The sequence below is a fragment of the Roseibium algicola genome, from assembly GCF_001999245.1.
GTDB classification, from domain to species: domain Bacteria; phylum Pseudomonadota; class Alphaproteobacteria; order Rhizobiales; family Stappiaceae; genus Roseibium; species Roseibium algicola.
In genome coordinates, this window is sequence record NZ_CP019630.1 from 4,800,224 (window position 1) to 5,026,201 (window position 225,978).

Genomic DNA, 225,978 nt, shown 5'->3' on the forward strand with positions numbered 1-225,978 from the left:
CACCGCCACCTGCACGGTAATTGTTGGTCGCAACCACGAAGGTTGCTTCAGGATCAAGCGGTGCGTCGTTGAACTCCAGGTTCACGATGCGGCTGGCGTCCGGATTGAGGACTTCGCCTTTCGCGTCGTATTTCGACGGCTGGCTCAGGTCTATCTGGTAGGTAACACCGTCGATCACATCGAAATTATAGCTTGGAAACTCCGGGTTGATCAGTGTCTGGTCGGCCTTGCCCGGCTCGACTTCCTGGAAAATTCCGGCTGAACGTTCCAGCCATTCCTTCACCGTGCTGCCCTTGATGGCGACCGCGCGAATGGTGTTCGGATACAGGTAGAGATCGGCCACGTTCTTGATGGCGACATCGCCGACCGGAACGTCGGTGTAGTAGTCCGGGCCGCCACGACCGCCGGCCTTGAAAGGCGCTGCTGCGGAAAGAACCGGCAGGCCTTCCCATTCCGTACCCTTCAGCATCTGTTCGATGTACCAGATCTGCGCCTTTGAAACGATCTGGACGCTCGGGTCGTCGGCCACGAGGGCGAAATAGGAATGCAAGGGAGCCGACGTCTTGCCGACGGGGCGGCGGACATAGGCAAGGGTTGCCTCGTGATCTTCCTTCACCGCATCGAGTACATCCTGCTGGCTCTCCACCAGCGGTGTCACGGTTCGACCTTCTTTTTCGTAGATCGGACGTGCTTCGGTCATGAAATTGGCGACACGCCAACCGTTGCCGTCGCGCTCGATCATCAGGTCGATGACGCCCAGATGCGATCCCCAGAAACCGCCCATCGCGGCAGGCTTGCCGAACAACGTGCCTTTCTCGCTGTCGATACCCGGCAGCCCCTCATACTGGGGACCGGGGAAGACCAGATGCTGGTGACCGGTAAAGACGGCGTCGATCCCGTCCACGCCGGCAAGGTGCAGGGAGGCGTTTTCCATGCCTTCGGAATAATCGTTGGCATCAATCCCCGAGTGGGAGAGGGCGATTACAAGGTCGCAGCCCTGTTCGCGCATTTCCGGGACGAAGGCCTTGGCGGTTTCGATAATGTCACGCGCATTGGCGTTGCCTTCCAGGTGGCGGCGGTCCCAGTTCATGATCTGCGGTGGCACGAAGCCGATGAAGCCGATCTTGATCGGATAGGACTTGCCGGCACCGTCGGTGACCTGTTTTTCAACGATCACATAGGGCTTCAGGAAAAGGGCGTCGTCTCGCGGGTTGCCGGCCAGCGTGCTGCCCTTGACAAGATTGGCGCAGACGACGGGGAAATTGGCCCCGGCCAGCACCTTCATCATGAAGTCCAGACCGTAGTTGAATTCGTGGTTGCCGAGTGTTGCCGCGTCGAATTCAAGGACGTTCATGCCCTTGATGACCGGGTGCAGGTCACCTTCGCTCATGCCGCGTTCATAGGCGACATAGTCCCCCATCGGGTTGCCTTGCAGAAAGTCGCCATTGTCGACCAGAACCGAGTTTGTCGCCTCGTTCCGGATATCGCGGATCAGTGTGGCTGTTCGGGCGAGGCCGGCGGTGTCGACAGGTTTGTCGCTGTAGTAGTCGTAAGGGAAGACATGGACATGGAGGTCCGTGGTCTCCATCAGGCGAAGGTGAGCCGTACCTTCCTTGGCCAGAACGGAATAGGGGTGCAGAGCTGCCGTGAAGCCAGTTGCCGCCGCGCCCATCAAAAGGGTGCGCCGTGAAATCGAAAAGTCTTTGATACTGGACATGGAATGGCTCCTGTTCGGTCGCTCGGCGATTGGTGTCGTTCAGCCTTGCGGAACAGCACGAGCCGGACCGACAGCTGCCGGTGCCAGCCGGGCGGCATGTTTCCGCGGCACACGGTTTTGGTCCGCAAGGATTACAACCGTATGACGCAAATTGCTGCCCGGATCGTCAGTTTTGTCAAGCAGGTTTATGGGCCGTCGAGCGGGGTCTACTCGCTGATCTGGCCAGCCATGACCGAGATCGTTTCCACGTAGACACTGGCCTTGTTCCATTGCTTGAGAACGTTGTAATTGGCAGTGCCCGGGCCCCAGCCCTGGCCGCGGCGCCAGCCTTTCTGCGCAAGATAATTTGCGGTGGAAGCCAACACATCGGGGATCGAGCGGATCAGGTCCTTGCGGCCGTCGCGGTCATAATCGACCGCATAACGGACATAGCTGGTGGCGAGAAACTGGGTCTGGCCGAGTTCGCCGGCCCAGGCACCCTTCATTTCGGCCGGCTGCATGTCACGGCCCTGCACGATCTTGAGCGCGGCGACCAGTTCGGCGGTGAAGAAATCGGACCGGCGGCAATCATAGGCCAGCGTGGCAAGGGATTGCAGGACCGGCATGTTGCCGGAGAAGCTGCCGTAGTTGGTTTCAAGCCCCCAGATCGCCAGCAGTACAGGTGCTGGAACACCGTATTTCTTTTCGATGCCACGGAAGATGCGGGCGTAGGTCTTGCCGAGCTGCTTGCCCCGCCGGATCATCGCGTTGTTGACCCGCTTGGCATAGAACTGGTTGAAGCTGAGCTTGAAGGATTTCTGGTTCCGGTCGAGCGAGACCACCTTCTTGTTGTATTTCACGTTCTTGAGGGACGATTCAACGACCCTTTTCTTAAGGCCGTAGCTTTGGGAATTTGCAATGAACGACTGTTTCCAGGCTTCGAAACCACCCGGGCCATTGCCGCAGCTTGCACTCCAGGCAGAAGGTGCGGACAGAAGAACAAAACCAAAGACGAATGCAGAAAGGAGGCGCATCGAATCCCCGCTGGGCCAATATAAGATTACCGGCATTCTATCCGAAAAAGCGGTAGCGTCATCCGGCAGATACAGGAAAAAGAGGTGTGTGGGCGGACAAATCCGGTTACGTCTTTTCCGGTTGTCGCAAAATCAGGGGTCGTGCCGGATGAAGTGGCTGTGAGATGGCGCGCCCGGGCTAAGGGTGCCGGCGCGGTCGAATTCGCTGTCGGCATTGAAGCTGATCTTCGGCAGCGTTTCGAACCTTGCGATCGTCTTCCGATGGCCTTCGATCTCGTTTTGAAGTCGCGTTTCCAGGTCTTCCCGTGCCGCCCCCTTGTGATAACCGTGAACACCGTGGACGATCCTGGGAACCAGAACATCGAAACCCAGATAGCGCAGTGTGTAGGCGAGCGGCCAAAGCAGCATCTGAATGTCGCCTTCCTTGCCGTTGTGGGCACTTTCGCTCGCCTTGGAGCCGGTCGTGACACAGAAGAGAACGGGCTTGTTCCTGAAATGGCCGGTATCGAAACGGTTGGAAGTGTCGTGCAGGCCGCCGTTGGCCAGCACGCGCTCGCACCAGCCCTTCAGGATGGCAGGTGGGGCGAACCACCAGACCGGAAAATGCAACACGATCCGGTCCGCCAGGCGCAGCTTCTCGACTTCTTCCGTAATGACCGCGGGAAGGTTCCCGGTTTTTGAGGCAGCTTCCTGCGTTTTCAGGACGTCATAAGGTTCGGTGACGATCTCCTCTGCATAGTGCACTGCGCGCTCCGCCGGATCAAAGCCAAGCTGGTAGAGGTCTGACCAAAGCACCTCATCGCCTTCAGCTCGGCACGCGGCTTCGGTTGCGCGCGCCCAGGCAGCATTGAAGGAAGTCTGAGCAGGGTGGGCGAGAACGATGAGGGTGGTGGTCACGCGGTGGGGTCTTCCGGAATGAGCGACAAATCAGGTAACGGGCCACACCCTAAACGGTCTTTTCCGGCCTGGAAATGAGAACGGGCACGATGCTCGGGGAGCGAGACATCGTGCCCGTCATCAGCCGGGCCGGCGACGCTTCTAGAACGCGTCGCCGGATTCGGCCGGGGGACTGTGAAAGGTTTGGGATCAGAAGGGGAGCAGGATATCCAGCACCTGGTTGCCGACCCGTGGCTGTTGGACATCGGTAATCTGGCCGCGGCCACCATATCCGATCCGTGCTTCGGCGATCTGCTCGCTGGCGATGCGGTTATCCGACGTAATGTCTTCAGGTCTGACGATACCGGCGACGATCAGCTCGCGGACTTCGAAGTTCACACGAACTTCCTGACGGCCTTCGATCACCATGTTGCCGTTCGGCAGAACCTGGGTCACCACGGCGGCGACGGTGGTCTGCAGGACTTCGTTGCGGTCAACGCTGCCGTCGCCCGAGAAGCTGGAGTTGCTGTTGACGTTGGCAAGGTCGCTGGCGGCAGAACTTGCCGGCAGGAAGATGGTGTCGATTGCCGTTCCGAGTGCACCACCAACATCGGCACCGCTGGACTCAGACCGGCTCCGCTCGGTCTTGTTGTCGATCTCGGCCTGGTCGTCGATGGTGACGACGACCGTCAGGATGTCGCCAACCTGGCTGGCGCGCTGGTCCTTGAAGAAGGCGCGGCTGCCGGACTGCCACAGCGAATTCGGATTGTAATGGGCCTGCTGCGGTTCCGGCATGGGCATCTGCACGGGCCGGTAACCCGGAGTGGTGGTCGGATCCTGAATGGCGTTCAGGGCTGGCTGCTGGCCAACATTTGCGAGTTTGTCGGCAGTGCCGCACCCCGCGGCGAGGGCTGAAAGGGCGATGCTTGCCAGCAGTTGTCTGGGAAAGGTGCTCAGCATTTAATTTTTCTCGCTGTTCAAGCTTGCAACAATCGGATTGGCGGCGTGAACGCGTACTTGGCCGCGGGAGGTAATCGTCGCCGGCACGATACGCCGCGACTGCAGGTTCATGACGTCGATCACGTCGCCCTTGGCGCCGGTATCCATGGCCTGGGCCCGTGAAGTCAGCTTCATGCCCGGCATGACATAGGTGACAGTGATCTTCTCACCGCGTTCGATCAGGATCGGGCGCTGGACGTCATTGCGGGACAGGGGCGAATTCGCACGCAAGGTGGTGCGGGCCTGCTTGCCGACAATGTCTTCCATTTCGGTGAGGGCACCTGCCGGTACCTTGGTGCGGGCTTCGCGAATGATGTTCAGGTCTTCTTCACGAACAATGTCGCCCCGGCGCACGGGCTGCACCAGAACCAGCACATCGACCATCTCCGTCGCAACGCCGGTCAGGGTCAGAGGCTCGGTTCCGAACTCGACTGCGACAGCTGCGTGGATGGTGAAGCGGCCGTTCGACTGGGACCATTCTACCCGGTCGATGCGGATCGGATCGTGTACCTTGGGGTCGGCGAGAACCTGATCCGGCGCCTGCAGCAAGCGGATATCCAGGCGCTCGGCATCGATGCCGGCATTGCGGTCTGCCAGAGCCTTGCGGGCAAGGCCGGCAAGCTGGTCCCGGTTCAGCCTTGTTGCCCCGCGAAAGACGACGACGGTTCGCAGGCCATCGGTGCTGGCCGTCTCGAGGCCGGCCGCGCGAGCGCGTTCGGCGACGACATCCGCAGGCACATTGCCGGAGGTACCCATGTCCGGTGAACGGAACAGCGGCTTGGACGCCAGCAGTCCGGCATTGGAATAGAAGTCGCCTACCGTCACGATGTCCGACAGGGTCATGACCTGCGACCGGAGCACGGGTTTTTCGTCCGCCAGGGCAGGCAGGGACAGCAAGCCCGCCAGCAGCAACCCGACTTTCAGCAGATGTCTCATCATCGTCTCAAGCCTCGGTCTTAGCGGAGGTTCGTGGTGGTGGAATACATCTCGTCGGCTGCCTGGATGATCTGTGAGTTCATCTCATAGGCGCGCTGTGCGGAAATCAGGTCGGCGATTTCCGTGACTGCATCCACGTTGGCCATTTCAAGAAAATACTGCTGCACCGTGCCGTAGCTCTCGTCGCCCGGATTGCTGGTATCGGGTGCGCCGCTGGCGTCTGTCTCCAGGTAGAGGTTGTCGCCAATGGCTTCGAGACCAGCCTTGTTGACGAAACGGGCAAGCTGGATCTGGCCGAGCTGAACAGTATTGCCACCCTGGTCGACGCCCTGAACGACACCGGTGTTGGAAATGGTAACGTCCTTGACCGTTTGCGGAATGGTGATGCCCGGATTGACGGAATAGCCGTCGATGGTCACCAGCTGCCCGTTGGCATCGCGCTCGAAGGAACCGTCACGGGTATAGGCCGTGGTTCCGTCCGGCATGTCGATCTGGAAGAAGCCTTCGCCGCGGATGGCCAGATCCAGTTCCTTGCCGGTTTGCTCAAGAGAGCCCTGGGACATGATGCGGCCGGTGGCTGCGATCTTCACGCCGGAACCGATCTGGATACCGGTCGGGACGATGGTGCCGGAATCCGATGTTTCCGTGCCCATGCGACGCAGGTTCTGGTAGAGCAGGTCCTGAAAGTCGGCCCGCTGCTTCTTGAAGCCTGTCGTGCGCATGTTGGCGACGTTGTTCGAAATGACTTCGACGTTCAGTTCCTGGGCCTTCATGCCAGTTGCGGCGATATGAAGTGCTTTCATGGTAGTGATCCCTTAAAGGCGCTTAGGCCTGAATCTTGCCGAGAGTGGAGATCGCCTGCCGGCGCAACTCATCCAGGTCTTTCACGATCTTGGAAGTGGAGTCGTAGGCGCGCGTCACTTCGATGAGGCGCGTGACTTCCGTGATGCCGTAGACGTTGGAGCCTTCGACGGCGCCCTGCACCATGCGGACTTCCTGGGCCGGTATCGGGTTATCAGCCTTGAACATCGTGTTGCCGATCTTCTCCATCGTCCGAACGTCTTCGAAGTCGACGACCTTGATGCGGCCGCGAATGCCCAGACGGGTTGAGATCGTGCCGTCCTGGGCAATCTCGACGCGGCCATCCTGATCGTTGAAGGAGATCGGACCCTGGTCGGTCATGACAGGGCTGCCGTCTGCCGAGATCAGCTGGCCGGTCGAGTCGAGCCTGAACGCGCCGCTGCGCGTATAGGCTTCGGTACCGTCCGGCATCTGGACCGCGAAAAAACCATCACTGTTGAGGGACAGGTCGAATTCGTTACCCGTCATCTTGATCGGGCCATGCGTGAAGTCGGTCCGTGTCGTGAACATGTCGACATAGGAAATGGCGCGGTCCTGCGGCTCAAAAGCCGAGCCGTCTGCCACCGGCATGACGTATTCCGAAAAATGCAGATTCTGCGACTTGAACCCGGACGTATTGATGTTCGCCATGTTGTTGGCGATCACATCCAGATGGTTCCGCAGGATCGATTGCCTTGATAAGGCAACTAGTTGAGCGTTCTCCATAGTGAACGGTTCCCTTCGTGCTCCCCGAGTAAGCCGGCCGATCTCCCCAGATCCGCTGGCTCGTTAAGGTTAATGCACGAGGCGTGCCAGTTTTTAAATCCTTGGGAAATCTGGGTAAAAATCAAAAGGGGCGGGTGCACGCGGCAAGAGATTCCGGCAGAAGTTAACCACTTGGCAATTTTTGCCCGGTGACTCGCGTTAATGGCTCGGTAACCATTCGTTAACCATTAACTCTTTAGTAATAAATAAGCGCGCGCGAGCGCCTGCAGATCGGAGTGCGGAATGACAGACGAAAACGCCGCAGCCGGAGAAGACGGCGAGGATGGAGCTGAAGCTGGTGGCGGTGGCCGCAAGAAGAAGCTTATCCTGTTCGGCGGCATCGGTCTGGTGGTTTTGCTCGCCGCGGGTGGGGCGGCCTATTATTTCCTGATGGGATTGAGTGCTCCGGCACCGGTTCCCGGAGAGACGGAAGCGCCGCAGGAAGTGCAAAAGCCGGTGGTCTTCTATGACCTTCCGGAAATGACGGTGAATTTGGCGACGGAAGGGCGCACGACCTATCTGAAGGTCAGGATTGCCCTGGAAGTCGAGAACCGTGCGATGATCGATCAGATCCAGCCGTATCTGCCGCGCATCCTGGATGCGTTTCAGATCTATCTGCGCGAGCTTCGCCCTGCGGACCTGGAAGGGTCTGCCGGTTTGTTCCGCCTGAAGGAAGAATTGCTCAGACGGATCAATCTGTCGGTTTATCCGGCGAAAGTTGAAGGGGTGCTGTTCAAGGAAATCCTTGTCCAGTGACTTTGTGAATGGCTGATATCGACGACGATGACGACCTGTCCGAAGAGGACATGGCCGATGCCTGGGGCGCCGCTCTTGCAGAGCAGGGTGCTGGCAGCGACGACGACGAAGATCTCGCCGCGGCGTGGGGTGCTGCTCTAGAGGAGCAGGGCGCCGGCAGTTCCGACGATATGGCGGCCCAGTGGGCAGCCATGATCGACGACAGCGAACCGGACCTTGAAAATGCCACGCGCGGTGCTGACCGTGTCCTGAACCAGGAAGAAATCGACAACCTCCTCGGCTTCAACATCGAGGACACGATTGCTGGTGACCAGAGCGGCATCCGCGCGCTGATCAACTCGGCAATGGTATCCTACGAGCGTCTGCCGATGCTCGAAATCGTGTTCGACCGTCTCGTGCGTCTGACGACCACGTCCTTGCGCAACTTCACGTCCGACAACGTGGAAGTGTCGCTCGATTCCATCAGCTCGGTTCGTTTCGGCGACTACCTGAATTCCATCCCGCTGCCGGCCATTCTCGGTGTCTTCAAGGCCGAGGAATGGGACGGGTTTGGTCTGATCACCGTTGAATCCAGCCTGATCTATTCGATTATCGACGTGCTTCTTGGTGGAGGTCGGGGGACATCGGCCGTGCGCGTCGAGGGCCGGCCCTACACCACGATCGAGACCGGTCTGGTCCAGCAGATGGTGGCGCTGATCCTTCAGGATGCCGAGCACGCCTTCGCGCCGCTTTCTCCGGTCCATTTCAACCTGGAACGTCTTGAGACGAACCCGCGCTTTGCCGCGATTTCCCGGCCCGCAAACGCCGCCATTCTCGTCGAGCTCAGAATCGACATGGAAGACCGGGGCGGGTCCGTCGAAATCATGATGCCCTATGCAACGCTGGAGCCGATCCGCGATCTGCTTCTGCAGATGTTCATGGGGGAAAAATTCGGCCGGGATCCGATCTGGGAAGGCCATTTGGCGACCGAAATTCATGCCGCGGAAGTCGAGGTCGATGCGGTTCTTTACGAGACCTATCTGCCGCTCGGACGGGTGCTCAGTCTCGATGTCGGCCAGACGCTCGTCTTCGACAAGGAACCGACCGATCCGGTGATGATCAAATGCGGCAACATTCCACTGACCGAGGGAACGCTCGGCAAGGTGGAGGATTCCATTGCCATCCGTGTCGCAAAGAATTTGCGCAAGCCAAAAATGACGCTGGCCGCCTTCGAGCGCGCCATGCAAAGCGAAATGGGGGACCAATGAGCACTTTGCCACTCGGAATGATCATTGAAGGACTGGTCGCGGTTCTTCTGGTGATTACCATCGGCTACTGCTTCACGCTGAACCGCCGTCTGCAGCGCTTGCGGGCCGACGAAGAAGTGCTGCGTGCAACCATTTCGGAGCTCATGACGGCCACGGAAATTGCCGAGCGTGCCATCCTCGGTCTGAAGACGACCGCGGCAGAGGCTGACAAGACACTTGGCAGCCGTCTTAAGCAAGCGGAAACCATGTCTCACACTCTTGCCGAACAAGTCGGCGAAGGTGAGATAGTATTCACGAGGATTTCGCAGATTGCGGAGGCGGCCCGTTCGGCTGCGCCGCAGCGCGAGGCGGTGACGAGGAGCGATCCTTATGCGGCTCAGCCGCAACCGGAACCGCAACAATACGCGCAACAGGCTGCAGGCTATGGCCAGGCAGCTCCGGCCGTGGAGCCGGAGCGCCGCAGGAGCAGCCGGGCTTCCGACATTCGCAGTGCTGCGGCGGAAGCAACTGCGCGGCTGGAACAATTCCGTAAACGGAACGGTGCCGCTGCATGAACTTGAGACTGCTGCCTTTGTTGGGTGTTTCGGCAAGCGCTCTGCTGGCCCTGAAGCTGCTTGGCTTCGCGCTGGGCCCGCAAAGCGGCAACCTGCCCATCAATGGCGCAGTCGCACAGGAAACGCCGGGGGCTGACGGCGGTGACATGGCTGATCCAACGGCTGAAATGGCCGCGGATGGTCCGCCGCCGCCACCACCGCCCGGGGGCGGGCTGCCCGATCAGCCGGTGCTTCCGGACAGTCTTGAAATCGGTGGTTCGGCCGCGGAGCGCGCTGTTCTGGAAAGTCTTGGCAGACGGCGCGAGTCGCTGCAGGAGCATGAAGGCCAGCTGGACCTGCGAGAAAAGCTTTTGCAGGCCACCGAAGAGCGCATTCAAAAGCGCGTTGATGAACTGAAGAAGCTCGAAGAGCGCATTGAGGCAGCTGTCGGACAGAAGCAGGAGCAGGAAGAAAGCGAAATTGCCGGCCTCGTGACCATGTACGAAAGCATGAAGCCGAAAGATGCCGCCCGGATCTTCGACCGCTTGAGCCTGCCGGTCCTTTTGAAGGTGGTGCGCCAGATGAAACCTCGAAAGATGGCAGATATCCTCGGGAAAATGGATCCCGAAGCGGCCGAGCGCATGACAGTGGCAATCGCGAACGCCTCTCCGTTGCCCTCAGCGGACACAAAACCGGTGCAGGCACAGGCGCAAGCGCCGGAGGCCTTGCCGAAAATTCCGTCAAACTGACCGAGAAGACCGGATTTCGGCGTATCGCGTAAGGGCACGTTAACAAGACCTGACTAACAATAGTGTGTTGGCGTCATCCGAGGACAGAACATCTTGCCAGGACCGTTCCTGACATCCCAGACCGGCGGAACTCCCGCGTTTTCGGACAGGGTGCGAACTTTCGCGCGCCTGCTGGTTTCGTTCTGGCTTGTTCTGGCCTGCGTCACGGGTGCCGCTCTGGCCCAATCCGACAATCTGGAACCGGTTGATCTGACCGTTTCTCCGGGGGAGGGTTATGGCCGTATCGTCCTGACGTTCAAGGACCGCACGCTGCTTCCGATCTATGATGCGGTCATCACAGGCGGGGTCCTGCGGATTTCATTTGAAGATCCGATCGACATCAACGTTGACGATGTTCCGCTGGACCTGGGCGACTACGTGACCATTGCCCGGCGAGATCCGGACGGAAGTGCCATCCGCTTTGCACTGAAGAACCAGTTCCAGATCAATACTCTGGAAGCCGGCGAAAAGCTGTTTGTCGATATCCTGCCGATGGACTGGCAGGGCTTGCCGCCAGGACTTCCCGACGATGTCGTGCGTGATCTTGCAAAGCGTGCCGAAGAGGCGATGCGCAAGGTTCGTGCCCTCGAACAGGCGCGACTCAAGGCTCAGGAAGGGCCGGAGGTGACGCTGCATGTGGGTGAGCATCCGACATTCACCCGTCTGGTGTTCGACTGGTCCATCAAGTTCGACACCGCTTTCGTGCGCGAAAACGACATCATCAAGGTGACGTTCAACCACCCGGCACAGCTGGACATTGCCCACCTGCGCGCGCATCTGCCCCAAGGAGTGATCGACGCGACCTCCTTCCTGGATCAGGGCAAGCTGAAATTCCTTATGCGCGTCGAGCCATCAGTCGACATTCGGGCGTTCCGGGAGGAACAGACCTACGTTATCGACGTGACGCCGGAAAACATGGAAGTGAATGATCCGGCAAATGCGCTGATCAACAAGGAACTGTCCGTCGAGGACAACGAAAACCGCAAGGACATGATTACCGCACCGGGCCTGCGCGACACGCGTGAGGTCAAGAACCCGCGCGGGAATCCGACGTCCGGCGGGAGCACGGCGAGCGGAGGCGGGGTCCTGAAGGAATCCAAGGCCGATGAATCGCCGGCCTATACGATTGTTCCGCTGGGAGGTGGCAAGCCGGATGAGGGGGCCGAGGCACCGCAAGCACCGCAGCCGTCAGCCGTTGAGAATTCTGATCAGTCCGCCGCACTGTCGGCCGAGCCCGATCCGGAAGCCGGACGTGCGAACGCTCCGGCCGAAACTCAGCTTGCCATGGTCCCGCGCATCAAACCGTTGGTCGGGGAAGAAGCGCTGCCAGGGCCAGGTAGCGGAACCGAGATCGCTGCCGCTGGTGTTGACGTCACTCCGACCGCCTTGGCGGTCGAAACGCTTCCTGCACCAGAGCTTGCTGCCGCTGTCCTGCCGATTTCGGTTGATGGCGCAGCTGAATTTCTGACGACAGCGGCCATTCCCGCGGCCGAAGCAACCAACGGAAACGACGCCGTTGCCCCGTCCAACGCTGGTCTGGTAACCGTTGCCCAGGCTGAACCCGGTGCTTTGCCGTTGAACGAAGTGCTGCCGGAGGATGAGGAAATCGTCCGGGAAGCGCCGATGCTGGACTTGTCCACGCAGCAGATCGGCGACCAGCAACAGGAAGCCGCGCCCGAGAACAACGGCATTCCGACACTACAGCAGGTCGAGACAATCAACCGGGGTAGCCAGCCGAATGCGCCGTATGGCGCAACGCCAGTGCAGATCCTGAACGCGCCGACGCTTGGTAGCGGCGACGTTCCAGCCGGGATCCAGCTTCCCGGCACGCAGCAATCAGCACCGGAGACCTGGCGCGCCAACGGCGGCCAGGATTTGAACCAGGGGCGTCCCTCACCGGAGCAGCCGCCGGAAAACTTCGCTGAGGAAGTGCGCAATTTCGTTTCTGCTGAGGCCCGGCGCATCGGGAACACGGTCCGCGTTGTGTTCCCGTTCTCCGAGCCGGTTTCCAGCGCGGTGTTCCGGCGCAACGACAGCATCTGGCTGATCTTCGATACCGATGCCACGATCGACACCCGGGGGATGGTCTCGGCGCTGGCCGAAACGGCGGAAACTATCGAGGTTCAGCAGTTCGACGATTACCAGATCCTGCGGATGGACATGACCGATCCTGTACTGGCGACAGTGGGTGTTGACGGCAATGCCTGGTCGCTCGTTATCGGCGACCTGATCCTGGAACCCTCCATTCCGCTGCAGCTGGAACGGACTGTGCGAGGCGATGGCGGCTCCGTGCTGCGTGTGCTCTATCAGGATCCGCAGAACATCCGTCAGATTACTGACCCGTTCGTTGGCGACACGATATCTATCGTCACCGGCTTCGGTCCGCCACGCGGTCTGTTGAAGCCTCAGACGTTTGTCGATCTGGACGCCCTGAGTTCCGCGCAGGGCATTGCCGTCGTGCCGAAGTCTGACGGCTTGAAGATGAAGATCCTTGGAGATGACGTGATCATCGAAAAGGAAGGCGGTCTTGCGCTTTCCAGCCAGCATCTGCGAGGCGGATCCGGATCGAGCCAGACAATCGTCGATCCGGAAGACAGCAACTTCATCGAGTTCGTTTCCCTGAGCACCGAAGGTCCGGGGGCTTACCGCACCCGCCTGCTGGAGCTGCAGGACAAGCTGGCGAAGTCGCCGACAGGCAAGCGCCGCAAGCCCTTGATGGCTTTGTCGCGGTTCTATCTGGCGCATCAGTTTGCGCAGGAAGCGCTGGGGCTGATGAAGCTTGCGCTGGAAGAAGAACCGGCACTTGCCGAAGACAGTTCCTTTAATCTGATGATGGGAGCGGCCCAGACCCTGGCCAACAGGCCCGACGCGGCCTATGCGCATCTGAACCGACCAGACCTGAAGAACAGCCCCGATGCTGCTGTCTGGCAGACGATTGTTGATGTGAAGCTGGGTAACTGGACGTCCGCCCGTATTGCCATGCCGCGCGGGCGTGCCGTGGTCGGCAACTACCCGGAAGCCATCCAGACAGAATTCAAGCTCGCCGCCGCACAGGCCATGGTCGAGGTCAATGATTTCGGTATTGCCAACAGCGTTCTGGCCGAGATCGAGCCCGCCGAAGTGACCCGGACGCAGGCTGCCCGTTACGATATCCTGCGTGGCCGCGTTGCCGATGCATCCGGCCGGTCGCAGGAAGCCTTGACCGTGTTCGATCTCGTGACCAGGTCCGACGACCGGCCGCGGGCGGCCGAAGCGGAATACCGCGCGCTCCGGATCCGTTACCGGGATGGCGAACTCAACATGGAGCAGGCCATCGATCAGCTTGCCGGGCTGGCAACGTCCTGGCGTGGTGATGAAATCGAATTGAAGACATTGAGGTTCCTGGCACAGCTCTATGCCGAGCAGGGCCAGTACCGCGAAGCGTTCGAAGCCATGAAATCGGCTGTTCAGGCTGAACCCGATGCGGATACCACGCGGCTGCTGCAGGAAGAGATGAACGGCCTCTTCAACGCGTTGTTCTTGGACGGCAAGGCGGACGAGATGCAGCCGGTGAAGGCGCTGGCACTCTTTTATGATTTCCGCGAACTTGTGCCGATCGGTCGTCAGGGAGACGAGATGGTCCGCCTTCTGGCCAAGAGACTGGTGGAAGTCGACTTGCTGGACCAGGCAACCGAGTTGCTGCGCCATCAGGTTGACAACCGCTTGAAAGGTGCGGCGCGGGCACAGATTGCAGCGGATCTTGCGGCGATCTACCTGATGGATCGCAAGGCTGAAGAAGCACTGCGGGTGCTCAACCGGACACGGCAGGCGAGCCTTCCGTCGACCCTGGAGCGTCAGCGCAACATCGTTGAAGCCCGTGCCCTGACCGAAAGCGGGCGCCCGGATCTTGCGCTGGAACTGGTTCGCAACATGCGCGGTTCGGATGTCGATCGGTTGAGGGCAGATACATTCTGGGCAGCCGAAAGCTGGCGGGATGCGGGTGAGCAGCTGGAAGCGATGCATGGCTCGCGCTGGTCCGACAACATTCCGCTCGACGATCTTGAACGCCGCGACATCCTGCGGGCGGCCATCGCCTATTCGCTGGCGGGCGACCAGCTCAGCCTGGAACGCCTGCAGACAAAGTACATGTCCAAGATGTCCGACAGCCCCGAGGCAATGTCCTTTGAGGTCGTGACCCGGCCAATCGAGGCGCAGGGTGTCGAGTTCCTTGAAGTCGCCAACAGGCTTGCCGATGTCGATTCACTGGAAACCTTCCTGAAAGAATACCGGCGTCAGTACATGTCTCCCGATCGCAGCCCGGATCAGTCTGCCGCAGCACCCGTCACCGAAGAAAATGCCGGCTGAAGCTGACGCTGTGTGAATGTTGTCCGGTTGCAGTGGGACTTGCGCACCGGTGCCAACTCCTGTTCAGTTGCGGTCGTTCACCCTTCCACACGTGTCGCGATCCGCCGCACGTTCTCACAAAGAACCTGATTATCCGACCTCGTGGCCCCACCTTTCCGCTTTGCAGCGGTGGATGTGTCGGTTCGTTGGCTTTGGAACACCGGAAAAAGGAACTCCTTCATGTCCTTGAAAATCGTCCGGCGTCTTATCCCGGAATGGGGCACGACCTATGGTCCTGCAGGCGAGGGACCTTTTCCTGCCGTCATGGTGTTTCATGGCTCAGAGGGGGCATGGTCAGGCTGGAGCCATCGAAATGCGGTTCTCCTGGCAGCACATGGTTATCTTGCCTTTCCTTTCGGCTATTCGAAGGGGGGCAATGCCTGGAATGCCGGCAGCATTGAAAACGTGTCACTGGACAGAAGTCTGGATGCCTTCCGGGCGCTGCGTGCATTTGAGGCTGTTGGTGAAAAGGCGGCATTCTACGGCGTGTCGCGGGGGGCTGAACATGCCCTTTTGCTGACAGCCCTGATGGCGGAGGAAGGTCTTGACGGCCTGCCTGACGCGGTGGCTGTGCACAGTCCGCCAGACGTTGTGTGCGGGGCGTTCGACAGCAAGGCTTACCGCGACGCTGGAGATCCAGGCTGGCAGCCGTGGGACCCCGGTGAGCGGGCATGGTCCTGGCGCGGGTCTTCCGAGAACCTTCTTCCTACGAAACAGATCGAAATAGAACGCTATGACGGACCGGTTTTCCTGAGCCACGGGTCGGCCGACCGGGTTTGGTCAGTGGATATGACAAAGCGTCTGGAAGGGCGGCTTCTTGCCCATGGCCGGAAGCCGGAGGTTCATATCTACGAAGGCCAGGACCATATCCCGACCAGTGCTGCAGAAAACCTGCATCACGAGAACCTGCTGACATTTCTGGACAGAAATCTTCTGGCATCGTGACTTTGCCGAGGGCGGCGGGCTGACCACGCACTCGTGTCAGGTGACTGCCTTCAGTAGCGACTGAGACGGCGGCTGACCAGCGTTCTGATGCGGTTTCTTGAGTTCGGACTTGTAGCGCATGACGAGTTCGGGAATGGACCGAGTGCTTCGGTCCAGCCACTCGCAGCGTGCTTTCAGGAAGTCGCGATAGGTTTTTTCATGGATGCCGGTCTGCAGCATCAGGCGCATGATCGCACCATCCGCATCGGATTTCAGCGTGTCGGAAACAACCTCGTCGGCGAGGTTGATCTTGCGGCTGATCAGCCAGATGGCCGCATCAAGGCGGCCTTCTTCGAACAGAGTTCGCAGAATTGCATCGAAGGACAACTCGCCGTTGGCAATCTGGATGCTGGCTTCGTGGCGCGAATAGGTGATGCCGTCGAGGTCGATGCTGCCGTCGTGTCGCTCTTCGATGGTCTTCGCAAGGCGCTGCAGTTCGCCGGTTTCCAGTGCCTTCTTGAGGGGAGGCGGGATCAGCGGACAGTTGGTCTCCAGAATGTCCATCTGGGTTTGGAGAAATTCTTCGTCTTCCATTGCACGCCTTGCAATGCCGGCGAGCACGTCTGCTTCCGTGTTTGCAAATATCAGCAGGGCGAGTGTGCCTCGGACGGAAAAGGGCGCTGCCATGTTATGGAGGAGCTCGTGGACCACATCCCGGCTGGCCCGCGCAATCATCGTGTCGGTCATCTCTTCGGAAAGATCAGGTCTCTTTGCCGTTGACTTGCGCTTGTCGTTGCCGCCGTTTTTGGCGATCTGCATGAGACTGTTCTGGCTGATCATCGGCGAACATTCGATCACCGGTTCCGACAGCTCGTAATCTTCCTGGGCGAGCCGGTCCGCAAGGTCGGGGATGATGCGGTCTGTTTTTGCAAGGCGTACGACAAGTTCGTAGCGTGCAGCGCGGTCCAGCTGGTCGAAAACCGAGAGAACAATTCGCGAAAACAGTTCCCGCTCCATCTCCGTCGGCTCGTGGTCTTCCGACCGCGCATATTCGCCGACGAGCGTGCGGATGAGTTTTGATCTCGCCTCTGGTTCTTTGATCCGGGCGAGCTGTTCTAATTGTTCTCTTAACACTGTCCTGCCGCTATTAACGAAGGGGCACAGTTCGGGCCCGCACGGCTGTAACTATTACAGTCCTATCTTAATTTTCTTCTACTTTTAACGATTTGGCCGGGTGCTTCAGCCGCCGCCGAAGCTCTTGACCAGCGAGCCGGCCACCAGATTCCAGCCATCGACAAGTACGAAGAAGATCAGCTTGAACGGAAGAGAGATTACCACCGGCGGCAACATCATCATACCCATGGACATCAAGACGGATGCAATCACGAGATCGATGATGAGAAACGGCAGGTAGAGCAGGAAGCCGATTTCGAAAGCACGCCGCAGTTCGGAGATCATGAAAGCGGGAATGAGCGTGGCCATGGAAAGGTCTTCCGGGCCTTCCGGTGCTTCTTCTCTGCCGGAGAGTTCCTCGAACAGGGCGAGGTCCTTTTCGCGGACCTGGGACAGCATGAACGTCCGGAACGGATCGGAGGCACGCTCGAAGGCCTGCTCGAATTCTATGTCCCCGTCAATGAGCGGTTGAACGCCGGCATCATAGGAGGCCTGCAAGGTAGGCATCATGATGAAGGCCGACAGGAACAGTGCAAGGCTGACCATCACCATGTTGGGCGGGGCCGTCTGCAGGCCGATGGCAGACCGCAAGAGCGACAGCACCACCACGATACGGGTGAAGCTGGTCACCATGACGAGAATGGAAGGCGCCAGCGACAGGATGGTCAGAAGGACAACCATCTGGACGGCGCGTTCCGTCAAGGTGGTGTCATCGCCAAAACCGACCGAGATTTCCTGCGCAGCAGCCGGTCCGGCCAGAACCGCGAGCAATGCGGTCAGCAAAAGCATCAGGCGGATCAGACCGCCAGGCCGCAGGAGCGATTGCAAGCGCATCATCCGTTTGACTGTCCACCCAGTTCGTCGAGGATCTTCGCCATTTCTTCCTCGATGGGATTTCTGTCGCCCAAACCGGCGGAAGGCCTGACAGGCGCCTTGACCGGTGGCGCAGAGCTCGTCACGGGGCCGCTGGTTACCGGGGCAGGGGCTGCTACCGATGCCACAGCAGACGGCGCGACCGTTGCAGTAGCGCTTGCGGTTTCTTCCTGCGCCTCTTCAGCCTCGTCGGCAGATGCCTCGTCAGCTGGCATTTCCGCTGCGGAAGACGCTTCGGGCTTGTCCTGAGCCGGGGTGGACGCTTCCGGCACGTCTTCCAGGAGATCGCCGATATCCAGCGAAAGTTCCCTGGAAGGGGCGGCTTCTGCAACCAACTGTGTTTCGGTTGTGGCAGCTTCCTCTTCCAAGGAAGCCGCTGTCCGGGCTTCATCATCCGCCGTGACGTCGGCAGGTTCGATTGCTTCAGTCACTTCGGGCTCTGAAACATCGCTTGAAGAGTGTTGTGCATCGGCCATCTGGACGTTTTCGTCCGCCGTGTCCGCCATCGCCTGGCCAAGGTCGGCGGGCTGGTCCGGTTTCGGCATGCTTTCTTCCGCCGGAGCTTCCTGCGCAGGGGCTTGTTGAGGTGTGGATGCTGCGGTCAAGGTTGCGGCAACGAGCACCGGCTCCACCTTGTGCTCCGGCAGAACCTGCTCAACCGGCTTCAAGAGAGCGGTTTTGGCACGTGCCGCCGGTCCGGAAGCGGGCGGGGAGATCGTACCGCCATAGGAAGGCCGATCACGGGCCGTGAAGGGGCGTGCCAGGGACTTCAATGTGGAAGTTGTCTTGCTTTCCTGCGGCGCAGAGGGAGCCGGAACGGCAGGACGCACTTCCGGCGCTTTTACGGGTGCTGTTGCAGGTTCACTCGCCTGTATCTCAGCTTCCAGGGCAGCAGCAATGTCGACCTTGCCTTCGTCGGTGCTTCGCGGAGGCGAAACTTCCGGCGAAGCAGGCGCGGGAGCGGCTGGTTTAGTGGCGGCCCGGTTGAAGCCGTTCTGAGTGGCGGCACGTAGCAGATCGCTCGCGCGGCCCAGTCCTCCACCGCTTTCCGGCTTGTCGGGGGTGGTCTTGTGTGGCGTTGCCAGTTGGGCTGGAGGCGTCGGGGCTTGTACAGTTGCCGGAGCACTCTCGGCCGCACGCGTGGCGGTAAGCCGGGAGGGAGCGGGGTCGGAATAATTGCGTTGTGGTGCAGCCGAACTCACACTGGGGGCTGCCGGCGTGGCAACCGGGGTGGCTGCTGCCTGATACGAAGGTGAGGCCGGTGCGGATGGCTGTGCCACCGGAGCGGCAGGTTGCGGTGCCGGGGTGGCCTGCTGTGGCGCCGGTGGAGACGGCTGCGCTAGCGGCGCGGCAGACGGAACTGGCGTACGTGCCTGGACTGCGGGCGCTGCGACTTCCTGTTCTTCGAGGAAGTCGTCGGGCCGGGCCGGGATCTCCGGTCCTGGGGCGACTGCGGCCTTGACCGGCATCGGCATGTTCGAAGGAGACGGTTGTCCGGGCCGGGCCTGGGCCAGCGGGGTGTTGCGAACGATATTCTGTTCCACCACAACGTCGCTCGGGCCGCCGACCAGGATGAGATGCTCGATATTGTCCCGGCGAATGAGCAGCAGCCGGCGGCGAGCGTCGACAGAAGCACTGTCCATGATGGCAATCCGGGGCTGCCGGTTGCGGCTTTGTGGAGCACTTGCTCCCATCAGGCGCTTCAGAATGAAAATAAACAGTCCGAACAGCAGCAGCACGACGGCCAAAGCCAGGATGACTGCAATAGCCTGCGTGATGCCCCCGCTCACGTTGAATGTGGTCTCAATCCAGTTATACATCTTACCCTCGTGCCGCCCCGCTTGCGGTTTGATCGCGTGTGCCGGTTACTCCGGTTTTTTGCCTCAATTGGGGAGGTTTGCCTTTATCCCCAGTAATTCCGGCGGTTGAGCCTGTGCAGGCTCCTGTCTCGCAAACCTCTCGGCTTTTTTGTTTTTCCCCGTTGCGGCGGGAATGTTTTGCCCCGTCGGTACCGGTTCAGCCGCTTGCTGATCTGCTTCGAATCTCTCTAGGACTTAAAGTTAACAGAGGCAGGCAAATTTTGCCTGTTGGCGGCGCCTCTCTTTTTGCGAAATGCAAAGGAAAGTTGCCTCCTCCACTGGTTTTTGAAGGGTTTGGGCCGGAAGAGGTAAATGGCTGTTAACTTTTCATTAACCATTTGAGCGGCAATCATTGCCGGGTTGGTTAACGAATGGTGAATCGGAATGGCCATAACGGATCTGCCGCTGTTCCAGGCATTGAAATCCAAGATGCAGTGGCACCAGACGAGACAGAGCGTGCTGGCGCAGAACATCGCCAACGCGGATACGCCCGGATACATGGCGCGGGACGTGAAGGAATATACCTTCAAGGATCACATCGGGCGGCAGTCACTGAACCTGGCGACGACGACGACGGTGGCCGGGCACATTCCCGGGAAGCTGGGAAATACCGGTTCGGCCAAGATCGAGGAAGACGACACCTTCGAAGTCACGCCGAGCGGCAACAGCGTCAATCTGGAAGAGCAGATGATGCACATCACCGAGAACCAGATGGATTACCAGGCTGCGACAACGCTTTACACCAAGGGGCTCGGTCTGATCCGGACCGCGCTTTCCAAGAGTGTATGAGGCAAGGCAGCACAAGCTAGAGGACCGATAACATGGACCTGATCAAATCCCTGTTCATCTCGGCAAGCGGGTTGAGAGCTCAGAACGGGCGCATGCGCATCATCGCGGAGAACATCGCGAATGCGAACTCCACTGCCAAGACGCCTGAAGAACTGCCGTACCGGCGCAAGATCCCGACCTTCAAGAGCCATTTCGACAGGGAAATGGGCGCTGATATGGTCGAGCTGGGCAAGATCGCGGAAGACAATACGGACTTCCGTTCGGTGCACATGCCCGGGCACCCGGCGGCCGATGCCAACGGTTACGTGCTGCAGCCCAACGTCAACACGCTGATTGAAACGACGGACATGCGCGAAGCGCAGCGATCCTATGAAGCCAATCTGAACGTCATCGATTCCACGCGGCGGATGCTGCAGCGGACCATCGATATCCTGCGCGCCTGAGCGGCAGTCCTAATCCGGGAAGGGAGCCTTAGTCATGTCTACTCCGTCGATCGCAAATAATGCCTACCAGATGGCCGCCAAGCTGCAGCAGCAGGCGCGTGCGATCGAGGACAAGGCGGGCGCTCCCGAAGCTGCCGGTCTCGATTTTACCAAGCTGGTGGAAGAGGCTGTCGGCGGTGTCGTCGACAAGGGCCGTGTCGCAGATGACAAGGCTGTGGGCCTTGTCGAGGGCAAGGCTGACGTGGTCGACGTTGTCACCGCGATCGCCGAAACGGAAGTTGCTCTTGAAACGATGGTCGCCGTTCGCGATCGAGTGATTTCCGCCTATGAGGAAATCATGCGGATGCCGATCTGATCCGATGTGGCAAGGGGGCCTTTGATGACCGCTGGTGAAGTTCTCGATCTCGCCCGTGAAGGCGTTTGGACCATGATCCTGGTGGCCGGACCGGTCATGGTCATCGGTCTGTTGGTGGGTGTCGTCATCGCCTTGTTCCAGGCTCTGACGCAGATCCAGGAAATGACGCTGGTTTTCGTTCCCAAGATCCTCGCGATCTTCGTGACGATCCTGATTGCGCTGCCCTTCATGAGCCAGGTTCTGGAGGCCTTCATGGGCAGGGTTGCCGAAATGATCCTGACCACCGGTTAGGACGTGGACCTTCATGACCATCCAGCTCGATTATCTGCCGAATATCGCAGCCATCTTCATGCTGATGTTCGCACGTATGGGCACGATGGTCATGTTGCTGCCGGCTCTGGGCGAAAGCACGATCCCGACGCGGTTTCGGCTGACCATTGCCCTGGCGTTGACGATTGTTCTCTATCCCGTCGGTTCGCAGTATTACCCTGCCGACCTGACATCCAATACCTATCGCATGATTGCACTCCTGTTCGGAGAGCTGGCCATCGGCTTCGGCATCGGCCTGTGCGCCAAGATGATCACGTCCGTATTGCAGATCGCCGGCATGATCATGGCCAACCAGTCCGGCCTTGCCTTCGCGCTTGGGACGGATTTCGCCAACCAGGGCCAGCAGGGGGCGCTGTTCGGCAACTTCCTGTCCATTCTCGGTATTACGTTGGTCTTCGTCAGCGACAGCCACTTCCTGGTGATCGCGGCGCTCCACGACAGTTTCACGATCTTTCCGCCTGGCCTTGCTCCGCCGGTCGGGGACTTTTCACAGAACGCGACGGAAACCGTTGCGCATGTGTTTTCCATCGCGGTGCGCATGAGCGCGCCTTTTCTGGTTGTCGGTCTGGTTTTCTATTTCGGCCTTGGCCTGCTCAACAAGCTGATGCCGCAGATGCAGATCTTCTTTATCGCCATGCCCGTGAATATCGCGATCGGGCTGTTCCTGCTCATGGTGCTGATCGCAACCCTGATGATGTTCTATCTGGATCATTTTCAGGAATCGCTCGGCAAGTTCATCGTGGGGTAGCGCTGCGCTATGGCTGACGATACCGACGACTCGGAAAAAACAGAGGACCCCACGCACAAGCGCCTGAAAGAGGCGCATGACAAGGGGGACGTACCGAAATCTCAGGAAGTCAGCACCTGGTTCACACTGGCCGGTGCGACGCTGATGATTGCCATTTTCGCGCCCAGCACCGCCGTGTCGCTGGGCGAGTTGATGAAGGGCTACATGGAACATGCCCACCAGATTGCGGTGGACGGCTATGCGCTGAAAGCCCTGTGGCGGGACACGGGGCAGTCGGTGGCTCTTATCGTCGGCATTCCGCTGCTGGCGCTGGTGATCATGGCGGTGGCGGGTAATCTCGTCCAGCACCAGCCTCTGCTGACCGCGGAAACGATCAAGCCGAAACTCTCGAAGGTTTCACCGGCCTCCGGTTTCAAGCGGCTGTTTTCCGCCGACAGTCTCGTCAACTTTGCCAAGGGAATGGTGAAGATCGCCGTTGTCGGCGCCATCATGGTGGCGGTGATGTGGCCGCACCGCGACGAAGCGGAAGTTATGGTGTTCGCCGATACGAACATTATCCTGGAGGAGGCCAGGATCCTGATCCTGCAGCTTCTGGCTGCCGTGCTGGCTGTGATGACGGTGGTTGCCGCGGCCGACTTCATCTACCAGCGCAACAAATGGTTCAACAAGCAGAAGATGTCCCTGCGCGAGGTCAAGGAAGAATACAAACAGACCGAAGGTGATCCGCAGGTCAAGGGCAAGATCCGCCAGCTGCGCATGGAGCGGTCGCGCAAGCGCATGATGGCGGCGGTACCGCAGGCCACAGTGGTCGTGACCAACCCGACGCACTATGCTGTGGCGTTGAAGTATGAAGAAGGCATGGGAGCACCGCTCTGCCTTGCGAAAGGTACCGATGCGGTCGCGCTCAAAATTCGTGAGCTCGCCAAGGAAAGCGATATTCCGGTCGTCGAAAATCCGCCTCTGGCCCGCGCGCTTTATGCGACAGTCGAGATCGACCAGGAAGTTCCGGAAGAACACTACAAGGCTGTTGCCGAAGTCATCGGCTTCGTCTTCCGCATGCGCAAGCGCGCATCCTGGCGTGCCAACTAAGTTGCTCTCAAGGATAGCGGACTGAAAAAGTCCGCGGCAAACAGGTGAATTTCAACAGGACTTGGTCGCATATCAGTTGAAATCGGCTATTAAGCACAGAATGCTTATGTACGGCCCCTTCAAGAACCGAATCGGGCCCGGGAGACAGGATTGATGAGTGACATGGACGGGACGCCGAGCGGGCCGATGATCAGCCGCCCGGAACGTTCCGGTAATATAGGCCTTCTCATAGGCCTCGCACTGCTGCTCGTCGGCGCTGCTGCTGCCTTTGCGGTCATGGACCGCGAAGTGGCGCAGCCGTTTATTCTTGCGCTGCTCGGTATCCTGGCCGTCGTCGGCGTTTTCTGCCTGTTTGCCGGAGCCATAGGCTTTCTGCGCCTGTCAGCCCGCCCAGGCGAAGCCAATCCGCTTGCCTCCGCTTTTGTCGATACCCTTGAGGACGGAGCGCTCATTACCGATCTGGACGGCCGGCTTGTCTATGCCAACAAGGCCTATGCGGATCTGACCGGCGCCGAAACGGCTGCCGACATCCGTGTGGTCGAGCGCGTGTTCTCCTCCGATCCGGATGCCGCCGACGCCATTTTCCGCCTGTCCCAGGCCATGCGCGACAGCCGCAGGGCGCAAGAAGAGATCCGCATGCCGTTCCCGCTCGGCAGGGCCGACGGCGCTGCGCGCTGGTATCGGGTGTCGATCCGCCCGTTGCAGGTGTCCAAGGAACGCGGCGGCGGCAAGCCCATGGCGGTCTGGCAGCTGGCCGATATCACCCGCGACCGGGCCGAACAGGAAAACTCGTTTCAGGAACTGCAGCGTGTCATCAATTTCCTGGATCACGCGCCGGCCGGTTTCTTCTCTTGCGATGCGGAAGGCCGCATCGTCTATCTCAACGCCACCCTGGCCGACTGGCTTGGCTACGATCTTGCCCAGTTCGATGCGGGCGACCTCGATCTTTCGAGCATCGTGCGCGGCGACGGCACCGAGCTGATCCGCTCGATCAAGGGTCAGGCGGGCGAGGTCAAGAGCGAAACCTTTGATCTCGACTTCGTCACCCGCAACGGACGCGGCCTGCCGGTGCGACTGCTCCACCGTGTACCTTTTGGCGAAAACGGCCAGCCGGGTGACAGCCGCACACTGGTTCTCAACAGGTCTCGCGGTGAGGAAGCCTCCGAGGCGCTTCGGGCGGCGGAAGTCCGCTTTGCCCGTTTCTTCAACAACACGCCGATCGCCATTGCCTCGCTCGACAAGGAAGGCCGGGTCCTGAGAACCAACGCGCCGTTCCTGAAGCTGTTCGGTGCGGTCGACACGGATGACGAATCTCCCAAGCTGGAGGCTTATGTGGCCGAGAGCGGGCGGCAGGAACTGGCAAAGTCTCTCCAGGCCGCCGCCAACGGGATCGGCGAGATCGCGCCGATAGACATTCCCCTGGTCGAGGGCAATGACCCGCGTTCCGCAACCTTCTACGTCTCCGCAGTGCAGGAAGGTGAGGGCGACGGCGAAGCCGCCATCGTCTACGCGCTTGAAACCACCCAGCAGCGAGCCCTGGAAGCCCAGTTCGCCCAGAGCCAGAAGATGCAGGCCATCGGCCAGCTGGCCGGGGGCGTCGCGCATGACTTCAACAACGTCCTGACTGCGATCATCGGCTTCTCGGATCTGCTTCTGGCAAGCCACCGACCGACCGATCCGTCCTTCCAGGACATCATGAACATCAAGCAGAACGCCAACCGTGCAGCCGGCCTCGTGCGGCAGCTTCTGGCCTTCTCGCGTCGTCAGACGCTGCGTCCGCAGCAACTGGAGCTGAACGACGTTCTGGCAGATCTCTCCATCCTGCTTGACCGCCTGCTGGGCGAGAAGGTGGAACTGAAGGTGATCCACGGCCGGGACCTGTGGCCGGTGATGGCCGACCTGAACCAGCTGGAACAGGTGATCGTCAACCTGGCGGTAAACGCGGGCGATGCAATGTCCGACGGCGGCCGTCTGACCATCCGTACGCGCAACGTCAACGAAGCTGAAAGCACACAGTTCGACAACATCCGCGGCATGCCACCGGGCGAATACACCCTTGTCGAGGTGGACGACACGGGCCACGGCATTCCGCCCGACGTGATGGAGAAGATCTTCGATCCGTTCTTCTCCACCAAGGAAGTCGGCAAGGGAACGGGCCTTGGCCTGTCGACGGTTTACGGCATCGTCAAACAGACCGGCGGTTTCATCTTCTGTACCTCCGAAGTCGATGTCGGCACGACGTTCCGTCTGTTCCTGCCACGCCACATTCCCAAGGTCGTGGAGAAGAAAAAGCCGGAGCCGAAGGAAGTCGAGCCGGAAAAAGTCAAGGATCTGACCGGTTCTGCATCGATCCTGCTGGTGGAAGACGAGGAGGCAGTGCGTGCCTTTGGCGCCCGTGCCCTCGCGTCGCGCGGCTACACCGTCTACGAGGCGGGCTCGGGCAACGAGGCGCTGGAGGTCATGGAAGAGACCGACGGCAAGATCGACCTCGTGGTCTCCGATGTGGTCATGCCGGAAATGGACGGGCCGACGCTTCTGGTCGAGCTGCGCAAGACCCGGCCGGACCTCAAGATCATCTTCGTATCCGGTTATGCCGAGGACGCCTTCGAGGAAAACCTGCCACCGGGCGAACAGTTCTTCTTCCTGCCCAAGCCTTTCACGCTGAAGCAGCTTGCGACGACTGTGAAGGATGTCTTGAACGGATAGGCCGACCTGGTCCAGACTTGCCTCAACACCATCCGTTTGAGGCAAGAGGTCCATGCAGCTTCCAGATTTCATTCGAAAGTTTCCCGCTCTCGATGTTCCCTTTCCCGAGGACGTTGTCAGATCCTACGCAGTGCGCTCGGACGCCGGACTGGTCGTTTTTTTCGATTTCGTGAAGGACATGGTCCTGCCGCCGCATTCGCATCTGGCGCAATGGGGCACTGTCCTGAGCGGCGAGATCGAATTCACCATCGCTGGTGAAACTAGGACGATGGGGCCAGGCGCTATCTACGATATTCCCAGTGGGGCGGAGCACAGTGCGATCATCAAGGCGGGAACCAAGGTGATTGATGTCTTCGAGGAGCCTAACCGCTATCCGGTCAAGGGATAGCACTTCATACAGGCTCTGGTCGCTACCGCCTGCCATTAGGTTGCACCGGTTCAGGTCTGACGGCATTCGGGTAAGGATTGCAGTTACCCTTCCATCCCGATTGCGTTAGAGGAAGGTCACGACAGGTTGTCTGCGACGGAAAGGGCTGACACGTTGACCGCACATCATGCACCTGGTGAAGGCGCTCCGGGCAAGGATGGAACAGCTTTCGACCAGGAAGCATCCTGGCGGCGGCTGATGTCCGTCTTTGGCAGCATTGGTCTGCTGTCTTTCGGTGGTCCGGCCGCACAGATCGCGCTGATGCACCGCAAGCTGGTTGATGAGACCGGCTGGCTTTCGGAAAAAAGCTACGTCAACGCTCTCGGGTTCTGCATGTTGCTGCCGGGGCCGGAAGCCATGCAATTGGCGACATATTGTGGCTGGAAGCTGCGCGGCGTTGCCGGTGGCCTGCTGGCGGGCCTTCTGTTTGTCGTTCCCGGCGCACTCGCAATTTTCGCACTTGCCGCGGTTTACGGAACCTTCGGCAATGTGCCGCTGGTCAGTCAGCTGTTTCTGGGCATCAAGGCGGCCGTCCTGATCGTGGTTCTGGAGGCATTGCTGCGCCTTTCCAGACGTGCACTCACCATCAGGCGGCAATGGGTCATTGCAGCTCTGGCCTTTGTCGGAATTTTCTTTCTGGCTCTGCCGTTCCCGCTGATTGTTCTGGCCGCCGGGCTTTACGGTGCTGCGTTCAGCACTGCGCAGACTGAAAGCCACGGTGAGCCTGGTGTTGCGATTGGCAGGCCGATTGCGAAAACGCTCCGCACGGTGTTTCTCTGGGCCTTCATCTGGCTCGCGCCGCTGGCGCTGCTGGATCTGGCCGGCAGCGTGCCCTTGCTGGCGGATATCGGCTGGTTCTTTTCAAAGCTCGCTGTCGTCACCTTTGGCGGCGCCTATGCGGTGCTTGCCTATATGGCCCAGGACGTCGTCGCCATTCACGGCTGGCTGAGCGCAGGTGAAATGATGGACGGGCTGGGCCTGGCGGAAACAACTCCGGGGCCGCTCATTCTGGTGACCCAGTTCGTCGGCTTTCTGGCGGCCTTTCACGAAGGAGGACTTCTGCTTGGCCTCGCAGGGGGGCTGGTTGCGCTCTGGGCGACCTTTGCTCCCTGTTTTCTCTGGATATTTGCCGGAGCGCCATACATCGAATGGATCTCGGCGCAGCCGAGGCTCAAGTCGGCACTTTCAGCCATCGTTGCGGCGGTGGTCGGCGTCGTGCTCAACCTGTCGGTCTGGTTTGCGCTGCATGTCTTCTTCGAAGAGGTCACGGCGACAAAGTGGGGTGTCGTGACACTCTGGATCCCGGACCTTGCCAGCCTCGACTGGCGCGTGCCGGTCCTCGCGGCCCTTTGTGGCCTGTTGCTCTTGCGGTTTCACATGGGGCTGATCTGGGTGCTGCTGACGGCGGCACTTGGCGGGGTGCTGTTGTCACAAGTGGGATGAGGGGGCTGTGCCCGCTCACCAGCCCGCGGTGAGAAAATAGTTGGCATAGACAAATGGCCAGACCGCAAGGCAAAGGGCGAGCTTTCTCCTGTCGCTGAGACGGGCGCCGACAAGCCGGGACACTGACCAGGAAATGAGGGCGACAAGCACAAACCTTGGTAGCCGCGCCACCGGCGAGACAAGAAAAAGCGATTGTGCGGGGATCGAGGCGTAACCCGCTTCGGCCGAAAGAACCTTGTAAGGGATGCCGCTGAAGGCTCCCCCGAGCAATCCCTCTAACAGGCCTGCCTGCAGCAGCTGCCTGGCCATTTCAAATGTTGGTCCCGAAATCCCGGGCACCAGCAGCAGCACCTGAAGTGTTTCTCCCGGAAAATGCTGTGCGCAGGTCCAGACCAGCAGACCGCCGAACGCGGCCGCGAAGGACGCCAGAAGCGCCGCTATCATGGCTTTGCCCAGGGAGCGAAGCGCGATGATGCTCAAAAGCGCGTCGGGAGCGATGAAGAACAGCGTTGCCTCGGCAAAGCTCCAGAGCGCAGCCAGGCAGAAAAGTGCCCACTTACTATTCCCAGGATGCAAAGGTCTTTTCCGTCGAGAGAGCGTTAAAGCGCTCCTTCAATCCGGTCATAAAATGAGTCCGGTCCTCGTTCCAAGTAATTGGTTCCCCGACGAAAATATCGCAGAAGAACGGCACCAGCAGGAACGACCCCTTCGGCAAGGCCTTGCCGAGGCCGTGGGTGAAGACGGGCACGACCGGTGCTTCCGGGAACCGTTCGGCAAGAAAGGATACGCCTTTCTTGAGATCCGTCATCTGTTCCGGTTCGCCGCGCGAACCTTCCGGAAACAGGATCAGAACCTTGCCCTGACGCAGAACCTCGTAGCAGCCTTCCAGCGGGTCGACATTCTTCTCTTTCCGGCCACGCTCCACCGGGATAATGCCGAGGACATGTTCCGACAGCCAGGCCTTGAGAGGGGAGGAGAAGAAATAATCTGCCGCCGCAACCGGCTTGATGTCCTTCAGCTTCGACAGGGGCATCAAGGCCATCAGCACCATCGTATCCAGATGGCTGTTGTGGTTGGCAACAATGATCGCCGGACCGTTGGCCGGCAGCAGTTCCTTGCGACGCACGTTCAGCCCGAGCAGGAACAGGACCGCGATCTTGACGAAAATGTAGAAGATCTTCTGGAGCATCAACGGAGGTTCCTGAATGCTGACGATCGAGCGCTTGTTCCAGTGTCGTCCTCTCCTCGGTCACCCCGGACGCAGCGAAGCGGAGATCCGGGGCCGGGGAACCCAGGCGCATGATCAGTGGCTGCACCTTTCAGCCGATCTAGTGGCTCCCCGATCCCGGCTCGCGCAGCGCTTGGCCGGGATGACGAGAGGAGAGGCGCGTGGGCTTGGAGAAGAGAGAAAGAGAAGCCTGCCGACTGCGTGCGCAGAGTGAGAGCGGTCATCCTGACATCCCCCTTCAGTAATAGAAATAGCGGGTGAAGTGGAAGAACAGCGGCGCGGTGTAGGTCAGGCTGTCTATCCGGTCGAGGATGCCACCATGACCGGGAATAAGACTGCCGGTGTCCTTGACGCCGAGATCCCGCTTCAGGGCCGAGACGGTGACATCTCCAACGAACCCTGCAACCGGGATCAGCAGGCCGGCGGCAGCGGCGTGGATCATGTCAAAGGGCGTGACCAGCGGTGCGGTCAGAAGGGACAGAACGAAAGTGGTTGCAACGCCGCCAAGAAAGCCTTCCCACGTCTTGTTGGGACTGACGCCCGGAATGATCTTGTGACGGCCAAACAGTTTGCCCCAGGTGTATTGGGCAACGTCGTTGAACTGGGTCAGGAACAGGAGGAACAGCAGCAGGCCTGGACCGCCGGTGCTGTTGGCCTCGGTCGCCGGCAGGATCAGGAGGAAAGCCGCGTGGCTGATGGAAAAGACGCACAGCATCAGGCCCCAGTTGAGGGTGCCGACAGCGCGCAGGAAGCCCTCGGTCTGCTGGGTCAGAAGGCTGACGAAGGGCAGGAACAGGAACATGTAGACCGGGATGAACACCGCGAACATGCCATAGTAGCTATCGTAGACCCAGAAGTACTGCACGGGGATCGACAGATACGCCCAGAACAGCACCCGCCTGTCAGCCCGGCGGGTGGGGATCATCGAAAAATACTCCTTCAGCGCCAGGAAGCTGATGAGGGCGAAAACAATGATCGAGACCGTGTTGCTCACCAGGAAGGAGACGGTGAAGATTGCCACCATCACCCACCAGCTGACGGTGCGCTGAACCAGTTCGCTCATGTTCTTGGTGGAGCGTTTCGAAATCACGAAGACGATGGCGCTGGCAACGCACAGCACGGCCCAGATGCCGATCAGGGCCCAATGGATGGTCAGGAGGTTCATGCGGATTGTTTCTCCCTGATTGCCGCCCTGGCGCGGTTGAAGATGGTGACCGCGGACAGCGCCAGCCCGGCACCGAAAAGGATCTGATAAAGGAGAGGCGCGGTCAGGCCAAAGGCCATCAGTAACCCGCAAAGACCGAACAGGGCTGCCCGGTCGCTCTTGCCGAAGGGGCCGTCATACCGGCGGCTTGCACCGATCTGGACTGCGATCACGCCGGTCATTTCACCGATAATGGCAAGTACGACCAGTCCGACGACAATCGGCCCATCGACAAAAGGCAGGAGTGCGAAGGGCAGGTAGAGCGCAGCGTCTGACAGCACATCGCCCAGTTCGTTGAGCACCGCGCCAAGGTCGGATTTCTGGTCGTGTTCCCGCGCCAGCATGCCGTCGATGGCATTGAGGCCCATGCGGATGAACAGAACCAGCGGCAGCAGGATCAGGGGCAGGAACGAGCCGGGAAAGATCCAGAGCAGCAGGCCTTCGCCAATCGACAGGCCAAGCGCGGCCAGGGTTACCTGATTGGCTGTCACCCCGTTTGCGGCAAGCGATCTGCACACGGGGCGAAGCAGGTCCTGAAAACGGGACTTCAGCTGGTAAATCGTTGGCATTCAAAAACTTTCCCGACTAATTTTCGGGAAAGATATAGGTATAGATCACCCGGTGCACGCTAGAATTTCAATTACCTGCTGTCACTTCCTGACAGGGTGGCGCTGGAGCAGGCGTTTCAGGTGATCAGTAACATTTTCCGGCTCTTCCAGCGGTGTCAGGTGGCCACTGTGTTCCAGGACGACAAGGTCCGCTGACGGGATCAGGCTGGCCATGGACCGATGAAGCTCCGGCGGTGTCAACTGATCATGATTGCCACACAGCAACAGAGTCGGGCACGTAATGCCGGTGAGCGACGCGCGGCTGTCGGGGCGAGCAATGCGGGTCTGGCGAATGAAGACGTCCGGGCCAAGGCGCCGCGTCATGGCACGAACCCGATTGATCATGTCGGCATTGTCCCGGTTTTCCGGGGCAAGATAGGACTGGGCGAGTTTTCTGCCGAAACCGTGGAAACGGCCCGGTTTCGACGCCTGGGAAATCAGCTCTTCGCGCTCTGCGGCGCGTTCCGGCGTGTCAGGCAGCATGGTGGTGTCGAGGAGGGCGAGATGGGTCACGCGTTCCGGGGCGCGGCGCAGGATTTCCTGAGCGACGATACCGCCGAGCGAAAACCCGGCCAGCGCAAAGCGGTCCTCGCTGGTGGCCAGAACCATTTCCGCCAGAGCCCCCAGCGAACTACCGCGTGTTATGTCCGCAACCCGGGGGCGAGCGATGTCAGCGAGACCGGTGATCTGATCCCGCCAGAGATCCGCATCGTTCAGGAGCCCCGGGATCAGGACGATCTGCGGCAGGCTCATGCATCGGCCTCCTGCGCGGAGGCGAGGATTGTCCGGGCACGGATGCGGACCGGCTCGTCGACCATTGCGCCATCGACATTGGCTGCGCCATCACCCGATGCGAGAACACGCCTGGCCCACTCGATTTCGTCTAGGCTCGGGGCGAAGGCGCGTTTGATCTCGGCAAGCTGTCTTGGGTGAATGCAGAGTTTGCCGGCCATACCGAGATCCCGTGCATGGCAGGCGTCTTCAAATGTCTGCGCAGGATTGTCGAGCTGTGCAGTGACGCCGTCGATCGGGGCCGCGATGCCGGCAAGCCGGGACGCCAGAACCAGTTCAGAGCGAACGGGCAAGAGCACCTCCTTCAAATGCGCGCAGCCAAGATCGGCGCAATAGTCGATGGACCCGAAAGCCAGTCGAACCACCCCATCGGTGCTTGCAATGCTCCTGGCATTGGCAAGTCCCCTGGCACTTTCAACGAGCGCGATAACCGGGACCGAGCCGCCCAGGGCAGTGTGGAGCGTGGCAATCTCTCCGGGAGCCTCCGCCTTCGGCAGCATGACGGCATCCGGTGCCAGCTTGCGAAGAGCAACGACATCCTCCGGGTGCCACGAAGTCCCAACGGCGTTGATGCGCACGATGATAGGTTTTTCGGTGAAGCCGGTTGTCAGATTGGTACGGGCGGCCTCTTTCTCCGATGCGGGAACCGCGTCTTCCAGATCCAGGATGATCGCGTCGGCTTCGGTTGCGGCTGCCTTGGGGAACCGGTCGGGCCTATTTGCCGGCACGAACAGAGGTGTCCTGACTGCCGTTACCATGCTGCCGTCGCCTCCATGGCAACCGGGCCGCCAAGCTGCGCGGTCCAGAGCTTCATGGTTTCTCCCTCCGTTTGCGCGTTCACCGTGAAGTCCGCCGTATCGAATATGGTCGACAGACTTCGAAACCGGAAGGTTTTCGGTGCTCTTTCCTTGAGATCCGCAGCGAACTGGCAAAGCAATGTTGCCTGCAAGGGACCGTGAACAATAAGCCCTGGATAGCCTTCCACGTCGCGGACATAGTCCTTGTCGTAGTGGATGCGGTGCCCATTGAAGGTCATGGCCGAATAGCGGAAGAGGTAAGCGGCCGATGGCGTGATCTGCATGACGTCGTCTCCAGCCGGTGCAGGCGCCGCGGTCGACTTCATGCCCGCAACGTTCTGCGCCTCCCGGTAGACGATGTCCTGACGCTCGTTCAAGACAGGTCTGCCGTCAGAAGTGACTTCATGATTGACCGTGACGAAACAGAGTGGCCCGGTGCGGCCCTGTTTCAGGACCACATCCCTGACGGTTGACACCCGCCGGACCTCTTCGCCAATCCGGATGTCACCCTGGAAGGTAAACTCGCCGCCTGCCCACATGCGCCGGGGCAGGGGCACGGGCGGCAGGAAGCCGCCACGGGCTGCATGACCGTCCGGCCCCAGACCGGCTGTCTGAACGGCCGGCTGAGCAAGGCAGAAATGGATCAGCAGCGGCGCGATATCACCTGGAGCTTCACCTGATGTCCGGTCAAAGGTCGCGTTGAATTGGCGAACCAGTGCGGGGTTCAAGACCTCCGAGGCGCTGTCTTCGCGCCCTATCCAGCCGCGCAGGTGGTCGATGTCGAGGTCCATGATCACGCCTCCAGGGGCTTGAGGGCCGGGATAGGGCCGTAGCTGCGCGGTTCGCCCGAAAAGATGGCTGCAGGGGCGGGGAAGGAGACCGGGCCATTCGGGCTGTCGACGGTGATACGCCTCAGGTGCAGATGGGTCGACAGGCCTTCCATATCGTTGACCGAGGCCAATGCGATATTAGCCTCCGTCAGCAACCTGATGGCCGTTTCGGCATCAAATTTCGCAAAGGCTTCGGCAACAGCGGCATCCGTTTCACTGCGATTGTTCACCCGCGCGACGTTTGTTGCGAACCTTGGATCGGTGCCGAGTTCGGGTTTTCCAATGAAGTCGCTGCAAAGGGTCCTCCATTCCCGGTCGCTTTGAATGGCGATCAGAATTGCCGGACCTTCCTTTGGCTGGAAGACGCCATAGGGCGCAATCGAAGGATGGGCGAGGCCGACCCGCTGGGGGCTCTTGCCGCCTTCATGGTTGAGAAGGGGGACGGTCAGCCAGTCGGCCAGAACATCGAACATGGAGACCGAGATCTGCGTGCCCTTGCCGGTGATCCCGCGCTGGATCAGGGCTTCCAGAATGGCGGTATAGGCCGTTGCCCCGGTGGCGATGTCGACAAGGGAAATTCCGACACGCGCGGGTTCGTTCGGTCCGCCGGTGATCGAACAAAGACCGGTTTCGGCCTGGATCAGCAAATCATAGGCCTTGCGGTCGGCCATCGGCCCAGTTTCGCCGAAACCGCTGATGGAGCAGGTAATAAGGCGCGGATAATCCAGCACCAACCTGCCCGGATCAAAACCAAGGCGGGCCAGGGCGCCAGGCTTGAGGTTCTGGATCAGGACATCGGCGTTTGCGATCAGCTGCGCCAGCTTTTCCTTGCCCGTGTCGGAACCAAGATCCAGCGTGATGCTGTCCTTGCCCCGGTTCAGCCAGACAAAGTAACTCGACTGGCCCTTGGCAACGTCGTCATACCCCCGGGCAAAATCACCTTCGGGCCGTTCGACCTTGGTGACTGTCGCTCCGGCATCCGCAAGCCGGGACGTGGCGTAGGGGGCGGCCACCGCCTGTTCGATGGCGACGACCTTCAATCCTTCCAGCGGCAGCACCATCAGAACGACCTCGGCAGGCCAAGCACATGCTCGGCAACATAAGAAAGGATGAGGTTGGTGGAGATTGGCGCTACCTGGTAGAGCCGCGTCTCGCGGAACTTGCGCTCGACGTCATATTCGCAGGCAAAACCGAAGCCGCCATGGAACTGGATGCAGGCATTTGCGGCTTCCCAGCTTGCCTTTGCGGCCAGGTATTTGGCCATGTTTGCCTCCGCGCCGCAGGGAGCGCCGGCATCAAACAGGCTACAGGCCTTGTAGCGCATCAGGTTGGCCGCCTCGATCTCGATATAGGCTTCGGCTATGGGAAACTGGACGCCCTGGTTCTGGCCTATGGGACGGCCGAAGACTTCCCGTTCGCGCACATAGTCGGTCACCTTGTCGGTGAACCAGTAGCCATCACCGATACATTCGGCGGCAATCAACGTGCGTTCGGCGTTGAGGCCGGTAAGGATATATTTGAAGCCTTTTCCTTCCTCGCCGATGAGATTTTCTTCCGGGATTTCCAGATTGTCGAAGAAGAGTTCGTTGGTCTCGTGGTTGACCATGTTCAGGATCGGGCGAACCTCCATGCCTGATTTCATGGCTTGCCTGATATCGACCAGGAAGATCGAAAGGCCTTCCGATTTCTTCTGCACGTCGGCAAGCGGCGTTGTGCGCGCCAGGAGGATCATCAGGTCGGAATGCTGCACACGGCTGATCCAGACCTTCTGGCCGTTGACGACGTAGCGGTCGCCCTTCTTCACGGCGGTGGTCTTGATCCTGGTGGTGTCCGTGCCCGTGGTCGGCTCGGTCACGCCCATGGACTGCAACCGCAATTCGCCGCTTGCGATCTTCGGCAGATATTTCAGCCGCTGTTCTTCCGAGCCATGCCGCACGAGCGTGTTCATGTTGTACATCTGGCCGTGACAAGCGCCGGAATTGCCGCCTGCACGGTTGATTTCTTCCATGATGACCGAAGCTTCGGTGAGCCCGAGGCCCGATCCGCCGTAGTCCTCCGGGATAAGTGCGGCCATCCAGCCTTCGCGTGTCAGGGCGTCGACAAATTCTTCCGGATAGGAGCGGGCCTCATCGATCTTGCGGTGGTATTCGGCGGGAAACTGGGCACATAGCGCGCGGATGCCGTCGCGAATGTCCTGGTAGCTGTCGGTTTGGCTTGTCATATGGGCTTTTCGTCTGGCGTGTTCGTTGACCGCAGTTAAGCCGCTGAACTGCTATTGAACAAATATATGTTTTGGATGGGTATCATATAAATTTTATATGCTAACTTGTTGCCATGGACATCCGCCAACTCCGCTATTTTCTGGAAATCGTTGCGCAGGGTTCGCTTACGCGGGCTGCCGAAAGCCTGCATGTGGCGCAGCCGGCCCTGTCGCTGCACCTGAAGAACATGGAGGAGCAGCTTGGCACCAGGCTGCTGACGCGCAGTCGCTCCGGTGTCACGCCCACGGAGGCGGGAGACCTGCTGCTGCAAAGGGCGCGGGCAATTCTCGAGGATCTGGCGCGCACGGAAGACGATATCCGCAATCTGGAAACCGATCCGTCCGGCATCGTGCGGATCGGCCTGCCGGGCACGATCAGCGCCATGGTGTCTCTGCCGTTGATCCTGGCGGCGCGTGAGCGCTTTCCGCGGATCACGCTCAATATTACCGAGGCCATGAGCGGTTTTGTTGGCGATTGGCTGAGCGAAGGCAAGATCGATCTTGCCGTGCTTTACAGCCGTTCCAAGGATGCACGTATCCGGTCTGAATTATTGCTTGAAGAAGAGCTTGTGGTTCTGTGGCCCGCCGATGCCGAACGTCCGCTGGAAATGAACATTGAGGCACTCGACAACGTGCCAATGGTGCTGCCGAGCGGAGCACACGGCTTGCGGGTGCTGATTGACAGGACGTTCCAGGCGCTGGGCTTTGCACCCGAAATCGCGATGGAAATCGACTCCTTCAACAATATCAAACGCCTGGTGGCAGCCGGGTTTGGCCCGTCGATCCTGCCGCTTTACGCGGTGACTGAGGAAGTGGCAGCAGGTTCCCTTTGTGTCAGCCGCATTGCCGCGCCGGGGCTCTGGCGCGGGGCTCATCTGATGTCGCCGGGTGGACGACCGGTGACGCGGGCGCTGGAAGCGGTGCACGCTTTGCTGCGCGAGGTTATCCTGGATCTGCGCGACAAGGGGGCCTGGGCCGCTTCCCGGCCACCGCAGGTTTCCGGCACCGAGACTGTCTCCTGAGGGGAACAAAACCCGGAGCTCTGTCGTTTTCCCGATACTGCCCTATGCTGCCTGAGCAAGCAGCCTGTCCATGTGTGCAAGGCTTCCCGCTATTTCTGGAGAACCGATTGACGATGATCGACGCTGTCCTGCTGACCTCGCCCCGTATTTCCACCTTTGATGACCAGACCTATCTCACGAACGCCAGCAGCTTTTTCTTTGCGCGTGATGAGCGCCTGTTTCTCGTTACCAGCCGGCATGTCATGGTGGATGAGCCAAGCGGGCATCATCCCTCCCGTATCGAAATCGAACTCCACAACGACCCTGAAAACCTGGCCGACTCCATCGCTTTTTCGATTCCGCTTTTCCGGGATGGCAAAAGCCTCTGGCGTCAGGGAGAGGATACGGCAGGCGATATCGACGTTGCCGTGATCGAGATTGACCGGGCGGCGCTACCTGAAAATATCGTCTATCGGGCCTTCGGGCCGGAACACCTGAGTGACCCGCAAGAGCATGTCGAGATCGGATCATCCATTCTGGTTGTCGGTTTCCCGCTCGGGTTTCATGACACGCTCCATCACATGCCGGTGGTCCGCCACGCGGTCGTGGCTTCCTCCTTCGGCTTTCGGTTTCAGGGCATGGGCTATTTCCTGACCGATGCCCGCACGCATCGCGGCACAAGTGGGGCTCCGGTGGTCATGCGCAATACGGCAGACACCGCAAGCGAACTGCCGTGGAAACTGCTTGGCGTTCACTCTGCCCGCCTCGATGTCGGCACGCGCGATCTCGTGCTGGATGAGGCGCTAGGCCTCAATTGCGCCTGGTATGCGGACATTCTGATGACGCTTACGGAGGGGTGACCCACCGTCAAAGGCAAACTTCAGCCCTGTAGCGTCAGGCGGGTTTGAACCTGTAGTGGCCGGTGATTTCGAAATCGAACAACCGGTCTTCCAGCTGCGTTCCAGCACCAATGTTGTGGACCACCATTGGTCGTTCGCTGTCTGCGGAGGCACGGTGACTGACAATCGCCATGTGCGGCAGGTTGCCAGGCAGCATCTGGGAAACGACGTCGCCGGGCTGATAGTCTTTGGCGTTTGCAGTGACCGGAAGAGCTGCGCCTTTTCGTCTGAAAAAGGTCTGCAGGTTTGGCACTCGCCGGTGGTCGATGTTCCTGTCCGGGCGTTTGAGACCCCAGATCTTTGGATAGGACGAAAAGTCCGACTTCATGTCCGCATTGACGGCCGACTGAAGATCGTAGCCGAAAGCGTCGCGGTAGGCTCTGACGACCACATCGGTGCATACACCGCGTTCGCGCGGCAGGTCGCCATTGGGAAACGGGAGCGAGACATAGGCTGGATCGTAGACCACCGTAACGCCGATCTGGCTTTCTGCCGCCTCAATCAGCTGTCCCGCCCACGGATTGGGCAAAGCAAAACTTTTTGACGTTGCTTCAGTGGGCGGCGTGGACGGTCCGGCAAGTGCCTTGCTGACGAGCTGCAACCCGGTTTGCAGCCGATAAGCGGGGAGGGTGTGTGCCGCGTAGGCGCCTCCTGCTGCCAGAAGTCCGGTTCCGAACAGGAATGTACGCCGCTTCATGTGAGAGCTCCCATAGATCTGAAGCCGGAATACTGGCGGAGTGGGACCGGAATGGGGCGAGGCGACATTTGACCGATTTTCCCGTTGGGTAAACCAATACGCGTGTCGTTGCGGAAGTCGGTCAATTGCACGTTTTTTGTTCTCGAAAATTTAATCTGATGAGTCTTTACTGCAGCAAAAGGCGGTAAATGTTGACGAAATTTGGGGAAATACTGCTGAAAACGGCAATGATTGTCTTTTTGTCCTGGCTGGCGACGCCTGCCCAGGCCGAGCAGGCATCCCTGTCCTATGATCAGTTCTTTCTGCGTCACAGCGCAACCATGATTCTGATCGATCCGGATACCGGAAGCATTCTTGATGCCAACAATGCCGCGGCAGACTTCTACGGGTTCGACCGGGATACGCTGCGCCGCATGTCCATTCAGAACATCAATCAGCTGACGGCCGAGCAGGTTGAAGCCGAACGTCAACTTGCCAAGGCTGAACACCGAAATTTCTTTATCTTCCGCCACAAGCTGGCAGATGGCACCGTTCGAAGCGTAGAAGTTCATTCAACTCCGGTGGACTACGACGGCAGGAAGGCTTTGCTTTCCGTGGTGCACGATATTTCCGACGACCGGCAGCGGGAACAAGAACTGTGGCACTACAAGAACCGCCTGGAGGAAATGGTCGACAGCAAGAGCGCGGAACTTTCCTCTGCCTATAACGCCCGGAACCAGTGGATGCTGGGCCTGGTGGGTACGCTTGGACTGTCACTTGTCGTCGTCAGTTTTCTGCTGCTTGAAAGACACACCGCGCACAAGCGGCTGCGATCCTCGGAGCAGCGTTTGCGAGAGATCATCTTCGGCACCAACGTCGGGACCTGGGAATGCAACGTTCAGACCGGGGAGGTGGTCTACAACGAACGCTGGGCTGAAATTCTCGGCTATTCGCTGGCCGAGTTGCAGCCGCTCAGCCGACAGACCTGGTACCGGTTGACCCATCCGGACGATGTGGAAAAATCTGAGCAGAAGCTGGCAGAGGTGTTTTCCGGAGCAAGGGAAGCCTACGACAACGAAATTCGCATGCGCCACAAGGAGGGCAGGTGGGTCTGGGTTCTCGACAGGGGACGTGTGGTCGAATGGACGAAAGACGGCAAGCCTTTGCGCATGTCCGGCACCCATTCGGATATTACCCGTCTGAAGAAGACGGAAGAAGCTGTCAGGCGGCTAGCGATGACCGACCATCTGACAGGCCTTTCGAACCGGGCACATTTCAGCCAGAGCCTTGCGGAAAACGTCGCCATTGCAGACCGGGATAACCGCAAGTTTGCGCTGATGATGCTGGACCTTGATACCTTCAAGCCGGTCAACGACAGCCACGGGCATCCGGTGGGTGACGCGCTGCTCCAGGCCGTTGCCTCCACCATCAAGCGCTGCACGCGCGAAGGGGATGTCGTGACCCGGATCGGCGGGGATGAGTTTGCCGTGATCATCGGCGATTATGCGGAAGAGAAGGATGTTCTGGCCTGTGCCACCCGCATTTACCGGGAGGTCTCGCGGCCGATGGAAATCAAGGGCAAGGATATCAACATCAGCATCAGCATCGGGGTGTCATTCTATCCCGATGATGCAGATGATGCCAAATCGCTGATCACCCACGCGGATCAGGCCATGTATGAAGCCAAGAAGAGCGGGTCGAACGTCCTGACGTATGAAGCCTACAGGATGCGGGTGGCGAGCTAGCTGCGGTGAAAGTGAACGACATTCCTATGGCCTGCCTTCTCGCTCAGCCCTGCTCCTTGTCTAGACCCAGCGTGCCAGTTCCTCTTCGTAGGGTGAGATATCGCCGAACTTCGCCGTGACCCAGGCCGGATTGTAGTAGGTATCGAGATAGCGCTGACCGCTGTCGCACATCAGCGTGACGATCGAGCCTGTCTCGCCTTTGTCGATCATCTGGCCGGCGATTTGCAGCGCCCCCCACAGATTTGTGCCGGTGGAAGCGCCCGCCTTGCGGCCGATCAGTTTCTCCAGCCACAGGATCGTTGCAATGCTTGCGGCATCGGGCACCTTGATCATGTCGTCGATGACGTCCGGCAGAAACGAGTGTTCCACCTTTGGCCGGCCAATGCCTTCGATCCGGCTTGAGCAGTTTTCGGTGAGAGCGTGGTTCCCGGTACGGTAGGCATCATAGAAGACCGAGTTTTCCGGATCGACCACGGTCAGGCCGGTGTCGTAGCCCCGGTAGCGGATAAACCGGCCAAGCGTTGCGGACGTGCCACCCGTGCCGGCGCTCATCACCAGCATCTTCGGCACAGGATGTGGCTCGAATTCCATCTGGTTGAAGATGCTTTCGGCAATGTTGTTGTTCCCGCGCCAGTCGGTTGCCCGCTCCGCATAAGTGAACTGGTCCATGAAATGCCCGCCGAGCTGTTCGGCAAGGTCCACCGCCGCGCCGTGCATCTCGGGCGCTGATCCGACGAAATGCGGTTCACCGCCGTAGAGCCGGATTTGCTCGATCTTGCTGTGGGCGGTGCTTTGCGGCACCACGGCAATGAATGGCACGCCGATCATTTGCGCGAAATAAGCTTCCGAAACGGCCGTGCTGCCCGACGAGGCTTCGATCACCGGTGTGCCTTCGCGGATCCTGCCGTTGCACAGCGCATATAGAAACAGCGACCGGGCGAGACGGTGCTTCAGGCTGCCGGTCGGGTGGGTGCTTTCATCCTTCAGATAGATATCGACACCGGCGCAACTGAGGCCATGCAGCTTGAACAGATGCGTGTCGGCGGACCGATGCGCATCCGCGTTAATCCTGGCGACAGCATCTCGCACCCATTTGTCCATCGCAGTTCTCCCGGCAGTTGTTGCCCAAGAGTGGCGCTAAAGCGGAATGCCCGCAATATGGGCGATGAGTTCCAGGCTGTTGCGGGCGCTGAATTTCTTCATCAGCCGAGCCCGGTGGACCTCGACCGTGCGCGGTGACAGCCCGAGAAGGCGGGCGATTTCCTTGGTTGTATTTCCTTCGGCCAGCAGTTTGGCCACCTGGCGTTCCCGCAGGCTCATTTCAGCCAGTGGCCGGTCTTCGGAAATGTCGGCAAAGCTCCAGACCGCCCGTGCGAACGGGGCGTCAAGGTTGAGAGACTGGCCACGCACGCGGCACCAGAACAGATCTCCGGATTTGCGACGCATGATGCGTTCATCCCGGTAGCGACCACTGCCTTTCATCCGTTCCAGTCCGATCTTGCCGATGCGGAGAAACTCTTCCGAAGAGGGATAAAGGACAGACAGCGAGGCCCCGGAAAGTTCCTCCGGTTCAAAGCCGAACATATCGGCAAGACGCGCATTGCAGCATCGGATCTGCCGCTCTTCCGTCAAGGCCAGGCCGACGGGCGCATTGTCGAAAGCAAGCGCTGCGAAGTCGTCCATGGGCTCCCCATTACGTGTTTTGACGGAATTTTCGCTCTAAGGGTCTGAAGAGTATCAGATAGCTGTCCCGCACGGCCGTTTTTCTGGAAACCACATCTGGTCCGGAAGAACCAGCGAGCCGAAGGGATGAGGGAGGTGCCGGGAGGAGACTGGCTGGGGTGTGTCCGGAGGACGGCATGCCCGGTCGGTCATTCTTGTCCTGACGAGCGAGCCTTGCTCGCGTCTCGAAGGATGGGCTGCTTGTCCGCAATATGCCGCCCGTCCTCCGAGACAGCGCTCGGCGCTTCCTCAGGATGAGATAAGCGGGATGGCGGACCAACGCGGTCGCACTGCACCAGACGGCGTATCGGGGGAGAAAAACAGGATGAATCCGGCGGAATGGTTATACCGGAGCGCGGCGAGAAACCCGCAGAGCCCGGCGCTGCTGCAGGGGACCGAGCGCAAGGCAAACTATCTGGAGTTTGCTCGTAGTGCCGGGGCCATAAGCGCTGCGCTTGCCGGCTACGGCATCGGCAAGGGAGACAGGGTCGCACTGTTCGCCGCAAATTCCACGCGCTATCTGGAAGCGCTTTACGGCATCTGGTGGCGTGGCGGCGCAGCCGTGCCGATAAACGCCAAGCTGCACGAAAAGGAAGCCGCCTGGATGGTGGAGAATTCCGGTGCAGAATTTGTCTTTGCCGACAGAAAGACCGCCGAACTTCTGGCGCCATATCTGCCGGAGGGTGTGCGTCTTGTCTCGCTCGACAGTCCTGAATTCGGCGCCATGTGCCAGGCAGCACCGCACACCACGCCGGAAGCTCTGGATCCTGCAGATCTTGCCTGGCTTTTCTATACCTCCGGCACCACCGGCAGGCCCAAGGGCGTGATGCTGACTTGCGGCAATCTTGCTTCGATGGCGCTGAGCTACTTTGTCGATGTCGATGACGTCAAGCCGCAGGATGCGATCCTCTATGCCGCGCCGATGAGCCATGGTGCCGGGCTCTACAATTTCATGCACGTGATGAAAGGGGCGCGTCACGTGGTACCGGTCAGCGGCGGGTTTGACGCTGCCGAAATCCTGCAGATCGCGCCTGTGATCGGCTCCATCTCCATGTTTGCCGCGCCCACCATGGTCCGCCGCCTGGTGGATGTCGCCAAGGCTTCGGGGGGCACTGGCCGGGGGCTGCGGACCATCGTCTATGCCGGCGGGCCTATGTATGAGGCGGATATTCTGGAAGCGGTTGAAGTGATGGGCGCACGGTTCGTGCAGATCTACGGTCAGGGCGAATGCCCGATGGGCATCACCGCACTGCCGCGCGCCGAAGTTTGTGACCGCACCCATCCACGTTGGCGCGAGAGGCTGAATTCCGTCGGCACGGCCCAGTCTGTCGTGCGGGTCGCGATCGTCGACGGCGAAGGCCGGGAGCTGCCCCGCGGCGAAGTCGGGGAAATTGCCGTGCACGGAGATACGGTGATGAAGGGCTACTGGCAAAACGAGGAGGCAACAGCCCAGACCATCCGTGACGGCTGGCTGTGGACCGGAGACGTTGGTCGCATGGATGAGGACGGCTACGTCACGCTGCAGGACCGGTCCAAGGACGTCATCATTTCCGGTGGCTCCAATATCTACCCGCGCGAAGTCGAAGAGGTGCTGCTGACACACCCGGCTGTGCATGAGGTGGCAGTCGTTGGCCGGCAGGACCAGGAGTGGGGAGAGATCGTTGTCGCCTTTGTTGCCTGTCACCCGGGCCAGAGCGTGAGCGAGGCTGAGCTCGACAAGCTCTGTCTGAACCGGATCGCCCGGTTCAAGCGGCCGAAACACTATCATTTCCCGGCTGCCCTGCCGAAAAACAACTACGGCAAGATCCTCAAAACGGACCTGAGACAACAGCTCGAAGCGGAGGAAACGGCATGACAGATCTCACCGGAAAAACAGCTCTCGTCACAGGGTCCGTTCAGGGGATCGGCCTGGCGATTGCCAAGGCACTGGCGGGGGCAGGGGCACGCGTTGCCGTCCACGGTCTGGCGAACCCGGAAGAGGCGCAAGCGGCTGTGGCAGAGATCAAGGCTGCCGGGGCACCGGACGCCCGGTTCTTTTCTGCGGACATGCGCGACGTGGCGGCTGTCGAGACGATGATGGCGGACGTTGCCGCCTGGGGCGGCCCGGATATCCTGGTCAACAATGCGGGTATCCAGAAGACTGTCAGCTTTGCCGAGGCGGATGCTGCCACATGGGATGCCATCATCGGGGTCAATCTGTCAGGCGTCTACCATACGATGCGTCTTGCCCTGCCGGCGATGGCCGAACAAGGCTTTGGCCGTGTCATCAACATTGCCTCGGTGCACGGGCTGGTCGCCTCGGTCAACAAGGCGCCTTACGTGGCTTCGAAATTCGGCGTCGTCGGCATGAGCAAGGTGGCCGCGCTGGAATATGCGGCAAGCGGTTCCAGAGCCTCGGGTGGGGTGACTGTCAATTGCATCGCGCCCGGCTGGACGGAAACCGCAATCATCGAGCCGCAGGTGGCAGCCCGCGCCGCCCTTCATGGCGGCGATCGCGACAAGGGCGTTGCAGATCTTCTGGCGGAAAAACAGCCTTCCCACCGCACGTCCGACCCGTCTGAAATCGGTGCGCTGGCGCTTTGGCTGTGCAGCCCGGTGGCGCACAACGTGACGGGCGTGACAATCCCCGTCGACGGCGGCTGGACAGCTCAATAAGGCTGTCGACCACCAAAACGGCAGACGAGCCCCTGGTCGGGGCTCGTCCCTGTTTGGCTTCATGGGTGATCAGAGATCGCCAATGGCTGTCTCGCGGATCTCTGGCCACTTGGCGTAAGCACCGGCGAGAACCTCGTCCTTCTGCTCCAGGTATTTGTCGAAGATGACGGCGTTGACGAAGAGATAGAGCTTGCCGTCGACAATATCGGCAAAGCGGACGTCGCCATCGAGTTTCTTGCCGACATAGATGCCGAAGGCGCAAAAGCCGCCGAACTGCGGCAGGAAGCTTTCCGGAGCAGCGTCGAACTGCTCCTTGGTTTCGGCCGTGGCGAAATAATAGTCGACACCATCATGGCTGGAAGTGTGGACCGCATCGCCAAGGCCCGGGGTTGCGCCTGCGAACATGGAAACAGGGTCGATGCCGTGCATGCCGAGCGGATTGCCGTTGAGGGTGAGGCCGTTGGCAACGTTGTATTCGTCCGCAGCAAGGGCGGCGGTGGACAGAACAAGGGCTGCGGCCAGGGCCGGAAGGGCGAATTTGAGTTTCATCGGTTTGATCCAGTCTTGGGTTGGGGTAGTCGGTTTTGAGGAGAGAGCTGGCGGTCAGGCGGAACGGGCGATGCGTTCGACTGCGTCGTCGGTCCACCAGACGCCGTTGGCGACCATGCGGAAATTGATGATGGCGGCGAGGTAGCCGTCGCCCTCGGGCACCTTGGCGCCTGCGGTCGCATCGCGAACCACGGCCACTTCGAAGCCGAGTTCCAGAAGCTCGTAAAGATGGGCCTGCGTGCACAGGTTTGCGGACATGCCGGCCAGGATCACCTTGTCGATCCCGCGCTTGCGCAGCTGCAGGTTCAGATCGTTCTGCGCCGGGCTGTAGACCTTGTGCGGTGAGCAGATGACGGTTTCGCCGTCCTCGATGTATTTCTTGTACTGCGGCATCCAGTCGGCGCCGGACCCTTCGAAATTCTCCAGGGAGAGCGGGCCCGGGCGATCGAACATGCCGATGGAATGCATGGTCTTTTCCAAGGTGCCTTCGAACTGCCACTTGTGGTCGTGCGGATAATAGTAGTGGGGCGAGATGAACACCGGCATCGCGGCAGCCTTGGCCGCCTTGAACAGGCGTTCGATGTTGTCGACGGTACCTTGCTCGGTGACGCTTTCGCCAACGACACCCCAGGTGACGCCGTCTTCGGACAGGAAGTCGATCTGCGGATCGGTGACGACAAGCGCGGTGCGGCCGGCTTCGATTTCCATGTCGATCTGCGGCAGGCCTGGTTTTTCCGGATCGGCATAGAGCGCACGGGCTTCTTCTGTTGCAGCGGTGGCGGAACCGGTGGCCATGGCGACGGCACCCACTGTTGCCGCACCGGCTGCCCCGGCAAGCAGGCGGCGGCGGGCGTGATCAACCGTTTCCGGTGTTACGCAGCAGGCGCAGGTCTTGTCATGTTCGTTGTCCATATGAAGTCTCCATTGCTTGTGTTGGACAGGGTTGCGATGGGCAGCGCATCAACTTGAAACGCTGTCAGGTTCGCGGCCGATCACCGGGTGCCTGAAGGCACGGCTCTCCCGTTCCCGGCGCAGGGCCGGGTTGGCGTCGGATTTGGCCACGTTCCATGGGGGCGGCACCGGCATGCCTGTGCCAGAAAGCTGAGGTCAGAAAGCTGAGGTCAGATAGTTGCGTGGTCCGGTGCCTTGCTGGCACGCTCTGGAACCTTCCGGCGGACTGAAGCCGGTTTCGCATCATTTGCGGGTAAGATCGGCAGGCGCACGGTCAGAACCGCACCTCTATTGCTGCTTCCGCCTCCGTTCTGAGCCGCAATCTTGCCGCCATGGCGTTCGGCGATCAGCCGGGCGATCCAGAGGCCAAGTCCCGAGGACGGCCCGGATCGGGCGGCCTTTGCGGACAGCTGGGTGAAGGGACGGAAGGCCCGGGCAAGATCGGCAGCGGTGAAGCCCTGACCCTGGTCGCTGATACGCACGGAGACATTACCGTCATCTTCCCGGGAGATAGCGCAAAGAACGGTGCCGTCGTCCGGGCTGTGGCGCACCGCATTGCCGATGAGATTGTCGAAGGCCTCGAACAACAGCTCCGCATCGCCGCAGATCAGACACGGGGATAGGGACACGATTTCCAGATTGACCGCATGGCGGCGAGCCAGCGGTTGGTTGACGGCGATCGCCAGCGCCAGAACCTCGGCCAGATCAACTGGCCGCATCACACAGGAGAGCGGATCCCGTCCCTCTTTGCCGCGCTTGACCAGGGCGCTGAGACTGCCGGTCAGGTGCTGGAGGATACGGTCGGCCTTTGCGGCGTTATCCGCAATGGCGGGCTGTCCTTCCCAGGTTGCGCATTGAGCAATGTGCTCGATCAACAGCGAGAGGTTGGCAAGGGGGCCGCGCAGGTCGTGGGCGACGATGGAAAGCGTCCGGCCATAGGCGTTGCTGTCGGTCAGGTTGTCCGAATGCGGCCGTGCTGCCGGAAACGTCGAAGGTACATGGTCATGCCTGGCCGGACTGCGGGCCGTGATCTGTTCGATAATCATGTGGCGCTCCTTGTCTCAAAAGCCCTGGAGCGCTGCGGGAAAGTGCCCGGTGATGACCGCTCCGTCGTTCGATGAGCATTGAATACGCCGGGAGCGCCTTCTTGGTATCGGCCGGGTCTGCCACTGTTTTGGCCCTATCTGCCAAGCCAGTTCGGGCCCGCCAGAAGGCAGCAAAACAGGTTGAGCCCGGCCATGTTTGGCCGGGCTCTTCCGGGATTTGCGAATGTTTCGGGTTTTGCCAGATCTGGCCGCGACCGTTGCCGTGAGCCTGTGCGTCGGGCGGGTGTGTTCTCAGACGGTCGCGCTGTGTTGCCGGAATTGCGCCGGTGGCTGGCCGACCCAGCGCTTGAACGCACGGGTGAAGGTGCTCTGTTCGGAGAAGCCTGTGAGGAAGGCAATTTCGGCAATGGAACAGCTGCTGCCTGCCAGCAGCTCCCGAGCCAGCTTCGTCTGTGCCTCGCGCAGCATGTCGCGGTAGGTCAGCCCTTCCTCCGCCAGGCGGCGATAGAGGGTGCGCTCGCTCATGCCGAGATCACGCGCGACGGCAGCCGCGGAAGGTACGCCGCTGCTGAGTGTTTTCGTCAGGCGGTTCAGAAGATCGCGCGTCAACGCACTGCCGGCAGGCAGGGCGTCGATTTCCGTCTCCAGATGATCGGTCAGGAAAGTGCAGACGCCTTGATCTCCAAGCCGGTTCGGCAGGTCCAGCATTGGCTGGGTCATTATAATTGCGTCTTGCGCTTCACCGAAGCGGACCGGACAGCCGAAAAACGCCGCGTAGCGTTCTGACTCTCCCCGGCAGGGATGGCGAAAGGTGATGGCCTCAATTTTCAGGCGCGGGCCGACTTGAGACACCAGATTATGAGCAAAGCCTGCAAGGGCACATTCGTTACGAAGATGCAGGATCGGCTGAGGGGAGGTCTGCCCTGCAATGGAGAAGACGGCAAGTGGCCCGTCTTCCTCCAGGCAATATACCGCGGTGTCGGTCACCAGCCGGAAGTAGCGCTCGATCAATTGCAGTGTGGTGCGAAGAGTGGGCGCGGTCTTGATGGCAAGACCCAGAACGCCGAGATCATCCGGTTTGATTTTCTGCGCATAGGCAAACACCAGACCTGTCTCATCGGGATACCAGCTGCGTATCCAGTCGAGCAGCTCGAAGTGGGCTGTGTCCGGTATGCGGCCGTCCTCGGTGCGCACCTCATGGCGTACGGTTCCATCTGATGCGACCAGCTTGCCGTCGCTGGTCATGGTCAGTCCTGCGGTAGCGGCCATGGTGTGCGCGAAGGCGGCAATGACACTGGCCATCGTCAGACCCCTCTTGCTGCACGGTACGTCGGGACAGGGGCTTGACCTTGCGCCAGTTCAGAGCGCGCACCGGATACAGACCAGCTGGCAAGAGCCACGTAGTACCAGTGAGACCGTTTCTCGGAACAAACGCCGGTGTCTGCATGAATGTGAACCGCAATCTGACTTCCGGACATGACTACCGCCTTCCTGATCGAAAACGTGACGTTAAGGAATTTATACAGACAGGTCTGTCTATATGTCAATAAGCCGTGATACCCTCATGTGAGGATGGACGAGAAGGGGGCGAACAGGATAGTAAAGTAGACAAACCTGTCTGTATATGGAGATGATGGTGCAATCACGCCGAGACGAGCTCGTGGATACAGCGCTCAGGCTGTTCTACACCCGCGGGTTCAATGCGACCGGAATAGACAAGATCCTCGCCGAGGCGGGGGTGGCCAAGATGACGCTCTACAAGCACTTCCGCTCGAAGGAGGAGCTAATTCTGGCCGCGCTCAACCGCCGGGACGAGCAGTTCCGCAACTGGCTGATGGGCGAAATGGAAAAAGCCTCGCCGCGGCCGCGAGAACGGCTTCTGGCCATGTTCGACGCGCTGGAGGACTGGTTCAACGGCCGTGCCTTCAAGGGGCTCGGCTTCAACGGCTGCGCCTTCATCAACGCGGCGAGCGAATTCGGCGACCATCAGCACCCGATCCACCGCACGGCGGCCGAGCACAAACAGCGGATCGTCGATTACCTTGAGCCCCTGTGTCGTCAGGCCGGCGCTGAAGACCCGGCAGCCCTTGCCGAACAGCTTGCCCTTTTGAAGGAAGGCGCCATCGCTACCGCACAGGTGCGCGGCATGCCGGCCGCCTCCAGAACCGCAAGGGCCATCGCCGAAACGCTGATCCCCGCCTGAGGAAGCATCTGGCGGGACAGACCGGTCGAGTTTCTGGCAGCATCAGATGCGGAAAGCGATGCCGGTCTGCTGTTCGGCCAGCTTGCCGAAATGCAGTTTCAACAGCTTGTGGTCATCCTCGGTCGACGTCTGGAAACTGCGCCGCTCGGTGTCCTTGACGATCAGGAAGGCAGCGGCCCAGATGCCGATCAGAAAACCGGTGTCGTCGCGCAGCTCCAGCCGGTGGCCGATCAGGTCACTGCCATCCAGCCCCACCGCATCCTTGCTGCCACAAACCTCCAGGCAAATCAGTCCGTTCTCGTAGAACCGCCAGGAGATCTTGTGCAGGACACAGTCCTTGATTGTCTGGTCCGACGTCCAGACGAACTCCTTCCAGGTGACCGGTTCCTTTTCCGGGCCGATTGCACCGGTGTTGTGGATGTCGGACGCCATCTGCCGGTGCGTGGAAAAATCGAGTGTTGCGGAAGGTCGGGACAGCGGAATCCAGGCTGTGCCCGTTTCCCCTGTCACGGCCTTCTGTAACGCCACAAACCGCTCCCTGGCCTCATCACTGACACCAAGTTTCCCCAAAAGGGGTTTTGCAAAAACCGAAGCAAGCTGAATCACGACCGCCTCCCGTGGTGGGCGTTACCGGATCATCCCGTTTAGAGGATGGAGGGTAGGGTACAGGGTCGGCACGGGTATGACGAGAAAAAGCGAGCCAATTGGCTGGAAGGGGCCCGGAACTGGCTACTTCGAACGTGGTAAAAGCCGATATTGTCGCCCCGGCACAACGTTGACCTGACCTAAGCTGTGGTCACCGTGCCCCGCACGCAGCAAAAGCAAGAGGTTCTAGTCGCTTCTCAAAGCGCCGACACGATCCACGATATCTGCGCATTCGGCACGGCTCTGAGGTCCGCAGGTGGCGTTCAGCCGCGCAATCACGTTGGCAACTGCCGACGGAAAGGCGATGTTTGTGTCCTCCACGATGTATTCAAACAGCTCTTTGTACTGCCTTGCGTTGTTCACGCTGTAGAAAAAGGCGCGGGGCAGATAGGTTCGCAATTCGTCCTGTAGTTCCTTGTTGTCCTTGAACTGGTCAGGCAACTGGACAGGGTCCAGCGGAAAGTCCTGGGGTTGCTCGCCTTCCTGAATATCGAAATAGAGAAAGGCGTTCTTGACGTAGCGCGGCAGTGGTTGACCGGCGATCGGGTTGCGTTTGCGGCAGGTAACGGTCTGCGCCAACCCGCCAAATTTGTAGAAGTCCGGATTTGTCCATTCGGAATCGCGATAGGCGAAAACAGTGAAGTCAAGCGCCACGGGACCCTCATCGGACTCGGTACCGACACCTAGCTCGGAATTCAGCCGTCCGACATAGTGCGTACCTTCCGCATTCAACTCGACCTTGCCGACATCAAACAGCTCCAGCGCTTTCAACGACCAGTTCAGGCTGTTGACCTCCCAGGTCAGAGGCAGAGTATCGTATTGATCTTTCGGCACCTTGATCAGCGGTTGAACCGGGCGTGTCAGCCCGCAACCGGTTGAAATCTCTGAAGCATATCCATCGTGGACCTTCAGGCGCGGGTGCACTCTGTCCTTGACGCGTGTGGAATATCCCCGCGCTTCATTCTGATCGAAAGCGTCCAGAGTGTGTATGATCCGCAGTTCCGATTGCGGGTTGTACAGAACCAGCCTTTCATCGTCTTCTTCTTCAATCTTGAAGGAATAGCCAATGCCGACTTCAGCCTCCAGCGTACAGGCAAGATCCCGGCATCCCGTATAGGATTGATGCGTGACCACATCTGTCGTGTCGCGGTTTCCAAAGTCGTTTGCCGATATATCGCGGGCCAGAACCGCTACGGGGATCCCGTAGTGTGTGGTGCCCTCAAGGTACTCCGATCGTCCCGGTACCGTGCTTCTTTCCAGATTGAACATGATCGTCATTCCGGGCAGGAAAGTCGCAAGTCTGTTTGCCTCCTTTTCTGCGCCCGAATAACTCTTGCTGCCTCTGAGCTCGTTGTCGCCAATTTTGGACAGCGCGAACGTGCCGCCAACGACCCAGCGTGCTCCTTCGGGAATATCGCCGGTCGGGTCCTGAGCACATGCGACAGAAATTGAGCAGATAAAAAGCAAGCTGTGAAACATACATTTCATGATCAGGCATCCTTTCTTATCTGAAGTTCTGCGCCATCTCGTGCAGCGATGCTCCAAAGGTGGCTGCGAAGCCGTCTATGTTCTGCTGGGTCACTTGCGACGGTGTTGAGTACATCAGTTCTGCCTGGTCTTGCAGCTCGACCAATTTCGGGAACCCGGAAGTCGGGTAGATTGCCTTGAGTTCCAGGAAAATCGTATTCAACTCCGTCAGGAAGGTCGCGATATCGCTTTTGCATGTATTCGTCGAAAGGGTGCTAACGCTTCGCGTACAATCAAGGGCCAGAAAAGCGTCTGAAAACCGCGTGGTCAGCTTGGATAAATGGCTGTTCCTGAAGGTGTTCAGCGCATCGCGTTTCGACGCGACTTCGATTTGGTTGTCGACCCTGGCGATCAGGAATTGCGCGAAAAACACGATCACAAGGCCGGAGAGCACCGCTCTGAAGGTGATCTCCACCAGGCTTTGATTGAGCGACTCTTTCTTTCCCGACCAGAACGACACGCCTTACCTCACCAGTTCGAGAAAGCCTTGAACGTGCCGAACCTTTGAAACGGACAAGGCTCCAGACCAGCTGTTCTAACAGCGCTGATATCTCGGGTTGCAGGCTTCAACCGGAACCGTAGACATGGTCGTGAAGGCGATCGTCGCGGTAAAGAGTACTGCAAAAAACGTGTGCATATTCCACGTCATCTCGAACTCCATATTTAAAAACGATATAAATCTTATATCTACAACTTATTCGATAACTTCCGTAACGTCAATATTTGATGGTTTGTCAAGCGAAGCCGCCAATCTTGACGGTCAGCAAGACGGCGATGCAAACTTGGTGGCCCAGCTCGTAAGGGATAGGGAGCAAACTCAGGATGAAACCGGAACCAAGGCTTGCCATTTCTTTCGATAAGCAGACGCCGAGGTTCCGACGCGCTTTCGGAATGCCGATCGGAAACTCGAGGGTTCGGTATATCCGATCTCGGCTGAGATTTCCTCGATCGACATCGCCGTCGTCTCCAGCAGTTGTTTGGCTTCCTCGACACGCAAAGTCTGCACATAGTCGGCTGGCGCCTGTCCGGTCGCCTTCCTGAAGCGACGCAGAAACCCGCGCTCGGTCATTTGGGCCATTACCGCCATTGCGGTTACGGGACTTGATCTGTGGTAATTTCGTGCGGCCCAGACCTGCGCCTCTGCAATCAGCTGGTCATCATGTTGTCGCCCGGAGGCAAGGGATGCGTATGTCAGCTGGCCCTGGTCATGTGGATCGATCAAATAGATCTTCGCGATCCTGCGGGCTTCTTCTGTTCCGGCGAACCGTCCGATCAGATACAACATGAGATCAGCCCACGCCGAGGCACCACCTGCGGTGACCACCTGGTGACCGTCCCCTGCCGCGACGAGAATGCGTTCACGGCAAACCTTCACCTTCGGGAAGTTTCGTCCAAGCATATCCGCATAGCCCCAATGCGTCGTCGCTTCCTTGCCGTCCAACACTCCTGCTGCACCCAGAAGGATTGAGCCAGAGCAGACGGAGGTGACAATCGCGCCGCGTGCGTAGGCTTCACTGAGCCAGTCCGCGACCGGGTTAAACTCGTCCGGCAGGTGGCCATTTGGGTCGAGGTGCAAATCGGACACGATAATCAAGTCGGGTTCCGGCGCTTCGGTCAGCATCCCGTCAGGTGTGATCTTGCGCCCGTTCACGTCCCAATAAGGTGCGCCATCGAGGGTTCTGAGGCTGACCTGAAACACCGGCGATTGCGCAGGCAAGCCGTGCAACATTTCCCAATCGCGGCCCACGGAGGCCAGCACGTCAAGGATCGAGAACAGCACGGACGTTCCGGTCAAGCGTGTTCCTATAACGGTCGTGTTCAAGCTCATATTGCACAAAACCCCTCAGCTGTAGTCTGATTATCACCGTTTCATTCTTTTTCTCTTCTAACGCAGTTGGCGTATTTGGTCCATCTCCATGGTCAGGACAGCGGCAGATCGTGCTGCACATTACCACCTCAGGAGCATCGGATGACCTACCAGAACCCAAATCTTGCATTCAACGAAGCGAAAGCCGAAGCCTTCGCCGAACGCTTTGTCGGTACGCTGAACGAAGCGGCACTCGCGATCATGACCTCTCTCGGGCACCGCGCAGGACTGTTCGATGCGCTTGGGGCCAACCCCGGCCTCAATTCGCAGGTGCTTTCGCAGAAGGCCGCTGTCAACGAACGCTACCTGCGTGAATGGCTCGGCGTGATGGTGACGGCGGGTGTCGTCGACTATGACCCGCGGGCGAGAAGCTACACGTTGCCGCCGGAGCATGCCGCGTTTCTGACCCGTAGCGCCAGCCCGGACAACATGGCCGTCACGACCCAGTTCATCAGCATCGCGGCGTCCATCGAAAACGAACTACTGGAGCGGTTCCGCAGTGGCGAGGGCCTTTGCTACCACCATTTCGATCGCTTTCACGAGGTGATGGCCGAGGACAGTGCGCAGTTGGTCGTCGCCAACCTTGTGAGCGCTATTCTGCCGGTGGTCCCGGGCCTGACCCAGCGGTTGGAGGACGGCATCGACGTGGCCGATTTCGGCTGCGGACGAGGCCTGGCGATGATGGCGCTGGCGAGCGTTTATCCAAACAGTCGCTTTCACGGTTTCGATCTTTGCGAGGACGCTTTCGCACAGACGGCCGCTGAAGCCAGAACCAAAGGTTTGAAGAACCTGCACTTCGAAGTGCGTGATCTGTCGACTGCAAACGAGTTGGGCCGGTTCGATCTGGTAACCGCCTTCGACGCGGTTCACGACCAGGCGGATCCCAAGGCGTTTCTGCGGCTCGTGCGGCAGTCAATGCGGCCGGGCGGCGTCTTCCTGATGCAGGATATCGGTGGGTCGCGCGATCTTGAAAAGAACATCGCAAATCCCTTCGCGCCGCTCTTGTACACGATCTCGAGCATGCACTGCACACCCGTCTCCATCGGCCAGGGTGGTCCGGGTCTGGGGGCGATGTGGGGAGTGGAGACGGCCGAAGAGTACCTTGCCGAAACCGGCTTCGCATCGGTCGAAACCCACCGGCTGCCGCACGATCCCATCAACGCGTATTTCACAGCCCGGATCTGACCGGGCACCGACAAGGACACATGACATGACGATGATATCGCCGTTCGTCGACGGGGTGCACAGGACTGTCTCAAGTCGCGTGAAGAGCTTTTGGCAACGGATCAGAGAAGCGCGCGAACAACGACGCTTTCGCCGGAATTTCGGAGACCTCTCGCGGCTTTCGGACCATCTCCTGCAGGATTTGGGCCTCGAACAATACGCACATCTGCGTGACCCTGAATTTCCTCAGCATTTGCTGAGAAGACACCGAAAGGACTGATCATGAAGTCCCAACAATACAGAAACACGCTTGTCATCGGAGCAGGACTTTCGGGTCTTGCCGTGGCACGCTCTCTTTCCGATCGTGGCCTGCCTGTCACCGTGCTGGAAGCACGGGGCCGGGTTGCTGATCCCTGGCGGGCGCGGCATCCGGCGCTTCGGCTCAACATACACCGCAAGTTTGCCAGCCTGCCCGGCCAGAAGGCGCCCAAGACCGATGGCGTCTTTCTGAAGCGTGACACCATAGTGGAATTTCTTGAAGCCTATGTTGCGGGACTGGACAAACACGTCCGATACAGTGGCAAGGTAACCAGTGTCGCCCGTACGCCAGACGGGTGGCATGTCTCCACCGCGACCGGTGACTATCAGGCAGACAATCTGGTAATCGCGACGGGCCGCGAAAACATTGCGCACATTCCGGACTGGCCGGGGCGCGACCAGTTTTCGGGCGAGTTGCTGCACACGGCGAACCTCGGTGATGTGTCCCGCTTCGATGGCAAGCGCATTCTGGTCGTCGGTGCCGGGAATTCGGGCACGGACGCGCTCAACCATCTCGCGCGGCACCGCCCGGCAGAGGTCATCGTGTCTGTCCGATACGGGCCTGCAGTCGTACCACAGCGCATCTTCGGGTTTCCGCTGCACCGATTGGCCCGGGTTTTCGCGGCCCTTCCGGCCTGGGTCCTGGATCCGGCCTTTCGGCTGACCGAGCGGGTTTTTCTTGGCAATCTTCGCCGATACGGGCTGACCATCCATCCAGAAGGAGGCGGGACCCGGCTTTTGCGGGACGGTGTCACCTTTGCGATCGATGACGGATTTGTGGCCGCCCTGAAGGCCGGGCGGTTCCGGGTCGTTCCTGGTGTTGACCGCTTCGAGGGGGACAACGTCATCCTCACGGATGGCTCAAGCTGCGCACCCGACGTTGTCATCGCGGCAACGGGCTATCGCACGGGGCTGGAACCGCTGCTGGGACATCTCGGCGTGCTCGACACCAATGGGGTGCCGCATTACCCGATGGGCGAGCGTGACCCGGAAAATCCCGGGCTCTGGTTCACCGGGTTCAAGCCGATTTTCACCGGTTACTTTGATGCCGCCGGGATCGCAGCCAACAGGATTGCCGCCGGGATCGCCGCTGACACGACGCGTGGCGTGCCTTCTGACGACCACGGAGCGCGGAAGGTTCATGCCGACAATGGACGGTCCGTCCCTGCAAACGCAACCGCTTGATGTAGCCGCCCGGGGCCGGTGCAAGCCCGGCATGTCGGTAACCCGGGCTGCAACGGGCGCAACACGTTTCGAACAGGAACCAAGAGAATGAAATTCGTCAAAATCTGCTCACGCGCAAACGGCGGCTCCCATTTTTCGGATGAGTTCTGGACGCTTTCGGAGGGTGATTTCACGCCGCCTTCGCCAAAGGGCTACAGTGTCACCGAAACCATAGACGCAACCGGCGTTCTCATGATGCATCACCCCCCCGGGTACAAGGACGAATGGCATTGCGCACCTGTACCTGTTCTTGGAACCGTTCTCGGTGGCTTGGTCCGCATTGAAACGAGCGATGGAGACACGCGGCTGCTATCTCCCGGTGATCAGTTTCTGGCTGCCGACCTGCATGGCTTGGGACACAGGATGGAGGAAGCGAACGGACGGGCTTATGACCTTGCGCTCGTCCTGCTGGATGGCATTCCTGACATGGGGTCCGGAGGGTAATCGGAATGAAACTCTATTTCATGCCGGGAGCCTGCTCGCTGGCACCGCATATCGCTCTGCGTGAGGCCGGATTGCAATTTCGTTTGATAAAAGTCGATTACAAATCACGACGGACTGAAGAAGGGGACGACTTTCGCCAGATCAATCCCAAAGGGTACGTTCCGGCACTCGAACTGAAGGAGCGCCAACTTCTGACCGAAGTCCCCGTGATCCTGCAATATATCGACATGATCCGTCCCGAGGCCTGCCTGTTGCCGGACGCTGCACTGGAGCGCCTGAGAGCCCTGGAATGGCTGAATTACATTGCAACCGAGGTTCACAAAAGCTTCAGCCCGCTGTTTAGCCCAAAGACGCCGGAGGCATTTCTGTCTCCAGGCCGCGCGCACTTGTCGCTGCGGCTGAATGTGATTGAGCGACATCTCCAACAGCATAGATACCTGACGGGCCCAGCCTTTTCGCTGACCGACGCCTATCTGTTTACCGTTTGCCGTTGGCTTGACGATCAGAAGCTTTCGATTGCGGACTGGCCAGCCTTGCAACGACATTCCGATGACGTTGCAAGGCGGCAGGCTGTCCGCGATGCCCTGGCGCGCGAAGGTTTGGCAGACTAGGGCTGGCCTAGCCGCTGACGAGACTGGGTGGTGCGGACTGGGGGCTTACCCTGTGACGAGGTGAGAGATCCACGAATGGCTCGTGCCGGCAGCGAACGCACCGCCAGTTGGCAGTGCGTCGCCGGCCAGAGCGGCGTGGGACACAAGCGCCATCGTCAGAGCGTCAGGAAAAGAGAGGCGGTCTAAGCGCAGGATCTGCGTGTGGGGGGGACGAGAATGGTCTTTTCCAGCTGCGACTTGGGTATTGCCGGAAACCAATTTCTCTGCCGCCACTCCTTGGTATGTTCCTGATGTACTTCGTCGACACAGGCGTGTGCCGCTCAACATATTCGAAAATACCGGGGATCGTCTGGCTGGTTCCACCTACCAATTCTGAACAATCATGACGAATTCTGACAATGCCGCTTCACTTGAAGCGCATTCGGGAATGCAGCGGAAAGGGCTGTGCGCAGGAGGCCTATGTCGTTTTCGCAAGCTCTGCGGTAGTCCCTTTCAGATACGGCAGGAACCCGTCCAGAAACCGGGTTGTCGCAGGCATGAAGTGGCTGCCGTGATGGTACATCGGGTCGAGGGACGTGATCAGCAGGCGGCCGGGGGTGGAAACCGTGTCCTCGTAGAAGATCGAGCCGAGATCTGCGACATCGACCAGCGACTGCGCCCCGTCTGGCACCTGGAAATAACCATGATAGTGCCAGGTGACGTCGGCCAGGGAGAGTTGGTTGAAGAGGGGATGGTCGGGTGTTGCCAACTTCAGGCCGATCTCGCCGCCTTCCTTCCACCACCAGAAATTGGTCGGTGTGTCCGTCCAGTTCACATTGGGCAACCAGTCCGGATGGCCGGTGGAGCCCATGGCGACAACGGTCTTGCCGCTTGCCAGAAAGTCGGCGATCTGTTTGCGTCGGGGGCGCAGCACCGAAGGATCGGTGCGGCAGGAAACAAGCAGGGTGTCGACGCCGGACAGATCTGCTTCCGGCAGGTCGCGCGTGTAGATGATCTCGTCGAAAAAGCCGCGGTAGCGTGGCTCGTAAATGGTGCGATGATGGTAGTAGGTGCCGGCGTCGAGCACTGCGAGCGTGGTCATTTCTGGGGTCCTTTTCCGCTGGCCCAGGCGCAGAGCTGCGGGGCAATGCGCGCCGTTGTGTCGCTGGAGCCGACGTACATCCAAAGATCATTACCGGCATGCATGAAGATGCGACCGCCGGACGGGCGCTCATAGACCCAGTCGCAGGGCAGGCGGTCCGGACCGACACCGTGGAGGCTAACAGCACCTTCCGGCGGCGGGTTGAAACCGCGGGCGTAGAAGCCGGCAACGCCCCGTCGATAGGTCAATTCCCCGGTTGAAACGCCTTCGAACACCGGGTGGTCGGTCAACCGGTGGATTTGCAGGTCTTCCAGCGAGAAGCGGTTCAGGGGAACGAAAGGCTGGAATTCGGGCAGCATTGGCCAGGCAACATGGCCATTGAATACCAGCGTGCCGCCAGCATCCAGAAACTGTTCGATCTTCGCTGTCAGGCTGCCGAAAAATCGCTGGTCGAGATGAGCCGGCAGGCAGAGTGCGGGATAGCGCGACAGGTCGGCAGTTTCGAGGTCGTAATGGCCGATCACGTCGATGTCGGGCACATAATCGCCAACATCGGGCAGGTCGTTGCCGGCGCCCTTGATCGGTTTCAGAAAAAGGCAGGATGCCATTCGGGTCTCCCGGAAAGGCCCGGACGGATTACCGTCCGGGCAAAGGTCAGGCGCAGTTACTGTTTGCTGACGGCCTTGAAATTGTAGAAGAAGCCGGAAGGATGGACCTTGTAGCCACTGACGTTCTCGCTAGAGGCAGCTACATAGATCTTGTGAACCAACGGGATGATCGGCGCGTCGGTCTGCAGGATTTCCTGTGCCTTGGCGTAGGTTTCCAGAGCTTCCGGACCTTCTTCCAGCGTGCGGCCCTTGTCGACAAGCGCGTCGAATTCCGGGTTTGCCCAGTTCTGGTAGTTGAGGCCCGCCTTGGAATGGAACTGCGACTTCAGGTGCAGATCCGGATGACCGTTCATTTCCGGGGTCCAGAAGACGACGGAAACGTCATAGTCGCTCTGCTTGACGAGATCGAGCATGCCTTCCCAGGTGTACATTTCGAGCTTCGTGGCAATGCCCTGCTGCTGCAGAAGCGCAGCCATTGTCTCGCTGATCGTGGCCATTTCGGCGCGGCTGGAATAGCTTAGGATACGCAGGCTCAAAGGCTCGCCGTCCTTCTGCCAGGTGGTGCCGTCTTTCTCGTAACCGGCCTCGGTCAGAAGCCCGGCTGCTTTTTCCGGGTTGAAGGAATAGGCTGAAAGCTCTGGTGCGGCCCACGGGAATTCCGGCGGAAAGAAAGTCCAGGCCGGCTTGCCGATGCCGTCGAGTGCCCCTTTGACCAGGATTTCCCGGTCAACCATCAGGTTGACCGCCTGGCGGACCTTCGGATCATGCAGCACGCTGTTTTCACCGGCATTGAAAGCGCCGTAATAGAGACCTGCACTCGGCTCGGCATAGACTTCGAACTTCTCGTCGGCCTTCATGCGTTCCACATCGGAAGGCAACAGGTGGACGACGAAGTCGACCTCGCCGGTTTCCAGGGCCAGCGCGCGGGCATTGTGGTCCGGAATGTAGCGGTAGACGATTTCTTCCAGCTTGGGTGCTTCGCCCCAATAGTCATCGTTGCGTACAACGGTGGTGCGGTCCTGCTTCTGGTACTCCTTGAACACCCAGGGGCCGGTGCCGACAGGCTTTACGAACTCGCCGTTCTCGTCGAACGAGGCCTTGCCGTAGATGACGGTGATGGCGTCGGTCAGCTGGTTTGGCAGGGCTGTGAAAGGTTCGTTGGTCTCGATCTCCAGTTCAAGGCCGGAAATCGCGCGGATTTCCTTGATGTTGAGCAGGTCGGATGCATAGGGCAGCAACGCGATCACCCGCTCGAGCGAGAACTTTGCGGCTTCCGCGTCAAAAGCGCTGCCGTCATGGAAGGTGACGCCGTCACGCAGCTGGAAGCGCCAGACATTGGGTGAACCGCGTTCCCAGGACGTAGCAAGACCGGGCACAAGTTTCATGTCGAAATCGAGCTTTACCAGAGTGTCCAGTATCTCGCTTTCGTTGAAGAACCGGCTGCGGCGCGGTTTCATCGACAGCGGCAGGGCTTCCCACATTGTGGCAACGGTCAGTGTTGAACTGCCTTCGGCCTGCGCCGGCACGTGCGGCAGGCTCAGCATGGCGGCCGTTGCCACGGAAACGGCAAGACGGCCCAGGGTTCTGCGGGAGATCATGAGGATCAGCTCCTTGGTTTGAGGATTGTTTTTCGAAAGGTCAAAAGGTTGGTGTGGCGGGCGCGCATCCGGTCGCCGATGCCGTCGCCCAGCAGGTTCACCAGCATGACGAAGGCGGTGATCGTCAGGCCCGGGGCGAGGACGAGATGGGGATGGCTGCGCATGTGGTTGCGCGCATCGGCGATCATCCGGCCCCATTCAGCTGTTCCAGGCTCCACGCCAAGGCCAAGGAAGCTGAGCCCGGCAAAGGCGAGGATGACCCAGGAGAGCGAATAAGCGGCCATGGTCAGGAGAGGCGCGGTAATGTTCGGCAGCAGATGGCGATGGATAATGCGTTTGCGCGACGAACCGAGCGCTTCAGCTGCCTGCACATAAAGTTTGGCCCGTTCCACCAGAATCATGTTGCGCACCAGTCGGGCATATTCGGTCCAGTGCACGGCAGTGAGCGCCAGAAGCACGACGGCAAGGCCAAGACCCATGACACCGGCGATAATCATGGCAATCGCCAGTGCTGGCAGGACGCTAAGTCCCTCGCAAAAGCGCATCAGAAGCTGATCCGGCCAGCCGCCGAGATAGCCGGCGATGCAGCCGAGCAGCGTGCCGATGAGCGCGGACGCCAGTACCACCAGCAGGGCCGCGCCGGTTGTGAGGCGGCCGGCGTAAAGGAGGCGGGAAAAGACGTCGCGGCCCATCTGGTCGGTGCCCAGAAAATGCTGCCAGCCCGGGGGCGCAAGACGGTTCAGGATGTCTATCTGGTCCGGCGGGTAGGGCGCTGCGAGCGGTGCCAGCACGATCAGAAGTATGAGAAGGGCCAGCAGTCCTGCACGCGTTTCTCGGCTCTTTGCATCAGGCCTTGTCTGAAACAGGCGTCGGGATCTAGCCATTCAGATCGCCTCCTGAACGCGCGGGTCAGCCAGCGTCACCAGGTAATCGACTAGGAGATTGATGATGATGTAGCCGCAGGCGATCACCAGGAAGCAGATCTGTATCAGTGGGTAGTCACGGTTCAGCAGCGAAGCGACCAGCAGGCTGCCGATGCCCGGCCAGGCGAAGATCGTTTCCACGATGATCATGCCGTCAAAGGCGCGGGCAAATTGCAGCCCGGTCAGGGTCAGGAGCGAAGGCAGGATGTTGGGCAGGGCGTGATGCAGCAGGATCCGAGTCTGGCTGAGGCCCTTGGCCTTGGCCGTGCGGATGTAGGCGTGGTGGAACTCGTCCAAGAGCCTGGCCCGCACGAAGCGCGCAATCACGCCGGTCATGGTGGTCGCGATGACCAGCGTCGGCAGCACCGCATGTGCAATCGTGCCGTGGCCCGAGCTCGGCAGCCAGCCGAGGGTAAGCGAGAACAGAAGCGCCAGCAGCAGCGCGTACCAGAAATTGGGAATGGACAGGCCGGCAACGCTTGCCGCCGCCAATAGACGATCCGAAAGGCCGCCGGCGTGATAGGCACAAAAACAGCCGATCGGCACTGCAAGGACAAGGGCAAGGCCGATCGACAGCAGTGCCAGGATCAGTGACTGGCGTATCCGCAGCAGGATATCGGCGGAAACGCTTTCTCCGGTAACGAAGGAAGTACCGAGATCCCCCGTCAGCACATTGCCAAGCCAGCGCAGGTATTGAACGGGCAGAGGATCGTCAAAGCCGTTTTCGGCTGAAAATCTGTCGACCGCAGCTGCATCCGGCAAGGTGCCGTCCATCTGGGACAATAGCAGTACTTCAGCAAAATCCCCCGGCAACAGGCGCAGCAGGGCGAAGCCGGCAATGGACACCAGGAACAGCAGTATTACCGATTGGACAAGCCTGTGGCTCAGCCGGCGCACCATCCGAAAACCGCCCCAAATCCACTGAATGAGAAAACTTGAGCTTTATAATCATAATTTTACGGGTGGTGTCGAGGCTGGTTTGTAAAAAACTTGAAAAAAATACTCAGATTTCTATTCGGCAGTTTTGTACTGCCATTTGAAAAGCGGAAAAGTCGAGGGCGCAGCTGCAAGATTGCCCCAGACGTATGGGGACCGGGCGTGTCGGAAAATATACCTGGAGAGAGGTTCTGAGCGGTGCCGGCCCTGCGGGCGGACATGGAGCGCAAAGGGTAATTGCCGGAAAAGGAGGCAAGCCACGGGGACGCCGTGGCTTGCGGAAATTCGGTCTTAGAGAGCGGGGATGCGCAGCACCTGACCCGGATAGATCTTGTCCGGATCGGACAGCATCGGCTTGTTGGCTTCAAAGATCGCCTGGTACTTTGCGCCGTTGCCATAGGCCGCCTCGGCAACCTTCCAGAGCGTATCACCCTTGACCACCGTGTGGAACTTGGCTTCCGGTTCGCTGCTCTCGACGGTGATTTCTTCCTCGACCTTGGAAATGCCAAGCACGTTGCCGACGGCAAGGATCAGCTTTTCACGGGCTTCCTGGGTAGGGGCGGCGCCTGCGATCTTGACGGTGTCGCCGCTGACTTCAACCTTGACGTCGCAATCGAGACCGAGGTCGGCAACTTCCTTTTCGATGGCTCCCGCGCTTGCTTCCGGCGCTTCGTCATCGCCGAACAGCTTCTTGCCCGCATCCTTCACGAAATCAAAGAAACCCATGTCATTTTTCCTTTAAGTCAATTCAGCCGAAATCCGCCGGTACGCCCCGGTGGAGGCAATTTCACGATACGGAACCATATTGCAAAATTCTCCGGAGGGCGGAAGCGAATTCGGGTCGGGCAAGACGTGTGCGGCGGGCCGAAAAGAAGAGGCTTCAGGCGAAGCGCTTGGCGCCGGCAACGCAGCCCACCACCAGGGTGGTGACGAGGAGCATGGTTGAAGACACCGGTTCATGCAGCAGCAGGCTGGCCAGCATCAGCCCGAAGAAGGGCTGCAGCAGTTGCAACTGGCCAACACCTGCAATGCCGCCGATGGCGAGGCCCCGGTACCAGAAGATGAAGCCCACAAGCATTGAGAAAATCGAGACATAGCCGAGCCCGGCCCAGGCAGGCATTTCGATACCTGTCAAACTGTCCGGCCATGTCAGCAGTGCAAGCGTTCCCATGACGGGAAGCGAAAGGGCAAGCGCCCAGGAAATGACCTGCCAGCCGCCAAGGCGGCGGGAGAGGGCGCCACCTTCTGCATAACCGAAGCCGCAGACAATGACCGCCGCCAGCATCAGGAGATCGCCCTTGAGTGAAAGGTCTGCACTTTGTGACAGCGCATAGGCGCCGACAGCCGCACTGCCTGTACAGGAGAATACCCAGAACAGGGGCTTTGGGCGCTCCATCCCGCGCAACATGCCGAACAGGGCGGTTGCCAGGGGCAGAAGGCCAATGAAGACAATCGAATGGGCCGCAGTGACATGTTGCAGGGCAAGCGCCGTCAGCAGCGGAAAGCCGACGACGACACCGGCTGCAACAATCAGCAACGAGATCACGTCGCGCCGCTCCGGCCGGGCCTGCCGCAGCACTAGCAGCAACGCAATGCCAAGGAGCGCCGCGACAACGGCACGGGCGGACGTCAGGAACATCGGGTTGAAACCACTGAGCGCAACCCGAGTTGCCGGCAGGGAGCCGCTGAAAATGAGGACGCCCAGGAGCCCGCTGCCCCATCCTGCCATCGATGCCTGCATGTCTGGTCTTTCTGCTGTCTTGTTTTTCAAGGTGCCAGGCGTGTCAGGGAGGCTGCGGCATCCGTCCTGCTCTCTTGCGAAGCCGAGAGGCCAGCAGACAAAGCGAAGCTTGCCGTACGTAGCCCCTTCCTGAACGTCCATGACAACACGTTGCAGGGGCAGGAATAATCTGGAGGGGCTGGTCAGGACAGAGACAGTGCAATACAATTTTGCAAAACTGTACTGTACACACTTGCCATACACTTCAGCGGACAAACGAATGGAACAGGACACACGGACGGCCACGGTAATGGAAGCCGTCAAGCGGAAGATCGCCAGCCGTTTGCTGCAACCTGGTGAAAAGTTGCCGTCCATCCGCGGATTTGCCGCGATCATGCGGGTGTCGCCGTCAACAGTCGTGACAGCATACGACAGGCTGGCGGCAGAGGGCATCATTTATGCCCGTAGAGGCTCCGGCTTTTATGTTGCCGATGCCGCCCGTCCGTTCTCGGTCGCCGACGTAGGACCGCAGCTTGACCGGGAAATCGACCCGTTCTGGGTGTCGCGCCAGTCGCTCGATGCCGGGCCGGATGTTCTGAAACCCGGCTGCGGCTGGCTGCCGGCGGACTGGATGCCAAGCGAGGCCATGCAGCGTGGCTTGCGAGCGCTGGCGCGTACCGGCGGTGGCCACTTGTTCGACTATGGCGAAACACGGGGTGCTTTGAACCTGCGCCACCTGCTCGCCCGGCAGTTCTCGGAAGAAGGCCTTGAGGTGAACCCGGGCCAGGTTCTGCTCACGCCATCGGGTACACAGGCCATCGACCTCATTTGCCGCTTCTTTTTGCGGCCGGGGGACACGGTTCTGGTCGATGACCCGTGTTACTTCAACTTTCAAGCATTGTTGAAGGCGCACAGGGTGGAGGTTGCCGGTGTGCCGTTCACGCGCAGCGGACCGGATACCGAGCTGTTCGAAGAAGCGCTGACCCGGCACAAGCCCAAGCTCTACATCACCAATTCCGGCCTTCACAATCCCACCGGCGCGACGATCTCGCCCCAGGTTGCGCACAAGGTCCTGAACCTTGTGACAGCCCACGGCCTGGTGGTGATAGAAGACGATATTTTCGGCAGCTTTGCGCCAGAACCCCTGCCGAGCCTTGCCGTTCTCGATGGACTGGAGCGTGTCATCCGCATCGGCAGCTTTTCCAAGACCCTGTCTGCCTCCGTGCGCTGCGGTTACATTGCCGCTCGAACGGACTGGATCGAGGCTCTTGTTGACCTGCAAGTGGCCACCAATTTTGGTGGCCCGGGACCGGTTGCAAGCGATCTTGTCTATGGCGTCCTGAGCGACGGCAGTTATCGCAAGCACATGGAAGCCTTGCGGGTGCGCCTTGCGAAGAAGCGGCGCGAGGTTGCCGGCAGGTTGGAGCGGCTCGGTATAACGCCCTGGCTCAGCCCCAAGGGTGGCTTTTATCTCTGGTGCAGTCTGCCGGACGGCCGGGATGCAGCCGCCATTGCCCGCTCCGCGCTGCGCCGGAACGTCGTGCTTGCCCCCGGCAACGTCTTCAGCGTTTCGCAGACGATGACCGGGTTCCTGAGGTTCAATGTCAGCCAGATGGGCGAGCGCCAGGTTTATGACGTGCTGGAAAGCGCGATGAAGCCAGCTGGAGGCTGAGCCTCGCAACCATCCGTGGCTCGCCGCGTTTGCCTGTCAGAAAACTTCAGCCGGCCGGTGCGGAACAGGCATGCTCGCGCAATCAATATCATGTCGAAGTGAGTGGTCGTTTCCCGGTCGGGCCGCGTTTGACTGAGGAGCTTTTCCGATGAACGGCACTGACGAGCAAAAGACCGCCAGGCTTTACCGAATGGTCATGCCCGGGCACATCTGTCCCTATGGCCTGAAATCGAAGGACCTTCTGGAACGGCAGGGCTTCGAGGTTGAAGATCATCACCTCACCACCCGTGAGGAGACAGACGCCTTCATGGAAAAACACGGCGTCGAGACGACCCCACAAACCTTCGTCGGCAACAAGCGGATCGGGGGCTATGACTCCTTGCGCGTCTATTTCAAACTTGATCCGCCAGAGGAAGAGCGTAGCGACACGACCTATCGGCCCGTGATCGCCATCTTTTCAGTGGCCCTGCTTCTGGCGCTTGGCCTCTCCTGGCATCAATATGGAACGCTGCTCAGCTTGCGGGCCGTGGAATGGTTCGTGTCGCTTTCAATGACAATCCTCGCAATCCAGAAGCTGCAGGACGTGGAGAGTTTTTCCACGATGTTTCTCAACTACGACCTGCTGGCGCGGCGCTGGGTTCCCTATTCCAGGATCTATCCCTATGCCGAAGCCTTCGCCGGTATCCTGATGACGGCCGGTGCATTGGTCTGGCTGTCGGCGCCGGTTTCCTTCATTATTGGCCTGATCGGCGCTATCAGCATATTCAAGGCGGTTTATCTGGAGAAACGGGAGCTGAAATGCGCCTGCGTTGGCGGCAGTTCTTCCGTTCCGCTCGGCTTTGTTTCATTGACCGAAAGCCTGATGATGACGGCCATGGGGCTGTGGATGCCGGCTCGGGTTTTGCTAATGGGATGACGGGGTGCGAAGCACGTTGGCTTCTGCAGTCAGGGAGACGGACGGCAGATTGGCCAGGTTCGTTCTTGCGATTAATTTTCAAGGTTCGGTTATAACTATATGACTTGAAAGACTTTTCTTTCAGTCGCGCTGCCCGTCGCAGGCTAAAACTTAGCTAATTGACGAAGTTTTTCCTTGCGCCTGATGTGGATTTTGAAATACTTAGCAATATGGCTAAGCATGATCCTGATCTCTCCCTGTTGTTCCACGCGCTGTCCGACCCGACGCGCCGCGCGATGTTGACAAGGCTCGCAAGTGGCCCGGCGCGGGTGACGGACCTTGCGGAGCCGACCGGACTGAAGCTGCCGACGGTCATGAGGCACCTTTCCGTGCTGGAGGAGGCAGGTTTCATCACCACCGCCAAGGATGGACGCATACGCACCTGCGCCATCGTTCCGGAGGCCATGGAGCCGGTGCGGACATGGATCGATGAACAGCGCGCCATCTGGGAGGCTCGCCTCGACAGGTTGGATGCGTTTGTAATGAACGTGATGAAGGAGAACGGAGAATGACGCAGAGCGTGGTTCTGAACAACACTGCCTCCAACGCGGCTGGCGAGGGAAGAAACGGATTTGCGACGCTTTTCTTCGAGCGCGACATGGCCGCCCCTGCCGAAACCCTCTGGCAGGCCTGGACCGCTCCGGCGGCAAGGGCAGTCTGGGCGGCACCGTCACCTGCCGTTACCGTGGAATTTCTCGAAGCCGATACCAGGGTGGGCGGACGCGAAATTTCGCTCTGCAAGGTGGATGGTCAGCCGGATATGCGCTGCGAATGCGGTTGGCTGGACCTTCAGCCGCCGCTGCGCAGCGTGAATTACGAGGTGATTTCGTGCGAAGGAGAAACTCAATCCGTCGCGCTGGTTACGGCGTCGATCGCGGATCTGGGTGAAAGCAGCCGCTTGTCCGTGACCGTGCAGCTTTCCTCGCTGGCCGCGAATATGGAAGGCGGATATCGGGACGGCTTCAATGCGGGCCTGGACAATCTGGCAGGCGCTGCCGAGCGCACGATGATCTTGCAGCGGGTGATCCGTGCACCGCGGTCCGTTGTCTGGGGCGCCTGGATGAACCCCGAAACCCTGCCGCAATGGTGGGGACCGGACGGCTTCTCCTGCCGCACCACCCGGATTGATCTGCGCGCAGGCGGCGAGTGGGTGTTCGACATGATCGCACCTGACGGTACGGTTTTTCCGAACCACCATCTCTATACGGACGTTCGGCCAAATGAACGGCTCAGCTATACGCTGCTCTGGGGCGAGAATGGCCCGAAGCATGCCGACGCCTGGGCCTCGTTCGAGGAAGAGAACGGCGCAACGAAGGTCACGCTCGGCATGGTCTTCAGCACTGCTGCGGAATTCCAGGAAGCCAAGGGCTTTGGCGCTGTGGAACTTGGACAGCAGACATTGGGCAAATTGGAAAACTTCATCAAGGCGGGTTGAGCCACCGCGTTGTCCCCCTGATCTGCGCAAGCGGCTCGGGGGGATAACCTTTATTGCGGGCTGCTCACTGGCCGAATGTAAAGTCTTTCAGGTTGTGTTTCGGCCGGGAGAACACCTTTCCGCTTAATCCGCCTTGCCCTTCCGTCCAATCTCCGCAAGTCTCCCGTGGAACGTTCCTGCCATCAAGTTCCGCGGAGACCCTCCATGCATGTTCTCGTCATCGGCGCTGCCGGTATGGTTGGCCGCAAGCTGGTTGAAAAGCTGGCTGCGCAGCCGGAGGTTCTTGGTTTTGAAGTGTCCCGGCTGACGCTGGCCGATGCCGTTTCGCCAACCGCACCAGCGGCGCTGCCCGGTATTGCCGAGGCAGTCACCGTGGATCTTTCGAAGGCAGGAGCCGCCCGGACGCTGGTCGCTTCGCGCCCCGATGTCATCTTTCACCTGGCGGCGATCGTCTCCGGCGAAGCGGAGCAGGAGTTTGAAAAGGGCTATGCGGTCAATCTCGACGGCAGCCGCGAATTGTTTGAGGCGATCCGGATCGAAGGCGCACGGGAGCCGTATTTTCCGAAGGTGATCTTCGCATCGTCGATTGCAGTGTTTGGTCAGCCGTTTCCCGAAAAGATCGGCGATGAATTCTTTACAACGCCGCTGACAAGCTACGGCACGCAAAAGGCGATCACCGAGCTTCTGCTGGCCGACTATTCCCGCAAGGGCTTTTTCGACGGCATAGGTCTGCGCCTGCCAACCATCTGCATTCGCCCGGGCAGGCCAAACAAGGCGGCCTCGGGGTTCTTCTCCAACATCATGCGCGAACCGCTTGCCGGGCAGGAGGCTGTTCTGCCGGTGGATGACAGCGTGCGCCACTGGTTCGCCAGCCCACGTGCCGCGGTCGGCTTTTTCGTTCATGCCGCACGGATGGACGCTGCTGGGATCGGTCCACGCAGAACGGTCACGCTGCCGGGGCTTTCCGCCACTGTCGGGGAGCAGATCGAGGCCTTGCGGCGGGTCGCGGGGGAAAAGGCTGTCAGGCTTATCCGCCGGGAACCGGATGAGGCTATTGCACGGATCGTTGACGGCTGGCCGAGGAATTTCGATGCCAGGCGTGCGCTTGAGCTTGGGTTCCAGGCGGAAACAAGCTTTGACGACATCATCCGCATACATATCGAAGATGAACTGGAAGGCAGAAACCCATGACCGCAGACGGATTTGACGTGAAGGGAAGGATCGCGCTTGTGACCGGTGGCGGCACGGGGGTAGGCAAGGCAGTTGCCGCTGGTTTGAGCCGCGCCGGCTGGCGGGTTCTGATCACTGGCCGCCGCAAGGATGTCCTGGAAAAGACTGCGACCGAACTCTCCCGCAACAGCGGCAATGAAGTCTCTTGGATTGCCGCGGATGTCGGTGACCCGGCGTCTGTGAAGGCGCTCTTTGAGGAGATCTCGAAGACTTTCGGCAGGCTCGATCTCCTGGTCAACAACGCAGGGATCTCGAATTCGTCCGTTCCACTGGAAGATATTTCTTTCGAGGAATGGAGCGCTGTCGTGGCTGCAAACCTGACTGGTGCCTTCCTTTGCACTCAGCAGGCCTTCCGGATGATGAAGGCGCAGGAACCAAGAGGCGGGCGCATCATCAACAACGGTTCGATTTCGGCCACGACGCCAAGACCGAATTCGGCTCCCTACACCTCGACCAAACATGCCATTACCGGCCTGACGAAATCGGCCGCACTGGATGGACGTCCCTTCGATATTGCCTGTGGCCAGATTGACATCGGCAACGCGGCCAGTGACATGACGGCCAAAATGAGCGGTGGTGTGCTGCAGGCAAATGGCGAAACCGCTTCCGAGCCGACCATTGATCCGGCCCACGTCGCCAATGCCGTCACCTACATGGCCAGCCTGCCGCTGGATGCCAATGTGCTGACGTTGACGGTGATGGCAACCGGCATGCCGTTCGTGGGGCGTGGCTGATCTAGACTTCGGGTTGCATGGGGTTCAGTGCGGAAGGGTTTCAGTCCGGGGCAGGGACTTGCGGCTCGTTGCCAAGGCCGGAAAGACAAGCTGCCTGGATCTCCTCCGCAAACAGGCGCATGCGACGGTTGAGACGACGTTCGCGGGCGTGGAGCAGATAGATGCCCCAGGCCGGCACAGCGATGTCCGGTAGCAGGGGCACCAGCTTTCCGGCTGCCAGTGCGCCCGTCACGATGAAATCCGGCAGACGGCTGATGCCATGCCCCAGGATGGTTGCATCCAGCAGGAACGCGCCACTGTTGGAATTGAGTGCGGGCTGAAACTCAAGTTGCTGGCGCTTGCCTTTTTGCGTTTGGAACTCCCAAACGGTCCGCCTGGCCCAGCCGAAATGAAGAAGCCGGTGCTGCTGCAGATCTTCGATCGATTGCGGCGCAGGGTGCTGGTGCAAGTAGTCGGGGCTGGCAAAGAGGCAATGCTCCACGGTGCCCAGTTTCAGCGTGATGGCATCTTCGGGCCGCGTTTGGGTGATACGGATCGCAAAGTCGTAGTTCTCTCTGGCGAGATCGACCAGCCGGTCATCGAAATCCACGGTCAGCTGGATATCCGCGTGGCGAGCCTGGAAATCGATCAGCGCCGCATTGAGGAAACCGTGGCCGAAATCTCTGGGTATCGAAATCGACAAGGGCCCGGAAGGGGCTGTTCCGCTGCTCAGGAAATCGTCCTCGATATCGTCGACATCGCTGACAACGCGGCTCGCGCGCTGAAAGAGTTCGCGCCCGGGCTCGGTCAGGTCCCAGTGGCCGGGCGAGCGGTCGATGAGACGGGTCCCATAGCGATCTTCCAGGAGGGACAGGCGGCGGCTGACGGCCGACTTGGCAATGCCGAGTTCTCCAGCAGCTTTCGAGATGCTGCCACTGGCAACCACCTGAACGAACAGGCGCAGGTCTTCTATCTGTCCCAAGTGTTCTCCAAATCAGAACGTTGATCCCTGATTTTGATATCTGGTTATGAAATTTGCAACTTCCTATCTGTGGCAGGACCTGAAGTGCCGGACCGTTTCACGCCAGGTGTCTTCCGATCCGGCCCGCCAACAATCAGATTGGAAACGTCATGAACGCAGATATTGAAATTCGCACCACGGAGATGCCCGCGGACATGCGCATTCTGCTGGATGCGTATCCGCGCGATACCTGGGAGGCACATCCCGGTTTCAAGGAGAAAACCAGCAACTGGCTGGGGGCACATGTGATGTTCCGGCAGTTGGCGGAACTGGTTCGGCTCGAAACGGAAGCCTATCTGGAGAAGCTGAGAGACCCGGACGATTTTGCTGCCAGGCTCTCTCGTTACGGCGATCTGCTGGTACGCAATCTCCATGGTCACCACACTTGGGAAGACAAGAGCTACTTTCCGGAACTCTGTGAGGCCGACCCGCGTTTCGAGAAGGGACTGGAGATCCTGGAGAAGGACCACGAGGCGCTGGATGCGACGCTGTTCCAGCTCTCGCAAACCGCCAATCGCGCCATCAAGCTAGTCCAGCTGGACGAAGCGCAGGCGCGCGAGGAAGCCGGCAAGCTGCAGCCGGTAACCGGGACGATTGAAAGCCTGCTGGCGCGCCACCTGAGTGATGAAGAGGAATTGGCAGTCCCGATCATTCTTCACCATCGCCTGCGCGGATAACAGCAACTAGCGGCCGGGTGCGGTTTTGCCCCCGGCCGCTAGTTGGTTCTAGACTGACAGCCCCGGAGGAAGACGATGCCCAAGCCGAATGCCGATTTGTCCAAGGAAGAAAACCAGTCTGATGCGGCCGGCCGACGTGCGCAAGGAGAGTTCGTGCGCGGTGTCAGCGGCTTTCGGTCTGCTATCGGCGATGCGGATTTCCCGGCTGAACCCGGGAGATATCATCTCTTTGTCGCGCTCAATTGCCCCTGGTGCCACCGTGTAACCCTCGCCCGAAACATCCTCGGGCTTCAGTCCGGTGTTTCCATGGATGTCGCCTTTCCGGGCCGGACTGAAAAAGACGATCCGGCAGGGGAGAACCTTTGGGAATTCAATCCCGGACGGATTGCGAGCCTGACGGGGGCGCCCTTGCCGGAATGCACTGAGGAAACGGCGACGGGCGAGGGGCTGCGCCTGGTGCAACAGATATACCGCGCCGAAGGATCTGATGAACGATCCGTCCCGGTTCTTTACGACAAGAAGCAGCAGCGCATCGTCAACAACGAAAGCGCCGAGATCATCCGCATGCTCAACGCGCATGCGGGGGCGCTGGGCAGTACGATAGTCCAGGAAAAAAGGCCTGACCTTTATCCGAACGATGTGGATTTGCAGTCGGAGATCGATGCCCTGAACGAGGCAATCTACACACGCATAAACAATGGCGCCTACAAGGCCGGTTTTTCTTCCGACCAGAGCGTCTATGCGGCAGCATACGAAAGTTACTTCACCATGCTGGCAGAGCTGGAAGACCGGCTGGCAGCGAATGGTGGACCGTTTCTCACCGGGGAGAGCTTTACGGAAGCCGACCTGAGGCTGTTTCCGACGCTTTACCGGCACGACCCGGTCTATTTTGTGCGCATGAAGTTGAACGGCGCGCGAATCCTGGACTATCCCAATCTCTGGCACTGGCTGTGCCGGGTGCATGCCTTGCCGGGTGTTGCCGACAGTTCTTCGCTGGTCCATTGCAGGCAGGGGTATTTCGGGCGCTCCTGGAACAACGTCGTGCCGCTAGGGCCGTTCCGGCCAATGCCTTATCCGCAGGCCTATTCGCATCCCGAACTGGCAGGGGCGCTGTAAGTGGCGTGGAGGCGAGATACGTGTCGTTGGTCTGTCTTTCAGGCGTCAGCTAGCGCGCAGGCGTTCGGCCGTAGCTTTGCCGATACTGCTTCGGAGTCATGCCGGTCTTGCGCTTGAACGCCCGCTCGAAAGCGGTCTGGTCGGAATAGTCCAGTTCGAAGGCGATCTGCGCCAGGGAATGGCTGGTGTCGACAAGGGCATGGCGGGCTATGCGGTAGCGGCAGTCGTCCAGAAGCGTGGAGAAGCGCAAGCCTTCCTCACCCAGGTGCCTGTGCAGACTGCGGCGCGACAGGCCGAGGCGCCGGGCAACGGCTTCCTGGTCGGACGTCCCGGCGCCGAGCCCTTCGTAGATGGCTGTGCGTGTGCGTGCGGTCAAAGACTTGGTGCGGGCCTTGTTGGCTAGCGCCTCGCTCAAGCTGGCAAGGGCGTTGCGATGGCCACCGCCACTGTCGCGCGGCATTGAGGCGGACAGGACCTTTTCAGGAAAGCTGAGCGCGTTCGTTTCACAGTCGAACAGGCAGAAGCTGCCCGCGGTTTCGGCCCAGATCGACAGCGGGCGCGCCGCCGTGTGTTCGAAGCAGATGAGGTCCGGTTGCCAGTTGGGTCCGGCACCACGCCGGATGAGCTCTGTCAGAACGGAAAGCGTGAATTCCGCATCCTGCCTGCGCGGCCAGATATCCGGATTGAGGATACGGTAGGTGAGGGTGGCAACGCCGTCTTCGACGGTCAGCTGCAGATCCGTCTCACTCTGGATGAATTTGATGAAGCGTTCGAACGTTCGCAACGCAGAACCGACGGTGGACGCAGTCAGAAGGGCTTCGCCCAGTTCGCCGAGGTCGTGAAGGTTGAGCCTGGGGCCTGATTGCCAGCCGATGCCGGGTTGGCCAAGCATGGCGGCGCCGTGCTCGTAGATCTCGACAAACGCATAAAGCGGGATTTCGAAGTGTGCGTCCTGCCAGGCGTCGACAGGCACGCCGCTCTGGCGTCCCAGAGCTGCCGGCTCCAGCCCCTTGTCGATCAGCATTGACTGCAGACCGCTCAAGGCACCTGCGATGATCGTGGCACCTGTTGGCATGACCCCCGCCTCTCCCGAAAGTCCCGCTTGGCCCACCTGCCGCAGTAAACGGCAAGTGGAAGCTTCAACTACAGCAGAGTTCCGGAGTTGTTGCAATTGACCAGTTCGGGATTTCAATAGGCCGGCAAAGATTGGCCGAAATTGTCGAGAAGTACGAAAAAGCCCTCTCTCTAATGGCAGGTACAGAGAGATCCGGTTCAGCACCTTGAAAACTTGGGCGTCCGGACGAGGGAACAGATTTGGTGACCTGCATCGATGTGGCAGTGGCCGGCGGTGGACCCGCCGGTGCATTCACAGCGCGTGAGCTGGCCTGTGCCGGGCTCAGCGTGCTCCTGATCGACCCGGCAACCTGCCGGCCCAGGCTGGAAGGCCTCGGCGAGCGGGTGGCGCAGCTTCTTATTGCCAAGGGACTTGGCAACACGCTGGGTGCTGCCAGCGACCCCTTACCCCGACACGTGACATGGGCTGGCCTCGCCGGAGCGGCCAATGGCGAGCGGCTGGTTCGACGCCATGTCTTCGACGAGGCCTTGAGGCGTGCAGCCATTGAGGCAGGTGCACAAACCCGGCAGGCGCGCCTTGGCCGGATCCTGAGTTCTGACGAACAGCAGGGCGTCGTGTTGAAGCTTACGACTGGTGAGGAGGTCCGCGCTCGCCTGTTGATCGATGCACGTGGACGGCAGACTTCTACCGCCCAGCGCCTCAAGGGACCACAGACCCTGGCAATTGCAGGACTGGCCACGCAAGCTGCAGGCGCCGCCGGTACCCATGTGGAGGCCACCCCTGAAGGCTGGCTCTGGGTGGCGGAAGATCCGGGTTTTGGCCGCTGGCTGCAGATTTCCATTGGCGCGGAGGATCTCGTTGGAGCCGGACAAGCAGCCTTGCGGGATCGAATGGCCCGATTCCTTTCCCAGGACCAACTTGCTGGCCGCTTCTCTGACCTCGTCTTCCAGGATCCATTGATTGCCCGCTCGGCCGGTCTTGTTCTGGCAGCTCCACGGTTGAAGCTGCCGGTCATCCCTGTTGGCGATGCCGCGGTTGCTATCGATCCCTTGTCCGGTCACGGCCTGTTCTGGGCCCTGTCGTCCGCGCTTTCTGCGGTGCCGAGCGTGTTGACCGTTCTCGAGAACGTGGAGAAAGGAAGCCATCTTGCCACCCGGTTCTACCGGGACCGCGTCGTGGAAACCTTCTGGCGTCAGGCGCGAACAGGGCGCGATTTCTACCGGTTGGAAACAGGCCTTTCCGGCAATCCTTTCTGGGCGGAACGGGTCTCATGGCCGGATGACGAACCGTCCCATCCAACCGTGTTCGAGACCAGCCTGCACAAGCGCGTTGTTGTCGAAAATAACCGCCTGGTCGAGCGCGAAGTGCTGGTGACGCCACAGGATCCCGGCGGCGTTGCTTATGTCGCGGGCATTCCGGTGGGCGACCTGAAGCCTTTCTTTCCGTCTTCCGCCTTGGCGCAGCCACCGCCAGGCGCACCGTCTCCCGCGCTCAAGGCCGCCTTCGGCTGGCTAAAGAGCCGCGGACTTCTGCATGGCTCGCTGAGCCGCACAAAACAACAGCAGACCAAAACGAGGGAAACAGCATGATCAAACGAATGCGAAAGGGGCATCTGGCCGGCCTTGCCGGGCTCATGCTTCTGATGCCTCTTCCGGCGGGGGCGCAGGACGGTGCCACGCTTCTGGAGGAAAATTGCAGCGGCTGTCACATGGCCGACGACAACGGTGCGCTCAGCCGCATCAGCGGTCAGCGAAAGACGCCCGAAGGCTGGTTGATGACCATCGTGCGCATGCGGCTCTTCCATGGCATGGAAATAGAGCCTGCCGTGCAGAGCGAGCTGGTGCACTACCTATCGGACACGCAAGGTCTTGCCCCCAGCGAGACTGAAGGGCTGCGTTACGTTCTGGAACGTGAACCTGCGCATATGGAAGAGGTCGAGGCTCCGCTCGGCGAAATGTGCTCCCGTTGCCATTCAGCCGCCCGTTTCAAGCTTCAGCGGCGCACACAGGAGGAATGGGCGCTCCATATCGATTTCCATGTCGGTCAATGGCCAACCCTGGAATATCAGGCGCTCGGGCGTGATCGTGAATGGCTGAAACTGGCTCGTGAGGAAGTGGTGCCGCTTTTGGCCGAGCGCTATCCGCTCGAGTCCGACGCCTGGAACACGTGGCTGGAGGCACAGAAGCCGGAGGCCGATGGAAGCTGGGTGTTCGCAACCAGCCTGCCGGAGAAGGGCGAAGCCTACGGCACGCTTGAAGTCTCAGGTGACAGTCAGCCCTATACGGTTTCCGGCACCTTGATGACCGTCGGCGGCGAGGAGCTGACCCTAGAGGGCAAGCTGAACGTCTATACCGGCTACGAATGGCGCGCCAACCTGGACATTGGCGGAACGAAGTACCGGCAGATCCTGGCGATCTCCGAAGACGGCAGCAGCCTGAGCGGCCGCCAGTTCCTGCATGCCGAAGACAGCCTCGGTGGTGCGTTCAGGGCGGTCAGGGCTGGCGGTGCTCCTGCGATCGTCGGCGTCGTTCCGTCCACGGTTCCGGCCGGCAGCAGCGCTACGGTCCAGATCGTCGGCACAGGGCTTGGCGATGTTGCCCTCAGCGGTGCGCTTGAAGCCACCGGCGGCGCGACCAACGCCTATGGATCCGCAATTGAAGTCTCTCCCGCGGCGGATACCGATGGCCTGATCACGGTTGCGTCCGGAGACACCACCACGGATGACACGCTGGCGGTCTATAGCCATGTCGACAGCCTCAAGGTGGAGCCGGCCTTTGCCGTTGCCCGTGTCGGCGGCGGTGGCGGGTCTGCCGGCAAGGTTCCCGCCCGCTTCGATGCGGTCGGTTACTGGAATGGTCCGGACGGTCAGCCGGGGACCGAGGACGATATCCGCATCGGCTCCGTGCCGGCATCCTGGTCGGTTGCGCCCTTCAACGAAGAGGCCGAGCACCTGAAAGATACGGAATATGCAGGTGTGATGGATGAAACGCTCGGCATCTTCATGCCTGGCGTTGCAGGTCCGAATACCGAGCGTCCGTTCTCCACCAACAATGCGGGCAATCTGAAGGTGCTGGCAACCAGCGGCGAGGCGACCGGCGAAGGTCAGCTCATCGTCACGGTGCAGCGCTGGAACGATCCCCCGATCCGCTGAAACAGGAGTTTGTAATCATGGGATATCTCTTTTTTCAGCCGCAGAATGCGCACCGGGTCGAAGTGGACGGACGCCATCTGCTCTTCCACGTGCCGACGACATCTCTGTTCGAGATCGACCGGCTCGACAATGACGTGATTGACCTCTTCAGAGACCGGACCAGGGTTTCCGAAGCCGATGTCCGGGAACGGTTCAGCGGCCGGGTCGATCCGCTTGAGGTAACAGAACGGATCCGTTCGTTTCTCGATCTCGACATTATCACCGACGGCCGCCCGCCACGGGCGGAACGGCCGCCTATCCACATCCAGAACTTCCCGCTGACGACGATCGTTCTCAACGTCAACACGGGCTGCAATCTTTCCTGTACCTATTGCTACAAGGAAGATCTGGATACGCCGTCCAAGGGCCGGCGCATGGCGTTCGAAACGGCGAAGCGCTCGATCGAACTATTGCTGGCGGAAAGCCCCGACCGGGATAGCTACAATGTTGTCTTCTTCGGCGGCGAACCGCTCAGCAACCTGGCCCTGATCAAGGAAGTCGTTGCCTATGCGGAAGACCGCTTCGGCAATCTCGGCAAGCGTGTCGACTTTACCCTGACGACCAACGCGACGCTTCTGACCGAGGAGATCGTCGACTGGCTCAATGCCCACCGGTTCGGTCTGACCGTTTCGATGGACGGGCCGAAGGCGCTTCACGACAAGAACCGCAAGACTGTCGGCGGCAAGGGCACCTACAACGTCGTTGCCTCCAAGACCAGGATGCTGCTGGAACGCTACACCTCCCGCCCGGTCGGCGGGCGAGTGACGCTGACCCGTGGCGTGACTGCCGTCTACGAGATCTGGGATCACCTCAAAAACGAAATCGGCTTTCATGAAGTCGGCTTCTCGCCGGTGACCTCCGGTCCCATCGCGCCGTTCAACCTGACCGGCGACGAGCTTCAGACAGTGTTCGACGAGATGAAACGTCTTGGACGGCACTACCGGGATGAAGCGCTTCTTGGTCGCAACATCGGCTTTTCCAACATGCACCAGCTCATGAACGACCTTTACGAAGGCCGGTCAAAGGCACTGCCTTGCGGGGCAGGGCTCGGCATGCTGGCGGTTGATCACGAGGGCGGTCTCAATCTCTGCCATCGGTTCACCGGGTCCGACATGGAGACCTATGGCACGGTCGACGGCGGCATTGAAAAGCAGAAGCTTGCCCGTTTCATCGAAGACCGGGCGGATCGCACCGACAAGGGTTGCTCCACCTGCCGCATCCGCAACATCTGTGCGGGTGGCTGCTATCACGAGAGTTACGCCCATTTCTCCGATCCGATGAAGCCGACCTACCACTATTGCGACCTCATGCGCGACTGGGTGGATTTTGGCATCGGCGTCTATGGCGAGTTGATCGCCGGCGCTCCGGCTTTCTTTTCGGATCACATCATGCCTCGGAGGGCATTCGGCAAATGAGACACTTGAAACCCCTGAACCAGAAAGCCGACCGCGTCGTCACTGCGGTCGAAACCGACAAGATGGACGAAGTGCGGGCCATGCAGACCGTTGTGGTTGGTTGCACATCGACCCTCGATCCCGGCTGGGAAGTCGACCCGTTCGGCGGTGTCGCCGCCCTGTGCCAACCGATGGAGGCCGATCTTTATGGCTGCTCGGACCCTTGCTGGTGGCCGGCCCAGGTGCCGGACACGATCAATTCCTACCGGGACTGGAACGCCGATGCCGACAATGCCGGCAAGGACTGGCGCTCGCTCGGAACGGTTTTCCCGTCCGACAGCGAAACCTGACCGGCAGACGCCCTTCAAGATATTCGGAGAAACCCGATGCGAAACCTTATTGCTGCGGCAAGCGCAGCCCTAGCCTTGAGCCTTACCGCTCTGCCAGCCCTCGCCAAGGATCTGATTGTCACGGCCGCAAAGCCCGACCGGCTTTACGTGATCGACGCCAAGGCAAGGACGATAGAGACCGACTGCAAGCTCGACTTCAACCTGATCCCCGGTGTCATCGTCGTCTCGCCGGACAACAAGATCGCCTATATCCTCGGCAATCGCTGGGAGGATGTTTTCGGTATTGACCTTTCCACCTGCGAGACGGTGTTTTCCGCGCATCAGTCAGAAAGCGACATCCGGCGCAAATCGATCGCCTCGCTGGCCGTCTCCAAGGATGGCAAGGAGGTCTACACGGTGCGCAATCCGGTTCGGCTGCTTGCCGACCGATACGAGGTTCTTGAACCGGAAATCGCGGTCTATGAGACAGCAGCCGGTCTTGACGCCAAACCGGCCCGCACGTTCCCGAGCCCGCGCCGCATGACGGTGATGGCAACCGGGCGTGACGGCATGCTCTATGCCGCCGGGCACGAGATCTATGCGATTGACCCGAAGACCGGCGAAATCTCCATCAAGATCAAGAATGCCACCTGGGACCGGCCGACCTATTCTCCGCCGGACGTCCTTGCCTTCTGGCCTATCGGTACACAGGCAGACGAGTTCATGCTGCTTTATTCGGCCGCCAAGTTCACCGACGAGTCGATGAGCGAGATTGCCGATTTCGTCTGGGGGTACCAGTCGGTCGATCTGACGACTGGGGAAAGCGATATCCAGGATTTCGCCAGCCTGGAAGTGATCATGTTCTCCGCCGTGCGTGACCCCAACGACAAGAGCAAGCTTTACGGTGTCTACACCCAGCTTTCCAAGCATGATGTCGAGAAGAAAGAGCTGATCAAGCGGGTCGACCTGCCACACACCTATTACTGTGTGAACATCTCGTCCGACGGCAAGGAGATCTATGTCGGCGGCACCAATGACGACATTGGCGTCTATGATGCAGAAACCCTGGAACGTATCGGTGAAATCCTCCTGCCTTCGGGCGGTGACATGGCCGCCGGTACGATGCAGGTGATCAGCACCGGAAGCTAGGAGAGAACCGAACCTGCGAGGATCCCGGTTGTCGTCCCGATTTACCGCATCAGCGGCAAATCGGGACCCGGTATTCCCGATGGCAACTGAAGTGCTCCAATCTCATTGCCGGTAGTTACCGGGTCCTCAATTTCGCGGGGATGACAATGGGGAGGTTGCAAACAAGGAACACGGATGAAACAGGCAGTTTCCTTGAGAGGAGCAGACCGGGCCGGGACCATGTCGACCCGGCCTTCGCTGCTGCGTGGGTTGTTCAACCGGGTCTTCGGCATCCGTGAGGCGGCGTGGCTGGTGCCGCTGGTCGCGCCATACCGCTGGCCGCTGGCAATGCTGTTCCTGTTATCCCTTGTGGCGGCAGGTGCGGCGCTTGTGCCGCCTTACCTGACCAAGCTTGTCATCGACCGGGGCCTGATGGCCGGCGACAAGCACGCGCTTGTGGTTTTTGTGGCCATCCTTTTTGGAGTTGGCCTGGCAGCACTGGCGCTGGGCGCACTGAATTCCTTGCTGCACCTGAGGTTTTCGGCAAGGCTGCTGAAGGACCTGCGCCGGTCGGCCGTGGACAGGATCCTTGCCCAGTCGCCCCGCTGGCAGGCCAAACAATCCATCGGCGAACTCATGAGCCGCCTTGATGGCGATGCCGGGGAAGTACAGCAATTCACGTTTGCCGTGCTGGTGAACGGTGGTGGCAGCCTTCTGAGACTGGTCGGCGGCCTGGTCATGTTGTTTGTGCTGGCGCCCAAGCTGGCTCTTCTTGCACTGGCGCTGGCACCGGTCGAACTGTTGTTTTTCGCCCGTGCACGACCCGTCACCCAGGCGAAGGCAACTGAGGTACGGCAAGCGCGCGGTGTGCTCGCATCCGGGCTTGCGGAGACGATTACCGGGCTTTCCGCACTGCGGGCGCTGAATGCGACCGGAGCTGCGGCAAAACGGATCGAAACACGGCAACAGGGCCTTGTCGCAGCATTGATGTCTGCGCAGATGTGGAACGAAGTAACGCGGGCAGTGCCGATGGTGCTGACGGCGATCCTGCGTGGTGCGGTTTTTCTGGTTGGCGGGCTCGCGGTGATCGACGGCACCATGCCGCTCGGGTCCCTGATCGCCTTCACCGCCTATCTCGCCTTCCTGATCGGGCCGATGCAGTCGCTCATTTCCCTCTGGCACGGACAGGCGCGCATGAAAGCGGCGCTCGACCGGCTCGACCGGATCATGAGTGCCGTACCGGATGTCCAGGACCCGGTATCACCTGTGCCACTGACTGCCGGTGGTGGTGAATTGGTGCTGGCAGGTGTTGCCTATGCACCGGATGGCGGCGTGCCGCTTTTTGAGAATGTTAGCCTCATTGTCCCAAAAGGACAGAAAATCCGGCTGTGCGGTCCGTCCGGCATCGGCAAGACGTCGCTTCTGTCGCTGCTTCAACGCCATGACGACCCGAAGGCCGGAACGATCCTTCTGGATGGTACGGACTTACGTCATCTCTCTCTTCAAGATCTCCGCACGGTTGTCGCCCTTGTGCCACAAAAGGGGCATGTCTTTTCCGGAACAGTGGCGGACAATCTCTGTCTCGGGTCTTCTGAGGCAGCCGAGGAAGACATGCATGCCGTTCTGCAATTCGTGGAGCTGGAGGACCGGTTTTCTGGCAAGGGACTTGAAACGGTTCTTGGCGAGGGAGGGCTTGACCTTTCCGGCGGAGAACGTCAGCGGCTGTGCCTTGCCCGCGCCCTGTTGCAGCCGTTCCAGGTGCTGATCCTGGATGAAAGCCTTTCGGAGGTTGATGCGGACCGGGTGTCACGGATCATGACCCGGATCGATACCCGGTTTGGTGATCGTACCCGCCTTGTCGTCACGCATGGGGACACGGAACGGTATGGGATCTTTGACAGTGAGCTGGTGCTGCAAGCAAGAGAGGTCGGGGTTTGATCAGGGTCGGGCTGATAGACGGTGCCTTGCCGGGGGACTGGCCAGGCCTGGCTGGACAGGAATGGTTCTGCAGGCCGGACGGCGCTGAACTTGCCTCAGGGCATGCGGAGGCGATGGTGCAGACCGTGTGCACTCATGCGGAAGATGTTTTGCTTCTCAACGCTGTTGTGTTTCCGGGGCAGCTTTCGACCACGCTTGACGCCATCTGCGCTGCCTTGAGCTGGCTTGCCGAAGATCCACCCGACATTGTCCTGTGTGCCTTCGGCATGGCGCGATCTTCCATCGAGATGTCGGTGGCAGTGGCCCGGCTACAGCAGGCGGGTAGTCTGATTGTCGGTTCTGCTCCGGCGCGCGGTGGGAACGCCTATCCGGCGGCAATTACAGGCGTCCTGTCAGTGCAGGGGGATGCCCGCTGCAGGCCGAATGACCTATCGCGGCTGGACCTGCCGCACGCAGCGTATGGCGCTTGCCCGATCGCGGCGGGACGAGAGGATATTCGGGGCGCCAGCGCGGCGGCAGCGCATCTCGCCGGACTGCTGGCGAGATCGGTTCAGGGGTCTGAAAGGAATGCCCTGGTCGGGCTGGAGACCTTTGTCCGTTACCGGGGGCGGGAACGGCGCGGGGATGGGGCGCTTGCGGGCAGCGGAGCGGCCGGGGTATCTGCCGGCGGGTAGTCTTATTTGAAAAGAGGCCGGAGTTTGTGGACCATCCTTCGAGACAGCGCTTCGCGCTTCCTCAGGATGAGGTTGTACTTGTTGCGAGGCCGAAATCTCCCTTTCGACCTCATCCTGAGGAGGACCGTCAGGTCCCCTTCGAAGGATGGGCCGCATATTCGCAGCGGCAGAATTTCCAAATTTCAGTATCGTGGCAAAGAAGAGGGAAACCCTCCCGTCAGAGCCTGCGCACGCTTTCCAGGACGACCGCGTCGAGACCGGCACCGCCGGCTTCCACATGGGCTCTCAACTGGTCGCGCATGCGCGGCTCCCAGAAGTCCTTAAGATGGTTCGCGACCTTCTCCGCCTGGTCAACGCCTGGCTGGGTCTTGAAGAAGGTGGCGATCTGGTTGGCCATATAGACCATCTTTTCAGGCGACATCTGCAACTCCGGATAAGACGCGCTCTGGATGCGCGTAAAGATCAAACCCGCCGTCTCTTGAAAATGCAGCGACCGTTATGCCGGCCTCGTCTGCGAGGCGAAGTGCGGTCGACGTCGGGGCCGAGGCGGCAATCAGGGCCGGGCAACCGGCGAAGGCGCATTTCTGCACCAGTTCCACCGACAGCCTGCTGGTGAGGACGAAGGCGCCGGCTGCGGGGGCGATCCCGGCTTGGGCAAGGGCGCCGATCAGCTTGTCGAGCGCATTGTGGCGGCCAACGTCCTCGCGCGCCACGACCACGCCCTTGCCCGGTTGGAGGAAACCGGCGGCGTGGGTGGCGCGCGTCTGGTCCCGAAGCGGCTGCAGCCGGCTGAGCGCATCGGTCGCTCTGGCCACATCCTGGCGGGACAGGACTGTTGTTGCGTCGACCTTCGGCAAAGGCCGCAGGGCCTGATCCAGACTTTCGATGCCACACAAGCCGCAACCAACCGGACCGGCCATGGCACGGCGGCGGGCAAGAAGCCGTTTCGAGCGGTCTGCGCGTAACCAAAGTCGAGCCTCTATGCCGCGGTCATGAGAGACCTCCTCGAAGGCTTCGATTTCGGTGATCGAGCTGATGGTGCCTTCGCTCAGGGCGAAGCCAACGGCAAAGTCGGCAACATCGCCAGGCGTTGCCATCATCACCGCCTGCGTGGTGCCATCAAAGACGAGCGCAACAGGGCTTTCCTCCGGCAGGCTTCTCGCGACCGCCACCTGGCCGTCCGCGTGGACGGCACAGCCGGGCATGGAGCGGGAGAGCGGGCGATCCATCACCAGTTACTCCGCAGCCGGCAGGATCCGCCGGGACATAGCTGCCTGGGCGGCATAGTCTTCCTGCCAGTTGGTCGGTCCGTTGGACAGGCTGACCTGAACCGCCGTCACCTTGTATTCCGGACAATTTGTGGCCCAGTCGGAGAAGTCGGTCGTGATGACATTCGCCTGGGTGTCCGGATGGTGGAAGGTGGTGTAGACGACGCCGGGGCTGACCCTGTCGGTGAGATGGGCCCGCAAGGTGGTCTCTCCGGAACGCGATGCCAGCTTCACCCAGTCGCCTTCCTTCAGTCCGCGGTTTTCCGCGTCATGCGGGTGGATTTCCAGAAGATCCTGATCGTGCCAGATAACGTTGTCGGTTCGCCGGGTCTGGGCACCGACATTGTACTGGGACAGAATACGGCCGGTGGTCAGAAGCAGCGGGAAGCGCGGCCCGGATTTCTCGTCCGTCGCCACATATTCGGTGACAATGAACCGGCCCTTGCCACGCACGAAACCATCGACATGCATGAGCGGCGTGCCATCCGGCGAGGCTTCGTTGCAGGGCCATTGCACCGACCCTTTTTCCTCCAGCAGATCGTAGGTGACGCCGGCGAAGGAGGGCGTGGTTGCAGCGATTTCAGCCATGATTTCGGACGGATGGCTATAGGTCCATCCTGCTCCCATGGCGTTGGCGAGCATCTGGGTGATCTCCCAGTCGGAATAGCCGTTGCGCGGCGCCATCACCTTGCGCACGCGGTTGATGCGGCGTTCGGCGTTTGTAAAGGTGCCGTCCTTTTCCAGAAACGTGGAACCGGGCAGGAAGACATGGGCGTAGTTGGCGGTCTCGTTCAGGAAGAGGTCGTGAACGATGACGCATTCCATGGCTGCAAGACCGGCCGCCACATGCTTGGTGTCGGGGTCCGACTGGAGAATGTCCTCGCCCTGGCAATAGAGCCCCTTGAAGCTGCCATCGACAGCGGCATCCAGCATGTTGGGGATGCGCAAGCCCGGCTCGGCATCGATCTCAACGCCCCAGATGTCCTGGAAGATCGCGCGGACGTCCCCGTTCTTCACATGGCGGTAGCCCGGAAGTTCATGCGGGAAGGAGCCCATGTCGCAGGAGCCCTGGACGTTGTTCTGGCCGCGCAACGGGTTCACGCCAACACCCTTTCGCCCGACATTGCCCGTGAGCATTGCAAGGTTGGCGATGCCCATGACCGTGGTCGAGCCCTGGCTGTGTTCCGTCACGCCGAGGCCGTAGTAGATCGCGCCATTGCCGCCGGTCGCGAACAAGCGGGCCGCCTTGCGCAGCTCTTCCGCCGGAACGCCGGTCAGGCCTTCGCTGGTTTCCGGGCTGTGGCGCGGATCGCGAACGAAGTCGGCATAGGTCAGGAACTCGTCCCAGTCGCAACGGTCGCGAATATAGTCTTCGTCGAAAAGACCTTCGGTAACGATGACATGGGCGAGGGCGGTTACAACGGCAACGTTTGTGCCGGGGCGCAGCTGCAGATGGTGGGACGCCTCGATGTGGGCCGATTTCACCAGATTGATGCGGCGCGGATCGATAACGATCAGCTTGGCACCGGCGCGCAGACGCTTCTTCAGGCGGGAGGCAAAGACCGGGTGACCGTCGGTCGGGTTTGCTCCAATCACGATGACGACGTCGGTATGTTCGACGGAATCGAAATCCTGCGTCCCTGCAGAGGTCCCAAAGGTCTGACCGAGGCCATAGCCGGTCGGTGAGTGGCAAACACGTGCACAGGTGTCGGTGTTGTTGTTGCCGAAGACCGCCCGGGTCAGCTTCTGCACCAGGAAGGTTTCCTCGTTGGTGCAGCGGCTGGAGGTGATCACGCCGATGGACTTGCGGCCGTGCTTTTCTTGCAGGCCGCGCAGGCGGTTGGCGGCGAAGCTGAGGGCCTCGTCCCAGGAAACTTCCTGCCAGGGTTGATCGATGCTGTCGCGGATCATCGGGTTGAGGATCCGGTCCTTGTGGGTTGCATAGCCATAGGCGAAGCGGCCCTTGACGCAGGAATGGCCGCGATTGGCCTTGCCGTGCTTGTAAGGCACCATGCGCACCAGTTCGTCGCCGTTGAGTTCAGCCTTGAACGAGCAGCCGACGCCGCAATAGGCGCAGGTGGTGACGACGGAACGTTCCGGCGTTCCCAGTTCGATGACGGATTTTTCCTGAAGCGTGCCGGTTGGGCAGGCCTGCACGCAGGCGCCACAGGACACGCAGTCGGAAGACAGGAAATCGTCGAACGCCGCGCCCGGCGAAACACGGCTTTCAAAACCACGGCCCTCGATGGTCAGGGCAAAGGTGCCCTGAACCTCTTCGCAGGCCCTCACACAACGCGAGCAGACGATGCACTTGGCCGGGTCATAAGCGAAATAGGGGTTGGACACGTCCTTCGGGATATACTCCGGGTTCGGCCCAACAGAGGTACGCTGTTCGAAGTGGTTGCGGCCCGGCTCGTAACGGACATCACGCAGGCCGACCATGCCGGCCATGTCCTGCAGCTCGCAATCGCCATTGGCAGCGCAAGTCAGGCAGTCCAGCGGATGGTCGGAGATGTAGAGTTCCATCACGCCCTTGCGGATCTGCTTGACCCTGGAGGACTGGGTGTGAACGACCATGCCCGGCGCAACCGGTGTGGTGCAGGAGGCGGGTGTGCCGCGCCGGCCCTCGATTTCGACCACGCAGAGGCGGCAGGAGCCGAAGGCGTCAATGCTGTCCGTGGCGCAAAGCTTGGGAACCTGAAGACCGATTTCAGAGGCCGCGCGCATCACCGAGGTGCCTTCCGGCACCGTGACCTCGAAGCCATCGATGGTCAGTGTGACCGGAGCGCCTTCCTTTGCCGGAGTGCCCATGTCGCGATCGTCATGGATGTTGGCGAGATCCGTCATTCGGCGGCCTCCTTCTGGCGGGCAAAATCTTTAGGGAAGTGGGTAAGGGCGCTCATGACCGGATAGGGCGTGAACCCACCGAGGGCACATAGCGAGCCGTCTTTCATCGTGTCGCAGAGATCCGTCAGGAGGTGGACAGCCCCTGCATCGCCAGCATCGATCCGGTCGATTGTCTCGACACCGCGCACGGCGCCGATCCGGCACGGTGTGCATTTGCCACAACTTTCCACAGCGCAGAATTCCATGGCGAAGCGGGCCATCTTCAGCATGTCCGCCCTGTCATCGAAGACGACAATGCCGGCGTGTCCGATGAGGCCACCCTGGCCGTCGAATTCTTCATAACCGAACGGCGTGTTGAACTTGGAGACGGGCATATACGCCCCGAGGGGGCCACCAACCTGGACAGCCTTGACCGGCCGGCCACTGGCGGTGCCACCGGCAATATCGTTGATCAGCTCACCCAGAGGCATGCCGAAAGCGGTCTCGAAAAGACCGCCGTAGCGGACATTGCCTGCGATCTGGATCGGCATGGTGCCCTTGGAGCGGCCGAGGCCGAACCCGGCATAGAACTCCGCGCCTTTTTCCATAATGACCGGAACAGTTGCCAGCGAGAGCACGTTGTTGACGACGGTCGGCTTGCCGAAGAGGCCTTCAAGCGCCGGCAGCGGCGGCTTGGCCCGCACGATACCGCGCTTGCCTTCCAGGCTGTTGAGGAGGGACGTTTCCTCACCGCACACGTATGCGCCTGCGCCAGTGCGAATTTCCAGGTCGAAAGCCTTGCCGGAACCGAGAACGTTTGTGCCGAGCAGGCCGGCCTTGAGACCGATCCTGACAGCAGCTTCCATGACTGCGATGGCGTCCGGATACTCGGAGCGAATATAGACGAAGCCCTTTGTAGCCCCTGTGGCGAGGCCGGCGATGATCATGCCTTCGATCAGCGTGAAGGGATCGCCTTCCATGAGCATGCGGTCGGCGAAGGTGCCGCTGTCACCTTCGTCTGCGTTGCAGACAATGTATTTGCGCGCAGAAACTGCCTTACGGACCGTGTCCCACTTGATGCCCGTGGGAAACCCTGCGCCACCACGGCCGCGCAGGCCGGAGTTGGTGACTTCCGCAACGATCTCTTCTTCACCGAGAGCAAGAGCGCGTTTCAGGCCGACAAGTCCGCCATGGGCTTCGTATTCGGCGAGGCTGAGCGGATCGATCAGGCCGCAACGGGCAAAAGTCAGCCGGGTCTGGCGGGCGAAAAAGGGGATGTCTTCCACCGTGCCGAGACTTTCCAGCGTGCCGTCCAGAAGAGAAGGAACGTCTTCGGCTGTGACGGCGCCAAAAGCCTTGCGGGTGCCGTCGGTTTCGATTTCGACAAGCGGTTCCAGCCAGATCATGCCACGGCTGCCATTGCGCACCACGGTGACATCGAGACCACGGTTGCCGGCTTCGATTTGAATTGCTGCGGCAACTTCATCGGCACCCAGTGCCTTGGCAGCGCTGTCGAGGGGAACGAAGATCTTCATGCACCGGCCTCCTGGAGGATACGCGTCATGCGATCTTCGGTGACACGGCCGATGACCTTGCCGTCCACCATCGCGGCAGGGGCGCAGGCACACAGGCCGAGGCAGTAGACAGGTTCGAGAGTGACGGCACCGTTGCGGGTTGTGCCGTGCCAGTCCAGGCCGAGTTTGGCCAGAACCGCCTCGCCAAGGGCTTCGCCGCCGACGGCCTGGCAGGCCTCTGCCCGGCAGATCTTGACGACGTGGCGCCCGGCGGGGGCCTTGCGGAAATCATGGTAGAAGGAGATGACGCCGTGAACTTCCGCCTTGGAGAGATTGAGCGCCTCTGCAATCAGCTCGACCGCTGCCTGGGGCACATAGCCGAATTCCGCCTGCAAGCCGTGCAGCATGGGCAGAAGTGGACCTTCCAAGGTAATAAAATCTTCCATCACGGCCGAGATCTGTTCGGCCGTGGGCTCTCCCGTCGCATACGGCATGCGCGTCCTCCCGTATATTTCGAGGCGCATCACACCATTAAGTTTGATTTGATATCAATAATGATTTTCCGTTGATCGATTGGAAATCATGATCGAAGATGATTTGACCGTTTCGGCTAACTTCCGGTCAGACCTCGGAAATACGCCTTGCTTCGGACAGAAGAGCCCGCAAAACCGGGGTGTGCGGTTCGCGATAGGGGGCCACGAGGCCGACAGTGTGACCGGTGTGAACGCCGACAAGAGGGATCGTCTTCAAGGGTTTTCCGGCTGTCAGAAATTCTGCGAGATCCGCTGGCAGGACGGTTATCCAGCCACCGTCCAGCACATTTGCCACCAGCACGACCGTGGAATTGGACTCAATCCGGGCTTCCGGCATGATTCCGGCTTCGCCGAAATGACGGTTGATGATCCGCCGGTTCTGCATGTCGGGCGTCAGGAGGCAGATCCGTTCCTCAGCCAGCTCCTTCCATTTGACCGACTTTCTGCCCGCGAAGGACGAAGCTTCATTGCATACCAGCATATAGCTTTCATTGTAGAGCGGTTCGGTGCTGACCCTGCCGGTCGGTTCGTTGTCGAGGTAGGAAATGCCGGCATCGATATCGAGGTTCTCCAGCATCGACAGGATTTCCATCGAATTTCGCGACAGGATGGTGAAACGCACGTTCGGGTGCTTGTTACCGAACCATGTCGTCAGTTTGGCTGCCCAGGTGAGGGCGGTCGGGATGACGGCTATGCGCAACTGTCCCGTCAGGCCGTCGCGGGAGAACCGCATCTCCTCGCGCAACTGGCGGGCATCCCCCACGATCTGACGAGCCCAGACCAGGGCACGCTGGCCTTCCGGTGTCAGACCGCCGAACCGGGAGCCTCTGAAAAACAGCTGAACACCAAGCTGATCCTCAAGCTGCTTGATGCCGGTCGAGAGCGTCGGCTGGGCGATGCCGAGGCTTTCGGCCGCACGGCCGAAATGTTCTTCCCGGGCCACGGCAAGAAACATCTCCAGCTTTTCGATCATCACAAAGGCTCCGAACCGGTCAGTAGTGGGTAGGTCCTTGCTTCATGACATTTGACCAGGGGAATTGAAAGTGGTGTTTTCAATCAGAATTTTCGATCGATGTTTACTCGCAGCTGCCCACGCCAGGTTGAACAATCTCGCTTGCGTTGCCGCCACCTGCTAAAGGTTGGCCATGAGTGGCACGGTCAGATTTGAAAAATGGCATCACCGGATCGACGCAGCGGAAAATGCGCTGATCTTTCCGGATGGTTGCCGGGATGTGCTGGTGGTGCGTGAGCAGGGCAAGCGGGAAAAGGTTCTACTGACGGACCTCGATTTCCAGCCGCGCATCGCCGAACTCGCGGCCGGGACGCATATCACGGGGTTCCGGTTGCGCCCGGGTGGCGTCGTTGAGGACGAGGTTCTTCAGGCCATTGAACGCGACTGCGAACGAGTGGAAGACATCCTTGGCAACGCACTTGACGAGACCAATGACCTGGATGACGTGATCGTTGCCCTGACGTTGCCACAGTCGACCGTCGAGCGGGCATCGAAACAGGCAGGCGTGTCGGTGAGAACGTTGCAGAGGCGGTTTCGGGAGCAGGGCCTGCCTCCACCGGAATACTGGCGCTTGCTCGCGCGAGCGCGCAGGGCTGCAGGACTGCTGGCGACGGAGGTACCGCTGGTGGAGATCGCTGCTGTGTGCGGTTTCAGCGATCAGGCCCATATGACGCGCGACCTGCGGCGCTGGTTCGGACGGTCACCGGCGCAATTGCGCCGGGACCCCGATAACCTGTCGCTGTTGTCTCAACCAGCACTGGGCAACTGGATCGGCGAGCAGATCTCCACGAGGTAGCCGAAAGGATCGCTCACATAGGATGTGATCTGCCCCCAGGGTTCCTCGCGTGCATCCTGCAACTTGTTTGCACCGGCGGCGACTGCACGGGCAAGGGAGGCTGCAACGTCATCCGTCTCGAACGCCAGTTCGAACACAGGTGCCTTCGGTTCGGGGGTGCCGGGTGTCTTTCCGAGCTGGTTCATCAGTGCTTTGGATGAGAACGCGAGCTTTGTCTCGCCCGTCGCGAGTTCGCCGTAGTCTCCGGATTCATGAAGGAATAGACGTTCCAGTCCGAAGGCCTTCTCGTAAAAGTCGAGAGCAGCGGCGACATTCTCGACGTAGAGGATGGTGTATCTCAGAATCACTTGGGTCTCCCGGTCGGTTGGTTTGGCGCCAGCCATAGAAGGTTGGTGCAAGGCCGTCTTGAAGGATCACGACATCAGAGCCGATTGTCAGTCTGCCAGGATGCCGGCCAATAGCTTACGGGTCGCTGCTTCATACGCTCTTCTGTCGCCGCCATTTGCGATTGCCAGCGCCGCGCGGTCGAACGCGGAAGAGAGCAGGTCCGCCAAAGGCTCCAGGGGAATATCTTTCAGTGCACCGTGATTGGCTGCATGCCGCAGGCCTTCCAGAAGCGTGGCACCGCCGGTCTGGCGATCGATCTCCGCCATTTCCGACAGGCCGAGCACTGTCGGTCCTTCCAGCAGCATGATCCTTGCCCGGCCCGCAACGGACATGGCCGAGAAATAGGCGCTGGCGCCGGACATGAAGGCATCGAGCGGTGTCTGGCCCGTGTTCGTCTGGCTGTTGATTTCCGCCGCGATCGCTTCCGATTCCTGGTGAACCAGCGCCTGCATCAGGTCTGCCTTGTCGGCGAAGTGATGATAGAGCGCGCCGCGGGTGACGTCTGCCGCCTTGACGATCTCAGGTGTTCCGGTTTCCGCATAGCCCTTTTCAACGATCAGCGCCCTTGCCGCATCCAGCAGGGCCTTGCGCGTTTCCGCGCGCCTTTCCGCCTGTGTACGGCGTTCGCCTGACTTCTCGGGGTTTTTGTCTTGCATACATGCAGCCTGTATGTTAGTTGAAAAATACATACAGACTGTATGTCTTTTTGTTGCGATTGGAAAGTCTCGGAAACAGCCGAAGGCCGGATGGAACAGGCAATCCACATCCGAAATTGGCGAGGAACAGGAGAAAAACGATGAAATGCACCCAGTATTATCCGGTTCTCATGACCGACAAGGTCGCGGAGACTACCCGGTTCTATTCGGAAAATTTCCGCTTCAAGCCGATGTTTGAAGCCGACTGGTACGTGCACCTGCAGTCGGAGGAGGACGAAAGCGTCAATCTCGCGATCCTCGACCAGAACCACGAAACCATTCCGGAAGCCGGTCGTGGCCGGGGCGCAGGAGGACTTCTGCTGAATTTCGAGGTTGAGGATGTTGATGCGGTTTATGAGGCCGCCCAGGCGAACAGGTTACCCATTCTGCAGGTGCTGCGGGACGAGGCCTTTGGCCAGCGCCATTTCATCACGTGTGATCCGAACGGAGTGCTGATCGACGTGATCAAGCCAATCCCGCCCAGCGAAGAGTTCCTGAAGCAGTTTGCCGCTGAAGCTGTGCCTGCCTGACGGGGTGCAGTCATGCTGGTGAATGCGTCCGGAGTGAGGGAAGTCTCCCACTGCTGTGATCCGCTTCGGAGTAGGCCGGCATGAAAGAGGCGTGGCCGGAAACCCGGCCACGCCTCGTCATTTTCAAGACTGACTGTTGATGCGTCAGGAGGAAACCGGCGGACAGGAGCTACCCTGTTCAGCGCGCGATTTCAGACCTTGGAGGCTCTGCATCGTGTTCGGGTTGCCCGGCAGAACGAAGCTCTGCTCAAGCGCCGTGCGCACGTTGTTGATCACGGCAAGATCCTGAACAGCCAGCGTCTGGCAAGGCGTTCCGGTAAAGCGAACCCGGATGCGGATCACGCGCTGGCCGTTGTCGGATGGGCCGAATTCGGAATCGAGCGCCGGGTTCGCGCCGGTCATCGGCCGTTCCAGAACCACCATGTTCGGCTGGTCCTGCAGTACGACGGTGCCGCGTTCCTGGGCACTGGAGACCAGTGCGGACCGCACGCTTGCCGGATCGGCTGCGATATTTACCGATTGCGCGCCGGCCGGCACGTCCAGCCTTGGCTGGTCCGGCTGTGTGGGGCGCTGAGAGGACCCGGACTGGCAGGCGGCAAGAGCAAGAGCGCAAAAAGCGGATAAAACGATACGTCGCATGGGCAGTCCCAAGGTTAAAATGGTCAACTTAAGAGCCGGTCTAGAACACGTCTTCACAAAGCACAAGAAAACTGCATGTGACCGCCACCATCTTCTGCCAGTAAACTGACATAACACTCCTAACGAAGCCTTGTGGCTTCACGGGGGCAGGGATTTCAATCGGTGAAGGTCAGAATGTATCGCCTGTCTTGAAACCGCCACCACCAAAACTTCCACCGCCTTTGAAACCACCACCGCCGAAGCCGCCACTGCTACCGGACCGTTTGCCGGAACTTCCGCCAAAGCCGCCACCGAAGCCTCCCATGGACTTGGGAAGACCCGAACCGTTGGGGAACGCGACCTGGCGTCCCTTCGGTTTGCGGCGCTTGTGCGAACGCTCCGCGCGGGCCCAGTATTCGGCACCGGTAATCGCACCCTTGACCAACTCGCCCAACAGGACGGTTGTCAGCTTCTCGTCGGAGAAGGTGGACTCCCAGCTGCCATAGCCGCTGGAACGGAAACGCTTGATGACGTCTGCAAGTTCCGCACGGCGTCGGCCAATATCGCGTTGCAGTTCCCTGTCCTGACGGATCTCGCGTGTAACCTGGTCGATGCGCTCCTTCAGATCCTCGATCCGCTGAACGATTTTCTCGTCTTCGGGCGAGGGGGTATCGAGCGCGGCGCGCCACAAATCCTTGAGGTCATCCGCCTGCAGAGAAACGGACAGGTGTTCCTCCGCCTTCTGGAAGTCGGTGTCTTCCCCGCTGGAAAATTCGGCGAGGGCCGAAGACAGCGTTTCGATCCGCCTGTCCAGATTGTCGAGTTCTCCGTCGATACGGTCGATGTCCGCGCTCAGGGTTTCGATGGTGCCGACAAGATCCGTTCCGGCAGCGTCGGTCATCGCATTGCGGCTGAACTCCGCGAGCTTGTCCTGTTCTTCCAGTGCGATTTCGGCACAGCGCTCCGCATGGCGCGCCATACGGTCCGGAATGCTGGTCAGCATGGCAAAATTGGCGCGGGCGTCGTTGAAGCCGACAAGGCCGGCCACCCATCTGTCGAGCGAGCGCACAAGACCGCGGTGCGCGTACGCCGGTGTTCCGAAACCGCGTTGCCACAGATACATGAACAGCGGATCGGCCTCATAGGCCTTGCCTTTTTCCTTTCGGTCCTTTTCGGACGTAGCCGCCTTGGAGGCGGCTGCCTCCGCAGTCGCCAGAGCGGCTTCTGTCTTCTCGCGCTGTGCCTGATAACCGGCATCGCCTTCCAGACGGCCGTCGACAGCCTCCATCAACTCGTCCATCTGGTTTTCGGCGGCATCACGGGCGCTATCGAGCTCGACGCGCTTCTTCTGCAACTGGCTGCGGTCGCTTTCGCACTGGCGCAACTGGTCGGTCAGGACCTTGTAGTCCGCATTGCGCTTGTCGAGAAGCTTGCGGGCTTCCCGTGCGGCGCTGTCGAGGCGTGTGTTGAGTGCTCCGGCACTGTCGGTATCCAGTCGGAACCGGGCAAGGTCCCGGTAGGCTTCACTCTGGCGTTCCTGCAGGTCTGTCAGGGCGCGGGTCGAACGCTCGATCCGCTTGCTCAGCTCGGCTTCTTCACGGCGCAAATCGGCAAGCGACTGCTCGATGGTGCCCAGGGTCTGGCGTCCCGTCAGCATGCCGGAGCCTCCCGGTGAGGCGGTGCAATCCTAACCGCTACCATTTCGTAATTGCTCCGTCCTGAACGCCGCTGCGCCATTTGATATCCAGCTCTCCGCGCCGCTTCTGCCCCAGGACGCCTTTCTGCACAATGCCGTCTTCCATCTTGTCGCGGCGAACGGCGTTGTAGATGGTTTCCGAAACGCGCTGGCCCCATTTGTCGACAAGTTCGACCTTGCTGCTCTCCTCCGACACGATCCTGCGCTCCAGGATCTTGCCGTCCGCGTCCACGGCTTCGACAACGATGTAGTAGTTCTCGGTGTCTGGATTGGATTCGGGAATGCGGGAAACGCCGGTCGGCACGCCTTCGCGGGAAATGATCCGAACCTCGAACACTTCCTGCAGCCGTCCGGCAAGATCGCGCAAGTCGGCCTCCGCCTTGAAGGCTGCCTCGTTGTTGCCGTCCGAAAGGGCAAGGTTGCCGTCGGTGGCCAGACGTGCGGCGTTGGCTTCGATTTCGGTATTTTCGGTCAGGGAATCGATCCGCCCGACCAATTCGGTGTAGGTCGCGGGCAGGGCCTGAAGCCTTGCCAGCAGGTCCGCTTCCGCACGTTGTGCCGGCAGCTTGACGATGAAGTACCAGGCCGCAATGCAAACGATGACGACTGCAACGACCGCCGCCAGCCATTTTGACCAGGTGCTGCGCGAGATGTAGATCATCGCCAGCGTGCGCTGGAAGCCTGCGGAAGGTGGAGAATAGACGAAGCGGTCGCGCTTCAGGTCCTCGACACCCGCCTTCAGGATATGGTCCGGAACATCGATGCCCTGGGACGCATAGACCTGACGCAGCCGCTCGACCATGGCGGCATCGCGTTCATCGGTCTTCAGCTCGCGGGCCACCTGACCTTCTTCATGACGCAGCGTGTCGACCACGTCCATCGCCATCATCAGATCGTCAAGCGGGGCGTCGGATTTGCTTGCCATGAATGCATGTCTTCTTGAAAAAGGGCGGGCCGGAGGGTCCGGCCTGCCGGATTATCGTCAGATCAAAGGGCCTTGCCCTGGGCGGTCAGCTTGGCAAGCCGCCGCTTGCCGTCTTCCACGGCGTTGCGGATTTCCTCGGAATTCTTGGTCGACATCTCGCGCATTTCGTCGATGATTTCACGCGACTGGAACTGGAAGTTGACGACGGAGTCGACCAGCTTTTTCACCGAGGCTGCGGCAACGGTCGGTCCATAGCCGGCTTCGAGTGCCTTTTTCTGCACTTCGTCGCCGATGTCCGCCAGCGTTTCCAGGCTCTTGTTGATGCCGTCCTTCATGGCATTCAGCGTCTCGGTGCTTTCGTGCAGGCCCTGCAGGCCGGTGAACGAGGCGTTGAGTGCGGTGAGAACGGATTCATTGGTGGAGAAGAAACTGACCGACTGGGCGTAAACGCGCTCCTTGGCGTTGGTTGTCTGGACCAGGCGCGCCATGATGACCTCTGACGTGTTGTAGCCGATCGTCAGGTTGTCGGAGAGGTCCTTGGCGATCTGATACCGCTTTTCCTCGTCCTGCATTTCACGCAGCTTCTCGTCGCGTGCCAGTTCTAGGCGTGCCTTCTGCGCCGGGTCGTCACCGGTGTAGGCTTCGACTTCGCCGGAGGCAGCTTCAAGGGCACCCTTGGCAGCGTCCAGTTTGCCGGTTGCGATATTCAGCAGTTCCAGTGCGGTGACTTCCGCCTGTTTCAAGGCACCGCGGAAATCGCGATAGGCTTCAAGAATGGTCTGTTCCCGCTCGATCTGGTCCTTGGTTGCCTTTGCAACGTCCTTGTAGGTACCCCGGATATCATCGAAACGATCGGAAATGGTCCCGCGGCGGAAGTCGCGCCACTTGTTGGACAGGTTCTCGGTGAAGGAGATCTTGCCGTCGGCAAGCTGATCGACCAGCGCCTTCGCGTCATCGCGGATGGAATTGAACGCCTCGGTGATCTGCTCGTAGCGTTCGCCGATATCCATCTGCTGCACCTGCGAGCGAACAACCTCGTTGAAATTGGAAGCCTGGGCCAGGGTCCGGGTGATGATCAGCACCTTGTCGGGAGAAAGATCGGTGATCTGTTCCAGAAGGGCGTTGATCGGTGCATCCTGCTCGCTTTCCGGCGTGATGCCGATGTCGCGGAGGGTCGACAGCGCTCGGTCGAGGTACTGAAGCGGGGAAATGCTTCCCGCCGGAGCCGTTGCAGTCTGCGGGTTTTCAGGGGTTGCCGCGTCTGTCATGTCTGACCTCCTTGAAGGACGCGGCTTGTTTTCAGGTATTTTGCCGCAACGTCCTGTTAACGTCATAATTTCGCATGTTAGGGCAGGCTTACGCCGCTCTGTCAACGGCTTGGCACGCATTTCGGGCCAAAGCCGGGCAGCCTTGAAACCTGCCAGAGCCTTTCCTTAGGCCCGTTTTGCGACAAATGTGTTTCCATGGTGAAAGATCTGCCGAAATTCGCGCATAAGCTGATTGTTCGAATCGGACCGCGGATGGATGCATAAGCCTTGAAGCCCACCTGGCTTCCCTGGCGAAGCGATCGGACTGCGAACCGGAACCGGGGCCTTGTCCCAAAAGTGATGGCGTCTTCATGAAGTTTCTCAAGTGTATCCTGCTGGTTCTGGCCTTATCCATCACTTTTTCCGGCGGTATGCCGGCCGGAACGCTGCTTGCCCAGGAGGCCGGGCAGGTTCCGCCGGAGCCCATCGCGCGGTCGACCGAATTGTTCAACCGGGCGGCAACGGCGCTCGAAGAAAGAAGCGTTTCTCCAAAGACCCTCGATCAGCTCAGGTCTCAGCTCGTCGAGGTTCGGGACGCCAGTGCGGCGGTCATCGATCGCGGGAACATTCGGGCCAGCGCCCTGCAAGCCCAACTGAACAGCCTCGGTGCACCGCCCGCAGACGGGCAGAAGGAAGCTGACGAAGTTGCCGCAAGACGTCTCGAGCTTACCAATGCGCTGGCGGCCGCAAATGCACCGGTCCGAGTGGCCGGTGAAATCAACAATCAGGCTATCTTCTACATTCGCCAGGTCGACAGGCAGCTTCGCGCACGGCAACTTTCGACACTGCTGGACAGGTATCCTTCGCCGCTTGCGCCGTCGACCTGGGCCGCGGGCTTTCAGGAAATAGGGGAATTCATAAAGCGGTTCGAACGCGGTGTGCAGAACGAGCTGGCCCGCCCAAGCGTCTCGAAGAAACTGCATGAGACGGTGCCGCTTTCCCTCGGTCTGGCAATTTTCGGGATCTTGTTCCTGACGGTTCTGCAGCATCCGATTTCGCGAGCACTGAAGCTCTATTGCGAAAAGCCGGCCACCGGTGCAAAGGCGTTGATGCTGGCGGTGCTCTACAATGCCAGCTTTATCGTGCTGCCGACCATCGGTGCCGCCGCTCTGATCTCCATATTTCCCATTCTCGACATCTATCCGAACTCGGTCCGCACGGCAGTGATCGCCGTGCCGGTGATGGCTCTCGTGATGATCATAGCGAACTGGCTGGGGCACACGATCTTTGCCCCCGGGCAGGATCGTTGGCGTCTGCTGGAGCTGGGGGACCGGGAAGCAAAACTCGGGTTGCGTCTCTGCCAGGGACTGGGAGTCTTCATGGCCCTTGAAGTGGCGGTCGAGGCATTCGAACTCGATAACGCCTTCGGTACGGCAGCGATTTCGGTGCTTTCGGCTCCCCCCATTGCGATGGCGGCGGTACTGCTTTGGTCTCTGGCCAGCGTCATCAGATCCAACAAGTCCGTTGAGAGCAATGCCGTGGAGAGCGAGCAGACAGCGGAAGAACCCGAAGAGGCATCAGTAAAACCCCAGGAATCTGGCTTTCTGCTGTTCTTGTCGCTGCTCATGAAGACATCCGCCGTTCTTGCCGTCTGCGTAACGCTGGTCGGTTATGTCCAGCTTGCCCGGGTTGCGATCCTGCCGGTAATCATGACGGTTGCGGAGCTCGGTTTCGGCTTCATGCTTTACCATCTCATTCTCGTTGTCGTGAAAACGGCTATCGGCAAGCGGGAAGACGAGCCCGCTCCGGTCCTCGTTGCCTTTGGGCTGATCTGTGTTCTGACACTGATTTTCGCGCCCCTGATCGCCATGACTTGGGGCGCACGCGGAACGGATATCGTCGAGGTCTGGTATCTGCTCACAAACGGGGTACAGCTGGGCGACATTCACCTGTCGCTGGACTCCTTCATCGTCCTGGTTGCCATTTTCGGCATTGGCGTTGTTGTGACGCGTTGGCTGCAGAACCTGCTGAAGGCGACCGTGCTGCCACAAACGCGGATGGACAGTGGCGCTCAGAATGCTGTTGTGACGGGCACAGGCTATGTCGGGCTTACGCTGGCGGCTTTGATTGCGATTTCCACCGCCGGATTGAACCTGTCCAGTCTTGCGGTCGTGGCCGGTGCCCTTTCGGTCGGTATCGGTTTTGGTCTTCAGACCATCGTTTCCAACTTCGTTTCCGGCATCATCCTGCTCATCGAACGGCCGATCAAGGAAGGGGACTGGATAGAAGTATCCGGGCAATCCGGATATGTCCGCAAGATCTCTGTCCGTTCAACGCGCATCGAAACCTTCGACCGCCATGACGTCATCATTCCGAATTCGGAGCTGATTGCCGGCACGGTCAAGAACATGACGCTGACCAGCAAGTCGGGCCGGCTTATCCTGCCGGTTGGCGTTGCTTATGGCAGTGATCTGGAAAAGGTGAAATCGATCCTGTTCGATGCAGCGCGCGGGCACAGCACGATCGCGCGTTATCCGACGCCGCAGGTTCTTTTCATCGGGCTGGGCGACAGCTCTCTGAATTTCGAACTGAGATGTTTCCTGAAAGACATCGGCAATGTGATGATTACCAAGTCGGACCTTTACTTTACGGTCTACAACGAGCTTGGCAAGGCGGGTATCGAGATACCGTTCCCGCAGCGGGACCTGCATTTCAAGGATATCGACCGGTTGGCGGCGGCGCTTGAGCGCCGTCAGGCGCCGGAAGTGCCTCAACCGGTGGAAGACAAACCGTCCTGACAAGTCTGCCGGGCTTTCAATCCGATTGAAGTGAAAGCCCGACGAATTTTTGGGGTCCAGTTGGTTTCTCGAGAAAATGTGCCGTCAGACCAGTTCAGCAGCAATACGCGCGGCCAGGCGGGCATTGTTACGCACCAGCGCGATGTTGGTGTCGAGGCTGCGGCCGCCGGTCAGCTCCAGGATGGCGCCGAGAACGAACGGGGTCACGTCCTTGCCGCGAACACCCTTCGCAGTGGCATCCGCAATGGCGGCATCGATATAACCAGTCATTTCATCCCGCGGGATCTGGTCGGCTTCCGGTACCGGGTTGGCGATCAGGACACCGCCATGATCCGGGAAACGGGACCGCATCTTCAGGAGCGAACCGATTTCGGCGGCCGAATTCAGGGAGTAGGGGGCCTTGAGGCCACTGGCCCGCGACCAGAATGCCGGTAGTTCTTCCGTGCCGAAAGCAATGACGGGAACGCCCTTGGTTTCCAGAACTTCCAGGGTCTTGGGAATGTCGAGCAATGCCTTGGCACCGGCGGACACCACACAGACCGGCGTGCGGCCAAGTTCATCAAGGTCGGCGGAAATGTCGAAGCTGTCTTCCGCGCCCTTGTGAACGCCGCCGATGCCGCCCGTGGCAAAGACCTTCAGACCAGCGGCATGCGCCGCCATCATCGTGGCGGCGACGGTTGTCGCGCCGTAGCGTCCGGTGGCAAGTGCGAAGGTCAGGTCGGCACGTGAACACTTCATCACGTCCTTGGCCTGTGCCAGGCGGTCGAGATCCTCATCGGAAAGGCCCACCATGATCTTGCCGTCCATCAGCGCGATGGTGGCCGGAACGGCGCCTTCCGCGCGAATATCGGCTTCCACCTCACGGGCGGTCTCAACGTTCTTCGGAAAAGGCATGCCATGAGTGATGATGGTCGATTCCAGCGCAACGACCGGCTTGCCGTTCGCAAGTGCCTCGCGCACTTCATCGCTGTAAACGATCAGATCCCTGATGGCGGAGGGCGTTGTCGGAGTGGTCACGGCGTGTGCCTTTCTGTTTTCGTCCGGCAGCTCGGGCCGGGTCAATTCTGCGGGTCTTATAGGCGCAAGGCGGAGCAGCGCCAAGATTGGAATTTGTCCATATGGTCAAAAGTTGGCGAGGGCATCCCAGGAGAGCTCTTCCGCTAGGGCGCCGGTGCTGCGCAGGGTCAGGGCTGCAGCTGCAAGGCCAAAAGGGACTGCTTGCGTCAGGCCATAGCCTCTGGCGAGCGCCGCGACTGTTCCGGCGGTTAATGCATCGCCTGCTCCGGTGACATCGACGATATCTGTTTGAAGCGGTGCGAACCGGTGAAGTTTCCCGCTTTCGAGCACCAGCACATCAGATGCTGCACTGGTCAGGACAAAACTCTTGAGACCGGTCTGCGACAAGGCCGCCGCCAGGTCTTCGGAAGACGTGTCACGGGAAAGCCCGGTAAGCGTGACCGCTTCGCCGCGGTTCAGCATCAGGCAATCCAGTTTGCCGAGAACCCCACGCAGCCGGACTGCCTTGGCATCCGAAACGGCATTGGCAACAAGACGCCCGGGCAAGGCACGCCCCGTCAGCCGGATCAGCATTGCAGCGGTCAGGTTGGCATCCAGAAACCAGATCGTATCGTCCGTCGCGTTTGCTGCAAGATCCGCGACGATACCGTCAAAGAGATCCTCGGGGGCTTGGGACAGAACACGGTCGTCAACGCAGGCGGCGGCAAGATCACCTGCCGGATTATGCAGCGCGAGGTACTGGCCTGTTGCGAAACCTTTCCGGGCCTTCACATGCAGCTCGAGCCCTTCCTGGCTGAGCTGGCGGGAAAGCATGTCGGCAGCGCCGTCTTCTCCAACCGCTCCCACGAGGCGTGTTCCAACCCCGAGCCGAACCAGTGCACGGGCAATGTTCGTGGCAACGCCGCCAGGCTTTGCGTTCAGCCTCGATGGGGTCGAGGTCTCGGGGCGGATCGGCTCGCTGGCATGGGCGATCGTATCGTAATGGATCGCACCGATTGCGATGACGGGGGAGGAGATGGCTGAAGTCACGTTCTGGACTGTCTCATGAAAAGCCGGCATCAGAACAGAAGCGTTCGATGCGCCGGTACTGGCAACCGTTGAAAGCGCGGGCTAGCAGATTAAGCGGGGGGCGGCAACGGGCTCTGTGTATGCACCGGTAAGAAGCATCCGTTGATAACATGAAACGACGGATCAGCGGCCAACGGGGCCGCTTTTCGCAGTCATTGTGCTTTTGTGCCGACGATGAGGCCATTTCGGCGCGTAGTTACTAATCTGCCTTGCAAGCTGTCGCTTTCCTCGCGCATCAGCTTTGCAAGATGCCTCTGTTGTGCCTCGGGCGCAGAAATGCCTGGTGGACAGGACAACAGGAACATCACCGCATCTTCTGGATCGGTGCACGTCATAGTGTCGGTCAGATCAAATCGCCGTACATCGTCGAAGAGCTCACCCACAAACTGCTCGGCATCATCGAGCGAGAACATTGCGGCCCCTGGATCAACGGGCCTGCCTCCAAATGCCTTGGCGCCAATTGAATGCAGTTCGCTCATATTTTCCAGTGCGTTTGTGCTTACGAACACCTGCCCGCCTGGGCGCAAGACACGTCTCGCTTCATGCAAGGCTAATCTTGGATCCTCTACGTGGTATAGGACGTGCAAAAGAAGCACCGTGTCAAAGGTTTGATCTAGGTGCGGCAGGTCGATTGCATCTGCCACCTTTGCGCTGACGACCTCAATCTTCTCCACCGTTGCCAGGTTCGCCGAGACCTCCTCAATCATGCCGGGAGAGGAATCTATAAGAGAAAGACGAAGTTCGTTCGGCAGACGGTCTGCCTGGGAACGCCATATCCAGCCAGGACCACATCCGACGTCCAATACATCCATTTTTGTTTGTAAGTTCAAATGCCCAATCAGCCAGCCAAACCAGCTTACAGTTGCATATTTCGCTTGAAACGAACCACGTGTCGCGAGATGGCGGGGCGTCGCGTAGTGGTGTTGAACTTCTTCACTTCGAGACGTGTCATTCATAAGAAGATACTACGCTAATTATGGGTCTTTATCCATAATGGGCTCTGCGCAGGAACTTGAACTGCAATTGTTTTGAGCGGGCGGTTGTTCTTGAACCGAACCATTGGTCGCATCGCGACTTCGGCAACAAAGTTGGCGCTCATCTGCCCCAGACAGGTCATGCAGTTCCAGGCAAGGGCGTCGCCAGAGCCTGACCGACTGCAGCGGCGAGATTGGAAGATAGGTCGTTACCTTTCACAAGGTTTTTGTCTTCGGGAACTTGGTTTATGTCTCGCATCGGATCTCGTTTTTAGAGGCCCAACATCTCGCGATCTGGAGATCTCAGGCCTCTAGGTTGTCTCGGCTATCTAGACCCCACCCGACTTCCGCATCACGGCTTCTTCCTGGGCACGCTGTTTTGCGGCGATCTTTTCCTTGATTTCGGAGAGATCACCCTTGGGGGTTTTCGGGTTCCTGGGGTTGTTGGGGACCAGCTCAACGAGGACCGGATTGGGCGAGTGGTCGAGCGTAGCCCCCGAAACGCTGTCGACACCGACGCCGATAACGCCGCCGATCAGCACGTTGCCCGCCATGCCGGCGACGCCGCCGGGGGCAACCTTGGTGTTCACCTCGACGGTCTGGGTCTTGTAGCCTTCCTTGGAAACCGTAACGGTGAATTCCTGTTTGCGGGACACCTGGAGCGAGCAGGGGGACGTGTTGCAGGTGAGGCCGATGGACGTGGCGATCTGCGCTCCTTCCGGCGAAGCGTAGACCTTCACGGTCTCATTGGTGCCGCGTGTCGCGGTAGCGCAAGCCGACAAGCCAAGCGCAAGCGCCAGGCACAACAGTTTGTTTGTTTTCATGTAAATAGCTTCCCCGCCGAGTGAAACGAAAGTGGCGTAGACCTAGCCGAACCGAAATTCTTTGCAAATCTGTTTTTCAAGGTATGGTTGAAAGATGCGCTAACTGCCACCCGATATTCACGTGCTCTCCCTGCAAAACCAGCCTTTGTTTCTGATTTGATCCGGAAAACCCTAGCCCGTCCCGGGGCATGTTGGGTCGCACTCAAATACGTCCTTGGAGCTAGTGTATGCTGTGGGACGGCGTGCATAGCGCAAATTGGTGATGGGTCGTCGTTTGTCTACGGCTATCAGTGTAGGCGCTGGTGATTCTGCCCGATCGCGGAATCACGGGATGTTCCGATCAATAGATTACGCTAGGTAAGTTCTAAAATCGATAAGTGAGAACATATTGGAAACAAACAGCCATTTTCATTTTAATACCAATCGGTTTTGCCGACTTGTCAAATGAGAACAAAATGTGTACAAAGGCTCTCATTGAAACGGCGCGTCCATCGTGGAATAAGGAGCGTAAGCCATGTCGCAAAGTACACTTCGTCTCGTAGAAAGCAGCCAGATGGATAAGACAAAAGCGCTGGACGCAGCGCTCAGCCAAATCGAACGCGCCTTCGGCAAAGGTTCCATCATGAAGATGGGTCAGGGCCAGGTGGTTGAGGTGCAAGCCGTCTCGACCGGATCTCTCGGGCTTGATATTGCGCTCGGGATCGGCGGTCTGCCGCGCGGCCGTATCGTCGAGATCTACGGGCCGGAGTCTTCAGGTAAAACTACGCTTGCCCTGCATGCGGTTGCCGAAGCCCAGAAGACCGGTGGTATCTGCGCCTTTGTCGATGCGGAGCACGCGCTGGATCCGATCTATGCGCGCAAGCTTGGCGTCGATATCGACAATCTGCTGATCTCCCAGCCGGACGCCGGTGAACAGGCGCTGGAAATTGCCGATACGCTGGTGCGCTCCGGCGCCATTGATGTTCTGGTCATCGACTCGGTTGCGGCACTAACGCCGAAGGCCGAACTCGAAGGCGAGATGGGCGACAGCCTGCCGGGCATGCAGGCCCGTCTGATGAGCCAGGCTCTTCGCAAACTGACCGCGTCGATTTCCAAGTCGAAGTGCATGGTGATCTTCATCAACCAGATCCGCATGAAGATCGGCGTCATGTTCGGTTCTCCGGAAACCACGACCGGCGGTAACGCGCTCAAGTTCTATGCCTCCGTCCGCCTGGATATCCGCCGTATCGGTGCGATCAAGGACCGGGACGAAGTCGTCGGCAACCAGACCCGCGTGAAAGTCGTCAAGAACAAGCTTGCGCCTCCTTTCCGTCAGGTGGAATTCGACATCGTCTATGGTGAAGGTGTCTCCAAGACCGGCGAACTCATTGACCTCGGCGTCAAGGGCAACATCGTTGAAAAGTCGGGTGCCTGGTTCTCCTACAATAGCCAGCGTCTTGGCCAGGGCCGGGAAAACGCCAAGCAGTTTCTGAAGGACAATCCGGAAATTGCCGATGAAATCGAACTGGCGATCCGCCAGAACGCCGGCCTGATCGCCGATGCGATCATTGATCCGGACGCTGCATCGGAAGAAGCCGAGGACTGATCCTCAGCTTCCGGTTAGCGCTTACAAGAGCTCCGGACGTTTGTCCGGTCTTCCAAGGGCCTCCTTCCGCACTCCGGAAGGGGGCCTTTTGCTTTTCGGGTCCCGCAACGAAGCGAAATTGGAAGAGGTCAGATCCCGTCGGAGCAGTTGTCCTGCGCGTGAGGGCAGCCTTCATTCCGGAAATCGCCTGTTTCCCGGCAGCTTTCCGTTAGGTCGGGTCCGTGCAACCGCTGGACAGGGTTGGAGGTGAAAGTTAAAAGGCTGTTCCGGCGCGGATCGGCGACCCAGATCCAGCGCCTTCAAGATTTTCAACAGGCCCTCATATGCGGGGCTGTGACCGATGCGAGATCCGAATGACCGGCGTAAATGAAATCCGCTCTGCCTTTCTGGACTATTTCAAGACCAACGGCCACGAAGTGGTCGAGTCCGGGCCGCTGGTGCCGCGTAACGATCCGACCCTGATGTTTGCGAACGCGGGCATGAACCAGTTCAAGAACGTGTTCACCGGCCTGGAAAAGCGTGACTATTCCCGTGCGGTCACGGCGCAGAAATGCGTTCGCGCCGGCGGCAAGCATAACGACCTGGATAACGTCGGTTACACCGCACGCCACCACACCTTCTTCGAGATGCTGGGCAACTTCTCCTTTGGTGACTATTTCAAGGACCGTGCGATCGAACTGGCCTGGAACCTCGTCAACAAGGAATTCGGCCTGCCGAAGGACAAGCTGCTGGTAACCGTCTTTGCCGAAGACGATCAGGCGTTCGATCTTTGGAAGAAGATCGCAGGTCTCAGTGAAGACCGGATCATCCGCATCGCGACGTCGGACAATTTCTGGTCCATGGGCGATACCGGTCCGTGCGGCCCGTGTTCCGAAATCTTCTACGACCATGGCGACCACATCTGGGGCGGCCCTCCGGGCTCTGCGGAAGAAGATGGCGACCGGTTCATAGAGATCTGGAACCTCGTCTTCATGCAGTACGAACAGACGCCGGAAAAGCGTCTCGACCTGCCACGTCCGTCCATCGACACCGGCATGGGCATCGAACGGATCGCCGCTGTCATGCAGGGCGTCCACAACAACTACGACATCGACCTCTTCAAGGCGCTGATCGCGGCGTCCGTCAATGCCACGGGTGTGGAAGCGGAAGGCGACGCCACCGGCAGCCACCGTGTGATTGCCGACCATTTGCGGTCCACGAGCTTCCTGATTGCCGATGGCGTACTACCGTCCAACGAAGGCCGCGGTTATGTACTGCGCCGGATCATGCGCCGCGGCATGCGCCATGCCCATCTTCTGGGGGCAAGCGAACCGCTGATGCACAAGCTGGTTCCGGCGCTGGTGCGTGAAATGGGCCGTGCCTATCCGGAGCTGAGCCGCGCTGAAGATCTGATCACCGAAACGCTGAAGCTGGAAGAAACGCGTTTCCGCAAGACGCTGGAGCGTGGTCTCGGCCTGCTCGACACCGCAACCGAAGGCCTTGAGGCTGGGGGGCGTCTGGATGGGGAAACCGCGTTCAAGCTCTATGATACTTACGGCTTCCCGCTGGATCTGACCCAGGACGCGCTCAGAACGCGCGACATTTCCGTTGATACGGATGGCTTCGATGCTGCAATGGAGCGCCAGAAAGCGGAAGCCCGTGCGGCCTGGTCCGGGTCAGGCAGCGCTGCGACGGAAGCAGTCTGGTTCGCACTGAAGGAAAAACACGGTGCCACGGACTTCCTCGGCTATGAGACCGAGACGGCCGAAGGCGTCGTTGCCGGTCTTGCTGCTGACGACAAGGAAGTTGCCAAACTGTCTGCAGGTGAAAGCGGTTTCGTGGTTCTCAACCAGACGCCATTTTACGGCGAAAGCGGCGGTCAGGTGGGCGACACCGGCTGGATGCTGGCCATTGGCGTCAAGGTTGCCGTGACCAATACGCAGAAGAAGGCCGAAGGTCTCTTCGTTCATTCGGTCACCGTGGAAGAAGGCGAGCTGGTTCCGGGCCTTGCCCTGGAACTGAAGGTCGACCATTCCCGCCGCAAGTCGATCCGTTCCAACCACTCGGCGACGCACCTTGTGCATGAGGCCTTGCGCGAGGTCCTTGGCAATCACGTCGCTCAGAAGGGCTCGCTGGTAACGCCGGAGCGCCTGCGGTTCGACTTCTCGCATCCCAAGCCGGTGAGCGATGAGGAACTGGCAACGGTCGAGAGCTTTGCCAACGAGATCGTGCTGCAGAACGCGCCCGTCGATACCCGCCTGATGGCGGTCGACGACGCAATTGAAGCTGGCGCCATGGCTCTGTTCGGCGAAAAATATGGTGATGAGGTTCGCGTCGTTTCCATGGGGACTGCTCTCCATGGCCCCAAGCAGGGCAAGCCTTATTCGCTTGAACTGTGCGGCGGTACACATGTGAAGCGTACCGGCGATATCGGTCTGGTGACACTGGTTTCCGAAGGTGCGGTTGCTGCCGGTGTTCGCCGGATCGAGGCGCTGACCGGCGCAGAAGCCCGTGAATATCTGGATGCCCAGGACAAGCGCATGCGCGAACTGGCCAGCCTGCTGAAGATCAGCGCCGATGATGTTCCGGCTCGCGTGGCCCAGCTGGTTGAAGATCGCAAGAAGCTGGAGCGCGAACTGGCGGATGCCAAGAAGAAGCTCGCCATGGGTGGTGGAGCGGAAGGCGGCACGCCGGTGAAGGACGCCGGCGCGTTCAAGCTGATGGCGCGTATCGTCGAGGGGATCAACCCGAAGGATCTGAAAGGCATGGCCGACGAGGCCAAGACCCAGCTCGGGTCCGGCGTGGTCGTTCTGATCAGCGTTGCCGAAGACGACAAGGCTGCCATTGTGACTGCCGTCACGCAGGATCTGACCGACAAGGTCAGCGCCGTGGATCTGGTGCGGATCGGTTCGGAAGCGCTCGGCGGCCGCGGTGGTGGCGGTCGGCCTGATATGGCGCAGGCCGGTGGACCGGATGGGTCCAAGGCCGACGCAGCCGTTGCCGCAATCGAGGCACACCTCACGGGGCTCTGACGGTTCTACAGGCAATCAAAATTGAAAAGGGCGGTCCCATCAGGGCCGCCCTTGTTCGTTTAAGGCGCTCGGGCACGTCCCAGGGCGAAATTACGCAAGCCCCTCCTTGGTCATCCCGGACACAGCAAAGCGAAGATCAGGGATTGGGGAGCCCTATCGCTCTCGGTATCGCCTCTTGAGGTCCTGCAAGGCTTGTCGCTCCCCGGTCCCGGCTCGCGCTTCGCTTGGCCGGGATGACGACGGAGGGGATATTGGTTGTTTTGTGGGGAAGGCGGCCCTACTGGCGCTTTTCCCGCTCGCCTGAAGGCATCAGGTCTCTTCCTCGCTACCGAGTTCAAACAAACCCCTCTTTGGTCATCCCGGACGCAGTGAAGCGAAGATCCGGGATCGGGGGGGTATCGCTCTCGGCATGGCCCCTTGAGGTCCTGCAAGGCTTGCCGCTCCCCGGTCCCGGCTCGCGCTTCGCCGGGATGACCATGGAGGGGGGGCGTCGTTTGAGGTGGCCTGGTCAGGTCTGCCTCCGGCGGCCTGCCGGTTGGTTCAGTTCAGCAAAGCAGTCACTGCCAGGGCGGCGGCTGCGAAGAACGTCGAGACCAGCAACATTTTCAGCACGATATGGTGAGGCGTGGTTTCTGCGGCGCGAACCTTGTCGGTGTCTATGGTCATGGTGTCCTCCTTCCGTTCGGTTGGCTATCCATGGAGATGGGGCCTGCGACAAAATTGCCCAATCACGTTCCGCTCACCCCTATGCACAGCTTCGTGCGGCATGGTGAGGGCTGTCCGCGTGGAGAGCTTTGTCGTAGCCTGTCTTTCGGCTATTCATGAAAACGCGAGCAAAATCAGAAACGGGGGGCTCGGTGTCCGGCCACGAATTCAAACGGGCGCTCTATGAGGTGCTTGAGGACACGGGCAAACGCCGCATCGGCGCGCGCGTGCTGCGGAATTTCCTGATCGTCCTCATTCTGATCAACATCGCGCTTGCGGTGCTGGAAACCGTGCCGGAAATCCGCGACATCCTGAGCACGCATCTGCGTCTGATCCAGTTGGGCAGCGGACTTGTCTTTCTGGCCGAATACGTCATGCGTCTTTACGTGGCCGATCTCCATCCGCCGCTGCGCCGTTACGGGCCGGTGTTTTCCAGGCTGCGCTATGCGATGCAGCCGGACGCGATCATTGACCTGATAGGGGCCCTGCCGCTGTTGTGCGTGGTTTTCCTGCCCAATCAGGCGGTCACGATGGTCGTCATCCTGAGGCTGCTGCGCTTCCTGAAGCTGGCTCGGTATTCACCGGCGTTGCGTTCGTTGATTTCCGCTGTCGGCAACGAGCGCAGGGCGCTGCTCGGATCGAGCATGATCATCTGCGGTGTCATCCTGATGGCTGCCACCTTGATGTATCTGATCGAGCATGACGACCAGCCGGAAAAGTTCCGCAGCATTCTGCACGGCATCTATTGGGCAATTACCACTGTGACGACCGTCGGCTATGGCGATGTCGTGCCGGTCACCAATCTCGGCAAGACGGTTGGGGGTATCGTCATGCTGATGGGCTATGGGCTGATAGCCTTGCCGGTCGGCATCATTGCTTCGGCCTTTGCCCGGGAAATCCATAGCCGGGATTTTGTCGTCACCTGGTCGATGGTGGCGCGCGTGCCTCTGTTCGAAGACTTGAAGGCGACGGAGATTGCCGAAGTTGCGAAGCTGCTGCAGTCGCTTCGCGTGCGCAAGGGTGGCACGATTGCCGAGCAGGGCGATGTTGCGGACAAGATGTATTTCATCGCCGACGGAGAAGTCGAAATCCGGCTGCAGCACGACACGGTCTATCTGGGAGAAGGCAGTTTCTTTGGCGAATTGGCGCTGATCAATCAGACACCCAGAACCGCGAAAGTGGTCGCTTACAAGGATTGCCAGCTTCTGGTGCTGGAAGCGGAAGCCCTCAAACACCTGATGGACAGGGATGAAGGGCTGGCCAAGAAGATCATGGATGAAGCGCGCGACCGTGTGGCGGCGGGAAAACGCGTGCTGGGCGAGCTGGCGGAAGAGGAACTTCAGCAGTCGGGCGTGTTTGCATCTTCAGAGAACACCGACCAGGAGCCGGAGCTCTTCCAGGGGGACGATTCCAAGGACGAAGCCGACTCTGAAGATGACATGATGGAGGAAGTTGCCGGAACGCAGAAGGATCCGGCAAAGTAGGCCAGTCAGAAAGGCGCTCAGTAGGGTGTCAGGCCGCGGGGTACCTGGGCGTAGAGCGGATCGCCCTGCCAGAAGACATCTGTCGGGCCGACGACAAAGTCGACCAGGTTCCATCGGTTGAACTGGTACCGCAGCAAGGCGAAGGTGACGAGGCCATCCATATAGTCCGCCTGCGAGGCGAAAGTCGTGCGGGACAGGTCAATGGCGCCACCACCTGGGCGCTGCGGCGAGACCTGGACGAAAGCCCAGCCATGGCCGGAACGCATCCAGTTGACGACGAACTCGACCGGCGGTCCCACCCTTGCCTCCATCATCGGACGCATTGCATCGAGTATGTCCTTGCGCTCGGCAGTGCCGCGGGAAGGCTCGTGGACGGTTTGTGCCGATGCTGCCAAACCGGCACACATCAGCAAAAGGCTGCTCAAGAAAACAATTGCAAGCTTTTGAAACCTCATCAAAAAATCCCTTTCTTCATAAAATGATTCAATGTTGTGCCTGCCTGAAGATAAATGGAACAACGGGCGTCGTGGAACGGCAAAAGACTAACATGTTTGCAATGGATCTGACCTGCGGAAAAGATAAAGGCCTGACGCGTAATCGCGCTCAACCAGACAATCCGGTTTTTCTGAAACTGTCGCGTTCCTTGAACATCCGTAGCCATGAAGACAGCTTCGGCGCCGAACGCAGCAGCAGCCGGCCTTCTTCTGACAGCTCGAAGAGAGCAAGCATCGGGACCGCATGGCAGTCGGCGAGGGTGAGCTGATCCCCCATCAGGAACGGACCTTCCGTCACAAGCGTTTCCAGTGTTTTGACGATCGTTCTTGCCCGGCCGAGCGCCGAGGCGATCTTGACTTCATCCGCGGGGGCGCCGCCAGAGGGCTTTGACACCCGTTCGACGAAGATGTCCCAGACGAGGGTCTTGTAGGCGTAATTGTCGAGGATGGAGAGAAGCTGAGCCATGCGCGCCCGTGGTTGCGGAGAGGCTGGCTGAAGCGGAGGGCCGTCGAAGGCTTCATCGATGTAGCGCAGGATGGCCGCTGTTTCGAACAGGGTGAAGTCGCCATGCTTCAGTGTGGGGATCTTGCCGAAAGGCTGCAGCTCAAGATAGCTTTCCGGCGATCCGCCCGGAGCAAACACATCGATCGGGACAAGCTCGTAAGCAATCCCCTTTTCGATAAGTGCCATTCGGGCCGAGCGCACATAGACCGAATAGTCCGCACCATAAAGTTCAATCATCGAGACCCTCCGTTCAAACGGTCGAGACGCAGCCTGTCACGGTTGTCAGTCAGGCGCCACACACTGGCGAAGGTAGCGCCAAGGACGCCGAGGCCGGTAGCGCCGCCTAGCAAAAACATGATCATGAGCTGGTATTTGACTGCTTCACGCGGATCGACCCCGGACAGGATCTGCCCTGTCATCATTCCGGGAAGCGACACGACGCCTGTTGCCGCCATGGCGTTGATGATCGGCGTGAATCCTGACCGCAGTGCCTGACGGGAGAAGGGGCGTGTCGCTTCCCAGCGGGTGCGCCCCAGCAGCAACTGGGCCTCCACATCGCGCCGCCCGCGGGCAAGCGACGTGTGAAGCGTATCAAGGCCGAGGCTGACGCCGGTCATGGTGTTGCCGAGCACCATGCCGAAAAGCGGCAGTGCATATTGGGGCATCCAGACCGGATCGGGGCGGATGAGCCCTGCCAGGGCGTAGATCGTGACGAGGGTGCCTGCGACCAGCATGACGGCAACGCCCAGCCCCGGGCCCCAGAGGCCAGCCAGGCGACGGTCCTGCCGCGCCCAGATTTCGCGCCCTGCAAAAGCCAGCATCACTGCAGCAGCCAGCAGTGTCCACAACAGGGATCCGGCAAAGAAGATTGCCTTGAGGACAAGCCCAACCAGGATCAACTGCACGCTCATTCTCAAGGCCGAAATGATGAGCGTGCGGGTGAGGCCGAGATCAAGCACGATCGAAAAAACCGCGTTCAACAGCAGGAACACCGAGGCGGCCACGAGGTCCCAATAGGTGAGGGCGAGATAACCGGTCACGCGGGCGCCCCTTGGCCAGCACCTGCCTTCAGCTGGCCTTTTTCCATGACAAGCCGTCGTGCCCCGAGCCGTGCGGGCTGGCCGGGGTCGTGCGTGACGATCAGAAGGGCGCGGTTGGCAGCAAGCTGGTGTTTCAGGAGAGTTTCGACCAGGTCAACGGAAGGCGGGTCCAACGCGGAGGTGGGTTCATCCAGCAGAAGAACCTGCGGTGCTGTCTGGAGAGCGCGCACAAGGGCAAGGCGTTGGCGCTCACCGGTGGAAAGTCGGGAGACCTCCCAGGCAAGCGCATCGGCAAGACCAACCTGGTTCAGCAGGTTGGGAAGGTCGGAAGTTTCGGCAAAATGATCCTGAACACGGTCCGCCCACCAGCCGCTTTCGGCAGGTACATAAGCCACCTTTCGGCGCCATTCAGGAGCCGGCATGGCGTCGCGCACCGTGCCATCCAGGGCAACATGGCCGGCGCTTTCATCGAGATCGGCAATTGCTCTGAGAAACAGGGATTTGCCTGCGCCGGAGGGACCTGAAATCGCAACGGCTTCACCCGCCTGCAAGGCAAGGCCCAGGGGGCCGATCAGAGGCGTCTTCAATTCGCGGATCGTCAACACCGTCCTCTCCTCTGGCTACCGGCCAGGTGAGACTAGCGCGGGCCGGGAAGAGGGACAATCGGCAGGTTGTTGTTAGGCCGAAAGGCAAAACACCGCGGACAATGTCCGCGGTGTCGCTACCTCAGCCTGGAAAGCCAGTTCTTCAGTTCGCAGCCATGGCCTTGGCCAGGTTCTCGTCGATCTTGTCCAGGAAGCCAGTGGTGGTGAGCCAGGCCTGATCCGGGCCGACGAGCAGGGCAAGATCCTTCGTCATGTGACCGGCTTCCACCGTGTCGATGCAGACCTTTTCCAGCGTCTGGGCGAAACGGGCAAGCTCCTGGTTGTTGTCGAGCTTGGCCCTGTGCGCGAGCCCGCGGGTCCAGGCGAAGATCGAGGCGATGGAGTTGGTCGAAGTGCTCTCGCCCTTCTGGTGCTGGCGATAGTGGCGTGTGACCGTGCCGTGGGCGGCTTCCGCTTCCACGGTCTTGCCGTCCGGTGTCATCAGAACGGACGTCATCAGGCCGAGCGAGCCGAACCCCTGGGCAACAGTGTCGGACTGGACGTCACCGTCGTAGTTCTTGCAGGCCCAGACGTACCCGCCGGACCATTTCAGAGCGGAGGCGACCATGTCGTCGATCAGCCGGTGTTCGTACCAGATGCCGGCTTCCGCGTACTGGTCCTTGAATTCGGCTTCGTAGATTTCCTGGAACAGGTCCTTGAAGCGGCCATCATAGGCTTTCAGGATCGTGTTCTTGGTGGAGAGGTAGCAGGGCACCTTCCTGTTGAGCGCGTAGTTCAGCGAAGCGCGGGCAAAATCGCGGATCGAGTCGTCGAGATTGTACATCGCCATCGCGACGCCGGCGGACGGCGCGTCATAGACTTCGTGTTCGATCACCTGGCCGTCTTCCCCGGTGAAGGTGATGGTCAGCTTTCCCTTGCCGGGGAAGCGGAAGTCGGTGGCGCGATACTGGTCGCCAAAGGCATGGCGGCCGACGATGATCGGCTGGGTCCAGCCCGGCACCAGGCGCGGCACGTTCTGCATGATGATCGGTTCGCGGAAGATCACGCCGCCGAGGATGTTGCGGATCGTGCCGTTGGGCGAACGGTACATGCGCTTCAGGCCGAATTCCTCAACTCGCGCTTCATCCGGCGTGATGGTGGCGCATTTGACGCCGACGCCATGTTCCTTGATGGCGTTGGCGGCATCGACCGTGATCTGGTCGTCGGTCTCGTCGCGTTTCTGGATCGACAGATCGTAGTAGAGCAGGTCGATGTCGAGATAGGGGTGGATCAGCTTGTCCTTGATAAAGGCCCAGATGATCCGGGTCATCTCATCGCCGTCGATCTCGACGACCGGATTGTCGACTTTGATCTTTGCCATGATGCGCATTGCCTCGCGGGTCTAGAAGAAGGGAGGGCGAAACGGAAATCTAAACGATTTGAGTTGTATCGGATTTCTATTGTGTGCGCTTGTATACAATGCTGCGCTGCTAGGCAAGGGGGCGCTTCGGTTTGCTCCAGATAATGCCCGGAATTTTGCCTCCAAGAAATAACTTGCAGCTTGCCCAAGGGTTGCGCCCGAATTTCAGGTTTCCAGCTTTTCCTGATGCTGCCGGATTTCCAGTGCATGGGGCCGCACCAGATCCGCCACCGTCACTTGCCCGAGCTGTTCCTGAAACGTCTCCCGTGTTGCCTCCAGGGCCGCCGAGGTCGCCCGGTTGGCCGCCTGTTCCAGGAGGCAGGTGGGAGCATCGGCGGACTTGCCGACGGCGAAGAGCTGCGGTGAGCCGAGCGCGGAATAGACCTCGGCAAGCGAGATGCTGTCTAGGGGCTTGGCCAGCACCCAGCCGCCGCCATGGCCCTTGGTGGCCCCGACGAAACCGGCCTCGCGCAACCCTGCCATGGTTCGCCGGACGAGGGACGGGTTGGTGTTGAGCATCTTCCCGATCTGGTCGGACGTCACCGGGTCTTGTGTCTGGTCCAGATGTAGGAGCACGTGAAGCACGCGCGGCAATCGGCTGTCGGTTCGCATGGAAGTCTCCGTTTGAAAAACCTTATGTCGGATTCAGTTACGTGACAATTCAAGGCACATGAGATTGACGGATCTAAATATGTAACTTTATAAGTAACAAAATTAGGTTACGCGTTTCCAGGAGTTCTGAATGTCCCTTTTGTTTGTCGGCGCAGCCGGGGAAAGGCGCAATCGCTGGGCGGCACTCGCCGCGCTTTATCTTGCCATGTTCATGAATGTTCTCGATGTGTCGGTGGTCAATCTGGCGCTGCCCTCCATCCGTCACGGGCTCGGTGCTTCGGATACCCAGCTCGAATGGGTGCTGGTGGTCTATGTGCTGGCCTTTGCCGCCGGATTGCTGCCTTTCGGCCGATTTGGAGATGTTGCGGGCAGGGGGAGGATGTTCCGCTGGGGTGTGGCCGGATTTACCGCCAGTTCGCTGGCGTGTGGACTGGCGCCCGATATCACCTTCCTGATTGCCAGCCGGGCGCTGCAGGGGCTCTGCGCGGCGATGATGGTGCCACAGGTGCTTGCCATCGTTCATGTGATCTTTCCTGCAGAGGAAAAGGGCAAGGCCATCGGCCTGTTCGGCTCCGTCAGCGCGCTTGGGGCCGTCGCGGGGCCGCTGGTGGGCGGGGTGATCGTGGCTGCCGATGTCTTCGGGCTGGGCTGGCGGCCGATCTTCCTGATCAATCTGCCCGTGGGCCTGATCTCCCTTGCCGGTGCTCTTCGCTTTCTGCCGCATATCGAAAACGAGAGCCGGGTGATGCCGGACTGGTCCGGAACGTTTCTTTTCACCCTCGCAGTGCTGGCGCTGGTGTTTCCTCTCGTGGAGGGCAGGCAGTTCGGCTGGCCTGCCTGGTGTTTTGCCCTGATGGGACTGAGCGTCGTTCTGGCCGTATTGTTCTACCGGCTGCAGCAGCGCAGGGCGCATCTCGGCAAGGCGCAGCTTCTGCCGGTGCTGTTGACGCGGGACCGTGTGTTTGTTGCCGGGGTCGCATTTGTCGCGCTGTTCTTTTCCGGTCTTGCCGGACTGTTCTTCATGATGGCACTCTTCCTGCAGGCCGGCCTTGGGTTGTCGCCGATGACTGCCGGGCTCATCCTGGCGCCGCACCCGGTCGGTGTGATGCTTGCGTCCACGCTGACAGGCCGTTTTGGAACCCGCTTTCAGAGCGCGCGGGTCTGCCTTGCCATGCTGGCGGTCTTCTGCGGATTGCTTGCAGCTCGGCTGCTGGTTTCCGATGGAATGAGCGCAAGCCTGCTGGCGATGCCGTTCCTGATTGTCGGCCTTGGAACGGGAACGGCGATCCCGGCCTTGTTCCAGCTTGTGTTGTCTCGGGTCTCCGGGCCGGATGCCGGTGCGGGGTCCGGCGTGCTCCAGGCCTTCCAGCAGATCGGCATGGCGCTTGGCATCGCTGTGCAAGGCCAGATCTTCTTCCAGGTTCTGGCGGCTGGTCGTAGTGAGGCTCTGTACCGGGATGCTGCGGCTGCAGCGTTGCTCTATCCTGCGAGTTCGTGTTTCGCGCTTGCTGTGCTTGCCTTTGGTCTTGCCTGTAAATTCCGCTCTGGATGAACTGCGTGTTCACGGCTGCTGGTAGCGGACAGCAAAGGCGCGTGCGGGCAGGCGGATTTCTCCACCGGTGTCGAGTTGGTCCCGGAGCTTTGCTTTCAGCTCATCCCGTTTTTCCTCGGTCAGGTTCATGCAATACCCGGGCGCCGGCCCTGCGCCGAGCGTGAAGGGATGCCAGAATTCCTCAAACCCCGGAAAAACTGTGTCCACTTCAAGGGCGTGAATACTTGCACCCGGCAACTGGGCTTCAGTGCAGAGTGTCTGGAGCCCTTCCGGGGTGCAGAATGGAAACCGGAGTGCCTCATCAAGATCTTCGGCAGCTGGGTCGATTGAAGCGGCTGCTTTCCAGAAGGCGTCAATGAAGCCCATGCCACCTCCCGGGTAGTCCCAGACATAGAAGGATATTGTTCCACCAGGGCGGGTAATGCGACGCAACTCGGCCAGCGCCTGCAGCTTGTCCGGCACAAAGTTGAGCGCGAGCGCGGACGTTGATACGTCAATGGTGTTGTCGGGAAGCGGCAGGTCCTGTGCAGACCCGACTTCAAAGCGGGCTCTCTCGTCGGTGATCGCTTCCCGCGCATGCATCACGAAGCCTTCCGAAAGATCGAGACCGACAACCGATTTTGGCTTGGCCATATCGAGTATGGTTTCGGTCAAGGCTCCGGTGCCGCACCCTATGTCCGCCCAGTCTGCATCAAGAGGCGCGTTGAGCCAGGACACGAACTCTCTTGCGATCAATCGGCTCCATCTGCCCATGTAGTGATCGTAACTGCGACCTGCACTCCAGGAATCGTGTTTCCCATTGCCGGACATGTCCTTGGCCTCCCGCCCAGGATTGATATTCCAGATACGAAAATAGTGCCTTTGAAAGTGGAATTGGACAACGGCAATCTATCTAGCGCCGGACCTAAACCGCGAGAAAACCGCTCAGATGGGGCAGGACATTCGAGAGCTGCAGGTCAGATCCTAACCGGCGGGCGAACCGGCGCACTTCGATCTGGCGATTGAAGGCCGCACCAGGTTCACCGCGCGGCAACTGGGCTTCTGCAATCCAGGTGTCCACGTAGGGCCGCGCCTGCACTGCGCCCGTGCCAATATGCCGAATCCGGTCCCGGTAAAGTGAAAACTATTTATAGTTGCCCTTGCTCGACAACAAACCACGAAAATTGCCCACGAACCAACAACGCCGAGAACAGTATGTTCGGAAGCTACTCAGACGCGCGTCGATTTGGGGTGTTGGTTGAAAATCGCACCTTTCGGTACAGAAATCGGGCCAAGTTGAGAGTGTGATCGATTCAAATCTTCCGTAGATGCCGGTCCGGCTTGGTAATTCTACGCGCACAAGGTTTCTCGTGAATTCAGTAGTGCCTAGGAAAATTTGACGAGCAATTTGGCCGGTGTGAAAGAAATAGATGCTCGTAGGTTCAATAGTTCCAGAATAGGGCCGTGTTTCCTCTTTCAGGTTCAGAATTTGTTGAGGCCGGTGCCGAAACACTGCTGGTATCGGGTCGCACTTCGACCCGGGCAACGCAATGGACCGAAAGGGCTTGTTTCGTGCTCGAAACCGTTCGATCAAGAGGAAACGCGCTGTTCAAGCGCGTCTTTGTGCGGGCAACGCTTTATGGCGTGTTCGGATTGCTGGCTTTTTCGCTGGTTCTGATCGGCATCGATTATCTGACCCAGACGGACAAGATCGAGGAACGCCTTGCTCGGACTGCTCACGACAAGGCGCTGTTTGTCACCAATATTGCGGCGCGCGAAATCGCCAACAAGAACTATGGTGAAGTCGAGCGGCTTTTGAATGCGATTGCGGGTGACAAATACATTATCGCAGCCAAGGCCTATAGCCGCTTCGGTCAGGAGTTCGCCAGCGATTTCACCTCCGCAGAACCTTCGAGCGCCGTGCAGTTCAACGAAGGCGCCCTGAATGTCGCGCAGTCGGGCAAGGCTCAGTATTCGGAAACCGCCGACATGATCGAATACATCCTGCCGGTTTCCCGCAGCGGGGAAGTGGTGGGGTCCGTGCTGGTGCGCATTTCGAAGCACGAGCTTGCGGGTGTTCTGAGGGAAAAGATTGTTCAGGTGGTGTTGATCCTGGCGGTTCTTCTTCTTGCCTTCGTTCCGGTGATTGCTGCGCTGATGTACCGGGCAACGGCAGGTGTCAGCCGCGTGACGCAGGCAGCCAATGAGGCTGCAGCCGGTTACCTCGACTGCAATCTGGAAACTGATGCACCAGGTGAGGTGGGTGACCTGCAAACCGCGTTCCGCGGAATGATGGTCAAGCTGCGCGAGAATATTCTGCGGATCGAGGAACTCGCCTACACCGATCGCATTACCGGTTTGCCCAACAGGGCCAAGCTGGACAATGTCGCGATGACGCTGATCGACCTGCGCCCCAAGGAAACGGGCAGTGTTCTTTACATCGGACTGGACCGCTTCAAACTGATCAACGACATGCACGGACATGCCGTAGGCGACAAGCTGTTGCGGCTGGTCGGCAACCGGTTGGCCGTCCTGGTCGACGAGCTGGCCAAGCCACTGACGTCAAAACCCCCCTGCGTTGCCCGGTTTTCCGGCGACGAATTCGTCGTACTGTTACCCGGCGTCGATGATCTGCAGATGCTTGCCAAGTTGTCCAGAACGATGGTCGAGCGGCTGGGCGGGGCCTACAGAATTGGCCGGCTTTCCCTTTCTCTGACCGTCAGCGCGGGAATCGCGAGATACCCGGAGCACGGTACAACGGCCGAGGAAGTCCTGCGAAACGCCAACATGGCCATGTATGAAGCAAAGGGTGCCGGCAGGGCTCAGTCGATCGCCTACAACGATATCATTCGCGAACGGATGACCGAGCGCGAACAGATCCGGCACAGGCTGCAAAGCGCACTGAGAGACCGCACGCTATCCGTTCACTACCAGCCGAAGGTCGACATTTCGTCCGGCAAGATTGTCGGTTCAGAAGCGCTGCTGCGCTGGAACGATGCCGAACTCGGGTCCGTACCACCCTACAAGTTCATTCCCGTGGCAGAAGAATGCGGTCTGATCGTTCCGATCGGAGAATTCGTGCTGGCATCCGCGCTCTCCGACATGAAATCCCTACACCGGCAGAACGTCGATGTATCTGTCGCCGTGAACGTTGCGCCGGCGCAGCTGCAGGCAAAGGGATTTACCGGCAGAATGCTCGGGATCATCGGCGAGAGCGGGTTTTCGACGGAGAAGCTGGAACTGGAAGTGACGGAATCGAGTCTTGTCGACTATTCGCAGAACCTTCTGGATCAGATCCTGCCGATCAAGAAAGAAGGCGTCAAATTTGCAATCGACGACTTCGGCACCGGCTATTCCTCGCTGCACAGTCTCGCGAGCATGCCGTTCGACACGCTGAAGATCGACCGGTCCTTCATCATGGACATTGCCAATTGCGAGGATCGCCGGACCATCGTCGAGCTGATCCTGATGCTGGCAAGGCAGCTCAATCTCAACACAGTTTCCGAAGGGGTCGAGACCCAGTTGCAGATGGATTACATCAATCTGTGGGGCGGGACGCTCGGCCAGGGCTACTTGTGGAGCCCGGCAGTGCCGTTCGGCGAGTTCTCGCGAATGGTCACGAAGCGGGAAGAAGAGGCGAATGCGGCCGAGCCCTGGAGGCAGGCAGCCTCCTGAACTCCGATGAGGGATGTCCTGATGGCCGTATGTGTCTAGTCGTGTACGTCGACCAGACCTTCAAACAGAGCGTTCTTTGATCCGTCGGACAGGCATTCCACGGTCAGCGCCTCCGTGAAGGCCTGCTGGTCAGAGGCTTCGACGGGGCTTTCTGCGAGTAGCGTCAGGATCTCGTTGCCGAGGCGCAACAGCTCCGGACGGACATCCTTGATCAGGTCGGGTACGTTCTGCGGACGAGCTTCACCGCTCTCCCAGCGTTCGATCCAGCAGGTTTGAATGTCCTTGGCCGCATCGATCTGCGCCTGGAAAAACAAGGTGACATTGTCAGCCGACAGGCCGTTTTCGACTGCCTTTTCGCGGGCAGCATCCAGCACCACCTTTTCCCTCGGCAGATCCTCGACAGGTTTGTCGTTATCCGCTTTCCAGGCTGCAACCGACTGCATGAACGACAGACGTTCGTTGATGGCGCCGAAAAGCTTGTCAGGTGCCGCCCAGCCAGGAGTGACGGTGGAAGCAAGAAGAGATACCGCAAGAGCGGTCAGGGGGATCGATTTCAACATGGTCGAAGACTTTCACAGGTCACCGCCTGCGGCAAGTCTTTGGTTGTGGTCTACTTCTTTTCAACCGAGCGACTAATCTCGGTGATCACGCCGAATGCGACGGCGGCCATGATCTTCAATAGTCCGCTGTCGAGCGCCTGTTCGCGTGTCAGATTGCCAAGGAAAAAACCCGGTCTTGGTTCAGTGACTGCTCCAAGAGTAACGCCGGCCAGAAGTGCCAGCTGAATGCAGCCAAGGAAAAAGACGACACCAGCGATAAGCGTTCCCAATTTGGTAAAGGGCATTGCAAACTCTCATGATGTGCTTTGTATTCGAGTGAGGTTATCTTTCGTTAGGGTTTCTGCAAGTAAAAATCACAATTACCCTAAATACAGAAAAGTTTAATAAACAAAGGTTTTGATTTTCATCTTTGATTGGATTCTGCAAAGTTCAGAATTTTCAGGTGGCTGACGCAATTTCCTGAAGAAGTGTTTTGAGATCTGAAGCTTGTCGGTGATGCTGATCCGGCTGATTTCGGTGGCGGTCTTCAGGCGGCAAAATTTCGGTGCAATGTCGCATTCAGACCGAATATGGCGAAAATTCGCTTGCAGAATATCGCCAATCCTTGCAAATCTAGACGATGCGATGGTTTCGCCCGAACAAGCGTAAGGGCGGATGAAATGGGAACACGGTGAGGCGTACCCAACAGGGACCAATACCGTGGCTGCCCCCGCAACTGTATGCGACGAGCAAAGCCCTTCAAGCCACTGGAGCGATCCGGGAAGGCGGGCAGCGCAGAGACTCGCGAGCCAGGAAACCTGCCATCCAGCGGTCCCATCGGGGCCGGTTCACACCATCTGCTCGCGCACGGAGGGTGCGCAAAGGAGAAATGACATGCATATCGAACCGGGCATCGTCGACGGTGCCAAAATCGTACTCAGCTACGGCACCGCGGCTGCTTCCTTCGGCCTTCTGGGCAAAATGGCTCTCGACACAATCCGCAAAAGCGGCGTGCTCAGCCTTGCCGTCCGTTCCGTCATCACGACGGTTGCCGTATTCTGCTTCTTCGAAATCCTGCCGCATTACCCGGTCGGTGTTTCCGAAGTGCACTTTATCCTGGGCTCCACCCTGTTCCTGATGTTCGGCGCTGGTCCGGCAGCAATCGGCCTCGCTGCAGGCCTTCTGCTCCAGGGGACGCTGGTTGCTCCTTTCGACCTGCCGCAGTACGGCATCAACGTCACCACGCTGCTCGTGCCGCTGTGGGCTGTCAGCATGCTGGCAAACCGCATCATTCCGGAAAAGACCGCCTATGTTGACGTTTCCTACGTTCAGGCACTGGCTCTTTCCACCACGTTCCAGGCTGGTATCGTTGGCTGGGTTGCTTTCTGGGCATTCTACGGCCAGGGCTTCGGTGCCGAGAACATGGCTTCCGTCGGTTCCTTCGGCTTTGCCTATATGCTGGTGATCCTGGGCGAGCCGCTGGCTGACCTGGCTGTTCTGGCCGCTGCCAAGACCCTGGCGCCGCTGACCCGGAACCTTGCTTTCGAAAATCGGCTGCACAACGCGGCTTAAGTCTTCGGGCTTTTGCCGAAATCAAGTGACGAAGGGCGGCCCTGGGGCCGCCCTTTTTGTTTGTCGTTCCGACGCCTTGACAACGAACAATCAGAGCTTCGTTGCCTCGGTGGAGCGGATCTTCTTCCAGTTGGCTTCCGCCTTGGTGATCGTGCCGGACTGGTCTTTCTGGAACTCGCGGAAGATGGCCTCGTTCAGGAACAGATAAAGCTTGCCGTCCACAACAGCTGCGAACTGCGGATCGCCGTCGAACTTCTTGCCGACTGAAACACCGAAGGTGCAGAAGCCGCCGTTTTGCGGCAGGTACTGATCCGGATGCGCGGTGAAGGCATCCATGGCTTCCTGGGATGCGAAGTAATAGGCAACACCGTCGTGGACGGCCGTATATTGCGCGGTTCCGTCAATCCGGTTGCCCAGGCTGACAAAGGCCACGGGATCGACACCATGAAGACCGAGCGGGCTGCCGGCGGCCGTCAGGCCGCTGGAGGTGTTGTATTCGTCCGCGGCCATTGCCGGGGCAGAGAGAGCGGCAAGAGACAGCAGCGTTGCGGCAATGGCGGATTTCATCAAGGACATGTTCTACTCCTGAAAGGGTATGAAGGTTGAAGGCCGGATTTGCTCCGGTGCCTCTACCTTGCGTCCGAAGCTCAGGCGTCTCCATGTTCGTAAGTTCCCGAGGATTTGCAGATCGTCCGGATTGCAGTTCAAAAAAAGACACCGGCGTGAGGGCCGGTGTCATTGTGCGTTGACGGGGGCTGTCAAGCGGCCTGTGCAACCGTTTCCTGCGGTTTGGCAAGGCTGACCACTGTCAGAACGGCAATGGCGTTGACCAGGTAATAGGCGAAGTCGAGGCCGGTGAAGCCGAGTGCGAAGGGAGCTGCCAGGAACACGATGCCGACGGCAAAATCGACCGCCAGATGAACCGAATAGGGCAGAATGCGGATGATGCCGGTCTGGTGATCCGTCAGGATCGTCAGGGCCAGGGCCGCAAAGCCTGTCAGGAAGGATAGCCAGAAGGCGATCGGGTTGGATTGGCCGAGATCAAGGAATACGGGCAGGGCAATAAGGCCGATCGCGACGGGATAATCGAGATAGGCGTGCATGGTCTTGGTGACGAAGCGAACAGACATCTTTCAGGTGCTCCAGGTTGGTTTCCTGCGGGCGGATTGCCCACGAGCCCAAAGATGTTGGTCGACTTCGGTTCCATCCATGCACGAAAGTCCCTGAAAATTGACCAATCGTCCGGGAGCCTTGCGCTTTGCGGTGTTGAGGCAAAAATGCGGGAATGAGACTTCAACCGGAACCGGCCTTTCATGAAACATGACGCCCTGACCCAGATCCTGGATGCCTTGAAGCTACGGGGATCCGTCTATTTCCATACCTGCTTTTCGCCGCCCTGGGCCGTGCGGGTGCCGGCTTTCGGCAATGTCGCGCGGTTTCACATGGCAATGCGTGGTGGCTGCTGGCTGGCGGTGGACGGTGTTGACAAGCCGATCCGCCTTGCGACCGGTGACCTGGCCGTCATTCCGCACGGGGCCGCTCATATCCTGAGTGATGAACCGGGCCGTCCCGCCGCCGAAGTGGACGAGGTCGTGCGGCAATCCGGTTATACGGGGGAAGGTGCGCTCTATTACGGCGGTCCGGACGAGGAACTGGCCTGCAAACTGTTCTGTGGCCATTTCGAATTCGAGGAAGGCTCGGTACATCCGCTGCTCGATGCCTTGCCATCGGTCATTCATCTGCCCAACACACAGACGATGAACGCCTTCTGGCTGGAAGCAGTGATGCGTTTTGTTGCCAGCGAGGTGCGCGCCGGGCAGCCGGGGTCCGAGGCGATCATCCACCGATTGACGGAGATCATCTTCATCCAGGTGGTGCGAACGTTCGTCGACAGGGAGGGGGACAGGGCCGGATGCCTGGCGGCGGTGCTCAATCCGAAGCTTGGGCGCAGCATGTCCAAGATCCATCTGGCGCCGGAAAAGCCCTGGACGGTGGAGAGCCTTGCCCGGGAAGCCGGCATGTCCCGGACGGTTTTTGCAGACAGGTTTACGAACCTCGTCGGCATGACGCCGCTGGCCTATGTCACCCACTGGCGCATGGAACGGGCACGGCGCGACATTCGGGAGACGGATCTGCCCCTGATCGATATTGCCGAAAATATCGGCTACAGCTCGGAAGCCGCCTTCAACCGGGCCTTCAAGCGTCAATTCAACCAGACACCCGGACAGGTGCGACGGCAAGGCGCGTCAGTGCCGGCCTGATTTGAATCAGTTGGCGGCCAGATAGGCCGGCAGATCGGCAACGCTCTCCAGAACGGCATCTGCCAGGGTTTCCAGGTCGTGGCGCGCGCTTGTGCCCGTCAGGACACCGATACAAAGTCCGGCGCCCGCCGAACGGGCCATTTCCAGATCATGCGTGTTGTCACCGATAACGGCGATCCGGTCCAGTGCAAGACCTGTTGCCTCGGCAAAGCCGCGAACCATGCCCGGTTCCGGCTTCGGGCCAAAACCTGTGTCGTAACCCGTGACGAAAGCAAATCGGGGCGCAAGCCCGGTGCCGGCGAGAAAGGCCCTTATGGCCGCTTCGCTGTCGCTGCTGGCAACACCCAAAGTGAACCCGGTTCCGCTCAAGGTCTCGACAGCTTCCGGAATGCCAGTAAGGGGCGCAGCATCATGCATGCAGCCGATGAACACCCGGTCGAGGTCTGCGGTCAGCGGGCCTTCCTGAAAATCAGCACCGCAGGCAATCCAGGCAGCCGCGATTTCCGCAGAGTTGCCGGCTGCAAGCAGAGACCCGGCCGCGGACTTTCCGGTCACCAGATCCATGCCGGTCTGTTCCAGGAGCCTGTCGGCCAGGGCGCGGTCGCCTCTGGCTGCATGGAGCGAGGTTTCGCGATAGGCCGGTGCCCATGTCGCGTCGAAATCCAGCAGGGTGCCGTCCTTGTCAAACAGGATGGCGGTGATGTTGCCTGTGAGGTTGTTCAAGTCCGGTCTCCCGTGGATTTCAGGTTGGACCGCAATGTGTCGAGGGCGGATTTCAAATCCTCGAAAGCCTGTTCCGAAAGACCGGATGCCTCGGCAACACATTGCGGCACGGCAGCCGCCTTTTCCCGAAGCGCGTTACCCTTGGCTGTCAGGCAGACATTGACGACGCGCTGGTCTTCCAGATCGCGGACGCGGGAGACAAGCTCCATTGCTTCCAGGCGCTTAATCATCGGTGTCAGCGTGTTGTATTCCAGGCTGAGCGCGTCGCCGATATCCTTGACCGTTCTCTCGTTTCTGCGCCAAAGCAGGGTCATCACCAGATACTGCGGATAGGTGAGGCCGAGCTCTTCCAGCAAAGACCGGTAAAGGTGATTGAAGGCCAGATTGGCCTCATAGACGGCAAAACAGAGAAAATCGTCGAGATCTCCGCCCAAGGCGTCCGGGCCGGCGTTCTTCAAGGGCTTCGAGGCGCCTTTGTTTTCAGTGCGTTCTGACATGAAACGTTCCTAAGCAGCATTTTTTTTCTTGGCAAGCGTTGACAGAGCGAACTTGCCGATACATATACATCGCACACGATTAAATCGTGCACGAGTTAAATGAAGATCATCCCATGGGAAACAAGATCGTTGGGCCGCAGGTCAACCGTCGCCAGGCGCTGATTGGCGGCGGTGTCCTTGGGCTCGGTCTGGTGATGGCACCGAAGTTCGGTGCCGCAAAACAACTGCTTGAACAGGAGAATCTGAAAATGACGACTTTCACGACATCCGATGGTGCAGAGCTTTTCTACAAGGACTGGGGGCAGGGGCAGCCGATTGTCTTCTCCCACGGCTGGCCGCTGTCGGCTGATGCCTGGGACGCGCAAATGCTGTTTTTCGGCCAGAACGGTTTTCGGGTGATTGCCCATGACCGCCGCGGCCACGGCCGCTCCAGCCAGCCTTGGGACGGCAACAACATGGACCGCTACGCGGACGATCTTGCCGAACTGATCGAGCATCTGGATTTGAAGAACGTGATCCTGATCGGTCATTCCACCGGTGGTGGCGAGGTTGCCCATTATGTCGGCCGGCATGGCAATGACCGGGTCGCCAAAGTCGTTCTCGTCGGTGCTGTGCCGCCGCTGATGCTGAAAACGGCAGACAATCCGGACGGCACGCCGATGGACGTGTTCGACGGTATTCGCCAGGGGACCGCCTACAACCGGTCGCAGTTCTACAGGGATCTGACGGTGCCGTTCTATGGTTTCAACCGCGATGGGGTCGACACCAATCAGGGTCTGCAGGAAAGCTTCTGGCTGCAGGGCATGGCCGGCGGCATCAAGGGTCAGTACGACTGTATTCGCGAGTTCTCGGAAGTCGACTACACCGGTGACCTGAAGGCCATCAAGGTGCCGACGCTGATCGTGCATGGCGACGACGACCAGATCGTGCCCATCAAGGCTTCTGCCCACCGGGCGGCGGAAATCGTCGATGACGCCACTTTGAAGATCTATGCTGGCGGCGGTCACGGTCTTGCACAATTGCAGGCCGAGGAGTTCAACAACGACGTTCTGGCATTCATCCGCGGATAAGCGGCGTCGGTAAAAAAACGGGCGGCTCGGTGAGCCGCCCTTTTTCGTTGCCAGCCTCAAATCGTCTCCCCGCACGGAGCGCAACAAATAACCGGACCCGGATCTGCGGCTCGGGAAGGCCAACAAAGGCAACCGATCGTCATGAGCCCCGGGGATCTCCTGCACCCAGGCAATAGCGCTTTTCCGGGCTAGTGTCTGACTGTTGCCCCACGCTCGTTGAGAAGCAGATCGAAGAGAAACGGCACATTCATGGAGCCGAAACGGCTTGCGCGTGCGACACCTTCGTCGGAGATCTCCACAATGCCGAACATCTTGTAGAGGCGGAAAAGATAGTTCGAAGACTGGTCCAGATCGAAATCGTAGCGTGGATCGGAAAAGAACATCCGGAACGTGTGCAGCGCCTCGAGCGGGAAACCCGTGTGATGCTCCCGCAGATTGTCGAATTTCGTGCAGAAGTCTTCCAGCGTTTCCCTGTTGCCATCCAGCTCTTCCATCTGGATGCGCTGGGCGATTACAAAGTCGGCGATATGTTCCTTGCCGTAGTCGGTCAGCCCGCGCTCGATCAGGTGCCCCTGCATCTCTTCGGGCAGGGGCTTTTCCGTGGTTCTCATGTAGCCGAGGTGTTCCAGGCGGGCATAAAGTTCGTTCGTGACGCTGCCGGGCCCGGTCAGAAAGACTGGTTCGTGCTCATCGTCCATGAGCTGTATGGCACCGCGCAGGGTCGAAAAATCGCCATCGCTGAGAGCATGCACCAGAAAGCTCGTGTCCGGCCACCATTTGGCGGATTGCGGGTCGTTTGTCGCCGAGAAGAGGGTGAACTCTTCCCCGGCTCCATTCCGGACAACCGGCTGATGGTTCTCGTTTTGAAGGACCATTTGAAATGAGCTCCCTGGCGCAAAAAAGAGGGCGGCCGGAGCCGCCCTACTTCTACCCAAGGGTGCATTTGCAAATCAACCGATAATGGCGTTGAGCGTTGCACTCGGACGCATGACGGCGTTCACCTTTTCCTGCGGGGCATGGTAGTAGCCACCGGTGTCGGCGGGTGAACCCTGAACGCCGTTGAGCTCGGCAACAATCGCATCTTCCTTGGAAGAGAGCGCTTCGGCGATCGGTGCGAAATGCGCCTTCAGCTCGGCGTCCTTGTCCTGTGCGGCCAGTGCTTGTGCCCAGTAAAGCGCGACGTAGAAGTGGCTGCCGCGGTTGTCCAGGCCACCGACCTTGCGGGACGGGGACTTGTCGTTGTCGAGCAGCTTCTCGACGGCCTTGTCAAGCGCGTCCGCCAGAACCTGTGCCTTGTCGTTGCCCTTGACGTTGGCCAGGTGTTCCAGCGATGCACCGAGGGCACAGAACTCGCCCAAGCTGTCCCAGCGCAGGTAGTTCTCTTCCATCAGCTGCTGTACGTGCTTGGGAGCGGAGCCGCCTGCGCCGGTTTCGAAAAGACCGCCACCGTTCATCAGCGGAACGATGGACAGCATCTTTGCCGAGGTGCCGACTTCCAGGATCGGGTAGAGGTCGGTCAGGTAGTCACGCAGCACGTTGCCGGTGATGGAGATCGTGTCTTCACCGCGGGCGATACGCTCGGTGGAATACTTCGCCGCATCGGCCGGAGCCATGATCTGCAGGTCGAGACCGGAAGTGTCGTGTTCCGGCAGATAGGCTTCCACCTTCTTGATCAGTTCCGCGTCATGAGCGCGGGTCTTGTCCAGCCAGAAGACACCCGGCATGCCGGACAGGCGAGCGCGGGTGACACCGAGCTTGACCCAGTCGCGGATCGGGGCGTCCTTGGTGCGGCATGCGCGCCAGATGTCGCCTTCTTCGACGGCATGTTCGATCAGGGTGTTGCCGGCAGCGTCGACGATGCGGATGGTGCCGTCAGCCGGAGCCTTGAAGGTCTGCGGATGCGAGCCGTATTCCTCGGCCTTTTGGGCCATCAGTCCGACGTTCGGCACGGTGCCCATCTTGGCCGGATCGAGCGCGCCGTTTTCGCGGCAGAAGTCGATCACGGCGGAGTAGACGCCGGCATAGGAGCTGTCCGGGATCACGCACTTGGCGTCGCCTTCCTTGCCGTCCGGACCCCAGCCCTTGCCGCCTGCGCGGATCAGGGCCGGCATGGAGGCGTCGATGATGACGTCGGAAGAGACATGCAGGTTGGTGATGCCCTTGTCGGAGTTCACCATGTACATGGCCGGGCCGTTGTCGAGAGCGGCCTTGATGTCGGAATTGATCTCAGCGGCCTTGTCGGCCGGCAGCGTGGCGACCTTGGCTTCCAGATCACCGATGCCGAGGTCCGGATTGACGCCGAGCTCGGCAAAGGTTGCGGCGTGCTTGTCGAAGACGTCCTTCAGGAACGCCCGCACACAGTAACCGAAGATGATCGGGTCGGAGACCTTCATCATGGTTGCCTTCATGTGCAGCGAGAACAGGATACCCATGTCCTTGGCATCCTGGATTTCTTTTTCCAGGAACGCGAACAGCGCCTTGGCGCTCATGTAGGTGCCGTCGACGACATCGCCTTCGTCCAGGGCAAAGTCGCCCTTGAGAACCGTGGCGGTTCCGTCCTTGCCGACGAATTCGATCTTCGCCTTGCCTGCGGATCCGGCAGAAACGGTCACCGACTTTTCGTTGGAGAAGAAGTCGTTTTCACCCATGGTGGCGACGTGGGTCTTGGAAGACGGCAGCCATTCACCCATGCGGTGAGGGTTCTTCTTGGCATATTCCTTGACTGCTTTCGGCGCGCGGCGGTCGGAGTTGCCTTCGCGCAGCACCGGGTTCACGGCAGAGCCCTTGATCGCGTCATACTTGGCCTTGACGGTCTTTTCCTCGTCCGTCTTCGGCTCGGACGGATACTCAGGCAACTTGTAACCCTGGGCCTGAAGTTCCTTGATGGCGGCGTTGAGCTGGGGCTGCGATGCCGAGATGTTCGGCAGCTTGATGACATTGGCGTCCGGCTGCTTGACCATTTCACCGAGGACCGCAAGATCGTCGGACTGCTTCTGTGCGTCCGTCAGATACTCGGGGAAGTTCGCCAGGATACGGCCTGCGAGGGAGATATCCTTGGTACCGACGGTCAAACCGGCTGCCTTGGTGAAGGAGCGGATGATCGGCAGGAACGAGGCGCTGGCCAGTTCCGGTGCTTCGTCGACCTTGGTGTAGATAATGTCGGCCATGACAGTCACATTTCCTAGCGTTCGAACATTGGTCAAAGGAGTGGTGCGGGACCGCTCCCGATGAATTCCGACATGCGTATACAATTGTACGCAATCAATTGAAAGCCCTCCGGAAGGCGAAGGGTGTGAAGTCCGCAGGTGTTCTAGCAAAGCCGCCGGAAAAGGCAATCAGGAGTGGAGGGAGTGGCAGCGGCCCGAGCCTGATTTGAACCGGGCAGACCGGCGTTCCGGCGGAGGTTGGCCGGCAGTTGCGGGCGATCTGCCGGAGCTTTCCGATCGGGACCGGAATATCCATTAGGCTGAAGGAAGGGACAGTCTGCGTCAGGCTGACTTGCGAACGAGGAAGCCTTGCAGGTCGGCAATGTTCATTGGTTTGCTGAAGGCATATCCTTGAACGTAGTTGACACCGAGCATGCGCAGCTTGTTGATCGTGTCTTCCGTTTCGACCCCTTCGGCAAGGGCTTCGATGCCGAGCCCGTGTGCCATGTCGACGATTGTCTTGATCAGCTTGAACTGCTCCGGATTGCTGGACAGCGGAGAAATCAGGGCCCGGTCGATCTTCAGAAGATCGGGTTTGAGCTTTGTCAGCGCGATAATCGATGCGTGGCCGGTGCCGAAATCGTCGATTTCTATTCGAATGCCGAGCTTGCGCAGGGCGTTGACGGTTTCGACTTCATCGTCCGACAGCGTATCGAAGAAGACCGACTCGACCAGCTCGAATGCGATTTCGGCACGGACCTTCGGCAGGTTCTGGATGTATTCGGCAAGTCCGGGTTCGGCCAGCCTCTGGTAGCTGACGTTGAAGCTCACCTTCGGAAAAACGACCCCCGTGCGTTCCTGGGCCAGGATAAGATCGATTGCTTTCGACATGATGTGGCTGTCGAAGGCAGCCGCCTTGCCCGCTTCCTGAACCGCGTCCAGGAAAGCTGCGGGACCCAGAATGCCCTGCTTGGGATGGTTCCAGCGGGCGAGCACTTCAATCCCGACAACAGCACCTGTCCGGGTGTCATGCTGGGTCTGGAAATAAGGCTCGAACTCGTCGTTCTCCAACCCGTAGAGGACCGCTTCGGCGGTTTTCATCAGATGCTGCGCATCTTTCTTCAGGCCCGGATTGAACATCACGGCCCTGTTCTTCCCGGCCTTCTTGGCCTCGTAAAGCGCTATGTCCGCGTCGACCATCATGCTGTCGAGCTTGCCGCCGCTTATGCTGGAATGGGTTACGCCAACCGAGGCGCCCACGCGAAGCTTGGTTTTCGAGACGACATGGGGGCGTTGCATCCAGCTTTTCAGTCCCTCAAGAAAATCGCTTTGCTGGTCTGCGCCGATCGCAGGTGACGCCACCACGAATTCATCGCCGCCAATACGAGCGATGATCGAGTTGACGGGAGCAATCGCATTCAGTCTTTCCCCCACCAGCACAAGCAGCTTGTCGCCGGCTGCATGGCCGACTGTGTCGTTGATGTTCTTGAAACCGTCCAGGTCGATCTGGAACAGGGTCATGTCGGGCAGGGTGCCGTCGTCCTGGTGCAGCTTTCCAATGGCGTGGCGAAGTCCGCGGCGGTTCAGCAGGCCGGTCAGGTCATCGTGGATCGAGCGATGGTGCGCTTCAAGCCTTGCGCTTTCCATGTGGTCGAGAAATCTCTTGAGTGAAGCGGCAATATAGATGCCCCCCAGGCAATTGATCGTTCCCAGGATGTAGTGGTTCATCAGATGCCACCAGGAATAACTGGAGGAAGGCCAGACAAGTTCCGGGTGGAGGAGCGTCAGCACCGAATGATGGAGTAGGGCGGCAACAGTGGTCATCAGCACCGATCGCCAGCAGACATAGGCAATGATGATCGACGTATTGATGAAATAAAGCATATGCACTTCAAGCATATACTCGCCATTGTGGATGTCGGAGGCGACGTAGAGCCCGAACATCCATGTGGAATTGATCGCGACGGTCACGATCAGCCGGGTGCGCAAGGCCGACGCGTCGGCCATGACGGTTGCCGTCGTGACGGTACCGATCAGGGCCAGAGGAAGGGCAACAAAAAGCACTGAGCCGCCGGTAAGATAAGATGCGATAACGGCTATTGCTGCAGCCAGCCAGAAGTACCAGACGAGAATCCAGCTCACAGCCTGGCGAAGCCGCTGCACGTTCAGTGCCGAAACATCGACCCAGAAATTATTCAGAAACGAAGGTTTCATTCGACCGGTTGTGCCTCCGATAGTCTGGGGCCGTGCTGGTCGATACCGCACAACCGGGCAAATTCGGCATTGAGCAGAAAGAGTGCGTTGGAAGATTTCAGACTTTGCGACTGTTGCGTGGATTGCGGAATGGCAACCACCATCCAGTCGAAAGGTCCGGGTGCTGCGATGGGAGCTCCGGTAAGCGCTACCGAAGTGAAGCTTTGTCGTTCAGAAAACCAGGGCGGAAATACAGCCACTGCCTGCAGTCCCACCGCACCGGCGTTCTTGGTCACAAGCAGCCCCGCACTGAACAGCACGGCAACGCAAAGCATTGAAACCGCTGGACAATAAGTCCGGAAGAGGATTGCAGATTTTCGCACGAAATACACCCGAATTGAAGCGTGAAAAGCAGTATCCCATGCACTTATTGAGGGTGTGTAAAGTTGATATTGTATCTTTCCTGCAATTTATCTCAAATATTAACAATAAGATTTTTGTGTGCCTGGGTAATATTTGCAGTGTTGTTTAATCGTAGGGGGAATCGCGTGATTTCAGGATGTCTGGACTTCCCGGCCTTCGGAAAGCGTTGGGTCATCCACACGCACATGTTTCAATCTCAGGCTTTGACGCTTTCCGGCTGCCAGATTGAGACTGCAGCTTCGGGAAAGTTTGCAAGTATCCGGTCCAGTTCCTGCGCATCGATCGACGTGTTGGGCAAAGCCGCAGCGACTTCTTTTATCGCGCTGTCCAGCGCCAGGTTGCGGTGCAGGCGAACCGACTTCCCCTCGGAAAACGAGAGACCTTCCGAGCAGTGGCGGAGATGCGTCTGACAAGACCAAGATGCACGGAACACAGACGGACCTCAAAAATCATCGTATTTATCGGAGGAATGAGGCCGACCGCAGCTGTGGTGCAGGCCTTTCGGTCTTTTCATCCGACGTTGCTTCCGCTAAATCCCCGCTTCATGAGCAAGAATGCACACATCAGAGACGAAGCCCGCGCCGTGACGGCCAAGCCGCCGGCGGTGATCCTTTGCGAGCCGCAGCTTGGCGAGAACATCGGCACGGCGGCAAGGGCGATGGCGAATTTCGGTCTGGTGGATCTGCGGATCGTCAATCCGCGCGACGGTTGGCCGAGTGAGAAGGCAAGAGCCGCGGCAAGCCGGGCGGATCACGTCATCGACAAGGTGCAGGTTTTCGACAGTGTCGAGGCGGCTATTGCCGATCTGCAATTTGTCTTCGCCACCACGGCCCGCTCGCGCGAAGTGCCCAAGCCTGTGCGGGGGCCGGATGAAGCTGCCAAAAAATCCGTCGAACTTGGAGAACAGGGTGCCGCGACCGGTTATCTGTTCGGCCGAGAGCGCTGGGGTCTCAACAACGAGGAAGTGGCTCTCGCCGACGAGATCGTTACGCTGCCTGTAGATCCGGATTTTGCCTCGCTGAACATTGCGCAGGCAGTGCTGGTGTGTGCCTATGAATGGCGCAAGACCGCGACGTCCGGCGCATTGCCCTTTATCCTGTCGGAAGAAGTGCATCCACCGGCGAAGAAGGACGAAGTGCTGCGTTTCTTCGAGCACCTGGAAGGGGCACTCGACAAGGCTACCTTCTTCCGTCCGCCGGAGCGGCGGCCGCATATGGTGCGCACGCTGCGCAACATCTTCCAGAAGGCGGAGTTGACCGACCAGGAAGTGCGCGCGCTGCGCGGTGTCGTGGCCTCGCTGGAAAAACGGGAAACGCGACCGCGCAAGGACAGATCAGGTTCAGGCAGCGAAGAATAGAGGCAGATCTTGCAGGGTTCGGGGCCGGTACTCTTTTTCGATTCAGGTCTTGGCGGGCTCACGGTGTTGCGCGAAGCGCGATATCTGCTGCCTTATGAGCCGCTCCTTTATGTCGCCGACGATGCGGCCTTTCCCATCGGCCGCTGGCCGGAAGCGGAATTGAAAGAACGGATCGTATCCCTTTTTGACGATCTGATTGCCGAACACGGCCCCAAGGCGGTGGTGATTGCCTGCAATACAGCCTTCACGTTGGCTGGAGACGCGCTGCGCGAGGCGCACCCGGATGTGCCTTTTGTCGGCACTGTTCCAGCAATCAAGCCGGCGGCGGAGCGCACCTCCTCCGGGCTGATCTCGGTTCTGGCAACGCCGGGCACGGTGCGCAGAACCTATACACGAAGCCTGATCGAGAGTTTTGCCAGCCAGTGCCATGTCCGGCTTGTCGGATCGGATAAGCTGGCGGAACTGGCCGAAAAACATCTGCGTGGCGACACTGTTTCCGACGCAGATCTTCTGCCGGAAATCTCTGACTGTTTCCTGGAGCAGGACGGCAAGCGGACCGATATCGTCGTGCTGGCCTGCACCCACTATCCGTTTCTTGCCAACCGTTTTCGCAGGATTGCTCCCTGGCCGGTCGACTGGCTGGATCCGGCGGAAGCCATTGCCCGCCAGTTGGTCCGTGTTCTGGGGGAGGGGGCCGCAAGTGAGCCTTCGCGCCATCTGCCAGACCGAGCTGTCTTCACCTCCGGTACGAAGGATGCGGGGGTGTCACGGCTATTGGCCGGGTTTGGCCTGGTGCTGGACTGATTGGCAGCGTAGTCGAACGGGCCTTTTTCCTTGGCCACCGGTCGCCCGGATCTTTCCGCGAACCGAGTCACACAGCAGCGCAAGGCATCATCCCGAACGTGCCCTCCTATGAGAGGTGCGCTCAGAGCCGTGTCCCGCCGGTCAGGTGAGAACGTGCAACGTGTTCCCTGGGAAGGGTAGAAGTGTGGCTTGGCCTCACGCAGCCAGGCATTTGACGGCCAGGCCGTCGTCGGAGCGTTTGGCTGCGCGCTTCAGTTCCATGATTTCGTGGTTGAGCGTATCGGGATGCAGCGTCAGGCCCTTGGGCAGGCTGAGGATCGATATGGAACACTGCAGCAGCGGGAACTGCCGCGTCGTGCCGAAGCGGTCCTGGGCTTCGATGAAGCCGCGTTCCCGGTGCTCGGGTTCATAGAAGCTTTCCACATCCAGGCGGAATGCACGTTTCAGCGCCAGCATGCGCGCAGCAACATCGGTCTGGTCGACATTCTGGAAACCGGCGAAGAAATCGTCCCCGCCGATATGGCCGTAAAACGTGCCTGACCCTGAAATATGGCGCTGCAGCAGTTCGCTGAACAGAATGATCGCCCGGTCACCCTGGCGATAGCCATAGGTGTCGTTGAACGGCTTGAAGTTATCGAAGTCGAAATAACACATGTGCCGGTCGTACGTGCCCTTGCGCCCGCTTTCGGCGATGAACCTGGAAATGGCGCCATTGCCGGGCAGGCGGGTCAGCGGGTTCTGGTCCTGCGCTTCCTGAAGACGCTTTTCGTGAATGATCTTCAGGAGAGACGTGGCAGACAGGAAACCGGCATAGCGGAAGTTCTCGGTGATGATGATGCCATCCGAATTGATCGAGGAGGCAAAGGTCACCAGCAGCATGTCCGCATTGGAATCAATGTCGGCGATCGGGCAGGCGCGCACAAAAGAGCGCAGCGGGAAATCGAGGGCCGCCTTGGCATCGTCGTCGTCCGGTGCGCCCGCATAAAGATAGGCTTTCAGGTCGCGTTCGTGGATCAGGCCGCGCGGCTCGTTGTTGGCATCCACAACCGGAACCACACTGGCCTCCTGGTTATGGACCACCATGTCGAGCAGGTCGTTCATGGAAGCGTTCGACTGGATGGTCGGTACCTTGATCAGCTCGTTGCGGATCCGGTCCAGCTCCTCCCGGCGCTTGCGGCCGACACCCGGCGCGCGCACATGGTCATAAAAGAGCTTGGCGGAAGAAGCTTCCTGGAACGGCTTGGCGACGAAGTAGCCCTGGATCAGGTCGCAGCCGGCTTCCCGGCAGGCCTTGAACTCGCTCTCCGTTTCAACTCCTTCGGCAATTACCCTTGCGCCCAGCACGTGCGCCAGGTTGGCCACCGTGGTGACAAACAGCTTGCGCCTGGCGTCGCAATCGATGCCGTTCAGGAAGAAACGGTCGATCTTGACGTAGTCGGGCGACATGTCGTGCAGCAGACGCAGCTCGGAAGAGCCTCGGCCGAAGTCGTCAAGCGCGATCAGGAAGCCCAACTGGCGCAGATCGTTGACGGCGTGGTGGGTAACGTCGGTGAAGGTCTGCTGGTGCCGCTCGGAAAATTCCAGGCAGATCTGGTTCACCTGCAAGCCGGCTTCCGCCACAAGGCCTGCCAGCCGCATGCGCGGATCGTTGTCCTGGCCGAGGTCGCGTCCATCCAGCTTGAAATAGAGTTTGGTGCCCTGGGCGATCTTCAACCTGCCGAAGCGGTTCATCGCCTTTGCGAGAAGATGGGCCTCCAACTGGGGCAGATATCCTTCGGCGTGGGCAAAATCGATCAGTTCGTCAGGAGATTGCGCACCGACAAGATCGCAGTTCCGGATCTGGGCCTCGTAGCCGTAAACAACACCGGTGCCGATATCGACGACCGGCTGAAGGGCATAATCCAGTTTCGCCAGCGTGTCCTTCGGCGTACGACAGAGCAAGCCGGGCGCTTCCGGAACTGTCTGAAGAACTGGTTGACGATTCGCTGACATTCTAGATCCTATTGCCGAGGTCCGGCCGATAAGCTTCCGTTGTTTGATGGGGTCTCGGAACAGTCCGTTGCACTGATATTATTCGCTATGGTTGCAACGGCGATTGCATAGTGAAAAGCTGCAATTAAAAATCTCTAAATGTATGCATTGTTTTCCCCATTTTGTGGACGCTACGTCATAAATTATGGCAATGAATTCCATCTGAACCGTTAAATATGCCTGCTTGTCCGACAAAATAAGCAGAATTGGCCGGGTTCGGCGGGTCTTTTCCGAAGCGGACCGGGTGCACGGATTGACATTTCAAGGCTCTGCCTGTATCTCCGCGCGGTCCGGCAGGCAATGTCTTCCGGATCTACGCACCCGTGGGCATCCGGCCGGCGCCGTCTAGCCGGGTCCCTGTCGATCTGACCTTTCCGTCGCAAGACGGGTTGTGACGATAAAGGAGGGCGCGTTTCCTTTTAAATAACAACGCGAATTCAAAGGAAACCGCGATGTCGAAGCGCCATAGCGTTAAGTACAAAATTGACCGCCGGATGGGCGAAAACATCTGGGGTCGTCCGAAGAGCCCGGCCAACAAGCGTGAATACGGCCCGGGTCAGCACGGCCAGCGCCGCAAGGGCAAGCTGTCCGACTTCGGTGTTCAGCTCCGCGCAAAGCAGAAGCTGAAAGGCTACTACGGCAACATTTCCGAAAAGCAGTTCCGCAAGGTTTATGCTGAAGCGTCCCGTATGAAAGGTGACACTTCCGAAAACCTGATCGGCCTGCTGGAGCGCCGTCTGGACGCCATCGTCTACCGTGCGAAGTTCGTCCCGACCGTTTTCGCAGCACGTCAGTTCATCAACCACGGCCACGTGAAGGTGAACGGCAAGCGCGTCAACATCTCGAGCTACCAGATCCGTCCGGGTGACGTGATCGAAGTTCGTGAAAAGTCCAAGCAGCTCGCCCTGGTTCTGGAAGCAACCCAGTCCGCAGAGCGTGATGTTCCGGATTATATCGACGTCGACCACAACAAGATGACCGCGACCTACTCCCGCGTTCCAGGCTTCTCTGACGTACCGTACCCGGTACAGATGGAACCGAACCTGGTGGTCGAGTTCTATTCGCGCTAATCAGCGCCGAATACGGTTTGACGGAAAGGCCCGCCTCTGGCGGGCCTTTTCTTTTTGCCGGCCTTTGTTTGAGGCGGATGCCGGGCGTCAGATGTCGTTTCGCGGTATTCGAAGAACCTGACCCGGGAAAATAACGTTTGGACTGCTCAGGATGTGCTGGTTGGCATCGAAGATCGGCTGATAGTCACCGGTGCCATACTGGTCTTGCGCGATCTTTGTCAGCGTATCACCCGACTTCACCGTGTAGGGCTGCCAGCCACCGTATCCCGCCAGGATCCTGGGGCCGAACAGGACAGGGATGACGACGGACGGGCCATTTTCGTTGCCGGTGTCGTCGGCCAGGGTCAGGAACAGGCGATTGAGTTGAAACTGGTTGGTGTCCGGGATATCGATAAATCCCTGAAACTGCTTGAGGCCGAGTGAGCCTACCTGGGTAAAGGAGGCATATTCGTCGTGTCCTTCGGAAACCCGAATGCTCAAGGTTCCTTCGAATGCGGTCGCATTGCCCGCGATCAGTATTCTTGATCCCACCAGATCAAACGGCTGTGGTTGCTGAATATCCAGAGTTACAGTCATATCAATACCTTCCGCGTAAAAAGTCTCAGGTATCTTCCGCTGCCCCCAGCCGGCTTTGACAAGGGTACAACGTTTTGGCGGAAAAACGATAGATGCAACTTTACCGGGGGTCTGCGCTCACGGCTGGAGACCCCCGGTCTTGGTGGATTTGCCCGGCCGCATTTCGTCGGTCAGGGCTAACGCCGGTTATTGAACCCCGATTTCCTTGTAGTAACGGGCAGCGCCCGGGTGGAACGTGGCCGTGCCGAGTGTCTGTGCGGCATATTCTGGCGACAAGGCCTTGGCCCAGGGGGCATCGGTTGTGATGCTGCCAAGGTTTTCCCAGAAGGCCTTGGTGATCCGGTAGACGAGTTCTTCGTCAAGGTCCGCACGCACACCGATCCCGACTGCCGTGTCGTTGGACATGACCGGACCGTCATTCACCTGGTTCTCGTAGAGACCTGCCGGAATTTCAGCCCGCTGGCGGAACTTGCCGAGGAACTTGTCGACCTCTTCACCCTGATCGTCTTCCGGCCCGATGAAGCGGACTGTCTCGGTTTCGGTGAACTGGATGAACTGCTGGCACGGGTCGATGCAGCCGTTGACATACATTTCCACCTTGCCGTCCAGGAAGGACTGGAAGCCGGTTGCCCAGTTTGCCTTGATGGCGTCGTAGTCCTCGCCGGCAACAAGTCCGGTGGTGGCCTCGATCCAGCCCTTGGCTGCGTTGTACGCACCGCCACCTTGCGGTCCGAGGAAGACCGTTGCACCTTCGATGTCATCCAGAACGGTGATGTCGCTGTCTCCACGAACGGCGAAGTGATACTGGCCGTAGGGGAACCACATCAGCACCTGCACATTCTTGGCAAGTTCCGGGGCTTCCGGCTCGTTCTTGTACATGGCCGCACCGTTGCTCATCAGGATGTGGATGGTGGGCGAGATCATGTACATGTCGAGATTGCCGCGAGCGGTTTCCATCTGGTGCAGCGTTGCCGCGCCGCCTCCGGCGACTTCGATGGAAACATCATCGAGCTTGTCCGTCACGATGTTGGCGAAGGTCGCCATGGTGATTGCCTGACCGAGGCTTGGCTCGATGGTCTGCATCTTGAGCGTGGTGTCTTGAGCCGACGCAGAGCCGGCCAGTATCAGGCCCGCAAGGGCTGTAAAGGCAAATCGTTTCATTCCGTCCTCCCGTGGAAAATTGCTCTTTTCATTGTGATGGATTGGGCGCGGCGGCTGGGCTCCGGTGCCGCATTGCGTGAAAGGCGAAGTCCGCCAGGATCAGAACCGCGGCTGCACCGGCAATGGCCACGTGCGGCACCAGAACCAGCAGGCCGAGGCAAATGCGCAAAATACGCTCCCAGTACGGCAGGCGCCCCCGGTCAAACCCGGCCAAAGCGGAAGCGATCGACCACATGGCAAGCGCGAAAGCGGCGATGATCCAGAAGAACGCTCCCCAGGAGACTGTCGCGAGATCGACCATCGCCTTGCTGTCCGGCGCGCCGGTGCCGAACCAGGCGAACAGCACCTGCAGCTTGTAGAGAACCGCCGGGTGATAGACGAAGACAAAGGGGATCAGGAAGCCGGCAATGCCGATCCGGGCGGCTTCGAAACCCGTGCGGATCGGGTCTGCCCCGGCAATCGGGGCGGCGGCAAAGGCGGCGAGCGCAACGGGCGGGGTAACCGTGGACATGACCGCAAAGAAGACCACGAACAGGTGCAGCGTCAGTTCGGGGATACCAACCGCATCAATGCCGGAAGAGAGCGCGATCACGATAATGAAATAGGTTGCGCCAGGCGGCAGACCCATGCCGAGCACGATGGCGCCGAGGGCAACGACCACCAGTACGAGCGGCAGCGGCCCGCTGGCGAGCTGTGTCAGCAACAGCGCAAGGCGACCGGCAAAACCGGACACCTGGATCAGGCCGACGATCAGTCCGATGGCCGTAACGATGACGACGATCGTAGCCGCCATGCGACCCGCGTTGACGAACGCCTGCCAGAGGCGTGTGCGGGACCGGAATTCGCTGAACAGGACCAGCGCGGAGACGATGGCGGCAATAAAGCCGTAGAACCCCGCCTTGGGTACGGACGGCTGGCTGAACAGGAAATAGGTAAGCACACCCAGTGGCACGACAAACACGAGGCACTGCACCCATTCCTTGCCTGTCAGTGGCGGCCGTTGCTCTTTCGGCAGGGCCCCGATGCCAAGACGCCGGGCCTCGAAATAGACCGTCAGGAAGGTGGCGAAGTAGAACATGATCGCGGGCAGGATGGCGGCCACAACGATGTAGCGGTATTCCAGCCCGATCTGTCCGGCGACGAAGAAGGCGACAACCCCCATCACCGGCGGCATGATCTGACCGCCTGTGGACGCGGCAGCTTCCACAGCCCCGGCAAAGGCCGGCTTGAAGCCGGACTTCTTGATGACGGGAATGGTCATCACGCCGGTGGAGACCACGTTGGAAATCGCGGCGCCGGAAAGCGTGCCGAATAGGGCGGAGGAGGCGACCGCCGCGTGAGCGGCACCACCGACGAGCCCGCCGGTGAGCCGGTTGGCGATCTTCAACAGCAGGTCGCCCGCGCCCGAAGCCATCATCACCGCACCGAAAACGATGAAGATCAGCACGCTGCCGGAGACGACCTGCAGGGGCTGACCGAACTGGCCACCGGTCTGGGCCCAGAAGTTCAACACCATGGCGCGAAGGCTCTGCCCGAATGTGGAGTCGGATCCGGCCAGAATACCGGTCCAGTCCGGCAGGTAGCCGCGAATGAAGAAATAGACCACCCAGAAGAGGCAGAAGGCGACGATGAAGCCGCCGAACATGCGCCAGGTCAGATAGAGCGTAATGGCGGTGGCGATCGGGAACATCACGAAGTCGATGGGGCTGGCGCTTGGCAGCGCACCGCCGTCAGTCGCGAAGATCTTCAGCATCCAGGACACAAAGGCGGCGAGCGCAAGCAGCGTCAGCGCCCAGTTGAGCCAGCGCCAGGCGCGGCCCCGGTGCAGTGTCAGCAGACAGATGGCAAAGGAAAAGACGATTGGCAGGCCGATGATCAGCCCGGTCGGCAGCAGGAAGGATCGTTCGAACGAGCGGTAACCAGCCCCAAGCCAGTGGTCGCGAAGCAGGGCGCGCTGATCGCGGCGCGACAGTTCATCGAAGCCTTGTGTTGTGGTCTCGATGAACCAGCGGACAAAATCCGTGATCGGGCCGGAGGCCGCATAGGTAACGATCACGAGCACGAAAAGCACGGCGAGACAGTCGGCAATCCACTTGTCGCTACGGGCAATGGCCGGGGTGTCGCCTGTTGCCGTGCTCACCTCAACGTCCTCCCTTTTCGGGCGAAACATGATCCTGCAGGGCAGGGCCGCGATAGGCCTCGGTCAGTTCCTCCGGCACTTCCGATCCATCCTTCAGGAACGGAAGAATACCGCGCCGGGCGGACTTGCCGCGCATGTCGGCGATATCGGCATCCGACCGCGTCACACGCTGCGACATACGCCGGCCCCAGCGGGCCAGTAGGTCGTACATGCGGGCGATCTCGGCCTCATGGCCGTCGGCCTTGGCCAGGTCGTGGAATTCTTCCGGGTCGTTCTCAAGGTCGAACAGCATCGGCCGGAAACCGCCTTCGGCATGGATCAGCTTGTAGCGGCCGTCGAACACCATGAAGAGACGGGCATCCCTGGTGGTGACGCCAAGGGAGGCGCACATGGGGGTGACGGAATAGTCGTATTCGCTGATGACCGCCTCTCGCCAGTCGGGCGTCTCCCCGCGCAGCCAGGGGCTCAGACTGCGGCCTTCCAGAATGTGACCGGCTTCGACCCCGCCGGCAGCTTCCAGAAATGTCGGGGCAAGGTCGATGGCTTCTACCAGCGCATCGCAGGTGGTGCCTCTTGTGGCATCGGCTTCGGATCGCGGATCGTAGACGATCATCGGGATCTTGACCGAAGGCTCGTGGAACAGGTCCTTTTCGCCGAGCCAGTGGTCCCCGAGATAATCGCCGTGGTCGGAGGTGAGCACAATCATCGTGTCCTCCATCCGGCCGGTCTCTTCCAGGTAGTCCAGGAGCCTGCCGAGCTGGTCGTCGCATTGCTTGATCAGGCCCATGTAGGCGGGGATGACCTTCCGGCGCACGTCGTCCTGCTGAAAGGCGGCCGCAATCTTGTTGGCCATGAAAGCCGCGTAGACAGGGTGGGCGTTGTCGCGCTCGACATCGGCGCGGATAGCGGCGGGAACGTGGTTCTGCCCGTACATGTCGTGGTAGGGCGCCGGCACGATGTATGGCCAATGGGGCTTGATGTAGCTGACATGCGCGCACCAGGGTGCAGTCGCCTGTTCAATGAATTCGATCGTGCGGGTCGTCAGCCAGGGTGTTTCGCTGTCTTCCTCGCGGATATTGGCGGGCTTGTCCGCATTGTCGAACATCCAGCCGGACGCCTTCTCGCCGTTTTCGACGCCGGCGTTGGCGAAATCCGCCCAGGGGTTCTCTCCCGCATAGCCGCGGGACTTGAGGTATTCGTTGTAAGGCGAACGTTTTTCGTCATAAAAGCCGTCCGGCCCTTCGCCCCAGAGCCCGTCGTCCCGAACCCAGACATCAAATCCGCACTCGGCCTGCCGGGCGCCGATGATGCTGTCCGGGGACAGCCCCAGCCGGGTCATGCCTTCCGCATCCACCTTCATGTGCGTCTTGCCGATAAGCCAGCAGTCCATGCCGGCCTTGCGCAGGTGATCGCCGAGCGTGTGTTCGCCGACCCGGAGCGGGTAGCCATTCCACTGTGCCCCGTGGGAGGACGCATAGCGCCCGGTGTAGAAGCTCATCCGGCTGGCGCCACATATAGGGGATTGCACATAGGCATTGGTAAAGCGCACGCCCCTGGCGGCAACCCGGTCAAAATTCGGTGTGTGCAGATAAGGGTGTCCCGCGCAGCTCAGATAGTCGAAGCGCAGCTGGTCGTACATGACGAACAGGATATTCACTCAGATGTCCTCCCAAGGTGCCGCTTCTGCGGCCTTCTTGGGGGGAAGACTAGCACTCCGGAGGTATATCCCTCAATTAACTCGAACTCATGGATATAACTTCAGGTTATATCCAATCATGTCTGGGGAGCGCAATTGCGGCCTTCTTCGCGAACGATGTCTGCAAAGGCGAGGGCCGCAGGCGTCAGCAGCCTTTCCTTGGTCCAGGTAAGGGCAATATCCACCGTCAGCATGCTCAGGTCGACAGGTAGCGCCGTCACGGACCACCGTTCCCTGACCTCGTCCACAATGAGCGATGGAAACGAACAGACGATGTCGGACTGTTCCAGAACGGACAGAATACTGAGGATCGAATCGGAGCGGATGACAGGGGCGGGCCCTTGCAGACCGTGCAGGCGGAAGAAGTCCTGAAAAAGAGGGCGGCGGCTGCTCGGGCCGATAACGGCCCATCGTGCGTTCAACAGGTCCTGCGGTTTTGACAGGTCCTTCAGGTAGGACTGCTGGCCCGCAAGGAAGGTCACCGATGTCGTCAGCAGCGGTTCGACATGAAGCCCTGCCTTGGGCTGTCCGTCAGGAGCCGGGCCGATGACGAAATCCGCTTCGCCCGACCTCAGCGCGTGAAAGGCCTTCGGGGCGTGGCCTCCGGTGATGTTCAGCTCGATGCCCGGAAACCGGTTCTGAAACCGGCGCAGCACAGGAGGAATGATCTTCAGTGCGGCGAGCGGCGACACCACGACCGAAATCATGCCGACATATTGCCCGCGTGACTGGGCGACATCTTCCGAAAGCTTCTGCAGGTCGCTTTGGATGCGGCGGCAGCGGTCGATGACGGTCTGGCCTTCCAGTGTCGGCACGATGCCGCTCGGCACCCGGTGAAACAGAACAACGCCGAGATCGCCCTCGATCTTCTTCAACGCCTTGGTGATTGCGGGCTGAGATTTCCCAAGGACCTTCGCGGCCGCGGCCAGGCTTCCAAGGGTCGCGACAGCGTCGATCAGTTCCACATACTGGGCTTTCACGCCAAGGCCTTCCGGTTGATTTCTGGCAGTGCCAGACTGTGCCAAAGTTCGGTTGATCAGGCTACAGAACGCTGCATTTAGGCTTGGGACAAGGGGTGGAAACCGCCGCTATCGGGCTTGCAGCAGGTGCTGGTACTTGCTCTCATGGTTTTCGCAACAGGTGTGATCAATTCCATTTGGTTATCGGTCGATCCTGTCTTCCCATTATTCTTGGCAACGGACTTTCACTAGGTTCCCTTAGGTGGGAGTTGACGTCCGTCGCCGGTCGTCGGTCCCGTCAAGTGGAGGAGACATCAATGAACAAGATACACAAGGGCCTTTGTGCAGGCCTGCTCGCGTCCGTCTTTGCTTTCGGTGCGCTGCCCGCGCAGGCCGAGACCTACATCGTTGCCGTTGGCGCAGCTTCCAACAGCTTGCAGGGCCGCAGCGCGCAGAAGTTTGCCGAGGAGCTGCAGGCGCGTCTCGGCGATGCCGACAAGGTCGAATTCTATGCCGACGCACAGCTGGGCGACGAGAAGGAGCTGATGCAGAAGCTGCGTCTCGGCACCGTGCAGTTCACCCTGATTTCGTCCATCATGACCAACGTGGCGCCGGAATTCGCCCTGTTCGACATGCCGTTCCTCGTCAAGGACCGCGAGCATCTGAAGGCCATCGACGCCAATCTGGTCAAGACGGAACTGGCGCCCAAGGCGGAAGCCGCCGGTCTTCACGTGATTTCGACCTGGGAAAACGGGTTCCGCCAGATCACGAACAACTCCCGCCCGATCAACACTCCGGCTGACCTGGACGGGCTGAAGATCCGTACACCGTCTTCCGAGTGGCGCGTCGCGATGTTCAAGGAATGGGGCTCCAACCCGACTCCGATGGCATTTTCGGAAGTGTTCGTGGCCTTGCAGACCGGCACCATGGACGGGCAGGAAAATCCGCTCACCAACATTGTCGGCGCCAATTTCCAGGAAGTTCAGAAGTATCTCAGCCTGACAGGTCACGTCTATTCGCCGACCTACCTGACGACGGGTGCCGGAACCTGGGGCAAGCTGCCGGAAAACGTCAAGACGGCCGTATCCGAAGTTGCAGCTTCGGTGCAGGACTGGTCGCTCAATGAAGGCGAGACCGCGGACAGGGAGCTGGTCGACAAGGTGCGTGCCGCCGGGGTCGAGGTGAACGAGGCCGACAAGTCCGCTTTCATCGCAGCGTCTGCGCCGATCTACGAAGCCTTTGCTGCAAAGGTTGAGGGTGGCGACAAGCTGGTGGGGCTGGCGCAGAGCCTTGCCGACTGATCAAACAAGACACTGACAAAACAGCCGGCCGGGTCAACCGGCCGGCAATTTCTCTGGGAGGAGCCATGATTGCTTTGTTCGAGCGCCTTTTGTTGCGCGCAATCGAGGCTGTCTGCATCGCACTTCTGCTCGCCTTGACGGGAGCGGTCATCTACTCGACGACAATGCGCTATCTGGGGGCTTCGCCGTCCTGGTACGACGAACTGGCCAGCGTGATGCTGGCGTGGTTGACCTACTTCGGCGCGACCTACGCTGTCTTCATGCGGCATCACATGTCATTTTCCGGCCTGGTGACTGCCATGCCGAGAGGGCTGGCGGTGGCTCTGACGGCCTTTTCGGAGCTGCTCGTCATCGCCTTCTTCGCAATTGTTGCCTGGTACGGCTATGCGGTTCTGGCGGTTGCCAAGTGGGATTCACTCCTCAGCCTTCCGTGGATGACGCTCGACATCGTACAATCGGTCATCCCCATCACCTCAGGTCTCATGATCATCGGAACGCTGCTGACGTTGCCACGCACGTTGCGCGACGCTGCCGCCGGGGTTGATCGGGAACACGCGGAAATCGAACACGCAATTGCCGAGGCTGAAGAAGAGGCCCAGGCCATGCACGCGCGGGAGGGCACGCGATGATCCTTCTTCTGACAACAATCGTCCTGATCGGACTGATCCTGATCAATGTGCCGATTGCCGTGGCAATCGGGATTGTCGCTCTCGGCGGGTTCGTCCTGACTTCGGGTACGGACCGGCTCTACGACATGGCCATCGCGCTCTATTCGGGCTCGACCTCCTTTCCGCTGATCGCCATTCCGCTGTTCATCCTTGCCGGCAACCTGATGAACACGTCAGGCATTTCCGTCAGGCTGATCAACTTTGTCACTGCTCTCATCGGCTTTGTCCGGGGCGGGCTGGGCATGGTCAACATCGGTGTTTCGATGGTCTTTGCCGAAATTTCCGGGTCAGCCGTGGCCGATGTGGCTGCCACCGGTACGGTGCTGATCCCGGAAATGAAGAAACGCGGCTATTCCCGGACGCTTGCGGCGGCAATCACCTCGTCTTCGGCGTCCCTTGCCATCATCATTCCGCCGTCCATTCCCATGATCCTTTATGGTGCAATTGCCGAAACTTCGGTGCTGAAGCTGTTCGTGGCCGGTATCGTTCCGGGCGTTCTCGGCGGCGGGCTGCTGATGATCGTCACCTATATTCTGGCGGTTCGCTACAACCTGCCGCGTGCCGAAGGCTTCGACCTTCGCCACGTTGCCAAAACCTTCCGGGAAGCATTCTGGGCGCTCACCATGCCGGTGATCATCCTGGGCGGCATATTCTCCGGTATCGTGACGGCAACGGAAGGCGCCGGGCTGGCGGTGCTGGCCGCCCTGGTGATCGGCCTGTTCATCTACCGGGATCTTGATGTCCGGCGCCTGCGCAAGACCATGCTGGAAGGTATCAGCCAGACGGGCGTGGTCATGCTTCTGGTGGCAACATCCGCCGCGCTCGGGCTGTTCCTGACGCAGGCCCAAGTGCCGCAGCAACTGGCCGCGCAGATCACCGAACTGACCACCAATCCCTTCATCGTGCTGGCCTTGCTCAACCTGCTCTTGCTGGTGCTTGGCATGTTCCTGCACGGGGCGGCAGCAATCATCCTGGTCGTGCCGGTGGTCATGCCGCTGGTGAATGCGGTTGGCATCGACCCGATCCATTTCGGCATCATGGTGACACTCAACCTTGCTATCGGTCAGCAGACGCCGCCGGTCGCCTCTGTGCTGATCACGTCCTGCTCGATTGCCAAGGCGGGCATCTGGGAAACGTCCCGTGCCAACCTGCCGTTCATCGGCGTGCTCGCCCTGATCCTGCTTCTGGTGACCTACGTTCCCCAGGTTTCCCTTGCTTTGACGGAGTTTATTCAATGACGAAGCCCAAACCGCGTTTGGTTCTGACCCTTGGCGACCCGGCGGGTATCGGCTCTGAACTGGTCGCCCGGCTTCTCGCCGAGGAGGAAGCCCGCCAGGCGGCGGATATCCTGATCCTTGGAGACGAGGCAGAGCTGAAAACCGGCATGGAGATCGCCGGTGTCCGTTTCGACTATCAGGTCGTCTCATCGGCTGCGTTGCCCGAGCAAGGGTCCGGGGTTCCGGTATTCCTGCAGGTTGGCAAGGCTCCGGAAGGCGGCTGGAAACGTGCCGAGGTGAGCGCGGAAGGTGGCGCACATTGCCTGGAAACGCTTGGCATGGGGGTCGACATGGTTCGGGCAGGCAAGGCGGATGCGCTGGTCTTCGCCCCGCTCAACAAGGCATCACTTCATTCGGCCGGCATGAGCCAGTCGGATGAGCTGCACTGGTTTGCCGACCGGCTGGGCCACAATGGCAGTGTCTCGGAACTCAACGTGATGGACGGTCTATGGACCAGCCGGGTGACGAGCCACATCGCCCTGCGCGATGTTGCCGACCTCATCACCGAAGACAAGATCATCGAGGCTGCACGGCTGATCCATTCGGCCTTGAAGGATGCCGGGTTCGAGAGCCCGCGGATCGGTGTCTGCGGCCTCAATCCGCACAATGGCGACAACGGCAATTTCGGTACGGAAGAAATCGAGATCATTTCGCCCGCAGTCGAACGTGCCAAGGCGCTGGGCCTGCCTGTGGAAGGGCCTTATCCCTCCGACACCATTTTCCTGAAAGCTGTCGCCAAGGAATTCGACGCCATCGTGACGCTCTATCACGACCAGGGGCAGATCGCGATCAAGCTGCTGGGCTTCTGGCAGGGGGTGACGGTGCAGGGCGGTCTGCCGATCCCGATCACCACACCGGCACACGGAACCGCCTTCGACATTCGCGGCAAGGGAACGGCCAATGTCGGCCCGATGCGCAACGCCTGGAACATTGCCTGCGCCATGGGAACGCGGCGCCGGTCTTCCCGAATTTCCAATTGAGTGGATCAGTCATATGAAAATCAAATCCGTACGCACGCGCGTCTGGACCTGGAAAGGTCCGACGGTCCCGCCGCAGGGCAACTTCTGCACCAACGCTTCCGATGCCTTGTGGATGAAGGGCGATGCCATGTCGTCCTTCCGCTTTCACCAGTGGCTGACATGTGAAGTCGAGACGGAAGACGGCACCATCGGCATCGGCAACGCCGCCTTGGCTCCCTCGGTCGTCAAGAAGGCCATCGACGACTGGTACGCACCACTGGTGATCGGCGAAGACCCGTTCGACTATGCCTACATCTGGGAAAAGATGTACCGGCGTAGCCACGCCTGGGGGCGCAAGGGGATCGGCATGACGGCTATCTCGGCCATCGATATCGCGATCTGGGATCTGATGGGCAAGCTGGTCGGCAAGCCGGTTTTCAAGCTTCTGGGCGGCCGCACCAAGGAAAAGATCCCGGTTTATTATTCCAAGCTCTACGCCGGGTCGATCGAGGCGATGCAGAAGGAAGCCGAGGAGGCAATGAAGGGCGGCTACAAGGCCTTCAAGTCCCGCTTTGGCTTCGGCCCCAAGGACGGCATGCCGGGCATGCGGGAAAACGTGAAGCGGGTCGAGGCGGTTCGCGAGGTCATCGGCTACGACAATGACCTCATGCTGGAATGCTACATGGGCTGGAACCTCGACTATGCCAAGCGCATGTTGCCGAAACTTGCTCCTTACGAGCCACGCTGGCTAGAGGAGCCCGTGATCGCGGATGACGTTGCCGGGTATGCCGAACTCAATGCTATGAACATCGTGCCGATTTCCGGCGGCGAGCACGAGTTTTCGGTGATCGGCTGTGCGGAGCTCATCAACCGCAAGGCCGTCAGCATCCTGCAGTATGATACCAACCGGGTTGGCGGCATCACGGCGGCGCAGAAGATCAACGCCATTGCCGAAGCTGCCCAGATCCCGGTCATTCCCCATGCGGGCCAGATGCACAACTACCATCTGACCATGGCCAACACGAATTGCCCGATCAGCGAGTATTTTCCGGTGTTCGATGTCGAGGTCGGCAACGAGCTCTTCTATTACATCTTCGAAGGCGACCCGGAAGCCGTGGACGGCTATCTGCAGCTTGACGACGATCTGCCCGGCCTCGGCATCACGATCTCGGACAAGCATCTCCAGCATTTCGACATTGCCGAGTGACCTTTCGGGTTTCCTGCTCCGGCCCGCAAACCGAGGCAGGAAGCTCATCCATTATCCTCAAAGACAAAAGCACGTAGCCCCATGACCCCTTATTCCGGTATCTGGCCTGTCGCCCCGACACCCTTTCACGAAGACGGTTCGCTTGATGAACCGGGCATGCGCCGCGTGCTGGATTGCCTTATCGACCAGGGCGCGGATGGCATCTGCATCCTGGCGAATTTCTCCGAGCAGTTCCTGTTGTCGGATGCAGAGCGCGAGTTGCTGACACGGCTTTGCATCGAGCATATCGACGGCCGCGTTCCTGTCATCGTCACGATCAGTCATTTCGCGACACGGATCGCGGTAGAGCGGGCGCAGCTTGCCAAGTCGCTTGGCGCTGCCATTGTCATGATGATGCCGCCCTATCACGGTGCTCTTTTGAAAGGGAACGCCCAGCAGACGTTTGATCAATTCGCTGCCGTTGGCGAGGTCGGCATTCCGATCATGATCCAGGATGCGCCCCTGTCCGGCGTCGACTTGCCGGTGCCGCTTCTGGTGAAGATGGCCCGCGAGATCGAGATGGTGAAGCTCTTCAAGATCGAATGCCCGCAGGCTGCCAACAAGTTGCGGTCTCTCATTGCTGAAGGCGGCCCTGCCATCGAAGGCCCATTTGATGGCGAAGAAGGCATCACGTTGCTGGCGGATCTGGACGCAGGCGCGCGCGGTTCGATGACCTCGGGGATGATCGTCGACCAGATCAAGCCCGTCATCGATCTCTATCACGCGGGCCAAACCGACGAGGCAGCAGATGCCTATGCGCGGGTTCTGCCCGTCATCAATCACGAGAACCGCTTGTGCGGCTGGCGCTCCTGCAAGGCGGCGATGGTCGAAGGCGGTGTCATCAAATCCGATTTCTGCCGGCATCCGATCGACCCGCTGCCGCAGCCGGTGCGCGAGAGACTACTGACGCTTCTGCGCCGGCTCGATCCCCTGGTTTTGCGCTGGGGGCAGTGAGGAAAACTCCGGGGCGATCAGCCGTCGTTTGATCCACCTAAAGACATGAGGCCGGGTATTTGACTGTCTGGAAAGGAAAAAATCCGGTATCGATTGAGACCGCCAAGCGGGTACGCCAACGACTGAGCGGATCGATCGATATGCATGGAACCTTCGACATGGCGATCCTGTCTCGCCTGCGGTTCAAACAGCTTGCCCTTGTGGCGAGCCTGGAAGTCACGACCAATCTGCACGAATCCGCGCGCGAGCTGAACCTTTCCCAGCCCGGGGCGACAAAACTTTTGAAGGAAGTGGAGGACACGCTCGGGGTCACGCTGTTCGAGCGTCTTTCCAGGGGAATGAAACCAACGGCCTATGGCGTGGTGGTTGCCCGGCATGCCCGCCAGATCATTTCCGAGACCGGGCGGCTGAAGGCGCAATTGTCGGCGATGCAGCGCGGCGAATATGGCAAGGTGCGGCTTGGCGCGATCATGGAAGCCTTGCCGGGGCAGGTATCCGAGCTTCTGATGAACCTGATGGAAACCAATGTCGGCCCGCAGATCAGCCTGATGGTGTCGACTTCCGACAATCTCATTTCCGCGCTCAACGAAGGTGCGCTGGATATCGTGTTGGGGCGGCCGGTGGAACATCTCGACATGACCGGCATTCGATTTGAACCGCTCTGGCAGGAGAGGCTCGCTGTCGTGGCGGCGCCGTCGCATCCTCTGGTGCCAAGCAAGCAGCTCAGTCTGGTGGACCTTGGCGATTTCAGCTGGATCCTTCAGCCAAGGCCCAGCCCGATGCGCATGTCGATCGAGCTTGCTTTTGCTCATGCGGATCTGCCCGCACCGCATTACGGCCTTGAAACGTCTTCGATGCTGATGACGACGCTGGCGGTCGGAAAAAGCGACATGCTGGCCGTTCTGCCGCAATCGGTTGCCGACTACTATCAGGAAAACGGCCTGATCCGGATTCTGCCGGTCAGGCTGGAAGAGCACATGAGCCGATACGGACTTTTGATCCCGAACAAGGATGAATTCGACCCGGAAGTCGAAGCCCTGGTCTCGCTCATTCGCGCCTCTGTCTGACCGGGAAGGGGGCCCCCTCCCGGCTGGTCTTTTCTGGTCAATACTCCTGGGTCAGACGATCCCGCCGCCAGCCCCGGAAACTTCCGGGCGGATCTCCGCGACCTTCTGCCGGTATCCGGCACTCCGGTAGGCCGCAACAGGGTCGATGGCGCCGCCGTTTTCCAGTCTTGCCATGGCCAGGATCGGCTCGACATCGGTGCGGAAAGCGGTTTTCAGCGTGGTCGTCGCCATCAAGGCGTCATTCGTGTCCTGAAAACCTTCCAGGGCAGACCTGTCGACCAGCAGTGCCTGGGCATAGGCGCGCTGCACCTCCATTGCGGAGACCATCAGGCTTTCGATGGGGTCGGTCACGTTGTGAGACTGGTCGAGCATATGCGCCGGGTCGAAGCCGGGCGCCTTCCGCGTTTCGGCGTCCACCAGTTCGTTGAACACCAGGAACAACCGGTAGGGATCGACGGAGCCCGTATCCAGATCGTCATCGCCATACTTGCTGTCGTTGAAGTGGAAACCACCGAGCTTGCCGAACTGGATCAGCCGGGCAACGATCATCTCGATATTGGCGTTGGGGGCATGGTGGCCGAGATCGACAAGGCAGTAGGCCTTCTCGCCCAGTTCCTGCGCGATCATGTAGTTGGTTCCCCAGTCCTGCACCACGGTGGAATAGAAAGCCGGCTCATACATCTTGTGCTCGGTGAACAGCCGCCAGTCGTCCGGCAGTTCCGCATAAATGGCTTTTGCCGCATCCAGATACCGCTCGAACTGACGTGTGAAGTTGGCCTGGCCGGGAAAGTTCGATCCGTCGCCGATCCAGATGGTCAGGGCCCTGGAGCCGATGGCCTTGCCGATCTCGATGCATTCCAGATTGTGCTCGACAGCCTGCCTGCGCGTGCCGGCATCCGTATGGCTGAGCGAGCCGAACTTGTAGGAAAGAGGCTGACCGTCCTGATCCTGAAAGGTGTTGGAGTTCATGGCGTCAAAGCCAAGCCCGAGCGAACTTGCCTTGGCCTTCAGCTCTGCCGGGTCGGCCTTGTCCCAGGGAATGTGCAGCGAAACGTTTGGTGTTGCGCGGGTAAGCTGCTGGATGACGCTGCAATCTTCCAGCTTGTCGAAGATATGGCGTGGTTCGCCCTTGCCGGGAAACCGCGCAAAGCGCGTGCCGCCGGTGCCGACACCCCATGACGGCACCGCGACGCCATAGGCGGCGACCTTCGCCTTGATGGCATCGATGGAGACGCCGCGCCGGTCGAGCCTTTCACCCAGGGTTTCATAGTCACGCTTCAGGTCGGCTGTGCGGGTCTCGTTTTCCCCGGCGACCAGCGATGTGTCGATCATCATGAGAAGATCCTTTCCTGCCCGAAGAACCTCATCCTGAGGAGGGCCGCGAGGCCCGTCTCGAAGGATGGGCCGCTTGTCTGGAGTATGCCGCCCATCCTTCGAGACAGCGCTTCGCGCTTCCTCAGGATGAGGTCTGCTTTGTGGATGTGACGTTTACCGCGTGAAAGCCTGAACGTTGCCGGCGTCGACGTTGATGATGTTCCCGGTCGACTTGGCGGAAAACTCGGAGGCGAAAAAGTAGGTTGCCTCGGCGATGTCTTCCGGCAGCACGGACAGTTTCAGCAGCGAGCGCTGGCGGTAGTGTTCCTCCAGCTCCGACGTGTCCTTGCCGTAGGCTTCGGCGCGTTCCTTCAGCCAGTCACCGGACCAGATCTTGGACCCGCGCAAGACAGCGTCCGGATTGACCACATTGACACGGATCCCCTCCGGAGCACCTTCCAGGGCAAGGCAGCGGGCAAGGTGCAGTTCGGAAGCCTTGGCTGTGCAATAGGCACTGGCACCGGGAGACGCGGCGAGGCCGTTCTTCGATCCGATGAAAACGATGGAGCCGCCGACCCCTTGCGTCTTCATCACCTTGAAGGCCTCACGGGACACCAGGAAATAACCGGTCGACAGGATCGACATGTTCCGGTTCCACAGGTCGAGCGTGGTGTCCTCGATCGGGGCGGAAGACGCGATGCCGGCGTTGGATACGAGAATGTCGACTCCGCCGAATTCAAGTGCAGCTCTGGCAAAGCTGTCTGCCACGGCGTCTTCGCTGGTGACATCCATCGTCACCGTGCGCACGACGTCCCTGGAATAGCGGGCGGTGAGATTGTCGGCGGCGGCCCCGAGTGCGTCCGCGTCGATGTCGGCCAGCACCACGCAGGCGCCTTCGCGCAGAAAGCGTTCAGCGGTGGCCGAGCCGATGCCGCCGGCACCGCCGGTGACCAGCGCGATCTTGCCTGCAAGGCTTTTGGGTTTGGGCATGCGCTGCAGCTTGGCTTCTTCAAGAAGCCAGTATTCGATGTCGAAGGCTTCCTGTTCCGGCAGGCCGCGGTAGGTGGAAACGCTGGAAGCGCCGCGCATGACGTTGATGGCGTTGGTGTAGAACTCGCCTGAAATGCGTGCCGTCGCCTTGTCCTTGGCGAAGGTGATCATGCCAACGCCCGGCACCAGGTAGACAACGGCGTTCGGGTCGCGAAGGGCGGGGCTGTGGTCGTGCTTGCAACGGTCATAATAGGCCGCATAGTCGTCACGGTAAGCTTCTGCAGCCTGACCGAGCCCGGCAAGCGTTGCCTCGATGTCCGCGGTCGCGGGATCGAAATCAACCACGAGCGGGCGGATCTTGGTGCGCAGGAAATGATCCGGGCAGCTTGTGCCGAGGGCGGCAAGGGCTTCCATGTCATTGGCGCAGACGAATTCCAGCACAGCGTCGCTGTCGTCGAAATGACCGACCATATGCTGCTTGCCGGAGACCATCCCCCGGATTGCAGGCATCAGGCGGGCAGCAACGGCACGCCGGTCCGACGGAGCCAGGGCGCGGTGTTTCGAGCCGCCGAAAGCATCTTTTCCTGCCGTCTTTTCCTCAAACCAGGCAATCGCCTTGTTGATGATTTCCAGTGTGGTTTCGTAGCAGGTCCTGGCGTCGTCAGCCCAGGTGAAAAGGCCGTGGCTTTCCAGGACGACACCTCGGGCCTCCGGATTTTCCAGGCAGAATTTTTCCAGCCACAGACCCAGTTCATAGCCCGGTCGCTTCCAGGGAAGCCAGCCGATGTCGGCGCCAAAGATTTCCTGCGTGATTGCCTTGCTGTCGCTTGCCGCTGCAATGGCGATGATTGCGTCCGGATGCATATGGTCGACATGGCTTTTCGGCACATAGGCATGAAGCGGCGTATCGATGGAGGCGGCGCGCGGGTTCAGGTTGAAGGTGCAATGGGGCAGGCAGGCGACCATCTCGTCTTCAAACTCGACGCCGCGATAAAGCCCTTTAAGTGCCCGCAGCTTGTCCATGTAGAGTGTTGCAAAACCATCCATCTTGATGGTGCCGACATCGCCTCCGGAGCCCTTGACCCACAGTACCTCGACCTGTTCGCCGGTGAGGGGATCCTTCTCCATCGCCTTGGCGGAGGTGTTGCCGCCACCATAGTTGGTGATGCGCTTGTCGGAGCCCAGGAGGTTGGAGCGATAGAGCAGCAGCTCCGCTTCGCTCATGCCGGAAGCCTTCTGGTCATCCCACAGGTTTGCAAGCCGGGAACCGGCAGCGGAATTCAACATCTTTTCCTCCCAGGTAAGCCTGACGGCTTGCGTCTCGTTGTCTAGAAACTCGCTTGAACGGATCAGGTTGTCAATCAAAAACGATCAATATCGATCATATTGCGCTGCAAAATGATCATTTTTGATTTTTTATGATTGACATTGACCGGTGTTGGTGGAAACGTTTGATCAATGGGAGGACCAGATGCACGAGAAAGAACGCCACAGGATCATATTGTCCGCAGTCCAGGATCGTCCGGTCGTGACGGTGCAGGAGCTGGTGGCGTTGACGGATTCCTCGGAAGCGACCATCCGTCGCGACATTGCCCAGCTGCATGTGCAGAAGAAGCTGCGCCGTGTGCGGGGTGGGGCGGAGAGCATTCATCCGCCGCAATTCGTCGGTTTGGCGGGGCGTCCGTTCAGTGTCAACGAAACGATCAACATCGCTCAGAAACGCGCAATCGCGCAAAAGGCGGTGGAGCTGTGCGAGGATGGCGATGCCATCATCATCAACGGCGGCACAACCACCTTTCAGATGGTGCATCCGCTGGCAACCAAGCGCTGCCAGGTGTTCACCAACTCGTTTCCGATTGCTGAGCATCTCCTCAAGAATTCCAAGAACACCATCATGCTCTCGGGCGGGGTGATCTATCGCGAACAGAACATCATCCTGAGCCCCTTCGACAATGACGTGACCCGAAACTTCTACGCGACGCGCATGTTCATGGGCGCCCAGGGGCTTGGGCCGCTTGGGCTCATGGAGGCCGATCCGTTGCTCATTCAGGCCGAGCAGAAGCTGATCGGCCAGGCGGATGAACTTGTGGTTCTGGCGGATTCGTCGAAATTCAGCGCACGTTCCAGCCTGATCCTGTGCCCGCTCGAGCGGATTTCCACCGTCATCACCGATGACAGGATCCCCGACAGCGCGGCCAACATGCTGGAACAGGCCGACATCCATCTGATCGTGGCGGAAACAAGCGCCGCACAGACCAAGGCAACCTCGAACGGGTAGCCGGCACACTGTCCGGACCTTGGGAGGGGCCGGCAGCACTTTAGGGAGGAAGACCATGAAATTGCTCAAGTCACTTCTGGCGGCAACAGCAGTCGCCGCCGTCTGCATCGCCGCACCGGCCAGTGCCGCGGAAAAACGCATCGCCCTTGTCGTCAAGGCGCTCGGCATCGGCTTCTTTGAAGCTGCCGCCAAGGGCGCTGAAGAAGCTGCCAAGGAGCTCGGCGATGTCGAGATCATCTACACCGGCCCGACCGACACGACCGCAGAAGGTCAGATCGAGGTCATCAACGCGCTGATCGCCCAGAAGGTTGATGCCATTGCAATCTCCGCCAACGACCAGGACGCCCTGGTGCCGGCACTGAAGAAAGCCATGGACCGCGGCATTACCGTGATTTCCTGGGACAGCGGCGTTGCGCCGGAAGGTCGCCAGCTTCACCTCAATCCGTCGTCCAATCCGCTGATCGGCAACATGATCATCAAGCTGGCCGCCGATCATCTGCCCGATGGCGGTGATGTCGCCGTCCTGTCCGCGTCCGCAACCGCCACGAACCAGAACATCTGGATCGAGGAAATGAACAAGGTGAAGGACAATTATCCGGGCATCAACGTGGTCGCCACCGTCTATGGTGATGACCTTGCCGACAAGTCCTACCGTGAAGCCCAGGGCCTGATGCAGACCTATCCGGATCTGAAGGCGATCATCGCTCCAACGTCCGTGGGCATTGTTGCGGCCGCTCAGGCAGTCTCTGACGCCGAAAAAGCAGGACAGGTCAACGTGACCGGGCTCGGCCTGCCGTCAGAAATGGCTGGCCACATCGAATCCGGTGCGTCCAAGTCGTTCGCGATCTGGAACCCGATCGATCTCGGCTATTCGGCAACCATGCTGGCCTACAACCTGTCCACCGGCGCTGCGGAAGCAAAGCCGGGCGCGGAGATCCCGATGGGACGTATGGGCACGCTGACGCTCAACGACAGCAACGAAGGCGCGATGGCGGACCCGTTCGTCTATGACAGCTCCAACATCGACGACTTCAAGGACATTTTCTAAGCTGGTCGCCAGGACCGGACGATAGAAACATGTCAGACCCGGTGCCATGCGCACCGGGTCTTTGAAACCAGCAACGAAACTCCAGGCTCCGGGAAATGGTCATGCTTGCGAACACGCAGGGCATAGCGGACACGCATCCGCAATCGGAAGACGGCGCGGGGCCGGTACTGACGCTCAGCGGTATCTCCAAATCGTTCCCGGGCGTGAAGGCGCTTTCCGAAGTATCGCTGGAGCTGTTCCCGGGGGAAGTTACTGCCCTGGTAGGCGAAAACGGCGCGGGTAAATCCACCATCGTGAAGATCCTGACCGGCATCTATCAGCCGGACGAGGGCGCAATCGCGATCAATGGCACACCGGTTTCCTTTCCCACCGCCCAGGACGCGGGCCGGGCAGGGGTGACGGCGATCCATCAGGAAACCGTCCTTTTCGATGATTTGTCTGTGGCGGAAAACATTTTCATCGGCCATGCGCCGAAAACCCGCTTCGGGCTGATTGACCGTAAGGAAATGCTGCGCATGGCACAAGCGCTGCTCGACCGGATCGGCGCCAGGATCGATCCGAATGTCACGCTGAAGGATCTCGGTATTGCCAACAAGCACCTGGTGGCGATTGCCCGGGCGCTCTCCATCGACGCCAAGATCGTCATCATGGATGAGCCGACCGCCTCGCTGTCCCACAAGGAAATCGAGGAAACCTACGAGCTGGTGGAACGCCTGAAGGCGGAAGGCAAGGCGATCCTCTTCATCAGTCACAAGTTCGACGAGATCTTCCGCATCGCGGACCGCTACACGGTTTTCCGGGACGGCCAGATGGTCGGCAAAGGCAAGATCGAGGCTGTTTCCGAAAAGGAGCTGGTCAAGCTCATGGTCGGCCGGTCGGTCGACCAGGTATTCCCGAAACGGGCACCGCAACTGGGTGAGGAAGTGCTGAAGGTTGTCGGCTATTGCCACCCGACGGAATTCGAGGACATCGGTTTCACGCTTCGTGCGGGAGAGATCCTTGGGTTTTACGGCCTTGTGGGGGCCGGGCGCAGCGAATTCATGCAGGCGCTGTTCGGCGTGACCAGGCCTTCCAAGGGGGCTATCAGGATCGACGACAGGATTGCCGTCATTCGCGATCCCAACGAGGCCATCCGGCAGGGCATCGTCTATGTCCCGGAGGATCGGGGCAAACAGGGTGCGATCAAGGGCCTGCCCATTTTCCAGAATGTCTCGCTGCCGTCGCTCAAGGAGACCTCACGCAAGGGGTTCCTGCGGCTTGCGGAGGAATTCAAGCTGGCCCGCGATTACACGCGGCGGCTGGACTTGCGCGCAGCAGCTCTTGACCAGGATATCGGCGAACTGTCCGGCGGCAACCAGCAGAAGGTTGTCATCGCCAAATGGCTTGCGACCAAACCTCGGGTGATCATCCTGGACGAACCCACCAAGGGCATCGACATCGGGTCCAAGGCCGCGGTGCATGAATTCATGGCGGAACTGGCTGCAGAAGGTCTGGCGGTCATCATGGTGTCGTCCGAAATTCCGGAAATCCTCGGCATGTCCGACCGGGTGATTGTGATGCGGGAGGGGCGTATCGCCGCCGAATTTGAAGGCGCTGACCTGTCGCCCGAACATCTGGTGCGGGCAGCTGCCGGCATCACGGAGGTGCGCACATGATCCGCTCGCTGATGAAATCGCGCGAGACCATTCTCGCCGGAGCTATCCTGGTTCTGGTGCTCGCGATCGCCACCCGATTTCCCGGCTTCGTCGCGCCGTCCAACCTGGCGAATGTCTTCAACGACACGGCTCCGCTGATCATTCTGGCACTCGGCCAGATGGTGGTGATCCTCACCCGGTGTATCGATCTGTCCGTTGCCGCGAACCTTGCGCTCACCGGCATGGTGGTTGCCATGCTCAACATGGCCATGCCCGGTCTGCCGGTGCCGGTTATCCTGGCCCTGGCGATCTGTCTTGGAGCCTTGATGGGGCTTGCAAACGGACTGCTAGTCTGGAAGCTGGATATTCCGCCCATTGTCGTCACCCTTGGCACCATGACCATCTACCGGGGCATCATCTTCATCATTTCCAGCGGGGAGTGGATCAACGCCCATGAGATGAGTGACGCCTTCAAGGCCTTCCCGCGTGAGGTCGTGCTCGGTCTGCCGGTTCTGTCGTGGATAGCGATCGCCGTCGTGATCGGGTTCATCGTTCTGGTCGGGCGAACATCACTTGGCAGGGCTTTCTTTGCCGTTGGCGGCAATCCGCACGCGGCGGTCTATACGGGCATCAATGTCGGCCTTACCCAATGCGCGGCCTATGTCATTTCCGGCGCGCTTGCCGGTCTCACCGGCTATCTCTGGGTTGCCCGCTATGCGGTTGCGTATGTCGATATCGCCGGCGGTTTCGAGCTGGAAGTGGTCGCAGCCTGCGTCATCGGCGGGATCTCGATTGCCGGCGGCATCGGGTCTGTCGGCGGGGCCCTGCTCGGTGCGCTGTTCCTCGGCATCGTCAAGAACGCCCTTCCGGTGATCAATATCTCGCCCTTCTGGCAACTCGCGATTTCCGGCAGCGCGATCATCATCGCCGTAGCCTTCAACGCCACGTCCAACCGGACCAAGGGACGGGTGATCCTGAAAAAAGCGGAGCACGCAGCATGAGCCTCGCCACCCCAGACACCGGCGCGCAGGGGCGCCAGATTCCGGACAGGCTGAAGTCGCCGCTGCAGCGGTTTCTGGTGAGCTGGGAACTGCTGCTACTCGTGGTCGCCGTCGCCGTCTTCACGCTGAACAGCTTTGCCTCGCCTTATTTCCTCGACCCCTGGAACCTCTCCGACGCGACCTTCAATTTCACCGAAAAGGCCATGATCGCCTTTGCAATGGGGCTTCTGATCATTTCCGGCGAGATCGACCTTTCGGTTGCCTCGATTATCGCGCTTTCGTCCACGGCCATGGGCTTTGCCGTCCAGATGGGGGCCGATACGCCGGTTCTGGTGATGATCGGCCTCGGCACAGGGCTGTTGTGCGGTGCCTTCAACGGCTTTCTGGTGACCGGCTTCGGCCTGCCGTCCATCGTTGTGACCATCGGCACCATGAGCCTGTTCCGCGGTATTTCCTATATCGTGCTCGGCGACAAGGCCTACACCGGCTATCCGTCCGACTTTGCCTTTTTCGGTCAGGGCTACGTCTGGTGGGTGATCTCTTTCGAGTTCGTCCTGTTCGCTCTGCTGGCCATCGTCTTTGCCGTCATACTGCACAAGACGAACTTTGGCCGGGCGGTCTATGTCGTCGGCAACAACCCTGTCGGCGCGCTTTTTTCCGGTATTCGCGTGCCGCGGGTCAAATTCGCACTTTTCCTGCTCACGGGCCTTATGTCGGGTGTTGCCGCCATCTGCCTGACCTCGCGCCTCGGGGCGACAAGACCATCGATTGCCTTCGGCTGGGAGCTTGAGATCGTGACAATGGTGGTGCTGGGCGGCGTCAATATTCTCGGTGGCTCCGGCTCCATTCCGGGTGTGGTGATCGCTGCCTTCGTCATGGGCATGGTCACCTTCGGGTTTGGCCTGCTCAACGTACCGGGCATCGTCATGTCGATCTTCATCGGTCTGCTGCTGATTGCCGTCATTGCCTTGCCGCGCATCGCCCACCGGGTTCTCGCAAAACGGAAGGCCTGAACCATGGAAAAATATGCCTTCAAGATGAAGCTCAATCCGGGCATGGAATCGGAATACCGGAAGCGCCATGACGAAATCTGGCCGGAACTGGTAGCCTTGTTGAAAGACGCAGGCATCAGCGACTATTCAATTCATCTGGATCCCGAGACCGACATCCTCTTCGGCGTGCTTTGGCGCCAGGAAGGCCACAAGATGGACGATCTGCCGAACCACCCGGTGATGCGGAAATGGTGGGCACATATGGCCGATGTAATGGCGACCAAGCCGGACAACGAACCAGTGGCAACACCGCTCACAACCGTCTTTCACATGGATTGAGCGTTGATGGCAGCGATCCGGAATGTGGGCGTCATCGATATCGGCAAGACCAATGCGAAGGTTGCCGTGGTCGATCTGGACCAGCGCAGGGAACTTGGCGTCCTGACGCGTCCCAACTCGGTCCTGCCGGGGCCGCCCTATCCGCATTTCGACCTGGAAGGCCACTGGGATTTCATCTGCGAGGCGCTGGCGGAGCTGCACAAGGCCCATGGTATCGATGCCCTGTCGGTGACGACGCATGGTGCCAGCGCCGTTCTTCTGGACGCGGAAGGGAACCTTACCGCGCCGATGCTGGACTATGAATTCGCCGGCCCGGACGACCTGGCGGCCGCCTATGATGTGATCCGGCCGGACTTCGCGGAAACCGGGTCACCCAGGCTCGGCATGGGCCTCAATCTGGGGGCGCAACTCCATTGGCAACTGAAAACGGACCCGGGTCTGCTTGACCGGGTGGCGACGGTTCTGACCTATCCGCAATACTGGACCTTCAAGCTCACCGGCGTTCTTTCCAACGAGGTGACTTCGCTCGGCTGCCATACCGACCTCTGGTGCCCGTCCGAAAACCGGTTCTCCTCGCTTGTGGACCGGCTCGGTCTGGAGGAGAATATGGCTCCCGTGCGCAAGGCGGGTGATCGTCTCGGGTCCGTCCTGCCGGAGGTTGTGGCCCGGACCGGATTGCCGAAGGATATTCCGGTCGCCTGCGGCATTCACGATTCCAACGCTTCGCTTTATCCGCATCTGATCCTGCGACAGCCTCCGTTTTCGGTCGTCTCTACCGGCACCTGGGTGATCGTGCTGGCGATAGGAGGCGGCCGGGTGCTCCTCGATCCGTCCCGCGACACGCTGATCAACGTCAACGCTTTCGGTGATCCTGTGCCTTCGGCAAGGTTCATGGGGGGACGTGAGTTCGACATGATCCTGAAGGGACGTGAGAAGGGCTGTTCGGAAGAACAGATTGATACCGTGCTTTCTCGCGAGATCATGCTTTTTCCCGCTGTCGACCCACGTTCCGGCCCTTTCCAGGGCAGCGAGTATCACTGGAGCGTGGATGAGACGCTCCTGAGCGACGGCGAATGCTTTGCGGCTCTGTCCTTCTATCTGGCGCTGGTGACGGCAGAGTGCCTGGCGATGACCGGAGCAGAAGGTCCAATTGTTGTGGAGGGGCCGTTCGCTCAGAACGGGCTTTACCTTGACATGCTGGAGGCTGCGACCGGGCGGCCGGTTGAAGCATCGGCAGGGTCGCTCACCGGAACCAGTATCGGCGCCGCGTTGCTGGTAGCAGACGGTGATACGGAAAAACGGCCGCAGGCTGGCCCACGCGGACGCGGCGGCGAACGTCTCTCTCGGCTGAAGCAATACGCTGGGAAATGGCAAGAACAGCTCCAGTGAGCGAACTGCCATCCCCTGATACGCACGGCTTTTCCCTTTTCCCGGCAGCCTTGATCCGCTATGTCAGCGCAAAGACAGCGAACCCAACAAGCCGCCGAGCTTCTCAAATGAACGATATTGCCGACAGTACCGACATCGACGTACCCGCGTTGCTTCGCAATGCACCTGCGAGCGTCGAGTTCAAGAAGCTGAGAAAGCGCCTTTTGCGCCAGGCGCGTGAGGCGATTGCCGACTTCGGGATGCTGCCGGAAGGGGCTTCGCAGGAAAAGCGGCCGAAGTGGCTGGTCTGCCTGTCTGGTGGCAAGGACAGTTACACGCTGCTGGCGGTGCTGATCGAACTGAAATGGCGTGGTCTGCTGCCGGTCGACCTGATCGCCTGCAATCTGGATCAGGCTCAGCCCGGTTTTCCGGCGGACATCCTGCCGAAATTCTTCGAGGACAACGGTATCGAGCACATCATCGTGCGCGAAGACACCTATTCCATTGTCACCGACAAGATCCCCGAGCACCGCACCTATTGTTCGCTGTGTTCGCGCCTGCGCCGCGGAATTCTTTATAGGATCGCACGGGAGCAGGGCTGCGAGGCCATCGTGCTCGGCCATCACCGGGAAGATATTCTGGAGACGTTCTTCATGAACCTCTTCCACGGTGGCCGTCTGGCCTCCATGCCGCCCAAGCTGATCAACGACGAGGGCGATCTTCTGGTGCTCCGCCCGCTTGCCTATTCTGCTGAAAGCGACATCGCACGCTTTGCCAACGGCATGCAGTTCCCGATCATTCCCTGCAATCTCTGTGGCTCGCAGGACGGCCTGCAGCGCGAGGAAGTCAAACGCATGCTGCAGGGCTGGGAAAAGGCAACCCCCGGTCGCCTTGGCGTCATGGCCCGCGCCCTCGGCCACACCCGGCCGTCGCATCTCCTCGACCGCTCGCTCTACGACTTCGTCAACCTGCGCCCTGCCGAGGGTGGGGTAGAGGTGAGCGGCGAAGCAGAAGAGCCCTGTGGCGCAAGCCTGGCGATGACGGCAAAGCTGTTCGCAGCGGAGTGACCTTCTGAGGCGTATCCGCGGTAACAACAGCGTTCAGATAGCCCCATTCCCTATCCCCCCACGCTCCCTGTCATTGCCGGACTTGATCCGGCAATCCATTCCCTGGCCTTTCAAAATGGATAGGCGTTGCCGTGTCGTTTTGCATCGGCATGGATGCCATGGTCGAGCCATGGCATGACGAGGGTGTGGCACGGAAAGGGATGATCTCGCAGCTCAGCCTGCTCCATAATTGTCACACGTCCTTGGCTTGTCATCCCGGTTTGTCGCACCAGCGACAAGACCAGGATCCAGTATGCCCTGCGATTGGACTTCTAAAAAGAAATTTATTTCAACATCTTATCGGTTTTCCGCTGGGGTGAGTGCCTGTGAACGCGGAGACATGCACCTATTGAAATCGATATGAGCCTCTTGCCCACTTCCAGCGCGCAGGTGAGCGATTGACCTCACCGGAATAGCCACCGGCCTATGCTGCAAACAGGTCTCGCAGCCAGGTTTCCACCCGTTGAACCGCCGGTTTTCGCGGAGAGGAATTGTCCCGGTTCAGCAGGTAATGGGTGCGCATGGAAGGCAGCCCCGGGTCCAGAGGGGTCGTCAGCCGTCCGCTTCCCGCCAGCCGGGCTGCAACCTTGCCCAGCAGTAGGGCGACACCGCCGCCGGCAGCCGCCAGTTCAACCGCCGCGAGGGAGGTGTCGACGGTGACGCCCGAGTGTCCGGATGGCTGCGTGAGGGACTGAGCTTCGAAAAAACGTGGCCAGTGATCGTCGAAGCCGAGAATGTGAATGCGTGGAAGATCCATCAGATCCGCCGGTTCCTTCAATCTTTCGGCCAGCGCTGGATGACACACCGGCACGATCTTTTCCGGTCCCAGCGGTTCTGCATGCGCACCTGGCCAATTGCCTGTGCCGAGGCGGATCTCGATGTCGGTGCCGGTCTCAAGAGCCGTGTCGGCCCAGATTGCCGACAAGAGCCGGATGTCCAGTTCAGGATGGGTCTTCTGAAACTCCGCCAGGGCAGGGGCGATGATGAGAACAGTTTCGGAAATCGGCGCCCGAATGGTTACGGAGCCGGCCGTTCGGTTGCCGAAGAGGCTGTCCGTGGAGATGGCAAGGTCCTGCAAGGCCTTGCGTACCGATGGCAGATAAGCCCGGCCGCTGGCGGTAAGCTCCAGCTTTCGCGTGGTGCGTTCGAAAAGTTGATGGCCGAGCTGGGTTTCCAGTGCGCTGATGTGCGTGCTGACAGCGGCCTGGGTGAGGCCGAGTTCCGCGCCCGCTGCAGTGAAGCCACCCAGTCGGCTGACGGCTTCGAAGCTTCTCAGCCATACGAGATTGGGGAGTGCCGACATTCTCTTCATTCATAAAAATAGTTTGGTAATTGGCTGGATTAATATCATTTCTCTATTTCATAGGCGAGGCGCAAAGTGAAGGCATCAAACCCTGTTTCACGAAAGGCGCTTCTCATGCGGGTCGGTTTCATCGGATTGGGCAATGTCGGCGGCAAACTGGCTGGCAGCCTGCTGCGCAATGGTCTTGAGGTCATGGTGCTGGACCTCAATCCGCTGCTTATGGAAAGCTTTGCGGCCAGGGGAGCCCTACGCGGCCAAAGCCCGAAGGAGCTTGCAGAAAGCTGCGATGTCGTCATCACCTGCCTGCCCAGTCCGGCAGCCTGTGCTGCGGTCGTGGAAGGTCCGGACGGTATTCTGGAAGGTATTGGCCCGGGCAGGATCTGGGCGGAAATGTCGACAACGGATGCCGGCGAAGTGCGCCGTCTGGCAGGGCTTGTCGTCGCCAGAGGGGCGGAGGCGATCGAATGCCCGGTTTCGGGCGGCTGCCACAGGGCTGCTACCGGAAATATCTCGATCTTTGCCGGGTGTCCGCGGGAAACCTTCGAGCGCATGCTGCCGCTCCTGACCGTTCTGGGGCGGCGCGTGCTGCACACCGGCGAGATCGGCTCGGCATCTGTTCTGAAAGTCGTCACCAACTATCTGGCAACGGCCAATCTGGTGTCTTTGGTCGAAGCGCTGACCACCTGCAAGGCAGCCGGAATGGATCTTGGCACGGCTTACGAGGCAATCCGGATTTCCTCAGGTAACTCGTTCGTCCATGAAACGGAGAGCCAGGTCATCCTCAACGGCTCGCGCGACATTTCTTTCACCATGGATCTTGTTGCCAAGGACATCGGCCTGTTCCAGAAAATCGCAGACGATCATCAGGTTCCGCTGGAAGTGTCGCCGCTTCTCAACCGGATTTTTGCAGACGGGATCAACCACTATGGTCCGCGGGAATTGTCGCCCAACATCATCAAACGTCTTGAAGATGCAACTGGTCTTGATATCCGGGCACCGGGTTTTCCGGACGAGATGGTTGACGAGGAGCCGGAAGAAGCCGGATATGAGGTTATGCCAAGAAGTGGCGACGACATGAAACTGAACAGACGGGAAGCAGCAGGCGGATGATTGAAAAGCGGCAGTTCTATATCGGTGGATCCTGGGTCGATCCGGTCGAGGCAAAAACGCTCGAGGTGATCAACCCGGCAACGGAAAAGCCGGTTGCCGTGATCTCCCTGGGCAGTGCCGCCGATGTGGACAAGGCGGTTGCTGCAGCCAAGGCCGCATTTGCCGATTGGTCTGAGACAAGTGTCGAGGAACGTGCTGCGCTTCTTGAGCGTGTCATCGCGATCTACCATCGCCGGTCGGAGGAAATGGACGAAGCGATCCGGCTTGAAATGGGGGCACCGCGCAGCTTTGCGCGCGGCAGCCAGACACCTGCCGGATCCGGCCACCTGGAAGCGACGCTTGAAGCCCTGAAGCATCATGTGTTCGAACGTCCGAGCCCGCGTGGCGGCAGCGTGCTGCGGCACGAGCCGATTGGCGTTTGTGGCTTGATCACACCCTGGAACTGGCCGATCAACCAGATTGCGGCAAAGGTCGCGCCGGCGCTTGCCGCTGGTTGCACCATGGTGCTGAAGCCAAGTGAAATTGCGCCTCTCTCCGGGCTTCTCTTCGCCGAGATCCTGGATGAGGCCGGCTGCCCGGCTGGTGTTTTCAATCTGGTAAATGGCGATGGGCCGGGCGTCGGATCTGCCATGTCCTCGCATCCGGATATCGACATGATGTCCTTTACCGGTTCGACCCGTGCCGGCGTCGCGGTCAGTCAGAATGCTGCACCGACCGTCAAGCGTGTTGCTCTGGAGCTCGGCGGCAAGTCGGCCAACCTGCTCTTTGCGGATGCGGACCTGGAAACGGCCCTGCGCACGTCGCTGTCGGGCTGCTTTTCCAACACCGGTCAGTCCTGCGATGCACCGACCCGTCTGCTCGTGGAGCGAAGCGTCTATGACGAGGCTATTGCGCTTGCCGGAAAGATTGCGGCGGAAACCACCGTTGGGGATCCGGCGGAGGAGGGAGATCACATCGGGCCGGTGATCAGTGACCTGCAATACGAAAAGATCCAGGGCCATATCGAGCGCGGTCTGGCAGACGGTGCCCGCCTTGTTGCCGGTGGTCCGGGCAAACCGAAGGGGTTCGAGACAGGGTATTTCGTTCAGCCGACAGTCTTTGCCGATGTCACCAACCAGATGTCGATTGCCCGTAACGAGATCTTCGGGCCCGTGCTGGTGATGATCCCGTTCGAGACGGAAGAGGAGGCTGTCGCGATTGCCAATGATACGCCTTACGGCCTTGCCGCCTATATCCAGACCGGCGATCCGGAACGGGCGAAACGTGTTGCTCGCAAACTGCGTGCGGGCAGCGTCTATATCAACGGCAACAGCCCGGACTGGGATGTGCCGTTCGGCGGTTACAAGCAGTCCGGCAATGGCCGCGAATATGGCGAATTCGGCCTGGAAGACTTTCTGGAACTGAAAGCCATTACAGGCTGATACCAGGCAGCGGACGCACCAGGCATTGCTGATGGCTGGAGATGGCGAAGGGACCGGCTGGCCGGCCCCTTTTCCGCAAGCGTGTCTTGAACCTTACAAAACGACGATCTGGGATCCGTCAGCAACCCGGCTGTAAAGATCGATGACGTCCTGGTTGATCAGGCGGACACAGCCACTGGAAACGGCAGAACCGATGGTCCAGTATTCGCCCGTGCCGTGGATGCGGTAGAGCGTATCCTTGTTGCCCTGGAAGATGTAGAGCGCTCTTGCACCCAGCGGGTTTTCGATGCCCGGGGGCATGCCGCCGTTACGCCAGCTCCATTTTTCCAGTTCCGGCTGCCGCTGGATCATCTCTTCCGGCGGTGTCCATTTGGGCCAGGCGGCCTTGCGGGCGATCCGCGCACGGCCGGACCATTCGAACCCGGCACGACCAAGGCCGACGCCGTAGCGCATCGCCTTGCCGTTTTCCTGGACGAGGTAGAGGTAGTAGTTGCTGGTATCGACGACCAGCGTACCGACCTTCTCGCTGGTCTGGTAATCGACCTGTTTGCGGTAGTAGCGTTCCGGTACCTTCTTCAAATCCGGAGCAGGGATCGGAAACTGCTCTTCCGGCATCGCACGGTACATGGCAAGGACGGACGGATCCTGCCAGGGCGCAAGTGGCTGCTGGGGAGCGGTCGTCATACAGCCGCTGACGGCGAGCCCTGTAAGGCTCGCCGACCCGGCAAGAAATGATCTTCTTGTAAGGTTCGTCATTTGAAGGCTACTGGCCTGTTTCTAGATAAGGGACGGGAGGATCGGCCGGATTCTGGCCGAGGGTGTAAACCGTGTATTGCGCCGTCGGGTCGTCGCCCATGCCGAGCGACCCCTGGGGCATGCCCGGAACCGCGATGCCGCGAATGTCCGGACGCTCCGACAGCATTTTTTCAACCGCTTCCAGCGGCACGTGTCCTTCGATGATGTATTTCCGGTCACCACCGGTCACCGCCGTGTGGCAGGCCTGCATGTCATCCGGAATGCCTGCCTGCGCCTTGATGGAGCTCAGGTCTTCCATATCGTGAACGGCGACCTTGTAGCCGGCAGCCTCGACAGCCTCGGTCCACAGCTCGCAACAACCGCACCAGGGTGACTTGTAGACCGTGATTGTGTTGTCTTCCGCAGCCCAGGCGACCGAGGTTAACGCCAGGAACCCACCGGCAAGTGCAAAAGCGAAAGGTCTTCTAGACATGGTCGGCCTCCTTTCGTGCGTGCACATGGCATGGCTTGCCCATGACACGATGCAGAATCACATGCATGGCGACGCAGCCGAACGTCGGCACGGCCAGCAGCAACGCTTCACCAGCCGTCAGTCCGGTCGGTGCGGAAACGATCAGCAGACCGGTCACCACCGCCATCAGCAGGCAGCAGCCGAACATGAAGAGATTGTTCCTGTTCAGATATTTTTGAGTTCGAAATACAGGCGCGGCATAGGATGCCTGTGTACCGTTTTCCTGAAGACTCATGATTTTTTCCTGTCTTTCAGGCGAACTGTTCTCATGCCGGTCAATTGTGCCCCGGCAAGATGTCGTTCAACCTTCCAATAGTGTTGGCTAAGCCGGAACTTTGTGTTCCGTTTGATTGTCAGCCTTTAATGGGAGGTTGATCTTCCGCGTACGGCAGAGCGTCCGTCAGGACGGGAGGTGACGTGGTTTCCGGCCCGGTCACCGCGGATTGGAATTGCAGCGCCACAACGGAGAAATGAGACAGGCAATCCGGGCCGCACCCGAAGGGTTTGGTGGTTTTTCCGGTCTGGCTGTCCGGTTGGCAACATTGGGCATGATGCGCGGTAAATTGCACCGTCTTTGCGGCCAGGTCCGTTTCCACCGCCATAGAGCGTTCCAGAGCGCGAATGCTCTTTGGAACATGCGTGTAGGCTGCGGCGGTTGTGACCCCGGCAAAAAAGCAGATCAACAATGTGATCAAGACGTTGCGCATTCAATCTCAGTACCCGACAGGAGTCTCAATTTCCATACCTTGGCTACTCACAAGCGCGTAATCGCGAATTGAGGTCAAACCGTGGCTTGCCACGAAGTCTGCCCCGGGTACCACCTATGCGTTTTTTGCAAGTGTCGGCGACTGAGGCGCCACACAGGTGTGAGCAGAGGGGGCGCGTGCATGTGCACTGGACAGCTCGCCATGTGTTCCATATCTCTTTTTTATGACCGTGCACGCGCAGCAAACCTCGAACGACTACGGGATCCTTGTGGAACCACTTGCCGGCGAAGTGACGGCCTGGCGGGGGGACCAGTTGCTGGTGCGGTCTTCAAAGGCGCGGGTGATGTATGAAACCCGGCTTGCACCTGCGATCTATTTCCCGCGCGACGACGTTCTGGCAGACCTCGAACCCGCTCCAGAGCGCAGAACCTTCTGCCCGTTCAAGGGAACGGCTAGCTACAGCCACGTCCGGGTCGGCAATGAAACGCTGGAGAACGGCGCCTGGAGTTATCTCAATGCGTTGCCGGAAGGAAAGGCGGTTGATGGCCTTGTTGCCTTCATGCCGGGTGTGGCGAGCCGGGTCGATTTTCAGGGCGCACCGATTGATCCGCTGCCTGTCGGGAACATCACGGGGCCAACAGTCGATTGGCTGCTGCGCGAAGCCTGGGCCGCGAAAACGCCGGAAGAACTTACGACCGCCCTCGGCCGGAAGCTGGTGGAGGACGGGATAGCCGTCTGCCGAATCAGCATCCTGATATGGTCACTGCACCCGATGATTGCCGGCCGTCATTATGTGTGGACGCGCGACGACGATATCGTGCAGAGCTTTGCTCCGTCCTACGAGACACTGGAGAGCCCGGCCTTTCGCCTGAGCCCGCTTCAGCATGTGGCCGACGGTTTGGGAGGCATTCGGCAAAAGATCGATTCGAACCCCGACGAGTTCAATTTCCCGATCATGGAAGACCTCAGGCAACAGGGCGTTACCGACTACGTCGCCATGCCTCTGCCTTTTTCCGACGGGCGGATCAATGTGATGACCCTCGCTTCGGATCATCCTGCCGGTTTCACCACGGCAAACCTCGGACTGGTGTTCGAATGTTCGGCCCTTATCAGTCGGCTTTTCGAGGTATTTGCTCTGACATCGAACGCGACATCCCTTCTGGAAACCTATCTGGGCAAGCGGACGGGCGCGCGGGTTCTGGGCGGTGATATCCGGCGCGGGGACGGCGATGTCATCGACGCGGCGATCCTGTTCTGCGACCTCAGGCATTCCACCAGGCTGGAAACGGAACTTGGCCGGCAAGCCTATGTCGGTGAACTCAACCGGTTCTTCGAGGTCACGACCGACATCGTCAACGCGCATGAAGGCGAGGTCCTGAAATTTATCGGCGATGCAGTGCTGGCGATTTTCCCCGCGGGCGTCGGCCTGGAAGAGGCTTGCCGGCAAGCAGTTGCCAGTGCCGAGGAGATCGTTCGCCGTCTGAAGGTGCCAGACCCGGACACTAAGGGCATCTCCATGCACTGTGCCATCGGCATCGCCTTTGGTGAGGTCACCTACGGCAACGTCGGATCAAGGGAGCGGCTTGATTTCACGGTGATCGGCCATGCAGCCAACATCGCGGCACGACTTGGGGATTACGGCAAGGTTATCGGGCAGGAGATCGTTGCGACGGCGGAAGTGGCTCTGGAAGCAGGGCTGCCTTCGATCCCGCTCGGATCGGTCGACCTGCACAATGTCGCCGGGCCTGTGGCAGCGCATGCGGTCACGACGCGGGATGACTGAGCAAAAGACCTGAATTCTTCAAGTCGGCCAGCTTACAAAGACGTTTTCCGCTCTTGTTTCACAGATCTATTCGGGATGCTGCCCCGTTTTGGGGGATGCCTGTCACCATCTGCCAAGCGCTGAGCGAGCGAACGCTCAGCCTGAAGCGCGCCGGAATTCAGCGGACGGTGTGTTCTCCGTCAAATCCGCCCATCGGTTGGTTGCGGACAAGGATTACGAGGCCTTCCTTGCTGGGCTCGGCATCCTTCAACGCAACACCGCCGTAGTTGGCGCAAAGTTCTTCGGCACTCTTGGCTTTGGCTGGAGTAAACATGGTGAGCGCCTGGCAGTCGACGCGGCGCAGTTCGCCGTCGGTCTTTACGCCACCGGACATGACGATGCCGGCTCCGACAAGTGCCAGAACGAAAGTGGAGGTGGCAGCAACTGCAATCTTGTTCATTGTCCCCGGTCCCATTTCCCGGCTCCGTTGTTTGATGGAGCCCTGCGATATGGTCGGAGAATGGCGGAACGCACCTGTACTCACCCTGAAATCCGCATTCACCTTGCGTTCAGCTTAGGTGATTCGGCAATTTTTGCCGAGATGGCGCCTGCATTCGACCGCAATCGATTCCGGTTAACATTGGATAAAGTGCAAGTCCAAGTGGTTTTGACGGGGTTTGAGCCCGGTTGGCATCATTCTGATTTACCCGGCGAATGGGTCCGGAGTGCCTTATGGCACCCGTCATTCCGGACAAGTGTAGCGAAGCTGCGCGCCGATCCGGAAAACAGATGTCATCGTGAACAAAGCGAACTCTTTATTTCAATGGAAGGCCGCGCCCCCGGCGCGAAATATGTCTGGATTCCGGATCGGCGTTCGGCGTTGCCTCACTTGTCCGGAATGACGGGAAGGTGAGGCGCAACTCAACACACCAAAAAGCGCATCTTGAACCGTCGCCCGGCTCTCCATTTCCGGATTATTACGATTGCGGGAACCGTCTGAGACACGAAAAAGGGGCGGTAGAACCGCCCCTTGAAAGCTTCGATCGGAACCTGCAGCCGGCTCAGGCGGTCTGCTGAGTGGTCTCGATACCTTTTTCGGTGAGAAGGCCCTGCAGTTCCTGGTTCTGGAACATTTCGCGGATGATGTCACAGCCGCCGACGAATTCACCCTTCACGTAAAGCTGCGGAATGGTCGGCCAGTTGGTGAATTCCTTGATGCCCTGGCGCAGATCGTCGTCTTCCAGAACGTTGATGCCTTTGTAAGGAGCGCCAACATAGTCAAGGATCTGTACGACCTGACCGGAAAAACCGCACTGCGGGAAGTTCGGCGTGCCTTTCATGAAAAGCACAACGTCGTTGGTGTCGACTTCGTTCTTGATCCAGTCCTGGATGCTCATGGGTCCGTCCTTTGTCTCTTTGCCGCCTATCTGGCGAGATCCGGCGGCAGATTCAAGTGCTCGCGCTGCCTGCGCGGCAATGTGTCAACTCAATCCGGTGCCTTGGTCTGAAGGGCGAGGGCGTGTAAAGCGCCGCCCATGTTGCCTTTCAGTGCCTCGTAAACCAGCTGATGCTGCTGCACGCGACTTTTGCCCCGGAAGGATTCCGAGACAACATTCGCTGCATAGTGATCGCCGTCTCCAGCCAAATCCCGGATCTCGACCTGAGCATCGGGCAAAGCCGCCTTGATCAGGGTCTCGATCTCATTTGCGTTCATCGGCATCGTGCGTCCGTCCTGTTGTTAAGTTCCTGAAGGTCAAACGGCTTATGCCGTTGCCATGTAATTCGGGAACCAATCTTCGTGCGCTTTTTTCAAGTTTGCAACGGATATGGTGAGTATGCCTTCAACAGTCAAATCCGTGCCACCGGTGGTGCCGATTTGTTGAACGTCGATACCGCCGTCCAGAATGTCTTCCAGAACGGCTTCCACCTTGTCCTGGGAAACAGTGACGACGTAGCGTCCCTGGTCTTCACCGAAGAGCGCGGCATGGGCCGGCCCATCGATCTTGACCGTTGCGCCGATGCCGCCGGACATCGCCATCTCGGCGAGAGCGACACCCAGGCCGCCGGAAGAAATATCGTGTACAGCCGTCAGACGGGCCGCGCCGATCAGCTGGCGAACCAGCGTGCCGCGGCGCTTTTCTGCCGCCAGGTCGACCGGCGGCGGAGCGCCTTCCTCACGACCCAGAATATCCGCGAGATACTGGGATGCGCCCAGATGGGTGCCCTTGCCACCGATGAGCAGGATTGCGTCACCTTCGTTTACGAAGGCTGCGCCCGCACGCACCGTGACGTCCGGCAGCAGGCCGACACCGCCAATGGCCGGCGTTGGCAGGATCGCTTCGCCATGGGTCTCGTTGTAGAGCGACACGTTGCCGGAGACGATCGGGAACTCTAGCTCCCGGCAGGCTTCGCCAATGCCTTTGATGCAGCCGACGAACTGGCCCATGATTTCCGGCTTTTCCGGGTTGCCGAAATTCAGGTTATCGGTTGCAGCCAAGGGTTCGGAGCCGACGGCGGTCAGGTTGCGCCACACTTCGGCAACGGCCTGCTTGCCACCTTCAAACGGGTCCGCCTCGCAATAGCGCGGTGTCACGTCAACGGAGAAGGACAGGCCCTTGCGGGTGCCTTCCACACGGATGACACCGGCATCACCGCCCGGCGTCGCGGCCGAATTGCCCTGGATCAGCGTGTCGTATTGTTCATAGACCCAGCGGCGGGACGAGCCGTTGGCGTTGCCGACCAGGGTCTTGAGAGCTTCGGCATAGTCCGCCGGTTCCTCGATTTCGGAAGCCGACAGAACGGGGCGCTTTTTCGGCTCGACCCAGGGACGATCATATTCGGGGGCTTCGTCACCGAGTTCCTTGATCGGCAGATCGGCGACGACTTCGCCCTGGTGCTTGACGATGAAGCGCAGCGTGTCGGTGGTCTTGCCGACGATGGCGAAGTCGAGGCCCCATTTCTTGAAGATGGCTTCGGCTTCGTGTTCCTTTTCCGGACGCAGGACCATGAGCATGCGCTCCTGGCTTTCCGAAAGCATCATTTCGTAGGCGCTCATCTGTTCTTCGCGCACCGGCACCTTGTCGAGGTCCAGCTCGATGCCGAGGTCGCCGCTGGCGCCCATCTCGACGGCGGAACAGGTAAGACCGGCCGCACCCATGTCCTGGATGGCGATGACCGCACCGGTTTCCATCAGCTCAAGGCAAGCTTCCAGCAGGCATTTTTCGGTGAACGGGTCGCCGACCTGAACGGTGGGGCGCTTTTCTTCGATCGTATCGTCGAATTCCGCCGAAGCCATGGTTGCGCCGCCGACACCGTCACGGCCGGTCTTGGCGCCGAGATAGACGACCGGCAGGCCGACGCCTTCGGCCTTCGCCAGGAAGATCGCATCCGATTTTGCAAGGCCTGCCGCAAAGGCGTTGACCAGGCAGTTGCCGTTGTAGCGGGCGTGGAACTCGACTTCGCCGCCGACGGTCGGAACGCCGAAGGAGTTGCCGTAGCCGCCAACACCGGAGACGACGCCGGAGACGAGGTGACGGGTGCGCGGATGATCGGGTTCGCCGAAGCGCAGGGCATTCATGGCCGCAACCGGACGCGCGCCCATGGTGAAGACGTCACGCAGGATGCCGCCGACACCGGTCGCAGCGCCCTGGTAAGGCTCGATGTAGGACGGGTGGTTGTGGCTTTCCATCTTGAAGACCACTGCCTGGCCATCGCCGATATCGACCACACCCGCGTTTTCACCCGGACCCTGAAGCACGCGCGGACCTTCGGTCGGCAGGGTCTTCAGCCATTTCTTGGAGGATTTGTACGAGCAGTGCTCGTTCCACATGGCTGAAAAGATGCCCAGCTCGGTGAAGGTCGGCTCGCGGCCGATCAGTTCCAGGATGCGCTCATATTCATCCGGCTTCAGGCCGTGGGAAGCAATCAGGTCGGGCGTGATCTTGATGTCGTTCGGGATCATGACGTTTCACTGTTTTTGGCCAGTGTTTCTGGCCAATGGGTGGGGCCGCGACGGCACGGGCAGACGATGATGCCGCCGTTTAGCAGATTGTCCCCCAATTTGGGAGCCTTGCGGTGCAAAGAAATTCGACAAATTTGATCGCGGGCGATGCGATTGACCTTGCAGACGTTCTTCCACCTGACAGCGCAGTGCATTCCAACCGGCGCAAGTTCGAATTCAAGCCTGGTATCAAGGGAAAATACGGTTCTTAAAAGTCTCACCGGCAAAGCGGAGATGGCTGTAATGCGGGTGTTTCAGTGCATTTGGTTGCAGTCTTGACAGATTTGGACGATTGTCCTAATTCGATTTTAGGGCAACTGTCCTAATCGTGCTGGGCGCGTTCGAATGCGCCTGTTCTGACAACCGAAAACCCTGTCAGGCAATCCGTCCTGCTGAAACCTGGAGGAGCAATCCTCCACGAACGGAATCGCCTTGCCGGTCGTTCCTGCATGCACGGGGTTTTGAGAGGAAGGAATTCCACTGGTGCAAGACTTGATGAATCAGACCCGAAAGCTTTTTGCCGCCACGCTCATGGCCGCGACCCTCGCCGGTTCACCGGTTTTCGCGGAAGGCGATAAGGTGGGTGAAAGTCCATGGGGACCGGAAGACGAGATCGGCACGCTCAACATGATGAGCGATGCCTCCCGGTTGGAGATCTTGCAGCGCATCGATGCCGGCAAGATTTATGATCTCGGCGTGGATCTCTTTGTCGGCATGCCCGATTGTTGCAGTGCCGCCTTTGGAGATCCGACTTACCAGATGATGATGCTTCATACGCCGGCGCGCGGGGATGGCAGCGAGGAGCTCCTTTCGCATTCCAGCGAAGCGATTTCGATGAATACCCACACGGGAACCCATATCGACACGCTCAGTCACTTCGGGCTTCACGGGAAAATCTGGAACAACGTTAGCGCCGACGAGGCGCAGGGCGCGCGCGGGTGGGCGAAATCGGGTGCGGACAAGTATCCACCCATCATTGCGCGCGGCGTGCTGATCGACGTTGCGAAGGCCAAGGGGGTGGATGTGCTGCCGGCGTCCTACGCCATTACGTTGGATGATCTGAAAACCGCGCTGGATGCGCAGGGAACCAGCTTGCAGGAAGGTGATGTGGTGCTCATCCGTACCGGCCAGATGCAGCATTGGCCGGACAAGTCGAAACTGGCGCTGTTCAGCCAGTCAGGGCTTGGCCTTGATGCCGCAAGGTGGCTGGCCGAGGAGCAAAAGGCGATGGTGCTGGGCGCGGATAACCTGGGTCTGGAAAGTTTCCCGTCCACCAACCCGGACAATTTCGCACCTGTCCATTCCTATCTGCTGGCGCAGAAGGGTGTCTCGTTTATCGAGCTCTTGTGGCTGGAAGACCTGGCAAGGGACGGGGTGCATGAATTTGCCTTCATTACCTCGCCGCTGAAACTGCGTGGCGCCACCGGCTCGCCGATCCGCCCGATTGCGGTCCCGATCAGCAGCAGTCGTTGAAGCTTTGCTTCTGCCCGGCGGAGCAAAAGCCTCCGCCGGCTTGGGCTGGCAGGAGAAGATCTTCCTTTTGCAGTAGGGCTGGCTTTTTTGAGGAGGTTCACCCGAGGGCGTTGTGGAGGACGTAACCTGTATAGCCGGCATAGGCCAAGAGCATGATGGCGCCCTCGCGCCGACAGATACGACCGCCCGTCATGGCAAAGACCAGAAGGATCACTGTAGCCCCCAACAAGACCCAGATGTCGAAGCTCATGATTTCCTGCGGGACCTGGAGGGGGGTGATAACCGCGGTAATGCCCAGAATGCCCAGGATATTGAAGAGGTTGGAGCCAAGGATGTTGCCAAGAGCAATATCTGTCTGCCGTTTGAGAGCTGCGATCACCGAGGTGACCAGCTCAGGCAGGGACGTGCCGACCGCGACGATGGTGACGCCGATAACCGCGTCGCTGATGCCCGCAGCCTGCGCAAGGCTGGTTGCCCCGGACACCAGAAAGTGTGCTCCGCCCAGGATCATTACCAGTCCGCCAAATGCCATTGCCAGATTGAGTAGCAGGTTCAGCTGTCCGGCTTTGGGAGCGACCAGCTGGACTTCCCCCCTGTGCAGCTCCGCCGAAGGCGTATGCGTGCCTTTTTCCATCCGGTAGGTGACAACAAGATAGACCGCCAGTGCGAGTATCAGGACCAGGCCTGCTTCCCGTCCAATCAAGCCGGCCAATGCGAGGCCCGTGAAAGCGAGAGCTGCCAGAGCGTTGGCCGGACCGTCGCGCAGCAACGCTTTGGGGTCGACCAGCAATGGTGAGATGACGGCTGTCAGCCCCAGAATGAGCAGGATATTGGCGATGTTCGAGCCGGCGACGTTGCCGACCGCAAGGCCGGCAGACCCGTTGAGCGCCGCCAGCACGCTCGTCATCAGTTCCGGTGTCGACGTGCCGAAGCCCACAAGGACCAGGCCGATCAGAAGTTCGGAGATGCCGAAGCGCTTTGCAAGGCCGACAGAACCGCGCACAAGCACGTCACCACCGGCCACGAGGAAAACCAGGCCGAGCGCAATTTCAAAGACAGTCATTTTGGAGATCCCGAGGACACGTCGCTGGCAGATGGTGTGCCGGATTGCACCGCACAATGGCTCTTGAGGTGTCGCGCGCACTTTTTTCGCGCGATAGCAAAAGGACTTCCCGTGGCGGCTATCGGTCTAGCCCTTTGGCGCCGGCCGGATATCCGGATTGACGTGATACCCAGGGCCGATGGTAAGCGGTTTTGCCGGCATCGCCTTCGGCGCGACACTGGATTTGAGACCCTTTTCGTGGCGCTCTATTTCCTCGCCCGTTTTTGCGTCGATGACATGAAGAACTGCCGCATAGGTGCGTTCGGCTTCAACATCGCTGAGGGACGGTGTTTCGAAGCTGTAGTTGCGCTTGGCGTGGGAAACGGCCTTTTCGACCTCGATCTTGCCACCATGCGGGCTTTCAAACTCGGCAATGAGCCGGGTGCCAAGGGGCAGGGGTTTCACGAGGCCAACCGTAATGCCCGCCCGAATGTCGGCGATGCGGTAGTTGTAGATGAAGCCACCGCCGGTGATTTCGGCGAAGCTGGCGCTTTCCAGGATGGACTGATTGTAGCGGTAGACGGTTCCGAAGACGGCAATGCAATAGACAGCCGCTGCCACGCCGGCCAGTTTCACCCACAAAGGCACAGACCCTGTCATCACAACCTCCCGGTAGTCGGTTCACATTGTCAGCAGTGCCGGTGCAGGACAAGGAAAACGTGTTTCCGTATCGAGCGATGTGAGGCAGGCAAACCGGCGGATTGCTTACCTGCGGAGAGCGTTGCCGTTGCCATTGCGCCTCAGGCAGTCCTCGATCGCCTCGACGAACTCCGCACCGTAAAAGGACACCCGTCTTTCATTGCCGTTTCCCGTCACAGGAACTGAAAGCGTCAGCGTCGGCGCAAACCAGAGATCGCGGCGATATGCGTCCGAGACTGCGGTCCAGGGGATGAGTATCGGCTTGTGGCCGATCCTGAAGACAAAGATCGGGTACATGTGGAGACCTGCATTGGACAGGGTCACATCCACGCTGTTGCGGTAGTTGCCGAAGAGACCGAAGCGGATGGTGCGCCAGTTCCAGGTGCGGCCTTCCGGTTTCCGGCTGGCCGGGTAGGCATTTGCCAGTCCCACCCAGCCGCCTGTATGGGCAATGACAAAGACGATCAGCGACCAGAACAGGGCGAAGACGACTGCGAAGGCTGGCAGGATCAAGAAGAGCAAGCTGGTTTCAGACATGTTTCTCCGCCTTCAAAGGGTCGCTATTCGAAACTGTCGTAGCAGGCTCCGCTGTCCTCCAGCAAATTTTGCAGGATAAGCAGACCCTTCGCGGTTTCCTGCCGGGTCATCGGGTTGGTGATGCCGATGCGAACGCGGTGATAGACCTTGCCGGATCGGCCGGTCTTGAACTCGTCTTCATCGTCAATCAGCACATTTGCGGCAGCGGCCGCCGCCTTGAAGGTGCCGGAGAGCCAGGGTTCGGGAAGCTTCAGCCAGAGAAACGGCGCGTCGGCGGCGGCAAACATGTCGTAGGCGCCGAGATATTTTTGCACCAGTTCGAAACGGGCGGAGACTTCCGCGAGGATTTTCTGGCGGAATTCGTCGGCAGCGCCGGACAGAACCAGCCGGGATGACAATTCCGACAGGAGAAAGGATATGCCGCCAGTCAGCATCTTGTGGGCGGTGTAGATCCGCTGTGCATGAGACAGCGGGCTGGAAACCCAGCCACCGCGCACGCCTGCCGTCACGGACTTGGACAGCGAGCCGACATGAAAGGTACGCTCCGGTGCCAGTGCGGCAAGCGGGGGCGGCGAGGTTTCGCGCAAGGAACCGTAGACCTCGTCCTCGATGATCCAGAGATTGTACTGGCGGGCGATGGTTACAATGTCCGCACGACGCTGTTCACCCATCATGCCGAGGGTCGGATTATGCATGGTCGGCATCACGAACAGCAGCTTCGGGTGTTTCTGCGCGCAGACCCTTGCAAGATCTTCGGGCAGGGGACCTTCGTCGTCCCGCGCGATCTGCACCGGCCTGCGGCCGGAGAGAGCCGCGCCACGGGCGATCGAGCTGTAGGTCAGTTCCTCGAAGGCGACCTGATCGCCAGGTGCCGTCGTTGCCGCGATGATCGCCATGATTGCCGCCTGGGCGCCCGTCGTCGGTACGATGCTGCCTTCCGGTGGCTGCCAGCCGGCACGGGACAGCCAGATCCGCCCGGCCTGGCGCCAGCTTTCAGGCACGGAGCGGGTATAGCTGGCAATTTCGTAAGGGGCATCACGGGTGATGTCTGCCGTCAGCCTTCCGATGACGCCGGCCTGGCCGATCTCGGGAGCGGATGTGCTGTCAAAGCGGATTGCCTCCGGCGAAGGCACCATGACCCTGGTGCCGCCAAAGGCGACATCCTTAGGCATGTGCATCGCGCCCTGGGTCCAGGAAGAGGCGGACATGTCATGCGCGGCGGAGCCGTTGGTCTGCTGTGTCGGCCGGTCAAGGTCCGGTTTGGTGTCTTCTTCGAGTGACGGTTCATAGGTGCTGCCGAGCACGAATGTGCCGCGTCCGACTTCGCCGCTGACGAGGCCACGCTGTCGGATCAGGGCGTAGGCGCGTCCTATGGTGCCGACAGTGACACCCAGATCATACGCAAGGTCGCGCTGCGGCGGCAGTTTGGAACCGGCACCAAGCGCGCCAGTGGCAATATCCTCGGCGATGCGGTCCGCCAGCCGGATGTAGAGGGGCCCTTGGCCCTCGGGAATCTCTGGGTGCCAATTTGTCATGGTGACAATTTAATATATTGCATCCCGAATGGAGTCAATTCATATGATTGTAGCGCAACAATGCGCCCAATTGATGCAATTGTCACCCTGGAGATGTCTCAAATGAGTTCAATCGAAACAATATCCGGGCGCCCGATATCGCGGCTCCGGATTCCCGGCGGTTTTACCAAAACGGCTTTCAGCTATCTGAAGGATTGGTTTGTCAGGCGCCGGACCCGCCTGGAACTTCTGGAATTGTCAGACGCGGCCCTTGAGGACCTCGGACTGACCCGGGAAGCTGCGCTTGCCGAGGCAATGCGCCCCTTCTGGGATACCGAAAGCCGGCGCAAGGGCCGGTATTGATGCGGAGATCTTTGGCGATCCCCCCAAACAAGGACCTGCTACCCCTGGCGAGTCTTTGTTGATGCCGGACACGATGCAGCCCGTGTCCGGCATCCTTGTTTTCAATTCCGTATCAAGGTGCCGTCAGACTGCACCGGTATATTCGCCGCGTGCCGGATAGTCGTTCTTCTGAACGAAATCGAGTGCACCGACCATTTCCTGGAAGTGCGGGCGCACGAAAGGCATGGTCTGGACGGAGGCGAAATAGAGCGTGCCGTCCGGTCTGACAAGAAAGACGCCCGGCTCGGAAAACAGCGCAGGCTCCTCGATGCCGATCGAGGTGGTGCCACGGCTGGTTGAAACATAAAGTCCCCATTCCCTCGCAACACTCAGCGGCAGGCCGTAGCCAAAGCGCAGATCGGCATGGCCGACCTTTTCCGCCATCTTTTCCGCACGGTCCTTGTCGTCCGACGAAATAGCGATCGTCTTGACGCCCTTGGCCGCGAAGTCGGCGGTTAGACGGCCGAGTTCCTTAAGGTAAGTGGCGCAGATCGGACAATGAAGGCCGCGGTAGAACACTACCAGCGTTGCAAAGTCGGCGTTATCCTTGGACAGATCAAAGGTGCCGGAGCTCAGGGTTTCGACCGTGAGGCCGGGTACCGGTTGGCGTGGAACGAGCATGTTTTCCTCATTTGGCTAGGCAAGGCTTCACATTTCCCTGCGGATGGCTGTAAGGTAGTGAACGCAAGCGCTATAAACATTCAAAAAATATGCTCAGGAGTACGGAAATGTCGGTCCCTTATCGCACGTCCTTTAATGGAAGGCTGGACCGGCTGTCTTCGCTCATCGACCGGCTCCGCGTGCAGGTGGACATTTCACTGGCAGCGGACGGGAGCGAAAGCGATGCCAACCTGAGGGTCTATGACAGTCCTGAGAGAGGGCTGAGACTGGTTTTCTGCCCGGAGCGGGACGGATCTGCCGTGCGTGCAGGCATGGAAGCAGCCCCCGACGAAACGTCGCTTGTCGCTGCCCGGATCACGATATCAGGTGTCGGCAGGCAGCTGGTCAGTGCCTTGCCGGACTGCATTTCCGTGCCGATGTCGGAAGATCCATATCTCACCGCTGTTGTGACGCCGCTGATCGAGGAGGCGACCATGCCCAGGTGCGGTGGGCAGGCTGCCTTCCAGCGTTTGTGCGAAGTGGTGGTGATCCGTCTGCTGCGTCATGCCATGGAAGAAGGCAAGGCCGATACCGGCCTCCTGAACGGTCTTGCAAACCCGCGGATCGCAGCCGCTCTGGTGGCAATCCACGAGGTGCCCGGAGAACACTGGACGCTGGAAAAACTGGCCGAAACCGCCGGCATGTCGCGCACCCAGTTCGCTGTGACGTTCAAGGAGCTCGTCGGCACGACACCCATGGGTTATCTCTCGAACTGGCGGTTGGATATTGCCCGCTCGGAGCTGGAAACCGGCAGGCAGGTCAAGGCGGTCGCTAGCCTCTGCGGCTTCGCAAGTCCGGCGGCCTTTTCCAGGGCCTTCTCCCGCCGTTTCGGCTATTCCCCCAAACAAAAGCGCAGCCAGGCGGCCTGAACCGTCTGTTCGCTGAACCTCACTAGCCCCCGTTTTTGTCATCCCGGTTTGGCGCAGTGCCAAGACCGGGATCCAGTAGTCGCGGGAGCTGGCAGGATAATGCGATGTGACCGAGGCAGCCGGTTACTGGATCCCCGCCTTCGCGGGGATGACAAGGAGGGTGAGGGGGGTGTTAAGACGTCTGGCGCTGCGGAAATCTAGCTGGACGGCACTAACCCACGCCACGTCGCCCAGTGCAGCTCAACCGCGATCCTGTACCGGTTTTTCCAGGGCGTAGAGTTCGTCGTTGATGTCGTCGACCTTGCGGGCGAGCAGCGCCTGGGCGTCCTTGAGGCCGAGGTTGTAGAACCTGGCCCCGAGGGATGGCGTCAGGAAATCGATCAGCAATTCGGCATCCATGTTGCCGATGTCGATGTCCAGGTCTGTTTCGAGATAATGCTTGATCTCGGAGGCGAGGCGGGTTCTGGCGTCCTTGTCGAGTGTCAGGTCCGTCATGTCCGCCTCCCGGATGGTTTCAGGCTGCTTCCAGCAGGCTTTCGAACAGGAGGCGCCCGTCGAGGCCGCCATTGAGCGGCTCGATCAGGTTTTCCGGGTGCGGCATCATGCCCAGAACGTTGCCTTTGGCATTCATGATGCCGGCAATGTTGTTGATGGAGCCGTTCGGATTTGTGTCGCCCGCATAGCGGAAAACGACCTGGCCGTTGTCTTCGATCTGCTTCAGCGTGTCAGCGTCGGCGAAGTAGTTGCCGTCGTGATGGGCAACCGGGCAACGCCAGACCTGGCCTTTTTCGAACTTCGAGGAAAACCTCGTCGCAGTGTTGACCGTTTCCATCAGGACTTCGCGGCAGACGAAGGTGAGGCCGGCGTTGCGCATCAGGGCGCCGGGAAGCAGGCCTGCTTCGGTCAGGATCTGGAAGCCGTTGCAAACGCCAAGGACGGCGACGCCGCTTTCGGCCTTGGCAACAAGGTCCTTGAGGATCGGGGAGCGGGCTGCAATTGCACCGGAGCGCAGATAGTCGCCGTAGGAAAAACCGCCGGGAACAACCACAAGATCCACATCCGGCAGGGTGCTTTCCGTGTGCCAGACGCTCTGCGGCCTGGTGCCGGTGATCAGTTCCAGTGCGTGGAACATGTCACGGTCGCGGTTGGAGCCGGGGAAAACGATGACAGCGGTTTTCATGTGGGCAATCCAGTCGGTTCAGAGCAGAACAAGTACGGCTATCAAGGCCGCGATTGCGGGCACCAGGATGAATATCGCCGCTTTGGTGGCCATGAAGATCAGGGCCGTGCGGGTATCGTCATCCATCGGTGGTGCCCCGGTGTCGAAGTTTCGGTCAGGCGATCTCGATCGCGTAGTTCTCGATGACAGTGTTGGCGAGCAGCTTTTCACACATCTGCTCCAGTTCAGCCTTGGCGGCTTCCTTGTCGGTGCCGGTCAGTTCGACATCGAACACCTTGCCCTGACGAACGGAGCCGACGTCGCCGAAGCCGAGGCCGCCGAGCGCGCCTTCGATGGCTTTTCCCTGAGGATCGAGAACACCGTTTTTCAGGGTGACGATCACACGTGCTTTCATGATTGGGATCTCCGCAGCAGACTGCAGATTCTGCAGTTGAATGACTTTGGGGCTCCCCATACACGAGGAGCCCCATTTGCGAAAGGCCTGTGTGCAGAAAACCTGCGATTTATGGCAGGCGTTTGATCGTTGTCTGCTTCAGGAAGCGGTCGAGATTTGTCTTTGCCCTGGAGCTTGATGTCGCAAAGGAGGCAACGGTGCTGCCGCGGTCGTTTTGAATGATGATGCGTGCGGCGACATAGACGTTGCCTTTGTCCGTCCGGTACCTGGCAGTCATGTCGAAGCCGGAATAGGATTTGGTGACGACACGGCGATTGGTTTTGAGACGGACCTGCCCCTTCGAGGCCACGTTCGCAATGTTGCCGACGGCATTCATCAATTCGGCAGAGATCAGGTTTTGCCGGATGGCTGTTTCCGTGTCGCCCTTGACCTCGATCGGACCCACAACGACAACTTCAGGCGATTTGCAGGTGGATGGCAGACAAACATAGACGGCCTTGTTGCCGTTCTGCTTGCTGGCCCAACCCTTGGGTGCAAAGCTGGAGGAAATGCTGCCGGGCTTCAGGCCCGTGGTTTGACAGGCTGCAAGAAAGCCGCACAGAAGTGCAATCGATACGGCCTTGAAAATGAAAGAAAATCTAAAAGACATAACGCCCCCTCGTTGAACAAGGGGGCGTCATAGTTTGCAATACCTTTGGTTGCAATACTGACGTTAGGGCCGTTAGCGGCGATTGCGCCGGCCTGTGTCAATACTGCATCAGCAGCGCGTCTTACTTGACCAGGGTTGGTCCGGAGCCTGCCGGACGTTCGCTGGTGATCATGATCCCCAGCCGCTTGGCAACTTCCTGGTAGGCTTCCAGCATGCCGCCCATGTCGCGGCGGAAGCGGTCCTTGTCCATCTTGTCGTTGGTTTCGATGTCCCACAGGCGGCAGCTGTCCGGGGAAATCTCGTCGGCGACGACGATGCGCATCATGTCGCCTTCGAACAGACGGCCACATTCGATCTTGAAATCGACAAGACGGATGCCGACGCCCAGGAACAGGCCGCACAGGAAGTCGTTGACGCGGATGGCAAGCGCCATCATGTCGTCCAGTTCCTGCGGGGTGGCCCAGCCAAAGGCGGTGATGTGTTCTTCGGCGACCATCGGGTCGTTGAGCTCATCGTTCTTGTAGTAGAACTCGATGATGGAGCGCGGCAGCTGCGTGCCTTCTTCCAGGCCCAGACGAGTGGCGATGGAACCGGCGGCGACGTTGCGCACGACCACTTCCAGCGGAATGATCTCGACTTCCCGGATCAGCTGCTCGCGCATGTTGAGGCGGCGAATGAAGTGAGTCGGGATGCCGATGGCATTCAGATGATTGAAGATATATTCGGAAATCCGGTTGTTGAGCACGCCTTTGCCGTCAACAATCTCGTGTTTCTTGTTGTTGAAGGCAGTCGCGTCGTCCTTGAAGTGCTGAACCAGGGTTCCCGGTTCCGGACCTTCGTAAAGGATCTTGCCCTTACCTTCGTAAATGCGCCGGCGGCGGTTCATAGGCTATACCGTATCTTTTAGAGAAACCTTTGACGGAACATGCTTACCTTGTCTGAAAATCCACCGGGACGTTTGTCGTCAACCGGCCGATGCTTGAAGGCAGCAGGCCCTGTTTTGCGGCGCGGAACTTAACCGAAGCCGGGCAAAAGTACAATCTTATGTTTCCGGAGAGTTCGCAGGGCGGTTATGCTTTTGACGCATGAGTGTACGTACTGCGTTGATTTGATCGGCTTGCGGGGATATGCAAGAGACCAAATCAGCCCCATATGGGGGGAAGTGCATCAGCGCAGTTCAGGAGACGATGAGTATGAGCACATTCGACAAGCGCGAGCAGGGGTTTGAAAACAAGTTTGCGCATGACGAGGAGCTGCGGTTCAAGGCAACCGCACGCCGCAACAAGTTGCTGGGTTTGTGGGCGGCAGGTCTTCTGGGCTTTGAAGGCGAGAAGGCCGACGAATACGCCAAGGAAGTTGTCCGGGCCGATTTCGAAGAGCCGGGCGAGGAAGACGTTTTCCGCAAGCTTCGCGAAGATTTCGACGCAAACAAGGTCGAGCAGTCCGATCATCAGATTCGTCGCACCATGGACGAACTGATGCACACGGCTGTCGACCAGTTGCAGAAAGAAGGCTGATCGAAGCTTTCTTCGATTGTCAGTTTCAAACGCCCGCCGGAAACGGTGGGCGTTTTTGTTTTGACGGGCATGATGATTGGCAAGTTGCGGCTTTTCCGGCCTGGAAGAAGAAAATCCCCATCTCCCTTTGCGTCAACCAAGCTCCCAGAATTGCAAAAACAGCGCTTGCGGTTGTGTCGGCGGACGGATTTGATACCTCCTCTATCGGAGGAGACGACCCGTGTCAGATAATGCCTTTCTTGCCGACAAGTTGCGTTCCGGAAAAGCCGTCATTACCGGCTGGTCCCAATTGTCCGCGCCCATGGTTCCGGAGTTGTTTGCGCGCTCGGGATACGAGGCGGTTACGCTCGATCTTCAGCACGGCATGTATGATTTCGCATCGGCGTGCGAGGCGATGGCAGCCATTGCTCTTGCCGGGGCGCACCGCATCGCCCGCATTCCCGTCGGTGACAACGCCCTTGCGGGACGGCTGATCGACATGGGGGCCGATTGCATCATCGCGCCGATGATCAATTCCCTTCGGGACGCGGAAACCTTTGCGCGGGCTGTCAAGTATCCGCCAATCGGCGACCGCAGCTGGTCGCCGTTCCGGGCAGCCATGCTGAGCGGCCAGACGCGGGACCAGTATCTCGAAAACGCCAATGCACAGACCCTTGCCTTTGCCATGATCGAAACCCAGGACGCGATCGACGCGCTGGACGAGATCCTGAGCGTCGACAGTCTTGATGGCGTGTTTGTCGGTCCGAGCGATCTTTCCCTTGCTTTGTCGAAAGGCGCTTCGCTTGACCCTAACGGGTCACATACCGGCGAAGTTGCCGGTGAGATTGCGGAAAAGGCGCTCGCGGCCGGGAAACTTGCCGGGATATTCTGCCTCAACGCCGACAAGGTCGAGGAAGCCTATAATCAGGGGTTCCGGTTGATGTCACACGGTGTCGATACGCTCTTTCTTGATCATTCCGCCAGGGCTGCGCTCAAGGAAGTGGCCTGGCTGGCGGAGCAGGGCACAGGACCCGCCGCCGGATATTGATTTGCTCTTCTTGCGGAAGCTTGACTTGGGTCAATGTCATAGTTTCGATATTGCGAAAGTATTCAGATATCGAAACCGCGACGGTTCTGAGCTTCAACGGCAAAGTTGATAATGTCTCATAATCAACCACTGTTGCCGCTGTAGCTCAGGACGGAGAACCGCCGCTTTCCCGATGGGAGATCCTCATGTGGAAACTGGCAATGATCCTGTTCATCATCATCGGCCCGACGCTTGCCGGCCTTGGTGCACTGGTTCCGTTATCGATCTACGGTGTCGGCACATTCAATGCTCTGCTGCTGGTCGTCGGTGCGGCGACAGGCGCCGCGATCGCCATTCCGGTGAGCTATTGGGTGGCCACGCGCCTCGGAGCGTTGATGGACGCTTCCTCTGCACGGACCTGACAGCCGTCAGCCGAGCTTCTTCATGAAATGGGCAAAGGACATCATGCCTTCCGGCCAGGGGCCGTGGCCGCTTTCCAGGTTGATGTGACCGGCGGCTCCGGCGTCCTGGAAGGTGGTGCCCCAGACCTTGGCGAAATGCTCGGCACGGGCGTAGTCGCAATATGGGTCGTCCCGGCTGGCGACAAGGTGCGCAGGGAAGGGCAACGGATGTTCGGGAATGGGCTTGAAGTCCCCGCCATCGAATTCCGCCACCAGCCCCTCGCGGTCCCAGTCGGACGGAGCGACGAGAAAGGCGCCGGCAATCTTGTCCTTCAGCGCATGGGCACCGTGGGCAACCAGGATGCAGCCAAGCGAGTGTGCGACAAGCACAACCGGCCGTTCGGCGGCATCAACCGCTTTCACCAGCGTTTCCAGCCATTCCTTCTTGCTCGGACGATGCAGCTCTGCCTGTTTCACGACCCGGGCCGTCGACATCTTGTCGCGCCAGCGCAACAGCCAATGGCCCGGCAGTGTCTGACCGTAACCTGGAACAAGCAGAATATCGGTGTCTGAAATTTTCACGGGCTACACCTTTTGCGTGGCTGTCGAAGATGTGCCGCTGTCTCGCAGTTTTTCCGGGCGCTTGTCAATCGCGGCAAGGAAGGAGCCGGATGTTCGGAAGGTTGGAAGAAGCAACCGGCAAGCTACCGGCCTTCGGATCTCAGCGCCGTTTGCGTTTAAAGCCTTCGAGATGACGGTTGAGGCAAATGAAAGGAGCCGGCCCAAAGGACCGGCTCGATGTTTGTCGGCTTCAGCTTAAATCACGGCCCATAGGGCGAGACGCACACACGGCGTGGTCCGTGATAGGGCTGGAAGCTGTTGTCGCCAGGGCGGTAAGACCGATAACGCTGACCACACCACTGATAGTGCGCGGGGCTGTAGCCACGGCCGTAGCGAGGCGGGGCGGCGTAGCGCGGGGGAGCTGCGTAGCGAGGTGGGGCCGCATAGCGGGGGCCGGGAGCAACGCCGAAGCCGAAAGCAAAAGCTGCCGGCGGGAACCACCAGCCGTTATACTGGCGATAGCCTTGGCGATATTTCCGGTAACCCCGGTGCCCGTTGTAATAGTGGCGTCCGTTACGATTGTTGTAGCCACGATGCGGGTTATGACCTCTTCTGTGGTCAACCTTGAGGACGTTCGCCGGGGCTTCCGAATGCGTCTGAACCGGCGCCGGCGCGGTCTTGAGCAGTGGCAGCGGAGCGGCGAATGCTGGCAAAGCCAGGCTCACGGCAAGACCACCGATGGCGGCGTGGCTTAAAACGGATTTCCAGATCGACATCACATACTCCATGCTAATCATGGGTATAAAACGTGGAGCGCCCGGCTTCGTTCCCCGAAATGGTCATGCTCCGTCATTTGTGATCGCGAAGATCTCAGGAAAGTGGGCCGTAAAAACCGTGTTTCAGGGCCCGGGCCCAACCCGGACGCCCGTTCTTTTCCGCCTCGGCGGAGGCTGTGTCCCAATCGTATGTCAGGATCTTTTCCTGAAAGTTCCATGCTCCGTGATTGTTTGTCATCAGGGCATAGCGGGCATGCGGACTGCCGGCTTCCATGACATGCCGGTGCGGATGGTCGTCTTCGTAGGACGGTAAGCCGACGCTGCCCGGATTGAGCAGGATCTGTCCGGTTTTCTGAAGACGGATGACCCTTGGAATGTGCGTGTGACCGCAGCAGATGACGGGAGCGGTTTCGCCCTTCAACTCGTCCAGCAAGGTCTGTTCGTCCGGCAGGTGTCCCTTCGGCCCATCCACCTTTTCAGTCAGGTAGCGGTCATCGTTGTCCGGGGTGCCGTGACACAGGAAAATCTCGTCCGTCAGGCGTATGGTCGGCTGGCTTGTTGCCAACCAGTCGCGGCTTGCCTGGGAAAGACGCTCTGCGGCAAAGACGTCGGTCGGTCCCATTTTGTCGATCGGATCGTCCAGGACGACACGGTCGTGGTTGCCGCGAACGGTCGGCCAGGCAGTCTCACGCAGGATGGCAGCAGTTTCCTCCGGCCAGAGCGGACCGGAAATGCAGTCACCCAGATTGACGACCAGGTCCGGTGCTTCCAGTTTCAGGTCTGCAAGCACGGCTTCAAGGGCCAGGACATTGCCGTGAATGTCCGAGACGACGGCGATTTTCATGATTCAGCTATCCTGACGGCCGATCCGGCCAAGGTGAGTGATCTTGAACCCTTCAGGGCTCTTCAGGCCGTAGCCCAGAACCCGGTCGAACGCAATGTGGGCGGTCCAGATGATCGCGATCGGAGCAAAATCCCAGAAGGCGTAGGGATCCAGATCATAATCCGTGAGCAGGACGCCAAGCCCCATCAGGAGGGCCGGGCCGATGTAGGTGTGAAAGAAATTGTAGATCAGGGCGCCAACGCGTGGATTGGCAAAATAGCCCAGCATCGACAGATCCGGCACCATGAAAAGGATGACAAACGTCAGCCACGGCGCCCCTGTCCAGAAATAGAGGACCAATGAAGCAATCAGGATGAAAAGCGCTTCGATGCGCTGCCAGGCAACAAGGGATTTTTCGCCGGACATGTGCAATCTCCCGACCAAAGAGGAAAGGGAGGCGAATACCTCCGGTCCTCGCTGCCTTCGTTTTATCTTCCGGGGTCATCCCGGCCAAACGAAGTGCGAGCCGGGATCGGAGAGCCACAGGTTTTGCCGTGGCTCTCCCAATGTTGGTTCTGTCTTGGGTCTCCGATCCCGGATCTTCGCTTCGCTGCGTCCGGGATGACGAACCCACCGCGTTTCAGGGAAGCCTTACGCTTCGCCGAACACCCGTTCGAAGATCACATCGACATTCTTGGTGTGGTAGCCGAGGTCGAAGCGGTCGCGGATTTCTTCTTCGGACAGATATTTGCGCACATCCGCGTCGTTCAGAAGTTCAGTGAGGAAGTCGACCGAGGCGGCCCCTGCCACCTGGTAGCTGTCCCACACCTTCATGGCGTTGCGCTGGACCAGACGGTATGCGTCCTCGCGCGACGAACCAGCCTGGGTGAGAGCGAGCAGGATACGCTGGGAATGCACGAGGCCACCGAGACGGTCCATGTTGCCGATCATGCGCTCCGGATAGACCAGCAGCTTGTCGATGACGCCGGTCAGGCGGGCCAGAGCGAAATCCAGGGTGATGGTCGCGTCCGGGCCGATCATGCGCTCGACGGACGAATGCGAAATGTCGCGCTCGTGCCAGAGAGCCACGTTTTCCATTGCGGGAATGGAGAAGCCGCGGACGATACGGGCAAGACCGGTCAGGTTCTCGGTCAGGACGGGGTTGCGCTTGTGCGGCATTGCCGACGAGCCCTTCTGGCCCTTGGAGAAGAATTCTTCGGCTTCCAGAACCTCGGTGCGCTGCAGGTGGCGGACTTCCGTTGCCACGCGCTCGATGGAGGAGGCGATCACGCCGAGGGTCGCGAAATACATCGCGTGACGGTCACGCGGGATCACCTGGGTGGAGACCGGTTCGGCCTGAAGGCCCATGGCCTTGGCGACGTGTTCTTCCACGGCCGGATCGATGTTTGCAAAGGTGCCGACCGCACCGGAAATGGCGCAGGTGGCGATTTCCTCACGAGCCGCCAGCAGGCGCTTCTTGCAGCGGTCGAACTCGGCATAGGCTTCGGCCATCTTCAGGCCAAAGGTTACCGGTTCGGCATGGATGCCGTGGGAGCGGCCGATGCAGACGGTGTCCTTGTGTTCCATTGCCCGGCGCTTGATCGCGGCAAGTAGGGCGTCCATGTCGGCCAGCAGCATGTCGGTTGCCTTGACCAGCTGGACGTTGAAGCAGGTGTCGAGCACATCGGACGAGGTCATGCCCTGGTGCACGAAACGGGCATCCGGGCCAACGATTTCCGCCAGATGAGTCAGGAAGGCGATGACGTCGTGTTTGGTCTCGCGCTCGATCTCGTCGATGCGGTCGATGTCGAACGTGGCGCTGCCACCCTTTTCCCAAATGGTCTTGGCCGCTTCTTTCGGAATGACCCCGAGCTCGGCCAGTGCGTCGCAGGCATGGGCCTCGATCTCGAACCAGATGCGGAACTTCGATTCCGGCGACCAGATGGCAACCATGTCGGGACGGGAATAGCGCGGGATCATCGGCGAATGGACCTCGTATGTGGAAAATCTGGCTGCGGAATAGCAGAGGGGCGCTGCCCCTTCAATGCGGAGACGCGGTTTTTGCTTGCAGCAAAGTGCCCGAATGTGAATTTTACGGTGCACACGAGCGCGATGCGACTGTCTTTGAGGAGACACGGATGACAATCTGGCGGCCGGCTAACACGATTGCGGTCAAGGCTCTTGCCCTGATCTGGCAGGATGACGCGCTGCTTCTGTCAGACGTGCGGAACGATACGGGACGTATCACCGGCATGCGGCCGCTCGGCGGCACCGTGGAGTTTGGCGAGCCCTGGCGCGATACGCTCCAGCGCGAGTTCCTGGAAGAACTGGGAGCAAGGATCACTCTGCTCGACGAGTATATCGTCATGGAGAACATCTACGATCATCATGGCGTCGCAGGCCACGAGATCGTTTTTCTGTGCCACGCCCATTTTACCGACAACAGCTACTACCGGACCGATACCATCGTTTACGAGGTGAACGATGACACGGTCGGGACGGCACGCTGGATCACGCTTGACGAACTGGCCGCCAAGGGGCTTGAGCTCTACCCCTCCGGTTTGAAGGACAAGCTGCCAGGGCAGGCGGGGAAACCCGCGCCGGGCCGCCGTTTCAGCTAGGCTGGATCCTGAAAGGCCTCACGTGCCGTCGCCGTATTCCATCCGCTCGTCAGCCTTTTCCTCGGCCATGTAGAGATCGAACTTGTCCTGGCGAAGGCGCAGACGCACCGCCAGGATGTAGACCGCGACTGCCAGAGCAGAAACCACGGCGATATCCGGCCCGACCGGCAGGTAGCCCGCGCCGCCGCCGAAGGAACCAAGCCAGGAAATGAGCACAAGTCCTGCAAGATAGGGAGCAAGCCAGGCCGCCTCGCGCCAGTCCAGGCTGTCGAAGCCGCCTCTGCTGTTGCGGTAGATCATCAGCAGGAAACCGATGACCAGGCAGACGCCCAGATGCAGCATGGTGTCCCAGCCGCTCCAGTAGATGATCAGGCTGGCGACGACGAAGGCAAGACACCCGGTGACAGGAGCGGCCGGCAGCACGAAGGCTCGCGGGGCGTCGGCCATCAGCTGGCGGAAGGCCAGCACGGCGACAGGGCCGACGACGAAAGACAACACGATGGAGGACGTGTTGAGGGCGAGCACTTCGTTGAATGGCAGAATAAAGAAGAACAGAGCCGAGACAACGAAGTTGATCAGCAAAGCGAACAGCGGCACGCCACGCGCCGAAAGGGTTTCCATGAACTTCGGAAAGAGACCGTTCTGGGCCATGGCAAGGCCGAGGCGGGCATTCGAGCCGACGGAAACAAGCGCCGAGGCAAAGCTGGAGATGCGCGCACTGCTGTCCAGAATGCTGACGATCCAGAGCGCGCCGACGGCGGTTGCAAGGGCCGCCATGGGGCCCAGCTCACCCGGGAAGCTGAGCGCCGCCCAGCCCTGCTTGAGCTGTGACTGATCAAGGGCGCCAAGAAAGGCGAGCTGCAGCCCGCCGTAGATCAGCAGGCAGACGACCAGGCTGATCACCAGCGCCAGCGGCACGTTCACCTTCGGATTGCGGGCTTCCCCGGCCATGTCGATCACGTGGCGGAACCCGATCAGGGCGAAGATCACGCCGCCGGTTGAGATCGCCGACAGGATGCCCTTCAGTCCCTCGGGGGCAAAGCCGCCGTATTCGCTGAAATTGGCGTATCGGAACTCGGATGTGAGGATAACGGCGGCCAGTCCGGCCGGGACAAGGATCTTGACCCAGGTGAGCGCCGTGTTGAGACGGGCAAAGAAGCGGACGCCAAAGGCATTGAGTACCGTGAAGACCGCCAGCAGGACGCAGGCAACCGCCAGACCGGCAGGGCTGAGCAGTCCGTCTGACCCGTAAAGCCAGGGGGCAAGGCTCTTCGAGTAGCGCAGTACTGCCTCCACCTCGATGGTGGCGGTGGTGTTGTAGCCAACCCAGGCCGTCCAGCCCATTGTCATGGAGACGACCGACCCGTGGGAGAAATGCGGCACACGGCCAATGCCGCCTGCAACCGGCAGGATCGCCGCGATCTCGGCGAAGGTCGCGGCAAGAAGCAGCATCGCGAAGCCGCCAATCATCCAGGCGATGAGTGATGACGGCCCGGCAGCTTGCGCAGCCATCAAGGGCGCGAACAGCCAGCCAGATCCGAGAATTCCGCTGATTGCCACAAAGGTGAGGCTCAGCAGACCGATACTGCGTTGCATATGCGCCAAGACGATTCCCCCAGTCTTTAACGGGGAGAGCTTAACCGAGGGAATGTCTCGACGGAAAGACGCGTTGCGGAAGTAATTGCTTCGCGACCGGAAGTCGTGGGTGAAAACGGTACCTGTAGCCCATCTTTCGAGACGGACCTGACGGTCCTCCTCTAGATGAGGACGTGCTTGTTGGAGGTCTGAAGTGAAAGTACTTTCAGAGCTTCAGAGCTTCAGAGCTTCAGAGCTTCAGAGCTTCAGAGCTTCAGAGCTTCCCACCACCTCATCCTGAGGAAGCGCGAAGCGCTGTCTCGAAGGATGGGCCACTTGCTCAATTTTTTGATGCGGTTTCACCCCGTTTAGACAGCGCGGGAAGCAGGTCGAACTCACCTTTGATCAAGGCTTCTTTCTTTTCACGCCGCCATCCTTTTACCTGGCGTTCGCAGGCAATCGCGTCGGTGAGCTGCTCGAACTCGCAATTGAACACCAGTTCAACCGGTCGGTAGCGCGCTGTGTAGCCGTCGTACGTGCCTTGCTGATGTTCACTAATTCGGCTCGCGAGATCCTTTCGCGTGACGCCTGTGTAATAGCTGCCGTTCGAACATCTGAGGATATAGAAAGTAACCTTCATCGATGCTGGATATCATGGCTTGGACAAATAATGGACGGGCCGGTTGGGGGTGTGGCCCATCTTTCGAGACGGACCTGGCGGTCCTCCTCAGGATGAGGGTGTTTGTGTGGGATGTCTGAGGTGCAAGATGCCTCCCAGCCTCCCAGCCTCCCAGCCTCCCAGCCTTGATGCCTCCCTCCACCTCATCCTGAGGAAGGCCAAAGGCCTGTCTCGAGGGATGGGCCGCTTGCTCAGCCTGTGGCGGCGTTTCCTCTATAAAAACGGTTGCCTTAGGGGTGCCTAGTCCACGACGTATGACCCGGGCACTCGATAAGAGCTAGCGCCGCCTTCAAGCCTCTTCCGCGGCCTTGCGGATCGCGGAGATATTACCGGCATAGCTTTCCACCGTGCCGCCCTTGAAGACTGCGGACCCTGCCACCAGCACATTGGCACCAGCCGCTGCAACGAGGGGGGCGGTTTCGGGGGTGACGCCGCCGTCGATTTCCAGATCAATCGGTCGATCGCCGATCATCTGGCGGATGCGGCGGGTCTTTTCGACCTGAGACTGGATGAATTTCTGACCGCCGAAACCCGGGTTGACCGTCATCACCAGAATGAGGTCCAACCGGTCGAGAACATATTCAATGACGCTTTCCGGGGTCGACGGGTTCAGCGAGACACCGGCCTTCTTGCCCAGATTGCGGATTGCCTGCAGAGACCGGTCGAGATGCGGGCCGGCCTCGGCATGAACCGTGATGATGTCGGATCCTGCCTTTGCAAAGGCTTCCAGGTAGGGATCGCAGGGAGCGATCATCAGGTGGGTGTCGAAGATCTTGTCCGTGTGCGGGCGCAGCTTGGCGATGACATCCGGGCCGAAGGTGATGTTCGGCACGAAGTGGCCGTCCATGACGTCGAGATGGATCCAGTCGGCTCCCGCTTCCACCACGTCGCGGACTTCCTGGCCGAGTTTGGAAAAATCGGAGGCGAGGATGGAGGGGGCAATCTTGATGTCGCGCGGCATGGCAAACTCCCGGACAGGCCAGACGGGCCGTTATCGTCCCGTTTTCTGATGTTGCCGCCGCGCTAGCACTTCTGATGCGACTGGGCAAGATACCCGAGCCGGCCTCAATCGGTTTAGAAGCTCAAAGACGTCCCGTTATCGCCAGATATCTGCGGTCCGGTCCTTCGAAGCCGAGGCTGTCCATCTGGATCAGCACGGCAAAGACGGGCGGAGCTTCATCGGGGAAATGGGTGACGATGCGCTCGATCCGGTAAGCCAGCGGGCAACGGCGGCTTTCAGGCACGCTGTTGTCCTCGTTGAGGATGCGGGTGACACCATTGTGGACCATTGTCAGGCGGAACCCCTTGGTCTCGGCGCCGTAGCTCTGGCACTGGGCATTCGGCAGAGAGTATTCCGACAGGGTGAGGTCTATTGGATCGTCACCGGACAGGAAAGTGACGCGCGGGGCAACCAGCATCTTGTGGGGATCGGATGTCAATTCGGTGCGTGGATTGAAACCGACCGTCTGGCCTTTACCGGCAATGGCCTTGTCCTGGAGCAGCGGCTGGGCGGCAAGACGGTTCTCCGCCCTGGTCTCCGACAGGGCGTTGTCGGCTGCATCGCCCGGACCCGGGTCGACATCCTTGCGCAGGCGGAAGGGAGACGGCGGCACCCAGGTATCGCCGATCACGTCGACAACGAAGATCTCAGAATAGGGGAAGCCGGATCCGTCCTGGACACCGAACTGCTCAAAGGCGAAGAAATCGCCGTTCCTGGAAAAGCCGAGAAGCTGAAGCTCTGCGGTGTCTCCAGCCATTGCAGCCGGGACGAGGCTCGCGCCGGCAAGCAGGAGCGTTGCGGCACACAGAAGACTGCGGCCCGCCGATGAGCACAGGGATTTGACGGTGGATGGCAGAACGGACACGGCACTTTCCTCACGCGAAGTGTTTGACCTGGCTAGTGGTAAGCCTAGCACGTTCGCCTGTCAGGTGTGCTACGTCACAGTTTTGACGTTCAGACGGCAGAACACCCGCACAAACGGTTTCAGGAACAGGGGCAGGATGTAGATCGGAAACTGGCCGACAGCGAACCAGAGCCAGGTGAATTCCGGCAGGGTGCCACCGAAGGCGGCGACCATCAGTCCCATGTTTCTGGTGCCACAGGTATGGGCGATCGCATAGGCGTCTTCTCGGCTCGCCGGTGAGAACAGCAGCAGGCTGAGCGCAATCTGTACCAGTGCGAGGCAGAAGGTGATGGCGGTAAGGCCCAGCGTGAACAGTGGTTTTGCGGCAAAGCTCGCGGCGACACCATCCATGGCAGCTATGGCAAAGACCAGCAGCAGCAGCACATTGAGACCGCTGATGTGGTGGGAGGAGCGAGCCAGGCGCTCTTCACCGGCCAGTTTGCGAAAGGCGACCGAGACCGCAAAAGCGCCTGTGAGCAGCAAGGAGAGCTGGATGGCTAGCCCTCCGACGCTGAGAGGCAGGGCGGGCCCGAGCATCAACTCGCCGATGAAGGGGGCCGTCAGCGGGGTGATGATCAGAGCGGCAACAGAAAGCGCGAGACTGAGGGTGCCATCAAGGCCGAGCAAATAGATGAAGGCAGGAGCCGCCATCACCGGGGGAGCGGCGGTTGCGATGAAAAGGGCCAGCATCACATCGGGGCCAAGAGCCTTCAGGCCGGAGAGGTCGATCAGCAGCCACGTCAGCAGGGGCGCGCCGAGCATCATCCACAGGAGGGCGGCAATCAGAAGCGTGGGGCGACGCAGGCGCATGCGGATCGCGAAGGTGTCGACCCGCAGAAAAGCCAGGGTCAACAGGCTGAAGACGGCAACGGTCAGGTAGGGCCGCAGATAGGCGGACAGCGCCGGCAAGGCCATGCCGATGAAGATACTCACAGCAAGGGCGGCCGTTCCGTTGCGCCCGATCCATGCCAAGCCTGCACCACACCATCGAATCATCTTAAGTTGTCCTTTGAACCGCGAGTTGTGGCAGGCACTTCCGCGCCTCTTAAAGGATCCGGACCTCGGACGCCAGTATTAGGGCACCGTCCGGAACAGGCATGACAGCAAAAACCAGGCAAACGCAATCCTTCGACGTGATGGTGCTCGGCGCCGGTATCGTCGGTGTGTCAACGGCACTGCATCTGCAGCGGCTGGGCCTGTCCGTTGCGCTGATCGACCGCAAGCACCCGGGCGAGGAAGCTTCCTTCGGCAATGCCGGGATTGTCCAGCGCAACGGCTTCGTGCCGCATGCGGTGCCGACGCATCCGCTCACGCTTCTGGGGATCCTTTTCGGCCGCTCCAGTGCCGTTTCGCTGGATATGGCCACCGTACTGCGGATGTTACCGTGGCTGCGCCATTTCCATGCAGCAGGCAATGCCCGCGGGGTTGAAGCCTATTCGCGGGCGATTGCTCCGTTGCGAGCCTTCGCCGTCGAGGAGCATCTGGACCTGGCGCATGCGACCAATGCCAACCGCTTTTACCGCCAGGGCGGCTGGCTGCATCTTTACCGCTCGGAGACTGCCTTCCAGGCAAGCGAGACTGAACGCCAATACGCGCGGGTGTTTGGCGTTTCCTATCGGGAAATGTCGGCTGGCGAGATCGGAACTCTGGAGCCTGGCCTGACGGCGCAGGGGCTGAGAGGCGTTCATTGGCCGGAAAGTTGTTCGGTGTCCAATCCCGGTGCCGTGGTCGATGCCTTCTGGCGAGGATTCGTGCATGACGGGGGCGGCTATTTCCGCGCCGATGCGATGAAGCTGAAGCAGGAGCGTGGCGGTTGGCAAATCGAGGGGGAACGTGGCACATTGTTTTCCCGCCAGGCAGTGGTTGCCCTCGGCGCCTGGTCCGCGGATCTGCTGGCACGTCTTGGAGAAACCTATCCGCTTGCGGTCAAGCGTGGCTACCACATGCATTATCGTCCGTTGTCCGGGGCGTCCCTGTCACGACCGGTTGTGGATGTCGAAAACGGCTTCGCCCTGACTCCGACGGATAATGGCATTCGCCTGACCACTGGCGTCGAACTGGCCGAGCGCGATGCCCCGCCCAATCCGGCGATCGTCAAGCTGGCGAAACGACGGGCCGAGGAAATTTTTCCGCTAGGACGGGCGTTACAGGAACAGCCGTGGATGGGAAGCAGGCCATGTCTGCCGGATTCGCTGCCCGTGGTTGGTCCGTCTGCAAAGATCCCGGGCCTGTGGCTCAACTTCGGCCATGCCCATGACGGTTTCACGCTCGGGCCGGTGACGGGACGGCTGCTGGCCAGCATGATTGCGGGCAAGCAGCCTTTCCTGGACCCGGCGGGGCTGTCTGCGTTGCGGTTCGCCACCTGAGCGTCTAACCTGACGGTCGTTCAAGGTCGGATGTCAGCTCTCGCGCAAGGGCAGGGCGACGGTGTCCTTCACCGTATTGACGACGATGCGAGACTGCACATCGGACACGAGCGTATTGTCCAGCAGCTTCAAACGCAGAAAATTGTCGTAGGTTTTGATATCATCCGTCACAACCTTGATAAGATAGTCGACGGCACCGGTGATGCGCTCGCACGTCACGACCTCGGGCCAATGGTGGACCAGCTTGTCGAAGGTTTCCATGTTCTCGCGGCTGGGAACCGCAAGCTTGACGAACGAGTAGGCCACGAAGCCAAGACCCACGGATTCGCGGTCGATGATGGCAGTGATCTGGCGGATGATTCCCTGTTCCTTGAGGCGCTTGATCCGGCGCCAGCAAGGCGTCTGGCTCATGCCCGCTTCCTTTGCCACTTCGGCAATGGAGAGCGACGCATCCCGTTGCAGTACACGCAGAACACGTATGTCCGACGGGTCGAGAAGATATTTATCTGTCATTGGATATTTTAGGAATTTTTATTCTGCCTCTGGGTGATTGGCCGTGACGATAGCACAGAAATTGCCTGAGAAAAGGATGATATTACCTATTATGTGAGGTTGCCGCCGGGGGACATTGCCCCAGATGTCGGTTGAGGAGGAATTCGGATGAACGTGCACATGCCAACCGTTACCCTGGAGGACAAATACGTCGCCACGGAAGGACGGGTCTATCTGACAGGCATACAGGCGCTTGTCCGGCTGGCGCTCGATCGGGCGCGCATGGACCAGTTGGCCGGCCTGAAAACGGGCGGCTTCATTTCCGGCTACCGGGGATCGCCGCTTGCCGGTTACGACACAGAGCTGATGCGGGCTCATCGCCACCTCAAGGGGTACGACGTCGTCTTCAAGCCAGGCGTCAACGAAGAGCTGGGCGCAACCGCAGTGTGGGGCAGCCAGAAGCTGCGCGGCGAGGGCGGTGTTGGACGGGCGACCTCTTACGACGGCGTCTTCGGCATCTGGTACGGCAAGGCGCCGGGCGTCGACCGTGCCGGCGATGTGCTGCGTCAGGCCAACGCTTCGGGCACCGACCGCAACGGCGGGGTACTTGCCTTGGCCGGTGATGACCACCTTGCTAAATCCTCCATCCTGCCGGCGCAGAGCGAGTTCTATTTCGAGCATGCGGAAATTCCGGTCCTGAACCCGGCCGATATCCAGGATGTTCTCGACTACGGCCTGCACGGCCTGGAAATGTCCCGCTTCACCAGCCTCTGGACGGCCCTGATCTGCGTTGCCGACACGATGGATGCATCGGCAACGATCAATATCTCTCCGAACAGGCTGCGCATTGTGCGTCCGCTGGAAGGCGATCCGCGCAAGGACTATCACCAGAACCGAGATCTTCTTCTGGGCAACCGTCTGGAGACAGAGCGTCTGGTGCGCGATCTTCGTATTCCTGCGGCTCAGGCCTATGTGCGGACAAACGGTCTGGACCGGGTCACCTTCGGAACGAGGACCAATCCCAAATACGGCATCGTTGCTTCCGGCAAGGCCTACCGGGATCTGCTGCAGGCGCTCGACCTGATGGGCATTACAGAGGACTTTGCCAAGGCGCTGGGCCTTGGGGTTTACAAGGTGGCAATGAGCTGGCCTCTGGAGCCGCTCGGCCTGCGTGATTTCGCCCGTGGCACAGAACGTTTGCTGGTGGTGGAGCACAAGCGTGCGTTCATGGAATCCCAGATCAAGGACATCTCCTATCACTGGCCGGAAATGAGCCGGCCGGAAATCTGGGGCAAACGCCGTCCGGACGGGACACCGTTCCTGTCCGACGTTCTGGAACTGTCCGTTGCCGAGCTAATCGAAGGTCTCATGACCTGGCTGCCGGGCGATGTGGTTTCGGAAGAAATGCGCGCGGTTGCCAACCGGATGACCAAACAGGCCATGTGGGCCCAGGGCCATGCGGAACGCGCTGCCCGTATTCCCTACTTCTGCTCAGGCTGCCCGCATTCCACGTCGACCAAGACACCGGAAGGCTCCCGTTCGCTGCCGGGCATCGGCTGCCACGCGATGACGGAAATGGCCGGCCGGACAACGGAAGGCCAGATTGCGATGGGCGGCGAGGGTGTCCTGTGGGTCGGGCAGCAGCCCTTCTCCGGCGACAGCCACGTTTTTGCCAACGTCGGCGACGGCACCTACTTCCATTCCGGCATCCTGGCGATCCGGCAGGCGCTCGCCTCCAACGTGCCGATCACCTACAAGATCCTCTACAACGACGCGGTTGCCATGACCGGTGGCCAGAAGGTGGACGGCCAGCTGACCGTTCCGCAGATCACCCGTCAGCTGGAAGCCGAAGGCGTCGAGCGGATCGCGGTGGTTTCGGAGAACCCGGACAGCTACGGCTCCTGGACACCGCTTGCCCCGGGAACCAAGATTCACCACCGCGACGAACTGATGGACGTTCAGGAAGAGTTCCAGACCTTCAAGGGCGTGTCGGTGATCGTTTACGACCAGACCTGCGCCGCGGAAAAGCGCCGCCGGCGCAAGCGCGGGCAGTTTCCCGATCCGGACATGCGCCTCTTTATCAATGACCGGGTGTGTGAAGGCTGCGGAGACTGTTCCGTGCAGTCCAACTGCCTGTCGGTGGAGCCACTGGCAACGCCATTCGGTGAAAAGCGCGTCATCAACCAGTCGAGCTGCAACAAGGACTTCTCCTGTATCAAGGGGTTCTGCCCGTCCTTTGTCGAGATCAACGGTGCTGCACTGAAGAAGCCGAAGAAGGCGGATGTCGATATCGACACCTTGGTGGAAACCCTGCCGCTGCCGACACTTGCTTCGCTTGACCGCACCTGGAACACGCTGGTGGCCGGTATCGGCGGTATGGGTGTGACCACGATCAGCGCAATCCTGGCTATGGCGGCCCATGTGGACGGCAAGCAGGCTTCCACGCTGGATATGACCGGCCTTGCCCAGAAGGGTGGCCCGGTAACGTCTCACGTGCGTTTTGCGGCGGGCAACAGGTCGATTGAAGGTCCGCGGGTTCCTGCGGCCAGCCTCGACCTTCTGATCGCGAGTGACATGGTGGTGGCCGCGAACGCGGATCAGCTCGCGCTCGCCCATCGTGGTCACACGATGACCGTTGCCAACACCAAGGTGGCCCCGACTGCGGAATTCGTGCTGAAGCAGACGCTTTCCTTCGATGAAAAGCAGATGGACAGCGCCCTGCGCAAAGCCTCCGGCACATATCTGCCTGTCAATGCTGCAGACATTGCCGAGAAGCTTCTGGGTGATGCCATCTATGCCAACATGCTGTTGGTCGGCATGGCTTTCCAGAGTGGCGCGTTGCCGATCTCGGATTATGCCATTGAAACCGCGCTGGAGCTCAACGGCGCGTCGGTGAAGAACAACATCAAGGCGTTCCGTGCAGGCCGCGTGCTGGCTGCAGATCCGGAAAAACTGCTCAAGGCCCTGCCGTCGGAAGCAAAACAGCGTGTCTTTACCGTCGATGAGAAGATTGCCTTCAACGCCCAGGAGCTGACTGCCTATCAGGATGCGGCCTACGCACAGCGTTATCTGGATCTGGTCGGCAAGGTCAAAGAGGCTGACGAAGCGCATGGTCCGGGCACGTTCCGCCTGACGCAGACTGTGTCCGACATGCTCTTCAAGTTGATGGCCTACAAGGACGAATATGAAGTCGCGCGGCTTTATAGCGATCCTGCCTTCAAGGAGAAGATCGCGCAGCGCTTTGAAGACCCGAAGAAGCTGAAGGTTCATCTGGCACCGCCATTCCTCGCGCATCGCAAGGATCCGAAGACCGGCCGTCCGCAGAAGATTGCCTTCGGACACTGGATCTTCTCCGTGTTCAGCTTCCTGGCGAAGCTCAAGGGCATGCGCGGCAAATGGTACGATCCGTTCGGCCGTACGGCGGAACGCAAGACAGAGCGCGCGCTCATCAGCCAGTATGAGGGCGATATTGCCGAGATCCTGAAGCGGCTGCCGGAAGGACACTACGGCCTGTTGGTCGAGCTCGCCCGGGTTCCGGATCTTATCCGCGGGTTTGGTCCGATCAAGGATGACAACATCGAAAAGGCGACTGAAAAGCGCCGTGTGCTTCTGGAGCAGCTCGACAGAAGCAATGACGGCGGCTCGGACAACAAGACCGGCACCAAGGAGTTTCTGGCGGCAGCCGAATAAAGGCTGAGCAGGAACAGCAAAAAACCGGCGCCGCAGGGTGCCGGTTTTTTTATGTCCTTTGTTCCGGGTGAGGGCGCTGCAATCCTGAAACAGAAGGCAAGTCCATGGACGAGCTAGCGCCAGGGGCCGCTAATGATCGGCCGTCGCCGGTTTTCTTCGCGGGCTCTCAAATCGTTGTCGCTGAGGACATCGAAAAGAAGATCATCCGGAATGGATTGATGGCTGGATCGGCGGAAAAGGGCCTTGCCAAGTTTCCGTCGCAGGAGGGCCGCCAGTTGATAGAGACCGCGGGTGCGGGAGGGCGGTATGGCGGCGACACGGGGAAAACGGACGACGGAGGACATGGTTGGCTCCAATAAAGAAATATTTTGCTTTCTTTATCTAGATTGCGCTTGGTGAAGGGTCAATAAGAAAAGAAAAATATTTCTTTATCTCATGCGCCGCCGATGGGTACGCCCCTGTCGAGGGACCTTGCGGCGCAGCGAATGTATTTAAACCAGTCGCAATTTCTGACCTTCGGAGGCTATTGAAACGGCCCTTGAAAATCTTTTTTCGGAAAAAATATTCGGATTTCAACGGGATAAAAAAGTGACTTCGAGCGGGGGGGAGCGGTCAAAATTGTTACATTTCAATGACATGTAGTGAATACATGCGATATAGTTAGAATTGTTCTCAAGTTTTAAAAAAAGACAATTACATTCTGGAAAAGCGCGTTTCGACCTTCTTTAAAACTCATCGTCATTTTCTGTACCAACGCCAAACCGGCACACTTGTGAAAATTGGTAATGGAACATGACTGAAGCGTTGAAAACAGAACTGGTGAACTTCTCGGAGCTGACCGGTGAAGCTGGCAGCGCCCGGAGGGCCGAACTGGCCCGGCATGTCGCAACCCTGTTTGCCCTGACCTCCGATCGGTGCTCCGACGAGCAGGTCGATATTTATGACTCCGTTCTCTTGCGGCTTGTCGACATGGTGGAAGACGAAGTTCGCCGTTATGTCGCTGACCAGATGTCCAGCCTGAGACGCGGTCCGGAAGAAACCATCCGCCGTCTGGCCGATGACGAGATCGAGGTGGCCGAGCCGATCCTGCTGCGCTCCACCGTGCTGCGGGAGGCCGATCTGATCAAGATCGCCGAAAAGCGCGGCAATGCGCACCGGTTCGCCATCGCACAGCGTGAGGTTCTGTCTGAAGAGCTGACCGATGTGCTGGTGCGTCGCGGTGATCTGAAGGTCAAGCGCAAGGTGGCCAGCAACGATGGTGCTTGCCTGTCGGATGCATCGATCATGGCCCTGATCAGCGATGCTGCCTCCGATGCGACGCTGCAGCTTTCCTTGAGCGAGCGTGCGGATCTTGCCGAAGCGCATATCGCCAGCCTGATCTCGGTTGCCAGCGAGGAAGTCCGGCGGAAGCTACATGCGGCCGGCCGTGGTCACGAAGCCGAGCGGGTAGAGGAAGCAGCCGATATCGCGGCACAGCGCATGTCCAACCAATATTGGCTTGGCCGCTACGACTTCGAAACAGCGCGCAGCCGGGTACTGCTGCTGGCCAAACGCGGGATGGTCAATGAGGCGGCCCTGCGCCGGTTCGCCTCGGAAGACCGGTTCGCGGAAGCGGTTGCCACTTTTGCCTGGCTGGTGAGATGCGGTGTCGAGGAAGTCAGCCACTGGATGGTGCGCCCCGATCCGGAGCCGTTCGTCATCCTTGCCAAGGCTTCCGGCTTCTCCTCCATCACCGTTGGTTCCCTGCTGGCCATCGGCCCCTGGCGTCACCGCCTGACACCGGATGTGCGTAGCGATGCCATGGCCATGTTCGAGCGCATGACGATCGCCGAAGCCAAGCGCAAGATGGCTCATTGGAACAACACCGTTCTGCACTGACACAATTAAGCAAGGCGCCTCCTGCCTGCATGTAAGGCCCGGTTCGAAAGGATCGGGCCTCTTCTTTTTCAGCGCCTTGCGAAAAGCCGGCTTTCTTTCAAATGGCACAGATCCGTGCCAAGAAAGACGGGGATCCTTTTCGCGACTCGTCCTGGGGCTGACATGCGCTTTACACATCCAACCTATCGCCGATCCTGTCTTGCCGATGGCGGCCGCAAGAGGCCAGGCAAGGCGTTTCTTCTTCTGTCAGGTCTGCTTGCACTCTTTCTGTGTCTGGGTGGTTTGCCCTCAGGGGCGAAGGCACAGGGAATACCCGGGCTGTTTTCCGGAAAGGGCTCTACCAAGACCGAGACCGGTGCCGTGGCTCCGGCCGCTGAAACAATGGCAGATGGAAATGCGCAGACGGAAACGGCTGGCTCTGCAGTGGCGTCGGCCAACGGCGCGGGTGAAGGCGCAAACCTTCTTCAGACCGTGGACGAGTTCACCGAAGATGCCGTCGAGGCCCGGGATGTTCTCAAATCCATCGTTCAGAAAATTCCCGAGATCCAGGATGTGATGGTGGAGACCCTGCGCGCCCAGGGGGGCGAACGGGGTCTCAACTGGATGTCGTCGACGCTGGTGGACATTCTGATAGCCGTTGTTCTCGGCCTTGTGGCCTCTTCCCTGGTGAACCGGTGGGGCCGGCGGCAATTCGCGTCCTGGTACCAGCCGGACGCGACGACACGGGCTGACAAGATTATCTATCTTTATGCCCGGGCGATCCTGATGTTCGTCGGTGTCGGGCTCTTCTTTGCCGTAGCGGCCGGGGTATTTCTTCTGGTCGGAACGGGCATTGAAGCATCCAACAAGACCGCACTTGTGGTTGTCGGCACCATGGCGGTTTTTCTGGCGCTCCGTGTTGTCTGGCTGAATGTGCTGGCACCCGACGCGGAGAGCCACCGGTTGCTGGCGCTTTCCAATCAGGAAGCGACCGGGCTCTACAGGACGCTGCTTGTCGGCTCCGCCATTTCCCTTGCGGCGGTTGCCTTCTGCCTCTGGATGGAGCGACTGGGTCTGTCGCCTGACATTCACAAGCTGGCATTGATTGCAGCCTCCGCGCTGTCGATGGTCATCCTGTCCGGCATCGCGATTGTCTATCGCAGGGTGATTGCGCGGCTGATCCGGGGAAAGAAGGGGGCTGAAGCGCCGATCTGGCGAAGGGTTCTGGCCAGCGGCTGGCACTTTGTTGCCGTTGCCTATTTCTTCCTGGCCTGGGGGATTTCGGCAGTGCGTATCCTGCTCGACTTGCCGGACGCGATCGGTCTGGTCGGTGCGCCGCTGGAAGTGCTGTTGATGGCTGCTGTTGCCTATGGGCTGCTGATCCTGCTCATCGACCGGGTTCTGTTGCCGCGGCTGGACACGGCCGCCGCACAGGAGAAGATTGCCGAGGACATCAAACGTGCCGAAGCAGGCGAGGGCGGCGAAGAGGATTTTGCCAGCACTTTGGCCCAGGCGCGCGCGGAAGCTGCCGAGCGGGAAGCGCGACGCTCACCCTTCCGGGACCTGTTCGACCGGGGCGCCACTATTCTGGTCGTGTTCACCTCGCTGGACATGCTGGCTTCCAAATGGGGACTGCCGCTTGCCGGTAGCGGCTCGCTGATCGGTTCCTTCGTCGAGGTGCTTCTGGTCATGTTCCTTGGCTACATGGCCTACGAGGCCGTGAAAATCGTCATTGACCGGGAAATTGCCAAGGAAGCGCCTGCCGAGAAAGACGAAGAGGCGGAAGTCGGCGGAACCGGTGAGAGCCGGATTTCCACCTTGCTGCCGATCTTTCGCAATTTCCTGCTCATCACGATCGTGGTGATCGCCACGATGGTGATCCTGTCGCAGCTGGGCGTAAATATCGCGCCATTGTTCGCCGGTGCCGGTGTCGTCGGTCTGGCAGTTGGATTCGGGGCTCAAACCCTCATCCGGGATATCTTCTCCGGAGCTTTCTATCTGATCGACGATGCGTTCCGGAAAGGGGAATACATCGATATCGGCAGCGCCAAGGGCGTTGTCGAAAAGATCTCGATCCGGTCGATGCAGCTGCGGCACCACCGCGGTGCGCTTACGACGGTTCCCTTTGGCGAAATTCAGAAAGTGGAGAATTTCTCACGAGACTGGGCGGTGATGAAACTTGCGTTCCGCGTTACCTACGACACCGACGTGGAAAAGATGCGCAAGATCATCAAGAACTTCGGCAAGGAGCTGCTGGAGGACGAGTATTTCGGGCCCATGTTCCTGGCGCCGCTGAAGTCTCAGGGAATCATGTCGATGGAAGACAGTGCCATGATCGCGCGCGTCAAGTTCACTACCAAGCCTGGCAAGCAGTTCGAGCTTCGCAAGGTCGTTTATGCGGGGCTTCGCGACCTCTTCGAAAAGAACGGCATCAGGTTCGCACATCGCCAGGTGACCGTGCGTGTTGCCGGGTCTGACGGCGATGAGGAGGTCGTGACACCCGGCGCCAGGGAAGCTGCTGCGGCTGGTGCTGCCGCGGCTGGAATGCTGGGTGAGGGCATTGGTGACGAGACCGGCGGCAGCGCCGAGGACCAGCTCTAGCACTCGCTGTGTCGCAGCGCCGGATCCTGGACTTGCGGCGAGACCGCCATAATGGTGTGCTTCACTTCTCGGATCGCAAATGTGAAGGGGGAGACTATGCTGAAACCAATGTTTCTGGGAGCTGCACTTGCAGTTGCCCTGTCATGCCAGGCTATTGCGGGACCTTTGCAGGACAAGGCGACTGAAGCGGAGGCCGCGCTTGATGACGGCAAGGGCGGGGAAGCCATCTCTTTGATGCGCGAGGCCCTCTTCGACGTTTGGTCGAAAGCCACCATTTCCATTCCAACCGCCCTGTTCGTGATGGCCCCTGCCGACGGCTTCGGCATCTATAAACCCAGGGAAGATGCAGCTTTCGGAGCGGACGAGCCGCTGCGCATCTATCTGGAGCCTGTTGGCTTCGACTGGAAACAGCAGGATGGCCTGTTCACATCTCTTCTGACCGTCGACTTCGACCTCGCGTCGCCCGATGGCAAGGTGCTGGCTGGGCAGAAGGGTTTCGGCCGGTTCGACTTCAAGAGCCATGTGCCCAATACCGAATACATGGCCAACCTGACCCTGAATGTCAGCGGGGCTCCGGCGGGCGACTATGTACTGGAACTAACCGTCAACGATGAATTCAGCGGCAATTCCGCGAAAGTCCGGATGCCTTTTTCGATCAAGTAGGTGCATCGGCAATAGGGTTAGAGGCGGTCTATTCGCTTTTGTGCGCCAGGTCCGTGGACCTCTTGACTGAAATCCGATATCGGTCCCGGCAGGCACCAGGAAGAGGCTTGCCATGACTTGAGCTGCCATCCGGCAGCCGGGATGCGCCACCCTTCGCTGATCGAGGAAACCGGGCCCAGGCATGAAGCTCTACGACTGTTTTGTCTTCCATAACGAATTCGACCTTCTGGAAATCCGTCTTCGGGAGATGGGGAACCATGTCGACAAGTTTGTCCTGGTGGAAGCGAACCAGACGCAACGCGGTGGTCCCAAGCCGTTCTTCTTTGCGGAAAATCGCGAACGGTTTGCGCCCTGGTCCGACAAGATCATCGATCTTCAGGTCGAGTTTCCCGATGAATTGCCACCGGCGCTCGGCGTCTACAAGAACCGCCGGAAGGCGGACTGGGAACGCGAGAACTATCAGCGCAATTGCATTGCACGGGGACTGGAAGCCTGTGCGCCGGACGACGTCATCCTTCTGTCGGATGTCGACGAGATCGTGCGGGCGGAAGTTCTGAAGAAGGTGTTGGACGAGAAGCTCTACAAGGGGCGGCTGCTGGTGTTCGAACAGAGCCTGCACAAACACCATCTAGACCGTATCGTTCCCGGCAAGACCTGGCTGCTGGGGTCCCGGATGATTGAAAAGAAGTACCTGACCACGCCGCAGCAACTGCGCCGGACAAAGGCCCGGATGACGAAAAAGTCCTACGTGCCGGGTTTTGTCGCCCAACCGCTTCTCAGGATCCGCAACAACAACCTGTCGGGCATCAGCCGCCCGGTGAAAATCCTGCCCGATGCAGGCTGGCATTTTTCATCCATGGGCGGCGTGGAAGCCTTCCGGACCAAACTGGCATCCGTCGTCCATGGCCAGACTGTCGATACCAGCGATATCGAAAGGCTCTACGCGAAAGAGCTTGTCGGCACCGAGATCATCCCGCGCGAAGGTCTGCCGGGCTGTGTGCGCGAGGGGCGCTTCGATCACATGCTGGATCAAGGTGCTGTGCCCGCCGAAAGCTGACGAGTTCCGCCGAATTCGGTCTTTGGTAATCGGAAACCTGATCCGTTCGGGAGGGCACGCTCGATGATCGCAACCATGTGACTATTTCGATCGAGCTTCTACACGATGCGGGCTGGATGCTTCCTCGCCCAAGGAGAAGGTATCCATGAACCTTCCGCCGCTTTAGCGACTGACGGCATCTGTAGGAGCGGTCACGGGAAGAGTTTCAGTGGCGGACAGTTGCCGCGAGGATACTTCCAGAGAGGGTGGTCGAGCCTGCGACCGGTGTTGTGTCGTGTGCTGCCGATCCGCGATATGAGAGCAAAATATTCTCCCTCTTTCTGCATTTTTGCTCTTTCTTCTCCTGCAATCGCTTCCACATTCCGGCACTAAGGCCACTCACTCATCATGCCGGAAAGGAATTGATATGAGCTGGTTCAAAGCGATTGCCGCGGCCGCAGTGCTGCAGGTACTTACCCTTTCTCCCTCGCAGGCGGGTGACAACCTCGATGCGATCAAATCGGCAGGTGTCCTGAAGATCGGCACCGAAGGCACCTACGCGCCTTTCACCTTCCACGACGGGGAAGGCAAACTGGTCGGTTTCGATGTCGAAATAGGCGAGGCCGTTGCCGAAAAACTTGGCGTCAAGGCCGAGTTCATCGAAGGCAAATGGGACGGACTGATCGCCGGCCTGGACGTCAAGCGCTACGACGTGGTCATCAATCAGGTCGGCATCACTGACGCCCGCAAGCAGAAATACGATTTCTCCGACCCCTACATCGCCTCCAAGGCAGTGCTGATCGTTCGCGACAGCAATGACGACATCAATGGCTTTGAAGACCTCGCCGGCAAAAAGGCGGCTCAGTCCTTGACCAGCAATTTCGGCAAGCTGGCGGAAGAAGCCGGAGCGGAACTGGTCGGCACCGACGGGTTCGACCAGTCCATCCAACTGGTGCTGACACGCCGCGCCGATGCGACCATCAACGACAGCCTGTCCTATCTGGACTTCAAGAAGCAGAAACCGGACGCGCCGGTGAAGGTTGTCGCCGAGAAGGCAAATGCCGACTATTCCGGCATTCTGGTGCGCAAGGGTGATCCGGAACTGGTTGCCGCCCTGAATTCGGCGCTGGCCGACATCAAGGCGGATGGTACCTACCAGGCAATTTCCGACAAGTACTTTGGTCAGGACGTGTCCAACTGACATGATGAAGGCCGGTCCATGCAGATCTAGACCGGCCCTTCTCACCTAAACGAAAAGCGCCGGGCGTTCGCGCCGGGCGCGTTTTTTTGGAGCTTTATCGTGCCTCACTGGCTTCAGTTGATGATCGATTCCCTGCCGACGCTTCTGTGGGCTGGGGTCAAATTCACCATTCCACTCACGCTGTTGTCCTTCGCACTGGGGCTCAGTCTTGGTCTGACCACGGCTGTCACACGCCTGTTCGCGCCGCTGCCGCTGGTGCTGGTCGCGCGCTTTTATGTCTGGGTCTTCCGGGGAACGCCGCTGCTGGTACAGCTCTTCGTGATCTTTTACGGCCTGCCCAGCATCGGAATTTTGCTGGATGCGTTTCCAGCCGCCCTGATCGGCTTTACGCTCAATGTCGGTGCCTATTCGTCGGAGATCATCCGGGCTGCCATTTCCTCCGTGCCGAAGGGACAGTGGGAAGCCGCGTTTTCCACCGGGATGACATGGCGCCAGGCGATGATGCGCACGATCCTGCCGCAAGCCGGGCGCGTGGCGGTGCCGCCGCTGTCGAACACTTTCATTTCGCTGGTCAAGGATACGTCTCTGGCCGCTGCCATCACGGTGCCGGAGTTGTTCCAGTCGGCGCAGCGCATCGTTGCCACCACATATGAGCCACTGATCCTCTATATAGAGGCTGCCCTGATCTATCTTGCCATGAGTTCCGTGCTTGCCTGGCTGCAGGAGCGGCTGGAAGTCCGGTTTGCGCGATATGGCGGCATGCTGGAGACCTCAAGATGATCGAGCTTTCCAATATCAAGAAAAAGTTCGGTGACGCGCTTATCCTCGACGATATCTCGCTGCGTTTTCCCGAAGGCAGCGTCACCGCGCTCGTCGGCCCGTCGGGCGGCGGCAAGAGCACTTTGCTGCGCTGTATCAATCTGCTGGAGATACCGACCTCCGGCAGCGTTCAGGTCGGTGAACACACGATCACGTTCAAGCCGGGCGTTTCAGTGTCGCAGGCATCGGTTCAGAAGATCCGCTGCGAGACGGGCATGGTGTTCCAGAACTTTCAGCTCTTTCCGCACAGGACAGTGATCGAGAATGTGATGGAAGGCCTGCTGGTGGTTCAGAAATGGCCCCGTGAAAAGGCCCGGCAGCGGGCATTGGATCTGCTCGAAAAGGTCGGCATGTCGCACAAGACCGACGCCTGGCCGGCCAATCTTTCCGGCGGTCAGCAGCAGCGTGTTGCGATTGCCCGTGCTCTTGCACCTTCGCCCAAGGTGCTTCTATGCGACGAGCCGACTTCCGCGCTCGATCCGGAACTGGCCGGTGAGGTGGTCGATGTACTCGGTCAGCTTGCCCGGGAAGGGACCACCATGGTGATGGCGACACACGACCTGCGACTGGCATCGCAGATCGCAAATCATGTCGTCTTTCTGGAGGCCGGGCAGGTGGTGGAAACCGGAGACGCGGACGCGATCTTCCGTCATCCCGAGCGCGAGCGCACCCGCCGGTTTGTCTCCTCCATCAACGCCGCACAGACGCTTTAGGTCAGCACTCCCGCATTGCTCAGATGCGGGAGGTGGTGCAATTCGGCGTGTCACGCGAGGGCCGGGCTATTGCCCTTGCCCGGGCTCAAGACCGCGTAAGGCAGCTCACCTGACCTGAAGTGGCTCGTTCCATATGTGCTGACGGCCCCGCTCAGCGGATGCGAGGTGGTGCGCAGGTCGGCTCTCGTTTTTCTCCTGCGGGGGTAATTTCGACGAATACGGACTAATCAGTGTCGTATTTGTTTTGATCTCTTGCATGGTGCTTCGATTTCATATAAAGATATCTTTATATCGACATTGATGGCGAAGCGCATGACCGAAGAACAGACCCTGTCCGTTGACGATACCCTGGCCGCCCTGAGGGCTGTCGGCGAGGCGACGCGCCTGAGGCTGATTGCGCTTCTGGCGGAAAGCGAGCTGACGGTGAAGGATGCCACGGCGATCCTCGGACAGAGCCAGCCGCGCATCTCCCGTCATCTGAAGCTGCTTGCAGAAGCGGATCTCATTCAGCGGTTCCCGGAAGGGGCCTGGGTCTACTACCGGTTGGCGGATGGTCCTGAAGGCCAGCTTGCACGCGATCTTGTTGCCCGCATTTCCCTGGAAGACCCGGTGCTGGCGGCGGACCAGGAACGGTTTCGGGCAATCCGCAAGGCCAAGGCGGACGAGGCGGCTGCATATTTTGCAGCCCGCGCGCTTACCTGGGACCGGGAGCGTTCGCTGCATGTTTCCGAAGACGATGTCGAGAAGGCGATGCGCAAGGCACTGGGCGACAAGCCGTTCCAGTCGTTCCTCGACCTTGGCACCGGCACCGGCCGGTTGCTGGAAGTGTTTGCAGACCAGTATGCGACGGCACTCGGTGTCGATGCCTCGCATGACATGCTTGCCGTTGCCCGCGCGAACCTTGCCAAGGCCGGGCTTTCAAACGCCCAGGTACGCCACGGCGATGTTTACGCACTGAATGTGCCGCCGCGGTCCTTCGATGTCGTGGCGATCCACCAGGTGCTGCACTTCCTTGAGGAACCGGCAAGGGCGCTCAATGAGGCTGCTCGTGCGCTGCGTCCCGGCGGCCGCCTGTTGATCATCGATTTTGCTCCGCATCAGCTGGAGTTCCTGCGCGAAAAACACGCGCATCGTCGCCTGGGCTTTGCTCATGACCAGATGGAGCGCTGGCTTGAAGCGCTCGAACTGGACCTGGAACAGGTCACCGATCTTGTTCCGGGAGACGGCAACGACACCAACCTTACCGTAACCCTTTGGCTTGCGCGTGACCGCCGAATTGTCACCGACCTGCCTGCCCGAGACACGTCCCGAGAGGTCGCCTAACATGACAACCTGTTCCAACCGCCGGTCTCACCAGGCCGCACCTTCGCCAATCACGGCTTCGTTCGAATTTTTCCCGCCGAAGTCCGACAAGATGGCGGAGACGCTGTGGCAGACGGTTCAGCGACTGGCGCCGCTCAGCCCGTCCTTTGTTTCCGTGACCTATGGTGCAGGCGGTTCCACCCGCGAGCGCACGCATCGCACTGTCGAGCGGATCCTGAAGGAAACCGACCTTGCACCGGCGGCGCACCTGACCTGTGTCGGTGCGGCGCGCAGCGAAATCGATACGATCGTCAAGGACTACTGGGATCTGGGCGTGCGTCATCTGGTGGCGCTGCGCGGTGACCCGCTCGACGGCATCGGCTCGCGTTACGTGCCGCATCCGGAGGGCTATGCCTATGCGACCGACCTGGTTGAAGGCGTCAAGAAGATCGCCAATTTCGATATTTCCGTCTCCGGCTATCCGGAAAGGCATCCGGAAAGCGGCAATTGGCAGAAAGAGATCGACAATCTGAAGCGCAAGGTCGACGCCGGTGCGGACCGGATCATTACCCAGTACTTCTTCGACAATGACCTGTTCGATGATTACCTCGACCGGATTGCGGCCGCCGGCATCAATATTCCGGTGATCCCGGGCATTCTGCCGATCCACAATTTCGAACAGACGATGGTGTTCTCCGCCAAGTGCGGCACCTCCATTCCGCAGTGGCTGGCTCGGCGTTTTGCCGGCCTGACCAACGATCCGGAAACCCGGAAGCTGGTTGGCGTTTCGGTTGCCTGCGAACAGGTGATGGACCTGGTCGACCGCGGCATCAACGACTTCCATTTCTACACCATGAACCGAGCCGACCTGACCTTTGCCATCTGCCACATGCTTGGCATGGGGCAGCCGGAAACCAAGGAAACCCTGGCAGCCTGAGGGAGGCGAGGCGGCCGGGCCGGGCGCAGAAACGAGCCAGTTGTTTTGGATTTAGAGCGGATGCCCCCTCTTGGCCCCTTACCCTTATCTGGGTGGGGCAGGGTTGGGGGTATCGGCGCAGCCGGGACACGCTGCTGTCATTCAGGACAGGAACGGCCGGAAACCAAGCGGGAAGCGGAGCGAGATGATCAAGTTAAGCACTGCCGATGCCATTGAATCGACCGCCTATGCGGTGTTGCGCGAGAAGGGCTTCGAGCTTCATGTCGTCGACATGGGCGCGGACAACAATCGTCTGATCGTCGCCACCGACAAGGACCACGAGTTCCGCGGGCATTCGGCCCTCGAAATTCTCGGGCTCCTGGCCGTTTATGAGGCACGCGGCGAAGACTGGCACCCGACCGAAGACGACGTTCACAGCCGCACCAAGTTCTGGGACGCCTCTTACAACGATACCGACCGGGACAGCTGACACGCTGTCCGGTTGCACAGTTAAATCACGCCGGCTTCCGCCGGCCAAACCAACAGAAATTTCCGGAAGGAAACCCCGTGATCAAGTCAGACGCCTTCGAGCGCCTCCGTGACCTCGCCAAGACCCGTATTCTCGTCCTTGACGGTGCCATGGGCACGGAAATCCAGCTTCTGAAACTGGATGAAGCGGCCTACCGCGGTGACCGCTTCAAGGACTGGCCGAGCGACATCAAGGGCAACAACGATCTGCTGAGCCTGACGCAGCCGGAAGCGATCCGGAAGATCCATGTCGATTATCTGGAAGCCGGTGCCGACATCGTCGAGACCAACACCTTCTCCTCCACGACGATCGCCCAAGCCGACTACGGCATGGAAGAGCTGGCCTATGAGCTGAACTTCGAAAGCGCGAAACTCGCGCGTGAAGCCTGCGACAAGGTCACGGCACAGGATCCGTCCCGGCCGCGTTTCGTCGCCGGCGCGCTTGGCCCGACCAATCGGACCGCGTCGATCTCGCCGGATGTGAACAATCCGGGCTACCGTGCTGTTTCCTTTGATGATCTGCGCATTGCCTATGCCGAAGCTACCCGCGGTCTCATTGCGGGTGGGGCCGATATCATCCTGGTGGAGACCATCTTCGACACGCTGAACGCCAAGGCGGCGCTGTTTGCCATTGACGAGGTCTTCGAAGAAACCGGCAAGATCCTGCCGGTGATGATTTCCGGTACGATCACCGATCTTTCGGGCCGGACACTTTCCGGACAGACACCGGAAGCCTTCTGGAACTCCGTCCGTCACACCAGCCCGCTGACCATCGGTCTCAACTGCGCACTTGGCGCCAAGGAAATGCGCGCACATGTGGACGAACTCGGCCGCGTCGCCGACACGCTTGTGTGCGCCTATCCGAACGCCGGCCTGCCGAACGAATTCGGTGAATATGACGAGAGCCCGGAACATATGGCCGGCCTGATCGAGGAATTCGCCTCGGCGGGTCTCGTCAACGTTGTCGGCGGCTGCTGTGGTACCACGCCTGCGCATATCAAGGCGATTGCGGACGCCGTTGCGGACAAGAAACCGCGCGAGATCCCGGAAATCGACGTTCACATGCGTCTGTCGGGCCTGGAGCCGTTCGTGGTGACGAAGGAGACCAACTTCGTCAACGTGGGCGAACGGACCAACGTGACCGGCTCGGCCAGGTTCCGCAAGCTGATCAAGGAGGGTGACTACCCAACCGCGCTCGAAGTTGCCCGTCAGCAGGTCGAAAACGGCGCGCAGATCATCGACATCAACATGGACGAAGGGCTGCTCGATTCCGAGGAAGCCATGGTCACCTTCCTGAACCTGGTGGCCGCCGAGCCGGACATCGCCAAGGTTCCGGTGATGATCGACAGTTCCAAGTGGACGGTCATCGAAGCGGGCCTCAAATGTATCCAGGGCAAGGGGGTCGTGAACTCCATCTCGATGAAGGAAGGCGAAGAGGAGTTCATCAAGCACGCGACACTGGTGCGCCGCTACGGTGCTGCCGTTGTGGTGATGGCGTTTGATGAAAGCGGACAGGCCGACACCTTCGAGCGCAAGACAGAGATCTGCGCGCGGTCCTACAAGATCCTGACCGAAAAGGTTGGCTTCCCGCCGGAAGACATCATTTTCGACCCGAACATCTTTGCCGTCGCGACAGGCATCGAGGAACACAACAACTACGGCGTCGACTTCATCGAGGCGACCGGCTGGATCCGCGAGAACCTGCCGCACGCCCATGTGTCGGGCGGTGTATCGAACCTGTCGTTCTCGTTCCGCGGCAACGAAGCCGTGCGCGAAGCGATGCACTCGGTGTTCCTCTATCATGCCATCAAGCGCGGCATGGACATGGGCATCGTGAATGCCGGTCAGCTTGCGGTCTATAATGATCTCGATCGCGAACTGCGCGAGCTTTGCGAGGATGTTGTCCTCAATCGGCGACAGGACAGCACCGACCGGTTGCTGGAAGCGGCCGAACGCTGGAAAGGCGAGGGCGGCAAGAAAAAGGAAGCCGATCTCACCTGGCGCACCTGGGGTGTTGCCAAGCGCCTGGAACACGCGCTCGTTCACGGCATTGCCGATTACGTTGAAGAAGACACCGAAGAAGCCCGCCAGGCCTTCGACCGGCCGCTGCACGTGATCGAAGGCCCGCTGATGGACGGTATGAACGTCGTCGGCGATCTCTTCGGATCCGGGCAGATGTTCCTGCCGCAGGTGGTCAAGTCTGCCCGCGTCATGAAGAAGGCGGTCGCCTATCTGATGCCGTTCATGGAAAAGGAAAAGGAAGAGCTTGGCCAGACGGGTCATTCTTCCGCCGGCAAGATCCTGATGGCGACGGTCAAGGGCGATGTGCATGACATCGGCAAGAACATTGTCGGCGTCGTGCTCCAGTGCAACAATTTCGAGGTGATCGATCTCGGCGTCATGGTGCCGGCAGCGAAGATCCTCGATACCGCGCGTCAGGAAAAGGTCGACATGATCGGGCTGTCCGGCCTGATCACACCGTCGCTGGACGAAATGTGCCACGTTGCCGCCGAGCTGGAACGTGAAGGGCTTGATGTGCCGCTGCTGATCGGAGGGGCGACCACGTCCAAGATCCATACAGCGGTGAAGATCCACCCGAACTATGCCCGCGGCCAGGCAATCTATGTCACCGATGCGGGCCGGGCTGTCGGTGTTGCCTCCAAGCTGATGAGCGAAGGCGGCCGCGCCCCTTACTATGCCGATGTGCGTGCCGAATATGCCGATATTGCCGAAAAGCATGCAGCCGGCAGGGGCTCTCAGCAGCGCACGTCGCTGAAAGCTGCGCGGGACAATGCCTTCAAGGCCGACTTCCAGGGCAAACAGCCGGTTGCGCCGAAGAAGCCAGGCACGACTGTCTATGACGATTTCCCGCTGGAGGAACTGGTGCCGTTCATCGACTGGACGCCGTTCTTCTCCACCTGGGAGATCAAGGGCCGTTATCCGGCGGTACTGACCGACAATCGCTACGGCCCGGCGGCCAAGGCGCTTTTCGACGATGCCCGGCGGATGCTCGATGAAATCGTTGAAAAGAAACTGCTGACGGCACGCGGTGTTGCAAGCCTGTGGCCGGCCAATGCGGTTGGTGACGATGTGCGTGTCTTCACCGACGAAAGCCGGAGCGAAACGCTGGCGACCTTCCATACGCTGCGCCAGCAGATGAGCCGGACTGCGGGTGGCCGCGCCAATATCGCCCTCAGCGATTTCGTTGCGCCCGAGGCCAGCGGCATTGCCGACTGGATCGGCGGATTTGCCGTTACCTCCGGTCATGGCGAGGACGAGCTGGCGGCGCGTTACGCCAGGGAGTCGGACGACTACAACAAGATCCTCTCCCAGGCCCTGGCAGACCGGCTGGCGGAAGCCTTTGCCGAGAAGCTGCACCAGATCGTACGCAAGGACATTTGGGGCTACGCCGCCGCCGAAGACCTGTCCGTCGACGATATCATCTCGGAAAAATATCAGGGCATTCGTCCGGCACCGGGCTACCCGGCCCAGCCGGACCATACGGAAAAGGATACCCTGTTCCGGCTGCTCGATGCGGAACGCCTGACAGGCATTCAGCTGACAGAGAGCAGGGCCATGTTGCCGGGGTCTTCCGTTTCCGGGCTCTATTTCGGTCATGCCGACAGCCATTATTTCGGTGTCGGCAAGATCGAGAAGGACCAGGTGGAGGATTACGCCGCACGCAAAGGTTGGGATCTGGCCTACGCGGAACGCTGGCTGGCTCCGATTCTCAACTACGATCCGGCCCGGATGGTCGCTGCCGAGTAGGGTCCGCTCCACCAAAACCGACTGGAAACAGATGGCCTCCCGCGTGTCGCACGCGGGAGGCCATTTATTTTCTCCAATGAATTAAATGACGTAAGGAAAATAACACAAATTTTTGAGAATATGCACACTGTGCACTCTTGTAATGTGCACGCAGTGCGCTAACATATGCTCTATCAGGTGAGCGCCGATAAAGGTTCTGCGCACACCAAAGGAGAAAAAAACATGACTGTGCAAATCGCTAGAATTTTGCTGGTTCAGCATCGCCAGGATTACAATCGGGACCGCCTTGCGTGGTTGCCGGCGCGGCTTTATCGCTCCTGGCGTGAAGCCCTTCCGAAGGTTCAGGAGACCATCCGGTCTCTTTGAGCTGGGCCCACCCCGAAATTGGCCCCAAGAAACAAGAACAAGATCACTGGGCGCCTCGTTTGCCCCTGGCGTCTGCCCACTTCCTTACAAAGCCCGGCTTCGGCCGGGTTTTTTGTTATCTGTGGATGAGCAGAAAGGGGCGGGGGTGTTGCTCAGGGTACCGGAAACAGTTTCTTCAGTTCCGCTTCACCTTTCGGCGAAATATGAACGATGCGTCCCGCCGGTTCGCGGCGCAGCCAGTCGCTTTCGGTGAAGCGCGTCAGAAGAGCGGCCCCCAGACCTCCCGCCAGATGATTGCGCCTTTCGCTCCAGTCCAGACAGGCACGGCACATCGGGCGGCGGCTTGCTGTGAGGGCATCCAGGTCAATGCCGATGCCTGAGACGAAACCTTCACCATCTGCGGTCAGGGCGAGGCCGCCCTTGTCCGTCGAGACGGCAAGGAACCCGCGCTTCTGCAGGCTGTCGAAAATACGCACCGCCATATCGCCAGCCAAATGGTCATAACACACACGGGCGGCCCGCATCTGTGGGTCTCTGGGGCCGGTGCGTGTGCGCAGGTGACCCTTGCGGGCGGCAAGGCCCATCACGGCTTCCAGCACGGCTCCAACTTCCGGGCCCGCGAGCGTGAAATAGCGATGCCGGCCCTGCTTGGCCTGGGTCAGCAAGCCGCCTTCCATCAGTTTCTTCAGGTGCGAACTGGCGGTCTGGCCGGTGATGCCGGCTTCGGTTGCCAGTTCCGTCGCCGTCAGGGCCTTGCCGCTTAACAGCGCGCTCAGAATGTTGGCGCGGGCCGGGTCACCCATCAAGGCGCCGATGCGGGCAATGTCCGGTCCATCCTTCATCAGATCTCCTCCATGGTTCGATCTGTGTCGAAGCATTGCAGACATAGACCGTGGCACACAAGCGCAATCGACACAGCCTTGAAGGAGACCTTGGTGATTACCTGTTTCATCCGCTATCACATCGACCCGACGAAGAAAGCCGCCTTTGAGCAATATGCGCGAAACTGGGGGCAGGCGATCCCGCGTTGCGGTGCGGATCTGATCGGCTATTTTGCACCCCACGAAGGCTCGACGACGCTGGCGTACGGTGTTTATTCCATCGAGAACCTTGCGGCATATGAAGCCTACCGGGCGCGGCTTGCCGCGGACCCGTTGGGGCAGGAAAACTATGCTTTTGCCATGAAGGAAAAATTCATCTTGCGGGAAGACCGCACGTTTCTGAAACTGGCGTCCGCACTGCATGGCATGGGAGAGAAACTCAAATGATTGCCGTCATCTTCGAAGTGATCCCGCATGCGGACAAGAAACAGGCTTATCTCGACATGGCTGCCGAGATGAAGCCCCTGGTCGAACAGATCGACGGGTTCCTGTCCGTCGAGCGATTCCAGAGCCTCACCAATCCGGAGAAATTACTGTCGGTCTCCTTCTTTCGCGACGAAGCCGCGCTGAATGAATGGCGGCAGCTCACGCAGCATCGCAAGGCGCAGCGTGCCGGACGGAACAGCTATTTCAAGGACTACCGGTTGCGGGTGGCGCAGGTGCTGCGCGACTATGGCATGGACGAGCGCGACGAGGCTCCCGCCGACAGCCGCGACGTGAACGGTTAAGCCGGCAGCCATGCAAAACAGATCCATCGAACTGGCGCTTTTGGGCGTGCTCGCCCTGCTGTGGGGCTCATCCTACATGTGGATCAGCCTGGCGCTGCCATCGTTTCCTCCTGCGACGCTGATTGCCATCCGTGTGTCTCTTGCTGCGCTGGCGCTGCTGGCCATCATGGCTGCAAGGGGCATTCGCATGCCGCTGGACAGGCAAAACTGGAAACAGTTCTTCATCCAGTCCCTGGTCAATAGCACAGGACCCTGGCTGATGCTGGCGTGGGGCCAGCAATATGCCGGGACGGCCGTCTCCAGCGTTCTGAATTCAACCTCGCCGCTCTGGGTCTTCGCCTTTTCGTTCCTGCTGCTGAGCCACGGCGAAAGGCCAGGTGCCCGGCAACTCACCGGCGCCTTGTTCGGCTTTGCCGGTATCGTGCTGATCGTCGGTGTCGGTGCGCTTGAGGATATCGGCAGGAACCTTGTGCCGCAGCTTGTCGTCCTGTTCGGGGCTGCGCTCTATGGCATCGCGGCCCTGCGCGGCCGTGTCTTTGCAGGCCTGCCGCCCATAGTGCCGGCTGCGGGAACGCTCATCTGCGCATCGGTTGTGCTGGTCCCGGCAAGCCTCATCGTCGACCGGCCCTGGCAGTTGACGCCGGATACGACCGGCATCGTTGCCGCGCTGACGCTCTCGCTTGCATGCACCGCGCTGGCATTTCTGATCTATTTCCGTCTGCTGTCGACCCTTGGGGCAATGGGGACGGCCAGTCAGGCCTATCTGCGCTCAGGCGTAGGTGTCTTTCTCGGTGTCGTGTTCCTGTCGGAGACGCTGGATCTGGAGACCTTTGCCGGAATTTGCCTTGCCATTTTCGGTGTTGTTCTGATCAACTGGCCACGTGCGGTGAAGCGTCAAGACGTTTCGGCTCCAGTATCTGCCGCCAAGTAAGAGGGCATTTGGCCGGCAGGTAACTTGGCGGCCCGATCCGTGCGCATGGTGGCAGAGACTTGCGAGGAGGTGTCCATGAGTGTCCTGACCGTATTCGAGGCCGGTTCCAGGCCATCGCGACGTGCAAATCCGGATTATTTCACTGGAACGGTCTGGCAGGACCCGGTGATCGAGGCGCCCGCGCCGGCCCGCGTGCGCGCATTGCGGGTGACGTTCGAACCGGGGGCACGTACCCACTGGCATACCCATCCGCTTGGGCAGACCCTTCAGATACTGGAAGGGGCAGGTTTTGTGCATCTGTGGGGGCAGGAGAAACTGTCGATACTGCCAGGTGATGTCATCTGGATCCCGCCTGGCGTCAAACATTGGCATGGCGCCGGACCGAACACGTCTCTTGTCCATCTGGCCATACAGGAAGAACAGGACGGTGCGACGGCGGAGTGGCTCGAACCGGTCGATGAGGCCACTTACGCCGGTGGCCTTCAGGCGCGGCGTTGAGCGTCCAGTGTTGCAGTTGCCTCGGCTCCTCTCGGCGAATGCCTTGCGTTCATCCGCGGCACGGGGTGCCGGAGCATATTGTGCTTGCCGGCAGACTCTGGTCAAAAGGACCCATCCATTCATGAAGTGATTGCCCGATGAACATTGCCATTGTCGGGGCCGGGATCGGAGGACTGGCCACAGCCATTCTTCTGGAGCGTCTGGGCCACCGGATTTCCCTGTTTGAACAATTCCGCAAACCGGTTCCCATCGGTTCGGGCTTGATGATCCAGCCTGTCGGGCTTGAAGTCCTGGAGCTGGCTGGTGTCGCAGATGCGGTTCTGAAGCACGCAACACCGATCAAGCGTGTGCTTGGCAGGTCGTCGCAGACCGGCAGACGGGTTCTTGACGTGGACTATGGCGCAGTCCCGGGGCTTGGTATCCACCGGGCCGCGCTGTTTTCCGCGCTTTATGAAAAGGTGCTGACCCGTGCGCTTTACTGGCACACGGATTGCCGGATCACCGGTCACCAGGACGGGAAACTGCGTTTCGCCGATGGCAGCTTTTCCGAGGCCTTCGACCTGATCATCGATGCGTCGGGTGCAAATTCGGTTTTGTCGCCGCTGAAAGCACGCGCACTGTCGTTCGGTGCGATCTGGGGAACTGTCGACTGGGTTTCCGGCGGTCTGCCCGAGGATCATCTTTCCCAGAGGTATCGCGGTGCAGACCACATGATTGGTGTGTTGCCTGTCGGCCTCATGCCGGGACAGGACCGGCGGAAGGCCGCGTTCTTCTGGTCACTTCGCCACGACGCTTATGAAGACTGGCTCAAGGGCGGGCTGGCAGCCTGGAAGGACACGGCGCTGTCGATCTGGCCCGATGCCGGACCCTTTCTGGAGCAGATCACGGATCCGGAGCAAATGACCATGGCGCGCTACAGCCATGGCACCTTGCGCCAGCCCTGGGGTGACAGGATTGCCTTTGTCGGTGATGCCGCCCACCGGGCGAGCCCGCAGCTCGGGCAGGGCGCGAACATGGCTCTGCTGGACGCTGCCGCCCTGGCAAAGTCTTTGGAGACCCTGCCGCTTGACCAGGCTCTACCTGCCTACGGCAAGGCCAGACGTTGGCACGTAGGTGTCTATCAGGCGTTCAGCGCGATGTTCACGCCGGCCTATCAAAGTGACAGCCGGTTGCTGCCCTTTTTGCGCGACAATGTGCTGTTTCCTGTCAGCCGTATCCCGCCCGTTCCCTCGGTGCTGTCGCATCTGATCTCGGGAACGCTTGTGCCACGCGGTATTTGATCCAGTCTATTTGCCCGCCCCGAGCGGCAATCTGACGTCGGCCTGAAGACCACCTTCCGGACGGTTCTTCAACTCGATCCGGCCGCCATGTGCATGGATGATCGAACGGGTGATCGCCAATCCCAGACCGATGCCGCCTGTTTCTTCGCTGCGGGATTCTTCAAGCCTGACAAAGGGTTCGAAGACGTCCTTCAACTTTTCCTCGGGAATGCCGGGACCCTTGTCGGTGATGCGGATGATGGCTTCGCCGGCGGATCTGGCCGCGTGGACCGAGACGCCGTCTCCGTAGCGGATCCCGTTCTCTATCAGGTTCCTCAGGGCCCGTTTCAAGGCCACCGGACGGCACGGAAGCACGATCCGTTCTTCCGTTTCAACGGTGCATTTGTGGCCAAGGTCCTGCTGGTCGCCTGCAAGTGCCTCCAGGATCGCACCAAGATCGGCGTTTTCCGCTGTTTCCGCCTGGGCGTCGTCCCTGGCGAAACGCAGCGCGGCTTCCGTCATCGCAGCCATTTCTTCCAGGGTTTCGATCATCTTGTCGCGGTTTTCCTCGTCCTCGATGAACTCGGCCCGCAGGCGCAATGAAGTGATCGGGGTTCTGAGATCGTGACTGATGGCGGCCAGCATCCGTGTGCGGTCCCTGACAAACCGTGTCAGGCGGTCCTGCATGTCGTTGAAGGCGTTCGTCAGCGAGCGGACTTCGCTCGGCCCGCTGGGTGTCAGTGGCTTCTGTTGTTCGCCGCGACCGAACTTCTCGGCAGCCACGGACAGTTCCTTCAAGGGCCGGGTCACGCGGCGGACGGCAAAACCGATAATGAGCACCATCAGCAAGGCCGTAATCGACAGCTGCACGACCAGAGGCAGAAAATCGCCGGCTGGCGGGCGATAGCTGGTGGCGACATTCAGCCAGCGCCCGTCACTCATCTGGATAGACAGCGACAGGTCTTCCGGCTTGTTCATAATCTTGCGCAGTTTCGAAGGGCGTTCGTGCCGCGGCTCGTCGCGCCACTTCGGATGATCATCGTCGTCTGCCTCGCGGCCACGCGGTCCACGTTTTTCGTCGGCAAGAATGTTGAGATGCACAGTCTGGCCGTGTTCCAGCCTTTCGGCCATGTAGCCCTGCAGGCGTTTTTCGAAACGCGAGTTGCCGGGCGCCGGTGCCAGCGGCTTGTCGCCAAGCCAGAACACTGCGAACCGGCTGCTGCTGGCCACAAGGATCCTGTCCTGCAGGTTTGCAGGTGTATCTTCCATCAGCTCCGCCAGGGAAACAGCGCGCGACAGAAGGTTGTCACGGGCCGCCGCCACGAGCGCGATGCGCCGCTCGTCCTGGAAGATCCAGATGCTGAAGGCCTGTGCCGCGACGATGGCTGCGAGCAGCAGAATGATCAGCTGCGAGGCGAGGGTGCTCGGCCAGAGACGGGACAGGATCGGGCGGGGCGTCGGACGTGTCGTCATTCGGCCGTGTCTCTCACTTCCGCGGTGAACATGTAGCCGCCGCCCCAGACGGTCTTGATGAGTTTGGGGTCTTTCGGATCGATCTCGATCTTGCGGCGCAGACGGGAGACCTGGTTGTCGATGGACCTGTCGAAGACAGCGGGCGTCCGGCCGGTTGTCAGGTCCATCAGCTGGTCGCGGTTCAGCACCATTTTCGGACGTTTGAGGAAGGCGCACAGCAACTGGAATTCGCCGCTGGAAAGGGCCACCGAAGTCCCTTCCGGGTCCAGAAGCTCTCGGCGCGAGACATTCAGCGACCAACCGTCGAAATGAAGCCTGTCGTGCTCGATCGGATCGCGTTCCTTCGGCACAAGCGATGTACGGCGCAGAACCGCGCGAATGCGCGCGAGCAGTTCGCGGGGGTTGAAGGGCTTAGTAACATAATCGTCGGCACCGATTTCCAGACCGATCACCCGGTCTGTGTCGTCTGCCATCGCGGTCAGCAGGATCACGGGCATGGAGCCGGTTTCCACCAGATGACGGCACAGGGACAGTCCGTCCTCGCCCGGCATCATGATATCCAGCACGACAAGATCGATGGACGCTGCCTTTAGGGTCTTGCGCGCCTGTGCGGCATTTTCCGCCACGGTTGCGCGCAGTCCGTTCTTGACGAGGTAGCGCGCAAGGGTTTCGCGGATGTCGCGGTGATCGTCCACCACCAGGATATGCGGGCTCGGATCGCTCAAGTGTCTCTCCAATCTGGCCTGCCGGGAATGGTCTCAAACCGGCCGGGCGCTGTGATCCTACTGTTTCTAAGGTAAAAATAGTCTCCGAAACGCGCTTGCGCGACCGGAACTTGTAACAAAGTGTGTCGCAGTGCCCATCCGGGACAGATGGCGACACTTCGGGCCCATTCGGACGGTATTCCTGCGACAATTGCTGCCTACCTTCAGCTCATCAACGAACCAAGGAGTTGTTGGAATGAAACCGTTCAAGAAGATTGCAATTGCCGCCCTGGCTGCGAGCGTCGCGGGTACCGCGCTGACGGCCGGCCTGTCCGCTTCCGCCCAGAACGCGACTGCAAACCAGGACGGGGGGCAACAAATTCAGCAGGCAGACGGACAGCGTGTCGCGCTTATGGATGGGCGCCCTGGTCCGGGATACGGCTTCGGCCGGGGTCATGGCATGCGCGGTGGCAAGGAACGCGCCGAGCGGTTGTTCGAACGTTTCGATGTCAATGAAGACGGTGTCATCACCAAGGCTGAAATCGAGGAAGTTCGGACGCAGGAGTTCACATCGGCCGATGCAGATGGCAACGGCGAGATCAGTCTGGAGGAATTCAAGGCCGAATTTCTCACCCGCTCCAATGACCGCATGGTCAGGGCATTTCAGTTCCTCGACCGTGACGGCGATGGCACTGTAACCCAGGAAGAAGCGGATTTTCTTGCCAATCGCATGTTCAACATGCTGGATCGTGACGGCAACGGAACCGTTGAACGTGTTCGCGGTCCGCGTGGCCCTATGGCCGACGATG

217 protein-coding genes and 1 riboswitch (2 of these 218 only partly in view) are annotated in these 225,978 nt (G+C 59.7%); of the genes, 100 read left to right on the forward strand and 117 right to left on the reverse strand.

Annotated features, from left to right (window positions below; all coding sequences use genetic code 11):
* The 7 genes from B0E33_RS22190 to flgF all read right to left on the reverse strand — a co-directional run.
* Nucleotides 1-1,717 carry the 5' portion of a bifunctional 2',3'-cyclic-nucleotide 2'-phosphodiesterase/3'-nucleotidase gene (locus B0E33_RS22190; protein ID WP_077292441.1) on the reverse strand. It extends 266 nt beyond the left edge of the window, so only the first 1,717 of its 1,983 coding nucleotides appear in the window; the start codon lies at nt 1,715-1,717; its stop codon lies off the left edge, out of view.
* A gap of 206 nt (nt 1,718-1,923) precedes the next feature.
* Nucleotides 1,924-2,730, reverse strand: a complete 807-nt coding sequence (locus B0E33_RS22200; protein WP_023000705.1) for a lytic murein transglycosylase — start codon at nt 2,728-2,730, stop codon at nt 1,924-1,926.
* A gap of 132 nt (nt 2,731-2,862) precedes the next feature.
* A complete protein-coding gene (locus tag B0E33_RS22205) occupies nt 2,863-3,627 on the reverse strand; it encodes an NAD(P)H-dependent oxidoreductase (RefSeq protein WP_077292443.1) in 765 nt (254 codons plus the stop codon).
* Nucleotides 3,628-3,816: 189 nt separating this feature from the next.
* Complete coding sequence (gene flgH, locus B0E33_RS22210; RefSeq protein ID WP_077292444.1) at nt 3,817-4,566, reverse strand: flagellar basal body L-ring protein FlgH; 750 nt, start codon at nt 4,564-4,566, stop codon at nt 3,817-3,819.
* The gene (gene flgA / locus B0E33_RS22215; protein ID WP_077292445.1) at nt 4,567-5,544 is read right to left on the reverse strand and encodes a flagellar basal body P-ring formation chaperone FlgA; all 978 of its coding nucleotides are present in this window, start codon (nt 5,542-5,544) and stop codon (nt 4,567-4,569) included. It abuts the gene before it with no gap.
* 17 nt (nt 5,545-5,561) lie between these two features.
* Nucleotides 5,562-6,344 (reverse strand): flagellar basal-body rod protein FlgG, encoded by a 783-nt coding sequence (gene flgG / locus B0E33_RS22220; RefSeq protein ID WP_023000709.1) that lies wholly within the window; start codon nt 6,342-6,344, stop codon nt 5,562-5,564.
* A gap of 22 nt (nt 6,345-6,366) precedes the next feature.
* The gene (flgF, locus tag B0E33_RS22225) at nt 6,367-7,107 is read right to left on the reverse strand and encodes a flagellar basal-body rod protein FlgF (RefSeq protein ID WP_062488271.1); all 741 of its coding nucleotides are present in this window, start codon (nt 7,105-7,107) and stop codon (nt 6,367-6,369) included.
* 282 nt (nt 7,108-7,389) lie between these two features.
* On the opposite strand from flgF, the gene B0E33_RS22230 reads away from it, so the two are divergent.
* The 6 genes from B0E33_RS22230 (at nt 7,390) to B0E33_RS22255 (ending at nt 15,798) form a co-directional block, all read left to right on the forward strand.
* Nucleotides 7,390-7,902 (forward strand): flagellar basal body-associated FliL family protein, encoded by a 513-nt coding sequence (locus B0E33_RS22230; protein WP_077292446.1) that lies wholly within the window; start codon nt 7,390-7,392, stop codon nt 7,900-7,902.
* A gap of 50 nt (nt 7,903-7,952) precedes the next feature.
* Nucleotides 7,953-9,149 (forward strand): flagellar motor switch protein FliM, encoded by a 1,197-nt coding sequence (gene fliM, locus B0E33_RS22235; RefSeq protein ID WP_228148138.1) that lies wholly within the window; start codon nt 7,953-7,955, stop codon nt 9,147-9,149.
* The gene (locus tag B0E33_RS22240; protein ID WP_031269186.1) at nt 9,146-9,703 is read left to right on the forward strand and encodes a DUF6468 domain-containing protein; all 558 of its coding nucleotides are present in this window, start codon (nt 9,146-9,148) and stop codon (nt 9,701-9,703) included. The genes fliM and B0E33_RS22240 overlap by 4 nt, the downstream gene beginning before the upstream one ends.
* Entirely contained in the window at nt 9,700-10,431 is a 732-nt protein-coding gene (locus B0E33_RS22245) for a MotE family protein (RefSeq protein WP_077292447.1), read from the forward strand. The genes B0E33_RS22240 and B0E33_RS22245 overlap by 4 nt, the downstream gene beginning before the upstream one ends.
* Nucleotides 10,432-10,581: 150 nt before the next feature.
* Nucleotides 10,582-14,814 carry a tetratricopeptide repeat protein gene (locus tag B0E33_RS22250; RefSeq protein ID WP_077293538.1) on the forward strand — a complete coding sequence of 1,411 codons (4,233 nt, stop codon included), beginning with the start codon at nt 10,582-10,584 and terminating at the stop codon, nt 14,812-14,814.
* Nucleotides 14,815-15,033: 219 nt separating this feature from the next.
* Nucleotides 15,034-15,798 (forward strand): alpha/beta hydrolase family protein, encoded by a 765-nt coding sequence (locus tag B0E33_RS22255; protein WP_077292448.1) that lies wholly within the window; start codon nt 15,034-15,036, stop codon nt 15,796-15,798.
* 36 nt (nt 15,799-15,834) lie between these two features.
* Here the strand turns inward: B0E33_RS22255 and B0E33_RS22260 are convergent, their stop codons facing one another.
* From B0E33_RS22260 to B0E33_RS22270, 3 genes are all read right to left on the reverse strand, one after another.
* Entirely contained in the window at nt 15,835-16,911 is a 1,077-nt protein-coding gene (locus B0E33_RS22260; protein ID WP_077292449.1) for a DUF2336 domain-containing protein, read from the reverse strand.
* A 105-nt stretch (nt 16,912-17,016) separates the two neighbouring features.
* On the reverse strand, nt 17,017-17,739 hold the full coding sequence (gene fliP, locus B0E33_RS22265; protein ID WP_055656672.1) for a flagellar type III secretion system pore protein FliP: 723 nt from the start codon (nt 17,737-17,739) through the stop codon (nt 17,017-17,019).
* 44 nt (nt 17,740-17,783) lie between these two features.
* Entirely contained in the window at nt 17,784-19,643 is a 1,860-nt protein-coding gene (locus B0E33_RS22270; RefSeq protein WP_077292450.1) for a flagellar biosynthetic protein FliO, read from the reverse strand.
* Nucleotides 19,644-20,066: 423 nt separating this feature from the next.
* On the opposite strand from B0E33_RS22270, the gene flgB reads away from it, so the two are divergent.
* The 9 genes from flgB to chrA all read left to right on the forward strand — a co-directional run bounded on the left by flgB (nt 20,067) and on the right by chrA (nt 28,012).
* Nucleotides 20,067-20,471 carry a flagellar basal body rod protein FlgB gene (flgB, locus tag B0E33_RS22280; protein ID WP_023000722.1) on the forward strand — a complete coding sequence of 135 codons (405 nt, stop codon included), beginning with the start codon at nt 20,067-20,069 and terminating at the stop codon, nt 20,469-20,471.
* Nucleotides 20,472-20,503: 32 nt separating this feature from the next.
* Complete coding sequence (gene flgC / locus B0E33_RS22285) at nt 20,504-20,914, forward strand: flagellar basal body rod protein FlgC (protein ID WP_023000723.1); 411 nt, start codon at nt 20,504-20,506, stop codon at nt 20,912-20,914.
* A 34-nt stretch (nt 20,915-20,948) separates the two neighbouring features.
* On the forward strand, nt 20,949-21,269 hold the full coding sequence (gene fliE / locus B0E33_RS22290; protein WP_031269190.1) for a flagellar hook-basal body complex protein FliE: 321 nt from the start codon (nt 20,949-20,951) through the stop codon (nt 21,267-21,269).
* 24 nt (nt 21,270-21,293) lie between these two features.
* Nucleotides 21,294-21,560, forward strand: coding sequence for a flagellar biosynthesis protein FliQ (gene fliQ / locus B0E33_RS22295; RefSeq protein WP_023000725.1), 267 nt, complete (start codon nt 21,294-21,296; stop codon nt 21,558-21,560).
* A 13-nt stretch (nt 21,561-21,573) separates the two neighbouring features.
* Nucleotides 21,574-22,347 carry a flagellar biosynthetic protein FliR gene (gene fliR / locus B0E33_RS22300; protein WP_023000726.1) on the forward strand — a complete coding sequence of 258 codons (774 nt, stop codon included), beginning with the start codon at nt 21,574-21,576 and terminating at the stop codon, nt 22,345-22,347.
* 9 nt (nt 22,348-22,356) lie between these two features.
* Entirely contained in the window at nt 22,357-23,436 is a 1,080-nt protein-coding gene (gene flhB / locus B0E33_RS22305; RefSeq protein ID WP_077292451.1) for a flagellar biosynthesis protein FlhB, read from the forward strand.
* Between the two features lie 153 nt (nt 23,437-23,589).
* Complete coding sequence (gene cckA, locus B0E33_RS22310; RefSeq protein WP_023000728.1) at nt 23,590-26,142, forward strand: cell cycle histidine kinase CckA; 2,553 nt, start codon at nt 23,590-23,592, stop codon at nt 26,140-26,142.
* 52 nt (nt 26,143-26,194) lie between these two features.
* Nucleotides 26,195-26,530 (forward strand): cupin domain-containing protein, encoded by a 336-nt coding sequence (locus B0E33_RS22315; protein ID WP_077292452.1) that lies wholly within the window; start codon nt 26,195-26,197, stop codon nt 26,528-26,530.
* 153 nt (nt 26,531-26,683) lie between these two features.
* Nucleotides 26,684-28,012 (forward strand): chromate efflux transporter, encoded by a 1,329-nt coding sequence (gene chrA / locus B0E33_RS22320; RefSeq protein ID WP_439126669.1) that lies wholly within the window; start codon nt 26,684-26,686, stop codon nt 28,010-28,012.
* A 15-nt stretch (nt 28,013-28,027) separates the two neighbouring features.
* Here the strand turns inward: chrA and B0E33_RS22325 are convergent, their stop codons facing one another.
* The 9 genes from B0E33_RS22325 to B0E33_RS22365 form a co-directional block, all read right to left on the reverse strand.
* Nucleotides 28,028-28,588 (reverse strand): hypothetical protein, encoded by a 561-nt coding sequence (locus B0E33_RS22325; protein WP_077292453.1) that lies wholly within the window; start codon nt 28,586-28,588, stop codon nt 28,028-28,030.
* Nucleotides 28,572-29,201, reverse strand: a complete 630-nt coding sequence (locus tag B0E33_RS22330; RefSeq protein WP_023000732.1) for a lysophospholipid acyltransferase family protein — start codon at nt 29,199-29,201, stop codon at nt 28,572-28,574. The genes B0E33_RS22325 and B0E33_RS22330 overlap by 17 nt, the downstream gene beginning before the upstream one ends.
* Before the next feature lie 277 nt (nt 29,202-29,478).
* A complete protein-coding gene (locus B0E33_RS22335; RefSeq protein ID WP_075283796.1) occupies nt 29,479-30,405 on the reverse strand; it encodes a phosphatidate cytidylyltransferase in 927 nt (308 codons plus the stop codon).
* The gene (locus B0E33_RS22340) at nt 30,402-31,013 is read right to left on the reverse strand and encodes a CDP-alcohol phosphatidyltransferase family protein (RefSeq protein ID WP_077292454.1); all 612 of its coding nucleotides are present in this window, start codon (nt 31,011-31,013) and stop codon (nt 30,402-30,404) included. The genes B0E33_RS22335 and B0E33_RS22340 overlap by 4 nt, the downstream gene beginning before the upstream one ends.
* Nucleotides 31,014-31,094: 81 nt before the next feature.
* Entirely contained in the window at nt 31,095-31,805 is a 711-nt protein-coding gene (locus tag B0E33_RS22345; RefSeq protein ID WP_077292455.1) for an alpha/beta fold hydrolase, read from the reverse strand.
* Nucleotides 31,802-32,602 (reverse strand): HpcH/HpaI aldolase/citrate lyase family protein, encoded by an 801-nt coding sequence (locus B0E33_RS22350; protein WP_077292456.1) that lies wholly within the window; start codon nt 32,600-32,602, stop codon nt 31,802-31,804. The genes B0E33_RS22345 and B0E33_RS22350 overlap by 4 nt, the downstream gene beginning before the upstream one ends.
* Nucleotides 32,596-33,432, reverse strand: coding sequence for an HTD2 family dehydratase (locus B0E33_RS22355; RefSeq protein WP_077292457.1), 837 nt, complete (start codon nt 33,430-33,432; stop codon nt 32,596-32,598). The genes B0E33_RS22350 and B0E33_RS22355 overlap by 7 nt, the downstream gene beginning before the upstream one ends.
* A 2-nt stretch (nt 33,433-33,434) precedes the next feature.
* On the reverse strand, nt 33,435-34,529 hold the full coding sequence (locus B0E33_RS22360; RefSeq protein WP_208997901.1) for a CaiB/BaiF CoA transferase family protein: 1,095 nt from the start codon (nt 34,527-34,529) through the stop codon (nt 33,435-33,437).
* 2 nt (nt 34,530-34,531) lie between these two features.
* On the reverse strand, nt 34,532-35,692 hold the full coding sequence (locus tag B0E33_RS22365) for an acyl-CoA dehydrogenase family protein (protein ID WP_077292459.1): 1,161 nt from the start codon (nt 35,690-35,692) through the stop codon (nt 34,532-34,534).
* 113 nt (nt 35,693-35,805) lie between these two features.
* On the opposite strand from B0E33_RS22365, the gene B0E33_RS22370 reads away from it, so the two are divergent.
* Nucleotides 35,806-36,753 (forward strand): LysR family transcriptional regulator, encoded by a 948-nt coding sequence (locus tag B0E33_RS22370; RefSeq protein WP_077292460.1) that lies wholly within the window; start codon nt 35,806-35,808, stop codon nt 36,751-36,753.
* 113 nt (nt 36,754-36,866) lie between these two features.
* Nucleotides 36,867-37,592: a S1 family peptidase gene (locus B0E33_RS22375; RefSeq protein WP_062488287.1), complete on the forward strand. Its 726-nt coding sequence runs from the start codon at nt 36,867-36,869 to the stop codon at nt 37,590-37,592.
* A 34-nt stretch (nt 37,593-37,626) separates the two neighbouring features.
* Here B0E33_RS22375 and B0E33_RS22380 read toward each other — a convergent pair whose 3' ends face one another.
* Nucleotides 37,627-38,328 (reverse strand): DUF1287 domain-containing protein, encoded by a 702-nt coding sequence (locus B0E33_RS22380; protein ID WP_077292461.1) that lies wholly within the window; start codon nt 38,326-38,328, stop codon nt 37,627-37,629.
* Between the two features lie 188 nt (nt 38,329-38,516).
* Here B0E33_RS22380 and B0E33_RS22385 point away from each other — a divergent pair, with 188 nt between their 5' ends.
* Nucleotides 38,517-40,052: a sensor domain-containing diguanylate cyclase gene (locus tag B0E33_RS22385; RefSeq protein ID WP_077292462.1), complete on the forward strand. Its 1,536-nt coding sequence runs from the start codon at nt 38,517-38,519 to the stop codon at nt 40,050-40,052.
* A 60-nt stretch (nt 40,053-40,112) separates the two neighbouring features.
* On the opposite strand, the gene B0E33_RS22390 is transcribed toward B0E33_RS22385, so the two are convergent.
* The gene (locus B0E33_RS22390) at nt 40,113-41,153 is read right to left on the reverse strand and encodes a PLP-dependent cysteine synthase family protein (protein ID WP_077292463.1); all 1,041 of its coding nucleotides are present in this window, start codon (nt 41,151-41,153) and stop codon (nt 40,113-40,115) included.
* Between the two features lie 36 nt (nt 41,154-41,189).
* Nucleotides 41,190-41,735, reverse strand: coding sequence for a helix-turn-helix domain-containing protein (locus B0E33_RS22395; RefSeq protein WP_077292464.1), 546 nt, complete (start codon nt 41,733-41,735; stop codon nt 41,190-41,192).
* A gap of 364 nt (nt 41,736-42,099) precedes the next feature.
* Here B0E33_RS22395 and B0E33_RS22400 point away from each other — a divergent pair, with 364 nt between their 5' ends.
* Together B0E33_RS22400 and B0E33_RS22405 are read left to right on the forward strand one after the other, a co-directional pair.
* On the forward strand, nt 42,100-43,629 hold the full coding sequence (locus B0E33_RS22400) for a class I adenylate-forming enzyme family protein (RefSeq protein ID WP_077292465.1): 1,530 nt from the start codon (nt 42,100-42,102) through the stop codon (nt 43,627-43,629).
* A complete protein-coding gene (locus B0E33_RS22405) occupies nt 43,626-44,429 on the forward strand; it encodes an SDR family NAD(P)-dependent oxidoreductase (RefSeq protein ID WP_077292466.1) in 804 nt (267 codons plus the stop codon). The genes B0E33_RS22400 and B0E33_RS22405 overlap by 4 nt, the downstream gene beginning before the upstream one ends.
* Before the next feature lie 69 nt (nt 44,430-44,498).
* Here the strand turns inward: B0E33_RS22405 and B0E33_RS22410 are convergent, their stop codons facing one another.
* From B0E33_RS22410 to B0E33_RS22425, 4 genes are all read right to left on the reverse strand, one after another.
* Nucleotides 44,499-44,978, reverse strand: coding sequence for a YHS domain-containing (seleno)protein (locus B0E33_RS22410; protein ID WP_055655209.1), 480 nt, complete (start codon nt 44,976-44,978; stop codon nt 44,499-44,501).
* A gap of 54 nt (nt 44,979-45,032) precedes the next feature.
* Nucleotides 45,033-45,890 (reverse strand): cysteine hydrolase family protein, encoded by an 858-nt coding sequence (locus B0E33_RS22415; RefSeq protein WP_023000749.1) that lies wholly within the window; start codon nt 45,888-45,890, stop codon nt 45,033-45,035.
* 209 nt (nt 45,891-46,099) lie between these two features.
* Nucleotides 46,100-46,975, reverse strand: a complete 876-nt coding sequence (locus B0E33_RS22420) for a sensor histidine kinase (protein WP_077292467.1) — start codon at nt 46,973-46,975, stop codon at nt 46,100-46,102.
* A gap of 291 nt (nt 46,976-47,266) precedes the next feature.
* Entirely contained in the window at nt 47,267-48,277 is a 1,011-nt protein-coding gene (locus B0E33_RS22425; RefSeq protein WP_077292468.1) for an AraC family transcriptional regulator, read from the reverse strand.
* Nucleotides 48,278-48,635: 358 nt separating this feature from the next.
* Between B0E33_RS22425 and B0E33_RS22430 the strand changes: the two genes are divergently transcribed.
* Nucleotides 48,636-49,178, forward strand: a complete 543-nt coding sequence (locus B0E33_RS22430) for a TetR/AcrR family transcriptional regulator (protein ID WP_208993499.1) — start codon at nt 48,636-48,638, stop codon at nt 49,176-49,178.
* A 42-nt stretch (nt 49,179-49,220) separates the two neighbouring features.
* Here B0E33_RS22430 and B0E33_RS22435 read toward each other — a convergent pair whose 3' ends face one another.
* From B0E33_RS22435 to B0E33_RS22450, 4 genes are all read right to left on the reverse strand, one after another.
* Nucleotides 49,221-49,706, reverse strand: coding sequence for a hypothetical protein (locus tag B0E33_RS22435; RefSeq protein ID WP_208993902.1), 486 nt, complete (start codon nt 49,704-49,706; stop codon nt 49,221-49,223).
* A gap of 303 nt (nt 49,707-50,009) precedes the next feature.
* Nucleotides 50,010-51,311 carry a hypothetical protein gene (locus B0E33_RS22440; RefSeq protein WP_156912465.1) on the reverse strand — a complete coding sequence of 434 codons (1,302 nt, stop codon included), beginning with the start codon at nt 51,309-51,311 and terminating at the stop codon, nt 50,010-50,012.
* Nucleotides 51,312-51,327: 16 nt separating this feature from the next.
* A complete protein-coding gene (locus tag B0E33_RS22445; RefSeq protein ID WP_055655204.1) occupies nt 51,328-51,810 on the reverse strand; it encodes a hypothetical protein in 483 nt (160 codons plus the stop codon).
* Between the two features lie 357 nt (nt 51,811-52,167).
* Nucleotides 52,168-53,145: a GlxA family transcriptional regulator gene (locus B0E33_RS22450; RefSeq protein ID WP_208997683.1), complete on the reverse strand. Its 978-nt coding sequence runs from the start codon at nt 53,143-53,145 to the stop codon at nt 52,168-52,170.
* Between the two features lie 174 nt (nt 53,146-53,319).
* On the opposite strand from B0E33_RS22450, the gene B0E33_RS22455 reads away from it, so the two are divergent.
* From B0E33_RS22455 to gstA, 4 genes are all read left to right on the forward strand, one after another.
* Nucleotides 53,320-54,402, forward strand: coding sequence for a class I SAM-dependent methyltransferase (locus B0E33_RS22455; RefSeq protein ID WP_077292471.1), 1,083 nt, complete (start codon nt 53,320-53,322; stop codon nt 54,400-54,402).
* 261 nt (nt 54,403-54,663) lie between these two features.
* On the forward strand, nt 54,664-55,884 hold the full coding sequence (locus B0E33_RS22460; protein WP_077292472.1) for a flavin-containing monooxygenase: 1,221 nt from the start codon (nt 54,664-54,666) through the stop codon (nt 55,882-55,884).
* A gap of 87 nt (nt 55,885-55,971) precedes the next feature.
* Complete coding sequence (locus tag B0E33_RS22465) at nt 55,972-56,367, forward strand: cupin domain-containing protein (RefSeq protein WP_077292473.1); 396 nt, start codon at nt 55,972-55,974, stop codon at nt 56,365-56,367.
* A gap of 5 nt (nt 56,368-56,372) precedes the next feature.
* Nucleotides 56,373-56,978 (forward strand): glutathione transferase GstA, encoded by a 606-nt coding sequence (gene gstA / locus B0E33_RS22470; protein WP_077292474.1) that lies wholly within the window; start codon nt 56,373-56,375, stop codon nt 56,976-56,978.
* A gap of 457 nt (nt 56,979-57,435) precedes the next feature.
* Here the strand turns inward: gstA and B0E33_RS22475 are convergent, their stop codons facing one another.
* The 7 genes from B0E33_RS22475 to B0E33_RS22505 all read right to left on the reverse strand — a co-directional run bounded on the left by B0E33_RS22475 (nt 57,436) and on the right by B0E33_RS22505 (nt 63,865).
* Nucleotides 57,436-58,059 carry a hypothetical protein gene (locus B0E33_RS22475; protein ID WP_077292475.1) on the reverse strand — a complete coding sequence of 208 codons (624 nt, stop codon included), beginning with the start codon at nt 58,057-58,059 and terminating at the stop codon, nt 57,436-57,438.
* Complete coding sequence (locus B0E33_RS22480) at nt 58,056-58,667, reverse strand: hypothetical protein (protein WP_077292476.1); 612 nt, start codon at nt 58,665-58,667, stop codon at nt 58,056-58,058. The genes B0E33_RS22475 and B0E33_RS22480 overlap by 4 nt, the downstream gene beginning before the upstream one ends.
* 56 nt (nt 58,668-58,723) lie before the next feature.
* Nucleotides 58,724-60,265, reverse strand: coding sequence for an ABC transporter substrate-binding protein (locus B0E33_RS22485; protein WP_208997684.1), 1,542 nt, complete (start codon nt 60,263-60,265; stop codon nt 58,724-58,726).
* A gap of 5 nt (nt 60,266-60,270) precedes the next feature.
* Nucleotides 60,271-61,149 carry an ABC transporter permease gene (locus tag B0E33_RS22490; protein ID WP_077292477.1) on the reverse strand — a complete coding sequence of 293 codons (879 nt, stop codon included), beginning with the start codon at nt 61,147-61,149 and terminating at the stop codon, nt 60,271-60,273.
* The gene (locus B0E33_RS22495; RefSeq protein ID WP_077292478.1) at nt 61,150-62,088 is read right to left on the reverse strand and encodes an ABC transporter permease; all 939 of its coding nucleotides are present in this window, start codon (nt 62,086-62,088) and stop codon (nt 61,150-61,152) included.
* A gap of 327 nt (nt 62,089-62,415) precedes the next feature.
* Nucleotides 62,416-62,850: a peptidoglycan-binding protein LysM gene (gene lysM / locus B0E33_RS22500; protein WP_077292479.1), complete on the reverse strand. Its 435-nt coding sequence runs from the start codon at nt 62,848-62,850 to the stop codon at nt 62,416-62,418.
* A gap of 154 nt (nt 62,851-63,004) precedes the next feature.
* Complete coding sequence (locus tag B0E33_RS22505) at nt 63,005-63,865, reverse strand: DMT family transporter (RefSeq protein ID WP_077293544.1); 861 nt, start codon at nt 63,863-63,865, stop codon at nt 63,005-63,007.
* Between the two features lie 259 nt (nt 63,866-64,124).
* Between B0E33_RS22505 and B0E33_RS22510 the strand changes: the two genes are divergently transcribed.
* The 6 genes from B0E33_RS22510 to B0E33_RS22535 all read left to right on the forward strand — a co-directional run bounded on the left by B0E33_RS22510 (nt 64,125) and on the right by B0E33_RS22535 (nt 69,870).
* A complete protein-coding gene (locus B0E33_RS22510) occupies nt 64,125-65,516 on the forward strand; it encodes an aminotransferase-like domain-containing protein (protein WP_077292480.1) in 1,392 nt (463 codons plus the stop codon).
* 148 nt (nt 65,517-65,664) lie between these two features.
* Nucleotides 65,665-66,432, forward strand: a complete 768-nt coding sequence (locus B0E33_RS22515; RefSeq protein ID WP_228148034.1) for a MauE/DoxX family redox-associated membrane protein — start codon at nt 65,665-65,667, stop codon at nt 66,430-66,432.
* Between the two features lie 209 nt (nt 66,433-66,641).
* Nucleotides 66,642-66,983: an ArsR/SmtB family transcription factor gene (locus B0E33_RS22520; RefSeq protein WP_023000773.1), complete on the forward strand. Its 342-nt coding sequence runs from the start codon at nt 66,642-66,644 to the stop codon at nt 66,981-66,983.
* Nucleotides 66,980-67,906, forward strand: coding sequence for an SRPBCC family protein (locus B0E33_RS22525; RefSeq protein ID WP_077292481.1), 927 nt, complete (start codon nt 66,980-66,982; stop codon nt 67,904-67,906). Before B0E33_RS22520 ends, B0E33_RS22525 begins: the two co-directional genes overlap by 4 nt.
* A gap of 204 nt (nt 67,907-68,110) precedes the next feature.
* Nucleotides 68,111-69,097 carry a D-erythronate dehydrogenase gene (denD, locus tag B0E33_RS22530; RefSeq protein ID WP_077292482.1) on the forward strand — a complete coding sequence of 329 codons (987 nt, stop codon included), beginning with the start codon at nt 68,111-68,113 and terminating at the stop codon, nt 69,095-69,097.
* Complete coding sequence (locus B0E33_RS22535; protein ID WP_075283765.1) at nt 69,094-69,870, forward strand: SDR family oxidoreductase; 777 nt, start codon at nt 69,094-69,096, stop codon at nt 69,868-69,870. The genes denD and B0E33_RS22535 overlap by 4 nt, the downstream gene beginning before the upstream one ends.
* A gap of 40 nt (nt 69,871-69,910) precedes the next feature.
* Here B0E33_RS22535 and B0E33_RS22540 read toward each other — a convergent pair whose 3' ends face one another.
* Complete coding sequence (locus B0E33_RS22540) at nt 69,911-70,831, reverse strand: LysR family transcriptional regulator (protein ID WP_077292483.1); 921 nt, start codon at nt 70,829-70,831, stop codon at nt 69,911-69,913.
* 149 nt (nt 70,832-70,980) lie between these two features.
* On the opposite strand from B0E33_RS22540, the gene B0E33_RS22545 reads away from it, so the two are divergent.
* Nucleotides 70,981-71,547 (forward strand): hemerythrin domain-containing protein, encoded by a 567-nt coding sequence (locus B0E33_RS22545; protein ID WP_077292484.1) that lies wholly within the window; start codon nt 70,981-70,983, stop codon nt 71,545-71,547.
* A gap of 75 nt (nt 71,548-71,622) precedes the next feature.
* The gene (locus tag B0E33_RS22550) at nt 71,623-72,663 is read left to right on the forward strand and encodes a glutathione S-transferase C-terminal domain-containing protein (protein WP_077292485.1); all 1,041 of its coding nucleotides are present in this window, start codon (nt 71,623-71,625) and stop codon (nt 72,661-72,663) included.
* A 49-nt stretch (nt 72,664-72,712) separates the two neighbouring features.
* Here the strand turns inward: B0E33_RS22550 and qhpR are convergent, their stop codons facing one another.
* Nucleotides 72,713-73,738 carry an AraC-like transcriptional regulator QhpR gene (gene qhpR, locus B0E33_RS22555; protein WP_062488315.1) on the reverse strand — a complete coding sequence of 342 codons (1,026 nt, stop codon included), beginning with the start codon at nt 73,736-73,738 and terminating at the stop codon, nt 72,713-72,715.
* Nucleotides 73,739-73,980: 242 nt separating this feature from the next.
* Here qhpR and qhpG point away from each other — a divergent pair, with 242 nt between their 5' ends.
* From qhpG to B0E33_RS22590, 7 genes are all read left to right on the forward strand, one after another.
* Nucleotides 73,981-75,327 carry a flavin-dependent monooxygenase QhpG gene (qhpG, locus tag B0E33_RS22560; RefSeq protein WP_208997685.1) on the forward strand — a complete coding sequence of 449 codons (1,347 nt, stop codon included), beginning with the start codon at nt 73,981-73,983 and terminating at the stop codon, nt 75,325-75,327.
* Entirely contained in the window at nt 75,324-76,889 is a 1,566-nt protein-coding gene (gene peaA / locus B0E33_RS22565; protein ID WP_206051390.1) for a quinohemoprotein amine dehydrogenase subunit alpha, read from the forward strand. Before qhpG ends, peaA begins: the two co-directional genes overlap by 4 nt.
* Nucleotides 76,890-76,906: 17 nt before the next feature.
* Nucleotides 76,907-78,343, forward strand: a complete 1,437-nt coding sequence (peaB, locus tag B0E33_RS22570; RefSeq protein WP_077292487.1) for a quinohemoprotein amine dehydrogenase maturation protein — start codon at nt 76,907-76,909, stop codon at nt 78,341-78,343.
* Nucleotides 78,340-78,672 carry a quinohemoprotein amine dehydrogenase subunit gamma gene (gene qhpC, locus B0E33_RS22575; protein ID WP_006932572.1) on the forward strand — a complete coding sequence of 111 codons (333 nt, stop codon included), beginning with the start codon at nt 78,340-78,342 and terminating at the stop codon, nt 78,670-78,672. The genes peaB and qhpC overlap by 4 nt, the downstream gene beginning before the upstream one ends.
* Nucleotides 78,673-78,708: 36 nt before the next feature.
* Nucleotides 78,709-79,800: a quinohemoprotein amine dehydrogenase subunit beta gene (peaD, locus tag B0E33_RS22580; protein WP_023000784.1), complete on the forward strand. Its 1,092-nt coding sequence runs from the start codon at nt 78,709-78,711 to the stop codon at nt 79,798-79,800.
* A 174-nt stretch (nt 79,801-79,974) separates the two neighbouring features.
* Complete coding sequence (locus B0E33_RS22585) at nt 79,975-81,717, forward strand: ABC transporter ATP-binding protein (RefSeq protein WP_077292488.1); 1,743 nt, start codon at nt 79,975-79,977, stop codon at nt 81,715-81,717.
* Nucleotides 81,714-82,391, forward strand: a complete 678-nt coding sequence (locus tag B0E33_RS22590) for a S8/S53 family peptidase (RefSeq protein WP_077292489.1) — start codon at nt 81,714-81,716, stop codon at nt 82,389-82,391. The genes B0E33_RS22585 and B0E33_RS22590 overlap by 4 nt, the downstream gene beginning before the upstream one ends.
* A 217-nt stretch (nt 82,392-82,608) precedes the next feature.
* On the opposite strand, the gene B0E33_RS22595 is transcribed toward B0E33_RS22590, so the two are convergent.
* The 6 genes from B0E33_RS22595 to B0E33_RS22620 all read right to left on the reverse strand — a co-directional run bounded on the left by B0E33_RS22595 (nt 82,609) and on the right by B0E33_RS22620 (nt 89,505).
* Nucleotides 82,609-82,812: a formate dehydrogenase subunit delta gene (locus B0E33_RS22595; protein WP_062488321.1), complete on the reverse strand. Its 204-nt coding sequence runs from the start codon at nt 82,810-82,812 to the stop codon at nt 82,609-82,611.
* A complete protein-coding gene (gene fdhD / locus B0E33_RS22600) occupies nt 82,802-83,620 on the reverse strand; it encodes a formate dehydrogenase accessory sulfurtransferase FdhD (RefSeq protein ID WP_077292490.1) in 819 nt (272 codons plus the stop codon). The genes B0E33_RS22595 and fdhD overlap by 11 nt, the downstream gene beginning before the upstream one ends.
* Nucleotides 83,621-83,626: 6 nt before the next feature.
* Nucleotides 83,627-86,470: a formate dehydrogenase subunit alpha gene (gene fdhF / locus B0E33_RS22605; RefSeq protein ID WP_208997903.1), complete on the reverse strand. Its 2,844-nt coding sequence runs from the start codon at nt 86,468-86,470 to the stop codon at nt 83,627-83,629.
* Between the two features lie 32 nt (nt 86,471-86,502).
* Entirely contained in the window at nt 86,503-88,020 is a 1,518-nt protein-coding gene (locus tag B0E33_RS22610; protein WP_077292492.1) for a formate dehydrogenase beta subunit, read from the reverse strand.
* The gene (locus tag B0E33_RS22615) at nt 88,017-88,493 is read right to left on the reverse strand and encodes a formate dehydrogenase subunit gamma (protein WP_055656660.1); all 477 of its coding nucleotides are present in this window, start codon (nt 88,491-88,493) and stop codon (nt 88,017-88,019) included. The genes B0E33_RS22610 and B0E33_RS22615 overlap by 4 nt, the downstream gene beginning before the upstream one ends.
* 127 nt (nt 88,494-88,620) lie before the next feature.
* Nucleotides 88,621-89,505 (reverse strand): LysR family transcriptional regulator, encoded by an 885-nt coding sequence (locus B0E33_RS22620; RefSeq protein WP_031269215.1) that lies wholly within the window; start codon nt 89,503-89,505, stop codon nt 88,621-88,623.
* 172 nt (nt 89,506-89,677) lie between these two features.
* On the opposite strand from B0E33_RS22620, the gene B0E33_RS22625 reads away from it, so the two are divergent.
* Nucleotides 89,678-90,340 (forward strand): helix-turn-helix domain-containing protein, encoded by a 663-nt coding sequence (locus tag B0E33_RS22625; protein ID WP_077293553.1) that lies wholly within the window; start codon nt 89,678-89,680, stop codon nt 90,338-90,340.
* Here the strand turns inward: B0E33_RS22625 and B0E33_RS22630 are convergent.
* Nucleotides 90,292-90,687: a VOC family protein gene (locus B0E33_RS22630; RefSeq protein ID WP_077293550.1), complete on the reverse strand. Its 396-nt coding sequence runs from the start codon at nt 90,685-90,687 to the stop codon at nt 90,292-90,294. The two genes, B0E33_RS22625 and B0E33_RS22630, sit on opposite strands and share 49 nt — an antisense overlap.
* Nucleotides 90,688-90,774: 87 nt before the next feature.
* Nucleotides 90,775-91,383, reverse strand: a complete 609-nt coding sequence (locus B0E33_RS22635; protein WP_077292493.1) for a TetR/AcrR family transcriptional regulator — start codon at nt 91,381-91,383, stop codon at nt 90,775-90,777.
* A 140-nt stretch (nt 91,384-91,523) separates the two neighbouring features.
* Between B0E33_RS22635 and B0E33_RS22640 the strand changes: the two genes are divergently transcribed.
* Nucleotides 91,524-91,952: a VOC family protein gene (locus tag B0E33_RS22640; protein ID WP_077292494.1), complete on the forward strand. Its 429-nt coding sequence runs from the start codon at nt 91,524-91,526 to the stop codon at nt 91,950-91,952.
* A gap of 144 nt (nt 91,953-92,096) precedes the next feature.
* On the opposite strand, the gene B0E33_RS22645 is transcribed toward B0E33_RS22640, so the two are convergent.
* The 4 genes from B0E33_RS22645 to B0E33_RS22660 form a co-directional block, all read right to left on the reverse strand.
* Nucleotides 92,097-92,591 carry a hypothetical protein gene (locus tag B0E33_RS22645; RefSeq protein ID WP_023000797.1) on the reverse strand — a complete coding sequence of 165 codons (495 nt, stop codon included), beginning with the start codon at nt 92,589-92,591 and terminating at the stop codon, nt 92,097-92,099.
* Between the two features lie 169 nt (nt 92,592-92,760).
* Nucleotides 92,761-94,227, reverse strand: a complete 1,467-nt coding sequence (locus tag B0E33_RS22650; protein WP_023000798.1) for an AAA family ATPase — start codon at nt 94,225-94,227, stop codon at nt 92,761-92,763.
* A 37-nt stretch (nt 94,228-94,264) separates the two neighbouring features.
* Entirely contained in the window at nt 94,265-95,191 is a 927-nt protein-coding gene (locus B0E33_RS22655) for a DUF6384 family protein (RefSeq protein ID WP_077292496.1), read from the reverse strand.
* Between the two features lie 62 nt (nt 95,192-95,253).
* Entirely contained in the window at nt 95,254-96,459 is a 1,206-nt protein-coding gene (locus tag B0E33_RS22660; RefSeq protein ID WP_077292497.1) for a cell surface protein, read from the reverse strand.
* A 350-nt stretch (nt 96,460-96,809) separates the two neighbouring features.
* Between B0E33_RS22660 and B0E33_RS22665 the strand changes: the two genes are divergently transcribed.
* Nucleotides 96,810-99,236: a DUF3772 domain-containing protein gene (locus B0E33_RS22665; protein ID WP_077292498.1), complete on the forward strand. Its 2,427-nt coding sequence runs from the start codon at nt 96,810-96,812 to the stop codon at nt 99,234-99,236.
* A gap of 84 nt (nt 99,237-99,320) precedes the next feature.
* Here B0E33_RS22665 and B0E33_RS22670 read toward each other — a convergent pair whose 3' ends face one another.
* The 4 genes from B0E33_RS22670 to B0E33_RS22685 form a co-directional block, all read right to left on the reverse strand.
* Nucleotides 99,321-100,253 (reverse strand): pseudouridine-5'-phosphate glycosidase, encoded by a 933-nt coding sequence (locus B0E33_RS22670; RefSeq protein ID WP_077293555.1) that lies wholly within the window; start codon nt 100,251-100,253, stop codon nt 99,321-99,323.
* A 105-nt stretch (nt 100,254-100,358) separates the two neighbouring features.
* Nucleotides 100,359-101,282 (reverse strand): PfkB family carbohydrate kinase, encoded by a 924-nt coding sequence (locus B0E33_RS22675; RefSeq protein WP_208997686.1) that lies wholly within the window; start codon nt 101,280-101,282, stop codon nt 100,359-100,361.
* Between the two features lie 191 nt (nt 101,283-101,473).
* Nucleotides 101,474-102,277 (reverse strand): class I SAM-dependent methyltransferase, encoded by an 804-nt coding sequence (locus tag B0E33_RS22680; RefSeq protein ID WP_077292500.1) that lies wholly within the window; start codon nt 102,275-102,277, stop codon nt 101,474-101,476.
* A 347-nt stretch (nt 102,278-102,624) separates the two neighbouring features.
* On the reverse strand, nt 102,625-103,119 hold the full coding sequence (locus B0E33_RS22685; protein ID WP_055655145.1) for a translation initiation factor 2: 495 nt from the start codon (nt 103,117-103,119) through the stop codon (nt 102,625-102,627).
* Between the two features lie 514 nt (nt 103,120-103,633).
* On the opposite strand from B0E33_RS22685, the gene recA reads away from it, so the two are divergent.
* Together recA and alaS are read left to right on the forward strand one after the other, a co-directional pair.
* Nucleotides 103,634-104,704: a recombinase RecA gene (recA, locus tag B0E33_RS22690; RefSeq protein ID WP_031269221.1), complete on the forward strand. Its 1,071-nt coding sequence runs from the start codon at nt 103,634-103,636 to the stop codon at nt 104,702-104,704.
* Nucleotides 104,705-105,057: 353 nt separating this feature from the next.
* On the forward strand, nt 105,058-107,715 hold the full coding sequence (gene alaS / locus B0E33_RS22695) for an alanine--tRNA ligase (RefSeq protein WP_077292501.1): 2,658 nt from the start codon (nt 105,058-105,060) through the stop codon (nt 107,713-107,715).
* A gap of 540 nt (nt 107,716-108,255) precedes the next feature.
* Here alaS and B0E33_RS31525 read toward each other — a convergent pair.
* Nucleotides 108,256-108,381, reverse strand: a complete 126-nt coding sequence (locus tag B0E33_RS31525) for a hypothetical protein (RefSeq protein WP_023000808.1) — start codon at nt 108,379-108,381, stop codon at nt 108,256-108,258.
* 191 nt (nt 108,382-108,572) lie between these two features.
* Here B0E33_RS31525 and B0E33_RS22700 point away from each other — a divergent pair, with 191 nt between their 5' ends.
* The gene (locus B0E33_RS22700) at nt 108,573-109,904 is read left to right on the forward strand and encodes a cyclic nucleotide-gated ion channel (RefSeq protein ID WP_208997687.1); all 1,332 of its coding nucleotides are present in this window, start codon (nt 108,573-108,575) and stop codon (nt 109,902-109,904) included.
* 17 nt (nt 109,905-109,921) lie between these two features.
* Here B0E33_RS22700 and B0E33_RS22705 read toward each other — a convergent pair whose 3' ends face one another.
* From B0E33_RS22705 to B0E33_RS22730, 6 genes are all read right to left on the reverse strand, one after another.
* A complete protein-coding gene (locus tag B0E33_RS22705; protein WP_077292503.1) occupies nt 109,922-110,359 on the reverse strand; it encodes a hypothetical protein in 438 nt (145 codons plus the stop codon).
* A 148-nt stretch (nt 110,360-110,507) separates the two neighbouring features.
* Complete coding sequence (locus B0E33_RS22710; protein WP_077292504.1) at nt 110,508-111,140, reverse strand: glutathione S-transferase family protein; 633 nt, start codon at nt 111,138-111,140, stop codon at nt 110,508-110,510.
* Nucleotides 111,137-111,943, reverse strand: a complete 807-nt coding sequence (locus B0E33_RS22715) for an ABC transporter permease (protein ID WP_023000812.1) — start codon at nt 111,941-111,943, stop codon at nt 111,137-111,139. Before B0E33_RS22715 ends, B0E33_RS22710 begins: the two co-directional genes overlap by 4 nt.
* Nucleotides 111,940-112,548 carry an ABC transporter ATP-binding protein gene (locus B0E33_RS22720; protein ID WP_077292505.1) on the reverse strand — a complete coding sequence of 203 codons (609 nt, stop codon included), beginning with the start codon at nt 112,546-112,548 and terminating at the stop codon, nt 111,940-111,942. The genes B0E33_RS22715 and B0E33_RS22720 overlap by 4 nt, the downstream gene beginning before the upstream one ends.
* A 142-nt stretch (nt 112,549-112,690) precedes the next feature.
* The gene (locus B0E33_RS22725; protein WP_077293557.1) at nt 112,691-113,908 is read right to left on the reverse strand and encodes an NADP-dependent isocitrate dehydrogenase; all 1,218 of its coding nucleotides are present in this window, start codon (nt 113,906-113,908) and stop codon (nt 112,691-112,693) included.
* 204 nt (nt 113,909-114,112) lie between these two features.
* A complete protein-coding gene (locus tag B0E33_RS22730) occupies nt 114,113-114,559 on the reverse strand; it encodes an Rrf2 family transcriptional regulator (protein ID WP_077292506.1) in 447 nt (148 codons plus the stop codon).
* Between the two features lie 130 nt (nt 114,560-114,689).
* Here B0E33_RS22730 and B0E33_RS22735 point away from each other — a divergent pair, with 130 nt between their 5' ends.
* Nucleotides 114,690-116,111: an MFS transporter gene (locus B0E33_RS22735; RefSeq protein ID WP_077292507.1), complete on the forward strand. Its 1,422-nt coding sequence runs from the start codon at nt 114,690-114,692 to the stop codon at nt 116,109-116,111.
* A 9-nt stretch (nt 116,112-116,120) separates the two neighbouring features.
* Here the strand turns inward: B0E33_RS22735 and B0E33_RS22740 are convergent, their stop codons facing one another.
* Complete coding sequence (locus B0E33_RS22740) at nt 116,121-116,921, reverse strand: class I SAM-dependent methyltransferase (protein WP_077292508.1); 801 nt, start codon at nt 116,919-116,921, stop codon at nt 116,121-116,123.
* 94 nt (nt 116,922-117,015) lie between these two features.
* Nucleotides 117,016-117,171 carry a hypothetical protein gene (locus tag B0E33_RS30990; RefSeq protein ID WP_156912466.1) on the reverse strand — a complete coding sequence of 52 codons (156 nt, stop codon included), beginning with the start codon at nt 117,169-117,171 and terminating at the stop codon, nt 117,016-117,018.
* Between the two features lie 491 nt (nt 117,172-117,662).
* Between B0E33_RS30990 and B0E33_RS22745 the strand changes: the two genes are divergently transcribed.
* Nucleotides 117,663-119,765: an EAL domain-containing protein gene (locus B0E33_RS22745; protein WP_156912467.1), complete on the forward strand. Its 2,103-nt coding sequence runs from the start codon at nt 117,663-117,665 to the stop codon at nt 119,763-119,765.
* Nucleotides 119,766-119,800: 35 nt separating this feature from the next.
* Here the strand turns inward: B0E33_RS22745 and aroQ are convergent, their stop codons facing one another.
* Together aroQ and B0E33_RS22755 are read right to left on the reverse strand one after the other, a co-directional pair.
* On the reverse strand, nt 119,801-120,325 hold the full coding sequence (gene aroQ / locus B0E33_RS22750; protein ID WP_077292510.1) for a gamma subclass chorismate mutase AroQ: 525 nt from the start codon (nt 120,323-120,325) through the stop codon (nt 119,801-119,803).
* A gap of 50 nt (nt 120,326-120,375) precedes the next feature.
* Nucleotides 120,376-120,609: a hypothetical protein gene (locus B0E33_RS22755; protein ID WP_023000821.1), complete on the reverse strand. Its 234-nt coding sequence runs from the start codon at nt 120,607-120,609 to the stop codon at nt 120,376-120,378.
* Nucleotides 120,610-120,933: 324 nt separating this feature from the next.
* A riboswitch (cobalamin riboswitch) is annotated at nt 120,934-121,144 on the forward strand.
* Between the two features lie 54 nt (nt 121,145-121,198).
* Here B0E33_RS22755 and B0E33_RS22760 point away from each other — a divergent pair.
* Nucleotides 121,199-121,876 carry an energy-coupling factor ABC transporter permease gene (locus B0E33_RS22760; RefSeq protein WP_023000822.1) on the forward strand — a complete coding sequence of 226 codons (678 nt, stop codon included), beginning with the start codon at nt 121,199-121,201 and terminating at the stop codon, nt 121,874-121,876.
* A gap of 90 nt (nt 121,877-121,966) precedes the next feature.
* Here the strand turns inward: B0E33_RS22760 and B0E33_RS22765 are convergent, their stop codons facing one another.
* On the reverse strand, nt 121,967-122,452 hold the full coding sequence (locus B0E33_RS22765; protein WP_075283922.1) for a YHS domain-containing (seleno)protein: 486 nt from the start codon (nt 122,450-122,452) through the stop codon (nt 121,967-121,969).
* A 182-nt stretch (nt 122,453-122,634) separates the two neighbouring features.
* Entirely contained in the window at nt 122,635-123,006 is a 372-nt protein-coding gene (locus B0E33_RS22770; RefSeq protein ID WP_023000824.1) for a hypothetical protein, read from the reverse strand.
* Nucleotides 123,007-123,189: 183 nt separating this feature from the next.
* Between B0E33_RS22770 and B0E33_RS22775 the strand changes: the two genes are divergently transcribed.
* Nucleotides 123,190-124,137, forward strand: a complete 948-nt coding sequence (locus B0E33_RS22775) for an AraC family transcriptional regulator (RefSeq protein ID WP_077292511.1) — start codon at nt 123,190-123,192, stop codon at nt 124,135-124,137.
* A gap of 6 nt (nt 124,138-124,143) precedes the next feature.
* On the opposite strand, the gene B0E33_RS22780 is transcribed toward B0E33_RS22775, so the two are convergent.
* Together B0E33_RS22780 and B0E33_RS22785 are read right to left on the reverse strand one after the other, a co-directional pair.
* Nucleotides 124,144-124,860, reverse strand: coding sequence for an HAD family hydrolase (locus B0E33_RS22780; protein ID WP_077292512.1), 717 nt, complete (start codon nt 124,858-124,860; stop codon nt 124,144-124,146).
* The gene (locus tag B0E33_RS22785; protein ID WP_062488348.1) at nt 124,857-125,357 is read right to left on the reverse strand and encodes a MarR family winged helix-turn-helix transcriptional regulator; all 501 of its coding nucleotides are present in this window, start codon (nt 125,355-125,357) and stop codon (nt 124,857-124,859) included. Before B0E33_RS22785 ends, B0E33_RS22780 begins: the two co-directional genes overlap by 4 nt.
* Nucleotides 125,358-125,605: 248 nt before the next feature.
* Between B0E33_RS22785 and B0E33_RS22790 the strand changes: the two genes are divergently transcribed.
* Nucleotides 125,606-126,427, forward strand: coding sequence for an alpha/beta fold hydrolase (locus tag B0E33_RS22790; RefSeq protein ID WP_077293559.1), 822 nt, complete (start codon nt 125,606-125,608; stop codon nt 126,425-126,427).
* A 188-nt stretch (nt 126,428-126,615) separates the two neighbouring features.
* On the opposite strand, the gene B0E33_RS22795 is transcribed toward B0E33_RS22790, so the two are convergent.
* The 4 genes from B0E33_RS22795 to B0E33_RS22815 all read right to left on the reverse strand — a co-directional run bounded on the left by B0E33_RS22795 (nt 126,616) and on the right by B0E33_RS22815 (nt 132,101).
* Nucleotides 126,616-127,302, reverse strand: coding sequence for a hypothetical protein (locus B0E33_RS22795; RefSeq protein ID WP_077292513.1), 687 nt, complete (start codon nt 127,300-127,302; stop codon nt 126,616-126,618).
* Between the two features lie 75 nt (nt 127,303-127,377).
* Nucleotides 127,378-129,594, reverse strand: a complete 2,217-nt coding sequence (locus tag B0E33_RS22800) for an NADP-dependent isocitrate dehydrogenase (RefSeq protein WP_077292514.1) — start codon at nt 129,592-129,594, stop codon at nt 127,378-127,380.
* A 321-nt stretch (nt 129,595-129,915) separates the two neighbouring features.
* Nucleotides 129,916-131,787 carry a putative bifunctional diguanylate cyclase/phosphodiesterase gene (locus B0E33_RS22810; protein ID WP_077292516.1) on the reverse strand — a complete coding sequence of 624 codons (1,872 nt, stop codon included), beginning with the start codon at nt 131,785-131,787 and terminating at the stop codon, nt 129,916-129,918.
* Entirely contained in the window at nt 131,784-132,101 is a 318-nt protein-coding gene (locus B0E33_RS22815; protein WP_077292517.1) for a hypothetical protein, read from the reverse strand. The genes B0E33_RS22810 and B0E33_RS22815 overlap by 4 nt, the downstream gene beginning before the upstream one ends.
* Before the next feature lie 632 nt (nt 132,102-132,733).
* Between B0E33_RS22815 and B0E33_RS22825 the strand changes: the two genes are divergently transcribed.
* Nucleotides 132,734-133,546, forward strand: a complete 813-nt coding sequence (locus B0E33_RS22825) for an RNA methyltransferase (RefSeq protein ID WP_023000834.1) — start codon at nt 132,734-132,736, stop codon at nt 133,544-133,546.
* 9 nt (nt 133,547-133,555) lie between these two features.
* Nucleotides 133,556-134,350, forward strand: a complete 795-nt coding sequence (murI, locus tag B0E33_RS22830) for a glutamate racemase (RefSeq protein ID WP_062488354.1) — start codon at nt 133,556-133,558, stop codon at nt 134,348-134,350.
* 195 nt (nt 134,351-134,545) lie between these two features.
* On the opposite strand, the gene B0E33_RS22835 is transcribed toward murI, so the two are convergent.
* A complete protein-coding gene (locus B0E33_RS22835; protein WP_023000836.1) occupies nt 134,546-136,342 on the reverse strand; it encodes an EAL domain-containing protein in 1,797 nt (598 codons plus the stop codon).
* A 491-nt stretch (nt 136,343-136,833) separates the two neighbouring features.
* Here B0E33_RS22835 and rpsD point away from each other — a divergent pair, with 491 nt between their 5' ends.
* Nucleotides 136,834-137,451, forward strand: a complete 618-nt coding sequence (rpsD, locus tag B0E33_RS22840; RefSeq protein WP_023000837.1) for a 30S ribosomal protein S4 — start codon at nt 136,834-136,836, stop codon at nt 137,449-137,451.
* 87 nt (nt 137,452-137,538) lie between these two features.
* Here rpsD and B0E33_RS22845 read toward each other — a convergent pair whose 3' ends face one another.
* The 5 genes from B0E33_RS22845 to B0E33_RS22865 all read right to left on the reverse strand — a co-directional run bounded on the left by B0E33_RS22845 (nt 137,539) and on the right by B0E33_RS22865 (nt 144,004).
* Nucleotides 137,539-138,027, reverse strand: a complete 489-nt coding sequence (locus B0E33_RS22845) for a LysM peptidoglycan-binding domain-containing protein (RefSeq protein WP_077292519.1) — start codon at nt 138,025-138,027, stop codon at nt 137,539-137,541.
* A gap of 186 nt (nt 138,028-138,213) precedes the next feature.
* Nucleotides 138,214-139,188: a TAXI family TRAP transporter solute-binding subunit gene (locus B0E33_RS22850; RefSeq protein ID WP_023000839.1), complete on the reverse strand. Its 975-nt coding sequence runs from the start codon at nt 139,186-139,188 to the stop codon at nt 138,214-138,216.
* 28 nt (nt 139,189-139,216) lie between these two features.
* Nucleotides 139,217-141,328: a TRAP transporter permease gene (locus B0E33_RS22855; RefSeq protein ID WP_167579588.1), complete on the reverse strand. Its 2,112-nt coding sequence runs from the start codon at nt 141,326-141,328 to the stop codon at nt 139,217-139,219.
* A 1-nt stretch (nt 141,329) separates the two neighbouring features.
* Nucleotides 141,330-142,985, reverse strand: a complete 1,656-nt coding sequence (locus tag B0E33_RS22860; RefSeq protein WP_077292521.1) for a sulfatase-like hydrolase/transferase — start codon at nt 142,983-142,985, stop codon at nt 141,330-141,332.
* A gap of 116 nt (nt 142,986-143,101) precedes the next feature.
* Nucleotides 143,102-144,004: a LysR family transcriptional regulator gene (locus B0E33_RS22865; protein ID WP_156912468.1), complete on the reverse strand. Its 903-nt coding sequence runs from the start codon at nt 144,002-144,004 to the stop codon at nt 143,102-143,104.
* A 296-nt stretch (nt 144,005-144,300) separates the two neighbouring features.
* Here B0E33_RS22865 and B0E33_RS22870 point away from each other — a divergent pair, with 296 nt between their 5' ends.
* The 7 genes from B0E33_RS22870 to B0E33_RS22900 all read left to right on the forward strand — a co-directional run bounded on the left by B0E33_RS22870 (nt 144,301) and on the right by B0E33_RS22900 (nt 151,455).
* Nucleotides 144,301-145,284 (forward strand): TRAP transporter substrate-binding protein, encoded by a 984-nt coding sequence (locus B0E33_RS22870; RefSeq protein WP_023000843.1) that lies wholly within the window; start codon nt 144,301-144,303, stop codon nt 145,282-145,284.
* Between the two features lie 65 nt (nt 145,285-145,349).
* Nucleotides 145,350-145,913: a TRAP transporter small permease gene (locus tag B0E33_RS22875; RefSeq protein ID WP_023000844.1), complete on the forward strand. Its 564-nt coding sequence runs from the start codon at nt 145,350-145,352 to the stop codon at nt 145,911-145,913.
* Nucleotides 145,910-147,190: a TRAP transporter large permease gene (locus B0E33_RS22880; protein ID WP_077292523.1), complete on the forward strand. Its 1,281-nt coding sequence runs from the start codon at nt 145,910-145,912 to the stop codon at nt 147,188-147,190. Before B0E33_RS22875 ends, B0E33_RS22880 begins: the two co-directional genes overlap by 4 nt.
* A complete protein-coding gene (locus tag B0E33_RS22885; protein ID WP_077292524.1) occupies nt 147,187-148,209 on the forward strand; it encodes a 4-hydroxythreonine-4-phosphate dehydrogenase PdxA in 1,023 nt (340 codons plus the stop codon). The genes B0E33_RS22880 and B0E33_RS22885 overlap by 4 nt, the downstream gene beginning before the upstream one ends.
* A 13-nt stretch (nt 148,210-148,222) precedes the next feature.
* Nucleotides 148,223-149,395, forward strand: coding sequence for an L-rhamnonate dehydratase (locus B0E33_RS22890; RefSeq protein ID WP_077292525.1), 1,173 nt, complete (start codon nt 148,223-148,225; stop codon nt 149,393-149,395).
* Nucleotides 149,396-149,476: 81 nt separating this feature from the next.
* Complete coding sequence (locus B0E33_RS22895) at nt 149,477-150,388, forward strand: dihydrodipicolinate synthase family protein (RefSeq protein ID WP_077292526.1); 912 nt, start codon at nt 149,477-149,479, stop codon at nt 150,386-150,388.
* 59 nt (nt 150,389-150,447) lie between these two features.
* Nucleotides 150,448-151,455 carry a LysR family transcriptional regulator gene (locus tag B0E33_RS22900; RefSeq protein ID WP_023000849.1) on the forward strand — a complete coding sequence of 336 codons (1,008 nt, stop codon included), beginning with the start codon at nt 150,448-150,450 and terminating at the stop codon, nt 151,453-151,455.
* A 51-nt stretch (nt 151,456-151,506) separates the two neighbouring features.
* Here the strand turns inward: B0E33_RS22900 and rhaI are convergent, their stop codons facing one another.
* Together rhaI and B0E33_RS22910 are read right to left on the reverse strand one after the other, a co-directional pair.
* Complete coding sequence (gene rhaI, locus B0E33_RS22905) at nt 151,507-152,790, reverse strand: L-rhamnose catabolism isomerase (RefSeq protein ID WP_077292527.1); 1,284 nt, start codon at nt 152,788-152,790, stop codon at nt 151,507-151,509.
* A gap of 153 nt (nt 152,791-152,943) precedes the next feature.
* Nucleotides 152,944-155,046, reverse strand: coding sequence for a bifunctional rhamnulose-1-phosphate aldolase/short-chain dehydrogenase (locus tag B0E33_RS22910; RefSeq protein ID WP_077293561.1), 2,103 nt, complete (start codon nt 155,044-155,046; stop codon nt 152,944-152,946).
* 184 nt (nt 155,047-155,230) lie between these two features.
* Between B0E33_RS22910 and B0E33_RS22915 the strand changes: the two genes are divergently transcribed.
* The 8 genes from B0E33_RS22915 to ttcA all read left to right on the forward strand — a co-directional run bounded on the left by B0E33_RS22915 (nt 155,231) and on the right by ttcA (nt 163,486).
* Entirely contained in the window at nt 155,231-156,037 is an 807-nt protein-coding gene (locus tag B0E33_RS22915) for a DeoR/GlpR family DNA-binding transcription regulator (RefSeq protein WP_031269240.1), read from the forward strand.
* A gap of 55 nt (nt 156,038-156,092) precedes the next feature.
* Nucleotides 156,093-157,085, forward strand: coding sequence for a rhamnose ABC transporter substrate-binding protein (rhaS, locus tag B0E33_RS22920; RefSeq protein ID WP_077292528.1), 993 nt, complete (start codon nt 156,093-156,095; stop codon nt 157,083-157,085).
* A gap of 101 nt (nt 157,086-157,186) precedes the next feature.
* Nucleotides 157,187-158,740, forward strand: a complete 1,554-nt coding sequence (locus tag B0E33_RS22925) for a sugar ABC transporter ATP-binding protein (RefSeq protein ID WP_167579589.1) — start codon at nt 157,187-157,189, stop codon at nt 158,738-158,740.
* Nucleotides 158,737-159,720, forward strand: coding sequence for an ABC transporter permease (locus tag B0E33_RS22930; protein WP_077292530.1), 984 nt, complete (start codon nt 158,737-158,739; stop codon nt 159,718-159,720). The genes B0E33_RS22925 and B0E33_RS22930 overlap by 4 nt, the downstream gene beginning before the upstream one ends.
* Entirely contained in the window at nt 159,717-160,733 is a 1,017-nt protein-coding gene (locus B0E33_RS22935; RefSeq protein WP_062488364.1) for an ABC transporter permease, read from the forward strand. Before B0E33_RS22930 ends, B0E33_RS22935 begins: the two co-directional genes overlap by 4 nt.
* A gap of 3 nt (nt 160,734-160,736) precedes the next feature.
* On the forward strand, nt 160,737-161,051 hold the full coding sequence (gene rhaM / locus B0E33_RS22940) for an L-rhamnose mutarotase (protein ID WP_077292531.1): 315 nt from the start codon (nt 160,737-160,739) through the stop codon (nt 161,049-161,051).
* 6 nt (nt 161,052-161,057) lie between these two features.
* Nucleotides 161,058-162,440, forward strand: coding sequence for an FGGY-family carbohydrate kinase (locus B0E33_RS22945; protein ID WP_077292532.1), 1,383 nt, complete (start codon nt 161,058-161,060; stop codon nt 162,438-162,440).
* A gap of 107 nt (nt 162,441-162,547) precedes the next feature.
* Nucleotides 162,548-163,486, forward strand: coding sequence for a tRNA 2-thiocytidine(32) synthetase TtcA (gene ttcA, locus B0E33_RS22950; protein ID WP_023000859.1), 939 nt, complete (start codon nt 162,548-162,550; stop codon nt 163,484-163,486).
* 463 nt (nt 163,487-163,949) lie between these two features.
* On the opposite strand, the gene B0E33_RS22955 is transcribed toward ttcA, so the two are convergent.
* The gene (locus B0E33_RS22955; RefSeq protein WP_077292533.1) at nt 163,950-164,828 is read right to left on the reverse strand and encodes a LysR substrate-binding domain-containing protein; all 879 of its coding nucleotides are present in this window, start codon (nt 164,826-164,828) and stop codon (nt 163,950-163,952) included.
* A gap of 114 nt (nt 164,829-164,942) precedes the next feature.
* On the opposite strand from B0E33_RS22955, the gene B0E33_RS22960 reads away from it, so the two are divergent.
* Together B0E33_RS22960 and B0E33_RS22965 are read left to right on the forward strand one after the other, a co-directional pair.
* On the forward strand, nt 164,943-165,938 hold the full coding sequence (locus B0E33_RS22960; protein ID WP_077292534.1) for an NAD(P)-dependent oxidoreductase: 996 nt from the start codon (nt 164,943-164,945) through the stop codon (nt 165,936-165,938).
* Entirely contained in the window at nt 165,935-167,359 is a 1,425-nt protein-coding gene (locus B0E33_RS22965; RefSeq protein ID WP_077292535.1) for an aldehyde dehydrogenase family protein, read from the forward strand. The genes B0E33_RS22960 and B0E33_RS22965 overlap by 4 nt, the downstream gene beginning before the upstream one ends.
* 93 nt (nt 167,360-167,452) lie before the next feature.
* On the opposite strand, the gene B0E33_RS22970 is transcribed toward B0E33_RS22965, so the two are convergent.
* From B0E33_RS22970 to B0E33_RS22985, 4 genes are all read right to left on the reverse strand, one after another.
* Nucleotides 167,453-168,043, reverse strand: coding sequence for a L,D-transpeptidase (locus tag B0E33_RS22970; RefSeq protein ID WP_077292536.1), 591 nt, complete (start codon nt 168,041-168,043; stop codon nt 167,453-167,455).
* Between the two features lie 79 nt (nt 168,044-168,122).
* Nucleotides 168,123-168,587, reverse strand: coding sequence for a DUF411 domain-containing protein (locus B0E33_RS22975; protein WP_077292537.1), 465 nt, complete (start codon nt 168,585-168,587; stop codon nt 168,123-168,125).
* The gene (locus B0E33_RS22980; protein ID WP_077292538.1) at nt 168,580-168,861 is read right to left on the reverse strand and encodes a hypothetical protein; all 282 of its coding nucleotides are present in this window, start codon (nt 168,859-168,861) and stop codon (nt 168,580-168,582) included. The genes B0E33_RS22975 and B0E33_RS22980 overlap by 8 nt, the downstream gene beginning before the upstream one ends.
* Before the next feature lie 118 nt (nt 168,862-168,979).
* Entirely contained in the window at nt 168,980-169,333 is a 354-nt protein-coding gene (locus B0E33_RS22985) for a hypothetical protein (RefSeq protein WP_077292539.1), read from the reverse strand.
* A 268-nt stretch (nt 169,334-169,601) separates the two neighbouring features.
* Here B0E33_RS22985 and B0E33_RS22990 point away from each other — a divergent pair, with 268 nt between their 5' ends.
* Complete coding sequence (locus B0E33_RS22990; protein WP_208997689.1) at nt 169,602-171,116, forward strand: DUF427 domain-containing protein; 1,515 nt, start codon at nt 169,602-169,604, stop codon at nt 171,114-171,116.
* Between the two features lie 157 nt (nt 171,117-171,273).
* Here B0E33_RS22990 and B0E33_RS22995 read toward each other — a convergent pair whose 3' ends face one another.
* Complete coding sequence (locus tag B0E33_RS22995) at nt 171,274-171,555, reverse strand: hypothetical protein (RefSeq protein WP_023000868.1); 282 nt, start codon at nt 171,553-171,555, stop codon at nt 171,274-171,276.
* Nucleotides 171,556-171,615: 60 nt separating this feature from the next.
* Between B0E33_RS22995 and B0E33_RS30995 the strand changes: the two genes are divergently transcribed.
* Complete coding sequence (locus B0E33_RS30995) at nt 171,616-172,008, forward strand: hypothetical protein (RefSeq protein WP_156912469.1); 393 nt, start codon at nt 171,616-171,618, stop codon at nt 172,006-172,008.
* A 148-nt stretch (nt 172,009-172,156) separates the two neighbouring features.
* Here B0E33_RS30995 and grxD read toward each other — a convergent pair whose 3' ends face one another.
* From grxD to purL, 3 genes are all read right to left on the reverse strand, one after another.
* On the reverse strand, nt 172,157-172,492 hold the full coding sequence (gene grxD, locus B0E33_RS23000) for a Grx4 family monothiol glutaredoxin (protein ID WP_023000869.1): 336 nt from the start codon (nt 172,490-172,492) through the stop codon (nt 172,157-172,159).
* A gap of 89 nt (nt 172,493-172,581) precedes the next feature.
* Nucleotides 172,582-172,815: a BolA family protein gene (locus B0E33_RS23005; RefSeq protein WP_006932469.1), complete on the reverse strand. Its 234-nt coding sequence runs from the start codon at nt 172,813-172,815 to the stop codon at nt 172,582-172,584.
* 42 nt (nt 172,816-172,857) lie between these two features.
* Nucleotides 172,858-175,056, reverse strand: coding sequence for a phosphoribosylformylglycinamidine synthase subunit PurL (gene purL / locus B0E33_RS23010; RefSeq protein ID WP_023000870.1), 2,199 nt, complete (start codon nt 175,054-175,056; stop codon nt 172,858-172,860).
* Nucleotides 175,057-175,590: 534 nt separating this feature from the next.
* Here purL and B0E33_RS23015 point away from each other — a divergent pair.
* The gene (locus tag B0E33_RS23015; RefSeq protein ID WP_077292541.1) at nt 175,591-176,568 is read left to right on the forward strand and encodes a cyclase family protein; all 978 of its coding nucleotides are present in this window, start codon (nt 175,591-175,593) and stop codon (nt 176,566-176,568) included.
* Nucleotides 176,569-176,665: 97 nt separating this feature from the next.
* Here B0E33_RS23015 and B0E33_RS23020 read toward each other — a convergent pair whose 3' ends face one another.
* The 4 genes from B0E33_RS23020 to B0E33_RS23035 all read right to left on the reverse strand — a co-directional run bounded on the left by B0E33_RS23020 (nt 176,666) and on the right by B0E33_RS23035 (nt 180,381).
* Nucleotides 176,666-177,631: a calcium/sodium antiporter gene (locus B0E33_RS23020; protein ID WP_167579590.1), complete on the reverse strand. Its 966-nt coding sequence runs from the start codon at nt 177,629-177,631 to the stop codon at nt 176,666-176,668.
* Nucleotides 177,632-177,757: 126 nt separating this feature from the next.
* Nucleotides 177,758-178,270 carry a hypothetical protein gene (locus B0E33_RS23025; RefSeq protein WP_077292543.1) on the reverse strand — a complete coding sequence of 171 codons (513 nt, stop codon included), beginning with the start codon at nt 178,268-178,270 and terminating at the stop codon, nt 177,758-177,760.
* A gap of 105 nt (nt 178,271-178,375) precedes the next feature.
* Nucleotides 178,376-178,846 carry a hypothetical protein gene (locus B0E33_RS23030; RefSeq protein WP_077292544.1) on the reverse strand — a complete coding sequence of 157 codons (471 nt, stop codon included), beginning with the start codon at nt 178,844-178,846 and terminating at the stop codon, nt 178,376-178,378.
* Nucleotides 178,847-178,869: 23 nt separating this feature from the next.
* Entirely contained in the window at nt 178,870-180,381 is a 1,512-nt protein-coding gene (locus B0E33_RS23035) for an aminotransferase-like domain-containing protein (protein ID WP_077292545.1), read from the reverse strand.
* 102 nt (nt 180,382-180,483) lie between these two features.
* On the opposite strand from B0E33_RS23035, the gene B0E33_RS23040 reads away from it, so the two are divergent.
* Nucleotides 180,484-180,723, forward strand: coding sequence for a DUF1127 domain-containing protein (locus B0E33_RS23040; protein ID WP_208992478.1), 240 nt, complete (start codon nt 180,484-180,486; stop codon nt 180,721-180,723).
* 123 nt (nt 180,724-180,846) lie between these two features.
* Here the strand turns inward: B0E33_RS23040 and B0E33_RS23045 are convergent, their stop codons facing one another.
* The gene (locus tag B0E33_RS23045) at nt 180,847-181,383 is read right to left on the reverse strand and encodes a peroxiredoxin-like family protein (RefSeq protein WP_023000878.1); all 537 of its coding nucleotides are present in this window, start codon (nt 181,381-181,383) and stop codon (nt 180,847-180,849) included.
* 107 nt (nt 181,384-181,490) lie between these two features.
* Here B0E33_RS23045 and B0E33_RS23050 point away from each other — a divergent pair, with 107 nt between their 5' ends.
* Nucleotides 181,491-182,291, forward strand: coding sequence for an AraC family transcriptional regulator (locus B0E33_RS23050; RefSeq protein WP_023000879.1), 801 nt, complete (start codon nt 181,491-181,493; stop codon nt 182,289-182,291).
* Between the two features lie 240 nt (nt 182,292-182,531).
* Here B0E33_RS23050 and B0E33_RS23055 read toward each other — a convergent pair whose 3' ends face one another.
* The 6 genes from B0E33_RS23055 to purC all read right to left on the reverse strand — a co-directional run bounded on the left by B0E33_RS23055 (nt 182,532) and on the right by purC (nt 185,400).
* A complete protein-coding gene (locus B0E33_RS23055; RefSeq protein WP_006932460.1) occupies nt 182,532-182,786 on the reverse strand; it encodes a DUF2164 domain-containing protein in 255 nt (84 codons plus the stop codon).
* A 19-nt stretch (nt 182,787-182,805) separates the two neighbouring features.
* Nucleotides 182,806-183,471: a phosphoribosylformylglycinamidine synthase subunit PurQ gene (gene purQ / locus B0E33_RS23060; RefSeq protein ID WP_062488382.1), complete on the reverse strand. Its 666-nt coding sequence runs from the start codon at nt 183,469-183,471 to the stop codon at nt 182,806-182,808.
* 18 nt (nt 183,472-183,489) lie between these two features.
* Nucleotides 183,490-183,597: a phosphoribosylformylglycinamidine synthase-associated small membrane protein gene (locus tag B0E33_RS31425; protein ID WP_023000881.1), complete on the reverse strand. Its 108-nt coding sequence runs from the start codon at nt 183,595-183,597 to the stop codon at nt 183,490-183,492.
* Between the two features lie 28 nt (nt 183,598-183,625).
* On the reverse strand, nt 183,626-183,868 hold the full coding sequence (gene purS, locus B0E33_RS23070) for a phosphoribosylformylglycinamidine synthase subunit PurS (RefSeq protein ID WP_031269246.1): 243 nt from the start codon (nt 183,866-183,868) through the stop codon (nt 183,626-183,628).
* A gap of 106 nt (nt 183,869-183,974) precedes the next feature.
* Nucleotides 183,975-184,514, reverse strand: a complete 540-nt coding sequence (locus B0E33_RS23075) for a hypothetical protein (RefSeq protein ID WP_062488383.1) — start codon at nt 184,512-184,514, stop codon at nt 183,975-183,977.
* Nucleotides 184,515-184,635: 121 nt separating this feature from the next.
* Entirely contained in the window at nt 184,636-185,400 is a 765-nt protein-coding gene (purC, locus tag B0E33_RS23080; protein WP_006932454.1) for a phosphoribosylaminoimidazolesuccinocarboxamide synthase, read from the reverse strand.
* 307 nt (nt 185,401-185,707) lie between these two features.
* On the opposite strand from purC, the gene B0E33_RS23085 reads away from it, so the two are divergent.
* The 3 genes from B0E33_RS23085 (at nt 185,708) to B0E33_RS23095 (ending at nt 187,459) form a co-directional block, all read left to right on the forward strand.
* The gene (locus tag B0E33_RS23085; protein WP_023000884.1) at nt 185,708-186,031 is read left to right on the forward strand and encodes a DUF1476 domain-containing protein; all 324 of its coding nucleotides are present in this window, start codon (nt 185,708-185,710) and stop codon (nt 186,029-186,031) included.
* A 220-nt stretch (nt 186,032-186,251) separates the two neighbouring features.
* Nucleotides 186,252-187,058, forward strand: coding sequence for an HpcH/HpaI aldolase family protein (locus B0E33_RS23090; protein WP_077292546.1), 807 nt, complete (start codon nt 186,252-186,254; stop codon nt 187,056-187,058).
* A 185-nt stretch (nt 187,059-187,243) separates the two neighbouring features.
* Nucleotides 187,244-187,459, forward strand: a complete 216-nt coding sequence (locus B0E33_RS23095; RefSeq protein ID WP_077292547.1) for a hypothetical protein — start codon at nt 187,244-187,246, stop codon at nt 187,457-187,459.
* Between the two features lie 6 nt (nt 187,460-187,465).
* Here B0E33_RS23095 and B0E33_RS23100 read toward each other — a convergent pair whose 3' ends face one another.
* The 5 genes from B0E33_RS23100 to purB form a co-directional block, all read right to left on the reverse strand.
* A complete protein-coding gene (locus B0E33_RS23100; protein ID WP_077292548.1) occupies nt 187,466-188,020 on the reverse strand; it encodes an RBBP9/YdeN family alpha/beta hydrolase in 555 nt (184 codons plus the stop codon).
* Between the two features lie 239 nt (nt 188,021-188,259).
* Nucleotides 188,260-188,775, reverse strand: coding sequence for a BA14K family protein (locus tag B0E33_RS23105; RefSeq protein WP_077293563.1), 516 nt, complete (start codon nt 188,773-188,775; stop codon nt 188,260-188,262).
* Nucleotides 188,776-188,869: 94 nt separating this feature from the next.
* Nucleotides 188,870-189,619, reverse strand: coding sequence for a metallophosphoesterase family protein (locus B0E33_RS23110; RefSeq protein ID WP_077292549.1), 750 nt, complete (start codon nt 189,617-189,619; stop codon nt 188,870-188,872).
* 3 nt (nt 189,620-189,622) lie between these two features.
* The gene (locus B0E33_RS23115; protein WP_077292550.1) at nt 189,623-190,024 is read right to left on the reverse strand and encodes a DUF4260 domain-containing protein; all 402 of its coding nucleotides are present in this window, start codon (nt 190,022-190,024) and stop codon (nt 189,623-189,625) included.
* Nucleotides 190,025-190,249: 225 nt separating this feature from the next.
* Nucleotides 190,250-191,578, reverse strand: coding sequence for an adenylosuccinate lyase (gene purB, locus B0E33_RS23120; protein ID WP_023000891.1), 1,329 nt, complete (start codon nt 191,576-191,578; stop codon nt 190,250-190,252).
* 158 nt (nt 191,579-191,736) lie between these two features.
* Between purB and B0E33_RS23125 the strand changes: the two genes are divergently transcribed.
* Nucleotides 191,737-192,219: an NUDIX hydrolase gene (locus tag B0E33_RS23125; protein ID WP_062488388.1), complete on the forward strand. Its 483-nt coding sequence runs from the start codon at nt 191,737-191,739 to the stop codon at nt 192,217-192,219.
* Nucleotides 192,220-192,237: 18 nt separating this feature from the next.
* Here B0E33_RS23125 and B0E33_RS23130 read toward each other — a convergent pair whose 3' ends face one another.
* The 5 genes from B0E33_RS23130 to B0E33_RS23150 form a co-directional block, all read right to left on the reverse strand.
* Nucleotides 192,238-193,815, reverse strand: a complete 1,578-nt coding sequence (locus tag B0E33_RS23130) for an APC family permease (RefSeq protein WP_075284833.1) — start codon at nt 193,813-193,815, stop codon at nt 192,238-192,240.
* Nucleotides 193,816-194,134: 319 nt separating this feature from the next.
* The gene (locus tag B0E33_RS23135) at nt 194,135-194,434 is read right to left on the reverse strand and encodes a GIY-YIG nuclease family protein (RefSeq protein ID WP_077292551.1); all 300 of its coding nucleotides are present in this window, start codon (nt 194,432-194,434) and stop codon (nt 194,135-194,137) included.
* Nucleotides 194,435-194,762: 328 nt separating this feature from the next.
* The gene (gene rpe, locus B0E33_RS23140; protein WP_077292552.1) at nt 194,763-195,434 is read right to left on the reverse strand and encodes a ribulose-phosphate 3-epimerase; all 672 of its coding nucleotides are present in this window, start codon (nt 195,432-195,434) and stop codon (nt 194,763-194,765) included.
* Nucleotides 195,435-195,555: 121 nt separating this feature from the next.
* Nucleotides 195,556-196,338: a DUF2259 domain-containing protein gene (locus B0E33_RS23145; protein WP_077292553.1), complete on the reverse strand. Its 783-nt coding sequence runs from the start codon at nt 196,336-196,338 to the stop codon at nt 195,556-195,558.
* A 69-nt stretch (nt 196,339-196,407) separates the two neighbouring features.
* A complete protein-coding gene (locus B0E33_RS23150) occupies nt 196,408-197,373 on the reverse strand; it encodes a sodium:proton symporter (RefSeq protein ID WP_167579591.1) in 966 nt (321 codons plus the stop codon).
* Between the two features lie 101 nt (nt 197,374-197,474).
* Between B0E33_RS23150 and B0E33_RS23155 the strand changes: the two genes are divergently transcribed.
* Nucleotides 197,475-198,743, forward strand: a complete 1,269-nt coding sequence (locus B0E33_RS23155; RefSeq protein WP_077292554.1) for an NAD(P)/FAD-dependent oxidoreductase — start codon at nt 197,475-197,477, stop codon at nt 198,741-198,743.
* A gap of 33 nt (nt 198,744-198,776) precedes the next feature.
* On the opposite strand, the gene B0E33_RS23160 is transcribed toward B0E33_RS23155, so the two are convergent.
* Nucleotides 198,777-199,256 carry an Lrp/AsnC family transcriptional regulator gene (locus B0E33_RS23160; protein WP_006939550.1) on the reverse strand — a complete coding sequence of 160 codons (480 nt, stop codon included), beginning with the start codon at nt 199,254-199,256 and terminating at the stop codon, nt 198,777-198,779.
* Between the two features lie 147 nt (nt 199,257-199,403).
* Here B0E33_RS23160 and B0E33_RS23165 point away from each other — a divergent pair, with 147 nt between their 5' ends.
* Nucleotides 199,404-202,925: an indolepyruvate ferredoxin oxidoreductase family protein gene (locus B0E33_RS23165; protein ID WP_077292555.1), complete on the forward strand. Its 3,522-nt coding sequence runs from the start codon at nt 199,404-199,406 to the stop codon at nt 202,923-202,925.
* 113 nt (nt 202,926-203,038) lie between these two features.
* On the opposite strand, the gene B0E33_RS31000 is transcribed toward B0E33_RS23165, so the two are convergent.
* Nucleotides 203,039-203,269: a hypothetical protein gene (locus tag B0E33_RS31000; protein WP_152510397.1), complete on the reverse strand. Its 231-nt coding sequence runs from the start codon at nt 203,267-203,269 to the stop codon at nt 203,039-203,041.
* 448 nt (nt 203,270-203,717) lie between these two features.
* Between B0E33_RS31000 and B0E33_RS23175 the strand changes: the two genes are divergently transcribed.
* The 12 genes from B0E33_RS23175 (at nt 203,718) to B0E33_RS31005 (ending at nt 218,695) form a co-directional block, all read left to right on the forward strand.
* Nucleotides 203,718-204,803, forward strand: coding sequence for a DUF2336 domain-containing protein (locus B0E33_RS23175; RefSeq protein WP_077292557.1), 1,086 nt, complete (start codon nt 203,718-203,720; stop codon nt 204,801-204,803).
* Nucleotides 204,804-204,965: 162 nt separating this feature from the next.
* A complete protein-coding gene (locus B0E33_RS23180; RefSeq protein WP_077292558.1) occupies nt 204,966-207,383 on the forward strand; it encodes a mechanosensitive ion channel domain-containing protein in 2,418 nt (805 codons plus the stop codon).
* A 96-nt stretch (nt 207,384-207,479) separates the two neighbouring features.
* Nucleotides 207,480-208,046, forward strand: a complete 567-nt coding sequence (locus tag B0E33_RS23185) for a hypothetical protein (RefSeq protein ID WP_077292559.1) — start codon at nt 207,480-207,482, stop codon at nt 208,044-208,046.
* 181 nt (nt 208,047-208,227) lie between these two features.
* Nucleotides 208,228-209,103, forward strand: coding sequence for a glycosyltransferase family 17 protein (locus B0E33_RS23190; RefSeq protein ID WP_077292560.1), 876 nt, complete (start codon nt 208,228-208,230; stop codon nt 209,101-209,103).
* Between the two features lie 406 nt (nt 209,104-209,509).
* Nucleotides 209,510-210,283: an amino acid ABC transporter substrate-binding protein gene (locus B0E33_RS23195; RefSeq protein WP_062488397.1), complete on the forward strand. Its 774-nt coding sequence runs from the start codon at nt 209,510-209,512 to the stop codon at nt 210,281-210,283.
* Nucleotides 210,284-210,382: 99 nt separating this feature from the next.
* The gene (locus B0E33_RS23200) at nt 210,383-211,063 is read left to right on the forward strand and encodes an amino acid ABC transporter permease (protein ID WP_031269252.1); all 681 of its coding nucleotides are present in this window, start codon (nt 210,383-210,385) and stop codon (nt 211,061-211,063) included.
* On the forward strand, nt 211,060-211,815 hold the full coding sequence (locus tag B0E33_RS23205; protein ID WP_077292561.1) for an amino acid ABC transporter ATP-binding protein: 756 nt from the start codon (nt 211,060-211,062) through the stop codon (nt 211,813-211,815). Before B0E33_RS23200 ends, B0E33_RS23205 begins: the two co-directional genes overlap by 4 nt.
* Before the next feature lie 312 nt (nt 211,816-212,127).
* Entirely contained in the window at nt 212,128-213,138 is a 1,011-nt protein-coding gene (locus B0E33_RS23210) for an ArsR/SmtB family transcription factor (RefSeq protein ID WP_031269253.1), read from the forward strand.
* Nucleotide 213,139: 1 nt separating this feature from the next.
* The gene (gene metF / locus B0E33_RS23215; protein ID WP_077292562.1) at nt 213,140-214,054 is read left to right on the forward strand and encodes a methylenetetrahydrofolate reductase [NAD(P)H]; all 915 of its coding nucleotides are present in this window, start codon (nt 213,140-213,142) and stop codon (nt 214,052-214,054) included.
* Between the two features lie 184 nt (nt 214,055-214,238).
* Nucleotides 214,239-214,523: a hypothetical protein gene (locus tag B0E33_RS23220; RefSeq protein WP_077292563.1), complete on the forward strand. Its 285-nt coding sequence runs from the start codon at nt 214,239-214,241 to the stop codon at nt 214,521-214,523.
* A gap of 77 nt (nt 214,524-214,600) precedes the next feature.
* Entirely contained in the window at nt 214,601-218,329 is a 3,729-nt protein-coding gene (gene metH, locus B0E33_RS23225; RefSeq protein WP_077292564.1) for a methionine synthase, read from the forward strand.
* Nucleotides 218,330-218,551: 222 nt separating this feature from the next.
* Entirely contained in the window at nt 218,552-218,695 is a 144-nt protein-coding gene (locus B0E33_RS31005) for a hypothetical protein (RefSeq protein WP_156912470.1), read from the forward strand.
* 152 nt (nt 218,696-218,847) lie between these two features.
* Here the strand turns inward: B0E33_RS31005 and B0E33_RS23230 are convergent, their stop codons facing one another.
* The gene (locus tag B0E33_RS23230; protein ID WP_077292565.1) at nt 218,848-219,537 is read right to left on the reverse strand and encodes an ArsR/SmtB family transcription factor; all 690 of its coding nucleotides are present in this window, start codon (nt 219,535-219,537) and stop codon (nt 218,848-218,850) included.
* Nucleotides 219,538-219,630: 93 nt separating this feature from the next.
* Here B0E33_RS23230 and B0E33_RS23235 point away from each other — a divergent pair, with 93 nt between their 5' ends.
* The 5 genes from B0E33_RS23235 (at nt 219,631) to B0E33_RS23255 (ending at nt 223,013) form a co-directional block, all read left to right on the forward strand.
* Nucleotides 219,631-219,963 (forward strand): NIPSNAP family protein, encoded by a 333-nt coding sequence (locus B0E33_RS23235; protein ID WP_077293567.1) that lies wholly within the window; start codon nt 219,631-219,633, stop codon nt 219,961-219,963.
* On the forward strand, nt 219,960-220,304 hold the full coding sequence (locus B0E33_RS23240) for an antibiotic biosynthesis monooxygenase family protein (RefSeq protein ID WP_023000915.1): 345 nt from the start codon (nt 219,960-219,962) through the stop codon (nt 220,302-220,304). The genes B0E33_RS23235 and B0E33_RS23240 overlap by 4 nt, the downstream gene beginning before the upstream one ends.
* A 10-nt stretch (nt 220,305-220,314) precedes the next feature.
* Nucleotides 220,315-221,235: a DMT family transporter gene (locus tag B0E33_RS23245; protein WP_077292566.1), complete on the forward strand. Its 921-nt coding sequence runs from the start codon at nt 220,315-220,317 to the stop codon at nt 221,233-221,235.
* A 75-nt stretch (nt 221,236-221,310) separates the two neighbouring features.
* Nucleotides 221,311-221,733 carry a (R)-mandelonitrile lyase gene (locus B0E33_RS23250; RefSeq protein WP_023000917.1) on the forward strand — a complete coding sequence of 141 codons (423 nt, stop codon included), beginning with the start codon at nt 221,311-221,313 and terminating at the stop codon, nt 221,731-221,733.
* A 137-nt stretch (nt 221,734-221,870) separates the two neighbouring features.
* Nucleotides 221,871-223,013: an FAD-dependent oxidoreductase gene (locus tag B0E33_RS23255; protein WP_062488403.1), complete on the forward strand. Its 1,143-nt coding sequence runs from the start codon at nt 221,871-221,873 to the stop codon at nt 223,011-223,013.
* 6 nt (nt 223,014-223,019) lie between these two features.
* Here B0E33_RS23255 and B0E33_RS23260 read toward each other — a convergent pair whose 3' ends face one another.
* Both B0E33_RS23260 and B0E33_RS23265 read right to left on the reverse strand, forming a co-directional pair.
* Nucleotides 223,020-224,465 (reverse strand): ATP-binding protein, encoded by a 1,446-nt coding sequence (locus B0E33_RS23260; RefSeq protein WP_023000919.1) that lies wholly within the window; start codon nt 224,463-224,465, stop codon nt 223,020-223,022.
* Nucleotides 224,462-225,190: a response regulator gene (locus tag B0E33_RS23265; RefSeq protein WP_023000920.1), complete on the reverse strand. Its 729-nt coding sequence runs from the start codon at nt 225,188-225,190 to the stop codon at nt 224,462-224,464. The genes B0E33_RS23260 and B0E33_RS23265 overlap by 4 nt, the downstream gene beginning before the upstream one ends.
* Nucleotides 225,191-225,425: 235 nt before the next feature.
* On the opposite strand from B0E33_RS23265, the gene B0E33_RS23270 reads away from it, so the two are divergent.
* Nucleotides 225,426-225,978, forward strand: the 5' portion of a protein-coding gene (locus B0E33_RS23270; protein ID WP_077292567.1) for an EF-hand domain-containing protein. It continues 599 nt past the right edge of the window; 553 of the gene's 1,152 nt are visible here — the first part of the coding sequence; the start codon lies at nt 225,426-225,428; its stop codon lies off the right edge, out of view.

Coding starts and splice junctions, on each gene's coding strand:
- recA (WP_031269221.1), top strand. CDS start 103,634: ATGTCGCAAAGTACACTTCGTCTCGTAGAAAGCAGCCAGATGGATAAG.
- flgC (WP_023000723.1), top strand. CDS start 20,504: ATGGACCTGATCAAATCCCTGTTCATCTCGGCAAGCGGGTTGAGAGCT.
- B0E33_RS22550 (WP_077292485.1), top strand. CDS start 71,623: ATGCCCAAGCCGAATGCCGATTTGTCCAAGGAAGAAAACCAGTCTGAT.
- B0E33_RS22730 (WP_077292506.1), bottom strand. CDS start 114,559: ATGCGAACCGACAGCCGATTGCCGCGCGTGCTTCACGTGCTCCTACAT.
- B0E33_RS30995 (WP_156912469.1), top strand. CDS start 171,616: ATGGCGGAACGCACCTGTACTCACCCTGAAATCCGCATTCACCTTGCG.
- ttcA (WP_023000859.1), top strand. CDS start 162,548: ATGAACGATATTGCCGACAGTACCGACATCGACGTACCCGCGTTGCTT.
- purB (WP_023000891.1), bottom strand. CDS start 191,578: ATGATCCCGCGCTATTCCCGTCCCGACATGGTTGCCATCTGGTCGCCG.
- B0E33_RS23160 (WP_006939550.1), bottom strand. CDS start 199,256: ATGACAGATAAATATCTTCTCGACCCGTCGGACATACGTGTTCTGCGT.
- rhaM (WP_077292531.1), top strand. CDS start 160,737: ATGGAAAAATATGCCTTCAAGATGAAGCTCAATCCGGGCATGGAATCG.
- fliR (WP_023000726.1), top strand. CDS start 21,574: ATGACCATCCAGCTCGATTATCTGCCGAATATCGCAGCCATCTTCATG.
- B0E33_RS22340 (WP_077292454.1), bottom strand. CDS start 31,013: ATGCCAACGATTTACCAGCTGAAGTCCCGTTTTCAGGACCTGCTTCGC.
- B0E33_RS23260 (WP_023000919.1), bottom strand. CDS start 224,465: ATGACGACACGTCCGACGCCCCGCCCGATCCTGTCCCGTCTCTGGCCG.
- B0E33_RS23165 (WP_077292555.1), top strand. CDS start 199,404: ATGAACGTGCACATGCCAACCGTTACCCTGGAGGACAAATACGTCGCC.
- B0E33_RS22710 (WP_077292504.1), bottom strand. CDS start 111,140: ATGATTGAACTTTATGGTGCGGACTATTCGGTCTATGTGCGCTCGGCC.
- B0E33_RS22330 (WP_023000732.1), bottom strand. CDS start 29,201: ATGCTCCAGAAGATCTTCTACATTTTCGTCAAGATCGCGGTCCTGTTC.
- B0E33_RS22230 (WP_077292446.1), top strand. CDS start 7,390: ATGACAGACGAAAACGCCGCAGCCGGAGAAGACGGCGAGGATGGAGCT.
- B0E33_RS22955 (WP_077292533.1), bottom strand. CDS start 164,828: ATGTCGGCACTCCCCAATCTCGTATGGCTGAGAAGCTTCGAAGCCGTC.
- B0E33_RS23115 (WP_077292550.1), bottom strand. CDS start 190,024: ATGTCCGGCGAAAAATCCCTTGTTGCCTGGCAGCGCATCGAAGCGCTT.
- B0E33_RS22385 (WP_077292462.1), top strand. CDS start 38,517: ATGTTGACGAAATTTGGGGAAATACTGCTGAAAACGGCAATGATTGTC.
- B0E33_RS23040 (WP_208992478.1), top strand. CDS start 180,484: ATGAGTTCAATCGAAACAATATCCGGGCGCCCGATATCGCGGCTCCGG.
- B0E33_RS23230 (WP_077292565.1), bottom strand. CDS start 219,537: ATGAAGGATGGACCGGACATTGCCCGCATCGGCGCCTTGATGGGTGAC.
- B0E33_RS23155 (WP_077292554.1), top strand. CDS start 197,475: ATGACAGCAAAAACCAGGCAAACGCAATCCTTCGACGTGATGGTGCTC.
- B0E33_RS22655 (WP_077292496.1), bottom strand. CDS start 95,191: ATGGCAAGCAAATCCGACGCCCCGCTTGACGATCTGATGATGGCGATG.
- B0E33_RS22985 (WP_077292539.1), bottom strand. CDS start 169,333: ATGCGCAACGTCTTGATCACATTGTTGATCTGCTTTTTTGCCGGGGTC.
- B0E33_RS22345 (WP_077292455.1), bottom strand. CDS start 31,805: ATGAGCCTGCCGCAGATCGTCCTGATCCCGGGGCTCCTGAACGATGCG.
- B0E33_RS22915 (WP_031269240.1), top strand. CDS start 155,231: ATGCACGAGAAAGAACGCCACAGGATCATATTGTCCGCAGTCCAGGAT.
- B0E33_RS22520 (WP_023000773.1), top strand. CDS start 66,642: ATGGCTAAGCATGATCCTGATCTCTCCCTGTTGTTCCACGCGCTGTCC.
- B0E33_RS22475 (WP_077292475.1), bottom strand. CDS start 58,059: ATGACCACGCTCGCAGTGCTCGACGCCGGCACCTACTACCATCATCGC.
- B0E33_RS22365 (WP_077292459.1), bottom strand. CDS start 35,692: ATGACAAGCCAAACCGACAGCTACCAGGACATTCGCGACGGCATCCGC.
- B0E33_RS22760 (WP_023000822.1), top strand. CDS start 121,199: ATGCATATCGAACCGGGCATCGTCGACGGTGCCAAAATCGTACTCAGC.
- B0E33_RS22925 (WP_167579589.1), top strand. CDS start 157,187: ATGCTTGCGAACACGCAGGGCATAGCGGACACGCATCCGCAATCGGAA.
- fdhD (WP_077292490.1), bottom strand. CDS start 83,620: ATGGATCGCCCGCTCTCCCGCTCCATGCCCGGCTGTGCCGTCCACGCG.
- gstA (WP_077292474.1), top strand. CDS start 56,373: ATGAAACTCTATTTCATGCCGGGAGCCTGCTCGCTGGCACCGCATATC.
- qhpC (WP_006932572.1), top strand. CDS start 78,340: ATGAGACACTTGAAACCCCTGAACCAGAAAGCCGACCGCGTCGTCACT.
- B0E33_RS22200 (WP_023000705.1), bottom strand. CDS start 2,730: ATGCGCCTCCTTTCTGCATTCGTCTTTGGTTTTGTTCTTCTGTCCGCA.
- B0E33_RS23150 (WP_167579591.1), bottom strand. CDS start 197,373: ATGATTCGATGGTGTGGTGCAGGCTTGGCATGGATCGGGCGCAACGGA.
- B0E33_RS23220 (WP_077292563.1), top strand. CDS start 214,239: ATGATCAAGTTAAGCACTGCCGATGCCATTGAATCGACCGCCTATGCG.
- B0E33_RS22725 (WP_077293557.1), bottom strand. CDS start 113,908: ATGGCAAAGATCAAAGTCGACAATCCGGTCGTCGAGATCGACGGCGAT.
- B0E33_RS22795 (WP_077292513.1), bottom strand. CDS start 127,302: ATGGTCCTTCAAAACGAGAACCATCAGCCGGTTGTCCGGAATGGAGCC.
- B0E33_RS22875 (WP_023000844.1), top strand. CDS start 145,350: ATGATTGCTTTGTTCGAGCGCCTTTTGTTGCGCGCAATCGAGGCTGTC.
- fliQ (WP_023000725.1), top strand. CDS start 21,294: ATGACCGCTGGTGAAGTTCTCGATCTCGCCCGTGAAGGCGTTTGGACC.
- peaD (WP_023000784.1), top strand. CDS start 78,709: ATGCGAAACCTTATTGCTGCGGCAAGCGCAGCCCTAGCCTTGAGCCTT.
- grxD (WP_023000869.1), bottom strand. CDS start 172,492: ATGAGCATCCAGGACTGGATCAAGAACGAAGTCGACACCAACGACGTT.
- B0E33_RS22625 (WP_077293553.1), top strand. CDS start 89,678: ATGAGTGGCACGGTCAGATTTGAAAAATGGCATCACCGGATCGACGCA.
- B0E33_RS23205 (WP_077292561.1), top strand. CDS start 211,060: ATGATCGAGCTTTCCAATATCAAGAAAAAGTTCGGTGACGCGCTTATC.
- B0E33_RS22825 (WP_023000834.1), top strand. CDS start 132,734: ATGAGCAAGAATGCACACATCAGAGACGAAGCCCGCGCCGTGACGGCC.
- B0E33_RS22645 (WP_023000797.1), bottom strand. CDS start 92,591: ATGCGACGTATCGTTTTATCCGCTTTTTGCGCTCTTGCTCTTGCCGCC.
- B0E33_RS23005 (WP_006932469.1), bottom strand. CDS start 172,815: ATGCCGATGAACGCAAATGAGATCGAGACCCTGATCAAGGCGGCTTTG.
- B0E33_RS22945 (WP_077292532.1), top strand. CDS start 161,058: ATGGCAGCGATCCGGAATGTGGGCGTCATCGATATCGGCAAGACCAAT.
- B0E33_RS23245 (WP_077292566.1), top strand. CDS start 220,315: ATGCAAAACAGATCCATCGAACTGGCGCTTTTGGGCGTGCTCGCCCTG.
- B0E33_RS22835 (WP_023000836.1), bottom strand. CDS start 136,342: ATGTCAGCGAATCGTCAACCAGTTCTTCAGACAGTTCCGGAAGCGCCC.
- B0E33_RS23195 (WP_062488397.1), top strand. CDS start 209,510: ATGAGCTGGTTCAAAGCGATTGCCGCGGCCGCAGTGCTGCAGGTACTT.
- B0E33_RS22910 (WP_077293561.1), bottom strand. CDS start 155,046: ATGTTGAATTCCGCTGCCGGTTCCCGGCTTGCAAACCTGTGGGATGAC.
- B0E33_RS22665 (WP_077292498.1), top strand. CDS start 96,810: ATGAAGTTTCTCAAGTGTATCCTGCTGGTTCTGGCCTTATCCATCACT.
- alaS (WP_077292501.1), top strand. CDS start 105,058: ATGACCGGCGTAAATGAAATCCGCTCTGCCTTTCTGGACTATTTCAAG.
- flgF (WP_062488271.1), bottom strand. CDS start 7,107: ATGGAGAACGCTCAACTAGTTGCCTTATCAAGGCAATCGATCCTGCGG.
- B0E33_RS22245 (WP_077292447.1), top strand. CDS start 9,700: ATGAACTTGAGACTGCTGCCTTTGTTGGGTGTTTCGGCAAGCGCTCTG.
- B0E33_RS23095 (WP_077292547.1), top strand. CDS start 187,244: ATGTGGAAACTGGCAATGATCCTGTTCATCATCATCGGCCCGACGCTT.
- B0E33_RS22410 (WP_055655209.1), bottom strand. CDS start 44,978: ATGAAACTCAAATTCGCCCTTCCGGCCCTGGCCGCAGCCCTTGTTCTG.
- B0E33_RS22965 (WP_077292535.1), top strand. CDS start 165,935: ATGATTGAAAAGCGGCAGTTCTATATCGGTGGATCCTGGGTCGATCCG.
- B0E33_RS22380 (WP_077292461.1), bottom strand. CDS start 38,328: ATGAAGCGGCGTACATTCCTGTTCGGAACCGGACTTCTGGCAGCAGGA.
- B0E33_RS23075 (WP_062488383.1), bottom strand. CDS start 184,514: ATGTCTTTTAGATTTTCTTTCATTTTCAAGGCCGTATCGATTGCACTT.
- rpe (WP_077292552.1), bottom strand. CDS start 195,434: ATGCCGCGCGACATCAAGATTGCCCCCTCCATCCTCGCCTCCGATTTT.
- aroQ (WP_077292510.1), bottom strand. CDS start 120,325: ATGTTGAAATCGATCCCCCTGACCGCTCTTGCGGTATCTCTTCTTGCT.
- B0E33_RS23185 (WP_077292559.1), top strand. CDS start 207,480: ATGCTGAAACCAATGTTTCTGGGAGCTGCACTTGCAGTTGCCCTGTCA.
- B0E33_RS22460 (WP_077292472.1), top strand. CDS start 54,664: ATGAAGTCCCAACAATACAGAAACACGCTTGTCATCGGAGCAGGACTT.
- fdhF (WP_208997903.1), bottom strand. CDS start 86,470: ATGGGCACTCCGGCAAAGGAAGGCGCTCCGGTCACACTGACCATCGAT.
- B0E33_RS22970 (WP_077292536.1), bottom strand. CDS start 168,043: ATGACGACCGCTCCCCAGCAGCCACTTGCGCCCTGGCAGGATCCGTCC.
- B0E33_RS22960 (WP_077292534.1), top strand. CDS start 164,943: ATGCGGGTCGGTTTCATCGGATTGGGCAATGTCGGCGGCAAACTGGCT.
- fliE (WP_031269190.1), top strand. CDS start 20,949: ATGTCTACTCCGTCGATCGCAAATAATGCCTACCAGATGGCCGCCAAG.
- B0E33_RS23135 (WP_077292551.1), bottom strand. CDS start 194,434: ATGAAGGTTACTTTCTATATCCTCAGATGTTCGAACGGCAGCTATTAC.
- purL (WP_023000870.1), bottom strand. CDS start 175,056: ATGATCCCGAACGACATCAAGATCACGCCCGACCTGATTGCTTCCCAC.
- B0E33_RS22880 (WP_077292523.1), top strand. CDS start 145,910: ATGATCCTTCTTCTGACAACAATCGTCCTGATCGGACTGATCCTGATC.
- B0E33_RS22510 (WP_077292480.1), top strand. CDS start 64,125: ATGGAACAGGACACACGGACGGCCACGGTAATGGAAGCCGTCAAGCGG.
- B0E33_RS22615 (WP_055656660.1), bottom strand. CDS start 88,493: ATGCCGTATGCGACGGGAGAGCCCACGGCCGAACAGATCTCGGCCGTG.
- B0E33_RS22415 (WP_023000749.1), bottom strand. CDS start 45,890: ATGGACAACGAACATGACAAGACCTGCGCCTGCTGCGTAACACCGGAA.
- flgA (WP_077292445.1), bottom strand. CDS start 5,544: ATGATGAGACATCTGCTGAAAGTCGGGTTGCTGCTGGCGGGCTTGCTG.
- peaA (WP_206051390.1), top strand. CDS start 75,324: ATGATCAAACGAATGCGAAAGGGGCATCTGGCCGGCCTTGCCGGGCTC.
- B0E33_RS22810 (WP_077292516.1), bottom strand. CDS start 131,787: ATGAAACCTTCGTTTCTGAATAATTTCTGGGTCGATGTTTCGGCACTG.
- B0E33_RS23130 (WP_075284833.1), bottom strand. CDS start 193,815: ATGCAACGCAGTATCGGTCTGCTGAGCCTCACCTTTGTGGCAATCAGC.
- B0E33_RS23055 (WP_006932460.1), bottom strand. CDS start 182,786: ATGACGGACCTGACACTCGACAAGGACGCCAGAACCCGCCTCGCCTCC.
- B0E33_RS22395 (WP_077292464.1), bottom strand. CDS start 41,735: ATGGACGACTTCGCAGCGCTTGCTTTCGACAATGCGCCCGTCGGCCTG.
- B0E33_RS22515 (WP_228148034.1), top strand. CDS start 65,665: ATGAACGGCACTGACGAGCAAAAGACCGCCAGGCTTTACCGAATGGTC.
- B0E33_RS23240 (WP_023000915.1), top strand. CDS start 219,960: ATGATTGCCGTCATCTTCGAAGTGATCCCGCATGCGGACAAGAAACAG.
- B0E33_RS22775 (WP_077292511.1), top strand. CDS start 123,190: ATGAAACATGACGCCCTGACCCAGATCCTGGATGCCTTGAAGCTACGG.
- B0E33_RS23250 (WP_023000917.1), top strand. CDS start 221,311: ATGAGTGTCCTGACCGTATTCGAGGCCGGTTCCAGGCCATCGCGACGT.
- B0E33_RS22335 (WP_075283796.1), bottom strand. CDS start 30,405: ATGAACCTCCTGACCATCCATTGGGCCCTGATCGGCATCTGGGCCGTG.
- B0E33_RS22315 (WP_077292452.1), top strand. CDS start 26,195: ATGCAGCTTCCAGATTTCATTCGAAAGTTTCCCGCTCTCGATGTTCCC.
- lysM (WP_077292479.1), bottom strand. CDS start 62,850: ATGGGTTTCTTTGATTTCGTGAAGGATGCGGGCAAGAAGCTGTTCGGC.
- B0E33_RS22255 (WP_077292448.1), top strand. CDS start 15,034: ATGTCCTTGAAAATCGTCCGGCGTCTTATCCCGGAATGGGGCACGACC.
- cckA (WP_023000728.1), top strand. CDS start 23,590: ATGAGTGACATGGACGGGACGCCGAGCGGGCCGATGATCAGCCGCCCG.
- B0E33_RS22610 (WP_077292492.1), bottom strand. CDS start 88,020: ATGAAGATCTTCGTTCCCCTCGACAGCGCTGCCAAGGCACTGGGTGCC.
- B0E33_RS22935 (WP_062488364.1), top strand. CDS start 159,717: ATGAGCCTCGCCACCCCAGACACCGGCGCGCAGGGGCGCCAGATTCCG.
- B0E33_RS22640 (WP_077292494.1), top strand. CDS start 91,524: ATGAAATGCACCCAGTATTATCCGGTTCTCATGACCGACAAGGTCGCG.
- purC (WP_006932454.1), bottom strand. CDS start 185,400: ATGAACCGCCGCCGGCGCATTTACGAAGGTAAGGGCAAGATCCTTTAC.
- B0E33_RS22595 (WP_062488321.1), bottom strand. CDS start 82,812: ATGTCGCCTGAAAAGATGGTCTATATGGCCAACCAGATCGCCACCTTC.
- B0E33_RS22975 (WP_077292537.1), bottom strand. CDS start 168,587: ATGTCTAGAAGACCTTTCGCTTTTGCACTTGCCGGTGGGTTCCTGGCG.
- B0E33_RS23210 (WP_031269253.1), top strand. CDS start 212,128: ATGACCGAAGAACAGACCCTGTCCGTTGACGATACCCTGGCCGCCCTG.
- B0E33_RS23125 (WP_062488388.1), top strand. CDS start 191,737: ATGACAATCTGGCGGCCGGCTAACACGATTGCGGTCAAGGCTCTTGCC.
- rhaS (WP_077292528.1), top strand. CDS start 156,093: ATGAAATTGCTCAAGTCACTTCTGGCGGCAACAGCAGTCGCCGCCGTC.
- B0E33_RS22740 (WP_077292508.1), bottom strand. CDS start 116,921: ATGTCCGGCAATGGGAAACACGATTCCTGGAGTGCAGGTCGCAGTTAC.
- B0E33_RS31525 (WP_023000808.1), bottom strand. CDS start 108,381: ATGACCATAGACACCGACAAGGTTCGCGCCGCAGAAACCACGCCTCAC.
- B0E33_RS22240 (WP_031269186.1), top strand. CDS start 9,146: ATGAGCACTTTGCCACTCGGAATGATCATTGAAGGACTGGTCGCGGTT.
- B0E33_RS23105 (WP_077293563.1), bottom strand. CDS start 188,775: ATGTCGATCTGGAAATCCGTTTTAAGCCACGCCGCCATCGGTGGTCTT.
- B0E33_RS22545 (WP_077292484.1), top strand. CDS start 70,981: ATGAACGCAGATATTGAAATTCGCACCACGGAGATGCCCGCGGACATG.
- B0E33_RS22535 (WP_075283765.1), top strand. CDS start 69,094: ATGACCGCAGACGGATTTGACGTGAAGGGAAGGATCGCGCTTGTGACC.
- B0E33_RS22755 (WP_023000821.1), bottom strand. CDS start 120,609: ATGCCCTTTACCAAATTGGGAACGCTTATCGCTGGTGTCGTCTTTTTC.
- B0E33_RS31425 (WP_023000881.1), bottom strand. CDS start 183,597: ATGGATGACGATACCCGCACGGCCCTGATCTTCATGGCCACCAAAGCG.
- B0E33_RS23190 (WP_077292560.1), top strand. CDS start 208,228: ATGAAGCTCTACGACTGTTTTGTCTTCCATAACGAATTCGACCTTCTG.
- B0E33_RS23025 (WP_077292543.1), bottom strand. CDS start 178,270: ATGACAGGGTCTGTGCCTTTGTGGGTGAAACTGGCCGGCGTGGCAGCG.
- fliM (WP_228148138.1), top strand. CDS start 7,953: ATGGCCGATGCCTGGGGCGCCGCTCTTGCAGAGCAGGGTGCTGGCAGC.
- B0E33_RS22680 (WP_077292500.1), bottom strand. CDS start 102,277: ATGAATGACACGTCTCGAAGTGAAGAAGTTCAACACCACTACGCGACG.
- flgB (WP_023000722.1), top strand. CDS start 20,067: ATGGCCATAACGGATCTGCCGCTGTTCCAGGCATTGAAATCCAAGATG.
- flgH (WP_077292444.1), bottom strand. CDS start 4,566: ATGCTGAGCACCTTTCCCAGACAACTGCTGGCAAGCATCGCCCTTTCA.
- B0E33_RS22785 (WP_062488348.1), bottom strand. CDS start 125,357: ATGTCAGAACGCACTGAAAACAAAGGCGCCTCGAAGCCCTTGAAGAAC.
- B0E33_RS22485 (WP_208997684.1), bottom strand. CDS start 60,265: ATGATCTCCCGCAGAACCCTGGGCCGTCTTGCCGTTTCCGTGGCAACG.
- B0E33_RS22375 (WP_062488287.1), top strand. CDS start 36,867: ATGATCGACGCTGTCCTGCTGACCTCGCCCCGTATTTCCACCTTTGAT.
- B0E33_RS23035 (WP_077292545.1), bottom strand. CDS start 180,381: ATGACAAATTGGCACCCAGAGATTCCCGAGGGCCAAGGGCCCCTCTAC.
- B0E33_RS23255 (WP_062488403.1), top strand. CDS start 221,871: ATGAACATTGCCATTGTCGGGGCCGGGATCGGAGGACTGGCCACAGCC.
- B0E33_RS23020 (WP_167579590.1), bottom strand. CDS start 177,631: ATGACTGTCTTTGAAATTGCGCTCGGCCTGGTTTTCCTCGTGGCCGGT.
- B0E33_RS22400 (WP_077292465.1), top strand. CDS start 42,100: ATGAATCCGGCGGAATGGTTATACCGGAGCGCGGCGAGAAACCCGCAG.
- B0E33_RS22650 (WP_023000798.1), bottom strand. CDS start 94,227: ATGCTGACGGGACGCCAGACCCTGGGCACCATCGAGCAGTCGCTTGCC.
- B0E33_RS22790 (WP_077293559.1), top strand. CDS start 125,606: ATGACGACTTTCACGACATCCGATGGTGCAGAGCTTTTCTACAAGGAC.
- B0E33_RS22525 (WP_077292481.1), top strand. CDS start 66,980: ATGACGCAGAGCGTGGTTCTGAACAACACTGCCTCCAACGCGGCTGGC.
- denD (WP_077292482.1), top strand. CDS start 68,111: ATGCATGTTCTCGTCATCGGCGCTGCCGGTATGGTTGGCCGCAAGCTG.
- fliP (WP_055656672.1), bottom strand. CDS start 17,739: ATGCTTTTGCTGACCGCATTGCTCGCGGTTCTGGCCGGACCGGCTGCT.
- flgG (WP_023000709.1), bottom strand. CDS start 6,344: ATGAAAGCACTTCATATCGCCGCAACTGGCATGAAGGCCCAGGAACTG.
- B0E33_RS22420 (WP_077292467.1), bottom strand. CDS start 46,975: ATGATTATCGAACAGATCACGGCCCGCAGTCCGGCCAGGCATGACCAT.
- B0E33_RS22390 (WP_077292463.1), bottom strand. CDS start 41,153: ATGGACAAATGGGTGCGAGATGCTGTCGCCAGGATTAACGCGGATGCG.
- B0E33_RS22635 (WP_077292493.1), bottom strand. CDS start 91,383: ATGCAAGACAAAAACCCCGAGAAGTCAGGCGAACGCCGTACACAGGCG.
- B0E33_RS22490 (WP_077292477.1), bottom strand. CDS start 61,149: ATGGCTAGATCCCGACGCCTGTTTCAGACAAGGCCTGATGCAAAGAGC.
- B0E33_RS22495 (WP_077292478.1), bottom strand. CDS start 62,088: ATGGTGCGCCGGCTGAGCCACAGGCTTGTCCAATCGGTAATACTGCTG.
- B0E33_RS23015 (WP_077292541.1), top strand. CDS start 175,591: ATGAATCAGACCCGAAAGCTTTTTGCCGCCACGCTCATGGCCGCGACC.
- B0E33_RS23110 (WP_077292549.1), bottom strand. CDS start 189,619: ATGAAAATCGCCGTCGTCTCGGACATTCACGGCAATGTCCTGGCCCTT.
- B0E33_RS22425 (WP_077292468.1), bottom strand. CDS start 48,277: ATGGCCAGTGTCATTGCCGCCTTCGCGCACACCATGGCCGCTACCGCA.
- B0E33_RS23050 (WP_023000879.1), top strand. CDS start 181,491: ATGTCGGTCCCTTATCGCACGTCCTTTAATGGAAGGCTGGACCGGCTG.
- B0E33_RS23045 (WP_023000878.1), bottom strand. CDS start 181,383: ATGCTCGTTCCACGCCAACCGGTACCCGGCCTCACGGTCGAAACCCTG.
- B0E33_RS23085 (WP_023000884.1), top strand. CDS start 185,708: ATGAGCACATTCGACAAGCGCGAGCAGGGGTTTGAAAACAAGTTTGCG.
- B0E33_RS22405 (WP_077292466.1), top strand. CDS start 43,626: ATGACAGATCTCACCGGAAAAACAGCTCTCGTCACAGGGTCCGTTCAG.
- B0E33_RS22800 (WP_077292514.1), bottom strand. CDS start 129,594: ATGGCCGACATTATCTACACCAAGGTCGACGAAGCACCGGAACTGGCC.
- B0E33_RS22850 (WP_023000839.1), bottom strand. CDS start 139,188: ATGAAACGATTTGCCTTTACAGCCCTTGCGGGCCTGATACTGGCCGGC.
- B0E33_RS22765 (WP_075283922.1), bottom strand. CDS start 122,452: ATGTCCTTGATGAAATCCGCCATTGCCGCAACGCTGCTGTCTCTTGCC.
- purQ (WP_062488382.1), bottom strand. CDS start 183,471: ATGAAAACCGCTGTCATCGTTTTCCCCGGCTCCAACCGCGACCGTGAC.
- B0E33_RS22845 (WP_077292519.1), bottom strand. CDS start 138,027: ATGACTGTAACTCTGGATATTCAGCAACCACAGCCGTTTGATCTGGTG.
- rhaI (WP_077292527.1), bottom strand. CDS start 152,790: ATGATGATCGACACATCGCTGGTCGCCGGGGAAAACGAGACCCGCACA.
- B0E33_RS22735 (WP_077292507.1), top strand. CDS start 114,690: ATGTCCCTTTTGTTTGTCGGCGCAGCCGGGGAAAGGCGCAATCGCTGG.
- B0E33_RS22455 (WP_077292471.1), top strand. CDS start 53,320: ATGACCTACCAGAACCCAAATCTTGCATTCAACGAAGCGAAAGCCGAA.
- B0E33_RS22705 (WP_077292503.1), bottom strand. CDS start 110,359: ATGAGGTTTCAAAAGCTTGCAATTGTTTTCTTGAGCAGCCTTTTGCTG.
- B0E33_RS31005 (WP_156912470.1), top strand. CDS start 218,552: ATGACTGTGCAAATCGCTAGAATTTTGCTGGTTCAGCATCGCCAGGAT.
- B0E33_RS22350 (WP_077292456.1), bottom strand. CDS start 32,602: ATGGTAACGGCAGTCAGGACACCTCTGTTCGTGCCGGCAAATAGGCCC.
- metF (WP_077292562.1), top strand. CDS start 213,140: ATGACAACCTGTTCCAACCGCCGGTCTCACCAGGCCGCACCTTCGCCA.
- peaB (WP_077292487.1), top strand. CDS start 76,907: ATGGGATATCTCTTTTTTCAGCCGCAGAATGCGCACCGGGTCGAAGTG.
- B0E33_RS22885 (WP_077292524.1), top strand. CDS start 147,187: ATGACGAAGCCCAAACCGCGTTTGGTTCTGACCCTTGGCGACCCGGCG.
- B0E33_RS22465 (WP_077292473.1), top strand. CDS start 55,972: ATGAAATTCGTCAAAATCTGCTCACGCGCAAACGGCGGCTCCCATTTT.
- B0E33_RS22930 (WP_077292530.1), top strand. CDS start 158,737: ATGATCCGCTCGCTGATGAAATCGCGCGAGACCATTCTCGCCGGAGCT.
- B0E33_RS22870 (WP_023000843.1), top strand. CDS start 144,301: ATGAACAAGATACACAAGGGCCTTTGTGCAGGCCTGCTCGCGTCCGTC.
- B0E33_RS22480 (WP_077292476.1), bottom strand. CDS start 58,667: ATGGCATCCTGCCTTTTTCTGAAACCGATCAAGGGCGCCGGCAACGAC.
- B0E33_RS22980 (WP_077292538.1), bottom strand. CDS start 168,861: ATGAGTCTTCAGGAAAACGGTACACAGGCATCCTATGCCGCGCCTGTA.
- qhpR (WP_062488315.1), bottom strand. CDS start 73,738: ATGCCAACAGGTGCCACGATCATCGCAGGTGCCTTGAGCGGTCTGCAG.
- B0E33_RS23180 (WP_077292558.1), top strand. CDS start 204,966: ATGCGCTTTACACATCCAACCTATCGCCGATCCTGTCTTGCCGATGGC.
- B0E33_RS22585 (WP_077292488.1), top strand. CDS start 79,975: ATGAAACAGGCAGTTTCCTTGAGAGGAGCAGACCGGGCCGGGACCATG.
- B0E33_RS22995 (WP_023000868.1), bottom strand. CDS start 171,555: ATGAACAAGATTGCAGTTGCTGCCACCTCCACTTTCGTTCTGGCACTT.
- B0E33_RS22660 (WP_077292497.1), bottom strand. CDS start 96,459: ATGACAGACGCGGCAACCCCTGAAAACCCGCAGACTGCAACGGCTCCG.
- B0E33_RS22440 (WP_156912465.1), bottom strand. CDS start 51,311: ATGAAATGTATGTTTCACAGCTTGCTTTTTATCTGCTCAATTTCTGTC.
- B0E33_RS22815 (WP_077292517.1), bottom strand. CDS start 132,101: ATGCTTTGCGTTGCCGTGCTGTTCAGTGCGGGGCTGCTTGTGACCAAG.
- B0E33_RS22770 (WP_023000824.1), bottom strand. CDS start 123,006: ATGTCTGTTCGCTTCGTCACCAAGACCATGCACGCCTATCTCGATTAT.
- B0E33_RS22685 (WP_055655145.1), bottom strand. CDS start 103,119: ATGAAAACAAACAAACTGTTGTGCCTGGCGCTTGCGCTTGGCTTGTCG.
- B0E33_RS22270 (WP_077292450.1), bottom strand. CDS start 19,643: ATGTATAACTGGATTGAGACCACATTCAACGTGAGCGGGGGCATCACG.
- B0E33_RS31000 (WP_152510397.1), bottom strand. CDS start 203,269: ATGTCCTCCGTCGTCCGTTTTCCCCGTGTCGCCGCCATACCGCCCTCC.
- B0E33_RS22355 (WP_077292457.1), bottom strand. CDS start 33,432: ATGGACCTCGACATCGACCACCTGCGCGGCTGGATAGGGCGCGAAGAC.
- B0E33_RS23175 (WP_077292557.1), top strand. CDS start 203,718: ATGACTGAAGCGTTGAAAACAGAACTGGTGAACTTCTCGGAGCTGACC.
- B0E33_RS22505 (WP_077293544.1), bottom strand. CDS start 63,865: ATGCAGGCATCGATGGCAGGATGGGGCAGCGGGCTCCTGGGCGTCCTC.
- B0E33_RS22620 (WP_031269215.1), bottom strand. CDS start 89,505: ATGATCGAAAAGCTGGAGATGTTTCTTGCCGTGGCCCGGGAAGAACAT.
- B0E33_RS22370 (WP_077292460.1), top strand. CDS start 35,806: ATGGACATCCGCCAACTCCGCTATTTTCTGGAAATCGTTGCGCAGGGT.
- B0E33_RS22895 (WP_077292526.1), top strand. CDS start 149,477: ATGACCCCTTATTCCGGTATCTGGCCTGTCGCCCCGACACCCTTTCAC.
- flhB (WP_077292451.1), top strand. CDS start 22,357: ATGGCTGACGATACCGACGACTCGGAAAAAACAGAGGACCCCACGCAC.
- B0E33_RS23030 (WP_077292544.1), bottom strand. CDS start 178,846: ATGTCTGAAACCAGCTTGCTCTTCTTGATCCTGCCAGCCTTCGCAGTC.
- B0E33_RS22890 (WP_077292525.1), top strand. CDS start 148,223: ATGAAAATCAAATCCGTACGCACGCGCGTCTGGACCTGGAAAGGTCCG.
- rpsD (WP_023000837.1), top strand. CDS start 136,834: ATGTCGAAGCGCCATAGCGTTAAGTACAAAATTGACCGCCGGATGGGC.